The organism is Providencia sp. PROV004 (genome assembly GCF_011045615.1).
Lineage (GTDB): Bacteria > Pseudomonadota > Gammaproteobacteria > Enterobacterales > Enterobacteriaceae > Providencia > Providencia rettgeri.
Window position 1 is genome coordinate 4,201,209 of record NZ_CP042859.1, and the last position, 230,686, is coordinate 4,431,894.

Genomic DNA, 230,686 nt, shown 5'->3' on the forward strand with positions numbered 1-230,686 from the left:
ATCGCTGTGAACCTGTAATTTTTTTCTCACTACTTAGAATTGACTCGTCCACTTGAGATAATACCCAAAGCTGATTTGTCGAGTCATACTCGCCATTCGCAGCAAACATCACTGACTTCAATTTACGTTGGTCATCAAAACGATACACCGACACATCTTGAATCGATGTCGCATTATTAATCCGCTGAATATGGATAAAATCGTTGGCATCTTTTGCCCACATACCTTCATCTGTCACAACTAATGAATTACCCACGATTTTTTCTGCGCGATAATTTCTTGCCCACTGCTCTCCCGCTGGTGCGATCCACTCACCGATAAACATGGCGACAATGACCAATGGAACCGCCGTTTTCATCACCGATAATGCGATTTGCAAGCGAGTAAAACCAGAAGCTTGCATAACGACTAGCTCACTACGTGAGGCCAGTGCCCCTAACCCCATGAGCGCACCTAACAACGCCGCCATTGGAAAGAAAATATCAATATCTTTTGGAACAGTTAATAAGGTGAATACACCTGCACTCAATGCCGTATAGTCGCCATCGCCCACTTTGCGAAGCTGCTCGACAAATTTAATGATCCCAGCTAGGGAAACGAGCAAAAATAACGTCACTAAAATCGAATTTAAGATGGTTCGACCGATATACCTATCTAAAACACCAAACATCAGGCAACCCCTTTACTCAATTTAAGACGCATACGGCGCATTGGGACGGTATTCCACGCATTTAGGACTATCGCTAATACCAAATACCCCACATTCACCGCCCACATGGTATACCTTGGGTCAAGGTCGCCCTTATCAGCACTGTTACGCAATGTACTTTGTAATAAAAAGAAAATGAGGTACAGCAACATTGCTGGAAGCATACTGAGTACCCTCCCCTGACGTGGATTAACCTCGCTTAACGGCACAACCATCAAAGCCATGACGACAACGGAGAAAACAATGGTTAAACGCCAATGAAACTCAGCGTTCACCTCAGGTGTATTTTCAGACCACAGTTGCAGCATATTTTTTTGCTCGACTCGGTCACTACGCGTTTCTGCAGTTTGGTGATCAACAATGGCTTGGTAATTAACAAAGTCAGTTATGCGAAAATCGCGTAGTAACGCGGTTCCTTCATAACGAGTACCTTCATTTAAAACAACGACTTGTCGACCATCAGGGTCTTCTTTCATATAGCCGCTGTCCGCAACCACAACAGAAGGTCGTTGTTCATTAGCGGCGCGTAGCTGTGCAAGAAACACATTCTTGAAGTTGTTACCTTTTACATCACCGATGTACAGCACATAGTTGCCATCTTTAGTGGTTTTAAACTGCCCTTCCACCATTGCAGCTAACCCGGGATTGGCTTTCGCATCAGCCAATACCTGCTCTTGATATTGAGATGACCACGGCAACATCCACGTAATATTAGCAATCGCGACCATAGCGGTAATGACTGCAAGGACTAACGCAGCTTTCACTAAAACACTTTTACCTAAACCGCAGGCATGCATTACCGTGATTTCACTTTCAGTATAAAGTTTACTGTAGGTCATCAAAAGCCCAAGAAATAGGCTCAAAGGTAAGATAAGCTGAGCCATTTCAGGCACACCTAACCCCAGCAAAGGAAGTACTAAGTTTGAAGGAATATTGCCCTGAACCGCAGCGCCAAGAATATCTATCGACTTCTGACTAAAAAAGATTAGCATCAATACAAAAAGTATGGCTAACTGACTTTTCAGGGTTTCCCGTACCAAATATCTAATAATGATCACGCTTATTACGCCTGTGAAAACTTGTCTTTTGGGAAGAAAATGGCTAAGTTCGTTCGATGTCTGCCATTTACTAACATATACTCTAGTTTATTGTATGGCTAGAATGATATAAAAGCATTATCTATACTGATTGAAATATCAGAACATGCTTAATATTCGAGAAACCAGATATACCCGCCATACTTCATGGTGTATCGCGATTAACAGCATACAATGTGAGCTATTTCGCGTATAGATGGTTAGTTTAACATAAAGAGTTCATTCTCTATGAGGTAGATCATGCGAAACGCTAATTTTAGCGGGAGCATCGGCCTTTGTCTTTAAGATTCAGGAGAACGCATGGAGTTTAGTGTAAAAAGTGGTAGCCCGGAAAAACAGCGCAGCGCATGCATTGTTGTCGGAGTCTTTGAACCACGCCGTCTGTCCCCAATTGCTGAACAGCTGGACAAAATAAGTGACGGATATATCAGCGCCCTGCTGCGCCGCGGCGAACTTGAGGGTAAAGTAGGGCAATCCCTGCTACTCCATCATGTACCCAACGTTCTGTCTGAACGCATTCTGCTTATCGGTTGTGGTAAAGAACGCGAATTAGATGAGCGCCAATTTAAACAAATTATTCAGAAAACAATCAGCACACTGAATGAAACTGGCTCAATGGAAGCCGTCTGTTTCTTAACTGAATTACACGTCAAAGGTCGCAATAATTACTGGAAAGTGCGCCAAGCCGTCGAAACAGCCAAAGAGTCGCTGTATGTATTTGATCAACTGAAAAGTAATAAGACAGAGCATCGCCGTCCGCTACGCAAACTGGTTTTCAACGTGCCAACTCGCCGTGAATTAACTAGTGGTGAACGTGCTATTTCCCACGGCTTAGCGATTGCTTCAGGTGTTAAAGCGGCGAAAGATTTAAGCAATATGCCGCCAAACATCTGTAATGCAGGTTATTTAGCATCTCAAGCTCGTCAATTAGCTGATATTTCAGACAGTAAACTCACCACTCGAGTGATTGGTGAGGAGCAAATGAAAGAACTTGGAATGAATGCCTATCTAGCGGTCGGTCAAGGTTCACAAAATGAATCGCTAATGTCCATCATGGAATATAAAGGCAGTCCAGACCCAGAAAGCAAACCTATCGTTTTACTTGGTAAAGGCCTAACCTTTGACTCCGGCGGTATTTCAATTAAACCATCCGAAGGCATGGATGAAATGAAATACGATATGTGCGGTGCTGCAAGTGTATATGGCGTCATGCGCTTTATCACTGAATTGCAATTGCCAATTAATGTGATTGGGGTTCTTGCTGGCTGTGAAAACATGCCTGGTGGCCGTGCTTATCGCCCAGGTGATATCCTTACTACCATGTCTGGGCAAACCGTTGAAGTCCTCAATACCGATGCCGAAGGCCGTTTAGTTCTGTGTGATGCACTCACCTATGTTGAGCGTTTTGAGCCAGAGCTGGTTATCGATATAGCCACCTTAACAGGGGCTTGTGTGATTGCATTAGGTAGCCATTACACTGGGTTGATGTCAAACCATAATCCACTGGCTCACGAGCTATTAAATGCTTCTGAGCAAGCAGGCGACCGTGCATGGCGTTTACCATTAGCAGATGAATATTTTGACCAAATCACACCAAATTTTGCTGATTTAGCCAATACCGGTGGACGTCCAGCGGGTGCTATCACCGCAGGTTGTTTCTTGTCTCGCTTTGCGACGAAATATAACTGGGCACACCTTGATATCGCAGGAACTGCTTGGCGTTCAGGTGCAGCGAAAGGGGCCACTGGCCGCCCTGTTTCCATGCTAGCGCAGTTCTTGTTGAACCGTGCAGGCCTTAATGGTGATGAATAACCCGATTTAGCATTTTAGCTGTACATCACTCGTAAAAATATCCCGATGAGCACTTATGCGATTCGGGATATTATTTTTGGCTTTTCGATACACATAGAAGCCATTTTGAGGCAGCAATAAAAAAGGTTATAATTCAACATAGAAATAATTTTGAGCTATGCCACCAAAAAACTTAACCAACACCCCTACAAATTGAAGTATGGCAATTTACGCTATACCCTAAATAATTCAGTTTGTAGGTAGGCGGCAAGCAATTGAGGCCTTGGGAGCATACAAGAGTATGTGACTAAGGCGAAAGCGCGTAGCCAACACCCCTACAAATTGAAGGATGGCAATTTACGCCATACCCTAAATAATTCAGTTTGTAGGTAGGCGGCAAGCAATTGAGGCCTTGGGAGCATACAAAAGTATGTGACTAAGGCGAAAGCGCGTAGCCAACACCCCTACAAATTGAAGTATGACGGGTATATGAAAAAAGGTACATTTTACCAACTAGAACAGACATCACCACATTCTGAACTTGAAGCCCATGAATGGCTAGCTTGTGAGCTTGCCGCTCAGATGTGGCGCAGTGGAAAGCGTGTTTTGGTTGCTTGCGAAACACAGCTACAAGCAGAAAAGATTGATGAGGCCCTTTGGCAGCGTGATCCACACCAGTTTGTCCCGCATAATTTGGCAGGGGAAGGCCCGCGTTATGGTGCACCGATTGAAATTTGCTGGCCGGCCAAAAGAGGCACAACACCTCGCGATATACTGATTAATTTACAAAATCAGTTCGCAGATTTTGCCACGGCTTTCCATGAAGTGATAGACTTCGTACCTATTGATGAAACTTTAAAACAGTTGGCGCGTGAACGGTATAAAACGTACCGTAGCGTCGGCTTCAATTTGACTATGGCGACGCCGCCAACTTACTGAATACAAAAAGATAATGGAAAAGAAACCAGATAGCCCAATGAATGAGCCCTCGCTCGATAAAACATATAACCCCGCAGAGATTGAGCAGTCACTGTATGCTCACTGGGAGAAAAGCGGTTATTTTAAACCTAATGGGGATACCACCCAAGACAGCTTCTGTGTCGTCATTCCGCCACCGAACGTCACTGGTAGCCTGCACATGGGGCATGCCTTCCAGCAAACTATCATGGATACCATGATCCGCTACCAGCGTATGCAAGGTAAAAATACCTTATGGCAAACGGGAACAGACCATGCGGGTATTGCAACTCAGATGGTCGTTGAGCGAAAAATTGCAGCCGAAGAAGGTAAAAACCGTCACGACTACGGCCGCGATGCGTTCATTGACAAAATCTGGGAATGGAAAGCGGAATCTGGCGGTACAATTTCACAACAAATGCGCCGTTTAGGCGACTCTGTTGATTGGGATCGCGAGCGTTTTACCATGGATGAAGGCTTATCTAAAGCTGTTAAAGAAGCATTCGTTCGTCTCTATAAAGAAAACTTAATTTATCGTGGCAAACGCTTAGTCAACTGGGACCCGAAACTGCACACGGCAATTTCTGACTTAGAAGTTGAAAACCGTGAAGTTAAAGGTTCTATGTGGCACCTGCGCTACCCACTGGCTGACGGTGCAAAAACCGCTGAAGGCAAAGACTACTTAGTGGTCGCGACCACTCGTCCTGAAACCATGCTAGGGGACACTGGTGTTGCAGTTAACCCTGAAGATCCACGCTATAAAGATTTAATTGGCAAAGAAATTATTCTGCCAATCGTTAACCGCCGTATCCCAATTGTGGGTGATGAACACGCCGACATGGAAAAAGGCACTGGTTGCGTGAAAATCACGCCAGCTCATGACTTTAATGACTATGAAGTCGGTAAACGCCATCAGTTAACGATGATTAACATGATGGACTTAGACGGTAACGTTCGTAACGAAGCAGAGGTTTTCGATACCAACGGTAACCCATCTACGGCTTATAGTTGCGAAATGCCAGAAGCGTATCGTGGGATGGAACGTTTCGCGGCTCGTAAAGCTATCGTGGCAGAGTTCGAACAACTTGGCCTGCTGGTTGAAGTAAAACCGCATGACTTAACAGTGCCTTACGGTGACCGTGGTGGCGTGGTTATTGAACCTATGCTAACCGACCAATGGTACGTACGTACCGAGCCTTTAGCTCGTGATGCCATTAAAGCCGTTGAAGATGGCCGTATTCAGTTCGTTCCTCGTCAGTACGAAAACATGTATTTCTCTTGGATGCGTGATATTCAAGACTGGTGTATTTCTCGCCAACTTTGGTGGGGTCACCGCATTCCTGCATGGTATGACGAAAAAGGCAATGTCTATGTGGGTCGTGATGAAGACGAAGTCCGTCGTGAAAACAACTTAGGTGCAGATATCGCTCTGCGTCAAGATGATGACGTACTGGATACGTGGTTCTCTTCCGGTCTGTGGACATTCTCGACTCTCGGCTGGCCAGAAAATACCGATGCACTGAAAACCTTCCATCCAACAGATGTATTGGTCAGTGGCTTCGATATTATTTTCTTCTGGATCGCCCGTATGATCATGATGACCATGCATTTCATCAAAGATGAAAACGGTGAACCACAAGTACCATTTAAAACCGTTTACATGACAGGCTTGATCCGTGATGAAGAAGGCCAAAAAATGTCGAAATCCAAAGGGAACGTTATTGACCCACTGGATATGATTGACGGTATTTCTTTAGAAGACTTACTTGAAAAACGCACTGGCAACATGATGCAGCCGCAATTGGCTGAAAAAATTGCTAAACGTACTCGTAAAGAATATCCAGAAGGCATTGAAGCCCACGGTACTGACGCCCTACGCTTTACTTTAGCCGCATTAGCTTCAACAGGTCGTGATATCAACTGGGATATGAAACGCCTATCCGGTTACCGTAACTTCTGTAATAAATTATGGAATGCGAGCCGCTTCGTTCTGATGAATACCGAAGGCCAAGATTGCGGCCAAAACGGCGGTGAAATGAGCTTCTCATTGGCTGACCGCTGGATCATGGCGCAATTTAATCAGACTGTAAAAGCTTACCGTGAAGCGTTAGATACTCACCGTTACGATATCGCAGCGGGTATTTTGTATGATTTCACATGGAATGAATTCTGTGACTGGTACTTAGAGCTGTCTAAACCTGCAGTTCATAAAGGTAATGAAGCGCAAGTTCGTGCAGCGCGTTTCACCCTGATCGAAGTGCTGGAAGGCTTATTGCGCCTTGCTCACCCAATCATTCCATTTATCACTGAGACTATCTGGCAACGAGTGAAAGTCGTTAAAGGTATTGACGCTGATACCATTATGTTGCAAGCGTTCCCTGAGTTCGATGCCGCTAAAGTCGATGAACTTGCGCTGAGTGACCTTGAGTGGATCAAAGAAGCGATTATTGCCGTTCGTAACATTCGTGCAGAAATGAATATTTCACCAGGTAAACCGCTCGATGTGATGCTGCGTGGTGCTTCTGCTGATGCAAAACGCCGTATCGAAGAAAACCAAAGCTTTATCAAATCAATGGCGCGTTTAGAAAGCATCCGCGTGCTATCTGAAGGCGAAGAAGCACCGGTTTCTGTCACCAAACTAGTTGGCGGTGCTGAGTTACTGATCCCAATGGCGGGTCTGGTTGATAAAGACGCGGAACTGGCTCGTTTAGATAAAGAGCTGGAAAAAGTGGTGAAAGAAATCGAAACCATTGAAAACAAACTGGCAAACGAAGGTTTTGTGAGCCGTGCGCCTGCTGCCGTTGTTGAAAAAGAGCGTGAACGCTTAACTGCCAATATTGAAGCAAAAGCTAAAATTGAAGCACAAAAAGTGACGATTGCCTCTTTGTAATCATTAAGCTTTAAGTATCTGTCCCTGACTCGTCGTTGATGAGTCAGGGCTTTTTTGTATTAGGGCATTGAAAATATTAAAAATGTGCCAATATCATACATATTGCGACTACCAATGCCGCAATGAAAAATATAATTAATACAAATAAAAGAGATGTTCCCATGACAACAGACACAAACCAAACCGTTAAAGTTCGTTTAATTCAACCTCAAGACAACCCTGGGATCGCCGCCGTTATTCGCGAAGTTTCCGCTGAACATGGCTTAACTGCGGACAAAGGCTTTGCCGTTGCTGACCCTATTTTAGATACCTTATTTGAGGTGTATAGCAAACCGCGCAGTGCTTACTGGGTAGTTGAAATGGATGGCAAAATTGTTGGCGGTGGCGGTGTTTCACAAGTTGCTGGTGGTGATAGCGAAACAGCAGAATTACAGAAAATGTATTTATCTTCAGTACTACGCGGCAAAGGCTTAGCGAAGCAAATCGTACTGATGTCTCTGGAGTTTGCTAAACAGCAAGGTTACACCCGTTGCTACCTAGAAACAACCAAAGAGCTCCAAGCGGCTATTAAGTTATATGAAAAATTAGGGTTTGAATTTATTGATGAACCGTTAGGAAATACGGGTCATAGTGACTGTGAAATTCGCATGTTAAAGGCATTATAATTCTACGCTAAACGAAAAAGGATAGTTTTTAGCTATCCTTTTATGCAGTTGCATGATGCGACTAATAATTAATGAACGCGATCTTCAGGGTCGATATCGTCACCGTCTTCGTCGTCATATTCTGCGTCTGGGTCTTCAAAATACGTGCCCCAACCATCATAGTTGATGCCCATTTTCTCAGCCAGCTTCATTAATTGTTCAACTTGTGCGTCAATCAGCTCTGCATTTAAAGCACTTTCACTGATCACATCGCAGCACATCAGGGTTTCACCCGTTTCAATTTCGAGTTCTTCCGCATCCGTGACTTCATAGCCTAGTTTAAAAGCTTCAACAGCCGCTTTTTCTAACAGTGCAAAGTTGTCAGCAGAGAAATGATGCTCAATCGCATACAATGCATCAGGATCGCTGCCATCTTCCAATAATTCTTCGATAATTAAGCGAGTTTCTTCGTACTGCGCATCCAATTCAGCTTTATCTACCATATCCACACCCCTTTTATTTCTTTGTCGCTCGTCTTTCTTTGCGCCATTCTCCCATACGGTTGACAGTGAAACCATATATTTAAAGATAATTTCTTTTGCGTTGGGGGTTGATTTTGAATTTTTATGAATATAAATTGAATATTAATTCAAAACAAAAAGGCTGCCAATTATGAACCCCCTATATAATAAACCTTTTCTAAGGTTACTAGATTTTACTTCTAGCGAAATTCATTCACTTTTAAAACTCTCTTCTTGGCTAAAATCAGAAAAAAAAGCCGGTACAGAACAGCCCCTCCTTTCAGGTAAAAACTTTGCGCTTATTTTTGAAAAAGATTCAACGCGGACACGCTGTGCATTTGAAGTTGGTGCATTTGACCAAGGCGCTAGAGTCACTTATTTAGGGCCTTCTGGTAGCCAAATCGGCCACAAAGAAACCATGAAAGATACTGCTCGAGTATTGGGCAGGATGTATGACGGTATTCAATACCGCGGATTCGCTCAAAACACAGTAGAACTCTTAGCCGCGCACTCGGGAGTGCCTGTATGGAATGGACTAACTAACGAATTCCATCCCACACAGTTATTAGCCGACCTGCTAACCATTCAAGAGCACCGACCAAATACACCATTATCTGAAATTAAATTTGCCTATTTAGGTGATGCACGCAATAACATGGGGAATTCGATGCTAGAAGCTGCTGCGCTTACAGGTTTAGATTTACGCCTTGTTGCGCCGAAAAGCTGCTGGCCAGAAGAAGAATTAGTGAATACTTGCCAAGCACTGGCTCAAAAAACGGGTGCGAAAATCACACTCACGGAAGATGTCGCCGAAGGTGTTAAAGATGCCGATTTTATCTATACCGACGTGTGGGTATCGATGGGAGAAGCCAAAGAAGTATGGGCACAGCGCATTAATTTATTAAAACCATACCAAGTGAATATGGATGTGATTAAGCTCACTGGCAACCCGAATGTTAAGTTCTTACACTGCTTACCTGCATTCCATAATGAAGACACCACATTGGGAGCGCAACTTGCTAAAGAATTCAATATGTTTGGTGGGTTAGAAGTCACGGAAGAAGTCTTTGAATCTCCTTACAGTATTGTCTTTGATCAAGCAGAAAACCGTTTACATACCATCAAAGCGGTAATGGTGGCGACATTAGCGCCAGAACTTCCTATTAATGTTTTTTAAATTCCTACCCTCAACTCAACAAAATGAGTTGAGGGTAACCTATCATTATGGACGTTCACCTTTCGCCAAACGCTGATTGATACAATCAATAACCGATGGCAAATCCGCTAACGTATCAATCACATAATGAGCACCAGCAGCATACAATTTCTCGGCGGCTTGTTGTTTTAACGAGTTAACCGTATCTACAGTCATCTCTTGATACTCTTCCCATGTTTTACCAAACTCATTACCCGAGATAGACAAACCAACACTCCACATCCCGGCATTACGTCCTTCTTCAATACCAGGAACAGCATCATCCACTTTAATACAAGCTGATACGGAGCCGATACCTAACTTAATCACGTTCTGAAGTGCCATCCAAGGCCCCGGTCGCCCACCCGCGGGAATATCATCGCTCGCGACCCAGTAGTCAGGTTGATAGCCCAACACCTTTGCTGCTGGAACTAACTTCTCCATCACGGCACGAGGGTAACCTGAACAAGAACCAATTTTAATGTTTTGGCTGCGTAATGTAGCAATTGTGTCGACAACTCCAGCGATTGGCGCAGCAAAGTCAACCACTTTAGCAATTTGCAATGGCATAAAGGCCGCATAGATTTTATCGATATCCTCACTACTCATTGAGCGGCCAAACTTCGCGTTCCATAAAGCGTCTACCTCAGGCAATTTACCCAGTGCTTCAATATGCTGCCATTTTCCTAGCCCCATAGGAATGCGCGCTTGAGCCAGTGTGATATCCATATCGAACACAGATTTAAATGCTTCAATGAAAATCTGAGTAGGCGCAAAAGAACCAAAATCAACAGTGGTACCCGCCCAATCAAGAATAACAGCTTCAATACGGTTCATTTCTTTCCCTTATTTTTCCCAGTAAATGGCTTTTTCTATTGCTACCAACAAGGCATCAATGTCTTTTTCATAAACTTCACCAATGTTTCCAATGCGGAAACAATCACTTTGCGAGACTTTGCCCGGATAAATGACAAAGCCTTGTGATTTTAAATTTTGATAAAATTGCTTGAATTGGTAATCAGGCGAATTTGGTGAGTAAAATGCGGTGATAATCGGCGAATGGAGACCATCTTCTAACAATGTGGTAAAACCCAATTGACGCATACCAACCACCAGCTTATGTTGATTTTGTCGATAACGTTGAAAACGCGCGGCTACGCCACCTTCTTGAGCTAACTCTTTAAGTGCTTGGGCAAATGCTAATACCGTATGGGTTGGAGAAGTAAAACGCCATTTACCATGGAAATCTTCCATACAGCGCCACTGCGCATACAAATCTAGCGATAATGAACGGGAACGTCCTTTACAGACCTCAAGTGCATCAGCACGAGCAATGACAAAAGCAAACCCCGGAACTCCCTGAATACACTTATTTGCCGAACTAATGAAAAAATCAATGTTAAGCTCAGCAATATCCATGGGAATTCCGCCAAAACTGCTCATTGCATCCACGATATAACATTTTTGATACTGTTTCGCTAACTTCGCGATTTTCTCTATCGGGTTTAAAATCCCAGTCGTGGTTTCACAATGTACCATCGCAATATGAGTGATTTGGTTATCTTGTTGTAATAACTGCTCGACCCGTTGCAGATCAGGCAAAGCCACTTCACCACAATCATAAACACAATGGGCAACACCTAAGCCTTGGGCCATTTGTGCCATTCGAGCACCATAGGCGCCATTACTGATAATCAAAACTTTCTCTTTATCGCCGATAGCACTACCTAAAACAGCTTCAACCGCATAGCTTCCACTTCCTTGAAGTAGTACCGATGAATACCCTGCGTTGGCCGTTGCCAGTGCCACTAATTGTTGGCGAATATGTTGTACAACGCCTAAATTGTAATCATCATCCCATGTGCAGCTATCAAACAACATGGCTTCCTTCACCGTTTTAGATGTCGTGAGCGGTCCCGGTGTTAATAGCAAATAATTATTGTTTGTCATTCAATTCACCTTTGGTCTATACCAGATTGCTATTATAATGGTCGTAGGCGACTCAAAAGGTCAAAGGAAAAGTGTGCGTGAAACAAAAAATTCATATAACTATGTATAATATGATTGAAACAATGATAGGAAATAACCATGAAATTATCAGCGGATGAAACCCCACAATACTTGCTTATCAAAGCCCAATTACAGGAAAGGATTCAAAATGGTTCGTTAAAATGTGGGGATAAACTCCCCTCTGAACGCGAACTTTGCGCCATTTTCAATACTACTCGCGTCACTATTCGCGAAAGTTTGGCGCAGTTAGAATCCAGTGGAGTCATTTACCGCTCTGAACGCCGCGGTTGGTTTGTCACACCTGAGCGCCTCTGGTTAGATCCAACCCAAAATACCAATTTCCATAAACTTTGCCTTGAACAAGGTCGCCAACCGAAGACAGTCTTACTGGATGGAAAAGTCATTCCCGTTCCTCTCGAAGCGATGACTCCCTTAAAACTTCAATCGTTTGAACAAATTTATTTACTCACCCGCCTACGTTTTGCTGATGACAGACCTGTTTGTTACTGTGAAAACCATTGCTTACCTGCTCGCGTTCCTGAGCTGCTACGTTACGATCTCAATGGCAGCCTAACGGAGGTATACGAAGCCCATTTCAATTTAATTTATACCAGCATGCATTTGTCTTTTTACCCAACAGCAATGCCGGCGCAAGCAGCACAAGCACTGGGGGTTACCGTTGGTCGCCCAGCCCTATTGTTGCAGCGCTTAAACTATGACCAACATGGCCGAATTTTAGATTATGATGTTGAGTACTGGCGTCATGATAGCTTGCGCATCGAAGTCGATACTTTGTGATTATTTCTGCCTATAGAAAATAATTTTAGCTATTTATCTGCATTTCATCTTTCTGTCATATAAACCCGTTAGCGTAAAAAACATCTGGTATATACCAGAATACATTTTACCTTAACAGGAGAAAACCATGAAACGCACCTACTTAGCTGGCCTATTAATGGCAACCCTTTGCTCTACCTCTGTTTTTGCTGCTGATGTTGTGACTGTTTACTCCGCTGATGGGCTTCACGATGGCAACAACAGTTGGTATAAAAATCAGTTCGAAGCATTTACCAAACAAACCGGTATCAAAGTACAGTATGTCGAAAGTGGTTCAGGGGCGATAGTTGAAAGGCTCGCTAAAGAGCGTACCAATCCACAAGCCGATGTGCTGATTACTGTTCCTCCCTTTATTCAACGTGCCGCAAAAAACCAGTTATTAGCTGAATTTACGCCAGAAAATGCAGCAAATATTCCTAATTCCAATCACTATTACACACCGTTAGTCAATAATTACCTGACCTTTATCTATAACGCTAAACTGCTTAAGTCTCCTCCTGAAAATTGGGACTCCCTACTCGATTCTCGCTTTAATAATAAACTGCAATATTCAACACCGGGACAAGCAGGGGACGGCACCGCAGTGATGTTACAAGTTTTCCACAGTTTTAATGGCAAAGATGCAGGGTTTGATTACCTCGGTAAATTGCAGGCTAATAACGTTGGCCCATCGGCCTCCACAGGTAAACTCACCGCACTTGTCAATAAAGGGGAACTGTATGTCGCTAATGGCGACTTACAAATGAATTTATCTCAAATGGCACGTAACCCGAATGTCCAAATTTTCTGGCCAAAAGATGCCAATGGGGAACGTAGTGCACTGGTTTTACCTTATGTTATCGGCTTAGTTAACAACGCCCCTGAAACAGAAAACGGCAAAAAGCTGATTAATTTCCTTTTAGATAAACCCTCACAAAGCCGAGTCAGTGAGCTTTCATGGGGAATGCCTGTTCGTTCAGATATCACACCATCTGATAAGCAATACCACACTGCTGTCCAAATGTTAGACGGTGTGAAAACCTGGCAGCCTAATTGGAATGAAGTTGAAGTTTCCCTATCCGATGATATTTCACGTTGGCAAAAAGTCACTGATGGTGAGTAACTTGTGATGTTGATGAAACGAAAAGCCACTACTGCAATGCAGCAAAACGAGCACTCAGGGATCAAACTCGAGTCTTTGCGGGTGTCCTACCACAACAATGTGGTATTGAAACCCTTGGATCTCACTATCGACCCCGGTGAAATACTCGTCTTAATCGGCCCTTCAGGATCGGGGAAAACCACTGTATTACGTGCTATTGCCGGGTTTGCTCAACCTGATAGCGGGCGCATCTTATTAGGTGATATGGATATCACCCACCTTCCCCCCTACCAACGTGGACTTGGTATGGTTGTACAAAACTACGCATTATTTCCCCACATGAAAGTGGAAGAAAATGTGGCATTTGGCTTACGAGCTCAAAAACAACCTAAAGCACTCATTAATGAGCGAGTCGTTGAAGCCCTTAAAATCGTCGGAATGACGGATTACGCAACCCGCTACCCTCACCAACTTTCAGGAGGTCAGCAACAGCGAGTGGCGATTGCTAGAGCGATTGCCGTAAGGCCTCGTGTTCTGTTACTCGACGAACCACTTTCCGCGCTAGATGCGCAAATTCGCCATAATATGGTTGAAGAAATCGCCCGGTTACACCGTGAACTACCTGATTTAACCATTCTTTATGTGACCCATGACCAAACGGAAGCTCTCGCGCTTGGTGATAAAATTGGCATTATGAAAGATGGCTATTTAGTCGCACATGGTGAGAAAAATGCCTTATATCACTGCCCCCCCAACCGTTTTGCAGCTGAGTTTTTAGGCCGAGCCAATATTCTAGCCGCGACAGCACTTGGCTTTTCAACAACTCCCGGAAAAGTAAATGTCAGTTGTGGTGGAACATTGCTGGAAGCTCATACATTAGGTATGCGAGCTGGCACCCACAAATGGGTGTGTATCCGCCCACAACACATTACGCTAGTACAAAACGCCAATACCACCAATCAATTACAAGTCACATTAACGTCTATTCGTTGGCAGGGGGATTTAACGCATTTAATTTGTGATGTTGCGGGTGAAACCGTGAGTGTTGCCATCACCCATTTGGCCTCACCGCCTAAAATCGGCGATAAACTCACCTTATGGTTTTCACCAGTAGATACCGTTTTAATTGAGGAATAACATGTCACATATTAGCGTGCCAAAAGGTTCATCAATAACAATAAAGCCCATTTATTGGATATTACCGCCATTACTGGTGTTAGCTACGCTGTTTTTTTATCCCTTATTGTTGATAGCGCAACAAGCACTACAAAATGAGGCGGGAAAATGGGGGTTAGACGCATTTTGGCAACTTATTGAGTCAAAGCGCTTTATTAATGGGTTATGGAACACACTCTACATCGCCATTTTGGCCACTTTAGGTTGCCTTGTGATAGGTAGTATCTTATCACTGATCTTAGTGTTTATTCCTTTCCCGGGAAGTCGTTTTATCACGCAAGTGATTGATACTTTTATTGCTCTACCGACCTTTTTGATTACACTCGCTTTTACCTTCATTTATGGTTCTGCAGGGCTACTCAATGGCACCTTGATGGCATTGTTTGATTTCGAATTGCCGCCCGTTGAGTTCCTTTATTCAATTCATGGCGTGATCTTAGCAGAAATTACTGTTTTTACCCCTTTGGTGATGCGTCCCCTTATGGCGGCACTGCGCCAAATCGACAAGAGCCAATTAGAAGCCGCCAGTATTTTAGGCGCACATCCTGCACGGGTTATCGCGCAAGTTATTTTCCCAGCAGCACTTCCCGCTCTATTAGCAGGGGGTAGCCTGTGCCTGCTGTTAACCACCAATGAATTTGGCATCGTACTGTTTATCGGGGCGAAAGGCGTCAATACCTTACCGATGATGGTCTATAGCAAGGCAATATTAGAGTCAGATTATGCCGTAGCATGCATGATTGCCTTAATTAACATCTTGCTTTCACTCGGGTTATTTTTTCTCTACAGAATGGCAACCACTCGTCTTGGTGTAAGGAATTAATTATGTTGATTTGGTCTAAAAAAGGACGAGTTACTGCTACTATCATTGCCATCAGCTTATTTAGTTTATTGTTTTTACTGCCTTTAGTGATGATTTTAATGTCGAGTTTCAGCCGCCAATGGAATGGCATTTTGCCTTCAGGCTTTACTTTTGAACATTTTGTTAACGCATTTAGTGGGCCAGCTTGGGACGCCATGTTATCCAGCCTAGTGGTTGGTTTTAGTGCCAGTCTATTTGCGCTGTTTTGTGGGCTTTGGGCTGCGTTAGCATTAAGAAGACACAGTGGGAAAATACAAAAGTGGCTGAGTATTGCATTTTACCTCCCCAGCGCCATTCCTTCTGTTTCTATCGGGCTTGGGATCCTTGTGGCATTCAGCCAAGGCTATTTACAGATGAACGGCACCTTTTGGATTGTATTTAGTGCCCATTTTGTGTTGATTTCGGCTTTTACTTTTAGCAATGTTTCCACTGGCTTAGCACGTATTTCTCCCGATATAGAAAACGTAGCTTTTAGCTTAGGCGCTTCCCCTTGGTATCGTTTATGCCATGTGACCTTACCACTCTTGATGCCATGGATGATTTCAGCACTGGCATTAAGCCTCTCACTGTCTTTAGGGGAACTTGGCGCCACGATGATGTTATATCCCCCCGGCTGGGCGACATTACCTGTTTCAATTTTCAGTTTAACCGATAGAGGCAATATTGCAGATGGTTCGGCACTAACGATTGTATTAGTTTCGATTACATTATTACTAATGATGAAATTAGAGAAAGTAGCGAAAAGACTTGGGCAAAAATAAACGTTGTCATGCTAAATAGCCAAGTAAACTGCGCCTACTGGGCTATTTAGCTGCTTGTATGCTATTCCCACATATACTTATCTTTTTTTGTCCAGCCTTTAGACACCATGCATTCCAAGTAATAATTATTACGGGTGTCTTCATTGACATCAATCACATAGCTTTCCATAACTGGTGTTTGTTCTTTATAAGTTTTGTCTTTGCCACAATCATCATCTTTTTTGCATTTTTTTTCGACATAAGACATAACAGAGCGCTGCGCAACTTCATTTTTGATTGGGTACAAATGAAGGGCTTCAGGTTTACAAACTGCATTCGCCTCAGCTTGAGTGAATTTTGAACCGCCGGAAACAGGTACCCAAACAGATGAACAGCCAGAGAGAAGGAATGCCAATAGAATAAAAAGTCGTGATTTCATAATGATCATATTTAATTAAAAAGAAAAATTATCTTACTCGCACATAAAATAAGTGTAAATAAATGTACTGTATATTCAATCATGTGATTTAATTTTGGTTTAAAAAACACCAATACTCAGCGCATTCCCTATTGAGAGATACTATTTCTCCCATTTTTCAGTTAGTTCAAATATTCACCAAAACGCAAAAATAAAAAAAATGTATTTTTCTTTATGCAAACGCTTGCGTCATGGAATCAGATGCGTATAATGCGCCACAATTTGCCGGGAGAAACCATGAACGTTGCTGCTCTATTTTTTACAGAGAACACCTCCACTGCACTGCCTTCTGGCGGTCTGGACAGCCTGTTTTTCCCCTTCTTATTTATAAAAAAGCCCCTCAATGAGGGGCTTTTTTTTGGCCTATAGACCTAATATGTCTTGCTGACACAGGAGAACAACAATGCCGAACCCTTTATACCACCGCGATATCATCTCGATTAATGATTTAGACCGTTCAGATCTTGAATTAGTACTTAACGTCGCTGCTTCATTAAAAAAGCAGCCACAACCCGAGTTCCTAAAACATAAAGTTATCGCAAGCTGTTTCTTTGAGGCCTCGACACGCACGCGCTTGTCATTTGAAACAGCTATCCACCGTTTAGGCGCTTCTGTTGTTGGCTTTTCTGACAGCACCAACACCTCCCTCGGTAAAAAAGGGGAAACATTGGCCGATACTATCTCTGTTATCAGCCAATATGTGGATGCTATCGTCATGCGCCATCCGCAAGAAGGTGCCGCTCGCCTCGCTAGCCAGTTTGCAGGCCATATTCCTGTCATTAATGCAGGCGATGGCTCGAACCAGCATCCGACGCAAACATTACTCGACTTGTTTACTATCCAAGAAACGCAAGGCCGTTTAGAGAACCTACAAATTGCCATGGTTGGTGACTTAAAATATGGTAGAACCGTGCATTCTCTTACACAAGCACTGTCTAAATTTGAAGGTAATCACTTCTACTTTATTGCTCCCGAAGCGCTTTCAATGCCAAACCATATTCTGCACATCTTAGAAGAAAAAGGCGCAACCTACAGCCTGCACAATAACATTGATGAAGTGATGCCAGAACTCGACATTCTGTATATGACTCGCGTACAAAAAGAGCGTCTCGACCCTTCTGAATACGCGAATGTGAAAGCCCAATTTATTTTAAGTGCCGCTGACCTGCATTGTGCAAAACCGAATTTAAAAGTCTTACATCCATTACCTCGAGTTGATGAAATCGCGGTTGATGTAGATAGCACCCCATATGCTTATTATTTTCAACAAGCAGGCAATGGGATTTATGCAAGGCAAGCATTGCTATCACTGGTTTTAAATAAAGAATTGGCTATCTGAGGAGGAAATCATCATGACACACGACCATAAATTACAAGTTGAAGCAATCAGCCACGGTACAGTGATTGACCACATTCCTGCTCAAATTGGCTTCAAATTACTCAAACTGTTCAAACTGACCAAAACGGATGAGCGCATCACCATTGGTTTAAATTTACCTTCAAGCAACTTAGGCAAGAAAGATATTATCAAAATTGAAAATACCTTTTTAACTCCTGAGCAAGCTAACCAATTAGCTATGTATGCCCCTGAAGCCACTGTGAATCGCATTGAAGATTACCAAGTGGTCGAAAAGCTTGAACTCACACTGCCTCAGTATATCGACAATGTGTTAATTTGCCCAAATAGCAACTGTATTAGCCATAATGAGCCCGTATCAAGCAGTTTCCGAGTGAAAAAAATCGGCAAAGAAGTCGCACTGACGTGTAAATTCTGCGAAAAAGAGTTCGATAGAGACGCTGTGATCAATAACCAGTAGGTTGTTTTTGCGTAGACTGCGGTGTTGTCTAGGTGCAATCCATGTTTATAATAGCGCCTAATACCCCATAAAGTTATACTCAAAGTCACACCAAGCCACAAACACTGCTGTGGCTTGCCACATGATGAGTATTTTCTCTTTACGTGATGAAACGGAGTAGTTATGTCATACGAAATCAATACAGAAAACGCACCAGCAGCGATCGGTCCTTACGTTCAAGGCGTAGATTTGGGTAGTATGGTTATCACATCAGGTCAAATCCCTGTTGACCCTAAAACCGGTGAAGTGCCTGAAGATATCGCAGCACAAACTCGCCAATCACTGGCTAACGTAAAAGCAATTTTAGAAAAAGCTGGCTTAAGTGCGGCTAATATCGTGAAAACAACGGTATTTGTAAAAGATTTAAATGACTTCGCGACAGTGAATGCCACCTATGAAGAGTTTTTCAAGCAACATAATGCACCATTCCCAGCTCGCTCTTGTGTTGAAGTTGCTCGTCTGCCAAAAGACGTAAAAATTGAAATCGAAGCAATCGCAGTACGTAAATAACGATTAGTTCGAGCCAAACACCCCATGCTTTGAGTGGGGTGTCTTTATTTTTTCCGCTGATTTTGTCACCCCAAACGTATTACCGTCCTCATAAAACTTCCCGATTGTACACTATAACTCTACTTTTCCCGTTTTCCGCTGATGGAAATTCGATTACACACACTTTATTTGCATGATTAAAATGAATCCTAGTAACTGAAAAGATTTATTTCCTCTGCGCTTTTGATCTTCATACAAATTATTTTTTTCTTTGTTTTAAATCAAATGTTAGCGATCTAAATAAAAGCAATATCCCACATATTGTGCTTTAATTACACCAATTGACACAACATATAGTATTTATTCACATTTTATCCACAGATTAGTACCCGTGATAAACATGGCGAATAGCTGAAGTCGTATTGTGGATAACTTAACAAGGAGAATGCCCGTGGGAACGGTTGTTATTAAAAGAGATGGTTGTCAGGTCGGTTTTGACCTTCCACGAATTCAGGAAGCCGTTAAACGCGCAGCGGCTGCTGTGAATGTTAAGGATGACGATTATTGTCTTCAGGTTGCTTCTGTCGTCACAGAACAACTTTGCAGCCGTGACCGAGTGGATATCGCTGACATTCAAGATGCGGTTGAAGACCAACTAATGGCCGGGCCTTATAAAGACTTAGCTCGTGCTTATATTGAATATCGCCACGATAGAGACAGCGAACGTGAAAAACGCAGCCAATTGACTCATGACATTCGTGGGCTAATCGAACAAAGTAACGTCTCTTTACTCAATGAAAATGCCAATAAAGACAGTAAAGTGATCCCGACACAACGCGATTTACTCGCGGGTATTGTCGCTAAACACTATGCAAAACAGCATATTTTACCAAGAGATGTCGTTATCGCACACGAACGCGGTGAAATTCACTATCATGACCTCGACTATGCTCCCTTCTTTCCAATGTTTAACTGTATGTTAATTGACCTTGAAGGCATGTTAACTAACGGGTTTAAAATGGGAAATGCCGAAATAGAGCCGCCAAAGTCTATTTCAACCGCAACAGCCGTTACTGCACAAATTATTGCCCAAGTTGCAAGCCATATTTATGGGGGCACAACCATTAACCGTATTGACGAAATTTTAGCGCCATATGTGGCAATTAGCTTCGAAAAACACCTAAACGTCGCCAAAGAATGGGGAATTGCAGACGCAGAGGGTTATGCACACAGCCGCACCGATAAAGAGTGTTACGACGCCTTTCAATCTTTAGAGTATGAAGTTAATACACTTCACACTGCGAATGGCCAAACCCCATTTGTCACCTTTGGTTTTGGCCTTGGAACCTCTAAAGAAGCACGATTAATTCAGCAATCTATTCTGAAAAACCGCATTGCGGGCCTTGGCAAAAATCGTAAAACGGCGGTTTTCCCTAAGCTCGTATTCGCAATTAAAGATGGCCTAAACCATAAATTGGGTGACCCTAATTACGACATAAAACAACTCGCTTTAGAGTGTGCCAGTAAGCGCATGTACCCCGATATTCTTAACTACGACCGTGTCGTTGATGTTACTGGATCATTTAAAACGCCGATGGGCTGCCGCAGTTTCCTGGGGATCTATGAAGAAAATGGGCAACAAATTCACGATGGGCGCAACAATTTAGGCGTTATTAGCCTCAATTTGCCTCGTATTGCTATCGAAGCACAGGGCAGCGAAGATGCGTTTTGGGCATTACTGGATGAACGTTTAGCCATTGCCAAAAAAGCCTTAATGACTCGCATTGCCCGTTTAGAAACCGTAAAAGCGCGTGTTGCCCCAATTTTGTATATGGAAGGCGCCTGCGGAGTTCGCTTAAAAGCGGATGACAACGTTGCTGAGATCTTCAAAAATGGTCGCGCGTCCATTTCGTTAGGTTACATTGGGTTGCATGAAACCATCAATGCACTTTTTGGCACACAAACCCATGTCTATGATGACGAAAAATTACGTGAAAAAGCTGTCGAAATTGTCAACCACTTACGCCAAGCCACTGATGAATGGAAAGCCCAAACAGGCTATGGTTTCAGTTTATACAGCACACCAAGTGAAAACCTATGTGACCGCTTCTGCCGTCTCGATACCGCTGAATTTGGTGTGATACCAGGTGTTACCGACAAAGGTTACTATACAAACAGCTTCCATCTAGATGTTGAAAAACAGGTGAATCCTTACGATAAAATTGATTTTGAAGCGCCTTACCCTGCACTCGCGAATGGCGGTTTTATCTGTTATGGCGAATATCCAAACTTACAACATAATGTTAGAGCCTTAGAAGACGTGTGGGACTACAGCTATCAACATGTGCCTTATTATGGTACTAACACACCCATTGATGAGTGTTATGAATGCGGTTTTTCCGGTGAGTTTTCCTGCACCAGCAAAGGCTTTACCTGCCCTGCTTGTGGTAACCATGATACTAACCGAGTTTCGGTTATCCGCCGTGTGTGTGGCTATTTAGGCAGCCCAGATGCAAGACCATTTAATGCAGGTAAACAAGAAGAAGTAAAACGCCGTATTAAGCATTTAGGTAACGGTCAAATAGGTTAATACTATGAATTATCACCAATATTATCCTGTTGATGTCGTCAATGGCCCCGGAACTCGCTGTACACTGTTTGTGGCAGGGTGTGTTCATCAATGCCGTGGTTGTTACAATCAAAGTACATGGCGAGTTGATTCAGGTGTGCCATTCACCCAAGAAATGGAAGATCAAATTATCCAAGATTTGCAAGACACGCGTATTCGTCGACAGGGTTTGTCCCTGTCGGGCGGAGACCCGCTACACCCAGCCAACTTGCCTGCGGTGCTCAAGTTGGTTAAACGCGTAAAAGCCGTTTGCCCAGATAAGGATATTTGGTTATGGACAGGATACATATTGAGTGATTTGACGCTTGAACAACAAAAAGTGGTGAGTTTAGTTAATACCGTAATTGACGGTAAATTTGAACAGGATTTACATGACCCACGCTTAATTTGGCGCGGTAGCTCCAATCAAGTGATCCACAAATTGCGTTAAATTTGGCATTCCCAATGTAGTTTGGTACCAAAACCTAATTTGTTATCGACCATTTTGACATTCCGCAAGTGAAGCTGCCAAACAGGCAGTTTCGCTACTAATGCCACAGGGAAACGACGACAGTAAAAACCGCGGGCAAGCCGTTCTTCCTCACCTTCTAATATTTTAATTTCACCTGTAAATTGAATACCTTGTATTGCATTAACGGCTTTGGTTTGCGCTGATATTGTGCCAGCCACTTGCGGGTTAGCCACCATCAATTGCCCATGCCTTGAATTCGCGTCTGTCATTAAAACCAGGCACATCGTTTTCGCATCAAATGCATAGTAACAACTGGCAGGCCAGATATCATTGTTATGGTGAGTAAAAAGAGAGAAAACGTGTTGGCGGGCAATATAGCGCTGGATGTGCTTTAAAGTTTGTTCAGGCGTCATAGCGGTTTCCATGTAAACCCGTTCAGAACAAGCTTTTGGGGGATTCCCCTTAAGCTTGCTTAAACCGTTCTGAACGTAGGCATAAAATTCGCTATTACTATACTCTAACTAGCTGAAATATTAACCTAAATATTTTTAGGCCTATACGCCAACTAAATTCGAGTCATTACTCTAAATAATTGGAGTTGTAGCTAGGCGGCAAGTGAACGAGGCGCTAGGAGCATACATAAGTATGCGACTAGTGCGAATGAACGCGGCCAACAACGCTACGGCTCGAAGTATGACGAGTAAATATGACGAATAAATTTATTTATAGATAGCCGCGGTACCATTCATTGAGTTTTCACCACCAGCAGAAATCACACGGAATGAAGTTGCACCAGCTTCATCAGCTTTTTTGGCTAATTGTGCGGTCAGGTCATTGACACTCACTGCACCTGTTACTGAGACATAACCCGCAGCTGGCTGACTAGTATGTTGAACTTCTTCAGCAGCCATTGAACCGAATGATGCAGCACCTAAAGCTAAAGCAGCAGCAAATAATGTTGATTTTTTCATTGTATATTCCTTCTTGTAAACTTGATTTTTAGTTGGGATTTTTACTGTCCCTCTGTGATATGGATCATATTATGCGCTTTAGTTTGAAAAGAAAATTAGCTAATTTTGCTATAGTTATTCAAATAATTTGAATCATAACTTAGATTGAGGTTACAAATTTGTGACAGTTTCATATCATTTTTTATTTAAATTTTAATATGTTATAAATATCTTACTTAACGAATATATTCGTTGTTCACCCAATATTTTTCCCTTATAAATCAGCACAGAATGATAAAAACAACACTAAATAATAGCCAATTAGAACAAAATGACTGGTATCTTTACTTGGTGAGAGAGAAAAATAACGCCTTGTATTGTGGTATCACCACCAATGTGCAACGTCGTTTTGAGCAACATAAAGCAGGAACAGGGGCAAAAGCATTGAAAGGGAAAATGCCACTGACATTAGCATTCTCGTGTTTTATTGGTTCTCGTTCAGCAGCGTCGAAAATAGAATATCAAGTTAAGCAACTGAATAAAAAAACAAAAGAAAGGCTGGTCATAGACCAGCCCGATGACTTAGTTAACTACTTAGCTAACTATAAATTATTGAAGTGTGAAGAGTAAGTCACCAAACCTTGGTGTTCTCCAATTTCACCATTCTCTAAGCCACAAACCAAAAAATGAGCTTGTTGTTCAGGCCATTGGCAGCTTATACCGTGACTTGCAGCGGGTTCAAAACCGAAGCGCGAATAGTAGCGTTCATCCCCCAGTACAACGACTGCACCATAACCAAACTCATTGAGGCTATCTAACCCTTCATAGACCAGTTTTTCTGCAATCCCTTGGCCTTGATGCGCTTTATTTACCGCTAATGGTGCAAGGCCAACCCATTGCACGTCTTCATCGTTAACGTCGACAGGCGTGAAGCCTACATAGCCAATCACTTCACCATCATCATTTGTTGCCACAACCCCGAGAGTTAGCAAACCATCCTCACGTAAATGTTGAACAAGATTAGCTTCTGCTTCAGTTGGAAACGTTTCACGCAATAATTTATCAATACCCATTGCGTCGACAGGGATTTCAACTCGAATTAGCATGAAGTTAACGCAGGCGACTTATGCTCTACGTCCTCACTTTCATGCACGGTTTTAATTACATCAGCCAATTGTAATAAAGCAAAACGCAACGGAGCTGGCATATTTTCGAGTTCAAAAGCATCCATTAAGTTTTTCACATAGAGGCCAAGCTCTGTATCCCCTTCAATCACCAACCTACGTTGGAAAAAGAGCGTATCAGGGTCTTCTTTACGCGCGGCGATCAGTACTAGATCATTCGCATTACCACTCACACTAACATCAGCCTCTGCATGCTGTTTGACGGACAGTTGGCCACCTTGCAAACTGATAAACCAGACTAACGCTAAGTCACGAACTTCAACCTTTAGCCATTTGTCTTCGAGAAAATCAAGTTCCCCTTCTTTCACTGATTCACGAAATTGCCAGCTTAGTAATTGCTCAAGAACTTGGCGCTGCAATGCGAATGGGGTTACTTTTAAAGGCAGTTTCAAAAATGAAGGGCCTTTCGTGATGAGTTGAGAACGAATTTTACCTAACACAGTACTGACTCCCGTAGTAATTGTCTGCCCGTTTTCGTGTAACTACTTAACAGCAGTAGCAGCTCGAATTATTTAGGGTAACATATTGCATATTTAGACGATTAAATTTTCGACGCTAATAACCCCATTTATTGAAGCCATTAACCTAACATTTGACTCACGATAAGTTATCTTGCCAAAAAATGTTATTATTGGCTTGATCCTATATCAATTTTTGCCCATCCCGCCAATATTTATTTCTCACTTCCCATGGATAAAAAATCATCCCTAATTACCTATCCGTTCCAATAAACGATCAAAAACTAGTCATAAATAATTCATATCCCCTATTTATAAAACTTATCCTCTTTCATTTGGTAAAGTTGCTTTATTACCCACCAGCCCCCTTATTTCCCTAACGACCTTAATTAACGAATACTGATATCCATTAACAATTTCTCTGCTCTAAATCAAAATCTATAACAGTTCTGTTGACTAGAATGTCAGCTGTTAAATTTTACACAGGGATAGGACAATGGAATTACTCTGCCCCGCAGGGAATTTGCCCGCTTTAAAAGCGGCGGTCGATAACGGCGCTGATGCCGTTTATATTGGACTAAAAAATGATACCAATGCACGGCATTTCGCAGGACTTAATTTTACTGAAAAAAAACTGCATGAAGCTGAGCGTTATATCCATAACCGTAAACGAAAATTACATATTGCGATTAATACGTTTGCACATCCTAATGGTTACGAACGTTGGCAAAACTCCGTCGATCTTGCCGCAGATCTTGGTGCTGATGCCTTGATCTTAGCCGATATTGCCATGTTAGAGTACGCTGCAAATAAATACCCACATATTGAAAGGCACGTTTCTGTCCAAGCCTCAGCGACCAATACTGAAGCCATCCGCTTCTATGAACGTAATTTCCAAGTCCACCGCGTTGTCCTTCCACGTGTGCTATCTATTCACCAAGTAAAACAATTAGCCAAAAATAGCCCTGTGCCACTGGAAGTGTTTGCTTTTGGTAGTTTATGTATCATGGCTGAAGGGCGCTGCTATCTGTCTTCTTATCTCACAGGTGAGTCACCAAATACGGTAGGCGCATGCTCTCCAGCCCGTTTTGTTCGTTGGCAACAAACGGAAGAAGGAATGGAATCACGCCTCAATAATGTGTTGATAGACCGTTACCAAAAAGATGAAAATGCAGGCTACCCAACGCTATGTAAAGGACGTTATCTTGTCGATGAACAGAAATATCATGTCCTTGAAGAGCCTACCAGCCTCAACACCATTGAATTATTACCTGAACTGATGGCAGCAAATATTGCCTCTGTCAAAATTGAAGGCCGCCAGCGCAGTCCTGCTTATGTGACTGAAGTGACGCGTATTTGGCGCCAAGCCATCGACCGCTTCAAATCCAACCCTAACAATTTTGTCACTGACCCGAAATGGCTAAAAGCGTTAGGTGGGCTGTCTGAAGGAAGCCAAACCACATTGGGTGCCTATCATCGTAAATGGCAGTAATTTAAAAGGTAAATATCATGCAGTACTCGTTAGGATCTATTCTTTATTACTGGCCAAAACAAACGCTGGAAGATTTTTATCAACACGCCATGCAAAGCGACGCTGATATTATTTATCTCGGTGAGACGGTGTGTAGTAAACGCCGAGAAATGAAGCCCAATGACTGGATAGAACTCGCACAACAACTCGCCAAGAGTGGCAAACAAATTGTTCTGAGTACCCTTGCTCTTCTTCAAGCTCCTTCCGAACTTAAAGAAATCAGCAAATTAGTTGATAATGGCGAGTTTCTCGTTGAAGCCCATGATTTTGGTGTGATCAACATGTTAGTCGAAAGAAACCTTCCTTTTGTCGCTGGTCACGGTTTGAATTGCTATAACGCACAAACCTTAAATATTCTGTTACGCCAAGGTATGGTGCGCTGGTGTATGCCTGTAGAGTTATCGCGTGACTGGCTGGTTAATTTGCTAAATCAGTGCGATGACATCGGTATTCGTGGCAAATTTGATGTTGAAGTAATGAGCTACGGTCACTTACCACTTGCCTATTCCGCACGCTGCTTTACTGCGCGCTCTGAAAATAAGCAAAAAGACGAATGCGAAACTTGTTGTATAAACTACCCACAAGGGCGCAAGGTGCTTTCTCAGGAACATCAGCAGGTGTTTACGTTGAATGGTATTCAAACGCTCAGTGGTGCTTGCTATAACCTTGGCAATGACCTGTATTCAATGCATGACCTTGTGGATATTGTACGCATATCCCCTGAAGGTATTGAGTCACTTGAGATATTCAAGCAATTTAAAGCGAATGAAAATGGGGATATTCCATTGAATATTTCAGATAAAAATTGCAATGGTTATTGGCGACAAATTGCAGGATTGTCGATGGTGCCTTAAATCAATTACCCACCTTATAACCACCTATCCTCAGGTACAATGCATTTGCATTACACTGAGGATAGACTGGAAAGTTTTGAGGTAAATAAAATGATTGATATAGACCCAAGCACCGTGTCTTTACGTGCAAAATCCCACCTTACCGAATGCAGCCAAACAACTATCCCTGCGGCTATACATGATGCCTATCAAGTATTTGCCTCAATGCTAAGTACAGGTAGCCCTCCTGATGACTGGGAAACCTTAAGCCAAGAAGCAAAAATGGCAACAAAAGCCGTTGATCCCAACTCAGCAATAGGTTTCCTACTCAAAAATAACGGTTAATGCCGATGCCTGCGCCAACGGTTAAACATATGGCTAATATGGCGTAATTCTCCATCTCGGAGCATACCAATGAATACCCCAATAACCGTGTAAATAACGCCTAAAATCAACATCATCACGATATCCATAAGTACATCACTAAACGGTAATCCCATTTGGTTAAGGCCTGCCATGGCGTTTGTAGCCCATGTAGATGGTAATGCAGAGGCAATCATACGTACCCAATCAGGCATCGCCTGTAGTGGCCAAATCGTGCCTGACATATAAAACACCGGGGTGGTAATAAATGCCAAAGTTAAGTAAATCATTTCAACACTGCGCAAACATTCCGTCACTAACTTGCCAAGCCCTAAAACAGCTAATAGGAATGGGAACGTGAACATCCAAATTACATACAATGGCGCTTCTTGTCGGTAGCCCAATACCCATGGCCAAAGCGCGAAAAATACAGTGGATAAAAATAACCAGATCGGAATTAAAGCAGATAACGCCCCTAAATAAACGGCTAATGGCGGCTTTCCTTTAGGCGTAGAACGCACCGCGATACTGACTCGTACACAGGCAATCAGTAAGGAGTGCTGCAATAACATCACCAATAAGCCAGGAAAAACGATCGCTGCAAAGCTGATCCCTGGGTTATACAATGGCTCAGTTTCACTGCGGATAGGGGTAATAATCACTTTAGCCTGCTCTTGGCTATAACCTGCTTTAGTGAGTAATTGGGTGTTATAAGCATTGAGCAGGGTTTGGTAGGCTTTTGATAACTCTTGCTGAATTTGCCCACTCGCTAGCCGGTTGGTTCCATCGCCATACACTGGCACCGTGATATTTTTACCGCTCAGTAAATGTTGTTGGAAATCCGTTGGAATGATAATTATCGCGAATAGTTTTCTCGCGATCATATCTTGACGCGCTTGAGCAAGGTTATCATAACTTTGCAATTCCACTTTCGGTGTCGCATCGAGGTCACGGATTAACTCGCGGCTTGCTGTGCTGTGATCCATATCAATCACAGCAACAGGTAAATCCCAAAGAACGGGCTTTGCATAAACTAAGCTCATGACGCACAGAGAAACCAACAATAACAGCCACATCGGTTTTTCCAGCATTCCCAGTAGCACTTTACGAAAGGTTGCAAAATAAATAGCCATCAGACAACCCCTCCTTGGTTTTCTAACCGTTTGACTAAACGCTTACGAATTAAAAAGCCAATGACAAATGGGTAAATCAATAAGAATAGACACACTTGAACAATGCGAGCAAAGGAAATCTCCCGCAAGAAAATATCAAACATGGCATTTAACGTATGTGTAAGTGGTTCAATATTCGAAATAATTTGTGCAGGCAATATCATTGACAGTTCCGGTACCGCCATACCCGAAAAGGCCAAAGCGATACTCACCAGCATCCCTATCAAGCTATACGCCATAATGGCACTTGAGGTAAAACTAAACAGCAATAAACCAATACTCTGCGCTGCTATGACATAGAAAAACCCTAATATAATCATATACAACGGGTTTCCTACCACTTTAGCATCAAAAATAGTAACTAATGCCGCAATCTCTACAGCAAGTAATATACTGAAAAATAAGGTATAAGGGGCTAACTTCCCAAGTAACGCCATCACAAACGGTTTAACACTTTGTAAGGTAGAACCTCGTGACATCGTATAGATTGTTGCGGTAACAACAAACAGCTGGAGCATATGAATGGTTGCAGCAAACTGCTGATAATAAATATAACTACCGCTCGGGTTAAATAAACTGTCATAAGAAAGTGTCACTTGGGCTAACGGAGGCAACGCCTTTCCCATTGACTTGGCCATTTCTTGGCGATACTTCGCATTCAGCTCTGCCACTAACCCACTAAAATCTTGAATCGCATAACTGCCTGATGCATAGAAGAGCGCATTATAATACATACGTAGCTCAGGTTGACGCCCCCGTAAGACATCTTCTTCGAAGTTATGAGGAATGTACAATAACGCGTAATCTTTTGAACTACCGAGTCTTTTTAATGATGTACTGAGATTGTCATCAATGGTTTTCACATCCGCATGTGGACCCGCATCGAGGTCACGAATAATTTGCCGAGACACTGGGCTATGGTTATTGTCCACCACAGAAACGGGTAAATCCATCAATGTCCCCTCTGAAAAGTTAGCACTAACTAACGTAAACAGCATTAATGGAAACAGCCAGCTTAACCAATGAAAAACAGGGCTACGAATAGCCATTTGGGTTTCACGGCTAAAGGCGTGCTCAAAACCGTGCCAAGCGAACTTAAATTTCATGGCAACACCTTTTACTTATCCCAGTGCCATAATACACTCATACCAGGCCTTAGCCCTTCAATCGGCTCTACAGGGTATAAACGAATTTCAAATGTTTTTAAATCGAAGTCACCGGTTGCACGTGTCGCTCGTTTTGTCGCATAGTCACCTTTCGGTGCGATATAGCGAACCTCAGCCTCAATTAACTTATTCCCCAAGGCAGGCACATCAAGTTGCACTTTGTCGCCTTTTTTCACATCAACTAAAATATCTTCACGCAAGTTATAGACAAAATAAGCTTGAGGAAGTCGAATTAATGAAATTAAAGGACTACCGGCATTGAAAAGTTCACCTATTTCAGCAGGAATAGGGCCAACTTCGCCATCTACAGGGGCTTTTACTTGCAAGTCATCAATTTGTACTTGGATTTCAGCAAGTTTATGTTCTGCTTGTTGTAATGCCGCTTCATATTGTTGGCGTTGCTCTATACGGTCACCATGTAAGCCCTCATCTAAGCGCGCTTTTGCACTTTGCACTTGCGAAAAAGCCACATCTTTGGCTTTACGTGCATTATCAAGCTCATTCGCGGAAACATACCCTTTACCTTTCAAATTACTCAAACGAGCATATTCACGAGACGCATTTTGATATTGAGAATTGGCTTGTGATAATGAGGCTTGTAAATCGCGGATGGTTTCAACACGAGTCCCATTCATGGATTGTTCTAGTTGCGCTTTTGCTTGGTCTCTCGCGGATTTCGATGCCTCATATTGCGCTTGCAGTTCTGGGCTCTCTAGAGTTATCAGTAATTGCCCTTGTTTGACATCATCGCCACGCTCTACGTGGCGTTCTATCACTCGTCCTTTTGCCTTCGAGGTGACGATTACCTCGGGTGCATCCACCTCTCCCTGTAACAATAAATATTGGTTATGGGAATGAAAAAGTGCCGCTGCTGCGATTAAGATAAGCATCAGCAAAATCAGTGCTATTGTTCTTTTTTTCATTATTTATGTGAACCTTAAATAATAACGGGGGAAACTATCATCCCTAGAGTATGACAAGAAAGTTAAATACAGCGTTAATAAATTCGTGCGCAAGATCACGAAAAGGTAGGACATTGACTAATATTGAAGCGATTTCTACCTTATGTCAAATAATGATGAGTGCACTTTTCTCAAATGCCGATTACTTAGCCAATGACTTACGGTATAATGACTAGCCAAATAAATACTAAAAATAGATAACAATAGTAAATAACTCAACCCCAAATAAGAATCCCACAACGTGAACACGACGAGCCATGCTCTAAATAATTCGCGATGTGGGTAGGCGGCAAGCGAGACTATCTTGGGAAGCATACATCAGCATGTGACCCGAGTAGGCGAGAGCAGCCAACACCCCCACAACGTGAAACATAACGAGCCATGCTCTAAATAATTCGCGATGTGGGTAGGCGACGAGGAAGCGAGACCCTAGGAGCATACATCAGTATGTGACTAGGGCGAGATGACGAAGTCAACACCCCCACATCACGAATTATGACGAGCATGTACGAATTTGATTTAATATTACTCCTACTCCAGCAAATGTGTGTCTACCTCGTTATTGCTTGGGCGCTTAGCCGCACACCATTAGTTATCCCTCTTCTGAAGGTGACCATCCGCTTACCGCATAAAGTCATGTGCTACCTGATTTTCTCGGTATTTTGCATTATCGGTACTTATTTTGGTTTGCATATCAATGATTCTATTGCCAATACTCGCGCTATTGGAGCCGTACTTGGCGGCCTATTAGGCGGCCCTGTGGTCGGCTTTGCTGTCGGTTTCACTGGTGGGCTGCATCGTTATTCATTAGGAGGGATGAGCGCCTTTGCTTGTATGGTCTCGACCATTGTTGAAGGATTGATTGGCGGGTTAGTTCATCGTTACTTTATGAAACGTGGCGAAATTAATAAAATTTTTAATCCTATGATTGCCAGTTGTGTCACTTTTATCGCTGAAATCATACAGATGCTAATTATTTTATTGCTGGCGAAACCTTTCGATGAAGCGCTAGAACTCGTTAAAAATATCGCTGCACCGATGGTGATCGCGAATACTATTGGTGCGGCAATGTTTATTCGAATTTTACTCGACCGCCGTGCGATTGTTGAGAAATACACTACCGCGTTCTCTGCTCAGGCACTAAAAATTGCTTTAACGACTGAAGGGATTCTGCGTAAAGGCTTTAATGCTGACAACAGCATGAAGGTCGCTAAGATTATTTATCAAGAGTTAGAAATTGGTGCTGTCGCCATTACAGATCGTGAAAAAATACTCGCGTTTATTGGCATTGGCGCTGACCACCATCGACCCGGGACACCGATTTCGTCAAGCCAATCAAGGCAAGCTATTGAGAATAATGAAGTCGTCTATGCTGACGGCAATGAGACTCCGTATAAATGCTCATTAAGCCCCACCTGTAAACTCGGCTCTGCGTTAGTGATCCCATTACGCGGAGAAAACGAAAAAGTGATTGGTACCATTAAACTGTATGAAGCGAAAAATAGCCTGTTTAGTTCCATAAACCGTACTCTCGGTGAAGGAATTGCCAGCTTGTTTTCTGCACAAATTTTAGCGGGCCAATATGAACGCAACAAACAATCATTGTTGCAATCCGAAGTTAAGCTGCTTCACGCTCAAGTAAATCCTCACTTTTTGTTCAATGTGCTCAACACTCTGCAAGCCGTGATCCGCAAAGATAGCCAACAAGCAGGCCAGCTTGTGCAGTATATTTCGACGTTTTTCCGTAATAACCTAAAACGGCCCGAGCAAAGTGCCACACTCGGCGAAGAAATTGAACATATCAATGCCTATTTACAGATAGAAAAAGCCCGTTTTCAAGAAAGCTTACAAATTCATATTGAGATCCCTGATGAAGTCAAACAGGTTGAACTGCCTGCATTTACCCTACAACCATTGGTTGAAAATGCAATTAAACATGGCACCTCACAGTTATTAGAAACGGGTTATATTACAATACGTAGTTATATCGGCAGTGAACATGTGTATATCGAAATAGAAGATAACGCAGGGCTGTATAAGCCTGCAAAACAGTCTGATGGCTTAGGGATGGGCTTAGTCGATAGGCGCTTACGTTTAAAATATGGTGAGCAATATGGCATCAGCGTAGAACACGAGCCAGAAAAATTCACCCGAATGAAAATTCGCCTGCCTTATTTGGCTACAACATAATAATGATTAAATTACCTCTATGAATGTATTGATTGTTGATGACGAACCTCTTGCACGGGAAAATGTGCGTTGCCTGCTCGAAGAACACGATGATATTGAAATTATTGGCGAATGTGCCAACGCAATAGAAGCGATTGGCATCATCCATAAAAAAAAGCCTGATGTGGTCTTTTTGGATATTCAAATGCCACGCCTAACGGGTTTAGAAATGGTACGCATGCTAGATCCAGAAGACCGCCCTTATATTGTCTTTCTTACCGCTTTTAATGAATTTGCCATTCAGGCTTTTGAAGAACATGCTTTTGATTACTTGTTAAAACCCCTTGAAACAGAACGATTAGAAAAGACCTTAAACCGCCTACGCCAAGGCAAGCAAAAACAAAATCTAGAGCTGTTAAGTAACAATGAGCCACTAAAATTTATCCCTTGCACTGGCCATAGCCGTATTTATTTAATGAAACTTGATGAAGTGCTATATGCCACCTCGCGAATGAGTGGCGTGTATGTAATGAGTACGCAAGGATTGGAAGGTTTTACAGAGCTCACTTTACGAACCTTAGAAACTCGAACACCTTTAGTGCGCTGCCATCGCCAATATTTAGTCAATATGACCCAATTAAACGAAATTTTATTTGGTGACAGTGGGCAAGCGGAGTTAGTACTGAGCTCAGGTGAGCGCATTCCTGTTAGCCGTCGTTATCTAAAACCACTAAAAGAGGCATTGGGGTTAGCTTAAAATCATAATATGAAAAATTGTTCTCTAATATGTATAACAATTTGAAAACACAACAATCAGATGCTTTATTAAAACTGATTATGGCCGCTAAAAATAACGTGGATAATAATCGTATAATGACAGTTAGTGAAGCTAGAAGAAGGTTGATTGAAAGAAGGGCTAAACAAACTTAAATAAAAAAACCCGCACTTCAATGAAATGCGGGTTTTGTGTTTTAGTAGGGAATTAATCCCTATAAAACCAAGTCATTATGCGTTATGGCTGCTGCTACGACGACGAGGTGCCGCATTAGTGCCATCTTGGCGTGGAGCAGAGTTACCACGGTCACGGTTACCACCGCCACGACGCTCACCGCCGCCACGACGTTCACCACCGCGCTCACCGCCACGGTCATTACGACGACCTGCACCGAAGCCACCTTCGCTACCGCCATCACGACGACCACCACCACGACGCTCACCACCGCCACGACGTTCGAACGGTTGTGCATCACCGATCAGCTGCATTTGAGTTGGTTTATTCAAAATGCGTGCGCGACTTAAATGAGTTAACACGTCCGTTGGCATACCTTTTGGCAATTCAATTGTCGAGTGCGTTCCGTACAATTTGATATTACCGATATAACGGCTGCTGATATCCGCTTCGTTAGCAATCGCACCAACAATGTGACGAACTTCCACACCATCATCACGGCCAACTTCGATACGGTACATCTCCATATCACCCACATCACGACGCTCACGACGACCGCCACGCTCACCGCGTTCTGCACGGTCAAAACCATTACCATTGCTATTACGGTCACGACGATCACCACGACGATCATCACGGTCGTTGAATTCACGACGTGGGCGACGCGGTGCATCTGGTGGCAAGATCAGCGCACGTTCACCTTGTGCCATTTTCAGCAAGGCTGCCGCTAAGGTTTCCATATCAACATCTTCTGATGGGGACATTTTCGCTAACAGTGAGCGGTATTGGTCTAAATCGCTGCTTTCTAATTGCTGTTGAATTTTCTCAGCAAATTTCGCCTGACGACGTTGGCTAAGCAGATCTGCATCTGGTAACTCAACTTCAGGAATAGTCAGTTTCATCGTACGTTCAACGTTACGTAGCAGACGACGTTCACGGTTCTCAACAAACAGTAACGCACGGCCCGCACGGCCCGCACGACCTGTACGACCAATACGGTGAACGTAAGACTCCGCATCCATTGGGATGTCGTAGTTAACAACTAAGCTAATACGCTCAACATCCAGACCACGCGCTGCAACGTCAGTAGCGATCAAGATATCTAGACGACCATCTTTTAAGCGCTCTAACGTTTGCTCACGCAGTGCTTGGTTCATGTCACCATTCAATGCGGCGCTGTTGTAGCCATTGCGTTCTAATGCTTCAGCCACTTCTAATGTTGCATTTTTGGTGCGTACGAAAATAATCGCAGCATCAAAGTCTTCTGCTTCTAAGAAACGTACTAACGCTTCATTTTTACGCATGCCGTACACAGTCCAATAGCTTTGAGCAATATCTGGACGAGTGGTAATGCTAGCCTGAATGCGAATTTCTTTCGGGTCTTTCATAAAACGACGTGTAATACGACGAATTGGTTCAGGCATTGTTGCAGAGAACAGCGCAGTTTGGTGCTCAGCTGGAATTTGGCTCATGATGTTTTCAACATCTTCAATGAAGCCCATACGCAGCATTTCATCAGCTTCGTCTAAAACTAAGCCTTTTAATTTAGAGAGGTCTAACGTGCCACGTTTTAAGTGATCCAGAAGGCGGCCTGGTGTACCCACAACAATTTGCGGTCCTTGGCGCAGCGCACGTAATTGTACGTCATAACGTTGACCACCATACAGGGCAACAACGTTAACGCGATTCATATGTTTAGAGAAATCGCTCATTGCTTCCGCTACCTGAACAGCCAACTCACGAGTTGGTGCAAGGACTAAAATTTGCGGAGCTTTTAAATCTGGGTCGATGTTATGCAGTAATGGCAAACTAAATGCAGCAGTTTTACCGCTACCTGTTTGTGCCATACCTAATACATCATTACCATCCATTAACAATGGAATACATTGTTGTTGGATTGGTGATGGTTTTTCATATCCCAGGTCGTTTAGTGCTGTCAAAATAGATGCTGATAAACCTAACTCAGCAAAAGAAATATCGGTCTCAGTAGTCATGTAAAGGTGCCTCATACATAATGGCAGCCAGTTTACATAACCATGCGAAAATCATTTCGGTCATTTTCATTTAAAATGTGAACTGGCTCAAATTGTGTTTATTAAACGAACAAATAGGCCGTCATCCCGAGGGATGATGACTTAAAAAAATATCGTGAAATGTTCGTCAGCTATTGCTGGCCCGATTCTAAAAGGTCGTCTTGTTCTTGGCCTAACAGCGCCAATTCCAACAATGCATAGCGGTGTTCAACAAAGCTGTGAGCGTTGTTAGCTACCGTCAGTTTGAATAACGCAACTGCGCTATCCTTATCCCCCAGACTTAGGTAATGCTTACCTAAATAGAAGTTAGTTTCACTGAGATGCTCAGCGAGCGAAGTGTTATCCGTAGACGTTTCTTTCAAACGCGCCATCAATGTATTTTCATCGATATTGCCAAGATAGAATTCTACGATATTCCAGCCCCATTGCCCTTTCTCCGCTTGGTTGTAGCGGGCGGCAAGATTATCTTGCGCCATACGCGGGTCTATATCTTTCTCTACGAGATAAAGCCACAGAGTACGAAAAGGATCATTTGGATCTATCTGATAATACGCCAGCAGATCATCCTGCGCTAGTTTGTATCGTTCACCGTAATATAATGCGATGCCACGATTCATTCGCGCGAAATTGTAAGTTGGATCAAGCTCTAAAACAGAATCAAACGCTTCATAGGCAGCATCATAATTGCCTGCCTGCGTAAAATATATTCCTAAAAAATTAAAAACTTCAGGAATATCAGGACGAATGGCTAACGCAGTTGAAAAATCATTACGCGCCAGTGCCCTTAAACCGAGACTATCATACAACACACCGCGCTCATATAAAAGCTGTGCGTATTCATCATCGGTTAAAGACCGGCTCGCAAGAATTTGTTCCATACGAGCCAGTATCACTTCTTGTTGCAATGAAGGTTGAAGTGGAACGGCAAATACCTCGTTCTTTCGCCAATCTTTGCTACTACATCCAATAATAACAAAAAAGATAAGCGCCAAGAGCACACGCGGTAACGTGCGATAATCTCTCACCCGAAGACAGATACTGTTCGACATACTCCGCCCTTACATTACCACGCTTTACAAATTATGGTTTCAGCAAATTTAGGCTGATAGCGCCCTAACTTAATAGAGCGCTGTTAGGTCAGCTTACTCTGCTGAGTCCTGCGGCTGTGCAGTTGATTCTTCAGTTGCTACCGCTTCTTTCATGCTAAGACGGATACGACCTTGACGGTCAATTTCCAATACCTTAACAGGAACTTCTTGACCCATTTGCAGGTAATCTGTCACTTTCTCAACACGCTTGTCCGCGATTTGAGAAATATGAACCAGACCTTCTTTACCCCCACCAATCGCAACGAATGCACCAAAGTCGACGATACGGGTTACTTTACCTGGGTAAATGCGGCCCACTTCAACTTCTGCAGTAATGTCTTCGATACGACGAATGGCTTCTTTCGCTTTCAGGCCATCAGTTGCGGCAATCTTAACAGTACCATCATCTTCGATTTCAATCGTTGTGCCAGTTTCTTCCGTTAATGCACGGATCACTGAACCACCTTTACCGATGACATCTTTGATTTTGTCTGAGTTAATTTTGATCGTGTAAATGCGTGGTGCAAATTCAGAGATCTCTTCACGTGGACCATTAATTGCTTGTTCCATTGTACCAAGAATGTGCAGACGTGCACCTTTTGCTTGGTTCAGAGCAACTTGCATGATTTCACGTGTGATACCTTCGATTTTGATGTCCATTTGCAGTGCACTGATACCTTCACGGCTACCAGCTACTTTAAAGTCCATGTCACCTAAGTGGTCTTCGTCACCTAAGATGTCAGACAGAACAACGAAATCGTTACCTTCTTTCACCAGACCCATTGCAATACCTGCAACAGCGGCTTTAATTGGCACACCAGCATCCATCAGTGCTAATGATGCACCACAAACAGATGCCATTGATGATGAACCATTAGATTCAGTGATTTCAGATACAACACGGATAGTGTATGGGAAATCAGCGTGGTCTGGCATTACTGCTAACACACCACGTTTCGCTAAACGGCCATGGCCGATTTCACGACGTTTTGGTGAACCCACCATACCAGTTTCACCAACAGAGTATGGAGGGAAATTGTAATGGAATAAGAAACGGTCAGTATATTCGCCCATTAATTGGTCGATAACCTGCGCATCACGTTCTGTACCTAACGTTGCCGTTACCAGTGCTTGAGTTTCACCACGAGTAAACAGTGCAGAACCGTGAGTACGTGGCAGAACTCCTGTACGAACGTCCAGAGCGCGAACCATATCTTTTTCGCGGCCATCGATGCGTGGCTCACCACGGATAACACGGCTACGAACAACTTGTTTTTCTAAGCTTGCTAAAATGTCAGCAACTTCAGAAACATCAACGTTTTCGTCTTCAGCAACTAATACTGCAGTGACTTCTTCTTTGATTAAGTCAACCTGCGCGTAGCGCTCTTGTTTCTCAGTGATGCGGTAAGCGTCGCCCATACGGCTTTCAGCTAATTGTGCAACACGGTCATGCAGAGCTTGGTTAACTGGCTCTGGCTGCCAATCCCATTTCTCTTTACCCGCTTCTTTCACTAATTCATTGATATTCTGAATAACAACTTGTTGTTGGTCGTGGCCAAATACCACCGCACCTAACATTTGCTCTTCGCTTAATAAATCAGCTTCAGATTCAACCATTAATACCGCGTTATCAGTACCTGCAACCACTAAGTCCAAACGGCTGTTTTTCAGCTCGTCTGCTGTAGGGTTCAGAACATATTGGTCATTGATAAAACCAACACGTGCCGCACCGATTGGGCCATTAAATGGAACACCTGACAGTGCTAATACTGCAGACGCACCGATCATCGCAACAATATCTGGATTAACTTGTGGGTTAACAGACACAACAGTCGCAATGATTTGAATTTCGTTATAAAAACCTTCTGGGAACAGAGGGCGTAGAGGACGGTCAATCAGACGAGCGATTAACGTTTCACCTTCACCAGGACGACCTTCACGACGGAAGAAGCTTCCTGGGATACGGCCCGCTGCATATGTACGTTCTTGATAGTTAACAGTTAAAGGGAAGAAGTCTTGACCTTCTTTCACTTTTTTCTGTGCAACTGCAGTCACAAATACTGCAGTGTCATCCATGTTAACCATAACAGCAGCAGATGCTTGGCGTGCAATCATACCTGTTTCAATCGAGACAGTATGTTGACCGTATTGGAATTTACGAACAATAGGATTTAACACTATATTACCCTTTTTGTAAGGCTACCTGAGATTCTCAGGGAGCATTGGCTTACTCTTCCTACTACAGCCTCGCGACTAATGAGAATACTGATATTCCAGTGATCAGCTCTCTCATTAGCCGCGCGAATCGGATGCAGCGAAGAGGCATTAATAAAACAGCTTACTACGACTTATAGCTTAGCATTTAAGTTAAGTATAATTCGAGTATTACTTCAACTTTCAAAATAACTTTTAGAAGAAAAGGGGCCTCTGGCCCCTTTTCTCTGAAACTGACTCTACTCGTCATACTTCAAGTTGCAACGTTGCTGACCACATTCACTTGTACTAGCCACATACTGATGTATATACCTAGCAACTCACTCATTTGTCGCCTAGCTGCAACTCAAATTATCTAGAGTAAGATTAGCGACGCAGACCTAAACGCTCGATAAGAGCAGTGTAACGCGCGATATCTTTACCTTTCAAGTAAGCTTGTAAGCGACGGCGCTGAGCAACCATACGCAGCAGACCACGACGGCTGTGGTGATCTTTTTTGTGCTCTGCAAAGTGGCTTTGCAGGTGGTTGATTTGTGCAGTCAGCAGAGCGATTTGAACTTCGCTTGAACCAGTGTCATTTTCACCGCGGCCGAACTCAGCAACGATTTTAGCTTTCGCTTCATTACTTAGAGACATAATAAACTCCAAAATGATTAATGTAAGTGATGAGAGCCAATCTCTAATTTAGCATCTCAAGATTAAGCGCCGCTATTCTACGCTGCTTAAGGCAGCAAAGCAATAAGCGCTACTACGCGGGCTGTTCATTTTCCACAACCAAACGCTTCGGTGCGATACGTCCATCCTCACTCACCAGAGCAATGCCGATAAACCGCTGCGCTGTACCACAAGTGACTCGAACCATACCGTCTTCTTCAAGGCCTTCAACCGCAGCTCTTACAGGTTGCCCCTGTTTAAAGTAAGCCGCTGTTTCCTCTGTAATATTTACAGCTGGGAAATGAACGACTGCGGTATCCATTGGCAATAATAAAGTATCAAGCAAGGACTCAAAAGACCCTTCACCTGCATCTACTTTTGCTCGTAAAGCGGCTAATTGCTCTAATGTTACCATTCGCTCATAAGGATAATTAGCCACTTGCACTCGACGCAAGTAAATCACATGCGCACCACAGCCTAACATCTCACCTAGGTCATCAATAATGGTACGAATATAGGTTCCTTTAGAACAGTGTATCTCCAGCTCTAATTCATTGTTTTCTAAACGAATAAACTGCAATTCATACACTGTAATTGGACGAGCTTCACGCTCAACCGTAATTCCTTTACGCGCATATTCATACAATGGACGACCTTGATGTTTCAGCGCAGAATACATTGAAGGAACTTGTAATGTATCACCGCGGAAAAACGCTAAAGCGTCATCCAATTGCTGCTGTGTAAACTCTACGTTACGCTCACTGATAATTTCGCCGTGTGAATCTGACGTGTCAGTACGTTGTCCAAGACGAGCAATGACGCGATAACGTTTATCTGAATCGAGTAGAAACTGGGAAAATTTCGTCGCTTCGCCGAGGCAAACAGGCAACATACCTGTTGCGAGAGGGTCAAGTGCCCCCGTATGCCCAGCTTTATTGGCATTAAAAAAGCGCCGCACTTTTTGCAGCGCATCATTTGAAGAAATATCCGTGGGTTTATCCAGCAGCACTACACCGTCAATATTACGGCCGCTACGACGACGCCCCATTATTTTTCCTCTTTATCACTAACATCCGCACGACGTTTTTCATCATCGCGGATCACATTTGACACTAAATTAGACATCCGCATACCATCAACAAGAGAGTTGTCATACTCAAATGTTAACTCAGGAATAATACGCAAACGCATTGCTTTTCCAATTAATGAACGTATAAAGCCTGATGCTTCATTTAATGCTTTAATGCCGTCTGCAACCATTTCTTCTTCACTTTTATCATTAGCGATATTGAAGAAGGTCACAAAGACTTTACCGTATGCAAGATCGCGAGATAACTCGACACCTGAAACAGTAGCCATACCAATACGTGGGTCTTTGATCTCACGTTGTAAGATGATCGCAATTTCTTTTTGCATCTCTTGCGCAACGCGCTGAGCACGACTGAATTCTTTTGCCATCGTTATATCTCCTGACAATAAAGGGGGCTATCGCCCCCTTATAACACTATTTTGTAATCACGATACTTCGTGGGCTCCCACAAAATTAACCGTCGATAGAACGCTTAACTTCAATGATTTCGAAGACTTCGATCATATCGCCAACGCGAACGTCGTTGTAGTTCTTAACGCCGATACCACATTCCATACCGTTACGAACTTCATTGACGTCATCTTTAAAGCGACGCAGTGATTCTAATTCACCTTCATAGATAACGACGTTATCACGTAATACACGGATTGGGTTATTACGTTTGATGGTGCCTTCAGTGACCATACAACCAGCAACAGCACCGAATTTCGGTGATTTAAACACATCACGAACTTCTGCCAGACCAATGATTTGCTGTTTGTATTCAGGCGCTAACATACCGCTCATCGCTTGTTTGATTTCATCAATTAAGCTATAGATAACAGAGTAGTAGCGTAAGTCAACACTTTCACTTTCAATCACACGACGAGCAGAAGCATCTGCACGTACGTTGAAGCCTAAGATAATAGCATTCGATGCCGCAGCTAATGTTGCGTCAGTTTCAGTGATACCACCGACACCAGAACCGATGATCTTAATTTTAACTTCATCAGTCGACAGCTTCATTAGAGAGTCAGTAATCGCTTCACAAGTACCTTGAACGTCGGTTTTCAGAACGATGTTCAGCTCAGATACTTTACCTTCTTCCATGTTAGCAAACATGTTTTCCAGTTTAGATTTCTGCTGGCGAGCTAATTTAACATCACGGAATTTACCTTGACGGTACAGGGCAACTTCACGTGCTTTTTTCTCGTCACGTACAACGGTGGCTTCATCACCCGCCGAAGGCACGTTAGATAAACCTAAAATCTCAACAGGCATAGAAGGACCTGCAGATTGAACTTCTTTACCTAATTCGTTACGCATTGCACGAATACGGCCATATTCGAAACCACACAGGACGATATCGCCTTTGTTCAATGTACCTTCTTGAACCAGGATTGTTGCAACTGGGCCACGACCTTTGTCTAAGTACGATTCAACAACGACACCGCTTGCCATACCTGCATATACCGCTTTCAGTTCTAAGACTTCAGCTTGCAGCAAGATAGCATCGAGCAGCTCATCAATACCGGTACCTTTCTTCGCAGAAACGCTGATGAACTGAGTATCACCACCCCAATCTTCAGAAATAACACCGTACTGAGACAGCTCATTTCTAACGCGATCTGGGTCTGCTTCTGGTTTATCAATTTTATTTACCGCGACAACAATTGGCACACCTGCCGCTTTCGCATGCTGAATAGCTTCAATTGTTTGTGGCATAACACCATCGTCTGCGGCAACAACCAGAACAACGATATCCGTTGCCTGAGCACCACGAGCACGCATTGAAGTAAACGCGGCATGACCTGGGGTATCTAAGAAGGTGATCATACCCTTGTCAGTTTGTACGTGGTAAGCACCAATGTGCTGAGTAATACCACCCGCTTCACCTGATGCTACTTTCGTTGAACGAATGTAGTCAAGTAGAGAGGTTTTACCATGGTCAACGTGACCCATAATGGTCACAACTGGCGCACGTGGCTCTTGAAGTGCAGAACCCGTGTCACGGTCATTCATTACCGCTTCTTCTAATTCGTTTTCACGACGCAGAATAACTTTGTGGCCCATTTCCTCTGCGACTAACTGTGCAGTTTCTTGGTCAATCACTTGGTTGATAGTCGCCATGGCGCCCATCTTCATCATAGTTTTGATGACTTGAGAACCTTTTACTGCCATTTTATTAGCAAGTTCACCAACGGTGATCGTTTCACCAATTACCACATCACGGTTAACCGCAACGGCTGGCTTAGTAAAGCTTTGTTGTAAAGAACTACCTTTACGTTGCTTACCTTTGCTGCGACCTGAACGGCCAGCGGCACGTTCTTCTTCGCGATCTGCTTTTTCAGAAAGTTTATTACCTTTCTTTTGGCGAGGTGCTTTTGCAGTACGATTACGTGAACGACGGCCTTCTTCTTTCTCATCACTTTCATCTTCGGCTGCACGAGCGTGCGTCGAAGTTGTTGTGTGATAATCGCTATCTTCTTCAGTTTTCGTGTCTGCAGTCCACTTTTCACCGTTTTCTTCAGCCATTTTGCGTGCTTCTTCAGCCACGCGACGTGCTTCTGCTTCAACTTTGCGCTGAGTTTCTTCTTCAGCTTTACGTTTTAGCTCCGCAGCTTCAGCTTCACGGCGTTGTTTGTCGGCATTACTTTCTACAGCTTTGCCTGCTTTTTGTTGATTTTCGCTTGGTTTCACTTTTTCTCTTTCCGCTGCTTCGCGCGTAGCTTTATCTGCTGCTTCACGTTTTGCTTTCTCTTGGGCTTCACGTTTTGCCTTTTCTTCCGCTTCACGTTTAGCTGTTTCTTCTGCTAATCGTTTTGCTTCTGCTTGACGTTGTGCCAGTTCTTCAGCTTCGCGCTGTGCCTGCTCTTCCGCTTCACGCTGCGCCTGCTCTTCCGCTTTTGCTTCTTCAGCATCACGGTTCACATAAGTGCGTTTTTTGCGGACTTCGACATTTACCGATTTGCTTTTGCCACCGGTGACGGGGACACTCAGCGTACTACGAGTTTTGCGCTGTAGTGTCAATTTGCTTGGCTGACCCGCTACTCCGCCTTGTTCACGGTTTAAATGGCTCAGTAAAGCTTCTTTTTCTGACTGGCTAACAGAGTCATTCTCACCTTTTTTGATCCCTGCTTCAGCAAATTGCTGTACCAGGCGATCAACTGTGGTTTGAATTTCCGTTGCCAATGTTTTTACAGTTTCTGTCATGCCGTTCCTTCCTGCTACAGTGTTTACGCATCGTTACCGAACCAGCAAATATTACGTGCGGCCATGATGAGCGTACCTGCTTTCTCATCATCCAGACCTTCAATATCAATCAGGTCGTCGATGCCCTGCTCAGCAAGATCTTCCAGTGTACAGATTCCACGAGTAGCCAAATTATAGGCAAGAGTACGATCCATACCTTCAAGATTCAACAAATCTTCTGCTGGCTGATTATCACCTAGGCTCTCTTTTTGAGCCAATTCTATTGTGGTGAGGGCCGCTTTCGCTCTTTCACGTAGAACTTCAACAGTCTCTTCATCAAGACCATCAATTTCCAGAAGTTCATTAATAGGCACGTAAGCCAGTTCTTCTAACGTCGAGAAGCCTTCTTCAACAAGTGCAGTGGCAAACTCTTCATCAATATCAAGATGCTTGGTGAATGTATCAATAGAAGCATGTGCTTCTGCCTGATGTTTTGCATTAAGCTCTTCTGCGGTCATGACGTTTAATTCCCACTTGTCATCACCACGGTGTTTTTTCAGTAATTGCGCTGCCAGACGCACGTTTTGACCGTTACGTCCGATGGCTTGCGCCAGATTACTGCTTTCTACGGCAACATCCATCGTACATTTGTCTTCATCGACCACGATAGATGCAACATCAGCCGGAGCCATTGCATTAATAACGAATTGAGCTGGGTTATCGTCCCATAACACAATATCAATTCTTTCGCCGCCTAATTCACTAGAAACGGCTTGAACTCGCGCTCCACGCATACCAACACAAGCACCAACAGGGTCGATACGCTTGTCATTAGTTTTAACCGCAATTTTTGCACGAGAACCTGGGTCACGGGCAGCGGCTTTGATTTCAATAATTTCTTCACCGATTTCTGGCACTTCAATGCGGAATAACTCAATCAGCATTTCAGGGCGAGAACGCGTAACAAAAAGTTGTGCGCCGCGCGCTTCAGGACGAACATCATACAGGACTCCGCGGATACGGTCACCTGGACGGAAGTTTTCACGTGGCAACATATCTTCACGCAGAATCACAGCCTCAGCGTTATTGCCTAAGTCTAACGTGATATTTTCACGATTAACTTTTTTCACCTGAGCAGTGATAATTTCACCTTGTTGCTCACGGAATTGGTCAACAACCATCGCACGCTCTGCTTCGCGTACTTTCTGTACGATAACTTGCTTAGCTGTTTGAGTGGTAATACGGTCAAATACAACAGACTCGATTTGGTCTTCGACGTACTCTCCAAGCTGCAGTGCAGGATCTTCGTATTGAGCCGCTTCTAACGTAATTTCACGCGTTGGCATTGTGACTTCTTCGACAATTAACCAACGACGGAAGGTGTCGAAATCACCTGATTTACGGTCAATTTCTACACGGACATCAATTTCTTGCTCGTATTTCTTTTTAGTCGCCGTCGCTAATGCAGTTTCCAGAGCCTCGAAGATTTTTTCACGAGGGAGGGATTTTTCGTTAGAAACCGCTTCTACAACAGCCAGAATTTCTTTATTCATCCTAGTTGCCTCATTGAACTTTATTAAAAGTGGGGTACCAAGTTAGCTTTCTGGATGTTGCCGAGGGCGAACACCTCATCCTTACCATCTACAGTAACCGTAATCATTTCACCGTCTATGGCCTTAATAACGCCTTGCCACCTACGGCGGTTCTGCATTGCTATACGCAAAGTCAATGCCACCTCTTCACCCATAAAACGCTCGTAATGCGCAATAGTGAATAATGGACGCTCAAGCCCTGGTGACGATATTTCCAGGTTATAAATGACAGAAATTGGATCTTCAACGTCCAATACTGCACTGACCTGATGGCTGACATCAGCACAATCATCAACAGTGATGCCTTCTTCACTATCGATGAAGACACGCAGTGTCGATGTGCGACCACGGATAAACTCTAAGCCAACAAATTCAAAGCCTAGCGCCTCCACCGGTGCTGAAATCATCTCTGTTAATTTCTGTTCTAATGTGGACAAGCCCACCCCCAGACATAAAAAAAGGGCTATAAAAGCCCAGTTAATTCGATTGTCAAATAACAAAAAACCCCGAAATTCGGGGCTTTATGCAACTGGACCCTGTAGTGCACGGGTTCACCATATTCTTATTATACCTGTAAAATCTAGAGAAATCGATGAGAAATTTTGAGAGCTGTTAGTTAACTGCACTTGATTGCTACACCGGATAACTACTATAGACTAAGATACTGACAAGGTATGTTGAATAAGAAATGGTTGCGGGAGCCGGATTTGAACCGACGACCTTCGGGTTATGAGCCCGACGAGCTACCAAGCTGCTCCATCCCGCGTTCGAAAACGTGTCATATTCTACACAGATAACCTGCAAATCACAAGCCATCTAAAATAATGGTGCCGAGGACGGGACTTGAACCCGTACGCCCGTTTTGTAGGCACTACCACCTCAAGGTAGCGTGTATACCAATTTCACCACCTCGGCACTGAGGCGAGGTTATCAATAGTTAATCAATAACCTCAAATTTTAACTTCTCACTCATCGCTGAGCTTACTACTTAATGATGGCATTAGTTGCCTTCATTCGGAATCTTTCACACTTAACGAGGGATATCGCTCGTTGGTGTAGCTGGTGCTGCCGGAACGTCTGTTGGTTGCTCGACTTTTGTAGGTTCACTAATGTTTTCCCACTTACTACCACTACCAGTTCCGTACTTGTTAGCAGTCATATTGCCAAGTATCAAACTGATGATGAAAAACACAGCAGCCAAGATTCCAGTCATACGGGTCATGAAGTTACCTGAGCCCGATGAACCAAACAGTGTTGCAGAAGCGCCCGCACCGAATGAAGCTCCCATGTCAGCACCTTTACCTTGCTGTAACATAATCAGACCAATAAGCCCGATAGCCGCTAGCAAGAAAATAATTAAAAGAGCTACATACATTTGAGTTACCTATTCAGTTGCGGTGCATAGCCTAATGCTATGACCTTTATCACTGCACACCTACTCATTTCGACCGTGAAAGAATACTCTTACGGGATTGAGCAGGTGCGAATACTAACCAAAGCTGAGCCGACAAGCAAGTCTATTTTGATTCCATTTGATTATTTGCAGAAAAAAACAACAAATCATCAAAATATCGCTCAGCTTCACCCATAATAACTTAGCCCGCTGCTTTTACAGCATCCGCAATATAGTTTGCCATTGCAGTCACATCAGCTTCATTTTCACCTTCAACCATGACACGGATTAACGGCTCTGTTCCTGATTTTCTCAGTAATACACGGCCTTTTCCTGCCAATTGTTTTTCAACTTCTTCGTTCGCTGCAACCACCGCATCACTTTGTAGTGGATCGTGTTGGCCTTTGAAACGGACATTGACTAACACTTGAGGTAATAATTTCATACCACTGCATAAGTCATGTAAGCTCATATGGTTACGTACCATAGCACTTAATACCTGCAAGCCTGCAACAATCCCGTCACCAGTAGTCGTTTTATCCAATAAAATCACGTGGCCTGAGTTTTCAGCCCCCATGCGCCAACCTTTTTCCTGTAATTTTTCGAGGACATAGCGGTCGCCCACTTTTGCACGCTCAAAAGGAATTCCTAGCTGTTTCAGAGCGATTTCTAATCCCATATTACTCATTAGTGTTCCGACTACGCCGCCTTTTAGCTGGCCTTGACGTAGTGCTTCACGAGCAATAATAAAGAGGATTTGGTCACCATCGACTTTTTCACCGAGGTGGTCAACCATGATAATGCGGTCGCCATCACCATCAAATGCCAAGCCAACGTGCGCTTTTTCTTCCAGTACTTTTTGTTGCAATTGACGCACATCCGTTGCACCACATTCTTCATTGATGTTGATCCCATTAGGATCACAACCGATAGTGATAACCTCAGCCCCTAATTCACGAAACACATTTGGTGCGATGTGATAAGTCGCCCCGTTAGCACAGTCAATCACTATTTTTAAACTTGCTAGGCTTTGTTCGTTCGGGAACGTACCTTTACAAAATTCAATATAACGGCCCGCAGCATCGACAATACGGTTTGCACGACCTAATTCTGCTGATTCAACGCATGTGATCGGCTTTTCCATTTCAGCTTCAATAGCTTCTTCGACTTCATCAGGCAATTTGGTTCCATCAATTGAGAAGAATTTAATCCCATTGTCATAATATGGGTTATGAGATGCTGAAATGACAATCCCCGCTTCTGCGCGGAAAGTACGTGTTAAATAAGCGACCGCAGGGGTTGGCATTGGGCCAGTGAAAGATGCAGATAAACCTGCAGCAGCTAAGCCAGCTTCTAGCGAGGATTCCAACATATAACCAGAAATACGCGTATCTTTACCAATAATAATTTTACGAGAACCATGACGTGCGAGAACTTTTCCTGCCGCCCAACCTAATTTTAAAACAAAATCAGGGGTAATTGGGCTATCGCCCACTTTGCCACGAATACCATCAGTACCAAAATATTTACGGTCGCTCATACGCTTATTTTTCCTTTTCTGACAGAGTCATCTGTACCACTTGCATCGCTTGCACGGTTTCTTTGACATCATGAACTCGAATGATGTGTGCTCCTTGCATCGCAGCAATCACTGCGCAAGTTAGGCTGCCTGCGAGACGTTCTTGTGGTGGAACATTTAATAATTGTCCAATCATAGATTTACGTGACATCCCTGCCAATAGCGGTAGTCCGAAATTATGAAATTGCTCTAAGTTTGCCAATAACTGGTAATTATGCGACAAGTTCTTACCAAAACCAAAGCCTGGATCAAGGATAATTTGCTGTCTCTCTATCCCTGCAGTCACGCATCGAGTGATTTCAGCGTCAAGATAGTCTTTTACTTCACGCACCACGTTTTCATAATTTGGTGCTTCTTGCATCGTTCTTGGCTGGCCTTGCATATGCATAATGCAAACGGGTAAACCTGTTTTCGCAGCAACTTCTAATGCACCTGGCTCATGGAGCGAACGAATGTCATTGATAATATGCATGCCTGCGTTTGCAGCTTCGGCCATGACTTTCGCTTTCGAAGTATCAACTGAAATCCACACATCAAAACGCTGTGCTATCGCTTCAACAATGGGAATAACTCGGTCAAGTTCCTCATTCACAGAGACTTCAGCGGCGCCAGGACGGGTCGATTCGCCACCAATATCAATGATAGCCGCGCCATGTTGAACCATTTTTGCCACATGCTCAAGCGCATCATGATAACGATTATGAGTGCCACCATCTGAAAATGAATCAGGAGTGACATTCAAAATCCCCATCACCTTTGGTGTGGATAAGTCAAGAACACTGCCTCTCGCTTTGATTTGCATTGTTATTTTTCCTTAACGAAAAAAACCCCAGCGAACTGGGGTCTTAGTATTTTATTTCACGACCGCTTATTGTGGTTTGCTGTCGTTATTATCTGATGGTTTTGATTCATCAGTATTATTACTATTATCGGTATTACTTGGTTCTTCAGCACTGTTATTAGGTTCTTCAGATTGAGGTTTTTCGGCTGTTTTTGCTACATTTGCCGCACCTTTACCAAATGTTCCCGTCACATTACTGACTTTTTTATCTTCATCCCAACCCGCTGGTTCACGAACTGGACGACGATTCATTAAATCATCAATCATTGGCATATCGATAGTTTCATATTTCAGTAATGCATCTTTCGTTGCATGTAGAATATCGATATTGTCTTCCAGTGTTTTGTAAGCCAGTTGGTAACAGTGGTCTAAAATTTTCTTAATTTCTTCATCAACAATACGTGCTGTTTCATCAGAAATTCCAGAACCATTACCTGAAGAACGACCTAAGAACGCTGGACCTTCTTCTTTCGAGTATTGCATTGGGCCTAAACGGTCTGAGAAGCCCCATTGCGTTACCATGTTACGTGCCGTATTAGTTGCAAACTGAATATCTGAAGATGCTCCCGTCGTTACTTTATCGCGACCGTAAATCAGTTCTTCAGCAATACGCCCCGCATAGGCTGTCGCAATCATACCTTCGAGTTTCAAGCGACTACGGCTAACTTCATCACCTTCCGGTAAGAAGAAGGCCACACCCAGTGCTTGACCACGTGGAACAATTGTGACTTTGTGAACAGGGTCATGCTCTGGCATTAAATGACCGATAATCATATGACCACCTTCATGGTAAGCCGTTGATTCTTTTTGCTCTTCGGTCATCATCAGAGAACGACGCTCTGCACCCATCCAAATTTTGTCACGCGCTTTTTCGAATTCAACCATGGAAACGACACGCATGTTTGCACGTGCGGCAAACAACGCGGCTTCGTTAACCAAGTTTGCCAATTCAGCACCCGAGAAGCCAGGTGTTGCACGAGCAAGAATGAAAGTATCTACGCTTGGGTCGATAGGAACACGACGCATATGTACTTTCAGAATTTGTTCACGGCCACGAACGTCTGGTAAGCCAACAACTACCTGACGGTCAAAACGACCTGGACGTAATAAAGCAGGGTCAAGTACGTCAGCACGGTTAGTTGCTGCGATAACAATAATACCCTCATTACCTTCAAAACCGTCCATTTCAACTAGCATTTGGTTCAGTGTTTGCTCACGCTCATCGTGACCACCACCAAGACCGGCACCACGTTGACGACCTACTGCGTCAATCTCATCGATAAAGATGATACAAGGCGCTGCTTTTTTCGCTTGTTCGAACATATCACGAACACGAGAAGCCCCCACACCCACAAACATTTCCACGAAGTCTGAACCGGAAATAGTGAAGAATGGGACTTTTGCCTCACCAGCGATAGCTTTTGCCAGTAATGTTTTACCTGTTCCTGGAGGCCCTACCATCAGGACGCCTTTTGGAATTTTACCGCCAAGTTTTTGGAAACGAGCAGGTTCACGCAGAAACTCTACGATTTCGCCTACTTCTTCTTTGGCTTCATCACACCCAGCAACGTCTGCAAATGTTGTTTTGATCTGATCTTCTGTCAGCATGCGGGCTTTACTTTTGCCAAATGACATCGCCCCCTTGCCGCCACCGCCTTGCATCTGGCGCATGAAGAAAATCCAGACACCAATCAACAGAAGCATTGGGAACCAGGAAATAAAAATAGATGTCAGTAAGCTAGGTTCTTCTGGTGGTTCACCAACAACCGTCACATGCTTATTCAGCAAAGTGTCTAACAGCTTCTCATCCTGCATAGGAAGATAAGTTGTATAGCGGCTATTATCAGCCTTTCTGACGTTCAGTTCACGACCGGTGATACGAACTTCACGCACCTGATCCTGGGCTAACTCATTGATAAACGTAGAATAATCGACTCTGCGACTATTCGAATCGCTTGGGCCAAAACTCTGGAACAAGGACATCAGAACAACTGCGATGACTAACCAGAGAATCAGGTTTTTCGCCATGTCACTCAAGGGATTAACCTCATATTACAACTGTGTTAACAAATAACGCTCAGGGTACTATAGTTTTAGCCCTGTCGCTACAATGTATACTTCACGTGACCGTGCCCGCGAAGATTCGGGTTTACGAACTTTTACTTTCGTAAACAGGGAGCGGATATCCCTAAGGTAATCGTCAAAGCCTTCTCCCTGAAACACTTTAACAATGAAACTCCCCCCAGGCGCCAATACAGCACGGCACATATCCAATGCTAATTCAACTAGATACATAGAGCGAGGAATATCAACCGCTGGTGTCCCACTCATATTTGGCGCCATGTCAGACATGACCACCTGTACTTTTTTGTCGCCAACGCGTTCTAACAAAGCGGCGAGAACGGCTTCATCGCGAAAATCCCCTTGCAGGAAATCAACGCCAACGATTGGGTCCATCGGCAATAAGTCACAAGCAATAACCCGCCCATTATGACCTATTTGGCTAACAACGTATTGCGACCAACCACCAGGGGCTGCTCCTAAATCAACAACGGTCATACCTGGTTTAAAAATTTTATCACCTTGCTGGATTTCTTCCAGCTTAAACCATGCACGTGAGCGTAGCCCTTTTTTTTGTGCTTGCTGAACATATTTATCACTAAAATGCTCTTGCAACCAGCGACTTGAGCTTGCCGAACGTTTTTTATTGGCCATTGTGCTTTCCAACTATACTAAAAGAACTTCACCTAACTTGCTGCTTCTTTACCATCAAAAAGATATAATTGATGGTGATAGATATCAGATGGCGGTAGAATAAGCCATTTTCAATACTAACCAAGCAAAAAATCAATGAATCTTAATAAAAAACAAATTCAGCACCTAAAAAGTCTCGCTCACCATTTAAACCCTGTTGTTATGATCGGCAACAATGGTTTAACCGAAGGTGTTTTGGCTGAGATTGAACTCTCATTAGCGCATCATGAGCTTATCAAAGTCAAGATCGCAGGCGAAGACCGTGATACTAAAAATTTGATCGCTGATGCGATTGTTCGCGAAACTGGTGCAGTAAATGTACAAATCATCGGTAAAATTCTTGTTATCTACCGTCCTTCGGCAGACCGCAAAATCATTTTACCTAAATAATTTCCCATCATTTATATAAAAATGCCATTGAAAGCATGTTTTATATGATGAAAAAGGCCGCCTGCGGCCTTTTTCTTTAAATCAGGGAAATAATATAACCAATTCAGGGAAATAGGAATCAGATATACTCAACTTTAAGAATTTCGAACTCAACATCGCCACCTGGGGTTTTAATTGAGACCACGTCATCAACTTCTTTACCCACTAAACCACGTGCTATCGGGGAGTTAACAGAAATCAGATTGATCTTAATATCTGCTTCGTCATCACCAACGATACGATACGTTAGCTCTTCATCGGTATCAACATTCAGTACTGTCACAGTTGCGCCAAAGATAACGCGACCATTATTGACCATTTTAGTTACATCGATCACTTGAGCGTGAGAAAGCTTACCTTCGATTTCTTGAATACGGCCCTCACAGAAACCTTGTTGCTCACGTGCTGCATGATATTCTGCATTTTCTTTTAAGTCACCGTGCTCACGCGCTTCTGCAATAGATGCAATAATTTCTGGGCGACGGACAGATTTAAGGAATTCAAGCTCTTCTCTTAGCTTATCCGCACCAAGTACCGTCATCGGGATCTGTTTCATTAATAAATACCTCGGTTCAATCCTATCTAAAAACAAGTATCTTCCTGATTTTGTAACAACAGTACACCGAACACCTACGTAAAACCGGGGGTGTTCTAGTAAAAAAACGCAATCAGACTTATGTACTCATTTATCTTATCATAATGTACGCTATTTTAACTGAGACTTAATAACGGGTCACCGTTTACTTTCTTGGGCATTACACTTTAGTATGTATTATATGTCCACCCTAATGCGTGAAATATATGTCATTATTAACTTTAACCAGAAAATGGATCATCTCTTTAGGAATTACCTTAGCCAGTACGCAAGTTTTTGCGATTCCTATTGATGAGTACAAACAATATTTACCTGATGGCACTAACCTTGCTCTGGTCGCGCAAAAAGTGGGAAGTAGCACCCCATTAATTGATTATAATGCACAGCAAATGGCATTACCTGCAAGTACACAAAAGGTTGTGACCGCTCTTGCTGCCCTATTACAACTGGGGCCTGATTACCGTTTTGTCACCAATTTTGAAACTGATGCAAAACTTAGCAACAACACATTGACTGGCGATTTAGTGATCCGCTTCAGTGGTGACCCAACACTAACCCGTCAACAAATTCGCAATATGGCTAATGCGTTAAAGCAGCTTGGGATCCATAAGGTTGATGGCGATCTCGTCGTTGATATTTCTGCTTTTACTAGCCATGACAAAGCGCCTGGTTGGGTTTGGAATGATATGACCCAATGTTTTAGTGCGCCACCTGCAGCTGCTATCATTGACCGCAACTGTTTTTCAGTTTCTCTTTATCCCGCAGAAAAAGCAGGTGACTATGCCTTCATTAAGGCGGCTAGTTTTTACCCTGTCAATATGTTCAGCGAAGTCAAAACATTAGCTAAAGGCTCCCCTGAAGCACGCTATTGCGAACTTGACGTCGTTCCTGGTGAACTAAACCGCTATACCCTGACAGGTTGTTTAACCCAACGCAGCGAGCCCTTACCACTTGCCTTTGCGGTGCAAAACGGAGCGAGTTACTCAGGGGCGATTGTCAAAAATGAGTTAACCACTGCGGGTATTGAGCTCAACGGCCATGTGAAAAAGCGCACATTCCCAGCGCCTCAATCACAAGTGTTAGTCAAAACTGAATCTAAACCACTGCATGACTTGTTAAAAGTGATGCTAAAAAAATCCGATAATATGATAGCAGACACTGTTTTTCGTACTATCGGTCGAGAATATTATGGCGTCCCAGGTACTTGGCGCTCAGGATCCGATGCGGTAAGACAAGTACTGAAGCAAAAAGCGGGGATCGATCTTGGCAATACTGTGATGGTTGATGGTTCAGGACTGTCTCGCCACAATTTGATCACGCCTGCAACAATGATGGAGATCTTGCAATTTATCGCAAAAAACGATCAACAGCTCGATTTTATCTCCATGCTTCCACTTGCAGGTCATGATGGTACATTGCGTTATCGTGGCGGCTTTGATGAAGCTGGTGTAAATGGTAAAGTTTCCGCCAAAACGGGGGCATTGCAAGGGGTCTATAATCTCGCAGGTTTTATCACAACTGCCAGTGGCCAGCGTGTTGCTTTTGTGCAGTTTATCTCTGCTTATGCAGTACCGCAAAACCAGCAACGTACTCGTCGAGTACCATTAGTACGGTTTGAAAGCCGTTTGTATAAAGATCTGTATCAGAAAAACTGATCATACGTGATTTAGATATTAAAAAGGCGCTTTCGCGCCTTTTTATATTTCTAAGATAAACTATTTTTGATAAATGATTTCGACACCTTCGTCGTCATCTTCATCCCAATCGTCATCCCAGTCATCATCAAAATCTTCAGTACCAGAAAGTTGTTCCTTATGATAATCATCCCACATGAATTCAACTTTTTCAGGTTGCTGTGCATCTTCAGTTGTTGCCATATCACGTGGTTGAGTATTCATAAATTCCATGATATCCCAACAAAGTGCTTTCACACCTTCGTGGTTAACCGCTGAAATCATGTAGAATTTATCTTCCCAGCCCATCGCTTTAGCAATTTCTGCCGCACGCTGTGCTGATTCCTCTTCACCTAAGATATCAATTTTATTGAAGACTAACCAACGTGGTTTTGCCGCTAGTTTTTCACTGTATTTTTCTAACTCACTAATGATGATCTTCGCATTTTCGACAGGATCAGACTCATCAATAGGGCAAATGTCAATCAAGTGAAGTAAGACACGACAACGCTCTAAGTGTTTCAGGAATTGGATCCCAAGGCCTGCACCTTCTGCTGCGCCTTCGATCAATCCTGGAATATCGGCAACCACAAAGCTTTGCTCGTTATCCATACGCACGACACCCAAGCTTGGGACTAAAGTGGTAAATGGATAATCAGCGACTTTTGGTTTTGCTGCTGATACAGAACGGATAAATGTTGATTTACCTGCATTTGGCATACCAAGCATGCCCACATCTGCTAACAGCATCAATTCTAACAGTATTTCGCGGGTTTCACCTTTAGTCCCCATAGTACGTTGACGTGGAGCGCGATTTACTGAAGATTTAAAACGGGTATTCCCAAGCCCATGGAAACCGCCTTTAGCGACCATATGACGTTGATCATGACGTGTCATATCACAAAGTACTTCGTTGGTCCCTAAATCGCGTACACGCGTTCCTACAGGTACTTTTACAGTGATGTCTTGACCACGTTTACCTGTACATTCACGGCTTTGGCCATTTTGGCCACGTTCTGCACGAAATGATTTTTCAAAACGATAGTCGATTAGCGTGTTGAGGTTTTCGTCTGCTTGTAAGTAAACGTCCCCACCATCGCCACCGTCACCACCGTCCGGTCCCCCTTTAGGGATGTATTTTTCACGGCGGAAGCTGACACAACCATTGCCACCATCTCCTGCCACGACCAATATTTTGGCTTCATCTACAAATTTCATAATTCTTTCTCCGCTTCTGAGCCGCATAACGCTGGATGGCTGTTCTACTCAGAGATGGTGTATCTTTAATACGTGTGTAGTTCATTAAAGATCAAATATCTGAATATAAAAAGCCCCGCAAAAGGTTTTTGCAGGGCTTTAATTCTGAATTAAAGGTCAGAAAACTTATTCAGCTTCGATGCTGATAAATTTACGATTGTTTGGACCTTTAACTTCAAATTTAACTTTACCGTCCGCTAATGCGAACAGAGTGTGGTCACGGCCACAACCTACGTTGTTACCTGCGTGGAACTTAGTACCACGTTGACGAACGATGATGCTACCTGCTAATACAGCTTCACCACCAAAACGTTTAACACCTAAACGTTTTGCTTCTGAGTCACGACCGTTACGAGTCGAACCACCAGCCTTTTTGTGTGCCATTAATCTGCTCTCCTAAATCTTAAGCGATGACAGTGATCTTAACATCAGTGAACCACTGACGATGACCCTGTTGTTTACGGCTATGTTTACGACGACGGAATTTGACGATTTTAACTTTTTCGCCACGACCGTGTGCAACCACTTCCGCTTTCACTTTAACGCCTTCAACGACAGGAGCGCCGATTTGGATCTCATCGCCATTAGCAACCATCAGAACTTGATCAAATTCAACAGTTTCACCTGTTGCGATGTCCAGCTTTTCTAGGCGGACAGTTTGACCTTCGCTAACTCGGTGTTGTTTACCACCACTTTGGAAAACCGCGTACATATTAACTCCGCTTTCCGCGTACCCGCTAAATATTTCAATTCCAGAGTACGCTATAAAATATTCACAATAGGGCGCGAATTCTACGCAAAAAAGCAGCAGAACACAAGCCAATAATGCGGTTAGATGACAAAAAATACGACTTTTTTCTCAATAACCGTTTTTGAGCATTGATTTCGTCCCTATTCACTCAATTGTTACTTATTTAAACATTTTTTGCATCACACCTGATAATCTTATAATTAATAATGTTATGCTAGAAAGATAACTGTTCTATCGGTCTCCCATTTTTTTATTTCGGGAATGAACCAAAAACTAATAATATGAATAAATTACGATGAATTTAGAATCTATTATTGAACTGACAACTGAGGATATGTCAGCGGTAAACGAAGCCATCCTCAGTCAATTGAATTCAGATGTTACACTAATTAACCAGCTTGGTTATTACATAGTCAGTGGTGGCGGTAAAAGGATCCGGCCAATGATCGCAATACTTGCAGGTCGATCCTTAGGCTATTCGGGTCATAAACATACCCAAGTTGCTGCATTGATCGAGTTCATTCATACAGCAACATTGCTGCATGATGACGTCGTTGATGAATCTGATATGCGTCGTGGAAAGCAAACTGCAAATGCTGTTTTTGGTAATGCCGCGAGTGTCTTAGTAGGTGATTTTATTTACACTCGATCATTCCAGATGATGACGGATCTTGATTCAATGCGAGTGCTAAAACTAATGTCTGAAGCGACGAATGTGATCGCTGAAGGCGAAGTTTTACAGTTGATGAACTGCAACGATCCTAACATTACTGAAGAAAACTACATGCAAGTGATCTACAGTAAAACCGCACGTCTGTTTGAAGCAGCGGCTCATGCATCTGCGATTTTAGCCAATGCAACACCAGTGCAAGAAAAAGCACTACAAGATTATGGTCGTTATATTGGTACCGCTTTCCAGTTAATTGATGATCTCCTCGATTATGATGCAGACAACGCTCAACTGGGAAAAAACACGGGTGATGACTTAGATGAAGGTAAGCCTACACTTCCCCTACTTCACGCGATGCAAAATGGTAACGAAGAAGAATCAGCATTGATCCGCCAAGCCATTGAACAAGGTAATGGACGCCATCTGTTAGATACTGTTCTTGCAACCATGAAACGTTGTGGTTCTCTTGAATATACTTATGAAAGAGCCCAAGAAGAAGCACAAAAAGCGATTGATGCCTTACATGTCATTGAAGATTCAATTTATAAAGATGCATTGATCGGCTTAGCTTATATCGCAATCCAACGCCATTCTTAGTCACTAAAAAAGATAAAGCGGGTCAAGAAAAGGGGAAACGCTATTTTTCCCCTTTGTCTTCTTCATCAATTTGAGCAAGCAGTGATGACAGACCATAACGCAGGATGTATTTCACTATTTTATTGCGCTCAGGCTCAGTCAGTTGGTAATACGCTTCCGACCAGATTTGCAATGCATCGGTTCTTTGGCTTTGATAAGTTACCGAAGGCTCATGCAGGCTAAGCTGCCCTTGGATTTCCCCCGGTAAGCTTTCAAAGTAATACTCAACAGCCTTACCCTGTACCCCTCTTTTACGGCGGTTTTTCCAGCCTTCTCGTCTTGCCATTAGGTTAATTCCCTGGGGTGATGTAGGGAGCCCTTCTAACCCTGCTAATTCTTTGGCAGTGAACCACAATTTTTTCATTTTCACTTCACGCTTATATTATGAAACCCGCTGTTGCAGCTTTGCTAAAATGTCATCAGTTAAAAAAATTTTTAAATTCAATATAATATTATTTTTATATATTAATTATTTACACCTTAAGTAATTGTAAATTATTTATTATTAATTAAATTAATTAGCGCTAATGCCCCTTCACGCATAATAAATGTCAGGATAATGTCTCTCTCCTCATTGGAAAGCTGGTTATAAGCTTCCTGCCAAATAAAGGCATTATCATTTCTTTTTACTTGATAAGGTGGTGAAGTTTCGTTAGCAAACTGACCTTCAAAAATATCAATAGGTAAAGAACTAATATGGTATTCCAATGCTTTGCCTTGAATACCCCGCCTTTTGCGGTTTAACCAGTTTTCACGCCTTGCCATTGCATTAATACCTTGAGTTGTCATGGGAAGCCCTTGTAACCCAACCAACTCTTTTGCCGTTAGCCATTCCTTGTACATGCTGACCCTCCTAGTCATGATGACAATTTAATTTACAGTTGTTGAAAACTATCTATATTTTCTCAAAACCTTATTGACTCATTCGTTTTATTTATACCTATAAATAATAATATACAAATTATATTTGTTATTAGCATTCTAATTTCTTTTAATAACAGATAATTAAATAATTTACTTGCTAATAATTTAACTAATTTTATTAACTAATCTAGATATATTACTCGTACAAGTAAAAAGTAGCATTAAATACGCTATTCTTGTCCCTAACTAGAAAGAGTTAGTTTTAACATCAAAGTTTTATCCTAATTCACAGTTATTCATTCTGACTTTCTATTTAATTTCATAAAAACCACGATAGTTTCATAAAATGAATTTTTAAGAAAAAATCAGAAATTATTTTGGGAAATTTCTGTTATTTTATTTCCAATAACTAAACGGATGTACTGAATGTATCATAATTTTCGGTTACTCGTACCACTAACTCTACATGATTCTAAGTGAAAAAAGGACTAAAAAATGATTTTACGGAAGTCGGACTGGCACCCTGCAGACATCATTGCAGCTTTACGTAAACGTGGAACTACACTTGCCGCAATTTCACGCGAGGCAGGGTTAAGCTCTTCAACGTTAGCAAATGCACTATCACGTCCTTGGCCTAAAGGGGAATGGATCATTGCAAATTTCTTAGCGATCCACCCTGCTGAAATTTGGCCAAGTCGTTATTACGATCCAATTACAGGGGATTTATTAGAAAGAAAAGTCAGAGTAAAAACACCAGTGGAAGATTAAAAACTGAATGAAATAAATTATAAGGCCGTGAATAATAAATTAATTTATTCACGGCGTTATCTTTTGATGGCAAATCAATAAAAACAGCTTTGTTTACTTCATTCGCGCGAAACCATCAGCAAGGTCTTGTTTTAAATCATCTAAATTTTCTAAGCCAATCTGCAAGCGCAATGTTGGCCCTCCAGGATTCCAATTAGTCACAGTTCGATATTCAGCACAGTTAAATGGAATAATTAAGCTTTCAAATCCCCCCCATGAATACCCCATACCAAAAATTGATAAACCATCCAGCATTCTTGCAATATCTGTTTGGGTATATTTAGGATCAAGTACAATGGAAAATAGCCCCGATGAACCCGTGAAATCCCGCTTCCAAATTTCATGGCCTGGGCAATCCACAAATGCAGGGTGCAAAATACGAATCACTTCGGTGCGTTCTTGCAGCCAATGTGCAATATTTAAAGCTCTTTCTTGGGCTTCTTTTAAACGAATAGGTAAGGTTCGCAAACCACGTAACGCAAGAAAACAGTCCTCTGCTCCCGGCAGCATGGCCATGTAATCATAAGTTTCACGTAATTTCGGCCACCACGCTTGGTTTGCTGAGACAACTCCCATTAGCAAATCAGAATGGCCACCTAAATATTTAGTACCCGCCTCCAGCGAGATATCACAACCCAGTTCATGAGCTTTAAAAAATAGAGGTGTCGCCCATGTATTATCAATAATCGTCGCAATATTATGGCGCTTTGCAACCTCAACAATTGCAGGAACATCCTGAATTTCGAAACTTTGAGAGCCAGGGGATTCTAAAAAAATTGTGCTGGTATTTGGCGTTACTAGTTTTTCAATATCAGCACCAATCATCGGATCATAATAGGTCGTGATGATCCCCATTTTATCCAACAAACCATGGCAAAATTTACGTGTTGGCCGATAAACACTATCAGGCATTAATAAATGGTCACCTGTTTTCAAGGTTGTCAGCAATGCCAATACAATCGCGCCTAAACCAGATGGTGAAAGCACCGTACCTTCAGCTCCAGCAAGAGCAGACCAAGCTTGCTCCAATTGCTTAATTGTTGGCGTGCCCGCTGTGCCATAATTAAATTCCGCCCTATCATTAATTAAAGCATCAACCGTTGGAAATACGACCGTTGAGCCACGATAAATGGGGGCATTTACAAACCCAGCTTGCTTAGCGGGGTCTCTCCCTAACTGGGTAACTTGTGTATCAACATGAAATTCAGATACCGCTTTTTTCTTCATGAGATCCTCTCAACAACATTATTATTTATTCGAAAAATTTAAAGAATGGAGATAGGCATAACAACACACCAAAGAAAATGATGAACCACACTGTTGGGCCTTTAAATTTGTGTAATGCAGGGACTTTGTAAACCAGATAGCAAGGAATTAAACAAGAAACGATACCAAATAATGGGCCACCAAGTTGCATAAAAAATAGAATTGAGAACCGTGTTGAAACCCAAAACCACAGTGCAATGATAACGCCTAAGCATACCCCATAATGTAGCACTGTTTGGTTGATACGTTCTTCAGGAATAAATCGACTCAGTAAATTGACTACGATGCCTTTTATCGCTTCTTGGAAGCCTAAATAAATGCCTAAGAATGCCGTCAAGATAGCAAAAATATTGAGTAATGCGGTCATTACTTTTACAACGGCACCGGGTATCACTTGCGCAGCAATCGCTAATGCTGAAATATTTTGTTCAAAAGCCGATACCGCTTGCTCATGGCTAATTGAAAAAGTAAAAGAAAAAGCAAAAAACAAGACTGCAACAGCGAGAATAATATATGCAACACGGTTAGCGCGTATTGCACGGTATGTCGCAATGCGTTTATCACTTTCTATTTTACGATACGCAATATTCATAGGACTCAATATTTGCACAAATAATATAGAAAATAGGGTAAATGGGAGTGTTAAAAAAACATCCCGCATAAATGGGAGAAAATCAGGAAAAGCCGTGATATTCGCAAAATTCCAATATGGCACCATCACTATACCAAGCAGTACGATAATGCCAAATTTTACAATAACCATTGGACCAGAGACTTTAAACAGTAACCGCTCCCCTTGTGCAGCAATGGCGACTAATACCGAAATAATAATCAGCCCATACCAAACAGAATCAGATAATAGCCCTTCCGTTAATCCAAACGTTTTAATGTAGGAAGCGCTATCGAAGGTGACCGCCAGCGAGTAAGAAAACATCCCGTGCAATAACATCAAGAAATAGGCAATTCCTAATGCTATCCCCCAGTTTTTCCCCAAATATTGTGTAATAACACTCGCGTAATCATTACATTCTTCAGATTCTGATAATGTTCTTAGATATAAATTTTGTAGCCAATAAATTGCTGGATAAGAAAGCATTGTCGCTGCAATAAAGACCCAAATACCTTTGATACCAATTTGCACAGGCATAAAAACAATTCCTGAACCAATTGCCATGCCAATGCACAAAATAACCCAACCAACATCATATTTTGTAAAGGGGATCTTTTTCGTATTAATCGGATTATCTGCACTTGCCTGAATACTATTAGACATAGTCTATTCCTCAACGTTATAGATTTAATTATTAAAAAAGTTAGGAACAACATTATTGTGTAGGAACTAGGTTTCTTTTTAAAACTGGTGTGGCATGAGTAAACTGCGATAAATTCACAATTATAGTATGCTGGAATAAACGGGTTTAATAGGGCATGACAATGCTAATAAATAAAAACACTTTTGCGTTTAAAGCAAAAATTGACAGCTACGCGATTTTTCGGCATTTAGAGTTATTCATTAAAATCGTCGAGTGCAATAGCTTCAGCCTTGCCGCCAAGAAGCTGAATGTAACACCATCGTCAGTTAGTCGAGGTCTTCAACAACTCGAAGATCAGTTGGGGGTTGTACTCCTAAAGCGCACAACGCGAAATTTTATTTTAACGGATGCAGGGCGCTATTTATTGCAACGATCGCAAAACTTATTGGCCGATCTCGATGACTCATTGGTCAATACCGCCAGCTTCTATCAACATGCTCAAGGGCAATTAAAAATTACCTGTTCTATTGCATTTGGAGTCTGTCATTTAATGCAAATATACAGTGAATACCGAGAAACCAATCCGAAAGTGAGTTTGTCTGTTGACCTTAATGATGAGCTCATTAATTTAAATGAAGTCGATTTTGATATTGCGTTACGAATTACCAGCCATCCCCCCGAAAACTTTGCGTTACGAAAAATTTGTAATATTAATTGGGTATACTGTGGGAGCCGTACTTATTTCGAACGATATGGTATTCCTCAATCTCCTGCCGATATTGCATCACACAATTGTTTAATTAACCCAAATATTCCTGACACTTGGCGCATGACAGATAAAGACGGTAGCGCATATCCTCTAGAAATTAATAATATGATTGAGGTAAATAGTAGCTTAGGGTTATTAGAGGCGGCTCGCTGCCATCAAGGTATCGTTTGTTTACCAACTTATATGCTAGGCAATTATATTGAAAATGGGGAATTGCTCCCTGTTTTATTGGATTATGACCCTAAATCCACTCCATTTGCCCTATATGCCTTATACCACCCAGCCCACACTCACTCACCTAAAATCAGGACATTTATTGATTTTTTAGTAGAGAAAATACCATCAGATCCGCATTGGGACCATTGGATGCGGCAGCATGCTTCATGATGACTTACCAATAAAAAAGGTTGAGTTCAAAACGAAACTCAACCTTTTACTATTAGGAAAAATTAATTGGCATTAGCCATTAATGAATTTTTCACCTAATTCGATATCTGCTTTTAATACATCTAGCATATCTTTCAGTGCTTTTTCTTCAAATGCACTTAATTTACCGATTGGTAAATGCTTTTCGATACCGTTTTTGCCTAAAACAACAGGTTGTGCGAAGAAGCGAGCATGTTCACCATCACCTTCGGTGTAAACACATTCAACCACATTGCTTTCGCCTTGGAGACCACGAATTAAAGATAAACCTAAACGTGCAGCTGCTTGGCCCATAGATAAAGTTGCAGACCCGCCACCCGCTTTCGCTTCAACGACTTCTGTACCTGCATTTTGAATACGTTTAGTTAACGCAGCAACTTCCTCGTCAGTGAAGCTAACACCTTCAATTTGAGATAACAGAGGCAGAATGGTCACACCAGAGTGGCCGCCGATCACAGGCACTTCAAGATCATTAACATTTTTGCCTTTTAATTCAGCAACAAACGTATTAGAACGAATGATATCTAATGTCGTCACACCGAATAAACGGTTTTTATCATAGACGCCTGCTTTTTTCAGGACTTCTGCAGCGATAGCAACGGTGGTATTCACTGGGTTAGTGATAATACCAATCAATGCTTTAGGGCAAGTTTCAGCAATTTGTTGGATCAGGTTACGGACAATACCCGCATTGATGTTAAATAAGTCAGAACGGTCCATACCTGGTTTACGAGCAACACCCGCAGAAATAAGGACAATGTCAGCACCTTTCAATGCAGGTTTTGCATCTTCGCCAGCAAAACCTGTCACTTTAACATCAGTAGGGATATGGCTTAAGTCAGCAGCAACACCTGGAGTGACTGGTGCGATGTCGTAGAGGGAGAGTTCTGAACCTGCTGGGAGCTGGTTTTTGAGAAGAAGGGCGAGAGCCTGACCGATACCACCTGCTGCACCTAGGACTGCAACTTTCATTCTGAAACTCCTTAATTTGTACTTTAAAAAGATATCACTTTATTTGTTATACACTTAACACATTACGTATAAAAAACAATTTGTTAACAGATAGAGAGAGAGTTTAACGCAAGAGAACTTGTTTAATAATTGCCAGTATTCTAAACAAATTCCTTATCTGTTAATGAGATAACGGGCACTTTTTTAACAAATAGTTTTTCTAGCTATTGCATTTCGCACAATAAGTTGTTTTTAGTGTATATTATTCAATCAAAAACATTTTTATTAACAATAAATTTACAACGAATATCTGAAAAATTCATTGCTCTATCATGCTAATTTTTCATTTCCATAATTTACGATAAATAAATACTTCTGACTATCAACTCAAAACACGCTTACCTAACTTCAAGTGATTACTGGTTATAAAATCATCATAACGCAATTTTGTTGCATAAAAATGCACTTTTACGGATAATACAACTTAGTTCAATGCAAAAGAATGGGTTAATTATGCGCACTCCGTCTAAACAAGAAGACTTGGTTAAGGCTTTTAAAGCCCTACTTAAAGAAGAAAAATTTAGCTCGCAAGCTGAGATCGTCACGGCTTTGCAAGAAGAAGGCTTCGAAAATATTAACCAATCAAAAATTTCCAGGATGCTAACTAAATTTGGTGCTGTTCGCACCCGTAATGCAAAAATGGAAATGGTATATTGCCTACCTACAGAGCCCGGTGTTCCTACCGCCACCAGCCCACTCAAAAATTTGGTTTTGGATATAGACTATAACCCTTCTGTTGTCGTGATCAGAACGAGCCCAGGGGCTGCACAGCTTATTGCACGCTTGTTAGATTCATTAGGTAAAGCGGAAGGAATTTTAGGTAGTATTGCTGGTGATGATACTATCTTCTCAACGCCAGCAAACAATTTTACCACAAAAGAGCTATATGAAGCGATTTTAGCGTTGTTTGAACAAGAGCTCTAATCCATACTAATTTAAGCATCAAAAGAGGGAAATTGAATTTCCCTCTTTTTGTTTTTATCTATTTCTATTCGATTTTGGGACATCATTTTGCTATTTGATATTTTTCGTAACTTCATACACTACGGCTTTCATTTTCTGATGCCAATTGCCTTTGGTTACCTGTTTTGGCGAAAAAATTGGAAACTAGCCGCCCTGATTATGATTGCCACAATGGCTATCGACTTAGATCATCTGCTGGCTGATCCGATTTTCGACCCAGAGCGCTGTGGCATCGGATTCCACCCGCTTCATTCTTTTTGGGCTGCTGTTATCTATGTGGTGTTATTATTCATGCCATCATGGAAACTTAAAGCCATTGCCGTTGGTTATTTATTCCACCTTTTTACTGACTCACTAGATTGTTATATGGGAAGCTTAAAAAAAGAAATGAATAGCCCAATAACATTAAGTCTCGTCATAGAACAGCTCCCATTAGGTATGCCAAACATAAAAAAACCCAGCAATCATAAGAATCACTGGGGTTATCAAATAGCTAGCTAATAGAATTAATCATCTTGCTCTGTTTCTGATTTGGCTTTCAAACCTGCGAGTAATTTGCCATGAATACCGCTGAAGCCACCGTTGCTCATCACCAAAATATGATCGCCCGGCTGTGCGGTTTCAATAATCATATTGGTGAATGCCTCAATATCTGCACTCCAACGCGCGGGTTGAACACATTTTTCAGCGATGTCTGTGACCATCCAAGGGATATTGGCAGGTTGGAACAGAAATACTTCATCTGCACGGCCTAGCGCAGGCGCAATATCATTTTTATTGATACCCATTTTCATCGTATTCGAGCGAGGTTCGAGCACCGCAAGAATACGTGAAGTTCCGCCAACTTTGCTGCGAAGTGCTTCTAATGTTGCCAAAATAGCAGTTGGGTGATGTGCAAAATCATCGTAAACACTGACACCATTTTCAACACCACGTAGCTCAAGGCGACGGCGTGCATTGATAAAACGATTCAAAGCGAGGCAAGCTTCTTTTACTGGAACGCCCACATGGTGAGCCGCTGCAATCGCCATCAGTGCATTTTGGATATTGTGATTACCCACTTGTGACCAAGTGACTTCTCCAACTTTTTCTTGTTGGTAGTACACAGCAAAGTGGCTGCCATCGTGGCTGAGCTTCTCAGCTTGCCATCCGCCATGCTCTCCACCCACCAGCTCTTGTTCACTCCAGCAGCCCATTCCAATCACTTGTTTTAAATGATTGTCGTTGTCAGGTGTGAAAATTTTGCCGCTGGCTGGCACAATACGTACAAGATGATGGAACTGTTTTTGAATCGCTTCGAGGTTTTCAAAGATATCCGCATGGTCGAATTCAAGGTTGTTCAATACCAAGGTTTTCGGGCTGTAATGCACAAATTTAGAACGCTTATCAAAGAATGCACAGTCATACTCATCCGCTTCGATAACAAAAAACGGGCTTTCACCTATCTTAGCGGAGACATCAAAATTCCCTGGAACACCGCCAATTAGAAAACCAGGCTTGTAACCACAGTCTTCTAAAATCCATGCAAGCATTCCCGCGGTGGTTGTTTTACCATGAGTTCCCGCCACAGCCAGTACCCAACGTTCAGGTAAGACATGGTCATGAAGCCACTGTGGGCCAGATGTATACGGCAAACCTCTTTCTAACACGGCTTCGACACAAGGGTTACCACGCGTCATTGCATTACCAATCACTACCATATCCGGTATTGGGTCAAGCTGAGCCGGATCATACCCTTGAATGAGTTCAATTCCTTGATTTTCAAGTAATGTGCTCATCGGTGGATATACATTGGCATCCGAACCCGTCACTTTATGTCCTAAAGAACGAGCCAATATTGCTAAGCTTCCCATAAAGGTACCGCATATACCTAAAATATGTATGTGCATTCTTTTTCATCCAATTAGCATGAGGTTGGTCACTATTCTACCCATCAAAAACAGGTTTATAAATGCATTAACCTATTAATCTTTTTTTTATTTAGTTAAACTCTTCCCGCGCGAGGGTAAATGCCCCGCAAAACCTCTGTCAATTTTATTCAGGACCTTCGTCATGAAAACATTAGGCGAATTCATCGTCGAAAAGCAACAAGATTTTCCTCATGCAACAGGTGAGCTGACTTCTTTATTATCAGCTATCAAACTGGGCGCTAAAATTATCCATCGTGATATTAATAAAGCTGGACTTGTCGATATTCTTGGCACTAACGGTGTTTCGAATATTCAAGGTGAAGTTCAGATGAAGCTTGACCTGTATGCAAACGAAAAACTGAAAGCGGCTTTAAAAGCACGCGGAGAAGTCGCCGGTATCGCCTCTGAAGAAGAAGACGAAATTGTCATTTTCGAAGGAGACCGTGCAGAAAACGCAAAATATGTTGTTTTAATGGACCCGCTTGATGGTTCTTCGAACATCGATGTAAACGTTTCCGTTGGAACAATTTTCTCCATTTACCATCGTATTACACCGATTGGTCAACCGGTTACAGAAGCCGATTTCCTGCAACCAGGTAATCGCCAAGTGGCTGCGGGCTACGTGGTTTATGGTTCATCAACAATGTTGGTTTACACCACTGGTGTTGGTGTTCATGCGTTTACTTACGACCCATCATTGGGCGTTTTCTGCTTATCTCATGAAAAAGTGATGTTCCCCTCCGAAGGGAAAATGTACTCCATCAACGAAGGAAACTATATCAAGTTCCCGATGGGTGTTAAAAAGTACATTAAATATTGCCAAGAAGAAGATAAAGCAACAAATCGCCCGTATACCACTCGTTATATCGGTTCTTTGGTTGCAGACTTCCATCGTAACTTGCTCAAAGGGGGAATTTATATTTACCCAAGTACCGCAAGCCATCCAAATGGAAAACTGCGCCTTCTGTACGAATGCAACCCAATTGCATTTTTAGCAGAGCAAGCCGGTGGTAAAGCCAGTGACGGAGCAAACCGCATTTTAGATATCATGCCTAGCGAATTACACCAACGCGCACCGTTCTTTGTCGGAACTGAGTCGATGGTAGAGAAAGCAGAATCATTTATGCGTGAATTCCCTGACACGGAATAATCTAATTCATTAATTATAAGGCGGGGCTTCCCGCCTTTTTTGTTCCTTTTTTTCACCAACTAGTGAGTTTTACCCCTCTTTACGGCTATAATGTTCCCCACGCTATCTACCCGAGTATTTAATTTGTCTGAAGGCCGCCATAAATGTGATGCCCTCCAACAAGTTAGCAAGGGTAAATTCATTATTCACACAAAGGATACATTTAAATGGGCCTGAACAATGTACCGGCAGGTAAAGATCTGCCAGAAGATATCTATGTTATCATCGAAATTCCAGCGAACGCAGATCCTATCAAATATGAAGTTGATAAAGAGTCTGGTGCGCTGTTTGTAGACCGTTTCATGTCAACAGCGATGTTCTATCCATGCAACTATGGTTACATCAACAACACCCTGTCTCTAGATGGTGACCCAGTTGATGTATTAGTTCCAACACCATATCCATTACAACCAGGCTCAGTCATTCGTTGCCGCCCTGTTGGCGTACTGAAAATGACTGACGAATCTGGTGAAGATGCAAAATTAGTTGCTGTTCCGCACACTAAATTAAGCAAAGAGTACGATCACATTAAAGATGTGAACGACCTGCCAGAATTACTGCGTGCTCAAATTACTCACTTCTTTGAACATTACAAAGACTTAGAAAAAGGTAAGTGGGTTAAAGTTGATGGTTGGGAAGATGCTGCGTCTGCAAAAGCAGAGATCATCGAATCTTTCGAACGCGCTGCAAAAAAATAATCTCCCTCTCGGAACATTATGAAAGCTCTGGTTAATACCAGAGCTTTTTTATGGGCCCTAACAAGCCAATTCGTTGATAAAAAACGCCAGCAATAATGCTGGCGTTTTATATTTTTACGACTCGATAGTGGTTATTGAGCCGTTATACTTCTTCATCACGTTTCAGCCAATCGCCACTTTTTATTTGGCGTAGACCATCAACAGAATGTTTATACAGATAAATCCAAGCGTTGCCATACGGCGTTGGGATGAGCTCCCTCACATAGTCTTGAGAGTTTTTCTTTAACTCATCTAACTCTGTCAAAATGGACGGGTTGATTCGATAAACCTCGCACTCTATTGCCCCATCTCCTTTGACAACCGCAGGATAATATCCAAGATCATACAGTTCATAGCCTTCTAGCTTATGCTCACCGAGTAGCTGAGCATAAGTCATCCAGTGATGATTTCCTTGCTTTTGTCTTAAGCTGCCATAAACAATTACACGCATAATCTAAAACTCAAATTGGTAGAGGAGATCCAATGCCTGATTAACACCAGACACAGCTTCTAAATACAGTTTTGGCATCAACCGATAACGTAAAGTTAACGTCGCCAATGAGTCAAAGATACCAACTCCATACTTCACTTGTAAATCATTAGTGATCTTACCACTTACAACGACTTGAGAACCATCCCCCACACCTTGGGTATCGACGGCTAAATCAGAGACTCCAAATGTCTCACCTATTTTACCCACGAGTTGCCCACTTTGTGCTACACCTAAGCCTATTAACATAGATGTCATTTGTGAACCATTTGCGTCTCCACTATCTAAGCCCTCTCCTCTTAATAAATAAGACAGCGCTTCTTGTTGTGTTTTCGCCGGTTCAGAGAATATTTCTACTTTCGGTTTATCCGCAAGCCCTGTGACCTTCACCCCAGCAATCACGCCATCTGCCGTGTTGTCTGGGTTACGAATGGCTTCTAAGTTTAAGAATGGTTGGTCCGCAGGGCCTGAGAATTGAATTTGGCCTTTACGGACAATCAAATCTTGCCCATAAGCACGGAAACGACCGGCTGGAATATCCACTTGGCCATTGATGTGCAAGCCATGGATATTCTGAACCACTTTCAATAAACCCGTCAGGCGCGCTTTTAAGCCAAACGCATCCAATCGAACATCATTACCAATTTTAATATCTAAATTGGTCTGAATAGGAATGGATGGCGCTTTTTGTTCAATTGGCTGCAGGTTGCTATCTAACATCACCACATCCGATGATGGGCTTACCGCTGACTCAGGGAGTTCTTGAACAGTAATTCGTGCCCACGGAATATTGACGGTACCGTTTAGCGTGAGTACCGAAGGTGATGCATCAAATACAATGTCCGGTTGAACATCAATTTGGATCATCGGTGGTAAAGAAACTCGAAGGTTATTACCTCGTGCCATGACTTTTGCACGCCATGCATTAACATTGCGCCAATCTGCATCACCATCAATGTTCAGATAGCCTTCTGGCGTGTTTATCTGACCATTCATTACTGAGCTTGTGCCGTTGAAATTAATACCTAAATGACCACTTTTGATATCAAACGGGATCATTGCCGATCTCACTTCTAAGCTCGAAAGCGCTAAATTACCATTTAATAATGGGTTATTCGCTGACCCACCTAAACGTAAGTTCGCACTCAAGCGCCCATTCGCCACTTCCTTCTGGCCCAGCAACGGCTTGATTAAATCTAATGTCACTGAATTGATTTCAACATTACCCGATAGTAAGCGGCGCTTTTCAATATCAGAAATTTGAATATTGCCGCGCATTTGGCCATTATTCGTTAGCCCAAACAACCAGTTAAGGTCTGCCTTGCCATTTTTCAAGCCCGCGCTTAACGTTAAGGTATCAAAAGCAACAGGTAAACGAGTGCCATCCACAAACTGAACCGCTTTGACATCATTTCCTCGCAAGTCCAACTTCACTTGCGGCATACTGCCATCTGCTTTCCAAATCGCATTGGCTTTACCCGTAAATACGCCGCTGACTCGAGTATCTTGTGGCATAAACGGTTTGATCATCGCGAGGTCAAAACGTTCTAGCACGATATCTGCGCTACCACTTTTACCTGCTTTAATCGGTTTTGGTACACACAAACGGGCATTCGGGTTGACCCAACAATGGCTGCCGATAGTCACTTCTTGCGTTTGGTTAGCATAATTGAGTGACATCGCTTGGTTTAAGCGCCATTCACCCACCACCGTATCAAATAAGGTATTGGTTAAATTCCCTTTCCACACTTCAGTCTGCCGGTCAAAACTACCTGCTAATGCTAATTGCCCAGAAACCGGTTCGCCCTTCATGTTCAACTTAAGCGTGTGCTGTTTTTCACTTCCTTTCGCGTCTAAAGTTAGGTTATTGACGACAAGATCACCTTGCTTCAACTGACGAAGAACAACGGATAAATCCCCTTTAATTTGCTCGCCTGTTGCTACATTTCCTTTGATAACAACATTCTCGATAGCAAGGTCATCCTGCCACTTCACGCCGCGTGCCGTAAGGTCAACAAGGGCTTCTGGTGTCTGTAAATTACCACGCAATTTCACATCACCGGCAATCACTCCCCCTAAGCCGGGTAGCAAGCCATTGAGAGCAGGGGCATTAATTTTGGCATCAAGGTTCCATTTATCGGCAAGAGAGCCTTTTACATCGACATGGTTTTTACCCAGTGCCAAATTAAAGTTTGGAATATCCCATTGACCAGCTGCGTTACCTTTGGCTTTACCGCGCGCTTTTAAGAGGTTATTTTTAACATTGCCGTCTAAAACAATTTCAGGAATATCCAACTGCCAACTACCGCCGTATAAACTTCCGCGCGTGGCAATTTTACCTTCCACTTTAGCAGGCCATTCAGGGTACTGTTTGGCAGTATTAATACCTGAAAGGGTCAATACTGCATTCCAACTAATTGCCTTGCTCCAGTCCGCAACGCCAGTAATATCAGCATGACCTTGTAAAGCGACTAAACGTAAGCGAGTTAAATTAATTTGCTCTTCATTACCTTTCGCATCTAATAGCAAGGTCGAAGGTGGTAAATCCTGCCCAGTGATAGCTGAACGTACAGACATATCATAAGCGGATGGGCGGCCGTTCAAGCGTATGCGTGTGCCATCTAATTGATACTGCGCTTCTCCGACTAAAGGCCACGTTAACTTATCGCTTTCTAGTGTGAGTAGAATCGGCAAGTCTGCTTGTGACAAATCCGTTTCTGCATCTAATTTTGCATTAATTGGCCCATGTAAGTTCAAGGCCAATTTTAGTTCATCAATCAAACCGCCTTTTAAGGAGAGGTCTATTTTTTGCCCATTTAAATCTTCTAAACGGCTTTCACCCACGACTGATAATGAGACTGGCCATTTATCTTGCAAAGTTGCCGAGCCAGATAACGCAATATTCCCTTGCGGTGCATCGACTTTTAGCTGTTTAACGAGGACTTGTTGCCCTTCATTCGAAAGACTAAGGTGCAATTGGTTAATTTTTAGCTCAGCCGCCCCCGTTAACTGAAAATTCGAAGCATTAATTCCATCAACATTTAAATCAACAGGTAAAATAACTTCTGGTAATTCAGCGAGTAACGGTTTAGAAAATAGCGTTTTTAATTCGTCTGCCAATGATTTTTGTTCGTTAATCGGCATTGGGTCTGGCTGTTTCTCTTCAACGACGGCATCTGATTTGGTTTCAGGTAAATTAATCGCCAAATCAATGATGTCGGTTGGAATGATCGTGATCGCTTTTCCTTCCCACGTTACCCCTGTAGTAAATTTCGCTAAATCGATATCCATGCCATCTACATTGACGTGTGTTGAAACCAAAGCCAATTGATTCAAACGAATGGTCAAAGGTGCCTTGAGTTCAGTCAGTGGTTCAGATGGTGGCGTTTCTTCTGAAGGGGGGAATTGAGTGGTATCGACAGTAACAGTGACATTTTCCGTGCCTAAGTTGTCGACACATAGCTCACGGCTTGTTAAACAACCTAGACGTACCGCTAAATTTAATTTCCCCGCATTAACATCGATGCCTGGCATTTGATATTTAACGCCACTTAACGTTAAGTCACTAATATCACCGTCAATTTTATCAATGGTTAATTCAGGAACAAAACGTGTCGCTGTATTTAATGCAAAGTGAAGACCTGATTGCGTTCCAATCACCCAACTGAGTGCGGCAACAACCAGAACAAGAATTAATAAAATGGAAAGACTGGTCCATTTTAGCCACTTCAACCACCTCATAGCTCAGTCCCCAAGCCGATATAAAACTGTATTTTGTTGTTATCTGGATCGCCAATAGGTTTGGCTAAATCTAATTTTATTGGCCCAACCGGTGAGACCCAACGGATACCGACTCCCGCACCTGTTTTAAAATCATTGTCCTTAAAGTTATCAACAGCTTCACCGCTATCAATAAAGGTTGCTCCCCACCAATTTCCGGTAAAGTTATATTGGTATTCCACAGAGCCTACGGCCAATTTTGATGCCCCTGTCAACTTACCTTTGCTATCTTCTGGAGAGATTTTTTGATACCCATACCCACGCACACTGCCATCACCACCCGCAAAGAAGCGTAAGTCCGGTGGAACTTTATCGAAATCATTGGTTTCAATCCAACCGATATTTCCACGAACAATAAAGCGATGACCTTCCCATGGCGTTCTGATCCACACATTTTTGGCTTGTAGTACCGCAAAGTCGATATCTGAACCCCAAATTTTATTCGAATAATCAATAGAGTAACGTTGGCTATCCCCCCACGTTGGCATCACACCGCCGCGTTGGCGAATTCGGCTCACATAGGCCCCGGGATACAGCAACATCGTCGTATTCGTCACGTTGGCTTGGGTAAAGTTACTCAGCATCCAACGCATATTCACACCATATTGCCAACCGGATGAATAATCCCAGTTACGAGACACATTCAAGGTTGTTGTATTCGCTTGCGTATCATTTAAATCTGTCCGTTTAAAGCCCCCTTGAACCGCATAATATTGCTCAAGTGGGTTCGCTTTTAATGGAATTTTATAGCTTGTATCTATTAATTGTTCTGGTTGGGATAAACTAATATTTGACGTTAAACTCTGCCCACGAGAGTTAATCCAAGGCTTATTCCATGTCGTTTTAACGCGAGGGCCTACATCTGTTGCATAACCCCCACCGAGCTCAATAAAATTTTTGGCTCTAGGCGTCATCACCGCTTCCATCGGTAATTCATAGGAGTTATCTTTTCGGGCACTCACGATACGCGGAGTCACAATCGCAGAAGAGAACCACCCTGTTTCAGCTAATCGGCGGTTAAATTCAGCAAGTTGCTCTGATGTGTAGTATTCCCCTTTTTTGAAAGGCGCAAGGTTGTTCAGATAATCTTCACGGATTTGTGAGCCTGAATAAGAAATGGCGCCAAACCGATAACGTTCACCACTGTTAAAATCAAAATCCCAATAAGCCGCATGGTGGTCAAGAGAAATACCCAGTTGGCTTTTCTCCATCATCGCATCAAAATAACCTTTGCGAACGGCTAAACTGCTAAAGCGCCCTTTAAATTCTTCGTATTCACCATCATTTTGAACTGTATCGAGCTTTGGCGTATATTGTTTGAGCATCTTTTCATAGTCAGGGTCCGTTTTAGCGCCACCTTGCAATTCAACATTCACCCCTTTTAATAAAATAGGTTCCCCAGGAGTGACTTTGGCGGTTAAAACAGAACGAGCAGGGGGTGTTTTTTCTTCGTAGCTAAATTCAACCGTGGGTTGGTAATAGCCTAAAGGCTTTAAACCTTCTTTAATTGCTTTCTCAACACGGGCTCGAAAACGACCGTTTGGCACAACTTCATCTTGCGATATATTAGACAGTTGTACACGAACGTTTTGATTAAGTTGTCCTTCAAGGCCTTCAATATTAAGACGAAGATTAGCTGCGTGTACCACTGGCACTGCCGCAGTTAGGCAGAGAAAACAAATTAGAGGGTATTTCGACACGCCTACTCCTAAGGTGATTGTTCGATTGACTAAATACTTCATATCAATTTATTTTGAGTAAAATTCGCCATAGACACAAGTTTTTATCCCTATTTTTAGATTATTTGTGTGGTCACTATATATAGGAATCATTATGCCTTTTAATAAATTTCACTCTGCAAGTATTGCACAACCTCTGCCCGGCAGAGCAACTGCTATGACCTACTCACCATATCATGCGCTTAACCATCATTCGATTGAGATTATTCCTAAGAATATGGAAATTGCGTATTTTGCCATGGGCTGTTTTTGGGGAGTTGAACGATTATTTTGGCAGCAAGCTGGGGTTTATTCAACTTCTGCGGGGTATTGTGGTGGTGTGACCCCTAACCCAACCTACGAAGAAGTTTGCTCAGGACGAACTGGCCACGCGGAAGCAGTACGGGTTGTTTTTGATCCACAAGTTATCAGTTACTCCCAATTATTGACGTTATTTTGGGAAAACCATGACCCAGCACAAGGCATGCGCCAAGGGAACGATATGGGCAGCCAATATCGCTCTGCCATTTATACTGTGTCAGACGAACAAGATAAGCAAGCGATGGACACACTGCAAGCTTACCAAAATGCAATGAAAGCGCAGCATGACACTCGTGTAATCACGACCGAAATAGCGCCATTAGACACTTTCTATTTTGCCGAAGATTACCACCAGCAGTACTTACACAAAAACCCGAATGGATATTGCGGATTAGGAGGAATTGGTATCTGTTTACCACCCTCGTTAAACAATTAAATCAATAACTTATTACAGTGAGTTCATCTTCCCAACCATTCAAGCTGCTTTTCAATATGACTTAAAGCAGCTTGAATGATGATGAATATCTAGGCAGATAAATCACCTCAGTGCTATACTAATGCAACATATCAACAATTTGCGCATATCGCGCAACATATATTTGCATACTCAATATATTTAAATACACGAGACTATGCCTTCAGAGATTTTTGAATTTTATGGATTCTTCCTTTGATTGGCTGGATAACTTATGCTCAACAGTTTATTAATTGTTCTATTATTATGTGCAATCAGCGCATTCTTTTCTTTGTCAGAAATTTCTCTGGCGGCTTCCCGCCGCATTAAACTTAAACTTATGGCCGATGAAGGCAACATTAATGCGGCTCGCGTGCTTAAATTACAAGAAATGCCGGGAATGTTTTTTACCGTCGTTCAAATTGGTTTAAATGCCGTTGCTATCCTTGCCGGTATTGTGGGAGAGTCTGCTTTTTCTCCAGCTTTGTACGATATCTTTATTCAATTTTTATCGCCAAGCTGGGCTCAGCAAGTTTCATCAGTACTGTCGTTCACCATTGTGACGAGCTTGTTTATTTTAGTGGCAGATTTAACACCTAAACGTATCGGTATGGTAAAACCTGAAGCCATTGCGATTCGCATTGTGAATCCAATGCGCTTCTGTTTAGTGGTACTGGGCCCATTCGTCTGGTTTTTTAATGGCCTTGCGAACCTCTTTTTTAAGTTATTCAAATTACCGACGTCACGTAATGAAGATATCACTTCTGATGATATTTTTGCGGTCGTTGAAGCGGGTGCTGTAGCGGGTGTATTACGTAAGCAAGAACACGAATTAATTGAGAATGTGTTTGAGCTGGAATCACGTACTGTGCCATCAGCCATGACCCCACGTGAGAGCATTATTTATTTTGACAAAGATGAGTCAGAAGACAGTATCAAACATAAAATTTCAACCCAACCCCATTCTAAGTTCCTAGTGTGTGCAGGGGATATCGATCATGTTATCGGTTATGTTGATTCAAAAGAATTACTTAATCGCGTGCTCAATGGGCAGAGCTTAAGTTTAAAAGATGGTGCTCACATTAGAAATACGCTAATGATCCCTGACACTCTCTCATTATCAGATACCTTAGAAGCATTTAAAACAAACGCCGTCGATTTTGCTGTTATTCTTAACGAATATGCATTAGTCATGGGTATCATTACCATCAATGATGTAATGATCACTTTAATGGGAGACTTAATTGGTCCAGGACAAGAAGAGCAAATCGTGGTACGTGATGAGAATTCTTGGTTAGTTGAAGGTGGAACACCGATCGAAGATGTGATGCGCATTTTGGATATTGATGATTTCCCTGACTTTAGCAACTATGAAACCATCGCAGGGTTTATGATGTACCGGTTAAGAAGAATGCCAAAGCGGACAGATTATGTGAAATATGCGGGATACAAATTTGAAGTTGTCGATATTGATAATTACAAAATTGACCAATTACTCGTAACTCGTCTTACTACGGTGCCATCACCTGTCGTTGTACAGCCCGGAAAAAATACTATTGAAACGGCTGACGCAAAACAACAAACAAAAGATACTGAACATTAGTGCTTGATGGCGAAGCCGTTTCTTTCAATGCGCCACCCATGTGGCGCGTTGTTAACCAAAACCTTCTTGATTAACCTACCCCATTTCTGCCTGCAATAATGAAACCTGTTTGTTGACCTCACTCATCACATTGTAATGGCGCTTATCACTAATTTTAGGTGGTAGAATTTTCCCATAGTTAAACTCAAATGCCCCAAAATCCTTAATATAGAGCCGGCCACGGAATAGCGTTTTGACGTAAAGAGCAATCTTTGATGGGTTATAACGGTTAAAAATTTTCATTAGAACTTTGCCTCCCCTTTGTTCTTACGATATTCAATAACTCATACCGTACAATAATCATAGACCAGAAATTTTCACTTTGGTTCTAAAATTGCAGTTTTATTCAATTTACTGACATAACATGACACTGTAAACTAACTGTTAAAACCCTATAAACATTGTTTTTATTCTGAATTTTAAAAAAATGTTAAATTACCTCTTGTAACTCATCCGATGAGCTATGCTATAAATAGCAGTAATCAGACAAACCGTTAGGCTCACATGACAAAATAATCAATCAAGAGGCTGTTATGATAAGAAATTATTTACTTTTAATATGCTTGCTAGGGGCATCAGCGATAGCTTCTGCTGCAAATATTCAATTAAGCCAATCTGTTCCTACCATTTCTGTCATCGACAAAGGTGAGCTTGTCATAAATAATGAAGGGAAGTTGGATTATCAACCGTGGAAAAGCCAACAGCTCGTTGGAAAAGTACGGACAATTCAACATATTGCTGGCCGTTCTTCCGCAAAAGAGCTCAATGCCCCTTTAGTTGAAGCCATCAAACAAGCCAAATTCCCGCATGATACCTATCAAACAACAACAATCATTAATACTGATGATGCAATGTTCGGTACGGGTGTATTTGTTAAAAATAGTGTTGAAGATAGCAAAAAAGAGTTCCCTTATTCACAATTTATTGTTGATAGCGAGGGTACGGTGAAGAGTGCATGGGGTTTGAAACCAGAAAGTTCAGCAATTATCGTATTGGATAATCACGGAAAGGTGTTGTTTTTCAAAGATGGTGAATTAAATCCCCAAGAAATTCAAAAAGTCATTAGTTTGTTAAGCTCATCACTAAACCAATAAGGTCAAACTTTTACTATTATGTAGTGTGCGTAATTTCGCACACTACACTTACAATTCAGTCTATCTCTATTACGTCAAAAATAGTGAGTTATGCTAAAATACCCTTACATTAAACATGCATAATTATGATTGTTTTTTTCATAAATAATCATGACTAATGTGCGCATTATCACGCTTTAGTTTCATTCCAATACACTTTGGCGCAAAACCCGCCATTAGTGCCATGAGTAAAAATAACCTGCAAATGATGCAATTGCGCAATCCGCTTAACAATAGAGAGTCCTAAACCACTCCCTGTCTTTTCTTGTCCTGGTGGACGATAAAAACGCTCACCTAGACGCTGTAAAACTTCAGGTGTCACACCATTACCATCATCTTGAATTTCAAGGTGGTCAGCATACAAAATGATCTCCACTCGCCCAGCTATTTTTCCATAACGTATTGCATTATTGAGTAAATTTCTCAGCAACGCATTGAGTAGTAATGGCTGACCTTGAAAATCAGGGGGACGACTTATTAAGGTGTTTATTATCGTTGTTTGCTGCTCTTGAGCTTCGGGTTCAACATCCTTTATTGCTGTTTCAATTAATATGGGCCAAGATACCGCCGTAATATCATCAAGTTGCGAGGATGACTCTAACCGAGACAACATGAGTAGTTGGTCAACAAGCCTTGTTGCCCTATCAATACCTTCCGATAAATTAGCCACTGCATGATTACGGATATCTGTATTATTCCCCGCAATTTGTACCACTTCCGCCTGTACTCTTAACGCTGCGAGTGGGCTACGTAATTCATGAGCGGCATCCGATGTAAATTGTCGCTCGCGAGCAAACATGTCATTAATACGGCCAAATAGCACATTCATGGAGTCAATAATGGGTCTTACTTCACTGGGGATGCGCGTTACTTGTACTGGGGTTAATTCATCTGGCTTTCGGTGATATAACTGCTTTGCTACATCCCTCAATGGACGTAAAGCACGTGTGAGCAGCCATAAAAATAGCAATAACATAATTGGCAAAGCCATCAACCAAGGCATAAATTGTGCAACCATAATATCGGTCGCCATTTCTTGCCGGTACTCCCACTCTTGCCCTACTGCAATAACATATTGACCATCTTGAGATTTTAACCACACCAAACGCCAAGGGTCGTCACTTCCTTGGAGCATCCCATCGGTAAACCCTTCTCGCTTAAATTGGTAGACAATATCTCTACCGTTATCACCGTCGTTTAATACCATTTCGCCATTCTGTGAAAAGATAGCAAATGCCAATGCATCGTCATCCTGATGGCCACGGTTCTTGCGCAATAATTTTTTGGTTTTAGTCAGGGAAGGCCGGCTCAATTCAAAGTCTGATGGTAAAACAGATAGCCGTTTAGCAAACGCCATTTGCTGGGTATCAAATAGCTCATTAATCGTTTTATAGCTTTGGTACCACGCTAACGAACTGGCGATCCCCCATGTCAGCAAAGCTAACAGGAGCAGCATTAAAGTGAGTTTCAGCCTAAGACTAAATGTCTTCATCATTTATCATCACCTAATCGATAGCCAACACCATGAATGGTTCGAATAAACTTATTACCTAATTTACGCCTTAAATGGTGGATATGTACCTCAACAGAATTGCTAGAGACCTCTTCATCCCAGTTATACAATTTTTCTTCTATTAAAGGACGAGAGAAAACTTTATTTGGGTTATGCATAAATAAAGATAGTAAGGCAAACTCTTTACCCTTTAGCTGTACAGGTTCGCCTTGCTGTGTCACTGTCATTGCAATCGGGTCCATTTCAACATCACCATGTGTAAGCTTAGACGACAATTGCCCACTTCGACGACGGATCAACGCTTGTAAACGTGCCATAACCTCCATTAAAGCGAAAGGTTTACAAAGATAATCATCAGCCCCTTGTTGTAACCCTTGAACACGTTGATCCAGTGCATCTCGTGCCGTCAAAATCAAGACAGGTTCATCACGCCCCTCCTTGCGCCAATATTTTAAAATATCCATGCCATCAATATTTGGTAATGAAAGATCGAGTACAACAGCATCATAGGGTGCATCAAATAAAGCGATTTGCCCTTGTTTACCATCCATAAACCAATCAACCGTAAACCCTAGCTGTGTTAATCCCACTTTTAGACCATCACCAATTAGCCTGTCATCTTCAATTAATAGAATACGCATAATATCCTCCACCTCAGCATATTATTATATTTATCCCATCAGTCTTGAGATGACTAGCTATAATTAATAAAATTAAAAATATAATTCGTTAATTATGTTTCTTAAGATCCTGTTAAGATTTACTTGGTTTAATACCCTCCATACAAACAACAAGTTCATGTCCATTTGGAGATACTGATGATGAAAAAATTACCTGTAATCGCTTTAGTTGCTGCACTCGCAAGTGCCCCTGTTTTCGCTGCAAATGGTGGATTTGATGGCCCAGGTGCAGCCATAAATACAACGACTCAAACGACTCAAACGGGTGGTTTCATCGGCCCAAATAGTGGGGAAATGACGGTCGCAAAAGCACTTGATATGTCAGATGATAGCTGGGTTATTTTACGTGGTAATATCGTTAAACAACTCGATAATAAACATTATGAGTTCACTGATGGTACTGGCACCATTAATTTAGAAATCAGTGAAAAGCGTTGGAACGGTATCAACGTAACGCCAAAAGACAAAGTTGAAATTCGCGGTAAAATTGATAAAGACTGGAATTCAAGAGAAGTCGAAGTTAAACAAATCCAAATCATTAAATAATTCACAGCTTTACAATGGGATCTGCTTTAAAGTAGGTCCCATCTAAATCCTATTTCATACAGAAATTAACAGTGTTAAATTAACAAAATCATTTTTGCTTACTAAGGCTGCTTAATGACTGTAAAACTCCCCAACATACGTAATATTCGAGAGAAACTGCTTTCAGACAATTGGTATATTTTAAAAAAATATACTTATGAGTTACAACGACGAGACGGTAGTTGGCAACAACAAGAACGCGAAGTCTATGATAGAGGCAATGGTGCCGTTATTTTGTTATATAACAAAATAAAGAATAGCATTATATTAATTCGCCAATTTCGTATGCCAGTCTATATAAATGGCTATTCTGATTTTCTAATTGAAGCTGCCGCAGGTTTACTCGAAAACGCCTCACCAGAAACACGAATTATTGCTGAAGCCGAAGAAGAAACGGGTTTTAAAGTCGATAAAATTCAAAAAGTTTTTGAAGCCTTTATGAGCCCAGGCTCTGTCACCGAAAAACTCCACTTTTACATCGCTGAATACAGTGATAATAATCGTCAAAACGCGGGTGGTGGACTTAAGGAAGAAGGCGAAGATATTGAAGTTTTAGAGTGGCCTTTCTCTAAAGCCATTGATGCGATTAAAACGGGAGAAATTGTTGATGGTAAAACCATCATGTTGATCCAATACCTCGCCCTAAACGCTATTCTCAAATAGCTAATCCAGCTCTGATAGCTCATAATGATAAAATAAAGTCATAGTGAGCTTTCCTATTTTTTATCAATCATTAAACGAACGATAAAAATAAAAACAATCGTAAAAAGATAATCAACTTTTATTATTTTATTCTTTTATTAAAAAATAAAACCATAATTCCAAGATAAAACATATTTCACTTTGACCTATCCGCTAAAAAACCTTAAATTTAAATAATATTTAATTTTATTTATCATCATTTTAAGAGTCTTATTTTTGTATCCAATTAATATCAAATAATTGTTATACACTACAATCGGTGATTAAGGAGCTAAATAAAATGATACGCTGCGTTCGTATGTGGACAGGAGAAGATGGAAATTCTCTATTTGAAGAAGGCACTCTTGAGCTCAATAATGTCACAGGAGGAGATAGCCAAACCTCCGCCATTGCAGCCAGTGAACTGACCTTCCGTGAAACAGTTTCCGGCGGTTCTTTTGATTGGCATCAAGACCCTGTTCCTCGTTATGTCATTACCCTTTCCGGCACTTTAGAATTCGAAACTAAAGATGGTTCTAAATTTATCATCAATCCTGGTGATATCTTACTTGCGCAAGATAATACAGGAACCGGCCATAAATGGCGGCTTATTGGTGATGAGCCATGGCGTCGTGCTTATGTTGTCTATCAAGAAGGTACCAATCTTAGCTTTACTCCAACAAAAAAATAGAGGCCATCATGAATAAACCGATTGCTGAAAATGTCGATATTGCTCTCATCGGCGCAGGGATCATGAGTGCAACGCTTGGTACATTTCTCAAAGAACTAGAGCCTTCGCTAACGATTGCTGTTTTTGAAAGGCTAAACGACTGTGCCCAAGAAAGCTCCCATCCGTGGAACAATGCGGGAACAGGTCATGCCGCTAACTGTGAGATGAACTATACTCCACCAAACCCAGATGGTACGGTGGATATCAGTAAAGCGCTTGAAGTCAATACGGAGTTCGATCTCTCTCGCCAGCTTTGGTCTTATCTAGTCACCAAAGGTAAAATTAAAGATCCACGTGACTTTATTCACCCATGCCCACATATGAGCTTTGTTTGGGGTGAAGACAATGTAAAATTCTTAAAACAACGCTACCAACAGATGTCTGCTCACCACTGTTACCACAATATGGAATACAGTGATGATCCAAAACAGATCAACGAATGGGCTCCCTTGATCATGGAGGGTCGTGACCCTAAAGAAGCGATTGCGGTTACCCGTGTTAATACTGGTGCTGATGTCGATTACGGTGCACTAACGCATTTATTAATTGCACAATTAAGCGAACAATCCGGTTTTTCAATTCACTATAAACATGAAGTCATCGATGTTAAAAAGACCCCCGATGGCAGATGGAATATTGAAGTTAAAAATCTACTCACGCATGAAAAAACGATCACTTCCGCGAAGTTTGTGTTCGTTGGTGCAGGCGGGCGGGCAATCGAATTACTGCAGAAATCTGGGATCCCTGAAGGAAAAGGGTATGGTGGATTCCCTGTTAGTGGTATCTGGTTGCGTTGTGATAACGAAGAAATTGCTTCTCGCCACCATGCAAAAGTTTATGGTAAAGCAGATAAAGGCTCACCACCAATGTCTGTTCCACACTTGGACACTCGCATTATTGGAGGTAAACGTTCTCTATTATTTGGGCCTTATGCCGGTTTTTCGAGTAAATTCCTTAAGCACGGCTCTTATTTAGACCTGTTTGAATCGGTTAAATTGAATAACATTGAACCAATGCTTGCGGTTGCGAAAGATAACTGGTCACTCGCAGAATACTTAGTAGGCCAAGTTCTGCAAACTTCTGCTCACCAATTTGCCATGTTGCAACAATTCTACCCAGAAGCACAGCATGAGGATTGGAAAGAGGTGGTTGCAGGGCAACGAGTACAAATTATTAAGCCTGACCATGATAAGAAAGGGGTTTTAGAATTTGGTACAGAACTGATTACCAGTGCGGATAAATCATTTACTGTATTGATGGGCGCATCTCCGGGGGCCTCCACTGCGGCATTTATTGCACTAAATGTATTAAAAACCTGTTTTGATGACCAACTCAAAGCCGATGGATGGGAAACACGTTTAAAAGATATCATTCCAACCTATGGGATTGATTTAAAAACGGATGCAAAAGCCTGTTTAGATATTCGTACAACTACTGCCAAAGTGCTGAAACTAGATAATTAGTTATTAATTAGGTTGGGAAATCACTTCCCAACCTTTACCAATATTTAGAATAAAATGACCCGAAAACCTGGGTTCAAAAAGGATTCTCGCGGTGTGTAGTCTAACGTTTTTCCGTGCCAATCAACGACTTTCGCACCTGCACCAATGGCAACCGCATGACCCGCAGCAGTGTCCCAAATATTCGTAGGCCCAAAACGTGGATAAAGCTGTGCTTTTCCTTCCGCAACCAAACAAAATTTGAGTGAAGAACCAATTTCTACTGTCGTGTGTTCACCCATTTGTTTTAAATAATCCATTAATTCATTGTCTTGATGAGAACGGCTAATAACAATCACCGGAGGCTTAGCATCATTCACATGAATAAGTTGCTTGTGGCCACCTTCTTCCTTCCAGGCTTGATTTCCTTCCGCATAATATAGCAACCCTTTCGCGGGGGCATATACCACCCCCATCGTTGGTACGCCATTCTCAATCAGTGCAATGTTAACCGTAAAATCCCCATTACGATTAATAAATTCTTTCGTTCCATCCAATGGGTCAATCAACCAATAACGTTGCCAATTCTGCCTGGTTGACCACTGTGGAGGGTCTTCTTCAGACAGTTGAGGGATATCAGGGGCAATGCGAGCAAGGCCTGCTGTAATCACATTGTGGGCGGCAATATCAGCCTCGGTCACAGGCGAATTATCACTTTTATGTTCAACCTGTAAAGGTTCTTGCGCATTATAAGTTTCCATAATCGCATAACCCGCTTCTTGAGCTAATTCGCAAATTTGCTGTAGCATATTATTCACCTCTCTGATGACCCTTTATAGCAAGAGTAGCAATTGTGTGAAATTAACGCCATAAAAAAAGCCCCAAAGTCCAAAGACAATGAGGCTTTTTAGCTGTGAACTAAATTAACAGAAATTATAAAATTTCAAGTAATTCAACTTCAAATACTAATGTGCTGAATGGCGGGATTGATGCGCCTGCACCACGCTCACCATAAGCTAATTGATGAGGAATATACAATTCCCATTTAGAACCAACTGGCATCAGAGTCAATGCTTCAATCCAACCAGGAATAACACCACTTACAGGAAATTCTGCTGGCTGACCACGTTGTACTGAGCTATCAAACACAGAGCCATCAATTAAACGCCCTGTGTAATGAACACGTACACGGTCTGAGCGGGATGGGATAGCACCATCACCTTGGTTAATCACTGAAAATTGTAAGCCTGACTCAGTCGTTGAAACACCATCACGTTTTTGGTTTTCATCTAGGAATTTTTGGCCTTCTTCCGCTAATGCTGCCTGACGAGAGACACGGACAGCGTCGGCACGCTCATGCACTTCACGCAATGCTTTGTGCAGAGTTTCAACAGGTACCGATGGCATATTGCCTTCTAAAGCATCAACGAGACCTGCTAGGATTGCATTTGGCACTAAACCTTCTAGCCCTGACTCTAATAATTGCTGCCCAACTTGTAGACCTATGCCATAACTCGCTTGAGCTTCTACCGAATCGAAATTTTGGTTTGCCATGAAAATACCCATATGATTTTGAGAAAAACCAAGAATAGCAGCCTCACCCTTATGGGTAAACCCAAACAATGAATCTAAAGAATAAAACTGATTGATTCCCGACAAATTTATTCAGTGTTCTCTGAAAAATTCAGCTAAACGCTAAAAATGTCTAAAAAGGGTGCTAGTATGCGTATTAATACGGTCTAATTTACTCATTGCCTCATCAAGGAGGAGTGATGTTTAAACTTTCAAAATTTCATCGCTATGGTATTGCACTGCTCGCTCTAATTGTCGTGGTCACTTTTTTTTGGCCTACAAGTGATAAATCCCCCAGCGATATTGTTCAAAACCAACCGATTGTCATTCCCCCACCCACTACCCCTGAGGTCATGCCTGAATCTACTATTACACCACCAGTACCAGAGCCAGTGCCGACACCTGAAGGTAATTCCCCACTTTTACCTACTGAGCCTGAGATTATTCCAGAACCTATTGAGCCCACACCCAATGAGCCTCCAATAGTGACTTCACCAGAAAAAGCGCCTGAGCCCAAAACCACTCGCCCTTCAACTAGCGAATGGCAAAACTACCGAGTTCAAAAAGGGAAGACTCTCGCACAACTGTTTCGTGATAATAACTTACAAGCCAATGACGCTTTTATTATGGCTCGCGTAGAAGGTGCAGAAAAACCACTGAGTAATTTACGTCAAGGGCAAAAAATTCGATTAAAAGCCAATTCAAAAGGTGAAGTTCAATTATTAGAAACTACCGGTTCTGATGGAAAAACCTATAGCTTTGCGCGATTAAGCGATGGGAGTTATTACAGAACGCCTTAGTATTAGTGCAAAAACGCTTATGAAATAAAAAAAACAGATATCTAAAAAGCAAAAAACACCGGACTTAGCCGGTGTTTTTTATTTGCACCATGGATAACCCAATGATGCATATCATCATTATTGATTACTCAGCAACGATGATAACGTTCAGCTCTGCGAAAACATCGCTGTGTAACTGGAAGTGAACTTCGTGGTCACCAGTAGTACGCAGAACGCCGTTTGGCAGGCGAACTTCGCTTTTCGCGATTTGAACGCCAGCCGCAGTGATTGCGTCAGCGATATCACGAGTACCGATTGAACCGAACAGTTTACCTTCGTCACCAGCTTTAGAAGCTAAAGTTACAGAACCCAGTGCAGTAACAGCTGCTGCACGAGCCTGTGCTGCTGCCAGAACGTCAGCTAATTTAGCTTCCAGTTCAGCGCGGCGAGCTTCGAAAAATTCAACGTTTTTCTTAGTTGCAGGAACAGCTTTGCCCTGTGGTACTAAGAAGTTACGAGCATAGCCCGATTTAACGTTAACTTGGTCACCCAGGCTACCTAGGTTAGCTACTTTATCAAGCAGAATAACTTGCATTACCTTATCCTCTATTAGTCGTTAATGGACTGTACCAATTACTGATGACGATCAGTGTATGGTAACAGAGACAGGTAGCGAGCGCGCTTGATAGCACGAGCGAGCTGGCGTTGATATTTTGCACGAGTACCGGTGATACGGCTTGGTACAATTTTACCACTTTCAGTGATATAGTTTTTCAGCGTTGCGATATCTTTATAGTCGATCTCTTGAACGCCTTCCGCTGTGAAACGGCAGAACTTGCGACGACGGAAATAACGTGCCATATGGCTAGTCTCCAGAATCTATCAAATCAATCTGCTCGGCATGGAGGACAATCTTGCTGATCCCATTGCGACCCTGATGGGTACTAATGAAACCGCTTACTGTAATCCAACTGCCGACCGTTATACTGTGAGTATGAGCTTGTAAGGTTTGTCCGCTGGCGATAATGGGCATTCTGCACCATGCTTGCCTTGACAACCCCGCTTCCTGTTGCTCCGAACGATGTTCTAAAACAAACTGGCAGTGAGGAATGCCTGACGGACTCACTTTTCGAATCAATGCTTTACAGACTGTGCCTGTGAGCACCAAACGATTAGTGGTCACTTGCGCAATTACTCTTCAGAATCCCCAGTTTCTTCTACTTCTTCATCCTGATATTCATCAGACATGTCACGGCCACGACGTTCGTCTTTAGCTTTGACCATTGGAGAAGCTTCTGTTACTGCGTGTTTTAAGCGCATAACCATGCTGCGGATAACGGCATCGTTGAAGCGGAAGTTAGTTTCCAGCTCATCAATCGCTTCCTGCGGCGCTTCTACGTTCAGAAGAACATAGTGTGCTTTGTGCAGTTTGTTGATTGGGTAAGCCAGTTGACGGCGGCCCCAGTCTTCCAGACGGTGAATCTGACCTTGTGCGTTAGTGATAACAGCACTGTAACGCTCGATCATGCCCGGAACCTGTTCGCTTTGGTCAGGATGGACCATAAAAACGATTTCGTAATGACGCATTAGTAGTTGCTCCTTACGGATTATTAGCCTCCTGTCTGGGTTAACCGCGGCCCGCGGAGGCAAGGAACTTGTTGAGTGCGGCTAAAAAATTGACGCGTAACTATACCCATCCCTGATATAAAACTCAAGAGATGGATGCAATTTTACGCTAAATATTATTTTTCTACAGAAACGGATAAGCGCTGACGCACGGCTTCAAACAAGCAAACCCCTGTTGCTACAGAGACGTTCAATGATGACACAGAACCTGCCATTGGAATGCTAATTAACTCGTCACAATGCTCACGAGTTAAACGACGCATACCTTCACCTTCAGCTCCCATCACCAGAGCTATCGGGCCCGTTAACTTGCTTTGATATAAATTGTGGTCAGCTTCACCTGCCGTTCCCACAATCCATACATTGTATTCTTGTAGCAAGCGCAATGTCCTTGCTAGATTCGTCACACGAATAAGAGGAATATTTTCTGCCGCACCACAGGCCACTTTTTTCGCAGTTGCATTAAGCTGAGCGGATTTATCTTTAGGAACAATCACAGCATGAACACCTGCCGCATCAGCGCTACGTAAACATGCACCTAAGTTATGTGGGTCTGTCACGCCATCCAATACCAATAAAAATGGCGATGGTGTGCTCTCCAATAAATCAGGCAGGTCACCTTCTTGATATTGTTTACCTGGTAGTACTTTCGCAATGATGCCTTGGTGAACCGCACCTTCAGTTTGGCTATCCATCCATTGACGATTCGCCACTTGAACGACGACACCTAATGCTTCAATTTCATGCACCAACGGCATTAATCGGCGATCTTCACGACCTTTCAGAATATAGACTTCTTTGATGCGTTGCGGTGAACGCTCCAGTAAGGCTTTCACTGCGTGAATGCCATAAATCATTTCGCTCATAAATTTCTTATTTATATAAATAGTAAAGTGGCGCTAATACGCCACTTTGGTTAATAACGATGGTTAATAACTACAGCAATACCATTATCCCTCTTGTTTTTGGGATTTTTTTGCAACTCGTTTAGCTTTTAATTTTGCTGTAATTTTTCTGGTTTTATCAGACGGTTTTTTGCCTTTTCCTTTCCCTTTCGCCTCGGGCTTAGCTTCAGCTTTTTTCCCTTTTTTCTCTGAGCGGCGAAATGCAGAATCAGGCTCGAAGTTTTTATCTTTGCTCGCATCCGCTTTTCGACGAGCTGGACGCGTCGCGTTTTTCACTTCTTGCTTCATTTTGTCCCGCGCTGTTTTACCCGGGTTTTTCGCTTTACGAGTAGTTGAAATTAAAGCGAAATCAATGGTGCGCTCATCCATATGCACAGCTTCGACACGAATTTCCACTTCATCACCAAGACGGTAAGTGGTACCTGATGACTCACCAATTAAACGCTGACCGACCGCATCATAACGGTAGTAGTCATTATCCAACGTTGAAATATGCACTAAACCATCAATAAATAAATCATTAAGACGCACAAAGAAACCAAAACCAGTGACGCTTGTGATTAAACCTGTAAAGGTTTGGCCAACTTGGTCTTGCATGAAATCACATTTAAGCCAGTCAGCCACATCACGCGTCGCTTCATCCGCACGGCGCTCAGTCATTGAACAGTGCTCACCAAGCTGTAACATGCTATCCATATCTGAATGCCAGCCACCTGTTTCCGTCCAGCGCTTATCTGAATGACCATGTTCTTTCGCCAGTAAATATTTTATCCCACGATGTAACGTCAGGTCAGGATAACGACGAATTGGTGATGTAAAGTGAGCATACGATTTCAAACCTAAGCCAAAGTGCCCGCGGTTTTCAGGATCATAAATCGCTTGTTTCATCGAACGTAAAATCATGGTTTGCAGTAATTCATGGTCAGGGCGCTCAGCCACTTCATTCATTACCTGCGCATAATCTTTCGGCTCTGGCTTCATTCCACCCGGTAGGGTCAACCCTAATTCACTGAATACTGAGCGTAAATTCATCACGCTTTCTTCTTTAGGACGGTCATGCACACGGTATAAAGCAGGCTCTTCGTTTTTCTCAACAAACCGAGCCGCCGCAATATTAGCCAAAATCATGCACTCTTCAATCAATTTATGTGCATCATTTCGCTCAACCGGTTCGATACTTTCAATACGGCGTTCTGCGTTAAAAATAAATTTCGCTTCTTCGGATTCGAAGGAAATTGCACCACGCTCAATACGTGCAGCATCCAGTGCTTTATATAATTGGTGCAGATGCTCAATATGCGGCACTAAGGCTTTATAATGCTCACGCAGCTCTTCGTCTCCTTCCAAGATTTTCCACACTTTCGTGTAAGTTAACCTTGCATGAGAGCTCATAACCGCTTCATAGAACTTGTATGACGAAAGCTTACCGGATGCCGATACTGTCATTTCACACACCATACACAGGCGGTCAACACCAGGATTCAGTGAGCACAGGCCGTTCGATAAGACTTCCGGGAGCATAGGAACAACTTGAGATGGAAAATATACCGAGTTACCGCGACTACGAGCTTCTGTATCTAGAGCTGTTTGCGGACGGACATAATAGCTGACATCCGCAATCGCCACCCATAAGCGCCAACCACCGCCTTTTTTCGGTGCACAATAAACCGCATCATCAAAGTCGCGGGCATCTTCGCCATCAATGGTCACTAAAGGGAGATCACGTAAATCAACGCGCCCTTTTTTTGCAGACTCAGGGACATGCTCACTCAGGTCCGCAACTTGTTTTTCAACTTGTGGTGGCCATGAATGTGGAATTTCATGGGTACGTAAAGCGATCTCTACCGCCATACCTGTTCCCATTGTTTCGCCTAATACTTCAATGATATTCCCCACCGCTTGCGAGCGACGTTGTGGGCGGGTGACTAATTCAACCACCACCACATTTCCCATACGAGCGCCAAGGACGCGATCTTTCGGAATCAAAATATCAAAGCTTAAACGGCTATCATCCGGTACGACAAACCCCATACCCGATTCAATAAAATACCGGCCAACAATTTGGTTATTACGCGGTTCTAACACACGAACAACACGAACCTCTGTCCGCCCCTTACGGTCTTGCCCATAAGGTTGCGCTAGAATAACGTCACCATGTAGGGCGCGTTTCATTTCGTCTTGAGATAAATAGTAATCTTCTTTTTTACCCTCAACACGCAGGAAGCCGTAGCCATCACGATGGCCAATCACTTTCCCTTTTAATAAGTCTAAACGCTCCGGTAATGCATAACACTGACGGCGAGTGAAGACTAATTGCCCATCCCGTTCCATGGCTCTTAACCGACGACGCAGTGCCTCTAATTCATCTTCTGTCGATAAATTCAATAATTGTGCGATTTCTTCGCGATTAGCGGGTGCAGTACGCTTCGAGATAAGGTCAAGAATGTATTCTCGACTTGGAATTGGGGACTCGTATTTTTCTGCTTCTCTTTCCTGAAAAGGATCTTGTGACATCGTTACCTCCGTTGTCATCAGAATTCATAACTACCGCAAATGCTAGTCAAGCAGTAGTTGATAGAGCGGGCTGTTATCTTTCACCATGTCCGCCAGCGTGTATTGATCAAGTTCTTGTAAAAACTGCTGTATTGCTTGGTGTAGCACACCTTTTAAACGACACGCAGGTGTAATGTGGCAAAATTCGCCACTACAATTAACAAGAGTCAGGGGCTCTAATGCTCTGACAACGTCCCCTATACGAATTGATTCCGCTGGTTGTCCTAGTGTAATCCCGCCATTTTTGCCACGAGTGGCTTTAATATAACCTAGGTGACTGAGCTGATTAATAATTTTTACCATATGGTTACGCGATACACCGTAAACCTCGGTGACCTCTGTAATACTGGTCATTTTCCCTTCACCTAGGGATGCCAGGTAAATAAGAGCTCGTAACCCATAATCTGTAAAACTAGTCAGTTGCACAATCACCTCAAAATTTTAGCTATAACGCTGTTGGCCGCAAATCATTGGCCTAAAAAATGCGACTCATTTTAAAATTCACGCTTGCTATTTCTAACCCAACACTTTCAGTTTTCTGAACAAAATATAGCATGCTAATAAATTATATGTCGTTAAATAAAGTTTAACGTATAACACAAGTCAAATATGCACTTAATTGCACATAATTTGCACACAAAAGTGACTTGATTCAATCATTATGGGGAATTTTGACTGTTTTATCAAAGAAGCTGCATAGTGGAAGGAGGTAAAGCAGTAAAAAACTGCGCCTGTATTAGGCGCAGTCAGTGTTATTACTCAACGTCAAATGGATCACGCAGGATCATGGTTTCTGAACGATCTGGACCGGTTGAAATAATATCAACTGGAATACCCGTTAATTCTTCAACGCGTTTGATGTAATTCAGAGCTGCTTGTGGCAGTAATTCTCTTTGTTTCACACCAAAAGTTGTTTCTTTCCAACCTGGCATTGATTCATAAACTGGCTCTAAGCCATCCCACTCATCAGCAGCTAAAGGCGTTGTTTCAAGCACTTTGCCATCTGGACGACGGTAGCCTACGCAGATTTTGACTTCTTCTAAACCGTCTAAAACATCCAGTTTAGTCATACAGAAGCCTGACAGTGAGTTAATTTGTACCGCACGATTAATCGCAACGATATCTAACCAACCAGTACGGCGTTTACGACCCGTAGTTGCACCAAATTCTTGGCCTTTTTCACGCAGGAACTCACCCACTTCGTCAAACAGCTCAGTTGGGAATGGACCTGCACCAACACGCGTTGAGTAAGCCTTGATGATACCTAATACGTAGTTGACATAGCGAGGGCCTAAACCAGAACCTGTCGCTACACCACCAGCGGTCGTATTTGAAGAGGTTACATAAGGATAAGTTCCGTGGTCGATATCTAATAATGTCCCTTGTGCACCTTCAAACATCACTAATTCATTCTTCTGATTTGCTTTATATAGCAGATCAGAAACATCAATTACCATGCCAGTCAGGATATCCGCTACAGCCATAATATCATCTAACGTTTTTTGGTAATCTACAGCAGGTTCTTTATAATAATGAACAAGTTGGAAGTTATGGTATTCAACGATTTCTTTTAATTTTTCTGCAAACGTGGCTTTATCAAACAAATCACCAACGCGTAGACCACGACGTGCAACTTTATCTTCATAAGCAGGACCAATACCACGACCTGTTGTTCCAATCGCTTTGGAACCACGTGCTTTTTCACGCGCATTATCTAATGCGATATGATAAGGCAGGATCAGTGGGCATGCTTCAGAAAGACGTAAACGTTCCCGAACAGGAACACCGCGGTCTTCCAATTCTTTCATCTCTTTCATTAATGCGTCTGGCGCTAAAACAACACCATTAGCAATAATACTGATGACATTTTCACGAAGAATACCGGATGGAATTAAGTGGAGAACGGTTTTTTCACCGTTTACAACAAGAGTATGGCCAGCATTATGGCCGCCCTGATAGCGAACTACGTATTTAGCACGCTCTGTCAGCAAGTCAACGATCTTGCCCTTCCCTTCGTCACCCCATTGGGTGCCCAGTACGACAACGTTCTTACCCATTTTGAAATACACTCGGTTGCTTAAAAATGAATTCTACCATCAAAAATGAACTGTTCCAGTGATATTTTGGCAATACAAAAATTTTTTTCTGGAAAGCAAGTAAAATGGTATTTTTTATTTCTGCCGTAAACTCAAAATGAATGCCATCAGTTGAGCAGCTCAAATTTTCCCTGAAAAATCTTATACTTAAAACGACAGGCGAAAAAAAGCCCACCGAAGCGGGCTTTTCTTTAATAGATTAACAGTTATTTTGCTAGGTTGCACGCAACTTAGCTTGTTATTAATCTGTCGCGCGAAGCTTAGTTGGTGCCTTCATAAAGCGGAAGAAGTCAGTGTCTGGACTCATGACCATCACGTCATCACCACTCTTAAAGCTTTGTTCATAAGCACGTAAGCTACGAATAAACGCATAGAACTCTGGGTCTTGGTTGAATGCATCAGCAAACAATTTTGTTGCCATCGCATCACCTTCACCTCGGTAAGTCAGTGCGGTACGCTCCGCTTCAGCCAACGTTTCTGTTACTGTTTTATCTGCAACAGCGCGGATCTTAGTCGCTTCTTCTTGACCTTGTGAACGGTGTTGACGTGCAACTGCTTCACGTTCTGCACGCATACGCGCATAAATAGCTTCAGAAACTTCGTTTGGTAGCTCGATACGTTTAATACGTACGTCGACAACTTCAATACCTAACGCCGCCATACTGTTTGCATTCACAACCAGTGGCTTCAGGTTTGTTTCTTCTTCAACACGTTTTGCTGCATCCGCAATCGCTGCATCCGCTTCTTTGGTTGCATCGTCAGTTGCTGTACCTTTGTTCAAAGCATCACGGACATCAATGGTCAAACGGCCACGTGAGTCAGTAATGATATCTTTTACGCTTAAGCGACCAAACTCAGAACGTAAACGGTCACTAAATTTACGTTTTAACAGGGTTTCCGCTTGGAATGGATTACCACCGCCAGTCGCTACATAGTAACGACTGAAATCAGTAACGCGCCATTTCAGGTAGGAATCCACCATTAAGTCTTTGTTTTCACTTGTCAGATAGCGGTCAGCCTGAATTTCCAGTGTCTGAATACGTGCATCCAACATTTTTACCGTTTCAATAAATGGTACTTTGAAATGCAGACCCGGCTCATAAATGATCGGTTTGTTTTCAGAATCACGCAGAACCTTACCAAAACGCAAGACAATGCCGCGATCAGTTTGAGGAACAATAAAGATAGATGCGTATGCGACTGCCAAAATGGCCAGAACGATAACAATTAGCGATTTACGCATGATTATTGTCTCCCTACTCTAACTGCATCACCACGAACAGCACTGTTTGGCTGAGCTGATGTTGCGCCATTAGATGACGCGTTATTATTTGGCGTCGCCATTCTGGCTGATGGACTGACTTTCGGTGCTGATGTAGCGTTCGTATTAGCACCACGCATGATTTGATCAAGCGGCAGCACTAACATGCTGTTGCTCTTATCATTTGCTATCACTTTACGTGTATTACCTAATACACGTTCCATCGTTTCGATATATAGACGTTCACGGGTAATCTCAGGTGCAGCACGATATTCAGGCAACATTTTTGCAAAACTTGCCACCTCACCCTCTGCTTTGAAGACCACACTGGCTTTATAAGCTTCAGCTTCTTCAATTAAGCGTTGTGCGTTACCTTTTGCCAGAGGAAGAACTTCGTTTCGATAAGCATGTGCTTCACGAATGGTTTTTTGTTCTTCTTCCCTTGCTGCAATTACATCATCAAATGCGGCTTTAACGTCTTCAGGCGGACGCGCTGCCTGGAAGTTGACGTCAAGCAGTGTGATACCCATTTTGTATGGCGCAATTGTTGCTTCGAGCTCTTTCTGTGTAACATCACGGATAAAAGCACGATTCGTAGTCAGTACTTGCTCCATCGCAGACTGACCAATTACACCACGCACAGCACTATCTAGCGCCTGACGCAGACTATTGTCTGGGTTTGTGACACTAAATAAATATTGCGCAGGGTCGGTAACACGATATTGAACGTTCATTTCAACGCGGATCACGTTTTCATCTGACGTTAACATCATGCCATTTGTCGCTTGTTCACGTACGGTTTCTACGTTGACAGGAATAACTCTATCAATGAAGGTTGGTTTCCAGTTCAAACCAGGCCCAACAACACCACTATATTCACCAAAACGTAATACTACGCCACGGTCACTTTCTTTGATGGTGTAGAAGCCTGAACCTGCCCATACAACAACGATAGCAGCAAGAACTAACATACCTAAACGGCCGCTGATTTGTGATGGTTGTTTATTATCGCCATCACCACCGCTGCCTTTATTTCCACCAAGCTTGCTGCCTAGTTTACGAAAGAGATCGTCGAGATCATAAGCCCCACGTTTTCGACCACCTTTGTTCCCGCCAGAGTTGCCGCCTTTATTGCCGCTTCCCCACGGATCGCGGTCTTGTCCGTCATTACCGGGCTGATTCCACGCCATGTTTTAGCTCCATTCTTTATGATTGATTTTCAGGGCTAAGAGCGATAGGGCTCTTAATATCAATTCCATTGCCTAACTACATCATTAATCACCAAAACAATTAAATAACGTAGTCAGGTAATTGCTGCTCTTGTTTGCACAGACGCCGCCAATCCACCATTGGCATACGCACCTCAAGGCCAATTGAGCCGTCTTCTTCCTGCCATTCACGTTCGATTGACTGAAGTTGATAGAAACGGCTACGTAAACGGCCTTCATTCGGTGGTAAACGCAATTCAACATGTGCGATTTCACCTGAAAGACGTTCCGTCAATGCCTGTAGCAGCAATGAGATACCATCGCCCGTTTGCGCTGAAACCCAGACACGAACCGGCTTGTTATCCTCATCTCTGTCAATACGCGGGACAAAATCCTCCAGCATATCAACTTTGTTCATCACTAAAAGTGTTGGTATTTCATCCGCTTCGATTTCTTCTAACACACTTTCAACTGCATGAATATTTTCATCCAAGCGATTATCAGCTGCATCGATAACGTGCAGCAGTAACGTTGCTTCACGTGTTTCTTGCAGGGTTGCTTTAAAAGCTGCAACCAAATCATGGGGTAAATGACGGATAAAACCCACAGTATCTGCAAGAACGACAACACCAACATCTTCTACATCAATACGACGAAGTGTTGGGTCAAGTGTTGCAAATAACTGGTCAGCAGCATAAACATCAGCGGCCGTCATGCGGTTAAACAAACTAGACTTACCAGCGTTGGTATAACCGACAAGCGAAATGGTCGGGATATCAGCCTTACTTCTCGCTTGACGCCCTTGTTCACGCTGTTTTTCCACCCGACTAAGACGAGATAAGATTTGTTTAATTTTATCTCTTAATAGCCGGCGGTCAGTCTCAAGTTGAGTTTCACCGGGACCTCGTAAGCCAATCCCGCCTTTTTGTCGCTCTAAGTGCGTCCATCCCCTCACTAAGCGAGTCGATAAATGCCTTAACTGAGCCAATTCAACTTGAAGCTTACCTTCGTGTGTACGTGCGCGTTGAGCAAAAATATCTAAAATTACCCCTGTACGGTCAACCACCTTACATTGGCAAATCCTTTCGAGATTACGTTCTTGAGCAGGGCTTAGAGTATGATTAAACAACACCACATCTGCACCACTTTCCTCAACAGCTTGGGCGATTTCTTCTGCTTTACCTTCCCCAACAAAAAACTTTGGATGAGGGGCTTTACGACTGCCCGTGACTATTTGTACTGGTTTTACGCCAGCAGATGTCACAAGTGACTCAAATTCTGCCAGATTATCAACATCTTTTTCTTGAGAAAAAAAGACATGGACTAATACAGCTAGTTCACCGCCTTCATACCTATCAAACAAGGTGTAACCTCTTAGGCTAAACAATAATTGCAAAGGAAAAACACAGGTACAGTCTCCCTACCCATGCTTTCCTTGTCTTTTAGCGTACAAACTTACTCAGTTACTTCGCCATCTTGCGCTGCAGGGTTACCTGAATGGTAATTACCATTGCCAGTGCTACCCGCAGTACCGCTATGATGAGAAACAGGGCGAGCAGGGACAACAGTCGAGATAGCGTGCTTATAAACCATCTGGCTAACTGTGTTTTTTAATAAAATGACAAATTGGTCAAAAGACTCAATTTGCCCCTGCAATTTGATGCCATTAACGAGATAAATAGAGACCGGAACCCTTTCACGACGTAATGCGTTCAGGAACGGATCTTGCAAAGATTGCCCCTTAGCCATTCTATGTTTTCCTTATTTTGTTGTTTTTAAAAGAGAATCTTTTAGATTCCAAAAAGTAACTACTCAAAAATTGCGCTTAACGTTCTAATTGTACACAAACATCAGTCCTATGCACGCATAACCTGCATAACGGTGCTAAGCGCTTGCTGAGGTTGTTCACTATCTAACCAATGAACATTCTCCCAGCCTCTTAACCAGGTAATTTGACGTTTTGCCAATTGGCGAGTTGCACAAATTCCCCGATAAATCATTTCATCATGGCTAATTTCACCATCTAAATATGACCACATTTGCCGATATCCCACACAACGGATTGAAGGGAGGTCAACATGTAAATCATTTCGTTGATGCAATTTGCGAACTTCTTCTTCAAAACCCGCATCTATCATCAGATGAAAACGTTGTTCTATGCGCTCATGTAAAATTTTACGATCTTGTGGCGCAATAGCAAACTGAAACACATTATAAGGTAATTCTTCCCCAGCTGTTTGTGTCATTTCAGTCAAAGTTTGTCCCGAAATGAGATATACCTCTAAAGCACGGGATAATCTTTGTGGATCGTTAGGGTGGATCCTTGCCGCGGCAACTGGGTCAGCTTCAGTAAGACGACGATGAATTTCTCCCCATCCTTGTTCTTTCGCAATGTGTTCAATTTCAGCACGAACTGTTGGGTCAGCTGAAGGAAGTGGTGAAAGTCCTTCTAATAAGGCTTTAAAATACAACATAGTGCCGCCAACTAATAACGGAATTTTACCTTGTGAGGTAATTTCAGCCATGGCATTTAATGCGTCACGGCGAAAATCGGCAGCGCTGTATGGTAGAGACGGATCGAGGATATCAATCAGACGATGGGGAGCTTGGCTGAGTTCTTCCGCTGTTGGTTTTGCTGTGCCAATATCCATTCCTCGGTAAATTAATGCCGAATCGACACTAATAATTTCCACAGGCAAATGCTTGCGAAGTTCGATCGCCAAAGCGGTTTTACCTGAGGCCGTTGGACCCATTAGGAATATTGCGTCAGGTTTTTTCTGAGTTGCTAAATCACTCATTTGTTAGTGTAGCTACCACGGATTGTAAATTAATTAATTGTAATAATGTTGGTGGGGGATTTTTTACCCACTGAGGGCATACCCGCTCAACATCAGCCAGCAACTGAACAGCCTGTGCTAAACTCCAACTTTCTTCTGTTTTAACCTGTGAAACTGCTTTAGCGAGCCATTGTGTAATCTCTTCGTCAGTGACACTTTCTTTTCTCGATAAAAAATCGAGTAGTTCAGAAAAAAGCTGTGATAAATTTTGTGTTCTTAATGGTAACGATACCGTATGAATTGTTACTTTTCCATGTAATATCGTGGCTTCGATACCAAATATTGTCAATTGTTCCTTGTACCGCTGTAAAACCTCTATTTCATCATTTTTAAGTGACACTTTTAGAGGTATTAACAATGGCTGAGGCTTTAAGGCTCCGCCACCCGGTGACAATTGTGACAATTTCAATAAATAATTAGCTTCCGTTAAGGATAACAGGATTAGCCCCAACGAAGACTCAATTAATGCAAAGTTTTTTGCGTAAATTGTCAATACCTTGCCAAAAAGGTAGTTATCCGCATTTTTTGCTACAGGTTGTGACGATATTGGTGGCGAGTTTATCGGTTTACGCTCAGGAAAAAGCGGTTTTTTATCTTCAGAGGCAACGGGAATTGACATTAAGCTCTGATACAGCTCACCCGCTTTTTTGTCATACGTTGAACCAAACGTTTTTGCTGGCGCATTTTCTGAAAAACCTGACGTTGTCTTCGGTGAAGAAAAAGCGTGATTTGCGGCACTATCCTTTAAGTGGCTGGGCTGGTCATAAGGTATTTTAGACTCTCGAACGGTATTTTCAATGAGCGTATGATTTTCTGTCTTATGTTGCTGCTTGGGAGTCACGTTTGGTGAAGAAAAATAGTTTTCCCCCGCAGAAGGTCGATTTTCTAACTCTATATTTGCTGGTTCAATACCCGGAAGCTCATCAATAGATGCAGCTTCTAATAATACCGTTCGTACCGCTTGATAAATAAAATCATGTACCAAGCGAGCTTGGTGAAAACGAACCTCATGTTTTGCTGGGTGTACGTTAACATCAACTTGTTTTGGATCAATCGTCAAATACAAGACATAAGCAGGCTGTTGGTTTTCGTCTAAATGCCCTTCATAGGCTTGGCGAATAGCATGGTTAATCAGGCGGTCACGCATCATACGGCCATTAACATAGCAATATTGCGTTTCGCTACCTGATGTCATTGATGGAGAAACAACCCACCCTTTGATAGCAAGGTCGCTATGTTCCCAAGATAACGCCAAAGCGCCTTGCAGAAAACCCGTACCGCAAATCGTCCCGAGACGCCGCTCTTGCTGCGCTTCATCATGAGCGGCTCGATATTGCTTTACTAATTTCCCGTTGTGAGTCAGGTTAATAGCCACATCAGGACGAGAAAGTGCAATTCGGCGAACAAGTTCATCAATATGGCCGAACTCGGTTTTTTCTGTGCGCATAAATTTACGGCGAGCTGGCGTATTATAGAATAAATCTAATACTTCAACCGTTGTGCCATTGGGATGCGCTGCAGGTTTAACCATCACCTCCATATCCCGGCCTTCGGCATATGATTGCCATGCTTCTGTTTGGTCTGCGGGCTTGGATGTCAATGTTAAACGTGAAACGGAACTGATACTCGCTAGCGCTTCACCGCGAAACCCCATACTCATAATAGCTTCAAGGTCATCCAAAGTGGCAATTTTACTGGTCGCATGGCGAGCTAATGCGAGAATCAGTTCATCTTTACCGATACCACAGCCATTATCACGAATACGGATCAGTTTTTCTCCACCACGCTCAATGTCGATATCAATACGCGTTGCCCCGGCATCAAGACTGTTCTCAACGAGCTCTTTAACCACTGACGCAGGCCTTTCGACCACTTCTCCTGCCGCAATTTGGTTGGCTAGCTGTGGGGAGAGAATATGTATTGCCATGTCTTCCCCCCTTATTGTGGTGCCGCTTGTATTGGATTCGCCAAGAAATATTGACGTAATCCTAAATGGATAGCTTCTGCGACTTTGTCTTGGAATTCATTAGATTTTAGCAACTGTTCTTCTGCCGTATTACTAATAAAACCAGTTTCGACTAAAATCGATGGGATATCTGGGGAGCGCAATACACCTAAACTTGCATGCTCAGGTGTTCTTTTATGAATATTACCCACTTTTCGCAGCTGTTCGATCACTTTAACCGCAACATCGTACCCCACACGCTGAGAATGGCCGAATTGTAGATCTAAAACAGCTTGGCTTAAATAAGGGTCCGCACCACTAAGCGCATCACCCGCCCCACCTAATAATTCAGATTGTTTTTCACGTTGTTCGAGCCAACTACCCAGCTCACTGTTTGCACGTCGATTAGACAATACCCACACTGATGCTCCTCGTGCACTGCTATTCGGAGCCGAATCTGCGTGAATTGACACCAACATATTAGCCCCTTTCTTACGTGCCACATCAGAACGGCCACTAACGGAAATAAAATAGTCTCCATCACGTGTCATCGCAGGTTTAAACATTGGGTCGGCTTCAAGACGTTGGTATAACTTACGTGCAACACTAAGAGTCACATCCTTTTCTTTATAACCATTCTTACCAATCGCACCAGGGTCTTTTCCACCGTGCCCTGCATCAATCGCAATAACTACCTGCTTGCTGCCCTTCGGCATATTTTTATATTTAGTCGGTGTTGGCGTGGCAACAGGTGCAGGATTATTCATCTTCAATGGTTTATCTTGAGCGCTATTTGCCGCTGCTTTAATCGTATTATTGGTTTGATTAAAGGAAGTAGAACCGGATGAATTTCCCGTCGATATCGTTAATACCAACTGATATTCACCTGAAACTTGTTTAAGTACTGCTTTCGTTTTAGCTGCACGAGATAGCTCTAAAACTAAGCGTTTGTGTTGATTATCAGAAGGTTGGCTTGCCCGTACTAGTTTTACAAGATCCCCTGCGGGAACTTTAAGCGGTAGGCCAATAATCTCGCCTCGCTGTTTGATATCAACAACAAGGCGCTCAGGTGAATGCAATGGGAAATAGGAGTAATCAGGCTTACCATCAACAAAGCTTAGTACCACTTCTGCTTGTGATGGACTATTGTTAACTTGAATATTCGATAATGTTGCCGCTTGTGTTTTTGCAGCAAACAGCCACATAACGGATACCATAAACAAGACGAAAACAGTAAAAAAACCCTTTTTTGTTATTCTGTGCATTGATGCATTCAACATGAGCAATAGCTTCCTTAGAGTAGGGGTAATGCTTCTAACAACGACTCCCCATTGGCAGAAAAAGCAACAAAGTGAGCCTGACGCCCTTCGCCTTGATAGGTCAGATGGAGCTCAAGATCCGCTTCAGGTAAAAAACCTTTACCTTGTTGCGGCCATTCGACCAAACAGATCGAATTTCCAGAAAAATAGTCACGAATTCCCATAAATTCAAGTTCTTCAGGATCGGCTAACCGATAGAGATCAAAGTGGAAAACTTGACGATCTGCTAATTCATAGGGTTCAACCAATGTGTAAGTTGGACTTTTTACATGGCCTTGATGACCTAGCGCTTGTAAGAAACCTCGGCTAAAGGTGGTTTTCCCTGCACCAAGATCACCGTATAAGTGAATCACAGTGCTTTGATGGCAAGCCTTAGCGATAGCATTACCTAACGCAACAGTTTGCGCTTCATTGGCAAGTTGTATTGTACATTCTTTCATATTGTTCTTTTATTATGTCATTAATAGGCGGTGTCGCCTGTTTATCCTTTAAATGCATAGTTTATATTGCTGATCAAAATGCATAAAGAGATATCAACAAACATCAATATTACCGCTTATATTAACCTAAGATGGGGCTTTTTTCTTAATTAACATTGCTTGAATGATGAGTTCAGAAATATCCTATAATTGTTCTCAATATTGACGGTATTTTTCATGCATTTTGATGAACAACGCAGGTCATGATAGAGTGCCTGCCGTTTTAATCTTTATCAAGATAGGATCTGATGGCAAGATACCTCGATCTCGATCTTCTCGCTCAGAATATTAAACAATGGGGCATTGAAGCAGGTTTCCAACAAGTAGGGATCTGCGATACTGACCTTTCTGCGGAAGAGCCCAAATTACAAGCATGGCTAGACAAACAATTTCATGGCGAGATGGAATGGATGAGCCGCCATGGAATGATGCGAGCCAGACCACACGAACTGCACCCAGGCACGTTACGTGTCATTAGTGTGCGTATGAATTACTTGCCCGCCAAAGCCGCATTTGCCAGTACATTAAATAACCCCGAATTAGGTTATATCAGCCGTTATGCCCTAGGACGAGACTACCACAAGCTATTAAAAAAACGCCTAAAACAACTTTCAGATCGTATTTTAGACTATTGTCGTGAATTTAACGGAGTGATACTGCCCGATGGCACCAGTAGCGATGATCTTAATTTTCGACCTTTTGTCGATTCCGCTCCAATCTTAGAACGCCCTCTTGCAGTTAAAGCAGGTTTAGGATGGACAGGGAAACATTCATTAGTCTTAAATCGTGAAGCAGGATCTTGGTTTTTTCTCGGTGAGTTATTGATTAACTTACCCGTTCCTGTTGATAAACCTGTCGAAGAAGATTGTGGTCGCTGTGTTGCTTGTATGACAACCTGCCCAACAGGTGCGATTGTTGAACCTTACACCGTCGATGCAAGACGCTGTATTTCTTATCTCACAATCGAGCTAGATAGTGCTATCCCAGAAGAATTTCGTCCACTCATGGGAAATCGGATCTATGGTTGCGATGACTGCCAGCTCATTTGCCCGTGGAACCGTTTTTCCCAGCTTACTGATGAAGATGATTTTAGTCCAAGAAAGGACTTACATACACCAGAGCTACTTGACTTGTTCTCATGGGATGAAAAAACCTTTTTAAAGGTGACCGAAGGCTCTGCAATCCGCCGCATTGGTTATATTAAGTGGCTGCGAAATATCAGTGTGGCACTAGGTAATGCACCTTATCAAGACCGTATTGTACTGGCTTTACAAAATAGATTGGGGATCAACGAAATGCTAGATGAGCACTTCCAATGGTCTATACAACAACAGCTTAACCGACGCGATGCAAACCAAGTCACAATTCAAACTTCACAGCAAAAACGCCTTGTACGCGCTATTAACAAAGGTTTACCGAGAGACGCCTAGAAAAAAGCCTGCTATATATCCGGAATGAAGAATTGTCAAATTGATGTGAATAAAATAAAAAATGCTTACCTGACAATAGGTAAAGAATTTGCAAGCTGTGCTAGCCTCATTTTGACAAAATAATTCACAGACCAATAAAATCAACAAGTTATAATAATACAACTTAAACGCTAGAATTAAATAGCACAGCAGGAATTTGTTAATTAGCCTGTGGATAACTCTGTGTAATAAGTTATTTCAAATCGCAATAAAAACTCAGATTGATTGAGTTAGCTGTGGATAACTTTCTAATGTCGCGTTGAAAAGAAAAACACTGATTTTACGTTAACTAGCAATACAAAAGTGACCAAAAAGTAAGATTAAAATGAAAAAACACTCGAAGTAAATAAAAAAGCATATTTTTGTTTATTATTTAAACTTCATGTTTTCATCTTAGAGATGGAAGTAAAACACCCTATTGCTAAGGGGTGGCTATTCTATGGCGCCCTGAAAATGAATGCAAGCACAAATCTGGATATGATCCAAAAAAGATCGCGAAACCCTTTTAGATCCCAGTGTTCAAGGGATAAAAACAGTGAACAAACGCAGTTCATATGCACTAAGTGATTTTACTTAAATAAAATTAAGTTAAATGAATATTATGTGAGATTTAATTAAGAAGAAAAGTTAAGAGATAAAGAAAATATTGGAGCGGGAAACGAGACTCGAACTCGCGACCCCGACCTTGGCAAGGTCGTGCTCTACCAACTGAGCTATTCCCGCATTTGGTGGGTACTATCTAACTAAAACACTAAGAAAGTTTGGAGCGGGAAACGAGACTCGAACTCGCGACCCCGACCTTGGCAAGGTCGTGCTCTACCAACTGAGCTATTCCCGCATCACGAAAATAGTGTTCTAGCTAAAACATCAAGAAAATTTGGAGCGGGAAACGAGACTCGAACTCGCGACCCCGACCTTGGCAAGGTCGTGCTCTACCAACTGAGCTATTCCCGCATCACATTTCTGGATGTTTCACGTGCCGACTCAATAACAAAAACTTCATCGGTACGGGGAGCGCATTATACGAAAAATTCAGATACTAGCAAGCCCTTGCGCTCAAAATTTTTATTTTTTTATTCGTTTGCTGACAATTCAATCACAATGGTGATTTTATCAACACCCGTTGTAATAAACTGATTTCAATACGTTAACATTGTTAACTTATTGAGAAAAAACCGCGAATGAAAGTCGCCAATGGCGACTTTCATAACGAATCATTTATTCTTTAATAAATGTTTCCCGATAATAAGCCAGTTCAGCGACCGATTCACGAATATCATCAAGAGCTTGGTGGGTATTTTTCTTCGAAAACCCTGCTAAAATTTCAGGTTTCCAGCGACGTGCAAGTTCTTTAAGTGTACTAACATCAAGATAACGATAATGAAAATAGCGTTCTAATTCAGGCATGTAGTTAAATAGAAAACGCCTGTCTTGCCCAACACTATTCCCACAAATCGGTGATGCCCCTTGGGGAACCCATTTTTCTAAAAACTCAATGGTGGCTAGCTCAGCTTCACGCTCACTCACGGTACTTTTGCGCACACGTTCAACTAAACCACTATTGGTGTGAGTGCTTACATTCCACTCATCCATTAAAGCAAGTTGTTCATTCGTTTGATGAACTGCAATTACAGGGCCTTCTGCTAAAATATTAAGATGGCTATCTGTTACAATAGTCGCTATTTCAATAATACGATCACGAACAGGATCGAGCCCCGTCATTTCTAAATCGATCCAAATTAAATTATTCTCATTCTTTTGCATGATATACCCTAACTGCATTCTATGAAGTTAAGGTATGATAGCACTCTTCATGCCTTCAGTGACAGGCGTGAGTAACCCCTAAAATACAGCCCATAGTAAAGAGAGGACAGGTGGCTAAACAGAAACTTTCGAAAGGCCAACAGCGCCGAGTTCAAGAAAATCATCAAAAAAGACTTAAAAAGCAAAAAACAGTTGAAATTGATGATAGCCAATTAGGTGAAGCACAAGAAGGCTTAGTCATTAGCCGTTTTGGGCAACATGCTGACATTCAAGCAAGTGACGGGACTATCCAGCGCTGTAACTTGCGTAGAACTATTTCATCCCTCGTAACAGGGGATAACGTGGTGTGGCGGCCAGCCTTGAACACACAGAGCGATATCAAAGTAAATGGCATCGTCGAAGCTGTTCATGAACGCCGTTCTGTTCTAACTCGTCCCGATTATTATGATGGCTTAAAACCGATTGCTGCTAATATTGACCAAATTGTCGTAGTTTCCGCTATTTTACCTGAGCTTTCGCTGAATATTATTGACCGCTATTTAGTTGCCTGCGAAACCACTGGAATTAAGCCAGTTATTGTTCTCAATAAAGTTGACCTACTTGACGATGAAAACCGTGAGTGGGTAAGCGATTTAATGACGATTTATAGCAATATTGGCTATCAAGTTCTCGAAGTTTCAAGCCATACCAACGAAGGAATGGAAGCACTTACTAACGCGCTAGCAGGTAAAGTTTCAGTATTTGTTGGGCAGTCTGGTGTGGGCAAATCAAGTTTATTAAATGCATTACTCCCTCACAATGAAGAAATGATTTTAGTCAATGAGGTTTCAGACAACTCAGGGCTAGGGCAACATACAACAACAACAGCTCGTTTATACCACTTCCCGTTGGGCGGCGATGTGATTGACTCCCCTGGTGTGCGCGAATTTGGTTTATGGCATTTAACAACGGAACAAGTGACCAAAGGATTTGTCGAATTTAAAGATTACCTTGGTGGCTGTAAATTCCGTGACTGTAAACATTTAGATGATCCAGGTTGTCTGTTACGTGAAGCCGTAGAAGCAAATAAAATTGCTGAATCACGTTTTGAAAACTACCATCGCATTTTAGAAAGCATGGAACAAATCAAACCTCGTGGCAATTTTACGGCAAAAGATAAATAATGTTAGTGAGTGCTTACAATTAGCTCCCTAACGCTAAGACAGCTCTAAATAATTTAATTACGGTTAGCCTGTTACGCGACCGTTTGAAATATGATGAGTAAACTGTGTACAATAGCCGCCCTTTTGCTAACATACCTTTAAAAATCAGAGGTTAACGTGCTAGATAAAATTAAAATTCGCTTGCAATATATGCTTCCAAAACAATGTCTTACTGAATTTGCAGGCTGGTTTGCAAGCCGCAATGCGGGTTTCATGACACAATGGGCAATTAAACTGTTCGCAAAAGCCTATAAAGTCAACATGAATGAAGCGCAAAAAAGCGAACTTACTGCTTATGCCACTTTTAATGATTTCTTTATCCGTCTGCTAAAAGAAGGCGCACGCCCGATTGTCGAAAAAGAGCACCAACTTGCTCAACCTGCTGACGGTGCAGTTAGCCAATTAGGCCCGATTAATGATGACCTTATCTTCCAAGCTAAAGGCCATAATTACACAGTGGAAGCGTTACTTGCAGGCCAATACCAATTAGCGGAACATTTTCGTGGTGGTGACTTTATTACCACTTACCTCTCCCCGAGTGACTATCACCGTGTACACATGCCGTGTGACGGTTTGCTCAAAGAGATGATTTATGTTCCTGGCGATTTATTCTCTGTAAATCCGTTGACGGCACAAAATGTTCCCAATCTATTTGCACGTAATGAACGCTTGATTTGTGTCTTTGACACCCCTGTCGGCCTAATGGTACAGGTCCTCGTCGGTGCAACCATCGTTGGTAGTATTGAAACCGTATGGAGCGGTTGCGTTAACTCCTCTCGTGAAGGCGTCATTAAGCGTTGGGTTTACCCTGAGTTAGACTCTGAAGGGGCTGTTTTCTTGAAAAAAGGTGAGGAAATGGGACTGTTTAAATTGGGTTCAACAGTGATTAATTTATTTGAACCTAACAAAGTGACATTTAATTCATCACTAATCCCCGGTTATGCAACTCGCATGGGCGAATTACTCGCTGAAACTGTTGCAAATACAGTGACAGAAGAATCCATCGACGTTTAGTTAAATTATTATCTCTTGAAGGAGCTCCTCACTGTGCGTGTGATTATCAGTTTTTTTCTTAGTCTGTTAATCGTTTTCTCTTCCGTTGCAGCACCAACTGCAGCGCAGGATGAAGCACAGATTAAGCAGGAGCTCAAACAACTTGAGTCAAGCACCAACCCCAAAGATGCAGAGATAGCACAAGCATTACAGGGTGCTTTGAATTGGATGAGTGAAACACGAGAGTCCGATGCAAAAGCCAAATCTTATCAAGAAGCCATTGATAACTTTCCTAGAATTATCAAAGAAATAAGACAAAAAATTCTTAATGAAAGTGATGAGCCGGCCCCAATACCAGTGGGTATCAGCTTAGGTGAACTTGAACAACGTATTATTCAGCTTAGCAGCCAATTACTCGATCAAAGCCGCTTAACTCAGCAAGAGCAAGATAAAGGCCGCGAAATCAGTGAATCATTAAATATTCTGCCACAACAGCTTTCTGAAGCCAGACGTTTACTCACTGAAGCCACTTCGCGCTTTCAGTCTCTGAGTACACCGTCAACGCCATTAGCCGATGCCCAGTATACATTGGCTCAAGCCGAAGTAAGTGCTCGCAAGTCAACGGTTAATGAACTGGAAATGGCACAGCTTTCTGCCAATAACCGCCAAGAAATCTCACGCCTTACGTTGGAATTATACAAAAAACGCTATCAACGTATGGAACTTGAGTTACAAAACCTACGTGATTTCCAAAATACCCAACGCCAACAAAAAGCAATTTTAGCGTTAGAACACACGGAAATGTTGGCCGCACAAGGGGAACTAACGCCATTTTTAACTGAGCAGCTTGATATTAACCGCAAAATGTCTCAGGAATTAACCGCTCAGGCACAGCGCATGAGCGCTATCACCAATAGCCAAGCAGAAATTTCAACCAGTATCCGTGATGCTCGCCAAGCACTCACAACTATTCGCGAGCAAGCTCAGTGGATCAGCAGTTCAAGTACATTAGGGGAAGCTCTCAGAACACAGCTTTCTCGTTTGCCTGATATCCCCAAAAGCCAACAACTTGATCGTGAAATGGCTGATTTACGCGTACAACGCTTAAATTATGAAGATAGCCTCGATAGATTAGGTAAAGTAGATACAACCGAGCAAGAAACCGAGCATGAGCTTAATGCAGCTCAAGTGCAAGTTTATCAGTCATTAATTAAAACCCGCCGAGAGCTACTGACCTCTTTAATTTCAGGCCTCGATGCTGAAATGTTAGAGCTAACGAAGCTTAATGTCGCTACTGGGCAATTAACCGATGCATTAAAAGAAGTCAAAGATGCTTCCAACCGTTATCTTTTCTGGGTCGCAGATGTTCCACCAATAAGCATCAGCTATCCTGTCATGTTAGTAACTGATATTACTCAATTACTTTCACTGGATACCTTGTCCCAACTTGCTGGTGCACTGAACGTTATGCTGACAACTCAAGATACCTTTTTGTATCTTCTTGGTTCGATAGCATTAGTCATTTTCAGTATTAGCACGCGTAAGCACTACCAAGCATTTCTTGACCGTTCCAGTTTACGTATTGGTAAGGTGACACAAGACCGGTTCTACTTAACCATTCGAACTATTTTCTGGTCAATTATTGTTGCTCTTCCTCTACCTATGATGTGGTCAGCCATCGGCTATGGCTTACAAAGTGCATGGCAATACCCCATGGCCGCGGCGATAGGTTATGGTGTCAGTGCGACGACACCTTTATTGTGGCTGTTTATGATCAGCGAAACCTTTTCTCGTCCAACCGGGCTATTTATTTCTCACTTCGGTTGGGACAAAGATTCCGTTAAACGTGCGATGCGTTATTACCGAATGGCGATTTTTGTCATCGTTCCATTAGTGATGGCAATTATTACCTTTGAACATTATAGCGATAGGGAATTTGCAGCCAGTATTGGTCGTTTCTGTTTTATCTTTTTATGTGTCGCACTTAGCTTAATTACCAACAACTTGCGTCGTTCACAAATCCCTCTCTATTTAGATAGACATGGGTCCGGTGAGAATATCGTTAATAAGGCCTTGTGGTGGATGATATTACTCGCACCTATTGTTGCTGGGTTCTTCTCCATTTTAGGTTATTTCTCAACCTCACAGGCCCTGCTTGCACGTTTAGAAACTTCTGTCGCCATTTGGTTTGTCATCCTTATCGTTTATCATACTATTCGCCGTTGGATGTCGATGCAGCGCCGTAAATTAGCCTTCGAGCGTGCGAAACAACGCCGTGCTGAGATATTGGCGCAACGTGCTAAAGGTGAAGACGATAGCCAGCAAGCAAACGCCAGTAGCGAAGGAAATATTGATATCGAAGAACAGGTTATCGACTTGGATACCATTAGCACCCAATCTGTGGGGTTAGTTCGTTCGATTTTAACCATGATTGCCTTGGTTTCATTAATTTGGCTATGGTCTGAGCTACATACTGCATTCTCTTTCCTTGAAAATATTCGCTTATGGGATGTGACCTCAACGGTTAATGGCGTTGATACGGTGCAACCTATCACCATGGGCTCTATTTTCATTGCTATTTTGACTATTATCGTTACTGCCCAATTAGTTCGTAACTTACCCGCTTTACTTGAGTTGGCAGTACTCCAACATTTGGATTTAACACCAGGTACCGGTTACGCTATCAGCACACTAACCAAGTATACGATTACTATTATCGGGACCATTGTTGGCTTCTCTATGTTAGGGATTGAGTGGTCAAAACTACAATGGCTTGTAGCGGCGATGGGGGTCGGGCTTGGTTTTGGTTTACAAGAAATCTTCGCTAATATTATCTCAGGGTTGATGATCTTATTTGAAAAACCGATCCGGATTGGAGATACAGTAACTATCCGTAACTTGACCGGCAGTATTACCAAGATCAATACCCGTGCAACCACGCTAACAGATTGGGACAGAAAAGAAATTATTGTGCCAAATAAGGCATTTATTACTGAACAATTTATTAACTGGTCACTTTCTGACACGATCACACGTATTGTCATGACGATTCCTGCACCTTCTGATGCCAATAGTGAATTAGTGACAGATACTATTTTACGTGCAGCTCAACGCTCTACGATGATTTTAGACAACCCGGCACCTGAAGTATATCTTGTTGATTTACAACAAGGTATTCAGATTTTTGAATTACGTGTCTATGCCGCAGAAATGGGCCACCGGTTACCTGCGCGCCATGAAATACATCAAAACATCCTAGTATCCTTTGCTGAACAAGGGATTACCTTGCCATTCCCACCATTCCAAGCAAGGGTGGATGTCCGTGATAACTCTCTGCAAAGTGCGACAAACAATCTTTCAGGACGTAATCCAAGCCGTAAATCTGGGGAACTGTAAGCCGTATTATGCCATTACAATTAGATGAAAAAGACGAATTAGTGATATTGAGGATCGCCCAACTTGAACGTGTTGGGTCGATTTTATTCTTTTTGATTCCATTAATTATCTTATTAATTGTTGGGAAAGCTTTTGCATTTAATACGCTATATCTTTGGCAAGTGTATTGTGCGGTTTATATCGTCGGGTTTCGTGTACTTTGTGGCAAGCTATCATCGAAACAGCAGCAGCTTGCCATTCGTCGAGGCTGGGGAAATAACCGTTTTTATCGGCTTTCTTGGTGCTATCTTGTATTATCGGTTGTCATACTGGTGGGATACAAAATCGTACCCCACACATCTGCTTAATCGTTAGCTGGCTTTAAAACCATACGATTTAATATAACCTTCCGCTAATTTTTGTGCCTGCTGTAATTCTTCAGGACTTAACTGCTCCGCAATCTTATTCTGTAGACGATGACTTTCTGCGTTACCACTGTAAACCGCAGTTGCAAGCCATGCGTAGGCTTGCTGCAAGTTTTTCTTCACGCCACGTCCTTCAGAGTACATGACACCTAAGCGGTCTTGAGACTTAGCATCTTTTTGTTTCGCGGCTTTTCTAAACCAGAAGACCGCCTTCTCATCATCTAAATCAACACCACTACCAATCGAGTACATTTGGCCTATCTGGAATTGAGCCAGTATATTCCCGCCCTGCGCAGCTTTTCTAAACCAAAATGCCGCTTTTTCTAGGTTTTGAGTAACACCTAAGCCTTGCGCGTACATCATCGCCATGTTTGTTTCAGCTCGGGTATCACCTTGAGCAGCGGCTTGTTCGTACCACAGCATCGCTTTGTCATAATCACGACGCACACCAAAACCATTTACGAACATCGTGCCAAGGCGGAATTGCGCATCTGAATTCCCTTGGTTTCCTGCCTTGATGAACCACTCAGCCGCAGCTTTAGAATCTTGAGAAACACCTAACCCTTTAAAATAACGCTCACCTAGCTGGAATTGGGCTTTAGGGTCACCTTTTTGCGCTAACTGCGTAATTTGTTCAATCGAGGGCTCTTGTGCTACTGTTGCCGATGCTGGCGCAGTGGTAGGTTTAGCAGTTAAAACGGAACTAAAACAAATCGAGCCTAACAACAGTACTAACGCAATTCTTTTCATCCTAAGGAACCCTCAACAGTGCAATATGCAACCTGTGAAAACAGTGCTATCCATTAATATCGACCTAAACACTCATCCCCCTAGTTTAAATTTACTTTTTGTCAGAAAAAATAGGAAAAGTGACCTAAATTTCACAAAAAGCACGTTTCGCTGTATTTTCACTGTGGGAACTTACGTTTCTAGTCTAATTGCGATAATAAAAAACCAGATAAACATATTGCCTATCTGGTTTCTCTATTTCAAATAACAAAATGAATTATGCGTTATTAAGGTATTTATTTCTCAGATAACGAGCAACAGCATCATCACTATTCGAGCCAATGACTTCCATGTGTGGTAACGCATCTTTTAGCAACTGATGTGCATTTTGCATGATGCAGCCTTTTCCGGCCATCGTCAGCATTTCTTTGTCATTCATACCATCACCAAACGCAATGCTATCACTCGGTGTATAGCCATGTAGAGCAGCTACTTGCTTCAAAGCTTCCCCTTTAGAAACAGTACCAGCCATAACTTCTAAACAGCTACGCAGTGAAAACGTTACATTCACTCTATCTTGCCAGCGAGCTTGAATACGGCGTTGTAAATCCACCAGCAAATCATGATCTTCACTGGTGTAGTAAACTTTACAGACCTCAGAGGTGACAAAATTGTGGCGGTCAAACAACTGGTAGTTAAATACCGATTCTTTAAAAAATTCTTTTTGTTCAGGGCTTTCACGGTTGATAAACCAATCATCACCATGGTAGTAATTAGTGACAAGCTCAGGGTTATCAAATTCCATTAAACACAGCTCATGAGCAATTTGAGGGGCAACATTGTGCTCAAAAATTAAGTCACCACGGGTATTATGGATCCGCGCACCATTAGACGTGATCATATACGCATCGATACCTAAACCATCACGGATTTGAGCAACATCCACATGGTGACGGCCTGTTGCAAACACAAAATGCACATCTTGCGAAGTTACTAGCTGTTTCAAAGTGTCTTTTGTATAAGACGTTAAGTCATGATTGGGAGATAACAGTGTCCCATCCAAATCGGAAGCAACTACAGGATATTTCATATTCAAACCCTAACTAATACTGCTCAAAAAAATCACAGATAGCATTGAGCGCCATCGCTCTTAATGCATCCACTTCAAATAGGATTTCATGGTGTGCCCCTTCAATAATGAGAGGTAATTTTTCTTCTCGTCCTATTTGCGCTTTTTGTCGGCTTTGACAAAAAGCTTGTAGCTCTTTATTGCTGACCACTTTTTCTTCACTGGCTTCCAACACCATCAGTGGCACATCAATTTCTCCCGCTTTCGCAATTAGCTCATCGCCAATCACAAAACTTTCACGTAGCCAATGATAAGTTGGCCCACCCAAGCGTAATTCAGGATAATCGGCATAATAACGTAAGTAGCGCCGATAACGCTCCGAGCTGTGTGTTAATACATTGATTAAATAAGGTAATGGCTGCCATTTCCCAGTAGAGGCCGCGTAATCATTACGAACGCTTTCGCGCGATTCCGCTCTATCAACAATAAAGCTCGCCATCCAACGAGGCATGGGTAAATTAATACCAATCATCGGTGCACATAAGGTTGCGGCATCAAATGTGACGTTATCTCGCAACAAATACCCTGCTAAAATAGCACTTCCCATTGAATGTGCTAATGCATAACATTTTGGGTAATGCCGATATTTAACCTCAAGCTCAATGAACTTTTCAAAATCGTCAATGTAATCAGTGAATTTTTCAACATGGCCTTTTTGAGGATCAGCTAACATGCGCCCTGATCGCCCTTGACCACGATGATCAATAATAAAAACATCATAGCCTAAATGATAAAAATCATAAGCCACTTCAGGGTACTTCACATAGCTTTCACTACGCCCCGGTGAAATGACTATCGCTTTATGGTGCTTTGGATGAATAAAACGGACATAGTGAATGGGAATATCATCAACTCCCATAAATTGAGATTCTTCTCGATGTTGCCAGAAATCTAAAAGCGGGCCATTTGTAAAAGCAGAAAATTGAGTTTCTCGATTCAGCCAACTCTCTTTTAGGTTTTCAGGCGTCATCCTGCAGTTTCCTTATTTATTCATTCATAACCTTCAAGATGGTCTTGGATAAGTGCCATAAATGCCACTCCAAAACGTTCGAGTTTACGCTCGCCAACACCATTAATTAACAATAATTCGGCTGGTGAAGTTGGAGTGTGCTCAGCCATTTCAATTAATGTTGCATCATTAAACACGACAAATGGTGGAATATTTTCTTCATCTGCAATGGACTTACGTAATTTACGCAGTTTCGCAAATAATTTTTTATCATAATTGCCATGATAAATTTTGTTTTGTTGATTACGGCTTTTTACCACTAAAACACGCGGAACTGCTAGTTTTAGTGCCGCTTCACCCCGTAATATAGGCCGTGCAGCCTCAGTTAATTGAAGCGCTGAAAAATGCGTAATATTCTGAGTGATCATACCTAAATGGATCAATTGGCGAATCACACTAACCCAATGTTCATTACTTTGTTCTTTACCGATACCGTAAACAGGCAGTTTGTCATGGCCTAAATCACGGATACGTTGATTATTAGCACCACGCAATACCTCTACAATATAGCCGATACCAAACCGCTGACCAACACGATAAATACAGGATAGCGCTTTTTGCGCATCCACTAACCCATCGTACTGTTTTGGCGGGTCTAAGCAAATATCACAGTTACCACAAGGCTGCTGACGATTTTCGCCAAAATAATTGAGTAACACCAAACGACGGCAGGTTTGTGCTTCAGCAAAAGCCGCGATGGCATTCAGCTTATGCCGTTCGATATCTTGCTGCATACCTGCAGGTTTTTCCTCAAGGCAACGACGTAACCATGCCATATCGGCCGGGTCATAAAATAAAATGGCTTCGGCCTCAACACCGTCACGCCCTGCTCGCCCTGTTTCTTGATAATACGCTTCGATATTACGTGGAATATCGAAATGAGCAACAAACCGAACGTTTGATTTATTAATTCCCATCCCAAAAGCCACTGTCGCCACGACAACTTGCAGATTATCTTTTAGAAATGCGTCTTGTACCCACTCCCGTTGAGCAGCCTCTAACCCTGCATGGTATGCTGCAACGCTTAGGCCTCGTTTTTGCAAGCGCTCTGTCGTTTCTTCAACCTTACTGCGACTGTTACAATAAACAATACCCGCTTTTCCTTTTTGGCCTTTAATAAAAAACCAAAGTTGATCTAACGGTTTATATTTTTCGACTAAGGTATAACGAATATTTGGCCTATCAAAGCTACTCACATGAACTAATGGCTCATGTAGCTCCAATAAGCGAATAATGTCTGCACGTGTGGTTTCATCTGCAGTTGCGGTTAACGCCATCACGGGTACATTAGGTAATGATTGCCGTAATTGGCCTAGTGCACGATATTCAGGGCGAAAATCGTGTCCCCATTGAGAAATACAGTGGGCTTCATCCACGGCTAGCAAAGTGATATTCCACCCTGCTAATTGGCTTAGGAAATAATCAGTTAATAGCCGTTCAGGGGCAACATAAAGTAATTTTATTTCCCCCTGACTGCACAGCTCCATGATTTGACGCTGTTCTTGTGACGTTTGTGATGAATTTAAACATGCCGCATTAACCCCATGTAACCTTAATTGGTCAACTTGGTCTTTCATTAATGATATTAATGGCGAAACGACCAGTGTGACCCCCTCTTTAACTAAAGCAGGGACCTGGTAGCAAAGGGATTTACCGCCCCCTGTTGGCATTAACACTAAGCAATCACGGTTATCTAAAATGGCCCCAATGACAGCATCTTGCCCGGGGCGAAATGACTGATAACCAAATGTACTATTAAGCACATGTTCAGCCAATGAAAGTTGGTTAATGACGCAAGCTGTGGACACAAACTTCCTCAATCGATAAAACAAGCCGCTGCCCAATTGAGCAGCGAAGTTGTTGATTTATGACTTGGTATTTCACTCAGAACTGAATAGAGCACTGAGTTTTTCTTCCATTACAACATATCGTTTAGCATAACACCGATACCAAAACGGGTTTGGCGATAATTGTAGTCTATCATCGACTCACCATATCCGCTAAACAACTGGGTATAAAAACGCACATGTTTACTAATTGGATAACTCCACCCCAACTCTGCACCACCGTAACCGGTATTCCAGTTATAGCGTCCAGTCGTAGTAAATACGCTATCTCCCAATGCATATCCTACCTTTAAGCGATAGTAGCCCATGTATTTGGTAATATCAGAATTATCATCACGCCCTTCACTTTCATGAATGCGGTACCAAGGTTTAAGGTCAACTTGCCAATTACCATTTTGCGCCATTGCCCTCGCATATACACGGTTCCAGCTGCGAGAGGTCGGTTCTGAGCGCCCATTTGACTCGTGGTTAAAGCCCGTTTCAATCTCACGTAACGTCCAACCCGCAAATTGGTAATCAGTTAGCCAGCCAACAAACACCTGAGGCTCATAGTTGGTTTCTCTAAATGGTGAAGATTCTTTTTTATTGCTTAACTGCCACCAAGAACGTTGAGTATAAGAAACGGCTAAAATGGAATCATCACCAGCAATACCGGCCCATAATGGAAAAGCTAAACTTAGTTGAAATTTAACTTCATCCTTTAACGCATCATCGCCCCAATTATAGCTAGAAATCGCTTTTTTATTCATCGAGGAGGTATAGGTATAAATGATGTAATTCGATTCATACGGATACAATACAAATGGATTATCATGGTGTTGTAGTAATCCTGAAATGATGCTTCCACGTATTGGTAGGGTATTTTTGACATCTTGTTCAGGCTGAATACTTGTATTTTCAGTCGCAAACAGTGAAGCAGACCAAAAGCTGAGCACTGCACTTAACAAAATCGGTAAAGCGCGCATTAGTCATTCCTATTTCAACATCGTCCAAAAAAAGTTTGTCCTATTTTACACACAAAACTGAATAACTGTTGAAAGATTATTCATTCGTTTGTTAGAGACATAATTTACACGTAATGTTAACTTATTATTTACATATTTTTAAAGGATGAAAACGATGAATGACCGTACTTATACTTTAGAAGAAGCCAGTGAGTTAATGAGCCATGCATTTATTTATAAAATGCCATTTAACCAATTACTTGGGATTAAGTTAATGAGTCTAAATGATGATTTTGTTCAGCTTACCGTTGAAAATCGTCAGCAATTAATTGGTAATTTCACTCAGAACATTTTACATGGCGGTGTGATCGCTTCGGTTTTAGATGTTGCAGGAGGCATGGTGTGTATTAACCGTATTTTGCAGCGCATTAATCCATTAACTCATACTGAGATTGTCGACAAAATGTCTCGCATGGGAACAATCGACCTACGAGTTGATTATTTACGCCCTGGTCGAGGCCAACTTTTTACCGCCAGTGCCAGCTTATTAAGAGATGGTAATAAAATAGCCGTTACACGCTGCGAACTTCATAATGAAAACAATCAGCATATTGCGACAGCAACGGCAACTTACCTGGTGGGATAAAATAGATACAAATAATTAGTCACCTACTAAACTAATAACTTGTAAAAAAACCTGAGCAATGTCACATTAGTGGTATCAAAAATCGAGCTGCTTAAATCGGCTCGGTCTCTCTGTATAAGTATCTTTTTAGTCTTTAATTCAATTTCAGAGCCAACAATGAGCCAGCAAAATACTACCAAAGGCGTGTTATGTGCCTTAGGCGCCTATTTTATTTGGGGTGTCGCACCTATTTATTTTAAAAGTATCCAAGAAGTGCCCGCAGAAGAAATCCTGACTCATCGTATTATTTGGTCATTTTTCTTTATGATTTTATTATTAACCGTTTCACGCCATTGGAGTTATGTCCGCCAAGTACTGAAGCAACCAAAGAAAATATTAGTTCTTGGGGTGACGGCAACGACAATTGCATGTAACTGGTTAATTTATATTTGGGCAGTTAATAATGGTTATATGCTACAAGCTAGCTTAGGTTACTTTATTAACCCACTAGTTAACGTACTGTTTGGAATGCTATTTTTACAAGAACGTTTTCGCCGTATGCAGTGGATTGCTGTTGGTCTTGCACTAACGGGTGTATTGATCCAGCTTTGGCAATTCGGCTCAGTGCCTGTGATTGGTCTAAGTTTGGCCGTTACATTTGCTACCTACGGTTTATTACGTAAAAAATTAGGTGTCGATGCACAAACAGGGATGACATTCGAAACACTTTGGCTACTTCCTGTCGGTATTATCTTCTTATTATTTTTTGCAGATAGTCCAACTAGCGATATGGCAATGAATGATTGGCATTTAAATGCACTGCTGGTTGCCGCAGGTGTAATTACAACTGTGCCACTGTTACTATTTACAGAGGCAGCTAACCACTTAAGGCTGTCAACTCTAGGCTTTTTCCAATATATGGGGCCAAGTATTATGTTCTTACTCGCCGTGTTTATGTACGGTGAAGTGATGACACCTGAATTGTTAGTCACCTTTGGCTTTATCTGGGTTGCATTAATTTTATTTACATTAGATGCTTTATATACCCAGCAAAAACTGAGAAGAAAATAACGGATAACGGTTTTCAGAAACTCAGATGACCGATAAATAGCGTTAATATTAAATGCCGACTCTCGTTTTATATTTTAAACGAAGTCGGTGTTTCATTATATGGAACTTGAATAGTAAGTTTAATTAATGCAAATAGGCTATTTAATTTTATAGCCAATTCTTTGCCTGCCTCATAATAAATTAAGCTTAAATCAAATCTCGTTGTTCTTATCTATAATACCCATTGAGAAAAATAAATTTAACCATATAAAATCAATAAGTTAAACGAAAAAAATTCACCTTGATTTTCTATCCATAATGGCTATTATTTAATTTATCTTAAATCCACTTCAATTAATAAACATATCCATCAAACAACTCTTTGAAATAAAAGTAGTTGTTTATTTTTTTCAATTAATGATTGCTTAATAGGGACTTGGTAATTATATTGTACGCCGCTTGTATTCACCCCAGCGGATGGTGATGGTCCGATTCATCACTGACGTTTCATTAAAGTGCGCACGATGACATTTCATTTTAAAAATGTCCTGGTGCGAGGTTTTCTGAAATTGAATACAGCCGGTTCTAAAATTTAATTTAATACAATCATGTAGCGTTAAGACTCTAAATAATTCGAAAATACAACTAGGCGGCAAGCAAAAGAGTAGCTAGGAGCATACAAAAGTATGTGACTAGTGCGAGCGAGCAAAGCCAACGACGTTGTGATTCGAAGTATGACGAGTACGACTCTAAATAATTCGAAAATACAACTAGGCGGCAAGCAAGGGAGTCGCTAGGAGCATACAAAAGTATGTGACTAGTGCGAGCGAGCAAAGCCAACGACGTTGTGATTCGAAGTATGACGAGTACGGCTGCATTTTAGGTTCACTCGGCCTGTGCATTCAGACAGAGTTAACGTTGTTTAAGGGCTTTTGGGAAGGGCTTAAAAATGCAACAGAATACCGTTCAAATGAAACGCGTACTGACCACACCTGCGTTAGTTTTTTTCGGGCTGGCTTATATGGTGCCACTCGGAATTTTCACCACCTATGGGCAAGTAACTGTATTAAGTGAAGGCCATCTGCCTGTCGCTTATTTAATTACATTAGCTGCCGTCTTTTTCACTGCCATGAGCTATTGCCGCATGACAAGCGCACTTCCGCTTTCAGGATCTGCTTATTCATACGTGCAAAAAACCTTTGGCGGCACACTCGGGTTTTTAGTGGGTTGGGCACAACTGCTCGATTACCTCTTTCTACCTATTATTAACTACATTGCGATTGGGATCTTTGTTCACGAAGCGTTCCCCGATATCCCAATGTACGTCATTATTTGCAGCACAATTACAATTGTTAGCATCATGAATATTTTGGGAATTAAATTAGTTTCCTCAATGAATATGCTAATCATTTTAATGCAATTTGTATTTATTGCCGTGTTCCTATACTTGAGTTTTAAAACTTCATTTGTATTGGATACGGACGCTTTATTGGCGCCGATTACGGTCATGTCAGAACAAGTATCAGGGTTATTTGCAGGCGCAGCGGTACTTTGCTTAGCCTTCCTTGGCTTTGATGCGATCTCCACCATGGCAGAAGAAACCAAAGATGCACGTAGTGCGCTACCAAAAGCGATTTTATACACCGTGTTTATCGCAGGTACGCTGTTTGTCATCATTTCCTATGGTGCGCATCTGGTTTATCCGATGTGGCAAGATTTTATTCCTAATACCGATATTGCTAGCCTTGCGGTAATGAAACAAGTTGGTGGAGCGATGATGGCATCTAGCTTTATCACCGCTTATGTTATTGGTGTATTTGCCTCAGCAATGACCTCACAAGCCAGTATTGTACGCATTTTCTATGCGATGGGTCGTGAAGGTGTATTACCTCGTTCGCTGTTTGCTTATCTACATCCAAGGCTCAATACACCGATTTACTCGATTATTTTTGTTGCGCTAGCATCACTGCTTTCATTAGTGCTTTCGCTCAGCATGGTCGCTTCAATGATCAGTTTTGGTGCCTTAATTGCGTTCACTTTTGTGAATTTATCGGTCATTAAACATTTTTATATTGACCGTAAAGCACCACTGGATAATACAAAAATTATCACTTGCCTGATTATGCCTTCTATTGGTGTTATCCTAACATTATGGTTATGGACAAGTCTTGATAGCGAAGCCTTTAAAGTGGGTTTATGGTGGTTAGCTGCAGGTGCAATTTACTTAGCACTTCTGACCCATGGTTTTACTCGTCGTCCACCTGCAATCTCTGACGATGAAACTGAAATGATTATTAACTAAGCATTTCAAGTCTTATAAATGATTACGGGGGAGCACTTGCCTTCCCCGTTGTTTTTTTAGCGTTGGTGCCACCAAAGCACCACTGATACAGACGGTTTACAATGAATAATCAATTAGCTGACTTTATTTACTTTAACGGTTATATATATACCGCAGATGATAAAAATCGCGTTGTCGATGCGGTTGCTGTTCGTGATGGCTATATTCTTGCCACAGGCACCTCTGATGAACTTCATCAATATGTTGGTCCTGAGACAGAGAGTATCGATCTCGAAGGCAAAATGATGATGCCTGGCATCATTGATGGTCATATGCACCCTTTTTGGGGCGGTATTCAACTCTTCGGTTGCCATTTAAATTATGAATCGTTAACTATCGACCAAATTTTAGCACGCGTACAAGATCACCTCGATAAAGACCCGCGTACCGGGGAAAATGATTGGCTCAAAGTCACTGCATGGCTGCGCCAAGGTATGATCCCTGCAGGTGTTGATATGTACCGTGAAGATATGGACAAACTCAATACGAAACGCCCTGTCGTCTTGTTTTCAAATGACTGCCATACATTGCTAGCAAATAGCCGAGCCCTCGAATTATTCGGTATCACCAAAGATACGCCTGAACCAACTGATGGTAAGATTGGTAAATACGAGAATGGTGAATTAAACGGTATTTTAGAAGATGCTCCCGCTATGCGTGCTGCCGATAGCATTCCTTCAATTCGTGACGACCAAGCTATTGAAGTTGCTGAATTAGTACAGAAAGTACTTAATCAGCAAGGTGTGACAATGGTGATGGATGCACGCGTTTCAGAACAACAGCTTGAAGCCTTTTCTCAATTACAACAACGTGGCGACCTTACGATCCGTTTCCAAGCTGCCCGTGAAATCACCCCTGATGAAACACCGGATGTTGCCTCAGTAGCGGCAGCTGTTGATAAAGCCGTTGCATTTGCCAAAAAATGGCACCAAGCCGATTGGACGCCAGCCCCTGGCATTGGCTTAAATAATATTAAAATGTTTGTTGATGGTGTGATGCAATTTCCAACAATGACAGCATCGTTATTGCAGCCATACCGTATCAATCAAGGCACGGATGACGCTCCGAATTGGGTAGAAACCGATAACTACGGTGATCTCTATTTCACGGCTGAAATTCTAGATGAATTAATGGAAAAAATTGCCGCAGCGGGCTATGACCCACACTTGCATACCGTTGGTGAAGGTGCCGTTTCTATCGTTTTAGATGCGATTGAAAAAATGCGTGCTGCTCACCCAGAAAAAGATATTCGCCCAGGGCTTGCTCATAATGAATTAGTCCATGCTGATGACTATGCCCGCTTTGCGCGCTTAAAAACCATCGCTTGCTTATCTTTCCAGTGGGCCGCCCCAACGCCAGAACTCGCCGCTTTTGAGAAAAAAATGCTCGGTGATGAACGTTTTGAGCAACTTGAACCAATCGCTAAATTTGTCGACGCTGGCGCGGTTGTTGCATTTGGTAGTGACTGGCCAATTGATGATTTCGACGAGTGGTATGATTTAAAAGTGGCTGCAACACGCCGAGGTCGTGACATAAATGGGCAAAAAGCGCCAAGACTTGATAATGACCGAGACTTAACGGTCATTGAGGTTTTACGCTCTGCGACGATAGACTCAGCTTATGCACAGCACCGTGAAGATGTACTTGGTTCATTAGAAGCAGGAAAATTTGCAGATATGATTGTGCTAGATCGCAATGTCTTTGAGATCCCTGCAGATGATATTGAGAATGTAAAAGTATTACGTACTATTATTGGCGGAAAAACTGTACATATTGCTTAATAATTTAATTATTTAGATAGCTAATTAAATAAACACCCCAAAGATTAAATAATATCTTGGGGTGTTTTTAATTGGGCATTTAATTCCAAACCTGAATACGCACAATTAAATCGGGAAATTACGAGGGAATAACTTCCCTCGTAAAGCAACATTACTCTTCGTAAGAAAACGTTGTTTGAACAACTGTATTTCCATGACTAATCACGATTAGACAAAGCCTATCTCGCATTAATACTGAAATACCAAACACGGTAATACACGCAAAAACAAACGCCACCACTGCGAACTTGCTCATTTCCCTTGACCTCTTAATGGTTAAGAGGCACAATCTCAACTGTTCAGGTTTAGATCGGGCCTCGTTGGTTAATAATAACTAACGGGGCTTTTTCCTTTCTAATCCAAACATTTCTTCCAACTTAATATGCTTAAACCAGAAAGGCTCAAGCACCCGCCAAAATAATAACAAAGTTTTATATCTCACTCACGTTTAATTCCATATAAATAAATAAAAATATAAATTTAATTATCTAATAGTTTATTTAAATAATTATTAGGTAAATAATCATTAATAGGTTTAAATTATTTACTTATATTTTTATCTCAGAAAATGACTAAAAATCCGTAATGCTAAAAATAGCGCTTGCAAAAGAAAAAAGTTACCGTTAGTATCCGCAGCGTTTTATATTCATCTACTAACTGCAAGGAGGTTTACCATGACAACAATTAATCAAACTCTTTGCGGGCACACTCAGAAATAGTCACTCTCGTTAGTTAATCTATTTTCTTAAATTTGCCTGCTAATCACCTTATTTTTCAATTAAAAAATGAGTTAATAGCTTATGGGCAATACCTTACATACTGTGGATCAGCAAGTTAGCTACATCGCCACAGAATCAACATGGATTGAAAGCAAAGCAATCCAACAATTACAAACAACCGCAAACTTACCTGATATGGTATCCGTTGTCGGCATGCCTGACCTTCATCCAGGCCGCGGCTATCCAATTGGTGCTGCATTTTTCTCTACCAAGCGTTTTTACCCTGCGCTGGTTGGTAATGACATCGGTTGTGGAATGGCGCTGTTTCAAACGGATATTAAAAAATCGAAAGTTAACCTCGATAAACTCGAAAAACAACTTTTTGAAATGTCAGATCATGCGCCTCTATCTTGGCTTGAAGAACATGTCCCAGATAACATGCAATCACATGACTTTATGCCATCATTAAGTTCTATTGGTGGCGGGAATCATTTTGCTGAGTTTCAAGCCGTTGACGAAATATTAAACCCAGAATTATTCGGTATGAGTGGTTTGAATAAACAACAATTACTGTTATTAGTTCACAGTGGCTCTCGTGGTTTAGGCCAATCAATCCTTCGTCAACATGTAGAAAATCATAGTCATGATGGGCTTATAGATAGCTCTCAAGATGCTAAAAATTACTTAGAAGCGCATCAAAATGCCTTAGATTTTGCCCAACTAAATCGCCAAATGATCGGTTTACGTATGCTGCAACAAGTAAAGTCAAAAGGTAAATGCGTTCTCGACCTTAATCATAACCTAGTTGAATCTTGTAAAATCAATGGCATTGATGGGTGGATACATCGAAAAGGCGCCACGCCATCAGATCGCGGGCTAGTTATTATCCCTGGTTCTCGAGGTGATTACAGCTATCTGGTATCCCCACAGCCAAGTGAAGTTTGTCTGAATTCTCTTGCTCACGGAGCTGGCCGCAAGTGGATGCGAACTGAGTGTAAAGGGCGCTTATCTCATAAATATACACCGATTCAATTATCAAGAACGGCATTAGGCAGTCGTGTTATCTGTGCAAACAAACAATTGATTTACGAAGAAGCCCCACAATCTTATAAATCCATTGATACTGTAATTGAAAGCATGGTGAATATTGGCATCATCCAAGTTATTGCACGACTTAAGCCGGTTATCACCTATAAAACCAGTGGAGATTGCTCATGATATTGCTACAATTTTCCGCTGCTCAGGGGCCTGAAGAATGTTGTATTGCTGTTGAAAAGGCCCTTGCCCGCTTTCTACAAGAGGCTAAAAAATATCATATCGCTTATGACGTACTGGAGTCATTTCCCTCTAAAAAAGGGCTAAAATCTGCCTTAGTTTGCCTAGAAGGTGAAGATGCAGAAATATTGGCCCAGTCTTGGTGCGGTACAGTCCAATGGCAATGCCAAAGCCCTATTAGGCCGCGACATAAACGTAAAAATTGGTTTTTGAGTGTCACCCGTTTCTCTCCCATTAAACCAATTGAAGAGAGTGGAATTGAATTTGAGTTCACCAAAGCGCAAGGGGCTGGAGGGCAGCATGTTAATAAAACGTCCTCAGCGGTTAGAGCTAAGCATGCTGCTACGGGAATTACAGTTAAAGTTCAATCTGAACGTAGCCAACATGCAAATAAAAAACTCGCAAAACAATTAATACAATGGAAGCTTGATGAGTATCAATCGAAACAATCAAATGCATTAGATAAACAGCGCCATCAATCTCACTATCAAATTGAGCGAGGAAATGCGACTATGACTTTTGTAGGAAATGAATTTAAACGATTAATGTAAAATTAGTGCCACTTCGAATTAGAGGTGGCACATAATTTAATGTAATATTAAACAATATCCAATGATTCGATTTCTAAAGTAGATTATTTAAAATCATAAAGAATCGAATTATTCAATTTAGAGGAGTAGCAACCCATCTCAATAACCGAGCAATGGTCTTTTGGTACTGGGAAATAATTTACACTTTGTATTAATGATGACATATCATTATTAGAATTAATCATCACGGTATCACCAATATTTTTTTCGCTTAATTCCTTCAAAGCTTTTTCTAATTGGCGATTATACTCCGTTATACTAACACCTTGTTGAAATTGTTTAGAACCATAACCGAACTTATCAGTGCTGTTCATTTATAAACTCCTTTTATATAATTTAGTCACACAGCAGAAAATATAATTTAATATAAAAAAACCAAAGTTCAAATAAAGTTAACATCAAGAAAAACAGAAAATCAAATAAATATATTAAAATAACTATTATAAAATTTGTTATGTGTATAAATAATGAGAATACTTCTATCAGCCACCTCTATAAGAGGTGGTAATAGCCTGAACGGGTTAAAGTATTTTTTCAGTTAAAAACCACCCCGCGATACTTTCGCGAGTTTGTTCTGTCGGGAGCACTTCATGAGGAAATTCTTCTGACATGAAAAAGATCATACGACCTGCAATGGGTTCTAACTTAAACAATTGATTATCTTCTTGGTCATAGACAACCAATTCACCACCATCGCTAGGGTGCCATTGTTCATTCATATATAGAACTGTCGTAATTTTTCGTCGACCGACACCTCTTGGGTTATCCACGTGTTTCTTATAAAAACCACCATTTGGATAACGGCAAAAATGTGTTTCAAAATCACGTAGACCAAGATAAAGCTGACAGTTAAGTTCTTGCCTGACCTGCTCCATTTTATTGAGATAATGAACTATAGAACTCCCCATTTCGGGCTCCAACCAAACCGTTTGGTCGCCGCGAATCGCTTTATTACCTTGTAATGAATCTCGATGCCCAATACGCGCATCTTGTAATGTATTGGGTATGCATTGTTTTATCCTTTGGATATCTGACAAGGTCAGAAAATCGTCCCACACATACCAGCCTTGTGAGGAAAGCGAATCAATAAGTTTATTAATTGACATGATGAATGTTAGGAAGGTTACTCGGTAAAACTTTATACGGCAAAAAGATGTAAAAATAAAATTAAAAACTTGAATCCTGATAATGAAAACAATCAATCAATACCAATCACTAAAAATATAATGTTAATTATCATAAAGTAAGTAAAAATCACAATACTCACACTTGTCATCCAACCTTACATTAAAATTAAAAAAGGCATTCAACTCTTTGTTGAATACCTTGAATTCAATAAACAAAACGATTGATTAGCTTAAATGCCTCTATAAGTACTGCCCTGTTCTATCTAAGCCACCATAGTTATGGTGAGTAATACTCTTCATTTTTATTGATAATTCTATTACAGCACTCATTTTATCAGGCATAGAAAAAGAAGCCATTTGCTCGCTAATGGCTTGCTGATTACTAGCTTGGACTAATGGCTTCAATCTAGCTTCTTTATATTCGCTATTTATTTGATTTGTTAGTTCCATAACTCTAGTTAACGCTTTTTGTATTTTAATACTCTGATTATTGAAACTAATAATGTTACCCTTTGCTGAATCAGATAGTTTATTTTTTGTTTTATGTGACACTATTGAAGTTAAATTAACCATACTTATTCTTTCATTCATCGTAGAATCAGCTTCAGGATTTAGTTCTGAACCACCAATAATATTATCCGTTCTAATTTTAATTGTTTTATTCACTAGTTTGAGTGTTCTTTGGTATTTTACCTTACTAATTAAAATCTCTTTTAATTTACCTTTCATTTCTCTTACTAATGGTTCTGACGATACTCCATCATCTGTATACTTTCTTTCTTTCAACTCTGCAATTTCTTGTCTTAATGAGTCCTCTACGCTTTTTATTTTTTTTATTCGATTTTCTATTGATAGAAGTAATGACTCAATTTCTTTATGCTTTTCATTATTTTTAATATCAAAATTAGCACCCATATTTTTATATCCCTTAGTGTATTAATACTATAAAACTGATATGTACCGCAAAAAAATGATACATGAGCAGGTAATAAATAACTAATTTAGTATTTATATAATACAACAGACACTGGCCTAACTTTATTATTAAAATAATAATAAATAATTAGTGAGCTAATTATTTATTACATAGATTATGATAAATATCACCGAAATAACTATCAGTGATATTTATTATTGATGGCATGAATTTTATAGGCTCTCTAACCGCGCATAAGACGCTACCAGCCACTTAATCCCTTGACCTTGAAAGGCAATTTGCAAGCGGCAGTGTTCCCCACTACCTTCAAGGTTAATAATCGTGCCTTCACCAAATTTAGGGTGCATGACACGCTGACCTAGAGCATAACCCGAATCATTTTGGCTAATCGGTGTACCAAGGCGCTGATGGCTAACGGGTCTTGAAACCTGCGCTCTCAAGCGAACCTCCTCAACACACTCTGTCGGTAACTCACCAATAAAACGAGAAGGCCTGTGATAAACCTCTTTGCCATATAAACGACGGCTTTCTGCATAAGTAATCGTGAGTTTTTCCATTGCACGGGTAATACCGACATAAGCAAGACGACGCTCTTCTTCAAGACGACCACTTTCATCCATCGACATTTGACTTGGGAACATGCCTTCTTCCATGCCCACAATGAATACAACTGGAAACTCTAGGCCTTTAGCTGAATGCAAAGTCATTAATTGAACAGCATCTTGGCTGACATCCGCCTGCCCATCTCCTGCTTCCAATGCCGCATGAGAAAGAAAAGCCTGCAATGGCATTAAGTCTTGGTCTTCGTCTTGATAGCTGAAATCACGGGTTGCATTGACTAACTCTTCCAAGTTTTCAATACGAGCCTGTGCCTTTTCACCTTTTTCTTGCTCATACATCGCACGCAAGCCTGAGTCATTGATCACTCTATCTGCCTGAACATGTAATGGCATATCTTGAGTTTCTTTGGCTAACGCATCGATTAATTCTAAGAAACGCTCAATTGCGGCCGCTGCACGACCTCCCAACACCTGCTCGCGAAGTAAGTACTCACAACTTTCCCATAGTGTTAGCTGTTGATCCCGTGCAGTTTGGCGAACAGTATCTAATGTTCTATCTCCGATGCCACGGGTTGGTGTATTTACCACTCGTTCAAAGGAGGCATCATCATTACGATTTGCTATTAATCTTAAATAAGAAAGTGCATCTTTAATCTCTTGGCGCTCAAAGAAACGTTGCCCACCATAAATACGATATGGCATTGCACCTTGAATGAGCGCCTCTTCCAATACACGAGACTGGGCATTACTACGGTACAACATGGCACAATCTTGTAAGGCTCCACCATTTTCATGCCATTGTTTGATGCGGCCAACCACATAACGCGCCTCATCTAACTCATTAAACGCACAGTAGAGGGATATTGGCTCGCCATCTCCGCCTTCCGTCCATAGATTTTTCCCTAAGCGGTCACTGTTATTCGCGATCAATGCGTTCGCCGCTTTTAAGATATTATTCGTTGAACGGTAGTTTTGCTCTAGACGGATAGTTTCTGCGCCAGGAAAATCATTGAGAAAGCGCTGGATATTTTCGACTTGCGCACCACGCCAGCCATAGATTGACTGGTCGTCATCACCAACAATCATGACTTTGCCTGTATCCCCAGCGAGTACACGGATCCATGCGTACTGGATATTGTTGGTATCTTGAAATTCATCGACAAGAATATTGGTAAAGCGCTCACGATAATGCTGCAAGACATGGGGTTTATTCAGCCACAGTTCATGGGCGCGTAACAATAATTCCGCAAAATCCACCAGCCCGGCTCTATCACAAGCTTCTTGGTAAGCTTGGTATACCTTTAACCATGTGGCTTCAACTGGGTTACCATAGGCTTCAATGTGCTGAGGCCGCAGACCTTCATCTTTTTTGCCGTTGATGTACCACATCCCCTGACGAGGTGGCCATTGTTTTTCATCTAAATTCATCGCCTTAAGTAAACGACGAATTAAACGGTATTGGTCATCACTATCTAGAATTTGGAAGTCTTGTGGTAAATTAGCGTCCATATAATGTTGGCGCAATAAACGATGCGCTAAGCCGTGGAATGTTCCTATCCACATACCGCCTTCACTAGTACCAATCAATTGATTGATTCTATGGCGCATTTCTGCCGCTGCTTTGTTCGTGAATGTCACTGCCATAATTGAAAATGGAGAAGCATTTTCCACAGACATCAGCCATGCGATTCGATGCACTAGCACCCGAGTTTTACCACTACCAGCCCCCGCAAGGACAAGTAAATTGGTACGCGGTGCGGCAACCGCTTCGCGCTGTTTGTCGTTAAGACCTTCAAGCAGATAAGAGACGTCCATAGTTACCATCAAAGCAAAACAGTGGCTAACACCACTGTGAGGTTGTTGACAATGGCGAATGCCACTGTTTTTTTATACAGTAAATGATTATACCAATGATAAGAGAGAATCCAACCGCGAAATTTCCACATGCGGTAATAAACGCACCTCTTTCTCTTCCATCAGTGTTTTTTGGTTTGTGTTGATCCAGCAAGCTTGCATGCCACTGTTAATTGCACCTTCAACATCCGTTAGCAAGTTGTCACCAACATGAAGAATAAATTGTGGCTCAATCTCAAGCCGCTTCGCGGCTAAACGATACATATCGCAAAATGGCTTAGAGCGCCCGTCAGGCCCTGCTTTCAAGACAAATTGGAAATATTGACCTAACCCGCACGCTTCCGGTTCTGCATTTCCATTAGTGATCGCCACCAGCGGAATTTTTTCTGCCAGTTGGCACAGTGTTTCATGAGTAGACTTTGGGACATCAATTCTATTTCGCCAATAAGTGAAATGCGCCATGATGTCATCTGCCCCTTTTTGTGCGGCTTCTTTTGAGTAGCCATAATGGCAAAACATCATTTTGGAAGAAAGCCAACGCCAGCGTGAAATATCATGATAGATATCAGGTTCTTGCTCTTCGACAAGACGACGAAAAGCATAAAGATCTTCATTACTAAAATGATTAAAACGCGGGTCATATTCACGGACAAAACGTAAAACTTCTTCTTCCGTTTTATCAATAACTGGATGGTTATCGTAAAGCGTGTCATCCAAATCAAACGTGATCGCCAGAATGGGTGATAACGGACGGTAAAAATGCATTAAGGTTTCTCCCTCTTTGCTCTTGGATGAGCCACATCATAAACATTTGCTAAGTGCTGAAAATCAAGGTGCGTATAGATTTGTGTTGTCGATAAATTTGCATGCCCAAGAAGTTCTTGCACTCCACGTAAATTCCCACTTGATTCAAGGATATGTGTCGCAAAAGAGTGGCGTAATTTATGCGGGTTAATGTGGCTATTAACCCCTTGCTTTATACCCCATTGCTCAAAACGTTTCTGTACGTTCCGATTCGAAATACGTTTACCACTTTGGGTTGAAATAAAAACAGCGTCATCTTCTGGCTCATAGAGCTCTCGCATCTCAAGCCAACGCTGTAGCCAACTCACGGCAGTTTTTCCCATTGGCACCCTGCGTTCTTTACTCCCTTTCCCCATAACCCACACTTCACCCGTATTTAAATCAAGATGGCGAACATCTAGCCCAACTAGCTCAGATAAACGTAACCCTGCGCCGTACATCACTTCAAGCATCGTTCGGTCACGTACGACGAGCGGGTCACCACTCTCCATATTCAAAAGTTGGGAGACTTCATCCACATCCATATTTTTAGGAAGACGCTTTTTGGATTTAGGGGCATGAACGGCTTTTGCGGGATTTGCGGGTAATTCCCCTTGGTGCACCATCCAATCAAAAAAACTGCGCAGTGATGATAACCGCAACGCCATACTTGCGGCTTGTAAGCCCGATTTACGACTTTTAGCGGCAACGTTGCGCACAATCGTTGCATCAACTTTTTGCCATTCGTGGATATTTAGTGAGACTAACATTTCCACAATAACACTCAATTGGCGACGATAATTAGTTATCGTGACAGGGCTTAGCCGACGTTCAACACGCAGATAATACAGAAAGGCCTCAATTTGGGTCATCAGCCCTTCAGGCTGATTTTTTATAGGCGTTCTATCCATTGGCATAATAACCTCGGTAGAATCTGAGCGACTTTCTCCAACATGACCGTTCCCATACCATGTTGATAATGTTCACGATCCCGACTAGTAAAGATGACCATACCGGATTCACCATGCTGACCAAACAGTGAAATAGCGACTGAACCGACATTTAATGCATCAGGTAAAAGTAATTGAATTTCAGGGCCATTCAACCGACCGAGGTAGTTACGTTTATCGCCAAATCGTTGAATTCTCACGGGTTCAAATACACGACGCGAAATAACTAATTGATGCGCATCCAAAGGAGCGGATAAATGCCAGCTGTCACTAAACAAACGCACTTGAGCACCGGATAAACCCAGTTTTTTTGCCCAACGATTTAGCGCTAGCAGCATTTGCTGTAAACTTTCTGCTGATGACATTTCAATCACCAACACTAACAATTCATCAAAAAGCTCCACATTTTCGTGAGCTTGCTCAACCATAAAACGAATATCTTGTTCGAGCTCTTTGATTTTCAACCGTTGACGACTCATCACTAACTCAGGTAATGAGATAGCTTTCCGCACAACATGGGGTACTTTTAGCTGTTCCAACAGTTGCGCATTACGAAGAAAAAAATAGGGGTTTTCCGTTAAGTAGCGCACGACATCGACCTCATCAATTTGATGAGCCAATTCCTGTGCTTTTTTGGTTTTATCCATTTTTCCCTCTTCAGCTATTCAAAATTATAGTTGAATGACTCCGTCATAAACATGCGTTGCAGGGCCTGTCATATAAAGTGGCGCCCCAGGGCCTTCCCAGGAAATATCTAATGAGCCCCCTGGTAAATCAACTTTGACCCGCTTCGCCAGTAATCCTTGACTAATTCCAACCGCGACAGCGGCGCATGCCCCGCTACCACAAGCTTGAGTTTCCCCAGCCCCACGTTCATAAACGCGCAAGCGGATGTGGTCAGCACTGATAATTTCCATAAAGCCAATATTGGCACGTTCTGGAAAGCGCTCATGATTTTCTAAAGCGGGACCTAAAACTTCGACTTCTGCCGTATGAATACTTTCAACTTGAATGACACAATGCGGGTTACCCATTGAGACCACCCCACACAGAACTGTACGTTCTTGTGCTCGAATAATATAGGTTTTTTCTTCTTTAACTGCGCGAAATGGTACTCTCTGTGGTTCAAAATCAGGCACGCCCATATTAACGCAGACATCATCATTCTCATTTATGGTTAATGTCATACGGCCGGACTGAGTACTGACTTTGATTTTTTGCTTATTCGTTAAACCTTTAAGCCTGACAAAACGAGCAAAACAACGCGCACCATTGCCACATTGTGCAACTTCACTACCATCTGCATTAAAAATACGATAATGGAAGTCAAGGTCAGGGTCATAAGGTGCTTCAACCAATAGTAGTTGATCGAACCCAACTCCTGTGTGTCTATCCGCTAACCGACAAATCAATTCAGGCGAAAAATATACATTTTGTGTAACGCCATCGACAACCATGAAGTCATTGCCTAAGCCATGCATTTTAGAAAATTGCATTTCACGCTCCATAGAGGTGGCTTACTGATTATTTGTTGTTTGAGCAGGCTCTTTGGCAGTGCTGTCTTGTGCGGTAGGTTGCACATCAGATGCCTTAGCCGGTGCTGCAGTTTCTTCCGGCGGAAAATACAACGGGCCTTTTAAGCCACAGCCAGAAAGGGTAAATAAAACAACTAGTGCACTAAGCCCAATTAAACTTTTTTTCATTCTTTTTCGCCCGTATTGCTCACTTTTGACATCTGATAATTTACACAATAACAGGAGTGGCCTTGCAAATCACGCCTGTTTATCTAGCATGCGGATATTATATACTTTAGGCTAAATTTAGTCTGAAGTTTTTAGTGGGCATGCTTAGATTGACCCTGATGCAGATTCCCTCCTATAATTTCAGCTAACAATAATAATTTCAATTAACCCATTGTGAGCAAACAGGAAATTAATCGTGAATGACAGCGAATTTCATCAGCTAGCAGAAACGCTACTGAGCACCATCGAAGAGCATTTAGATAATTATGAGGGTGATGCCGATATTGATTGTGAAATCAATGGGGGTGTGATGACTCTTAGCTTTGAAGATGGCAGTAAAATTATTATCAACAAGCAAGAAGCATTCCACCAAATATGGCTAGCGACTAAACAGGGTGGGTACCATTATGATTATCAACAAGGTAATTGGGTTTGTGACCGCTCTGGGCATGAATTTAAAGCTAAATTAGCCGAGGCAATTGCCTTTCAAAGCCAAGAGCCCTTTTCATTTTAAGCATTACAAGTTTCGAAGGTGGGCAGCACGCTATACTGCCTGCCATTAATATCAATAATAGTGCGCTTGTGGGTGCGGTGATTGGTTCGAATGCACTTCATACCCAACGTCATCATCTTCTTCCGCTGTGAATGGCCATGTTGCCCCGGAAAATGCAACAACTTGATTTTTACCATCTTGATTAATGATTTGGTAAAATTGCGGTAAATTGAAATTGATAAAGTTTGCGCCATAGGTAAACCGGTCATGGGAAGAAGAATAGAATTTACTCACGTCACGAACAAGATCTTCTTTCGACCCCTCACAGTGAGAATAAATTTCAACCCGATTCGCCTCATCTAAAACATAAATATTAAAACCGGTATTATCTGCCGTATTTTCAAAGAAAAACTGTACAATCCCTTCACTCGCATAGCCATCAACAACTGCAGGTAAATGGTTATCACTCTTCGCCTGAAGTTTAACGGGCCAGCCATGTAGTTTGTTATGGGAGATAGCCCCGTAGAACTCAACCGCATTCTCAAGTTTTTGTACCGATACGTTCAGACGCTCAAAGAATAACCCCCACGTCTGCCCCGCGATACGCAATGCTTTAAAACGCCCAGGGTCATTTCGGTTGCTTGACAAACGCAATTCAACACACTCAGATACCAACTGTTGTACACGAGTACGGATCAACCCACGTAAGTGCTCACTATAACAAAACACCTCAACCGCTTCAGGAGGCGATGCATCTTGATGCATTTTCCCTAAAATGGTTTTAAGTGCTTCTAACATGCACTGTTCTCCGCTGAAATGTAGCGTTCTTACCTCATTCCACGAATTACGATACAACAAGTCAATGCTACCAATCAGGCACTGTTGTGATTCCCCAAAACTGAAAATATCCAGTTTTCTAAAATCAACATGGACGACTTGCTCAGAATATACCTGTGTTGGATCTTTTTCTAAGTTAACAATGATTGCAAGATGGCGAATTTCACATGGACTATAAAGCGCTTTTGGCGTTGGGGCTGGTAACCTGATAGGGAAATGGCTTGAAACATCGTGCATCAGTTCAAGCAATTTTCGTTCATCACACTGGGATTTCCCATTATGCATGTAAACCTGGGTGGTTTCAGTCAGCAAACCATTAAAATAAGCCCATGCCACTAATTTATTTAAATAGCGGTTATATTCAAGAGGTTGATGGCCAATAATGGCATCAATATTTGGCGCTTGGTTATACAAATACCAGCCGCTACGGTTAGCTCGCCCCTCTGGCACATAAATAAAGGTTAAATGCGCTTCGCTCAAATCAGGTGAGATTTGTGGATTAACTAACGTCACCTTCCCCGGGAGAGCTTCGAAAGCCGCATATAATTTACGGGTTAATACTCCAATATCTTGTGGGCTTGCACTAACACTTAAATTATTTCTACGGGCAAAGCGAATGAGGTTACGATAGCTTTGCATCATCGTATCAAGTAACTCGTTATGTGCTTCACGGACACGCTCAATTTTCCATTGATTGCGTGTATCGAGTATCGACAAACGCTCTGATCCCCACCCCCATGATTCAACCAATTGAGACAACACATCACGGCGCCAACCTGCGCAAGTATTCCCCTCTTCTTCAGATAGTTTTTCGCATACTTTCAGGTAGAAACAACGGCGGATAAGGTCAAGACGGGTTAAATCATTAATTTCAGTCAGGTAACGTGTCACACGCTCTAACATTAAGCAGTATGAGTCCAAGCCATAACACACAATTTCGCCTGCATGTAAATGACGCTTAAACTCCATGGCTAATAATTTACCGTTAGGGTAATCCCATGAATAGGATTCCAGCAAAATACTCTTCAATACCGCTTTATAAGGGGAATCAACACTTTTATACAACTGCCATAGGCTTGCACCGAAATATTCCGCGGCAGAAAGCTCACTTAACCCGCCTAAATCAAGCCATTCGTTCGGTGTTAGCACTCCTTGTGCATATAACCCCATAACATATTCATCGTAATGCTGCTCTTCTTCAACCGGCACCATGGTCCACAGCAAACGTTTACCCGCCATACGTACAGCGGTTCGATAAAATTCATCTAACAATAGGATGTGTTGCGTTGAACCACAGTTTTCCCCACCAATATGCCCACTGGCATGATGGCGAAAACGATTTTCATCGATTAAAAACACAGTGACATCAATCCCTAAAGATGCTGCCCACTGTTCAATTAAGGTGCATTTTTTTTGCAAAAAACGTTTTTCTTCGTGGTCCAACCAAGACGGATGACAAACCCAAACGTCGATATCTGAACACTGGCTTTGCCCAACAGATGAAGTGCTACCCATCGAATAAATGCCTGTAATCGGTAATTCACCGTTCGCTTCAGTTTCAATCGCGGGTAAAAAACGTTCAAAAGGTGCCAACCATTTTTTTTGCTCTGCATCAGGAGAGAAAAAGCAGACACCATGAGGGACATTACCTTCAATAAAACCAGGCATCATGGGATGATGATAATGAAACAAGACAGGCAGCAAGCTATAAACCTTCGAGAAGGTTTCACTCATAGAAGCTGTTGCACGTTCTAACCGTAATTGGTTTATTGCATCCAGTCTTTGTTTTAAGGTTTCAATATAGAGATACAAAGGTTACGCCTGATTGAATGAAAGTAATACAAACCTGAGAATTTCCCAGCACCCAACAGATAGAGATAGATTTAAAATAATTTTCAAATGGATTGTCGGAAACGTGATCAATTTAACACCTTGCATCAAAAGGGTAAAGTAGATCACATAATTTTACGCGCTTATTTTTGATACAAAATGCTTTTCAACATATTGTATAAAAAGGCTTTTTATTTTTTAATCTGTAAAATATCCCTTGTTTTTCAATGGAATAATTTCTTTTTACTCTGTTGTTTAGTAAAACAGCAAAACCAAACGATATTAAGTACAATACGCACAGCGTCTGTGCTTACACGCTTCAACACGAATTAATAGAAAACACAGATTGTTCCACACAAAAAATAGCACGATAAGCTAAAGAAATTGCTTAATAGCTATTCTAGGTCATCTCATTTTGAATCACTTTCTTGCATCATGGTAGAAAAAGTAAATCGGCTATAAACAATTCAGAGCGCGGTTTTGCACCCAGCTGGAAAAAATATCCTTAACATGTTAAAACTAATGCCAATTGTATGGTTAATCTGCGGCATTCTTAGCCAGAGAAAACAGTAAAATGACATCAACAAATATCGTGCGTATTGCGACGCGCAAAAGCCCTTTAGCCCTATGGCAAGCGCACTTTGTCAAAGATAAATTAGAGCAGCTTCACCCGGGCTTACAGGTTGAATTAGTGCCTATGGTGACAAAAGGCGACATCATTCTTGATACCCCTCTTGCTAAGGTCGGCGGGAAAGGTTTATTCGTCAAAGAATTAGAACTTGCCTTGCTGGAAGGACGCGCAGACATTGCCGTTCACTCGATGAAAGATGTCCCTGTTGAATTCCCTGAAGGCTTAGGATTAGTCACGATTTGTGAACGTGAAGACCCTCGAGATGCCTTTGTCTCAAACCACTACGATAATCTTGATGCATTGCCAAAAGGCAGTATCGTCGGAACATCGAGTTTACGTCGTCAATGCCAATTAAGGGAACTCCGCCCTGATTTAGTCATTCGCGACTTACGTGGTAACGTAGGTACACGCCTATCAAAATTAGATAACGGTGAATATGATGCCATTATTTTAGCCGTTGCTGGGTTAAAACGCTTGGAGTTAGACACTCGAATTAAAACGGCTCTTGCACCTGAGCAATGCTTACCTGCAGTTGGCCAAGGTGCTGTCGGTATCGAATGCCGTTTAAATGATAGTAAAACCCGCGAATTACTCGCGAAACTCAATAATGACTCAACATCAACCTGTGTTCTGGCTGAACGAGCAATGAATATGCGCCTTGAAGGCGGTTGCCAAGTTCCGATTGGCAGTTACGCTATTTGGCAAGATGACAAAATATGGCTACGGGCCTTGGTAGGAGCGCCAGACGGTAGTGTGATTATTCGAGGGGAACGACTCGTTTCTCCGAGTGAAGCTAATCAAGCGGGTGTATCATTGGCTGAAGAATTACTTGAGCGTGGTGCAAGGGAAATTCTGGCGGATGTTTACCAAGGAAACCCGCCTGCATGAAGGTGCTTGTCACTCGCCCTGAACCAGCAGGTTCGGAGCTGATCACAGCAATCACCGCCAAAGGGGGGGAAGCCTTCTCCTCTCCTTTAATTCGCATTGGGCCTGGCTCTGAGTTAAATACCCTTATACCTCAACTTGATAGCCTTACTGCGAATGATTTAGTCTTTCTTTTATCTAAAAATGCAGTCGAATATGCAAATTTAACACTTGAACAAATGGCGCGTAGCTGGTCAGATAAGTTATCTTACTATGGAATTGGCCGCTCTACAGGGCAGTATTTTCAACAAGTAACAGGAAAAAACATAAGTTGGGCTGAACAAGGTGAAACCAGTGAAGTACTACTGACACACCCTGAACTTCAATTTCTCGAAGGGAAAAACGCTCTATTATTACGAGGAAATGGCGGACGAGAGCTTCTCGCATCAACATTAAGGGCTAGGGGCGCAAAAGTCAGCTATTGTGAATGTTATACAAGGCATCCTGTTTACTATGATAGAGCCCTGTTCAATCAGCAATGGTTTCAAACGGGTATTACAGATGTTGTGATCACGAGTGGTCAAATGTTAGCCTTGTTAGACGAATTAATCACTGAAGAATACCAAACTTGGTGGTTTTCCCGCCGCCTACTTGTCGTCAGTGAACGGATTGCAGACCAAGCCCGCAGAGGCGGATGGCAAAAGGTCTGTGTAGCTAATAGCGCAGATAATAATGCTTTATTAGAAGCATTAATTTCAATCGATATGGGATGCTAATTTATGACGGAACACGATAAAACAACCGAGACGGTTACCCCAGAAGCTGGTGCAGAACAACAGCGCCCAAAAACTAAACCTTCTTCGGAGCAAAAACGTTCTGGTCTAATAGGCGGTGTAATTGCTATTGCTATTATCATCGCTATTGGTGGCGGATTATACTATTTCACCCAACAAAGCACTGCCACTTTAGTAAATGAAAACAATGAATTAAAACAAAAATTAAGTGATTTAATCGAACAGCAAAATTCAGACAGGCAACGGTTAAACGCTTTAGTTGCGGCTAATACTGAAATAAAAAGCCATTCTCGTGAATATGAAGAGAATCTCAACCGTCGCATGCAAGAGCTACAAGCGCACGTCACGGCATTATCCAGCGCTGATGTTAAAAGTTGGCTTCTCGCACAAGCTGACTTTATGGTTAAAATGGCGGGAAGAAAGCTGTGGAATGATCGCGACCCTGTGACCGCAGCGGTTCTATTAAAAAGTGCTGACTCAAGTTTAGCCGAAATGAATGACCCGAGCCTACTCGACATTCGTAAATCAATTAACAGTGATATGGCTAAATTAGCCGCAATCAATCAAATTGACTATGACGGTATTATCTTACGTTTAAACCAGCTCAGTAATGAAGTGGACAACTTACGTTTAGCGGATTTAAACAGCGGCGATGCGAAAAATGAAGATAACGCGGATGTCAGCGAGGATATTTCGGATTGGAAACAAAATTTGGCTCGTAGCTGGAAAAGTTTCGCAAATGACTTCGTCACCGTACGCGCTCGTGATGGCTCAGAAGCCCCGCTTTTAGCTCCAAATCAGGATATTTATCTACGAGAAAACATTCGCTCTCAACTATTAATCGCAGCACAAGCCGTGCCACGTTATCAAGAAGCCACTTACAAACAGTCATTAGAGCAGGCTTCGACTTGGGTAAGAGCCTATTTTGATACTGAGGCGCCTGAAACTAAAGCTTTTCTATCAACCATTGATGACCTAATCAATCAGCCGATTGATATTGATATGCCTGATACTTTAGAAAGCCAAGAAAAGCTAGAAAAAATCATGCAAACACGGGTTCGTAGCTTACTTTCTCAGTCGTCTGACAATGCAAAAGTTAGCGATGGTGCCGTTGATGCCGCAGCGGATGCAACTGAAGCGCCAACAGAAGCCGCAGCAGATGCCGCAGTTCCCGCCACGGATACGCAAAAAGCGGAGTCAGCTGACAATGCACACCCTTTTGAATCAGCAGACCCTGCTGGTAATAGGGGGTAATTATGATAAAAGTCTTGATCCTATTTATAGTACTTATTGCAGGGATAATCTTAGGCCCATTATTAGCGGGTCACCAAGGTTATGTTTTTATCCGTACAGATAATTATGACATTACGACCAGTGTAACCAGCCTCGTTTTGGGCTTTATCTTGCTCCAGTTTGTGCTGTTATTCCTTGGTTGGTGCTACCGCCGCTTTATCAGCACGACATCACGTACCCGAGGTTGGGTAAGTGGTCGTAAATACCACAAAGCACATACCCAAACACAAAAAGCGCTGCTGAAATTAGCAGAAGGTGATTTCGAGCAAGTTGAAAAATTAATGAGCAAACATGCTGATTTTTCTCAACAGCCGGTTATTAACTACCTCATGGCAGCCGAAGCTGCTCAACAGCGTGGTGATGAATATCGCACTCACCAATACTTGGATAGAGCTGCCGAAGCCGCAGGAAGTGACCAGCTCCCCGTTGATATCAGCCGTGTCCGTATCCAATTAGCGGAAGGAGAAGTCCATGCTGCCCGTAATGGCATTGATAAACTTCTCGACAAAGCTCCAAGGCACCCTGAGGTGCTGCGCCTAGCAGAACAAGCTTACTTACGCTCAGGCGCCTATCAGTCGCTGATTGAATTACTTCCTGTCATGGCTAAAGTACAGTTACACAATGAAGATGAGCTCGATGCATTGAAATTAAAGGCTTACAAAGGGTTGATGAACCAATATATGGCTGAAGGAGGTAGTGATGGGCTAAAAGCTTGGTGGAAAGCACAACCTCGCCGAGTTCGTCATGAAACCGCATTGCAAGCTTTCTTAGCAGAGCATTTGATTGAATGTGGCGATACTGCAAGTGCAGAAAAAATGATTATTGACGGTTTAAAACAGCAATATGATGAACGCTTGATCCTGTTGGTGCCAAAACTGAATAGCGAACGCCCTGAAGTTATAGAAAAAACCCTTTTACATCTGCAGAAGCAGAATGGTGCCACCCCGTTACTTAACAGTACATTAGGCGTTTTATCGCTACAGCATGCCCAATGGGACAAAGCTGAAAATTACTTTAAAGCCGCTTTAGCTCAACGTTTTGATGTACAAGATGCATCATGGTTAGCTGATGCTTTTGACCGGCAGCATAAGCCTAGCGATGCCGCAAAAATTCGCCAAGATGCATTAAACCATTCATTAAAACAAGAACGGAAATAATATTCTTGTTTGGCCTCATCTAAAAACTCCACTCATTTTGGTGGAGTTTTTTTATTCATAAGCTTAACGGCGACTAATCTGACCTTCCCCAATAAAAACGTAAAAACAATTTAAATACATCGCGTTAATCGTATTAAATCATCATAAAAGGAAAATATGAGGTTTATAATTGGCAACATTGCAGGTAAATAATTCAATGTTTAATCAATAATCATTATTTAAGGATAAGGAAAACACACTTCGCTATGTTATAAAATAAACACATAGTGTATAAAGCTTTATATACATCTTTGCTTTGCATGAATTAGGGATATCGATATGAATGTAATTAAAACTATTTGGCGCTGGATTATTGCAACCCCAAACCGTTTACAAATATTCTTTGATCTTCTGCTGTTAGTATTATCACCTTTTGTTTTTATTATGATTATTGGTTTTAATACCGAAGATCTTAGTAAAGACATTTTCATTATTACATTCATTATCCTCTGCTATACCTATATTACTCGCTGGTTCAGTAAATGGTTTAGTAAAGGTAGAAGCTAATAGCTATCTTATTTTCAGCCTCTTAGTCATTTTCTAGGGGGCTAAGTGTTTTGTACAGACAAAAAAAACACCTGCACAAGGCAGGTGTAAAATACAATCAGGTCTACAGACGGATGGTGCCTCACTCAACGTTTCGCCCGTTCGTTGATGGTAAGAGGATGAGCTCTTGATCATCTAAAGTGGACAATAGGCACCGATAATCGGCTTTGCGTCATCTCTGGGTTTATGAAGCTTCGCTGTCATAAGAAGTGAGATGAGCATCTACATATACAATAATGCACAATACGTGCCAACTTTTTTAAAACGGTATTTTTTTAGCTCACTCTTTTGGTTTCTTTCCTATCCCTCGGTTTTACACAACTATTTTTCTTCTTGGTAGTAAACCGCTCTATCTTTAAAAAATTCACTAATATGTTGCCCGAAACTTACCACTCTATTTTGTCGCAGTTTAGAGACATCATAAAACAGTTATTTATATTTCCTTATAAATCAACTAGTAAAGTGTCACCTTTTGACGACATTGATATGATGGGTTGTATCTATTTTACGACACAAGTAAGATAAGCTGCTAAATTACAAATAAAAACAAGCAATTAACCATACCCCTGTCATTCGTTGAAGAAACGCCCCCGAGTATACTCTAAGCAATTCAAGTTATGGCTAAGTGGCAAGTAAAGATATTCCGATGAGTACGAATAAGTATGTGATTTGGGTAGATGAACGAAGCCAATAACGCTACGGTTTGAAGTGTGAAGAGTGAAGAGTATAAAACGCAAAAAACCCGTCGATTAAGACGGGTTTCTTTAAATTGGTCGGCGAGAGAGGATTCGAACCTCCGACCCACTGGTCCCAAACCAGTTGCGCTACCAAGCTGCGCTACTCGCCGAAATTTTTGTAGTACTTATTAATAGTGAATAGTACTATTACATTTCTTCGTGGTGCGAAAGGGGGGACTTGAACCCCCACGTCCATAGGACACTAACACCTGAAGCTAGCGCGTCTACCAATTCCGCCACCCTCGCAATGTCACAAAAAAATGGGGTGGCTAATGGGACTCGAACCCACGACAACTGGAATCACAATCCAGGGCTCTACCAACTGAGCTATAGCCACCATAACTTCACTTTTTTCAAAGCGTTGCTATATTACTACATACAACGTCATTTTGCCAACCGTAGCGAAGCGCTAAAACTGGTGCGCCCGACAGGATTCGAACCTGAGACCTCTGCCTCCGGAGGGCAGCGCTCTATCCAGCTGAGCTACGGGCGCTTAACGCCGTTGCGGGAGAGGATAGTACGGATTTATCCTCCCGCTGTCTAGTCCTTTTTGAAATAAAAATATCGATTGCTTGCCTTTTATCCATTTCGTTGAGAAAGAGAGCATATTTACCCTCTTTTTCGCTATGCACCTAATAAAAATCTATCAAAACCCCGCCGTTAAACTTTTCCGTTACGGTTATTGAACAGGCGAATGATGAAATAAAGGAGAGAAACACCCCCTAAGAAGATGGCTCCAACGATTAAAGATAAGCGAGTATCTGGGTTAATCGCCATTCCAATCAATACGCAGGCTAAAAAGAGCAAGGTCGCATAGTTAACCCATGGAAAAAGAATCGATTTGAAAGGATGCCCTACAAGTTTTTCTTTGTTTTGTTGACGAAAACGGATTTGGCTAGTCAATAACACCAGCCAAGGCACCATTCCTGGTAACACACTCGCACTATAGACATAAACAAAGACTTTCTCTGGATTCGGTATAATGTAATTCAAGCTTGATCCCGCGACTAAGCATAGGATAGTAAAGCCCACGCAACGTGCCGGTACGCCATTTTTTGTTAATTTCAATAATGAGCGAGGCAATTGTTTATTTTGTGCTAAAGCGTACAGCATGCGCCCGCCACTATACATGCCACTATTGCAACCAGATAACGCCGCAGTTAACACCACAAAGTTAATTACCGCCGCTGCGGACACAATTCCCACTTTCGCAAAGGTAAGGACAAACGGGCTACCTTGTGAACCCACTTCCGTCCACGGAAATAGCGTCACTACAATAAAAATGGCGCCTACATAAAAAATTAATATGCGCCATAAAATATTATTGATCGCTTTTTTTAACGTGACTTGCGGATTTTTCGCTTCACCCGCGGTGATCCCAACCAGCTCAACCCCTTGATAAGAGGCCACAACGATACACAAAGCAAATAAAAAGCCTTTCCAGCCCCCGGCAAAGAAACCGCCATGTTCAGTGAGATTCGCAAGCCCAATCGGCTCAAAGTTATTACCCAGACCAAAAAAAATCAGCCCTAAACCAATTAAAATCATCACCACAATCGTAGTGACTTTGATCATGGCAAACCAAAACTCAAGCTCGCCATACAGCCGTACAGCGGCTAAGTTCGCTAATGCCACTAATACCACCGCGATAATGGCAAAAATCCATTGAGGCACATCAGGGAACCAATATTCGGCATATACACCAATCGCAGTGATCTCTGAAATACCAACAGCCACCCACATAAACCAGTAGCCCCAAGCAGTCAGGCACCCCCAAAACGGACTTAAGTATTTATAACCAAATGAAGCAAAAGAACCCGTTACAGGCTCAAGAAATAGCATTTCCCCCATTGAACGCATAATGAAGAAAACAAAAATCCCGGCGATGATATATGCCAGTAAAACCGAAGGCCCCGCCCATTTCAGCGTACTGGCCGACCCCATAAATAAACCAACGCCAATGGTTCCCCCGAGCGCGATAAGCTCGATATGGCGCGCTTCTAACCCACGTTGAAGCCCCTGCTGTGGATTTCCCATACATACCCCTGTCAAAATTAGATAATTAAAATGCAGTTTTAATTGAAACTCAGTTAGTAATAATCACTGCAATTATTCGAAAAGTATCAATTAGGCGATTAAAAAAATGCCATAGCCGCAAGATTGAGCACAAACTGATGCGAACATACTTATTTTTGAGGGATTATAGAAATATTTGAAGGAAGAGACCAGCTATTCGGAACCGTGCGAACTGTAAGTAAGCCTGTTAAGCCTACTTACAGTGAGTTAAATTCATTGAAAATAACAATATAAATCAAACTACTACAAAAACTACAGCTTACCACCGTAATAGTAGCCTAAAAATTTCAGTAATTTAAACTGTCGAGTAATACGGGAAGGTTGAGATAATAAGCGATATAACCATTCTAGACCTAAGTTTTGCCACACTTTCGGGGCGCGTTTAACATGCCCTGTAAACACATCATAAGTCCCACCAACACCCATATATAACGCATCTGGATACACACTTCGGCAATCCCGCATAAAAATTTCTTGTTTCGGCGACCCCATCGCAACGGTGACAATTTTAGCGCCACTTGCGCGAATACGTTCGAATAATGCGCTTCGGTCTTCAGCGGTAAAATAGCCGTTTTGCGAGCCAACAATGTTCACATTCCACTGCGAGCGTAGTTTGCTTTCTGTTTGCTCTAGAATCTCGGGTTTACCACCCACTAAGAAAACTGGCGTGCCTTCTTTACCGGCCCTTTCCATTAGCCCTTCCCATAAGTCAGCACCAGCGACACGAGAAACTTCAGCTTGTGGGTATTTACGACGGATAGCACGGACAATACTAATTCCGTCAGCATATAAATATTCAGCTTGGCCTAGTAATGTATTTAAAGCCGTATCTTGTTCAGCGATCATCACTTTTTCTGCATTAATCGCAACAAGTGTTCCCGTTTTTGTTTCTCCACCAGCAAATAAATAGTCTAAAAAATGGGCCATATTTTTAAAACCCCAAATATTATGACCACGAATACTATATTGTGGAATAGATGACTGTGTAACGGATGAAGACTGAGTTGATGACGATTCCATGATACTCCTTTAGCGGCTTTCACGCTGTTGGCTTCTTAAAAAAGAAGCTGTTTTTGTGCGAATAAGCCCTGCACTTTCAAATAACCAATACAGTAATTTTGCTAACACCAGACACAGTCCGAATATTAAGCAGAAGAAAACCACCCGTGAGACGAAAGAATCCACGCCTTCACGAGCCAAAACAATAATGTTGAAAATGGCGCCAAAACAAAATGCCTGCATAATGGCTGCCTTATAGCGATTTGGTTCTTTCAGGCTCATGCCATAGATCCAATCAAACCATTTGATGATAAGCCCCACAACTATAGCTCCGAGGGGTATAAAAATCACTCCGCCCATCACCACCAATGAACCAATCAGTGTTGGAGAAATTGCCAGCCCAGAATGGTTGTTCAGCACTTCCCACGTAAAATAATTGGCAGAGTTCAATACCGTGTCTGGGCGTTCAGGCCAAACCCAAGAAGGAATGAAAACATAAAAGTCACGGATAATCGGAGCTAGACCTTGAAAATCCATCTCATCATAATGGCTTAGTAGTAATGCTAAGTTTTCCCACGGGGAGAATGTATCCCGCGTTAAATACAAGAAAGTGTAATATGCTTCAGCACCACTGACATCTAAGCCATAGCGTTTTAAGGCTAACCAGAACATTCCTACAATACTGGCGACCCCAGCCGCGGCTAGCATCCACAGCGTAATCCAACCTCTGACAATCCCAATAAATAAGAAGAGTGCGAAAGCAATGATGATGTTCGCTCTCGTTCCTCCGACAATAACATAGGTCAAGAAACCAAATGCGACGGTACTAACGAGGAAGAAAATCCAGCGTTTCTGTGTTGGTCGCAAGAAATAAACAATCAACATTGCCGGTATGAAGAAATAGAAAAAGCGTTTTAATGCCACGCCAGAAACCTGGCTGGAGAAAATTTGGCTATAGGATTTTAGCTTAAATAGCAAAAAACCGTTCTGCATGAAAAAGATACCTACTGTCACGACTGCAACCAGTATCAATAACAGACAGGTTAGATTCGTTTCCACTTTGTTCATGCTAAACAACGCACGCCGTGGTGCGTCTGGTTGCCTAGAAAGTCGAGTTTTATAGGCAACATAATAAATCGCATAAAAACTAGTTGCTGCTAGTTGAGCGTAAAGTAAATAATCAGCCTTCACAACGGCAACATCAAATTGAAAAACTAACGCGCAGGTTAATGGGAAACCAAAGTAAAACGTCAATAAATACAGCATGGAAAAGAAAATATTGAAGTTAAACCGAGCCCGTAAAAACTCTTTGTATAACAAAGTACCAATAAAAATAATTGATATCAGGTAGACCAGTGCTAAGCCGCCCAATTCCGTCAGCGTCATGCTCGCTCCTCCACGGCACTGAGAACGGCTTTCCAGCCCTCAATAAAGTTGGGAGCAAAAAATTCAATATGGTGTTTATCTAATAGGCTCATTTGGCGCTGAGCTTCATCCACTAGCGGTGTCGTCAGGTTGTCACCATAGAAAAAGACTGGGACATTTTGAGCAGTTAAATCCTGCCAAAAGGTATTTTGACGGCTAATTACAAATGGAATGCCAAATTGGATTAGCAAACAAACGGTGCCAACACCTTGCTGGCGATTAAAAATAAAATAGCCAAGGTCACAGGTTTTGAGCAAATTAAGGTACTCGCTAAATTCCATGCGCTCTTTCAGGATTTCCACTTGCCCTGAGGTAAACTCACTACTCGCAGCCTGTTCAACTTGTTGGATATAACTTTGGTTATTGGCAGGATAGCCCATAGGGACAATAACCTTAACCTCATCACCAAATTGCTGTTTAATCGCACTCAGAGCCTCTACATGGCGATTAGAACGGTCACCTGAGTTACCCAGTAAAATAGTCAATTGAGAGCCTTCACGTACCTTAGGCTCGCTTATTGTCAATGCAGGGTCCATTCGGGTTGGGAAATACAACACTGACGCAGGCACTTTAGGGTTCGACTGGTGGAAATAGCACAAATCCCCACGTGTTGCACACACATGCCCTACTTTTTTCTGCGCTAAACGACGCAAAATATAGAATAACTTAAATTTTAGAGCGCTAGACTCTTCATAGAGGTCAGCTCCCCATATATGCCACCAAAACTGGTGGGATTTAATTTGCCCAAATAATAGTGCTAGCCAAATAGGGGCGTTAAATTGCCCATGAAAGAAAAAGCGAGTACGGCGGTCTGCCTTGGCACGCTGTATAACACTATTAGCAATGGCCTGTTTATTCGCAAAAACATCTATTTTTAGCTGAGGATAAGCGTCAGCAAGCTGCGCATCATCGCTTACCACCATAAAATGCGGCTTTGATGACGGAGCCATTTCTTGGCAAATGACGTCATTAAAAAACGTCAGTACCGTCTGGTTGTGGTGTGGGAGATTCGATCCCAGTACATGTATTAAGGTTGTCATGCTCGCCTACGGTAAATCAAAAATACGCAACAACATAAAGTAAAATAGACAATATAAGTGGCCATATAAGCCTGAGTTGCGCCTACTGCACCATGTTCAGGGATAAGCCAATGCGCAAAGCCCGTTAATAATATAAACTGACTAACTTCAGTGAGGACATAAAAACGCAATGCGGCTTTGGCAATGACCAAATAGCCAAATACGTACGCCCCCACTTTCAATACATCACCGACTAGCTGCCATGCAAACAGGTCTCTCATTCCGGTAAATTCTTTTGAGAACAGCAACCAAATCGCAAAATCACGTAGTAACCAAACCGTAAAACTCACAACGGCAACGGCAGGTAAAACAAATTTCAATGCCTTAACAATCTCTGCGGAAATTTCATTTTTATGCTGCAAACGCGATAGCGTCGGCAATAAATACACTGAAAATGTCGCGGTAATAAACTGCAAATAGGCATCTGAAATGGTGGTCACACCGGTCCATAACCCCACTTCATCCCAACTATAGGTTTGGGCGAGCAGATTTCGCATCATGATATAAGCGACTGGCAGTGTGACTGCGGTTAGCATCGCCATGACCGTAAATTTGCCTAAATTAGTCGCAATCGCTTTGTCCCATGCTGGCTTCAATGACGATAACGCAAATTGCTTGCGTTTAATTATCATCCCAGCCGCAGGCAGTACCACTAGCGCAGGGACTAATGCTAACCCTGCTAATGCACCTTCATACCCGCCAACTAGATAGCATAAATAATAAGCAATTACACCAATTACACTACCAAAAATAATGGCTAATGCGTTTGCTGATGCGTCTCGGTAACCCTTCAAAATAGCCAAAAAATAGTTCGCATACGCGATACCCATTTGAATTAAGGCAACAATTTGAATAACCGAACTGTATTTTTCGCTATCAAATAACGCCATGCTGATTGGCGCACTGCAAAGCAAAAAGATAAGCGCAAGTAGCGCTGAAAACCCAAGAATAATCGTCGATGAAGTTCCCAGTACTGCACGTAATTTTTGTGAGTCTTGGTGGTGCTCTGCTACATATTTTGTGACGCCATTGAAAATTCCTGCACCTGATAATACCCCTAGTACAGTAATCAATTGGCGGAAGTTACCCGCCAGCCCCACACCGCTGGGGCCAAATGAGACTGCAAATAATTTAACAATTAACAGGCCCACCCCGATTTTAATCAGGGTAGACCCAGCAGTCCAAACCGATGCTTTAGCGAGAGACATTAGGCAAAGAACGCTTTGATTCGCTCAATGACTGTCTGCTGCTCGTCATCAGTCATGTTGTAGAACATCGGTAAACGCACTAAGCGGTCACTTTCTGATGTCGTGTATTTATCTTCACCATGGAAACGGCCAAACTCAATACCTGCAGGGCTCGTGTGCAATGCAACGTAGTGGAATACCGTCAAAATACCATGAGATTTCATGTAATCGTTGAATTCAGTACGCTCTTCGATATCTTTGAGTTTGATATAGAACATATGAGCATTATGTTTTAAGCCTTCCGGCACAGTTGCTAGGACTAAACGCCCTGCATCAACCAGTGGCTGCAACGCTTCATCATAACGTTTCCATAGTAGTAAACGGCGGTCATTAATTTTGTCTGCTTCTTCTAACTGCGCCCATAAGTAAGCCGCTTGCAAATCAGACAACAAGTAGCTTGAGCCGATATCACGCCACGTGTATTTATCGACTTGACCACGGAAAAATTGGCTACGATTTGTCCCTTTTTCACGGATCACTTCGGCACGGCTAATCAGGTCTTTATCATTGATAAGCGTAGCTCCACCTTCACCGCCTGAAGAGTAGTTTTTAGTTTCATGGAAGCTATAGCAGCCAATATGGCCGATAGTCCCCAGTGCTTTGCCTTTATACGTCGACATCACACCTTGCGCCGCATCTTCAATCACGAATAAATTGTGTTTTTTTGCGATAGCCATGATGGTGTCCATTTCGCAAGCAACACCTGCATAGTGGACAGGAACGATGGCACGTGTACGCTCAGTGATTGCAGCTTCAATTTTAGTTTCATCGATATTCATGGTATCCGGACGGATATCAACAAACACGATTTTAGCGCCACGTAATACGAATGCGTTAGAGGTCGATACAAAAGTAAAGCTTGGCATGATAATTTCATCACCTGGCTTAGTATCAATCAGGATCGCTGCCATTTCTAATGAGGCCGTACAAGATGGCGTTAACTGCACTTTTGGGCAATTAAATCGTTTTTCCATCCATTCTTCACAACGTTTCGTGAAGCCACCGTCACCACACAGTTTGCCACTTTCCATGGCTTGTCTCATATACTCTAATTCAGTACCTACAACGGGTGGTTTATTAAATGGAATCATGTTGTCCCCTGTATAACCAATAGGCGGTACTGGCAATTGCTGCACCGCTACGTGAATAAAGATTTAATGCCGCAACATTACTGATTTGCGTGGCCACATTTAACTGTCTTTTTTGGTGTTCCACACACCAATTAAATGCTGCTGACATCAACTTACGCCCCACACCTTGCCCTTTCGCTTCTGGCATTTTCGCTAGTAGGCCAACCCGTGCCGTTTCTGCATCAAGGTGCCGCAAACTCACGAAGCCCAATACCGCACCAGACGCATCTTTAACCAGTAAACAAGTGTGGTCAAACGTACCCAGAACTGATTTTTCTATCCACAACGCATAAAACTGCCCGCTATCACCATCACGGTACCAAGGTGCTCTAAAGCGGCTTTTGCTAAAGACAGACTCAGCGGCTTGCCGCAACGTAGGGATATCATCCACTTGTGCAACAATAACGTGGTCTTCCGCTGTTAAACCAGCCTTTAAATAAGCATTTTCTGTGCCAATAGTAAGAGCGAAATCGATTTCACCTTCAACAAATGAAAACCCCATACCAGCTAAATCATCAATCAGCTGCGTTTCAGACGCTGCGACTTTTGCTTGCACGATATCGTATTCATCCATTTGATAAGCAAGGAGAGTTTCGAGGTTATCCCCTGTAAAATTCAACTTTGCTGTTGAGCGATGAAAAAATTCGCTCTCCCATGGCAAGCTCTCAATACTGGCGTGGACGGACACGTAATAAATCCTCTAAATATTGCCCATAACCTGTTTTTTTCAGCTGTTGCGCTGAAAAAGCGACTTGTTCGTCTGTCAACCAGCCATTACGCCATGCTATTTCTTCTAAACAAGCCACTTTGAAGCCTTGGCGTTTTTCAACGGTTTGTACAAAAGTACCCGCCTCAATGAGGCTATCGTGAGTGCCTGTATCCAACCAAGCAAAGCCACGACCGAGCAATTCAACGTTTAATTCACCACGTTCTAAATACATTTGGTTAATTGACGTAATTTCTAATTCACCGCGTTCAGAAGGTTTAACTTGTTTTGCAAATTCAACCACTTGTGAATCATAGAAATACAACCCTGTCACCGCCCAATTGGATTTAGGTTTAAGCGGTTTTTCTTCAATAGACAGTACTTTAAAATTATCGTCAAATTCCACAACACCAAAGCGCTCAGGGTCCATCACTTGATAACCAAAAACGGTTGCGCCATTTACTCGTTTAGCAACAGATTTTAATTTTGGGCTAAATGAATGGCCGAAAAAGATATTGTCGCCCAATACTAAGCAGCATGAATCACCATTAATGAACTCTTCACCAATGATAAACGCTTGCGCAAGGCCGTCTGGTGATGGCTGTTCCGCATAGCTCAGTTCAATCCCAAACTCATGGCCATCCCCTAATAAACGTTTAAACATCGGCAAGTCGTCAGGGGTAGAGATAATTAAAATCTCACGAACTCCCGCTAACATCAAAACTGAAAGCGGGTAGTAAATCATCGGCTTATCGTAGATAGGCAATAACTGTTTAGAAATACCGCGAGTAATAGGATGCAAACGCGTTCCCGACCCTCCAGCTAATATAATACCTTTCATACTGTCACCTAATTTCCTAGACCTAAACGTTCGCCCGCATAGGAACCGTCTTGTACGCGACGCCACCACGTTTCATTGTTCAAATACCACTGCACCGTTTTGCGAATACCTGATTCGAAGGTTTCTTGTGGCGTCCACCCCAATTCGCGCTCAATTTTCGCAGCATCAATCGCATAACGCATATCGTGGCCCGGCCGGTCTTTCACATACGTGATTAAGTCACGGTAGTGCGCCACACCTTCAGGCTTTTGCGGACGTAGCTCTTCAAGCAGTTCACAAATCGTTTCTACAACGTCAATATTACGGCGCTCATTATGGCCACCGATATTATAGGTGGTGCCAGGTTGCGCGGTTGTAGCAACTAAATGTAGTGCTCGTGCATGGTCTTCAACAAACAACCAGTCACGAATTTGCTCACCTTTACCATAAACAGGCAGAGGCTTACCCGCTAAGGCGTTCAAAATAATTAATGGGATCAATTTCTCTGGAAAATGATACGGCCCGTAGTTATTTGAACAATTAGTGATCATCGTTGGCAGGCCATAAGTTCTTTGCCAAGCACGAACTAAATGATCACTCGATGCTTTCGATGCTGAATATGGGCTACTTGGTGCATAAGGCGTTGTTTCTGTGAAGAAACCATCAGGTCCTTCTAAGTCACCATATACTTCATCTGTTGAGATATGATGAAAACGGAAAGCTGCTTTTTTCTCATCATTCAATGCGGACCAGTAATGGCGTGCCGCCTCTAACAGTGTGTAAGTGCCCACAATGTTCGTTTCGATAAATGCCGCTGGACCATCGATAGAGCGGTCAACATGGCTTTCTGCCGCTAAATGCATCACTGCATCGGGTTGATATTTTTCAAAAACCGCATCTAATGCAGCTCTATCACAAATATTCACCTGCTCAAAAGCATAGCGCGGGTTGCTCGCAACCGTTGCGAGGGACTCTAAGTTACCTGCATAGGTTAAACAATCCAGAACCACTGCGCTGTCGTCAGTATTTTCAATAATATGACGAACAACAGCAGAGCCGATAAACCCGGCGCCTCCAGTGATTAAAATGCGTTTCAACGCCATACTCCTTTTGTATCCACAACCCATTTTTGTGGGATTGCAGAACCTTGGATGCCTTTGAACATATTGTGGTCAACTAACATTAAGATCACATCCGCTTCATTAACGGCTTTTTCAATCGAAACTAGCTCAGAAATACCTTTTAAAGAGGTTGGTAATTCGTGAATGTGTGGCTCAACTGCATACGTTTTACCTGGGTTCCAGTTCGCCACCATTTTGGTGATGTGCATCGCTGGGCTTTCACGTAAATCATCAATATTGGGTTTAAATGACAGGCCAAAACAGGCGATTGTCACTTCACTGGCTTTTTTACCCGTTTCCACTAAGCAATCGGCTACAGCCGCTTTTACTTGATCAACAACCCAAATTGGTTTGCCATCATTGACTAAACGAGCGGTATGAATAAGGCGTGATTGTTTTGGATTTTGTGCGACGATAAACCATGGGTCAACCGCGATGCAGTGCCCACCAACACCCGGACCTGGCTGCAAAATGTTAACACGTGGATGGCGGTTCGCGAGGCTGATTAATTCCCACACATTGATGTCTTGCTCAGCACAAATTAATGATAATTCATTCGCAAAAGCAATATTCACATCACGGAAGCTATTTTCCGTTAACTTACACATTTCCGCGGTTCTTGAGTTAGTAATTACACACTCACCTTCAAGGAAAATATTGTATAGCTCACTTGCGCGCAAAGAGGATTTTGGCGTCATACCACCAACAACACGGTCATTTTTAATTAATTCGACCATCACTTGGCCCGGTAACACACGCTCAGGGCAGTATGCCACATCGATATCTGCATCTTCGCCAGCTTGATGAGGGAAAGTTAAATCAGGACGAGCTGCGGCCATCCATTCGGCCATTTGCTCTGTTGTACCTACTGGCGATGTCGACTCAAGAATGACTAAATCGCCTTTCTTCAGCACGGGAGCAACGGATTCTGCGGCTGCACGCACATAGGCGAGATCAGGTTCGTGCTCGCCTTTAAATGGCGTAGGCACAGCAATCAGATAAGCATCCGCAGGTTGTGGCTTAGTAAAGGCTTTCAGGTGGCCTTCTTCAACCGCTTTTTTGACCACGATATCCAGTTCTGGCTCCACAATGTGGATTTTTCCCTGATTAATAGTATCAACGGCATGTTGGTTCACATCGACACCAACCACTTGTTTTTTACGTGATGCAAAGGCGGCTGCTGTTGGTAAACCGATATAACCAAGGCCAATAACAGAAATAGTTTCAAAACTCATAATTTCACCTGATTACTTTTCAATGCTGCAAGAATACGCTGACAAGCATGACCATCCCCATATGGGTTATGTGCGCGGCTCATTTCGTGATATTCCGCGTCATCTGTCAGTAACCGATTAACTTCTTTCACAATTTTTTGTGTATCTGTTCCCACAAGACGAACAGTACCTGCATCAACAGCTTCAGGTCGTTCTGTGGTATCTCTCATCACCAAAACAGGTTTACCGAGAGAAGGCGCTTCCTCTTGAATACCACCTGAGTCTGTTAGAATCAAATAAGCATGGTTCATCAAATAAACAAACGGTAGGTAGTCTTGAGGGCTAATTAAAATAATATTATCAATATCATGCAATATACGCTTAACAGGTTCACTCACATTTGGATTTAAGTGAACAGGGTAGACAACTTGCACGTCTGGATGCGCTTGTGCAATTTCTGCCAAAGCATGACAAATACGTTCAAAGCCACCACCGAAACTTTCACGACGGTGACCTGTGACTAAAATCATTTTTTTATTTGGGTCGATAAACGGATAATTTGCGGCCAGTTTTTCCATCATATACTGGTCGCTCATGACTTTATCACGTACCCACAATAACGCATCAATCACACTATTACCGGTGACAAAAATATGGCTGTCAGGGATTGATTCTTTTAACAAATTTTGGCGTGAATTTTCGGTTGGGGCAAAGTGGTACATCGCTAAATGCCCTGCAATTTTACGATTTGCTTCCTCAGGCCATGGAGAATACAGGTCTCCGGTACGTAACCCAGCTTCAACGTGCCCAACGGGTATACGATGGTAAAATGCCGCAAGGCTAGTTGCCATCGTTGTCGCTGTATCGCCATGAACGAGAACAACATCCGGTTGAAAATCAGCAAAAACGCTTTTCAACCCTTCTAGAATACGACAAGTGATATCCGTTAAATCTTGCCCTGGTTTCATAATATTGAGATCGTAATCTGGCGTGATCTCAAACAGTTTCAGTACTTGATCTAGCATTTCACGATGCTGCGCTGTAACACAGACTTTGGCTTCAAAGTCTGCATCCCCAGCCAATGCATGAACCAGTGGTGCCATTTTAATGGCTTCAGGTCGTGTGCCGAATACAGTCAATACTTTCACAGTGACTCTCTTATATTTATCTTTCGCAGTGAGCTGCTTTTGTAATCTTAATAACTTTATATGCCACTGATGAATTCACCAGTGGCTTATCCCAAAATCAAGATGGGCGGCGGCGAGCAAGTACCACTCCGGCACCTACTAACATCCCTATGGCTCCCCACAGAACCATCATAAAGGCTCGACGAGGACTATCGCGTTTAACAGGCTCTTCTGGAGTTCGTAAATAGCGATATGCTTGAAAATTATCTTGGAGGGTGGGCCCTACGCTCAATGTTGATAACATGGCAATATTTTGGTCGTAATCACTGTCGTGATCGGGCCCGGTTGCTTTCAATGTTTCAATCTGTGCTTGTAATAAAGGGGCACCTAACATAAACATTTTAGAATCTGGAATTTCATCCACAGGTGTTGCGCTTTGATTACGTACAATACCTTGTTTTTCAGCAACTTTTAGTGCTTGCTCCAGCGCGTTTAAACGTCGTTCGTAAGCGGCCTTTGCCACCATATCTTCGCGTTTAACCAATGCTTTCATGGATTGCATCTTCGTTGCCCAAGTACCTTTAATTTCATCGTTAAGATTAGTTGTGGCACGTTGGTTAGCAAACTGAGTGTATTGACGTAATAGCTGGTTCGCATCTGCGGATGTTTCCGCCACTAATTTAATGCTATCGGTTAAATTTTTGACTTCATCTGCTGGCGTAAACTCAATATCGTTAATGAGCTCATCCAATAATGCGGCATCTGCTTTAGGGTCATTCTCTAAGCGCTGCTTATAGTAATCCGTAGTTAGCCAAAACTGACGACGTGTATCATAAGAGCCGAGCTGCTTTGTGAATTCTTGATAAGCTTCTTTTGCAATTGTCGGTAATTGCCCTTCTTGTCCCGTATTATTAATACGGGAATCGAGGTTGCGCAGAAACTGCTGCTGAGAATAATAACTTCCCAGATTATTGACGGTTGGTAAATCCGTAATTGCTGTCGCACTCCACTTAGGCTGCATAAAATAGGACGCTCCCAAGGCAATTGCAGCAAAAATAACGGCAAATGCAACGATCCAAATTTTACCTTGCCACAATGAGCGACATAAACCACGGATATCCAATTCCGGCTCTATTGGCGATTGATGCTGACTCGGTTGTGTTTCTGAGTTATTCACTGCACAGAACCTCTATTTTCGTTTTGTCGTTACCGTACTGCTCCTCTACGTGCTCTACGTCTCACTCGCTTAATAAAACGGGCGACTTTCCAAGCTCGTTTGATGCAGTAACCATACATCATAAATACAAGCAAAAATAATGCCAACATTACCCATTCAGGTACAAATGTTAAGTGCTCACCAATAATACCAACACACGCTAAAGCAGCCGCTGATAATGTAATCAGCACAAATGCCCCTTTTGGTGTAAAACCAGAACGCATAATTAAATGATGAATGTGCTGGCGATCAGGTGAAAATGGGCTCATACCTTTACGAATACGGCGATACATAATGGCAACCATGTCCATTAGAGGGATCGCAATAATCCATAAAGCCGTAACTGGGTTAATCGGATGGACTTCCTCTTGCGTCGAAGCCACAAGGATCCAAATAATCGTGAACCCAATCAGTGTACTTCCCGCATCCCCCATGAAGACTTTAAAACGGCGACCTAACACGCCTAAATTTAAAAGAATATAAGGAAGAATAGCTGCAATAAAGGCAAAACACCAAAATGCTAACGCATAGTTACCGTTTTGATATAGCAAAAAGCCGAGAGCACCAAAAGAAACAGAAGATAAACCACCGAGTAACCCGTCAATACCATCAACCATGTTAAAAGCATTGATTGCTGCCCATACTGCAAATAAGGTAACGATATAACCGAATGGGCCAAGTACGAGTTCCCATGGTCCAAAGGCATGACCGAGTGACTCAAGTTTCAATCCTGCCGCTGTCATCATAACAACGGCAACGACTGCTTGAATACCAGCCCTTAATTTCACACTGATATCAAACCTATCATCTAATGCGCCAATAAAGACCAATAACCCCGCACAAGCGATATATAGCCACTTATGAGGAATGTATTCACCTGTAATATAAAATGCAAAACAGATCCCAAAGAAAACGGAAATTCCCCCAACAAGGGGAACTAATCCTACATGTTTCTTTCTGAAATTAGGCTTATCAACCAACCCGATTTTTATTGCAACAACTCGAGCCAGAAAAATAAAAACTAATGAAAACAAGAAAACGTAGAAGAGATTGGTTACAAAGTGTATGGTGTCCACTGTTCGACTCTCTTAATCTTTATATTTAACTTTCAAAACTAAATTTTTTTTGGCAAATGCCGATAAACAAGCAGGAGCCAATGCATTATCATCTTGGTACTGAAATCTGCTATAAGACGAATCTTTATTCATAAAGAAATTCCTGCAACATTATTAGTTCTTACACTTTATTAGGGTGTTTGATTTAATAACGAAACATCCCGTAATTTTATACTGAATAGCTGCAATATGCATGCCATAAAAACAACACTCTAGAATCGAGTTAATCGACTGGTGCTTAAATAAGCACTCGATGATTAAATAATAAAGTGATGAAAATAAATTTAACACTAGTCACAAAACAAATATAAACATAACATTTTTCTTTTGATTCATAATGTTAACATCATATTACTGATATTTTTATAGTGCATTATTAATTTTTAATAAAAACTTCGCCTATTTATTTAACGTTATTTATAAACAAAGTAATAAAACATCATCTTAATCTATTGAAACTAAATCGGCAAAATATTAGGCCTGATTTAATATGATATGTTTTAATTTTTATGAACTAACGCGGTGTATAAAAACAAAAAAATAGGTGCCATAACTGGCACCTATTTATAAAACACAGCGAACCTTAACGGCTAGGCTCTTTTCATAAAGTCAAAGAACTCTTCGTTGGTTTTCGTCATCGCTAACTTACTAATGAGGAACTCCATCGCATCGATTTCGCCCATTGGATGAATAATCTTACGTAAGATCCACATTTTTTGTAATTCATCTTGCGATGTAAGTAACTCTTCTTTACGCGTACCTGAACGATTGTAGTCTATTGCAGGAAACACACGTTTTTCTGCAATTTTACGAGAAAGGTGCAGTTCCATGTTACCTGTACCTTTAAATTCCTCGTAAATAACTTCATCCATTTTCGAACCGGTATCAACCAGTGCCGTTGCAATGATTGTCAGGCTTCCACCTTCTTCAACATTACGAGCAGCACCGAAGAAACGTTTTGGACGGTGTAATGCATTCGCATCCACACCACCGGTTAATACTTTACCAGACGAAGGTACTACGGTGTTATATGCACGGGCTAGACGCGTAATAGAGTCGAGTAAAATGATAACGTCTTTTTTATGTTCAACTAGACGTTTTGCTTTTTCAATTACCATTTCAGCAACTTGAACGTGACGTGCAGCAGGCTCATCAAATGTTGAAGCAATAACTTCACCTTTGACCAAACGTTGCATTTCTGTCACTTCCTCTGGGCGCTCATCAATTAGCAGAACCATCAGAACGCAATCAGGGTAATTGTGTGCAATATTTGCTGCAATATTTTGCAGTAACATTGTTTTACCCGCTTTCGGTGGAGCAACAATCAAACCACGTTGACCACGACCGATTGGAGCCGCAAGGTCCAATACACGTGCAGTTAAATCCTCAGTTGAACCATTACCACGTTCCATACGCAGACGACGGTTTGCATGTAATGGGGTTAGGTTTTCGAATAGAATTTTACTGCGGGCATTTTCAGGTTTGTCGTAGTTAACTTCATTGACTTTCAGGAGAGCAAAGTAACGTTCACCTTCTTTAGGTGGACGAATTTTCCCTGAGATTGTGTCACCTGTGCGTAGGTTAAAACGGCGGATTTGGCTAGGAGAAACGTAGATATCATCAGGACCTGCGAGGTAAGAACTGTCTGCTGAACGGAGGAAACCAAATCCATCCTGCAATATTTCCAGTACGCCATCGCCGAAAATATCTTCGCCACTTTTCGCATGCTGCTTCAAGATAGAGAAAATAATATCCTGCTTTCTCATACGGGCTAAGTTCTCTAGCCCCATGTTTTCGCCTAACGTAATCAATTCTGATACTGGCGTATTTTTTAATTCGGTAAGATTCATAATGGTGGGTTCTTTAACTCGGGGTAATTCTCGAACTATGAACGTAAATTGACGGCAGCTTATTATTAAGTGCCAGTTTAACTTTATACTGCCCTGTTGCTCACTAATTTTTACCAAAAGCAAACAACAATGCAAAAAAATCTTGTGCTAGCCATTACTAAGATTGCTCTAACATCTGACTGCATCTCATCTTGATGATGTGTGACATATTATTAGAAACACACGCAATATTAGCAATAGTTTTTTGTACATTTAGGACAACATCCATCCCAATATCGCAAATTTAATGGCAGATTAGCATTAAAAAACACATAACTGCTAAGTGCCAACCTTCTCCCACTTCATTTTTACATCCCTATGATATAAAAATATTGAATTTCATTATGTTCGTTTACGCACTATCTTTAATTCATATGAGAGATACATTGAAATCAAAGATATTGAATACGACTATAACTCAATGTCTAAACTTTCAATTTTCATATTTAAAATCATTACGCCATCAGTTTTTGATCAATAACAATCATTACGAAACAATCATCACAATACTAAACTAACAAGCTATATATGTAAGATAAGAGCAATGGAATACAAGGTAATTCATATGGGTGCTATACGAGGAATGAGGATAACTTATCATGCTTAAGTGAAGACGTCTAGCGGCTCTCTAGATAAAATAGATATACCGCTAAACGTTTTAGCTTACATATAACGATAACTTACAGATTTTCGTCTAAAAATTCTTTCAGTTGCGTTTTTGATAATGCACCGACTTTCGTTGCTGCGACTTCACCATTTTTGAATAAAAGCAAGGTCGGGATACCACGAATTCCATATTTTGGAGCGGTACCTGGGTTTTCATCAATATTCAGTTTTGCGATAGTCAGTTTGCCTGTATATTCTTCAGCAACTTCATCAAGAATAGGCGCGATCATTTTACAAGGACCACACCATGCTGCCCAAAAATCGACGAGAACAGGTGAACTTGCGTTCAGAACTTCAGTTGCAAAACTTGCATCAGTTATATGTATAATTTTATCGCTCATGTTGTACTCCAAAGGATCATCTTTTGCAGACTTAGTGTAACATTATTGGCAGCAGTATGCTTTATTTCAAAAGATACACTTTCGTAAACCAACCGTTAACTGATATTCTAACATACTATGAGTAAAGCACACTTGACAGAAAAGAAGTTTTCCGACTTCGCATTGCACCCTAAAGTCATTGAAGCTCTGAATAAAAAAGGCTTCAATTTTTGCACGCCTATACAGGCGTCCACCTTGCCTTTTACTGTCGAAGGCAAAGACGTGGCGGGTCAAGCGCAAACAGGTACAGGTAAAACGTTAGCTTTTTTAACGTCTACATTTCATTATTTATTAACTCACCCAGCTATTGAGGGTAAAAAAGCGAACCAGCCTCGTGCACTAATCATGGCGCCGACACGCGAACTCGCAGTACAAATTTATTCGGATGCTAAAGAGCTAGCTGAGTACACTGGCCTGAAAATGGGGCTAGCATACGGTGGTGACGGCTATGATGAGCAACTTAAGGTTTTACAAAACGGTGTTGATATCCTCATTGGTACAACTGGCCGTTTAATCGACTACGCAAAACAAGGCCATGTCGACCTAAGTGCGATTCAGGTTGTGGTACTTGATGAAGCCGACCGCATGTATGACCTTGGATTTATTAAAGATATCCGCTGGATTTTCCGTCGTATGCCAGGTGCCGCAGAAAGGCTTAATTTGCTGTTTTCTGCAACTTTATCTTACCGAGTCAGAGAATTAGCCTTCGAACAAATGAACAACCCTGAATATGTTGAGGTCGAACCTTTGCAAAAAACAGGTCACCGTATCAAAGAAGAGCTATTTTACCCTTCTAATGAAGAAAAAATGCGCCTGCTCCAAACGCTTCTTGAAGAAGAGTGGCCAGAGCGTTGTATTATTTTCGCCAATACAAAACACCGTTGTGATGATATTTGGGCGCATTTAGCTGCCGATGGCCATCGTGTAGGTTTATTAACTGGCGATGTCGCACAGAAAAAACGACTGCGTATATTAGAGCAATTCACACAAGGCCATTTAGATATTTTAGTGGCAACTGATGTTGCAGCTCGTGGTTTACATATTCCATCAGTAACTCATGTATTTAACTACGACTTACCTGATGACTGCGAAGATTACGTACACCGTATTGGCCGTACGGGTCGTGCGGGTGAAAGTGGAAACTCAATTAGCTTAGCGTGTGAAGAATATTCACTTAACCTGCCTGCTATTGAAGAGTATATCCAACACTCAATCCCTGTTAGTAAATATAACAGTGATGCATTATTGAGTGATTTACCTGCGCCAAAACGCCGCCATCGCCCACGCCCTGGAGGCCCACGTCGTAATTCGAATTCGCAGCGTCGCCACAATGGCCCACGTAACAACCATAAACGTCCAGGCTGAGTAAAAACGATATGCTGAAATCTTCTTCTCTTTATGCCGCCATCGATTTAGGCTCAAACAGTTTTCATATGCTAGTCGTACGTGAAACTGCTGGTAGCATTCAGGTAATCTCTAGGGTTAAGCGCAAAGTTCGTCTTGCCGCAGGTTTAGACAACAACAACCTGCTTTCTGAGCAAGCAATGGAGCGAGGCTGGCAATGTTTACGCCTGTTTTCGGAACACTTACAAGATATTCCGAATACACAAATTCGTGTTGTCGCAACTGCGACTTTGCGTTTAGCTAAAAATGCCGATATTTTCATCGAAAAAGCCAGCCAAATTTTAGGAAACCCTGTAAAAGTTATTCAAGGAGAAGAAGAAGCTCGCTTAATTTATCAAGGTGTTGCACATACAACTGGCGGGCCAGACCAACGCTTAGTAGTTGATATTGGCGGAGGAAGTACTGAGCTCGTTACAGGTACAGGCGCAAAAGCGGAGCAACTCTATAGTCTTGAAATGGGTTGTGTAACTTGGCTTGAGCGCTACTTTGGCGATAGAAGTTTAACAGAAGAAAACTTCTCAGCAGCTCAAGCCGCTGCCCATAATGTCATCGCCCCTATTGCAGATGCACTTAAGACACATGGGTGGAAGATTTGTGTTGGTGCATCCGGCACCGTACAAGCGATTCAGGAAATCATGATTGCCCAAGGCATGGATGAACTGATCACACTTTCTAAATTACAACAGCTTAAGCGTAAAGCCATTCAATGCCAAAAACTTGAAGAGCTTGAAATTGATGGCCTAACCTTCGAACGTGCTCTTGTTTTTCCAAGCGGATTATCTATTTTGATCGCTATCTTTGAAGCATTAGAAATTGATAACATGACACTCGCTGGCGGAGCACTTCGTGAAGGGCTTGTCTATGGCATGCTACAGCTTCCTATTGAGCAGGATATTCGCGCTCGTACCGTTCGCAATATTCAGCGGCGCTTCCAAGTCGATATCGAACAAGCAAGCCGAGTTCGTCAACTTGCAGAATATTTTTATTTACAAGTCGCGAAAGATTGGGGCTTAGATACACGTTGTCGTGATTTACTATCCAGTGCATGCGCGTTACATGAAATTGGCTTGAGTGTTGATTTCCGTAAAGGCCCCGAGCACGCTAGCTACCTCATAACACACCTTGATTTACCTGGTTTTACCCCAGCTCAAAAGCGGTTACTTGCTGCATTATTGATAAACCAGCAAGGCCCTGTTGATTTAACGCCATTAAGCCAACAAAATGCGCTCCCTATGCAGCATGCATATAATTTATGTCGTTTACTTCGCCTTGCCATTATTTTTGCGAGCCGTAGACGTGATGACACCTTGCCAGCACTAAGGCTTAATGTGAATGCACAAAGGTTAACCATCACGCTGCCTTATCGTTGGTTATCCGATCACCCTCTACGAGCGGAAAATTTACAGCAAGAAGTTCAATGGCAGGGCTATGTAAATTGGGCTTTAGAGTTGGAAGAACGTAATAGTTCAAATTGATAATATTTTCCACACTAGACCTACTCTAGTGTGGAAATTCAATTAGTTGCGGTTACTCACTTTTTTTATTTAACCCTAAACGCGCTTTAATATCGGCTAAAGCTGATTGCCCCTTCTGCATACGTTCCTGCGCACTAACCACTTTACGCTGCTGCTCCCATTGTAAATCATCTTGAGGCAATTCAAGGAGAAAACGGCTTAATTCAGGACGGATCAATTCACCATATTGGCGACGCTCACGACAATGAGAAAAGAATAGCTCTCTTTGCGCCCGCGTAATTCCTACATAAGCTAAACGGCGTTCTTCATCAATATTGTTTTCATCAATACTACTTTGATGTGGTAGCAGCCCTTCCTCCATGCCAACCAAAAAAACATAAGGAAACTCAAGGCCTTTAGAGGCATGTAACGTCATGAGCTGAACTTGGTCTGATTCTTCATCATCCTCACCACGCTCCATCATATCGCGCAGCGTAAAACGTGTAACCACTTGGCTCAATGTCATTGGGTCATTGAGCTCATCGCCTTCAACCATTTCACTCATCCATGTGAATAGTTGGTTGACGTTTTTCATTCGCATTTCGGCAGCTTTAGTACTGGTCGACGTTTCATATAGCCAGCTTTCATAATCCATTTCACGCAGTAAGTCACGCACCGCAATTAAAGGCTCACGCTCCGACGTTCGTACAATACTGTCCATCCAATGAGTGAAACGCTGTAATGCTTCTAATCCTTTGCCTTTTAAGATTTGTTCAAGCCCTAAATCAAAGCTGGCTTGATATAAACTTTTACCCCGCTGGTTTGCCCACTCCCCAAGTTTTTGGATAGTTTTAGGGCCAATTTCTCGACGCGGAGTATTAACAATACGCAAGAATGCACTATCATCTTCGGGGTTAGTAAGCACTCGCAAATAAGCTAACAAGTCTTTGATTTCAGGGCGAGAGAAAAATGAAGTCCCCCCTGAAATCCGATACGGAATACGGTTTTGCATCAACATTTTTTCAAAAATACGTGATTGATGGTTGCCACGATACAAAATGGCGTAATCTTTATATTCCGTCTTATTAATAAAGTGATGTGCGATAAGCTCCCCAATCACTCTTTCAGCTTCATGATCTTCATTATTCGCGGTCAGGACTTTAAGTGGCGCTCCATACCCTAATTCAGAAAATAATTTTTTTTCAAATACATGAGGATTATTGGCAATTAAAATATTCGCCGCTTTTAAAATTCGTTCTGATGAGCGGTAATTCTGCTCAAGCTTAATGACATTTAATTTAGGGAAATCTTGATTCAATAAAACCAAGTTTTGTGGCCTTGCTCCACGCCATGAATAGATTGACTGATCGTCATCGCCCACAACCGTAAACCTTGCTCGCTGCCCCACAAGCAATTTAACCAACTGATATTGACTCGTATTGGTATCTTGGTACTCGTCCACCAGCAAGTAACGAATTTTTTGCTGCCAACGCTCGCGAACTTCTTCATTTTGGTATAACAACAAGGTAGGCTTGCTGATTAAATCGTCAAAATCCAGCACATTGCAACTTTTCAGATGAAGTTCATAGCGGCGATAACACTCAGCAAAGTGATGCTCTTTCTCACTCCGTGCTTGGCCTATCACTTGTTGTGGCGAGATAAGATCATTTTTCCAATTTGAGATCGCTGAGATCAATTGTTTGAGTAAGTCTTTATCCTCTTCCAATAAATCAAAGGTAAGTTCTTTCAATAATGCCATCTGATCTTGGTCGTCAAATAGCGAAAAATTGGCTTTAATACCCAGCGCTTTATATTCACGCTTAATGATTTCCAACCCTAATGTATGGAAGGTGGATATGATCAAACCGCGTGCTTCTTTTTTCCCCAAGGTTTGAGCCACGCGCTCTTTCATTTCCCGCGCCGCTTTATTGGTGAAAGTCACCGCTGCAATTTGTCGAGGCTGATAACCGCATTGGCGAATTAAATGCGCAATTTTATTCGTGATAACACGCGTTTTACCTGACCCAGCCCCGGCTAACACAAGGCATGGACCCTCTACATATTCAACTGCCTGCTGCTGGCTTGGGTTTAATCGCATGGTTTTCTACATCACTTAGTTATTCAAAAAGGAATTCGCTACAGATTGTAGCAGAAACCGACCCAACTCTTGAGCAACGATCTTCTCTATTTATAAAAAACAAAAAACCACATCATTCATCAGAAAGATGTGGTTTTGTTCTTTTTCTTTTATACCACCAATACATTTTTCTAAACTATTCGCGTTAGAGGAAGGCGGCAAAGGAGGCTATCCCAAGGAGCATACACGAGTATGTGACTTGGGTAACCGAGTGTAGCCAACGCACCTATCACGCGAAGAGCGACGAAAAATTAGGTTATCCCAAAGAGAATACACAAGTATGTGACTTGGGTAACCGAGTGCAGCCAACGCGCCTATCACGCGAAGAGTGACGAAAAATGAGTTAGCCGACCGCAATCTTCTTCATATCCGTCATATAACCTCGTAACGTCTTACCGATTTTCTCAATCGGATGGTTACGGATAGCTTCGTTGATATCACGTAACTGTGCGTTATCAGTGCCATTATCTGCAACTGGCTTCGCTAAATCGCCCGCTTGTAATTTCGTCATGAATTCTTTCAGCATTGGCACAGCTGCAAATGAGAACAGATAGTTACCGTATTCTGCTGTGTCTGAAATAACCACGTTCATTTCATATAAACGCTTACGAGCAATGGTATTTGCAATCAGTGGTAACTCATGCAGGGACTCATAGTAAGCTGATTCTTCTAAGATACCCGCTTCTAACATCGTATCGAACGCTAATTCAACGCCCGCTTTAACCATAGCAACTAACAAAACACCGTGGTCAAAGTATTCTTGTTCGGCAATTTTCCCTTCATATTCAGGGTAATTTTCGAATGCCGTTTTGCCTGTCTCTTCACGCCATGTCAGCAAGTTTTTATCATCATTTGCCCAGTCTGCCATCATGGTTGCAGAAAATTCGCCTGAAATGATGTCATCCATATGTTTTTGGAACAATGGCGCCATGATAGTTTTCAGTTGTTCAGATAATGCATAAGCACGAACTTTTGCAGGGTTAGATAAACGGTCCATCATCAGCGTGATACCACCTTGTTTCAGCGCTTCGGTGATAGTTTCCCAACCAAACTGAATTAATTTACCTGCATAGCCTGGCTCAACACCGTCAGCAACCATTTTGTCATAGCTCAGTAATGCGCCTGCTTGTAACATACCACACAGAATAGTTTGCTCACCCATCAGGTCAGACTTAACTTCTGCAACAAACGAAGACTCCAGAACACCGGCACGGTGGCCACCAGTCGCTGCCGCCCATGCTTTAGCAATCGCCATCCCCTCACCTTTCGGGTCATTTTCTGGGTGTACTGCAATCAGAGTTGGAACACCAAAACCACGCTTGTATTCTTCGCGCACTTCGGTACCCGGGCATTTTGGCGCTACCATCACAACAGTAATGTCTTTACGAATTTCTTCGCCAACTTCAACAATGTTGAAGCCATGTGAATAACCCAGTGCTGCACCTTGTTTCATCATAGGCTGAACAGCGCGAACAACGGTTGAATGTTGTTTGTCTGGCGTTAAGTTAATAACCAAATCAGCAGTAGGGATCAATTCTTCATAAGTGCCAACTTTGAACCCATTTTCTGTCGCTTTACGCCATGAAGCACGTTTCTCTGCAATTGCTTCATCACGTAATGCATAAGCAATATCTAAACCTGAGTCACGCATATTCAGGCCTTGGTTCAAACCTTGTGCCCCACAACCGACGATGACGATTTTTTTACCTTTCAGGAAACCCGCTTCATCCGCAAATTCTTCGCGCTGCATAAAACGGCACTTACCTAATTGAGCTAACTGCTCACGTAAATTCAATGTGTTAAAATAATTCGCCATTGTCATACTCCATTGTTCTGTTGTGTTCGTTATGTCAGACAGTCTGCCTGTCGCTCATTTTTGAGCGTTTATGGATTTACTATATGCGATGTTTCGCATTGCTTAAATTGATATATTAACAATACAATGTTGCAATATCTGCAACATCATTAATTATGTTATTAGAGGGCAAAATGGACATTCGTGATCTCAAGCTTTTTTTGCATTTAGCACAAAGTTGCCACTTCGGGCGCACATCTAAAGCGATGCATGTCAGCCCTTCCACATTGTCTCGCCAAATACAACGCCTCGAAGAACAGCTTGGTCATCCGCTATTTGTGCGCGATAACCGCTCAGTTAAATTGACCCAAGCAGGAGAGCACCTTAAGCAATTTGCCCAACAAACATTATTGCAATATCAACAACTACAACATGCTCTCAATCAGCAAAGCCCATCACTTAGTGGAGAACTGCATCTTTTTTGCTCAGTTACGGCAGCTTATAGTCATTTACCCGAAGTTTTAGACAAATTCCGTGCGCTACATCCACTAGTTGAAATTAAACTCACGACAGGTGACGCAGCTGATGCCGTTGAAAAAGTGGAAACTCATGAGGCTGATCTTGGTATTGCAGGGAAACCCGAGCGCTTACCCGATAATGTCCGTTTTGCAAAAATCGGCGAAATCCCTCTCGTTTTGATTGCCCCATCACTACCCTGTGCAGTACGAAGCATGGTAACAGAGGCTGAACCTGATTGGTCTACCGTCCCTTTTATCCTGCCTGAGCACGGCCCATCCCGTAAACGTATCGAGCTCTGGTTCCGTCGCCATAATATCAATAACCCTGTCATTTATGCGACGGTCTCAGGCCATGAAGCTATTGTATCAATGGTCGCTTTGGGGTGCGGTATCGCCTTAATTCCCAGTGTGGTTGTTGATAACAGCCCAGAACCCGTACGCAGCCGTATTTCACAGCTCGATAATATTTCAATGGTAGAACCTTTTGAGCTCGGCGTTTGCCTATTAAGCAAACGCCTGAGTGAACCATTAATTAAAGCGTTTTGGGAATTACTCCCAGACAATTCAATCTAAAGTTCTTTGGTTATCTTGTGGCGCTAAGAAAAAACGGAAAGAGGGGTTTCCTGTTTCATCATGATATTCATAACCTAGCGCATCAAGATGCCTATCAAAACGCACTTCTGGCCCAGCCAGTTCAAATGCCGCCAGCACACGTCCATAATCTGTACCATGGCTACGGTAATGAAATAACGTTATATTCCAATGAGTCCCTAGGGTTTCTAGGAATCTCAACAATGCACCTGGAGACTCTGGAAATTCAAAGCTATATAACCTTTCGTCTAATGGCTTTGATGGACGCCCACCAATCATATAACGCACATGAAGTTTTGCCATTTCATCATCTGATAAATCATCGACTTCATAGCCGTTACTTCTAAGCTCTTGGATAATCTCCGAGCGCTCGCCATCACGACCACTTAAACGCACCCCAACAAAAATACATGCGCGTTCAGGGTCCGCATCCGTATAGCGATAATTAAACTCCGTAATGGCTCGATGGCCTAATAACTGGCAAAAACGTAAGAAACTGCCTTTTTGCTCAGGAATGGTTACTGCGAGTAAAGCTTCTCGTTGTTCACCAATTTCACAGCGTTCAGAAACATAACGCAGCCCATGGAAATTCATATTCGCACCGGACAAAATATGCGCTAAACGTTCACCTTTAATGTTATGCTGCTGTACGTATTTTTTTAATCCGGCCAATGCTAAAGCGCCCGAAGGCTCTGCTATCGCGCGAACATCTTCAAAAATATCTTTCAATGCAGCACAAATGGAATCACTATCAACAGTGATAACATCGTCAACATACTGCTGGCACAACCTGAAGGTTTCATCTCCAATACGCTTTACTGCCACCCCTTCTGCGAATAGGCCAACACGTGGTAAATCAACAGGATGCCCAGCCTCTAACGCGGCTTTTAAACAAGCGGCATCTTCAGACTCCACACCAATGATTTTAATTTCAGGCATTAACTGCTTAATAATCACAGCAACGCCCGCAATTAACCCACCGCCTCCTACAGGAATAAAAATTCGATCTAAATGCACATCCTGTTGCAATAGCTCGAGAGCTATCGTAGCTTGCCCCGCAATCACTGAAGGGTGGTCAAAAGGTGGAACGAAGGTATAGCCATCCTCTGCGGCCATTGCAATGGCTTTCGCTTTCGCTTCATCAAAATTAGCGCCATGTAAAATAGCTTCACCACCAAAGCTTCGTACTGCATCCACTTTGATATCCGCTGTCGCAACTGGCATGACTATTTTTGCTTTCACACCAACACGATTTGCTGATAACGCAACGCCTTGAGCGTGGTTCCCCGCAGAAGCTGTCACCACACCTTTGCTTTTTTGCTCTTCGGTTAAACTCGCAATCATGGCGTAAGCCCCACGAAGCTTAAAGCTATGTACTGGCTGCCTATCTTCACGCTTGACTAAAATGGTATTCCCCAAGCGTGAAGATATTTTATCCATCTGTTGAAGAGGCGTTACTTGCGCAGCTTCATAAACCGGCGCACTCAGCGCCGCTTTTAAGTAATCTGCTCCGGTTGGGGCAACCGGTAATGGTTTTGCTGCTGCCACAATCAGCCCCCTAATTTCGACTTGTCACGAACAGCACCTTTGTCTGCACTCGTCGCCAATGAAGCATAAGCGCGCAGAGCAAAAGAAACCTCACGCTGACGATTACGCGGAGTATAAGCTTTATCGCCTCGAGCTAATTCCGCTTCACGGCGCTGACTCAATTCGCTTTCACTCACATCCAGCACCATCGTTCTTTTTGGAATATCGATATCAATAATATCGCCATCTTGAACTAATGCGAGTAAGCCACCACTCGCTGCTTCTGGTGAAATATGACCAATAGAAAGCCCTGAGCTACCGCCAGAGAAGCGACCATCTGTTATCAATGCACAGCTTTTGCCTAATCCCATTGATTTCAGGTATGAGGTTGGGTACAGCATTTCTTGCATGCCCGGCCCCCCCTTAGGCCCTTCATAGCGAATAACAACCACATCGCCTTCAACGACTTTGCCACCCAGAATAGCTTCTACTGCGTCATCTTGGCTTTCAAAGACTTTGGCAGGGCCACGGAATGTTAAACTGCCTTCATCAACTCCAGCGGTTTTAACAATACAGCCATCTTCTGCAATATTTCCAGACAGGACTGCCAGCCCCCCATCCAAACTATATGCATGCTCAATACTACGGATACACCCATTCTCACGGTCAGTATCCAATGACGGCCAGCGGCAATTTTGTGAAAAGGCTTTTGTCGTGCGGATACCGGCAGGGCCCGCGGAAAACATTGATTTAACGGCCTCATCCTTTGTTAACATCACATCATATTGCGCTAATGTTTCTTGGAAGCTCAGACCTAAAATATTCGTCACGTTTTCTTGCAATAAACCTGCACGGCTCAGTTCACCTAAAATACCGATGACACCACCAGCACGGTGAACATCTTCCATATGGTATTTTTGTGTACTCGGTGCAACCTTACACAAATGTGGGACTTTACGTGATAAACGGTCGATATCATCCATGGTGAAATCGATCTCTGCTTCTTGAGCTGCTGCAAGTAAATGCAGGACTGTGTTAGTTGAACCACCCATGGCAATATCCAACGTCATCGCATTTTCAAATGCAGATTTATTAGCGATATTGCGTGGTAACGCACTTTCATCATCTTGTTCGTAATAGCGTTTAGTTAATTCAACAATGCGCTTACCTGCATTGATAAATAAAGTTTCGCGGTCTGCGTGAGTCGCTAACAATGAGCCATTTCCTGGCTGAGATAACCCAAGCGCCTCAGTTAAGCAGTTCATTGAGTTTGCAGTAAACATTCCTGAGCAAGAGCCACACGTTGGGCATGCTGAACGTTCTATTTGCTCACTATCTGCATCACTCACATTAGGGTTAGCCCCTTGAATCATAGCATCAACTAAATCGAGCTTGATGATTTGATCTGAAAGCTTGGTTTTACCTGCTTCCATTGGACCGCCCGAAACAAAAATAACCGGAATATTCAGACGTAATGACGCCATCAACATGCCTGGGGTGATTTTATCGCAGTTTGAAATACACACCATGGCATCCGCACAGTGTGCGTTCACCATATATTCAACAGAATCCGCAATTAATTCACGGGAAGGTAAGGAATACAACATTCCGCCATGTCCCATGGCAATCCCATCATCAACAGCGATTGTATTAAACTCTTTCGCAACACCACCTGCATTTTCAATTTGCTCTGCAACTAATTTGCCTAAATCACGTAAATGTACGTGGCCTGGAACAAACTGTGTGAATGAGTTAACAACAGCAATAATGGGCTTTCCAAAATCAGCATCGGTCATGCCTGTTGCACGCCATAATGCACGAGCCCCAGCCATATTACGACCATGAGTTGTTGTTGCTGAACGGTACTTAGGCATATCTTTAACTCCCGTGTTTAAAACAGGCGGGGAACGTCCGCCTGTAACATCTATTTAAATTTAATTATTAAGGGTTTACTGGATCTAACCAGCCCCATTTATCTTCTGTTGTACCATCAAATAAGCCAAAGAATGCCTGCTGAATTTGCTTGGTTACTGGGCCACAACGGCCAATGCCAACTTGGATACCATCAACACTACGAACCGGAGTGATCTCTGCAGCGGTTCCTGTCATGAAGACTTCATCAGCAAGATAGAGAGATTCACGTGATAGTGTTTGCTCACGTACTTCGATACCCAAATCTTTTGCTAAAGTTAAAATTGCATCACGCGTAATACCTGGTAATGCAGATGATGTGAACGGAGGTGTATACAGGATGCCATCTTTCACCTCAAAAATATTTTCCCCAGCACCTTCGGAGAGATATCCGTGAACATCTAATGCAATACCTTCTTGGTAACCATGGCGACGAGCTTCGCTACCAACTAGTAGAGAAGATAAATAGTTGCCACCTGCTTTTGCCCCTGTAGGAATGGTGTTTGGTGCAACACGATTCCAAGAAGAGACCATCGCATCAATACCTTGGTCTAACGCTTCTTCACCTAAATACGCTCCCCATGGAAAAGCGGCTAAAATCACATCGGTGTTATAACCGTCTGGAGGGTTAACACCCATACCAACATCACCAATAAACACTAATGGACGAATATACGCACTGACTAAGTTATTTTTACGCAGAGTTGCACGACATGCTTCCATTAACTCTTCCACGCTGTAGCTGACAGGCATACGGTAAATTTTTGCTGAATCATGCAAACGTTGCATATGCTCACGGTGGCGGAAGACCACAGGACCTTTGTGCGAGTCATAACAACGGACACCTTCAAACACTGATGTACCATAGTGCAGAGCATGAGACATAACATGAACCTTTGCATCAGCCCATGGCGTCATTTCACCGTTAAACCAAATAAAGTCAGCTTTCTTAGTCATTTGTATATTCCTTACATTGCACTTTGTGTGCGTAATAGTCGTGATTCTTGTTGTAGTACTTCAACTTCTGTAATGTCCGAAAGCTTGGTTAACTGTGCACAAAGCTGGGTTAATGGCCTTTGACTACTTACAGTAAGTTCAATATTAACATTGTCGCCGTCTGTCGATTGTCCCATATTCATGGCATTAATACGAAATCCACGATGGCGAGTGACCCTTAATATACGCTCTAAAACCTCAGGACGGAAACGGGCCAATATCGAGATTTGGTGTTGCATCATAATGGTTTCTCCATCATTTTTTCATTACTAGCCCCAGGCGGAACCAACGGCCAGACGTTTTCTAGTTCATTAATTGATACCTGTAATAAATAGGCACCTTCGCTATTAAGTAATTCATCTAATGCCGCATTAACTTCCGACTTATCTGTGATCCGTTGGCCTTTAATACCAAACGCGCTGGCTAATGCCACAAAATCAGGGTTGTCTGTTAAAATAGTTTCGCTATAACGCTGTTCGAAAAACAGTTCTTGCCACTGGCGAACCATGCCTAAGCGCTGGTTATCGATTAAAAGAATTTTTACAGGAAGTTGCTTACGTTTGATGGTTCCCAGCTCTTGGACATTCATCATGAATGAGCCATCTCCTGATACACAAACAACCGTATCTTCAGGCCTAGCAACCTGTGCTCCAATTGCCGCAGGGATACCAAACCCCATGGTTCCAAGCCCACTTGAGGTTAAGAAATTTTCAGGGCCATCAACGGTGATATGTTGTGCTGACCACATTTGGTGTTGCCCTACATCGGTAGTAACAACCGTATTTGGCTGCATTTTATCCGACAGTTGTTTCAGTAACAGTGGTGCATAAATAGGCTCACCAGGATGGTCATAACGCCAACCGAATTCTTTTTTAAGTTGCTGAACTTCCTGCTGCCAAGGTGCTATTGATTTTTTAAGCATTAATTCAGGTAGTAATACTTTTGCATCACCATGCAACGCAACATGCGTTTGACGTAATTTGTCCAATTCTACGTGGTCTATATCGATATGAATCACTTTGGCGTTCGGTGCAAAAGTATTTAACTTACCTGTTACCCTATCATCAAAACGAGCACCAACAGCGATGAGTAAGTCACAGCGCTGCACAGAAATATTGGCCGCTTTAGTACCGTGCATACCTAACATGCCTAAATAGTTTTCATCTAAAGGGCTCACAGCACCAAGCCCTTTTAATGTTGCAACTGAAGGAATACCTGTAAACTCAATAAATTCGCGTAATTCTTTTACGGCACCTGACATTCCAACACCGCCACCAACGTACAACATAGGCTTTTCTGATTGTTCTAATAGCATTCTTGCCTGTTGGATTTCTGATAAAGGTGACGTGACTTCTTGCTCTACCGGCATTAAAAACGCAGACAACTCAGCGTGTTGTAGCTGAATATCTTTCGGAATATCAATCAGTACAGGGCCTGGTCGCCCACTATTTGCGATTGCGAAAGCCTCAGCAAGAATGCGAGGTAAATCCTCGATGTCTTCAACCAAAAAACTGTGCTTAGTACAAGCTAAAGATAACCCTAAGACATCGATTTCTTGAAAGGCATCGGTTCCGATAAATTCAGAAGCGACTTGACCGGTAATGGCGACAACAGGAACAGAGTCTAATAATGCATCCGCTAGCCCCGTGATAACATTTGTTGCGCCAGGCCCAGATGTTGCAATACACACCCCTGTCTTTCCTGTTGATCGTGCATAACCAATTGCCGCGATTACAGCTCCTTGCTCATGTCGACACAACAAATGCTCAACTCCACCATCATACAATGCGTCATAAACTGGCATAATTGCGCCACCAGGATACCCAAATACGGTATCAACTCCCTGTGTTCGCAATGCTTGAACTAACCATTGTGCTCCGTTCATGCTTTATCTCCTGTCTGTCTACTTTATCTATTTGTATTTGTTATGTTTTATTTAGTGTGCTTGCATCAATCAACATTTATGTCAAAAAAAACCCCGCGCCTTTCGGTGCGGGGTTCTCGTGAGATCTGGCTGTTATTTTAGCCTTCGTCGTCCAAGTGCAGCCCCGCACGGTGGGATAATAATCACCACCACGCTAATAATAATTAGGCTAACTGCTTGGATAAATGCGTTCATGTGTTTTACTTTTTCAATATTCTTAATCATCTATTATTTAGAGTTATCATTTTAAAGGCGTTTTGACAACTTTTATTTAATTTATTTATTTTCAAAACATTAAATTACTTTAAAATCATATAATAACAATGAAATTAGCATTATAAACTACTTAAATAGTCATTCCTCAGTAAAATTCAATAGAATACATAGCATAATCAGCTACATCATCCATATTAGTCATTTGGCACCATTAAAACTCACCCCACATAATTAATTACTTTTTCTTATGCATAACCAAGCTCGGCACAGTATCCTCGCTTCATAAAACTAACACAATCCCAGTTATAACCTAGCTTCGAAGCCACTCGTAGTAAATTGAAACAACTCAGTAACTAAGTAATTAAATTATCGATCGGCTTCGCAAACATGTTATCTATTCAAGATAAATCAAATTATTTTTAGCAGAATATTACTCTGTAAATAATATTGGAGGGCTCATGACATTAGCGATTGTTTACACTAGAGCATCAATTGGGTTAGAAGCACCTCTTGTTACTGTTGAAGCACATATTAGTAATGGGCTCCCAGGTTTAACACTCGTTGGGCTACCAGAAACGGCCGTAAAAGAAGCAAGAGATAGAGTTCGAAGCGCTCTACTAAATAGCGGATTTGAATATCCAGCTAAAAAAATGACGGTTAATTTAGCTCCAGCTGACTTACCAAAAGAAAGTGGTCGGTATGATCTTGCAATCGCGATTGCCATACTCGCATCATCAGGACAGCTCCCCCACGAGCCATTAAAACAGTATGAATTTTTAGGTGAACTTGCTTTATCTGGCGATGTTCGCTATGTCAGCAGTGCTATTCCTGCCGCCCAATCAGCATTAAAACAACAACGCTCCTTAATACTATCTATGGAGAATCAACATCAATTAGGCCTACTCCCAGATAATAGCGTTTATTTCGCAACATCCTTATTGGAGCTTTGTCATTTTTTACATAACAAAAAAACATTGCTTTGTAATCAACAAATTCACCAAGCACCTCTCTCAATCAAGCAAGAAGGTGATATTAACGATATCATTGGCCAAGAACATGGTAAACGAGCATTAGAAATCTGTGCCGCTGGTGGGCATAATTTACTCTTATTGGGTCCGCCAGGAACAGGAAAAACGATGTTAGCCAGTCGGCTAATGACTTTACTTCCCCCATTAACCTCTCAGGAAGCGTTAGAAGTTGCTTCATTACATAGCTTGAGTGAAAATACAAAAGAAGACATGAATTGGCCGATAAGGCCTTTTAGAGCGCCCCATCATAGCGCATCAATTGCAGCTTTAATTGGCGGTGGCTCTCTTCCCAAGCCTGGCGAGATCTCACTTGCACATCACGGTATTTTATTTTTAGATGAATTACCAGAATTTAGCCGCTCAGTACTCGATTCTTTACGAGAACCACTAGAATCCCGAAAAATTAGTATTTCTCGAGCAAAAGCAAAAGTTTGCTATCCCGCTAGTTTTCAGTTAGTTGCAGCTCTAAACCCTAGCCCAACAGGTCATTACCAAGGAGAAATGAGTCGTTCAACTCCTTCCCGTATCCTACGTTATCTTTCACGCATATCAGGGCCTTTTATTGACCGGTTTGATCTCTCTATAGAAATTCCATTGTTACCTCTCGGTTCATTGAGTAGCCAAACTAATCAAGGTGAAACAAGTGAACACGTCAGACAAAGAGTTATCGAAGCCAGAAATAGGCAACTTAGGCGAGCCGGAAAAATTAATAGTTTACTAACGCCAAGAGAAACCACACAATTTTGCCTACTTACCGCAAAAGATGCATTATTCTTAGAACATGCATTAAATAAGTTAGGTCTTTCCATCCGAGCTTGGCACAGAATATTAAGAGTTGCCAGAACAATAGCCGACCTTAATGCCGCAGAAACTATTGAGCGTTCTGATTTATTAGAAGCTCTAGGGTATCGAGCGATGGATAAGTTATTGCTTCATTTGCAAAAACAAGTAAGCTGAGAAGAATGGACAGATAACTACTTTATTATCTCGTAAAAATAAAGGGACCGTAGTCCCTCTTATCATACGATGATGATATTAATCATCTGTATCAGTGTAGTCTTCCGATGGATCTATCTGCGGTTTACCGCCAGATAAAGTATGGAAGCGTTTTGGACGGTTAATACGGCTAGAATATTTTGCCCAAACTTTTTCTTCTGGGGTAGCAGGTTCACGCTCACCACGGCATACAGCGACGAAAAGTTTTTCTTCTTCTGTTTGAGGTTCGCGTTTACCTATATCAAGCTCATTAAAAGCTTGGCCGAGACGTTCTAGCAACTGAGCTTCTTTGATGGTGAAATCACCATGACGAGAAAAGCCACGTGGGTAATGTTTATTATCAAAAAAACGATTAGTCGTGATGAAGCTATCTGCCATCTGACACACTCCTAACTTATTACAGTCAAACTCTATATGGCGCGGAGTATTAGACAGCATTGACAATCTGTAAAACAAAACATTTAAATCATCACGACAAAAATAATTGGAGATGCATGTGGACAGCGAGTTATTGAGAACTTTTTTAGAGGTCAGTAAGACTAGGCACTTCGGTAGAGCCGCAGAATCACTCTATTTAACACAATCAGCAGTTAGCTTTCGTATTAGACAATTAGAAACACAGCTAGGTACAAGCTTATTTACAAGGCATAGAAACAATATCCGGTTAACAGCCGCGGGAGAAAGGCTTGTTCCATATGCCGAATCGTTAATGAATACCTGGTTGCAAGCTAAAAAAGAAATATCTCATGCTTCACAACACACTGAGCTTTCTATTGGTGCAACAGCTTCACTTTGGGAAGGTTATCTAACTGACTGGGTAGAAGAACTTTATAATCAACATGATGAACTGCGACTCGAAGCTAGGGTTTCAACGCGCCAGTCTCTTGTTAAGCAACTACATTCTAGAGAATTAGACTTATTAATCGCAACTGAACCCCCAAAAATGGATGAGTTTGAAAGCACTATCATCGGTACGATTGATTTACAGCTTATGGCTTCCCAAAAAAATATTGCATTAACAAAATATAATTTTATAAAGCTAGAGTGGGGGGTTGATTTTCATCCCAAAAATGAACCATCACTAGCCCAAGATGATACACCCGTAATGATCACGACCTCTGCCCATATTACCCGCCAATTACTTCCTGTATCGCTTTCAGCGGCATTTTTACCTGCTCATTGGGTATATCAATATCCAGGCCTAAAAACGCTCTCAGAAACCTCAATAAACAAACCTTTGTATGCAGTCTGGCTCCAAAAAAACGATCAGCAAGCTCTTATCAATCAACTGATTAAAACGCCAATAAAAAATGCACAGTTAAGTGAACAATAAAAGAAGAAGGTGAGTAACAGAATTCACTCACCTTCCTACTACTTTATAAACAAACTATGTTCCACTGCACAATGTTCTTAATTGATGCTTCTTTTTATCTTTTAATAAGATATACCAATCACGAATAACTCATCGGCATTTATTTATACAATATAAACAAAATGATTTTTTGAGATTAATAAAGCTAAACCAGCAATTCTCGGTATACGACATTTATCTAAATTAAAGATTGAGCACATTAAAATACCTTTCAACCCACAAATACTATTGAAAAACATAAAGTAGCAAGTAACAACTTACTCATTAGGTGAAAATGCATATAAGCTGATAAAAATAAAAGAGAAGGTAGTTTGGAGGGAAATTAGGTAATATCATCAATACATTTGAGTGGTAAATGTAATTAAAAGGTATAAACAGTAAGTAATAACTCGCCTATTTTTAGTATTAATAAAGAACATCAAAAGATTGGATGAGAGAAAAATAAATCAGGGAGCTTATTTCTTGCATTTAAAGTGATGAATACAATTGAAGTATATAAAACAGTGGGATAGTAGATTAGCTAAGATCAAATGAAAATTAGCAAATAGGGGAAAAGTAACTCTATATTTGCTATTAGATAAATAAAGAAAAACCCGATTAAGCTAATCGGGTTATCAATAGATACTTCTTTTATTATTACTTAATTGGTAACTGGCAGGGGCGGAGAGACTCGAACTCCCAACACCCGGTTTTGGAGACCGGTGCTCTACCAATTGAACTACGCCCCTAAATTAAGTGGCGGAACGGACGGGACTCGAACCCGCGACCCCCTGCGTGACAGGCAGGTATTCTAACCAACTGAACTACCGCTCCACTTATTCTTTTGCCTTTCGGCTGTTTACCGCTAATTGAGCAATAAACCTTTAATTAATGTCTGGCAGTTCCCTACTCTCACATGGGGAGACCCCACACTACCATCGGCGCTACGGCGTTTCACTGCTGAGTTCGGCATGGGGTCAGGTGGGACCACCGCGCTATTGCCGCCAGACAAATTCTGTGTGTTCCCGTTTAATCTCACTTTCGTGCACTAAACCAGAACATTAATCTCGAACAAGCTGCTGTGTCCTTCACCTCTCGGCTTCTCACGCTTATTGAATCAACATAATCTCTCTAAAACACCTTCGGTGTTGTCAGGTTAAGCCTCACGGTTCATTAGTATTGGTTAGCTCAACGTATCGCTACGCTTACACACCCAACCTATCAACGTCTTAGTCTTAAACGTTCCTTTAGGACCCTTAAAGAGTCAGGGAAGACTCATCTCAAGGCAAGTTTCCCGCTTAGATGCTTTCAGCGGTTATCTCTTCCGCACTTAGCTACCGGGCAATGCCATTGGCATGACAACCCGAACACCAGTGGTGCGTCCACTCCGGTCCTCTCGTACTAGGAGCAGCCCCTTTCAATCTTCCAACGCCCACGGCAGATAGGGACCGAACTGTCTCACGACGTTCTAAACCCAGCTCGCGTACCACTTTAAACGGCGAACAGCCGTACCCTTGGGACCTACTTCAGCCCCAGGATGTGATGAGCCGACATCGAGGTGCCAAACACCGCCGTCGATATGAACTCTTGGGCGGTATCAGCCTGTTATCCCCGGAGTACCTTTTATCCGTTGAGCGATGGCCCTTCCATTCAGAACCACCGGATCACTAAGACCTACTTTCGTACCTGCTCGAGCCGTCACTCTCGCAGTCAAGCTGGCTTATGCCTTTGCACTAACCGCATGATGTCCGACCATGCTTAGCCAACCTTCGTGCTCCTCCGTTACTCTTTGGGAGGAGACCGCCCCAGTCAAACTACCCACCAGACACTGTCCGCACCCCGGATAACGGGGCTACGTTAGAACATCAAACATTAAAGGGTGGTATTTCAAGGTTGGCTCCATGCAGACTGGCGTCCACACTTCAAAGCCTCCCACCTATCCTACACATCAAGGCTCAATGTTCAGTGTCAAGCTATAGTAAAGGTTCACGGGGTCTTTCCGTCTTGCCGCGGGTACACTGCATCTTCACAGCGAGTTCAATTTCACTGAGTCTCGGGTGGAGACAGCCTGGCCATCATTACGCCATTCGTGCAGGTCGGAACTTACCCGACAAGGAATTTCGCTACCTTAGGACCGTTATAGTTACGGCCGCCGTTTACTGGGGCTTCGATCAAGAGCTTCTCCTTACGGATAACCCCATCAATTAACCTTCCAGCACCGGGCAGGCGTCACACCGTATACGTCCACTTTCGTGTTTGCACAGTGCTGTGTTTTTAATAAACAGTTGCAGCCAGCTGGTATCTGCGACTGGCTTCAGCTCCATCCGCGAGGGACTTCACCTAGCGCCAGCGTGCCTTCTCCCGAAGTTACGGCACCATTTTGCCTAGTTCCTTCACCCGAGTTCTCTCAAGCGCCTGAGTATTCTCTACCTGACCACCTGTGTCGGTTTGGGGTACGATTAATGATAATCTAGAGCTTAGAGGCTTTTCCTGGAAGCGGGGCATGAGCTACTTCATCACCGTAGTGACTCGTCGTCGGACCTCAGCATATAGTGAACCGGATTTGCCTAATTCACCTGCCTACATCCTTAAACCGGGACAACCGTCGCCCGGATAGCCTAGCCTTCTCCGTCCCCCCATCGCAATTATCACCAGTACGGGAATATTAACCCGTTTCCCATCGACTACGCATTTCTGCCTCGCCTTAGGGGTCGACTCACCCTGCCCCGATTAACGTTGGACAGGAACCCTTGGTCTTCCGGCGTGCGGGTTTTTCACCCGCATTATCGTTACTTATGTCAGCATTCGCACTTCTGATACCTCCAGCATACCTCGCAGTACACCTTCACAGGCTTACAGAACGCTCCCCTACCCAACAATATTTACATATCGCTGCCGCAGCTTCGGTGCATAGTTTAGCCCCGTTACATCTTCCGCGCAGGCCGACTCGACCAGTGAGCTATTACGCTTTCTTTAAATGATGGCTGCTTCTAAGCCAACATCCTGGCTGTCTGAGCCTTCCCACTTCGTTTCCCACTTAACTATGACTTTGGGACCTTAGCTGGCGGTCTGGGTTGTTTCCCTCTTCACGACGAACGTTAGCACCCGCCGTGTGTCTCCCGTGATAACATTCTTCGGTATTCGTAGTTTGCATCGAGTTGGTAAGTCGGGATGACCCCCTAGTCGAAACAGTGCTCTACCCCCGAAGATGAGTTCACGAGGCGCTACCTAAATAGCTTTCGGGGAGAACCAGCTATCTCCCGGTTTGATTGGCCTTTCACCCCCAGCCACAAGTCATCCGCTAATTTTTCAACATTAGTCGGTTCGGTCCTCCAGTTAGTGTTACCCAACCTTCAACCTGCCCATGGCTAGATCACCGGGTTTCGGGTCTATACCCTGCAACTCATTCGCCCAGTTAAGACTCGGTTTCCCTACGGCTCCCCTATACGGTTAACCTTGCTACAGAATATAAGTCGCTGACCCATTATACAAAAGGTACGCAGTCACCCCACCCCAAAGCACATTCACTGCTTGTTTTGTGTGTTGGGCGTCGCAAAAAACGCTCCGCCAACGCGTGTTGAATGTCACTTTAAAGTTGTCCTCAACACCAGAAAATGCTTTGGTGGTGGGGCTCCCACTGCTTGTACGTACACGGTTTCAGGTTCTATTTCACTCCCCTCGCCGGGGTTCTTTTCGCCTTTCCCTCACGGTACTGGTTCACTATCGGTCAATCAGGAGTATTTAGCCTTGGAGGATGGTCCCCCCATATTCAGACAGGATAACACGTGTCCCGCCCTACTCGTCGAGTTCACAACACTAACACCTTCGGATACGGGGCTATCACCCTTTACTGCCGGCCTTTCCAGACCGTTCTCCTGATGCTAATGCTGATTAAGACTCTGGGCTGCTCCCCGTTCGCTCGCCGCTACTAGGGGAATCTCGGTTGATTTCTTTTCCTCGGGGTACTGAGATGTTTCAGTTCCCCCGGTTCGCTTCGTTTGACTATGTATTCATCAAACGATAGTGCAACGAATTGCACTGGGTTTCCCCATTCGGAAATCGTCGGTTATCACGGTTCATATCACCTTACCGACGCTTATCGCAGATTAGCACGTCCTTCATCGCCTCTGATTGCCTAGGCATCCACCGTGTACGCTTAGTCGCTTAACCTCACAACCCGAAGGTGTCTTTTATGTCAGTCGATACAAAACCCGACGGCTTCGTGTCTGTTGACAACATCTTCAAGTTGAGATTTTTGAGAGACTCTCACATTGTTTAAGCGATAAACAATGTGCGTTGTTTTCAATTTTCAGCTTGTTCCAGATTGTTAAAGAGCATAATTGTTAAACCAACTATTTACATAATTGGCTTAATCATTATTGGGGACATCGTCTTTCACTCGACATCGGCGCAATTGGCGTCCCCTAGGGGATTCGAACCCCTGTTACCGCCGTGAAAGGGCGGTGTCCTAGGCCTCTAGACGAAGGGGACACGAAAATTCAATTGCAAAACACCGTTTTGCTATTTTCATGTAAGTCTTATCCTCTCGAATAAGTCTCCCACGTAAAGCCATTGCTCTACTTTCTATCAGACAATCTGTGTGAGCACTTCACAAAAACACTTCAATGGTAAGGAGGTGATCCAACCGCAGGTTCCCCTACGGTTACCTTGTTACGACTTCACCCCAGTCATGAATCACAAAGTGGTAAGCGCCCTCCCGAAGGTTAAGCTACCTACTTCTTTTGCAACCCACTCCCATGGTGTGACGGGCGGTGTGTACAAGGCCCGGGAACGTATTCACCGTAGCATTCTGATCTACGATTACTAGCGATTCCGACTTCATGGAGTCGAGTTGCAGACTCCAATCCGGACTACGACGCACTTTATGAGTTCCGCTTGCTCTCGCGAGGTCGCTTCTCTTTGTATACGCCATTGTAGCACGTGTGTAGCCCTACTCGTAAGGGCCATGATGACTTGACGTCATCCCCACCTTCCTCCGGTTTATCACCGGCAGTCTCCTTTGAGTTCCCGACCGAATCGCTGGCAACAAAGGATAAGGGTTGCGCTCGTTGCGGGACTTAACCCAACATTTCACAACACGAGCTGACGACAGCCATGCAGCACCTGTCTCAGAGTTCCCGAAGGCACCAAAGCATCTCTGCTAAGTTCTCTGGATGTCAAGAGTAGGTAAGGTTCTTCGCGTTGCATCGAATTAAACCACATGCTCCACCGCTTGTGCGGGCCCCCGTCAATTCATTTGAGTTTTAACCTTGCGGCCGTACTCCCCAGGCGGTCGATTTAACGCGTTAGCTCCGAAAGCCACTCCTCAAGGGAACAACCTTCAAATCGACATCGTTTACAGCGTGGACTACCAGGGTATCTAATCCTGTTTGCTCCCCACGCTTTCGCACCTGAGCGTCAGTCTTTGTCCAGGGGGCCGCCTTCGCCACCGGTATTCCTCCACATCTCTACGCATTTCACCGCTACACATGGAATTCTACCCCCCTCTACAAGACTCTAGCTGACCAGTCTTAGATGCCATTCCCAGGTTAAGCCCGGGGATTTCACATCTAACTTAATCAACCGCCTGCGTGCGCTTTACGCCCAGTAATTCCGATTAACGCTTGCACCCTCCGTATTACCGCGGCTGCTGGCACGGAGTTAGCCGGTGCTTCTTCTGTCGGTAACGTCAATCGTTGATGATATTAGCATCAACGCCTTCCTCCCGACTGAAAGTACTTTACAACCCTAGGGCCTTCTTCATACACGCGGCATGGCTGCATCAGGCTTGCGCCCATTGTGCAATATTCCCCACTGCTGCCTCCCGTAGGAGTCTGGGCCGTGTCTCAGTCCCAGTGTGGCTGATCATCCTCTCAGACCAGCTAGGGATCGTCGCCTAGGTGAGCCATTACCTCACCTACTAGCTAATCCCATATGGGTTCATCCGATAGCGCAAGGACCGAAGTTCCCCTGCTTTGCTCCTGAGAGATTATGCGGTATTAGCTACCGTTTCCAGTAGTTATCCCCCTCTATCGGGCAGATCCCCATACATTACTCACCCGTCCGCCGCTCGTCAGCGAGAAGCAAGCTTCCCCTGTTACCGCTCGACTTGCATGTGTTAGGCCTGCCGCCAGCGTTCAATCTGAGCCATGATCAAACTCTTCAATTAAAAAGCTTGATGCTCAAAGAATGTTTACTGTCGTTTGATTTCCGAAGAAACCAAATTACCTATTAGTTCATATATATGAATTAACGTGTTAGTCACTCTTCAAGACTTAAAATCAAATATTTTTTTGATAGTGTCCTGTGAGTGCCCACACAGATTGTCTGATAAATTGTTAAAGAGCGTTGCGACTAAATCTTTTGATTTTCGACTTCGAGGTCGTTGTCGCGAGGTGTCGTATATTACGTTTTTTATTTAGAAAGTCAAGAGTTTATTTTCAACTTTTTTCTTTCTCACCTCTGTTATCACTGGGTTACGAAGTTTTCTTCGAACCGGTTTGTCGTGACAACGGATGCGCATTATAGGGAGCCTTCAAAATTACACAACCTTTTTTTTAAAAAAAAACTCCGTTTGCAGATAAAATAGCCATCTTGTGCTTTTTCACTGCATAACGATTATAAAAGAAGCGACTTCATGCCTATAATTCTAACTTTAGCAGCCTACTTGGCTCATAAATTCATAATGAATTAGCGAGTTATTTAACTGCCATCCTTTATTTCTTTTTATGGTTATAACTATGAACACACTTTTACGCCCTTATTTAGGTATCTATCCTTCTATTAATGCACGCGTTTTCATTGACCCATCTTCTGTTGTAATTGGAGATGTTCGCATAGCTGATGATGTCAGTATTTGGCCTCTCAGTGTTTTGCGTGGTGATGTTAACTATATCTCTATTGGCGCACGCACCAATATCCAAGATGGCTCAGTACTACATGTCACGCATAAATCTGCCAGTAACCCTGAGGGAAACCCGTTAATTATCGGGGAAGATGTCACCATTGGCCATAAAGTCATGTTACATGGTTGCACTATAGGGAATAGAGTACTGGTTGGAATGGGCTCAATTGTCATTGATGGGGCTATAGTCGAAGATGACGTTATTATCGGAGCTAACAGTTTAGTGACTCAAGGAAAAAGGCTCGAGTCTGGTTACTTATATACAGGGAGCCCAGCAAAAGCCATCCGAAAATTGACTGATGCTGAGTTAGGTCATCTACGTTATTCAGCAAATAACTATGTTGAATGGAAAAATAACTATTTAGCCTCTGATAATACGTAAAGCCCATCTTCGCCATCGAGGCCTTGTTCAATCAAGGCTTCAAACTCTTCTTCGATATCCCATCGATACTGCTGAAATAACCTCAGAGGTGTTTCTTCTTGACCATAGCGTTGAAATAGCAATGACTGAGGGATTGCACATTCGGCAAGCATTCCGCTAATCAACACAGGAAAGCGTACTTGCTTGGATAGCTCATCCCACTCTTCTCTATCCGGAAATTGAATTTGCTGATTCACCCTTTCAATTCCTTATATAAAGCAGATAAAACAGGTGTAATTTCAGGAAGAACGCCATGCCATAGCTTAAAAGAAAATGCAGCTTGTCCTACAAGCATACCTAAGCCATCCGCTATCTTAGTCACTTGGTGTTGAGCCGCAAATTCAAGGAAAGGAGTTAATGACGATTGATAAAACATGTCATAACATGCAACTTGATGATTAAATACATTTGGATCAATTGCAGGAACTTCTCCATTCACACCAGATGAAGTCGCATTGATGATCAGATCAAAATCAGCAGATACGATCTGCGAGATCTCCTTCCCACATATTTTCCCTAGCGCTGAAAATTCGTTAATTAATAACACAGCCTTAGAAAAGGTTCTATTTGTTAAAGTGATATCACAGCCATATTCTAAAAGTGGCAATAATGCTCCACGTGTTGCACCACCAGCACCAACTATTAATATTCGGCTACTTGGATGTACAAAATTCAAACGCTGTAAATCTAACAAAAGCCCCATTCCATCTGTGTTGTCTCCCAGCAATCGATGATCATCAAGCTTCATGACCGTATTAACTGCACCACAAGTTTGAGCTCTCGCTGTTAATTCAGAAACAGCATGAAAGGCGCGCTCCTTAAATGGCAATGTAATGTTTGCGCCCTTTCCACCTTGTGAAAAAAACTCTATTAAGCTTTGTTCGAAACCCTCTACTGGTGCTAGGATTTTTTCATATTTCAGTGAAATACCTGTTTGCTCTGCAAACATTTTATGTATAACGGGTGATTTACTGTGTTGAATTGGATTGCCAAAAACCGCAAACATTTCCATCAATATTATCCTTTACGATATAGTTGCCCTGTTTTTGCGTCTCTTATTTCAGAAGGATTTTGGCGGCCACCCACTGTTCCATCAAGGACAGGAACACTTCCTTTAAACTGAGCAATTACTTCTTCTGTTGTTCTACAAGGCTCTAAACCACTTAAATTTGCACTTGTAGACACTAAAGGTTTGCCATAATGACGGCATAAGCTTTTTACTAATTCATGGTCTGTGACTCTCACTGCGATGGTGTCAAACCGGCCAGTCAACCATTTTGGCGTCGTTGTTTTTGCGGGGATAACCCATGTTACTGGCCCTGGCCATGTTGCAAACATCGCTTGTTTCTGATCTTCCGTTAACTGCTCATCATCTATATAGTCTTTTAATTGTTCATAGCTATCAGCAATAAGGATTAATCCTTTTTCCCAAGGGCGTTGCTTCAATTCTAATAACTTATGTACTGCCTTTTCACTATCTGGGTCACAGCCTAAACCAAATACGGCTTCTGTTGGGTAGGCAATAACCTCCTCGTGTTGTAATGAATTTATGATACTTTCAATTGCAGGTGTAGATATATTTGACATAGTTTTAACTCATTATTCTTCTTGTTGCTTACCGCAGCGTTTGCTGGCACAAAATAATCTTACTCCCTGTCCCCCCCTTTTTTCCATAAGTAATGGATATTCACAATACTTACATTTACCAGTAATAGGCTTATTATTTAATATAAACTGACAGTTAGGATAATTATCACAAGCATAAAAAGTCTTACCGAAACGCGATTTTCTCTGTAATAAATTCCCTGTTTGGCATTGCGGGCAAGAAATTTTAGTTTCATCCGGCTTATCAATTAGCTCAATATGTTCACATTCAGGATAATTACTACAACCAATAAACATGCCAAATCGGCCTTGCTTCAGCACTAAGTCATGGCTACATTTAGGACAATGTTGACCACTTAATACTTTAATAATATGACTTTCTACTGTAGGCCTTAGCGGCCTCATATAATGACATTGTGGATAACTTGAACAACCCAAAAAAGGCCCATGTGAACTATTGCGGATAACAAGCAAGGAATCGCATTCTGGACAATGTTCATTTTTCTCTGTATCGAAGGGCAGTTGTTTAGACATGTTTTTCTCTACTGTTGCTTTTAACTAAGTGACTCTGATATACCCACCAGCCCCCGAGCTAACTACTCCATTGATTTCCATCTCAGTTAATATGGTAATTATTTGAGTAACAGGAATTTGGGTCTGTTCTGCAATGACATCTACTGGTGTCGCTTGGTACCCCACCATACCTAAAATTTTATTTTCTACCACACTAAACTCAAGTGATACCTTTTCTATAGGCAATTCTGTTTGTATCCAATTTAACCCATCACCAATATGTTGCAATACATCTTCAGGTTCAGCTAATAGATAAGCTCCTTGCTGCAATAGCCAATGGTTACCATGGAATGCAGAATTACCCAATGGAGCAGGCAATGTAAATAAGTCACGGTTTTGCTCTAATGCATATCTAGCAGTTATTAATGATCCACTTTTCATTCCAGCTTCAATGACAACAACTGCTTTACTTAACCCACTAATAATACGGTTTCTCTTGGGAAATTGCTTAGGTAATGGTGGTACATCCGGCCAATATTCTGAAATCAACGCACCATAATTTTTAATCTTTTCAGCTAATTCAGCATGTTGACGCGGGTAAATATTTGCTAATCCGCTACCTAAAACCGCAATTGTTTCACCTCTATTATCTAGAGCTGCTTTATGGCTTATACCGTCGATACCTAATGCAAGCCCACTAGTGATGGTTATACCATGGTGAACAAAGCTCTTTACAAACAGGTTAGTCCATATTCTGCCATATTCACTTGCTCTACGACTGCCAACTATAGCAATTTGTGGCGCTACCAATAATTCACTTTTTCCCTCAACAAATAATAAAAGAGGAGGACTGTAGATTTGCTTTAATAAAAAAGGGTAATGGGAATCACAGTAAGTAATCATTTGATGATGTTTATCTGAAAGCCATGCTTGTACTTTTTCTAGCCGGTGCATAGAGACATTCATAAATTGTAATTGCTGTATTTCATTCAAACCATGATGGTGTAAAGCCTGATAGCTAATTTTATTTAGTTGTTTTAGCTCATTAATTATTCTTACTGCATTCAGGGGCAATAGCCTTTTAACTTGAGACATCCTTAACCAAATTTCTTGGGTATCCATTATTGTCATCCTGACTCATTAACAAATAGGTTCTTCAGTGAACAAATCATAACCAATACTGTCAATATGAAAGAGAAATGTCTAGAATAGTCATTAATTCCCATTCACATTTTGGAAACCGCTCGAAAAATTTATGTCAGTCTTAAACGTATTACATTATCCAGACGAACGCTTACGCACAATTGCTAAGCCAGTAGACAAAGTTGATGCTTCTATACAGCATATTGTTGATGATATGTTCGATACCATGTATGAAGAAGAAGGTATTGGCCTTGCAGCAACTCAAGTCGATATCCACCAGCGAATCATCGTCATTGATGTGTCCGAAACTCGTGATGAGCGCTTAGTTCTTATTAACCCTGAATTGTTAGATAAATCTGGGGAAACAGGTATCGAAGAAGGTTGCTTGTCTATTCCGGAACAACATGGCTTCGTCCCTCGTGCTGAGCAGGTAAAAGTTCGTGCACTAAATTATAACGGCGAGTCTTTTGAACTAGAGGCTGATGGTTTATTAGCTATCTGTATCCAACATGAAATGGACCACCTTGTTGGTAAGCTATTTGTTGACTATTTATCGCCTTTAAAACGTCAGCGCATCCGCCAGAAAGTTGAAAAACTAGACAGACTAAGAGCAAAAGAAGCCAAGAATAGCTAGTTCGCTAAATATAAATAGGGAAATTAACGTGTCAGAGCCATTGAAAATTATTTTTGCAGGTACACCAGATTTTGCGGCCAAACACTTAGCTGCTCTCTTAGGTACCAGGCACCAAATCGTAGGCGTTCTCACTCGCCATGATAAACCTGCGGGGAGAGGTAAAAAGTTAACACCAAGCCCTGTCAAGGTTCTCGCTGAAGAAAACCAACTCCCTGTTTTTCAACCAATATCTCTTAGAGATAGCGAAAACCAGCAGTGGATAAAAGACCAAAATGCGGACTTAATGATAGTTGTTGCTTATGGATTGATTTTACCGCAAGCCGTTCTTGATATTCCTCGCTTAGGTTGCTTGAATGTTCACGGCTCTTTGTTACCTCGCTGGAGAGGAGCAGCACCAATTCAACGTTCTATTTGGGCTGGTGATACTGAAACGGGTGTGACTATTATGCAAATGGACGCAGGTTTAGATACTGGAGACATGCTTTACAAAGCAATTTGTCCAATTAGCGCTAGTGATACGAGCGCCTCGTTATATGATAAATTAGCAATAACAGGCCCTGAAGCATTAATTCATACTGTTGAGATGTTATCCGCAGGTCAATGCGTTGGTGAGAAACAAGACGATTCATTAGCAAATTATGCTGAAAAATTATCGAAAGAGGAAGCTCGCATTAATTGGCAAGATGATGCTGTACATATTGAGCGTTGTATTCGTGCTTTCAATCCTTGGCCAATGAGTTATTTCATGGTTGAAGAGCAACTCATTAAAGTTTGGCAAGCTGAAGTATTCACCGACGAACATGACAAGCAACCAGGAACAATTATTAGCGCTGATAAAAAAGGTATATGTATCGCCACAGGAAATGGCATACTAAATATTACTCAGCTACAACCGCCTGGCAAAAAAGCAATGAGTGCACAAGATATCCTAAACTCTCGTCGCGAATGGTTTACTCCAGAGCAAATTCTAGCATAACGAACTTGTAAACCGCCTGATACCTTCAGGCAGTTTTATTTCAGTCACTAATATATTCATCTTCACCATATGAAAAACACATATAATTTGCGTAGTATCGCGGCAACGGCAATTAATCAAGTCCTTGATAACGGACAATCACTAAGCACTGTATTGCCTGACTTACAACGCAATATCAATGATAAAGATAAAGCTTTATTACAAGAAATTTGCTTTGGCGTTTTACGTTATTTACCTAAGCTTGAATGGTTTATTAGTCAGCTAATGGAAAAACCATTAACTGGTAAACAAAGAACCCTGCATTACTTAATTATGGTAGGTATCTATCAGCTACTTTATACTCGCATTCCGCCTCATGCTGCATTAGCAGAAACAGTAAATGGAGCAGTAGCACTGAAAAAACCCCAATTAAAAGGGCTTATTAATGGCGTGTTGCGTTCATTTCAACGCCAACAAGTACAATTAGAAGAAAGAATTACTAACAACACTAGCCAATATTTACATCCAAGCTGGTTATTAAAACGCCTACAAACAGCCTATCCAGATGATTGGCAATCTATTATTGAAGCAAATAACCAACGCCCACCTATGTGGTTAAGAGTAAATTCTCAGCATCACACAGCTACACAATATCTTAATTTATTAGAGCAATCTGAGATAACCGCACATTTGCACTCTTCACATCCAAATGCTATCCGCTTAGATGAACCTACAGCTGTTTCTCGTCTTCCGGGCTTTGAAGATGGTTGGTCAACAGTACAAGATGTTTCAGCTCAAGGCTGTGCTGAATTACTAGAACCTCAAAATGGGGAAAATATTTTAGATTTATGTGCAGCACCAGGTGGAAAAACAACCCATATTTTAGAGTTAGCCCCTAAGGCTAATGTTATTGCTGTAGACATAGATGAATCACGCCTTAAAAGAGTGAAAGAAAATTTAATTCGTCTAAAGCAACATGCTGTTGTTATACAAGGAGACGGAACACAGCCTGAAACATGGGCTCAAGGTCAGCAATTTGATCGTATTTTGCTTGATGCTCCTTGTTCCGCAACAGGCGTTATTCGACGTCATCCTGATATTAAATGGCTACGTCGTGATTCAGACATAAATGAATTAGCGCAACTACAATCTCAAATTCTCGAAGCTATCTGGCCTTATTTAAAACCAGGCGGCACACTGGTCTATGCGACTTGTTCAATTATGCCCGAAGAAAACGGAAAACAAATACACAATTTCCTATCTAAACATAATGATGCCTGTCTAAATGACGGAACTGATGCTGGATTACAAATATTACCCAGTACTAATGGCGGTGATGGTTTCTTTTATGCACGCTTAGTCAAAAAAGTGTAGGAAATGGTAGCCAGCTCTCTGATATAGGAATATGTAATGAAGATCATTATTCTAGGTGCTGGGCAAGTTGGCGGCACGCTTGCTGAAAATTTAGTTGATGAGAACAATGATATTACCGTCGTCGATACCGATGCTGATCGCTTACGTCAATTACAGGATCAATTCGATCTGCGAGTGGTAAATGGCCATGGTTCTCATCCCCGGGTACTTCGAGATGCAGGTGCAGAAGATGCAGATATGTTAGTAGCAGTGACCAATTCCGATGAAACTAACATGATTGCTTGCCAGATTGCCTATAGCCTATTTAATACCCCAAATAAAATAGCGCGTATCAGGGCAACTGAATATATCCGTGAAGCCGACAAATTGTTCCTGCCTGAACAAATCCCGATTGACTACTTAATATCGCCAGAACAATTAGTTATCGATTATATCTATAAATTAATTCAATACCCTGGTGCTCTTCAAGTTGTAAACTTTGCAGAAGGCAAAGTCAGTATTGTTGCTGTAAAAGCCTATTACGGCGGTTCCCTCGTGGGTAATGCATTATCGAGTTTACGCGAACATATGCCACATATTGATACTCGCGTTGTCGCTATTTTCCGCCAAGATAGGCCTATCCGGCCTCAAGGCTCAACAATCATTGAAGCGGGAGACGAAGTTTTTTTTGTTGCTTCTACACAACATATCCGAGCTGTAATGAGTGAGCTGCAAAGGTTAGAAAAGCCATACAAACGTTTGATGATAGTTGGTGGTGGCAACGTTGGAGCTGGTCTAGCAAGACGACTAGAAAAAGATTACAGCGTGAAACTTATTGAACGCAACCAGAAGCGTGCAACAGAACTTGCTGAGCTACTGCATGATACAATTGTGTTTTATGGAGATGCATCTGACCAAGAGTTACTCACTGAAGAGCACATTGAGCAAATGGATGTTTTTATTGCCCTAACAAATGATGATGAAGCTAATATTATGTCTGCTATGTTAGCTAAAAAAATGGGGGCTAAAAAAGCAATGGTACTTATACAACGCTCTGCATACGTTGAACTTGTTCAAGGTGGGGTCATTGACATTGCAATTTCACCTCAACAAGCAACTATTTCAGCTTTACTAAGCCATGTCAGAAAAGCAGATATCGTCAATGTATCATCTTTAAGAAGAGGTGTTGCGGAAGCTATTGAGGCAATTGCACACGGTGATGAAAATACGTCAAAAGTTGTTGGTAAAAAAATATCTGAAATTAAACTTCCTCCAGGAACTATTATTGGTGCGATTGTCCGAGAAGAAGAAGTCATTATAGCTAGTGATTACCATATTATTGAACAAGGTGACCATGTCATTATGTTTATTACAGATAAAAAGTATGTACCTGAAGTTGAAAAATTATTTCAACCGAGTCCATTCTTCTTATAAAAATAAAAATAGTAAATATTTGCAGCTTAATAATTCTAGCGACTATAATTTGTTAACCTAATACATGTTTTGTTTCAATTGAGTTATTTATTAAGGGGTCGTCTAATGAGCTTTTTAAAAGATTTCCGCGAATTTGCCATGAAAGGTAATGTAGTGGATATGGCAGTCGGTATTATTATTGGTGCCGCATTTGGTAAAATTGTATCTTCATTAGTTGCTGATGTCATCATGCCTCCGCTAGGGTTACTAATCGGTGGTGTTGATTTCAAATCATTTAGCATCGTACTGAAAGAAGCACAAGGTGATTTACCCGCAGTTGTACTAAATTATGGAATGTTTATACAAACTGTTTTTGACTTTGTTATTGTTGCCTTTGCTATCTTTATGGCAATTAAAGTTATGAATAAAGTTCGCCGCGAAAAAGAAGCCGCACCAGCAGAGCCTGCACCACCGTCTAAAGAAGAAGTTCTATTATCAGAAATTCGTGATCTTTTGAAAGAACAAAATAAAAAATAACTAAAAGGCCAGTGGTAATACGTCAATAAACCTATTACCACTGGCCTCCCAGTTAACTGAATTCTTATTTTTTCCTTTTCTTGTGTAACTACCTTTCCCTTTTTTATTTTTTTCAACTCTTTGACGAAATAGTGGATCATGGAGTAATGCTTCAATCGCATTATCTTTAATCTCACCACGTTTATGTTGATATTTACTCATGATATACCTTCATATAGTTAGCTGATTATATAATTAATAAACTTTAGATGCGCCTTTTTCTAATATTTCCATAATAGAGCAATACGTTGTCGCATGTTCTTCACCACAACATGCTGAACTTAACATCTTCAACGAATCGCGCATAATAATAAGCTCTTGTATCTTTTTTTCAACTTCAAGTAATCTAAGATCTACAATCTGTTTAGATTCCTGACAAGTATGATGTTCAGGATCAACTCGTATTGAAAGTAACTCAGTAATAGCTTCTAAAGTAAAGCCTAACTGTTTTGCATAACGAATAAAACGCAAACGCTGCAAGTCATGCTCAGTAAATAACCTATACCCACCTTCAGTTCTTTCTTTGTGTTCCATCAAACCTTGTTTTTCATAAAAACGAATTGTATCAGGCGTCACATCTGCAAGCCTAGCAATTTCACCTATCTTATACATGCTCATAACACTTACCTGTAAATATGGGTTAATCACAAAAAATTCAAGGGAACAAACCTATTAGGAAGACAAGAATAGCAGGTACAAAAAAACCGGGCAAATATACCCGGTTTTCTTGAAAGCGACGACAGATTACTCTGCAGCTGCTTCTTGAGACTCAACAGCACGGTCAACAAGCTCGATGTAAGCCATCGGAGCGTTATCACCTGTACGGTAGCCACACTTAAGAATACGAGTGTAACCACCTGCACGAGCTGCGAAACGAGGTCCCAGTTCATTAAATAATTTTGCAACGATCTCGTTATCACGAGTACGTGCGAATGCCAGACGACGATTAGCTACGCTGTCGGTCTTGGCAAGAGTAATCAGCGGCTCAACGACGCGACGCAGTTCTTTCGCTTTAGGCAGAGTCGTCTTGATGATTTCATGACGAACTAAAGAACCTGCCATGTTACGGAACATAGCTTGGCGGTGGCTGCTGTTGCGGTTCAATTGACGACCACTCTTACGATGGCGCATGACCTTATCCTTCTCAGTAAAACCTTAACCTGTGATCTTAATCATCAGCAATACTTGCTGGTGGCCAATTTTCTAAGCGCATGCCCAGAGAAAGACCACGAGATGCCAAGACGTCCTTAATTTCAGTAAGAGATTTCTTACCAAGATTCGGAGTTTTAAGCAACTCAACTTCTGTACGCTGTACCAGATCACCGATGTAGTGGATAGCTTCTGCTTTGAGGCAGTTAGCAGAGCGGACAGTCAATTCCAGATCGTCAACTGGGCGCAATAAGATAGGATCGAATTCTGGTTTCTCTTCTTTAACTTCAGGCTGACGTACATCACGTAAGTCAACAAAAGCTTCAAGTTGTTCAGCCAGAATGGTTGCCGCACGGCGAATCGCCTCTTCAGGATCGATTGTACCGTTAGTTTCCATTTCAATAACTAACTTATCCAAGTCTGTACGTTGCTCAACACGAGCTGCTTCAACATTGTAGGCTATACGCTCTACTGGGCTGTAGCAAGCATCGACTAACAAACGACCGATTGGGCGCTCATCTTCTTCCGAATGAACTCGGGCAGAAGCCGGCACATAACCACGACCACGCTGTACTTTAATTCGCATATTAATAGATGCGCTTTCGTCAGTCAGGTGGCAGATGACGTGCTGTGGCTTGACGATTTCGACATCACCATCATGGATGATGTCGGCTGCAGTCACAGGGCCAATGCCAGATTTATTCAAGGTTAAAATAACTTCATCTTTCCCCTGAACTTTTACCGCCAGCCCTTTCAGGTTGAGGAGAATCTCCAGGATATCTTCCTGTACACCTTCTTTGGTGCTGTACTCATGCAGTACACCATCAATTTCAACCTCTGTCACCGCACAACCCGGCATAGACGAAAGCAGAATACGGCGCAGTGCGTTACCAAGAGTATGGCCAAAGCCACGCTCTAAAGGCTCAAGGGTCACCTTAGCGTGCGTCGAACTCACTTGCTCGATATCTACCAGGCGCGGTTTTAGAAACTCTGTCACAGAACCCTGCATTGTGTCCTCTCTTTGGTGCTAAGCTTTACTTGGAGTAAAGCTCGACGATCAGGTGTTCGTTAATGTCCGCAGACAAGTCAGTACGTTCAGGAATACGTTTGAACACACCTTCCATTTTAGCAGCATCAACTTCCAGCCAAGTTGGCTTCTCACGCTGTTCAGCCAGCTCTAAAGCAGCCTTAATACGAGACTGTTTTTTAGCTTTCTCACGAACGCTGATAACGTCATTCGGGGAAACCTGATAAGAAGCGATATTAACTACGCGACCATTTACCATGATAGCTTTGTGGCTAACCATTTGACGTGCTTCTGCGCGAGTTGCGCCAAAGCCCATACGGTAAACGACGTTATCAAGACGACCTTCAAGCAAAGTCAGCAGGTTTTCACCTGTGTTGCCTTTCAGACGTGTTGCTTCTTTGTAATAGTTACGGAATTGACGTTCCAGAACACCGAACATACGACGAACTTTTTGTTTTTCACGTAACTGGACACCATAGTCAGACAGACGCGGTTTACGCGCACCGTGCTGGCCTGGAGCCTGTTCTAATTTACACTTGGTGTCAATCGCGCGAACACCAGACTTCAGAAAGAGGTCTGTTCCTTCGCGACGGCTCAGCTTGAGCTTAGGACCCAAATATCTAGCCATTTTCTTTCTCCAACAGTCCTAAAAAAAACGAAACGTATTTAAACGCGACGTTTTTTCGGTGGGCGACAACCGTTATGAGGGATAGGAGTCACATCAGTAATATTAGTGATGCGGAAACCAGCGGCGTTCAGAGCACGAATTGTTGATTCGCGACCCGGACCCGGTCCCTTAACCATAACTTCCAGGTTTTTGATTCCGTATTCTTTCACAGCTTCTGCGCAACGCTCTGCTGCAACCTGAGCTGCGAACGGAGTAGATTTGCGAGAACCACGGAAACCGGAACCACCGGCAGTTGCCCAACCTAATGCGTTACCTTGACGGTCAGTAATAGTAACGATTGTGTTGTTGAAAGAAGCATGGATATGAGCCACACCGTCTGAGACTTGTTTTCTTACACGCTTACGTGCACGAATTGGTGCTTTTGCCATTATTCAATACCCCGACTTATTTCTTGATCGGCTTACGCGGACCCTTACGGGTACGAGCGTTAGTCTTAGTACGCTGTCCGCGCACAGGAAGACCACGACGATGACGTAAACCACGGTAACATCCAAGGTCCATCAGACGCTTGATGCTCAGGGTAATTTCACGACGTAAGTCACCTTCTACAACGTATTTAGCAACTTCGTCACGCAGCTTGTCGATTTGTTCTTCAGACAGCTCACTGATCTTAACATTTTCAGCAATACCTGTTGCTTCACAGATAGCCTGTGAGCGGGTCTTACCGATACCGAAAATCGATGTTAAAGCGATTACAGTATGTTTATGATCAGGAATGTTAATGCCTGCTATACGGGCCACTATGCACTCCTAAGTTAAAATATACATTACTGTGCTGAAAAGCCCGTTTTCAGGATACTCAAACAATAATGTATCTTAGATAAAAAAGATTGGCTGGCTAATTTAGCCAGCTCAACCCAACTTTGCAAGAAAAAAATGCTTTTTCTTAACCTTGACGTTGTTTATGTCTTGGTTCAACACTACAAATTACACGAACGCTACCATTGCGACGGATAATTTTGCAGTTACGGCATAATTTCTTGACGGAAGCACGAACTTTCATTTTTACTCTCCGTAACTTCTAAGCAAACCATAATCACACTAAGTGATTACTTACCTTTCAGGTTTGCTTTCTTCAATGCAGACTCATACTGACTTGACATCATTAGAGTTTGCACTTGAGCCATAAAGTCCATGATAACGACAACCACGATTAAGAGGGAAGTACCACCAAAGTAAAAAGGTACTTTCATTGCGTCACGCATGAACTCCGGGATTAGGCAGATGAAGGTAATATATAATGCACCAACTAATGTTAAGCGAGTCATTACCTTATCAATGTACTTGGCCGTTTGCTCTCCCGGACGAATTCCTGGTACAAATGCACCGGACTTCTTCAGGTTATCTGCTGTTTCTCTTGGGTTGAAAACCAACGCCGTATAGAAGAAACAGAAGAAGATGATCGCAGATGCATAAAGTAACACATATAACGGTTGACCAGGCTGCAAATACATAGAAATTGTAGTCAGCCAGTCCCAGCCAGTTCCATCACCAAACCAAGAAGCTATTGTACCCGGGAATAGTATGATACTGGAAGCAAAAATTGCAGGAATTACACCCGCCATATTCACTTTTAACGGTAAATGCGTACTTTGTGCTGCATAAACACGGCGCCCTTGCTGACGTTTAGCGTAATTAACGACAATACGACGTTGACCACGTTCCATAAACACAACAAAGAAAGTAACCGCGAATACTAACACCGCAACCAACAGCAACAGGAGGAAGTGCAGATCGCCTTGCCGAGCTTGCTCGATGGTATGGCCAATAGCCGGCGGTAACCCCGCAACAATACCAGCGAAGATAATGATAGAAATACCGTTACCGATACCTCTTTCAGTTATCTGCTCACCTAACCACATTAGGAACATAGTCCCTGTGACTAAGCTAACAACTGCCGTAAAGTAGAACGGGAGGCCTGGATCAATGACTAACCCTTGCATCCCTGGCATATTCGGTAGACCCATTGCAATACCAATAGATTGGAATATTGCTAATACCAGAGTACCCCAGCGAGTATATTGGCTTATCTTCCGACGACCTGCTTCTCCTTCCTTCTTGATCTCTGCTAATCGTGGGTTAACCACTGATAATAATTGGATAATGATCGATGCCGAAATATACGGCATGATACCCAAAGCAAAGATAGAAGCACGGCTAAGAGCACCACCAGAGAACATGTTAAACATTTCAATGATGGTGCCTTGTTGCTGTTCGAGCAATTTGGCAAGCACAGTGGCATCAATACCAGGGATTGGAATAAAAGAACCAATTCGGAAAACAATTAGCGCACCAATTACAAACAAAAGTCTGCGTTTAAGTTCGCCAGCTCCACCCTTGGCACTTTGAAAATCTAATCCTGGTTGTTTAGCCATCTGTCACTTATTCCTCAATTTTACCGCCGGCAGCTTCGATTGCAGCGCGAGCACCTTTAGTAACACGAAGGCCACGTACAGTAACTGCACGGTTCACTTCGCCAGACAGAATAACCTTAGCATATTCAATCTGGATGCCAACAACGTTCGCGGCTTTCAGTGCGTTCAGATCAATAACATCGCCTTCAACAGCAGCAAAATCAGACAGACGAATCTCTGCAGTGATCATTGCTTTACGTGAAGTGAAGCCGAATTTCGGCAAACGACGGTATAAAGGCATCTGGCCACCTTCGAAACCACGACGTACGCCACCGCCAGAACGAGATTTCTGACCTTTGTGACCACGGCCGCCGGTTTTACCCAGACCAGAACCGATACCACGACCTACGCGTTTAGGCGCGTGCTTGGCACCTTCAGCCGGAGACAGAGTATTTAAACGCATCTCTTACTCCTCAACTTTAACCATGTAGGAAACCAAGTTGACCATACCACGTACAGCAGGAGTATCCTCGCGCTCTACTGTATGACCAATGCGACGCAGACCTAAACCGACCAGTGTTGCCTTATGCTTAGGCAGACGACCGATTGAACTGCGAACTTGTGTAATTTTAATAGTCTTAGCCATAGCCGATTACCCCAGAATTTCTTCGACGGATTTTCCACGCTTAGCTGCGACCATTTCTGGAGACTTCATGCTGTCTAAAGCATCCAGTGTTGCACGAACCACGTTGATTGGGTTTGTGGAACCATAGGTTTTAGCCAGTACGTTGCGAACTCCAGCTACTTCTAAAACAGCACGCATTGCACCGCCGGCAATGATACCGGTACCTTCGTGAGCAGGTTGCATAAACACACGAGAACCAGTGTGTGTACCTTTCACAGGGTGGAACAATGTGCCGTTGTTTAGAGCAACGGTTTTCATACTGCGACGGGCTTTTTCCATCGCTTTCTGGATTGCTGCCGGAACTTCGCGCGCTTTGCCGTAGCCAAAACCAACGCGACCGTTACCATCACCAACTACAGTCAGTGCGGTAAAGCTGAAAATACGGCCACCTTTAACGGTTTTTGCTACGCGGTTTACCGCGATCAGCTTTTCCTGCAGTTCGCCAGCTTGTTTCTCGATGTGAGCCATCTTACACCTCTACCTTAGAACTGAAGGCCAGCTTCACGGGCAGCATCTGCCAGTGCCTGGACTCTACCATGATATTGGAAACCAGAACGGTCAAAAGCAACAACAGTGATGCCTTTTTCCAGTGCGCGTTCAGCAACTAATTTACCAACAATTGCTGCTGCGTCTTTGTTTCCAGTAAACTTAACTTGTTCATTGATAGCTTTTTCTGTAGTAGAAGCTGCAACCAATGTTTCAGAACCGTTTGGTGCGATAACCTGCGCATAAATATGGCGTGGAGTACGATGTACCACCAGGCGAGTCGCACCCAATTCTTGGATCTTACGGCGTGCGCGGGTCGCACGACGGATACGAGCTGCTTTCTTATCCATAGTGTTACCTTACTTCTTCTTAGCCTCTTTGGTACGCACGATTTCATCGGCGTAACGAACACCTTTACCTTTGTAAGGTTCAGGACGACGGTAAGCACGCAGTTCTGCTGCAACTTGACCAATCACTTGCTTATCCGCACCTTTCAGTACGATTTCAGTTTGTGTTGGGCATTCAGCAGTAATGCCTGCTGGCAGTGCGTGTTCAACCGGATGCGAGAAACCTAAAGACAAGCTTACAGCATTGCCTTTGATTGCTGCACGGTAACCAACACCGACCAGTTGAAGCTTTTTAGTGAAGCCTTCGGTAACACCAACAACCATTGCATTACACAGTGAACGAGTAGTACCCGCTTGTGCCCATGCATCATCAAAACCTTCGCGTGGTGCGAAAGTCAGTTGATTGTCTTCGCTTTTAACTTCAACTGCATTATGGATAGTACGAGTAAGCTCGCCGTTTTTACCCTTAATCGAAATAACCTGACCGTTGAGTTTTACCTCTACGCCGGCAGGAATGACGACGGGTGCTTTTGCCACACGAGACATTCTTTCCTCCCGAATTAAGCTACGTAGCAGAGAATCTCGCCACCAAGACCAGCTTGGCGAGCTGCACGATCAGTCATGACACCTTTAGAGGTAGAAACAACAGCGATACCTAAACCAGCCATAACTTGTGGCAGCTCATCTTTTTTCTTATAGATGCGCAGACTTGGGCGGCTTACACGCTGAATGCTTTCTACAACAGCCTTACCTTGGAAATAACGTAAAGTCAGTTCCAGTTCTGGCTTGATGTCGCCTTCAATTTTAAAATCTTCAATATAACCTTCTTCCTTCAGCACTTTGGCAATTGCCACTTTCAGCTTGGAGGAAGGCATGGTGACCGCAACTTTGTTCGCGGCCTGACCGTTACGGATACGGGTCAGCATATCCGCGATGGGATCTTGCATGCTCATCTGTCTTTACTCCCGTGATTCAAATGGAATTACCAACTTGCCTTTTTAAGGCCCGGGATTTCACCGCGCATAGCGGCTTCACGGACTTTAATACGGCTCAGACCAAACTTCCGCAGGAAACCGTGCGGACGCCCTGTTTGACGGCAGCGATTACGCTGACGAGAAGGACTTGAATCACGTGGCAGTGTTTGCAGCTTGAGAACAGCGTCCCAGCGATCTTCATCAGATGCTTTAACATCAGAGATGATAGCTTTCAGTTCTACGCGTTTTGCGAAGAATTTCTCAGCTAATTTAGCACGTTTAACATCACGCGCTTTCATAGATTTCTTAGCCATGAGTACCCTGCCTTACTTGCGGAACGGGAAGTTGAACGCTGCTAACAGTGCGCGACCTTCGTCATCTGATTTCGCAGTAGTGGTGATAGTAATATCTAAACCACGTACGCGATCCACTTTATCGTAATCGATTTCAGGGAAGATGATTTGTTCACGAACACCCATGCTGTAGTTACCGCGACCATCGAAAGACTTAGCGGACAAGCCACGGAAGTCACGAATACGTGGTACAGCAATAGAAATCAGACGCTCAAGGAACTCCCACATGCGTTCGCCACGCAGGGTTACTTTACAGCCGATTGGATAGCCCTGACGGATTTTGAAGCCTGCAACAGATTTGCGTGCTTTGGTGATCAAAGGTTTTTGACCTGAGATCGCTGTTAAATCAGCTGCTGCGTTATCCAGCAGTTTTTTATCAGCAATCGCTTCACCAACACCCATATTCAGGGTGATCTTCTCGACCCGAGGGACTTGCATGACAGAAGTGTAGCTAAACTCAGTCATGAGTTTATTAACTACTTCGTCTTTATAGTAATCATGCAGTTTCGCCATCGTATACTCCAAAAATTACTTGATAGTTTCACTGTTAGATTTGAAGAAACGGACTTTTTTGCCGTCTTCGAATCTAAAGCCTACACGGTCAGCCTTACCAGTTGCCGCGTTAAAGATTGCAACGTTAGAAACTTGAATAGCCGCTTCTTTTTCAACGATGCCACCTGGTTGGTTCAGAGCCGGTACAGGCTTCTGATGTTTTTTAACCAGATTGATACCTTCAACGATAACTTTACTAGAAGAAATAACCTGCTTTACTTTACCGCGCTTACCTTTGTCTTTCCCAGTTAGCACGATAACTTCGTCATCACGACGGATTTTCGCTGCCATAGTTTCGCTCCTTAGAGTACTTCAGGTGCCAGAGAGATAATTTTCATAAACTTCTCATTACGAAGTTCACGAGTTACCGGCCCAAAAATACGCGTACCGATTACTTGCTCGCTGTTATTATTTAATAACACACAAGCATTACCATCGAAGCGAATGACAGAACCGTCAGGGCGACGTACACCCTTCTTGGTGCGCACCACTACCGCTTTCAGGACATCACCCTTTTTAACTTTACCGCGTGGAATTGCTTCTTTAACAGTAATTTTAATGATGTCGCCTACATGTGCATAGCGACGGTGCGAGCCACCTAGAACCTTGATACACATTACGCGACGTGCACCGGAGTTGTCGGCCACGTTCAGCATAGTCTGTTCTTGGATCATTTTAGTGCTCCGCTAAATGTCAACTACTACTGAGCCACCTCATTATGAAGAGGCCGTTCAAATATACCCATACTACGAGGGCGCGGCATTATAACACCACATCATCGTGTTGGACAGAAAAAAATAAACGGCTCAATCAAAAAGAGCCGTTTATTCATCAAGAAAAGTTATTCTATTACAGAACAGCTTTTTCTACAACGCGAACTAAGGCCCAAGACTTAGTCTTAGACAGTGGACGAGTTTGGCGGATTTCTACCACGTCACCGATTCCACATTCATTGTTCTCGTCATGTACGTGCAATTTAGTCGTACGACGGATGAATTTACCATACAGAGGGTGTTTCACCATACGCTCGATAGCAACAACAATAGATTTCTCCATTTTATCGCTAACTACACGACCTTGCAGAGTACGGATTTTATCGCTCATTACGCACCTGCCTTCTCAGTCAGTAAAGTCTTCACACGTGCGATATCGCGACGCACTTGTTTCAACAGATGAGACTGTTGCAGCTGACCACTTGCAGCCTGCATACGTAAATTAAATTGTTCACGTAACAGGTTCAAAAGTTCAGCATTCAGCTCTTCAACGCTTTTTTCGCGCAGCTCTTGTGCTTTCATTACATCACCGTCTTAGTTACAAAGGTGGTTTTGATAGGCAGTTTCGCTGCTGCCAGAGAGAATGCCTCACGAGCCAGCTCTTCAGGCACACCGTCCATTTCGTACAGTACTTTACCAGGCTGGATTAAGGCAACCCAATATTCTACGTTACCTTTACCTTTACCCATACGAACTTCGAGTGGTTTCTCAGTGATTGGTTTGTCTGGGAACACACGGATCCAGATTTTACCTTGACGCTTAATAGCACGGGTCATAGCACGACGTGCCGCTTCGATCTGACGTGCAGTCAGACGACCACGGCCAACAGCTTTAAGACCGAAAGTGCCGAAGCTAACATCCGTACCTTGCGCTAGACCACGGTTGCGGCCTTTGTGCACCTTACGGAATTTTGTACGCTTTGGTTGTAACATCAGCGACTCTCCTTACTTGCGGCCTTTACGCTGCTGCTTTTTAGGTTGAGCAGCTGGTTTCTCAGCTTGTTCAACAGCAGCCATACCACCCAGAATCTCACCTTTGAAGATCCATACCTTAACGCCGAGAACACCGTAAGTGGTGTGCGCTTCTGAAGTGTTGTAATCGATATCAGCACGTAATGTGTGCAGTGGCACACGGCCTTCACGATACCACTCGGTACGAGCGATTTCAGCACCGCCTAAACGGCCACTGACTTCAACTTTAATACCTTTAGCGCCCAGACGCATTGCGTTCTGTACTGCACGCTTCATAGCACGACGGAACATAACACGACGTTCCAGCTGTGAAGAAATGCTGTCAGCAACTAATTTAGCGTCTAGTTCTGGTTTACGAACTTCGGCGATATTGATTTGCGCAGGAACACCAGCGATATCCGCTACTGTTTTACGCAGTTTTTCAACGTCTTCACCTTTCTTACCGATAACGATACCTGGGCGAGCAGTGTGAATAGTCACACGGATGCTTTTCGCAGGACGTTCGATAACGATGCGAGAGATTGACGCTTTTGCCAATTCTTTATTCAAGTACTGGCGTACTTTAAAATCGCTGTCTAGGTTGTCAGCGAATTCATTGGTGTTCGCATACCAAGTAGAGTTCCAAGGTTTGACAATACCCAGGCGAATACCATTAGGATGTACTTTCTGACCCATTGCTAGTCTCCAGAGTCTCAGCGATCGGACACAACCACAGTAATGTGGCTGGTGCGCTTAAGAATACGATCTGCACGGCCTTTCGCACGCGGCATGATGCGTTTCATGGTTGGACCTTCGTCTACGAAAATTTTCGCAACTTTCAGGTCATCAATGTCAGCGCCATCGTTTTGCTCTGCGTTAGCAATTGCAGATTCAAGTACTTTCTTCACTAAACCAGCAGCTTTCTTGTTGGTGTAGGTCAGAATTTCCAGAGCTTGCGACACTTTCTTACCGCGAATCAGGTCGGCAACTAAGCGAACCTTCTGGGCAGAAGAACGAGCGTGGCGATGCATAGCTAAAGTTTCCATCTCTTCCTCCTATCCTTAACGTTTCTTAGCTTTCTTATCTGCCGCGTGGCCGCGATAAGTGCGAGTCGGTGCGAATTCACCCAGTTTGTGACCAACCATTTCGTCGGTTACGAAAACTGGAACATGCTGACGACCATTATGGACAGCGATGGTCAATCCGATCATATTAGGAAAGATCGTTGAACGACGGGACCAAGTCTTAAGAGGCTTCTTGTCTCCGCTTTCCACCGCTTTCTCTACCTTCTTCAGCAAGTGCAGGTCAATAAAAGGACCTTTCTTGAGAGAACGTGGCATGGTTTATCCTCTAATTATTTTTTAGAACGATGACGTACGATGAATTGATCAGTACGCTTGTTGCTACGAGTTTTCTTACCTTTGGTTTGAACGCCCCATGGTGTTACTGGGTGTTTACCAAAGTTACGGCCTTCACCACCACCATGTGGATGGTCAACTGGGTTCATCGCAGTACCGCGAACGGTAGGACGAATACCACGCCAGCGGCTAGCACCAGCTTTACCGAGAACACGTAACATATGTTCAGCGTTACCAACTTCACCAAGAGTTGCACGGCAATCAGCTAAAACTTTACGCATTTCACCAGAACGTAAACGTAATGAGACATAAGCGCCATCACGAGCAACGATTTGAGCGTAAGTACCTGCTGAACGCGCTAACTGTCCACCTTTACCTGGTTTCAGTTCGATATTATGAACTGTAGAACCAACAGGGATATTGCGCATCGGCAGTGCATTACCAGCTTTGATTGCTGAATCAACACCAGATTGAATCTGGTCACCAGCTTTCAAGCCTTTTGGTGCAAGAATATAACGACGTTCACCGTCTTTATATAGAACCAGTGCAATGTTCGCAGAACGATTTGGATCATATTCCAAACGCTCAACAACTGCAGGAATACCATCTTTGTTGCGTTTAAAGTCAACTAAACGATAATGCTGCTTATGGCCACCACCGATGTGACGGGTAGTGATACGGCCATTGTTGTTACGACCACCGGATTTGCTGTTTTTTTCTAACAGCGGAGCATAAGGCTTACCCTTATGCAGCTCAGGGTTAACCACTTTAACTACGTGGCGACGGCCCGGAGACGTAGGTTTACATTTAACAACTGCCATTGTTCTTTACTCCTCCGACTTACTCAGCACCGCTAATGAAGTCCAAATTTTGGCCTTCTTTCAGCGTGACGTAAGCTTTTTTCCAGTCGCTACGACGACCGAAACGCTGACCGTGGCGTTTAGTTTTGCCTTTAACCAGCAAAGTGTTAACACCTTCAACTTCGACTTCAAACAGTTTCTGTACAGCAGCTTTGATTTCTGCTTTAGTCGCGTCTTTCGCAACTTTGAGAACGATGGTATTGCTTTTTTCCATCGCTGTAGAAGCTTTTTCAGATACATGCGGCGCGCGCAGTACTTTCAGCAGACGTTCTTCACGGATCATGCCAGCATCTCCTCAACTTGCTTCACAGCATCAGCAGTCATAACCACTTTGTCGAAGGCGATCAGGCTAACTGGGTCAATACCTGCTGCATCACGAACGTCAACCTTATACAGGTTACGTGCTGCTAAAAACAGATTTTCATCTAATTCAGCAGTGATGATCAGAACATCTTCCAGAGCCATATCTTTCAGTTTCTGTGCCAGCAACTTAGTTTTAGGTGCTTCAACAGAGAACTTCTCGACAACGATCAGACGATCTTGACGTACCAACTCAGAGAGGATGCTTTTTAAAGCACCACGGTACATCTTCTTATTAACTTTTTGACTGTGGTCCTGTGGTTTAGCTGCGAAGCTAACACCACCAGAGCGCCAAATTGGGCTCTTTACTGAACCAGAACGTGCACGGCCAGTACCTTTTTGACGCCATGGTTTTTTACCTGAACCAGAAACTTCAGCACGAGTTTTCTGAGCACGAGTACCTTGACGAGCACCAGCTGCATACGCAACAACTACTTGGTGAACAAGCGCTTCATTGAAATCACGCCCGAAGGTAGTTTCGGAAACAGTCAGCGCGCTTTGCGCGTCTTTCATTACCAATTCCATTCCTATCTCCTCGACGTTAAGCCTTGACAGCCGGTTTTACGATCAGGTTGCTACCAGTTGCTCCTGGAACAGCACCTTTGACCAGCAGCAGGTTGCGCTCAGCGTCAACACGTACTACATCTAAGCTTTGAACAGTTACACGTTCATTACCCAGTTGGCCTGCCATTTTCTTGCCTTTAAACACTTTGCCCGGAGTCTGGTTTTGACCGATAGAACCCGGAACACGGTGAGACAAGGAGTTACCGTGAGTAGCATCTTGAGTACGGAAATTCCAGCGCTTAACTGTGCCGGCAAAACCTTTACCTTTAGATGTACCAGTAACGTCGACTTTTTTAACGTCAGCGAAAATTTCAACGCTAATGCTTTGACCTACTGTGTATTCTGCACTGTCTTCAATACGGAATTCACGTAGGATACGGCCAGCTTCGACGCCAGCTTTAGCGAAATGACCTGCTTCAGGCTTAGTTACACGGTTAGCTTTTTTGCTCCCGGTAGTAACCTGAATTGCATTATAACCGTCAGTTTCTGCAGTTTTAACCTGAGTAACACGGTTATTTTCAATTTCGATAACAGTTACAGGTATAGAAACGCCATCTTCAGTGAAGATACGAGTCATACCGACTTTCTTACCGACTAAACCTTTCATTGTTTCAACCTCTCAATCGTTCGACGACCTGATTAACCCAGGCTGATCTGCACGTCAACGCCGGCAGCCAGGTCCAGACGCATCAGAGCATCAACGGTCTTTTCGGTTGGCTCAACGATGTCAACCAGACGCTTGTGAGTGCGAATTTCGTACTGATCACGCGCATCTTTGTTAACGTGCGGAGAAATCAGAACGGTAAAACGCTCTTTACGTGTCGGCAGCGGGATAGGACCACGAACTTGCGCACCAGTGCGCTTAGCAGTCTCTACGATTTCCGCAGTTGATTGATCGATTAAACGATGATCAAAAGCTTTCAGGCGGATACGGATTCTTTGGTTCTGCATGAGACCAGAGCTCCAACTATTTTATAAACGTAAATGATTACTCCTCGTACCCATTTCGATTGATGGGAGAGTGTAATCGTTCTTGATGTAACTTCCAAATCGGAAGTATTGTCTAAATGAGCAACAAATCGTTGACTCAATACTGAGATTTCAGTCCTAAAATATAGGGCTTACTCATCAGTAAGCCCGCGCATTATACGTAAATTATAGGGAAACACAAGTAATCGAGGAAAATATGTGCATTTTTTTTGAAGAGACTCATCAAAAAGCCTCTCAGACTTAGGAAGTGAAGTGACTGAGAGGCTTTTAATACAAGTTTACTTAGCAAATAGCTATGTAAATACTAAATTACTCTTCTCTAACTTGCGCTTGAAGATAGTTTTGAATTCCTAAGCGAGTAATTAGTTCTAATTGCGTTTCTATCCAATCAATATGGTTTTCTTCATCTGCTAAGATTTCAATCATCAGGTCTCGACTAACGTAGTCATGAACCGAATCTGCGTATTTAATAGCTTCTTTTAGGTTTTTCGCCCCATCGATTTCAAGCTGCAAATCTGACTTCAGCATTTCTTCAACATCTTCGCCAATATTTAACTTACCAAGATCTTGTAGGTTAGGAATACCTTCGAGAAAAAGAATTCGCTCTATATATTTGTCCGCGTGCTTCATTTCATCAATTGATTCGTGATATTCCATCTCATTGAGGCGTGTAAGTCCCCAATTTTTAAACATACGAGCATGCAAAAAATATTGGTTGATTGCAACTAACTCATTGCCCAGTAGTTTATTTAGGTGGGCTATCATTTTTTTATCACCTTTCATTGCTACCCTCCATCGCTTCCAGTCTTTTAAGTGTAGTACTGAAATTGATGTTAGTGTAATTTTTACGCAATGTATTTAAACCAAAAGTGATAAATTTGGTGGGAATAATTTGAATGGTATAAGATACTATGCAACCTCAGGGGCACACGCATCCTCAAAAATCATTTGCTCTTCATATAAAATCGCCTTTGTCTGCCTAATGCATTTCCCGCATTCTAAGCCTACAGGCAAAATTTGTCGTAGCCCTTTCAGTGAGGTTACTTGATACTTTCTTGCAGCATTTCTGATTTGTTTATCAGTAATCGCTTCACAAAGACAAATGTACATGGTGCTTACCTGTATAAATCACATACAGATAGTTTAAATAAAAATGATTTGCATTTCAATTATCATTCAAAATGATTTACAAAGATCATTTATTACAAATAAGTTTGTTACATGAACAATTTAAATCAAAAGAATAGATTACGGACAAGATAAGTAATTTTGTTTATGACAACAAAAAAGGGCACCTAATAAGGTGCCCCTCTTTAAAACTAAATGAAGCTATGTATTATGCAATGATTTTTGCAACAACACCCGCACCTACAGTACGGCCACCTTCACGGATTGCGAAACGTAAACCGTCGTCCATCGCGATTGGGTGGATCAGGGTAACGATCATGTTGATGTTATCACCTGGCATTACCATCTCTACGCCTTCTGGCAGTTCGATAGTACCGGTTACGTCAGTTGTACGGAAGTAGAACTGTGGACGGTAACCTTTGAAGAATGGAGTGTGACGACCACCTTCATCTTTGCTCAGAATATAAACTTCTGATTCGAATTTAGTGTGTGGCTTGATTGAACCTGGTTTTGCCAGTACTTGACCACGTTGAATTTCTTCACGTTTAGTACCACGCAGCAGAACACCTACGTTCTCACCCGCACGACCTTCGTCCAGCAGTTTACGGAACATTTCAACGCCAGTACAAGTTGTTTTAACCGTGTCTTGAATACCAACGATTTCAACTTCTTCACCAACTTTGATAATACCACGCTCAACACGGCCTGTTACTACTGTACCACGACCTGAGATTGAGAATACGTCTTCGATTGGCAGCAGGAATGGCTTGTCAATTGCACGCTCTGGCTCTGGAATGTAAGTATCCAGGTGGCCTGCTAATTCAACAATTTTCGCTTCCCACTCTGGGTTGCCTTCCAGCGCTTTCAGAGCTGAACCACGAACAACTGGAGTGTCGTCGCCTGGGAAATCGTATTGAGACAGAAGTTCACGAACTTCCATTTCAACTAATTCTAACAGCTCTTCGTCGTCTACCATGTCACATTTGTTCAGGAACACGATGATGTAAGGAACACCTACTTGGCGACCTAACAGGATGTGCTCACGAGTTTGTGGCATTGGGCCATCAGTCGCAGCAACAACCAGGATTGCACCGTCCATCTGTGCAGCACCAGTGATCATGTTTTTAACATAGTCGGCGTGTCCTGGGCAGTCTACGTGTGCGTAGTGGCGAGTTGGAGTATCGTATTCTACGTGTGAAGTAGAGATAGTGATACCACGCGCTTTTTCTTCTGGTGCGTTATCGATTTGGTCGAATGCACGAGCAGAACCGCCGTAAGTTTTAGCCAGAACAGTAGTGATAGCTGCTGTCAGAGTAGTTTTACCGTGGTCAACGTGGCCGATAGTACCAACGTTAACGTGCGGTTTTGAACGTTCAAATTTTTCTTTAGACATTAGATTGTCCCTCTAAGACACGGAATCGGTGGTTAAACCACATCAACCAAGCAAGAATTTATTTCGCTTGTTTTTTTCAGGAGACAAATCAGGGAGATTAGTGAGAACATAAGGGAAGTGGTGCTGATAGGCAGATTCGAACTGCCGACCTCACCCTTACCAAGGGTGTGCTCTACCAACTGAGCCATATCAGCACATCTTGGAGCGGGCAGCGGGAATCGAACCCGCATCATCAGCTTGGAAGGCTGAGGTAATAGCCATTATACGATGCCCGCAATGAACTCGGCTACCTGAGTTATCAGCTGTTAAACTGTTCCTCAAAATTTTCTCTTAAGAAAATTTCTTGGAGATGGTGGTGGGAGAAGGATTCGAACCTTCGAAGTCTGTGACGGCAGATTTACAGTCTGCTCCCTTTGGCCGCTTGGGTATCCCACCTATCCAAATTGTTAATGGTGCCGGCACCAAGAGTCGAACTCGGGACCTACTGATTACAAGTCAGTTGCTCTACCAACTGAGCTATGCCGGCATCAAGTGCTGCGCATTCTAGGTAGAGTCGGCGCAGGTTGCAACAAAAAAATTAATTTTTTTGTTTGTTCGCTCACATTTTGTTCGCTTTTGGGCTTTTTGTTGATTTTTTAACTATTTTAAGCTTAAAACATCAACAGCAGCTGTTAACTATAGTCCATTATCATTTGGTCAGTAAAGGGAGAAAGAGGCTTAAAATTTTTAAAATTATTATTTTTTATTCGATATCACAATTTTAGCCTCTCATTTTTAGGTGTTTTTTTCATCACTCAGTATCATTTTTTCTGCCTACATCAAAAAAAACTCATAAAAAATAGAAAAAAACCTACGCCTCCCCACTTTCACTCGCTATGATGCTAGCAAATTTTATGGATACGGGTGTTTAGGCAACCTGTCCAACCTGCATAAAATAGGCAGATGTTGGTTTATGAAAAAGAAAGAAAATTTTATTACTACGCCATACTTAGAGTTTGATAGAGAACACTGGGCAACGTTACGTGATTCAGTTCCACTTACATTAACATCGAGTGAACTTCTAGAGTTAAAAGGGATTAACGAAGAACTCTCTATGGAAGATGTTATAGAGATTTATCTACCTTTATCGCGTTTATTGAATTTTTATATCAGCTCAAACTTGCGTCGTCAGGCTGTCCTAGAGCAATTCCTTGGAACTAATGGCGCAAAAGTGCCTTATATTATTGGTATAGCAGGTAGTGTAGCTGTTGGTAAGAGTACAACTGCACGTTTACTACAAGCACTACTCACTCGTTGGCCAGAACACCGTAAAGTTGACTTGATTACAACTGATGGTTTCTTACATCCTAATCAAGTATTAAAAGATAGGAATATCATGAAGAAAAAAGGGTTTCCGCAATCTTATGATATGCGAAAACTCGTTAACTTCGTGTCGCAAATAAAGTCAGGTGCACGTAACGTTAAGGCTCCTGTTTATTCACATTTAACGTATGATATCGTTCCTGACCAAGAACAAATCATTGATCAACCTGATATTTTAATACTTGAAGGGCTGAATGTCTTACAAAGTGATATGGATTACCCGCAAGATCCTCATCATGTCTTTGTATCTGATTTTGTTGATTTTTCCATTTATGTCGATGCTGCACCTGAATTATTAAAACAATGGTATATCGGTCGGTTTCTTAAATTTAGGCAAGGTGCATTCTCAGATCCTGATTCTTATTTCCATAGCTACTCTAAATTAAGTGAAGATGAAGCTATTAATATTGCAGGGTCTATTTGGGATGAAATTAATGGATTAAATCTTGAAGAAAATATATTACCAACGAAGGAAAGAGCCAGTTTAATTATGACTAAAGGTGAGAACCATACTATTCAGAGTGTTAGATTAAGAAAATAATTATTTATATTGGCCGGCTTATCTCCGGCCAATAATATATCACTCGTTTAGCCTTAAGGATATTTCCCCTCCAATATAGGGAATTATTTCTCCATTATCCTTTTGTAGTAATAATGCACCTTGATCATTAACGCCACGCTCAATACCTGATATTACATCATTACCTATCAATAACTTAACATACCTGTTCAGAAAATTATCTAGTTTAAACCATCGCTCTAAAAATGGTTTTAGTCCTTCGTGTTCAAATATAACTAAAGATTCTCTTAATGACTTAATAATATTAGCAGATAATTCATTACGCTCTATATTTTCAACCTCATCTCTTAGTGATGACCATTCTTGTGTTATTGATTTTGAACTTTCAATATTGTTATTATTCATTCCAATGTTAATACCAACACCAATAATAATATGAGCTGCATCTCCTGTTTTACCAGTTAATTCAACAAGAATTCCTGCAAGTTTTTTATCATTCATATACAGGTCATTAGGCCACTTTACTTTCACTTTTTCTTGACTAATTCTATTTAAAACTTCAGCAATTACGATGCCCACAACCAGACTTAGTCCCACTGCTGCTGCTGGGCCTTGTTCTAATCTCCAATACATTGAAAGATATAGATTACAACCAAATGGAGATATCCACTGACGCCCTCTTCTACCACGTCCAGCACTTTGATATTCGGCTAAGCAAGTATCTCCTGATTTAAGCTCAGCAATACGCTCTAACATATATTGGTTTGTTGAATCGATCACTGGCTCAACAATAATATTCACATCATCAATTTGCTTTTTAATGGCTTCTTCACTTAATAAATTGATTTGATATGGAAGCTTATAGCCTTTGCCAGCTATTGTTTCTATATTTAATCCCCAAGAGCGCAATGTTTTGATATGTTTATTAATTGCAGATCTTGTCATTCCTAATTGTTCACCGAGTTGCTCCCCCGAATGGACCTGAGCATCAGCTAAGATATCAATTAGCTGTAAAGGAATATTAGTTTCTTTCATCGAATATAATCCATTGCATTAACTTCTCCCACTCGACCGATAAACCTTACTTCTGGCTCTAAAATAATATCAAAGCGCTTTGCTACCGTTTGGCTCACATATTTCGCCAAGTTAGCAATATCTTGCCCTGTTGCGTGCTGTTTATTAATTAATACCAACGCCTGTTGGGTGTGAACAGCTGCGCCACCTATTTGATGACCTTTTAAACCGCACTGGTCAATTAACCAACCTGCGGCTAATTTAACACTACCATCTGCTTGTTCATATTGAGGGCAATTAGGATAAGCTATTTTTATGGCCTGTGCCTTTTCTGCTGAAATAACAGGATTTTTAAAGAAACTACCCGCATTGCCCGTTACTGTTGGGTCAGGTAATTTGCTTCTACGTGTTTGGCATACCGAATTAAATACTTGCTCTGGTGTTACTGTATTGGGATCAAGTTGAGCAAGATCTCCATACATAAGCTTAGGAACCCATTCTTTAGCTAATTTTAACCCAACACTGATGATGACATAGCCATATTGATACTCATGCTTAAAAATACTATCACGATAGCCAAATTGGCACTCTGAAGCTGTTAGTCGTATTACTCTGCCTGTTTCAAGGGAAAGCACATCAACATACTCACATATATCTTTCAGCTCTATACCATAAGCACCTATATTTTGAATGGGTGCAGAACCCACACAACCCGGGATTAATGCTAAATTTTCTGCACCACAAATACCTTTACTCAATAATGTTTCAAGTAATTGATGCCAATTTTCACCTGCTTGAGTATGAACATACCAATAACTGTTATCTTCTGTTATTTCTATTCCCTTAAGCTGATTAATAATTACAACACCTTCAAAGTCTGCAACAAATAGAACATTACTTCCCCCCCCTAATAATAATACTGGGAGTTGCTGATTTTTAGCCTCGACCCATTGTTGGAGTAAAGATTCTTGGTTATCCACAAAAACAATTGATAATGCTTTTGCTTGAATGCCAAAGCTATTAAATGATTTAAGTTCAGACGTTAGGTTCATTACAGCCTTCAGTACAAATAAAACTAGGATAGGATAAGTCTATCAGGCTGGATTAAGAGTGAATAGCAAGATTAGGAAAATAAGATAATTAGTGAGAATTGCGCTATTAATAGAATGCAAAAAGCCACCCAATGGGTGGCTTCTTTATATTTAAAACCTAGCAGTTCCCTACTCTCACATGGGGAGACCCCACACTACCATCGGCGCTACGGCGTTTCACTACTGAGTTCGGCATGGGGTCAGGTGGGACCACCGCGCTATTGCCGCTAGGTAAATTCTTTTTAAATGCCGATTATATGGTGCTGATACCCAGATTCGAACTGGGGACCTCACCCTTACCAAGGGTGTGCTCTACCAACTGAGCCATATCAGCAATATGGTGCGGTCAGTCAGTACTGACACAACCTTAAAATTGAATGTCTGGCAGTTCCCTACTCTCACATGGGGAGACCCCACACTACCATCGGCGCTACGGCGTTTCACTGCTGAGTTCGGCATGGGGTCAGGTGGGACCACCGCGCTATTGCCGCCAGACAAATTCTGTGTGTTCCCGTTTAATCTCACTTTCGTGCACTAAACCAGAACATCAATCTCGAACAAGCTGCTGTGTCCTTCACCTCTCGGCTTCTCACGCTTATTGAATCAACATAATCTCTCTAAAACACCTTCGGTGTTGTCAGGTTAAGCCTCACGGTTCATTAGTATTGGTTAGCTCAACGTATCGCTACGCTTACACACCCAACCTATCAACGTCTTAGTCTTAAACGTTCCTTTAGGACCCTTAAAGAGTCAGGGAAGACTCATCTCAAGGCAAGTTTCCCGCTTAGATGCTTTCAGCGGTTATCTCTTCCGCACTTAGCTACCGGGCAATGCCATTGGCATGACAACCCGAACACCAGTGGTGCGTCCACTCCGGTCCTCTCGTACTAGGAGCAGCCCCTTTCAATCTTCCAACGCCCACGGCAGATAGGGACCGAACTGTCTCACGACGTTCTAAACCCAGCTCGCGTACCACTTTAAACGGCGAACAGCCGTACCCTTGGGACCTACTTCAGCCCCAGGATGTGATGAGCCGACATCGAGGTGCCAAACACCGCCGTCGATATGAACTCTTGGGCGGTATCAGCCTGTTATCCCCGGAGTACCTTTTATCCGTTGAGCGATGGCCCTTCCATTCAGAACCACCGGATCACTAAGACCTACTTTCGTACCTGCTCGAGCCGTCACTCTCGCAGTCAAGCTGGCTTATGCCTTTGCACTAACCGCATGATGTCCGACCATGCTTAGCCAACCTTCGTGCTCCTCCGTTACTCTTTGGGAGGAGACCGCCCCAGTCAAACTACCCACCAGACACTGTCCGCACCCCGGATAACGGGGCTACGTTAGAACATCAAACATTAAAGGGTGGTATTTCAAGGTTGGCTCCATGCAGACTGGCGTCCACACTTCAAAGCCTCCCACCTATCCTACACATCAAGGCTCAATGTTCAGTGTCAAGCTATAGTAAAGGTTCACGGGGTCTTTCCGTCTTGCCGCGGGTACACTGCATCTTCACAGCGAGTTCAATTTCACTGAGTCTCGGGTGGAGACAGCCTGGCCATCATTACGCCATTCGTGCAGGTCGGAACTTACCCGACAAGGAATTTCGCTACCTTAGGACCGTTATAGTTACGGCCGCCGTTTACTGGGGCTTCGATCAAGAGCTTCTCCTTACGGATAACCCCATCAATTAACCTTCCAGCACCGGGCAGGCGTCACACCGTATACGTCCACTTTCGTGTTTGCACAGTGCTGTGTTTTTAATAAACAGTTGCAGCCAGCTGGTATCTGCGACTGGCTTCAGCTCCATCCGCGAGGGACTTCACCTAGCGCCAGCGTGCCTTCTCCCGAAGTTACGGCACCATTTTGCCTAGTTCCTTCACCCGAGTTCTCTCAAGCGCCTGAGTATTCTCTACCTGACCACCTGTGTCGGTTTGGGGTACGATTAATGATAATCTAGAGCTTAGAGGCTTTTCCTGGAAGCGGGGCATGAGCTACTTCATCACCGTAGTGACTCGTCATCGGACCTCAGCATGTAGTGAACCGGATTTGCCTAATTCACCTGCCTACATCCTTAAACCGGGACAACCGTCGCCCGGATAGCCTAGCCTTCTCCGTCCCCCCATCGCAATTATCACCAGTACGGGAATATTAACCCGTTTCCCATCGACTACGCATTTCTGCCTCGCCTTAGGGGTCGACTCACCCTGCCCCGATTAACGTTGGACAGGAACCCTTGGTCTTCCGGCGTGCGGGTTTTTCACCCGCATTATCGTTACTTATGTCAGCATTCGCACTTCTGATACCTCCAGCATACCTCGCAGTACACCTTCACAGGCTTACAGAACGCTCCCCTACCCAACAATATTTACATATCGCTGCCGCAGCTTCGGTGCATAGTTTAGCCCCGTTACATCTTCCGCGCAGGCCGACTCGACCAGTGAGCTATTACGCTTTCTTTAAATGATGGCTGCTTCTAAGCCAACATCCTGGCTGTCTGAGCCTTCCCACTTCGTTTCCCACTTAACTATGACTTTGGGACCTTAGCTGGCGGTCTGGGTTGTTTCCCTCTTCACGACGAACGTTAGCACCCGCCGTGTGTCTCCCGTGATAACATTCTTCGGTATTCGTAGTTTGCATCGAGTTGGTAAGTCGGGATGACCCCCTAGTCGAAACAGTGCTCTACCCCCGAAGATGAGTTCACGAGGCGCTACCTAAATAGCTTTCGGGGAGAACCAGCTATCTCCCGGTTTGATTGGCCTTTCACCCCCAGCCACAAGTCATCCGCTAATTTTTCAACATTAGTCGGTTCGGTCCTCCAGTTAGTGTTACCCAACCTTCAACCTGCCCATGGCTAGATCACCGGGTTTCGGGTCTATACCCTGCAACTCATTCGCCCAGTTAAGACTCGGTTTCCCTACGGCTCCCCTATACGGTTAACCTTGCTACAGAATATAAGTCGCTGACCCATTATACAAAAGGTACGCAGTCACCCCACCCCAAAGCACATTCACTGCTTGTTTTGTGTGTTGGGCGTCGCAAAAAACGCTCCGCCAACGCGTGTTGAATGTCACTTTAAAGTTGTCCTCAACACCAGAAAATGCTTTGGTGGTGGGGCTCCCACTGCTTGTACGTACACGGTTTCAGGTTCTATTTCACTCCCCTCGCCGGGGTTCTTTTCGCCTTTCCCTCACGGTACTGGTTCACTATCGGTCAATCAGGAGTATTTAGCCTTGGAGGATGGTCCCCCCATATTCAGACAGGATAACACGTGTCCCGCCCTACTCGTCGAGTTCACAACACTAACACCTTCGGATACGGGGCTATCACCCTTTACTGCCGGCCTTTCCAGACCGTTCTCCTGATGCTAATGCTGATTAAGACTCTGGGCTGCTCCCCGTTCGCTCGCCGCTACTAGGGGAATCTCGGTTGATTTCTTTTCCTCGGGGTACTGAGATGTTTCAGTTCCCCCGGTTCGCTTCGTTTGACTATGTATTCATCAAACGATAGTGCAACGAATTGCACTGGGTTTCCCCATTCGGAAATCGTCGGTTATCACGGTTCATATCACCTTACCGACGCTTATCGCAGATTAGCACGTCCTTCATCGCCTCTGATTGCCTAGGCATCCACCGTGTACGCTTAGTCGCTTAACCTCACAACCCGAAGGTGTCTTTTATGTCAGTCGATACAAAACCCGACGGCTTCGTGTCTGTTGACAACATCTTCAAGTTGAGATTTTTGAGAGACTCTCACATTGTTTAAGCGATAAACAATGTGCGTTGTTTTCAATTTTCAGCTTGTTCCAGATTGTTAAAGAGCATAATTGTTAAACCAACTATTTACATAATTGGCTTAATCATTATTGGGGACATCGTCTTTCACTCGACATCGGCGCAATTGGCGTCCCCTAGGGGATTCGAACCCCTGTTACCGCCGTGAAAGGGCGGTGTCCTAGGCCTCTAGACGAAGGGGACACGAAAATTCAATTGCAAAACACCGTTTTGCTATTTTCATGTAAGTCTTATCCTCTCGAATAAGTCTCCCACGTAAAGCCATTGCTCTACTTTCTATCAGACAATCTGTGTGAGCACTTCACAAAAACACTTCAATGGTAAGGAGGTGATCCAACCGCAGGTTCCCCTACGGTTACCTTGTTACGACTTCACCCCAGTCATGAATCACAAAGTGGTAAGCGCCCTCCCGAAGGTTAAGCTACCTACTTCTTTTGCAACCCACTCCCATGGTGTGACGGGCGGTGTGTACAAGGCCCGGGAACGTATTCACCGTAGCATTCTGATCTACGATTACTAGCGATTCCGACTTCATGGAGTCGAGTTGCAGACTCCAATCCGGACTACGACGCACTTTATGAGTTCCGCTTGCTCTCGCGAGGTCGCTTCTCTTTGTATACGCCATTGTAGCACGTGTGTAGCCCTACTCGTAAGGGCCATGATGACTTGACGTCATCCCCACCTTCCTCCGGTTTATCACCGGCAGTCTCCTTTGAGTTCCCGACCGAATCGCTGGCAACAAAGGATAAGGGTTGCGCTCGTTGCGGGACTTAACCCAACATTTCACAACACGAGCTGACGACAGCCATGCAGCACCTGTCTCAGAGTTCCCGAAGGCACCAAAGCATCTCTGCTAAGTTCTCTGGATGTCAAGAGTAGGTAAGGTTCTTCGCGTTGCATCGAATTAAACCACATGCTCCACCGCTTGTGCGGGCCCCCGTCAATTCATTTGAGTTTTAACCTTGCGGCCGTACTCCCCAGGCGGTCGATTTAACGCGTTAGCTCCGAAAGCCACTCCTCAAGGGAACAACCTTCAAATCGACATCGTTTACAGCGTGGACTACCAGGGTATCTAATCCTGTTTGCTCCCCACGCTTTCGCACCTGAGCGTCAGTCTTTGTCCAGGGGGCCGCCTTCGCCACCGGTATTCCTCCACATCTCTACGCATTTCACCGCTACACATGGAATTCTACCCCCCTCTACAAGACTCTAGCTGACCAGTCTTAGATGCCATTCCCAGGTTAAGCCCGGGGATTTCACATCTAACTTAATCAACCGCCTGCGTGCGCTTTACGCCCAGTAATTCCGATTAACGCTTGCACCCTCCGTATTACCGCGGCTGCTGGCACGGAGTTAGCCGGTGCTTCTTCTGTCGGTAACGTCAATCGTTGATGATATTAGCATCAACGCCTTCCTCCCGACTGAAAGTACTTTACAACCCTAGGGCCTTCTTCATACACGCGGCATGGCTGCATCAGGCTTGCGCCCATTGTGCAATATTCCCCACTGCTGCCTCCCGTAGGAGTCTGGGCCGTGTCTCAGTCCCAGTGTGGCTGATCATCCTCTCAGACCAGCTAGGGATCGTCGCCTAGGTGAGCCATTACCTCACCTACTAGCTAATCCCATATGGGTTCATCCGATAGCGCAAGGACCGAAGTTCCCCTGCTTTGCTCCTGAGAGATTATGCGGTATTAGCTACCGTTTCCAGTAGTTATCCCCCTCTATCGGGCAGATCCCCATACATTACTCACCCGTCCGCCGCTCGTCAGCGAGAAGCAAGCTTCCCCTGTTACCGCTCGACTTGCATGTGTTAGGCCTGCCGCCAGCGTTCAATCTGAGCCATGATCAAACTCTTCAATTAAAAAGCTTGATGCTCAAAGAATGTTTACTGTCGTTTGATTTCCGAAGAAACCAAATTACCTATTAGTTCATATATATGAATTAACGTGTTAGTCACTCTTCAAGACTTAAAATCAAATATTTTTTTGATAGTGTCCTGTGAGTGCCCACACAGATTGTCTGATAAATTGTTAAAGAGCGTTGCGACTAAATCTTTTGATTTTCGACTTCGAGGTCGTTGTCGCGAGGAGGCGTATAATACGTTTTCCTCCGTGAGAGTCAAGCAATTTTTTGCTTTTTCTTTTCAGAATCTCTCGCTGCCGTTTCAGTGTTCACCGCGCTTTGCGTTGTCTTGTTCCCGGTCAGTGGTGGCGCATTATAGGGAGTCAGAAAAATCTGGCAACCCTTTTTTTCATATTTTTTTTCGTTCGCTCAGCTTTCCATCAAATTTAACTTAAATAGCTAGTTTTTGCAGCGTTTTGAACCCTTCGGCTTCGAGAACTGGTTGTAATCCTTTTACGTTGTCATCCATTAATAAGCAATATGCGAAGTTTTCCTCATCTGAATTGATGATTTCAGCTTGATTATTAATGAGCCAAATAGTTCTTCTGGCGATTGCAGAACCTGAATCAATGAATCGAGTTCCATCTGGTAGCACTTTTTCGAGTTCTTCTATTAATAAAGGAAAATGCGTGCAACCCAAAATAACGGTATCAGGCGGCTCTGGCATTCGAATCCATGGCCTAACAGTTTGAGCGACTTCATCGAGTGGTAAGGTTTCCCCATGTAACTTTCTTTCTGCGAGTTGAACTAATTCCGCAGAACCGAGGGAAATCACTTTACAGTCTGTAGCAAACCGTTCGATCAGCTCTTTGGTGTATTCACGGTTTACAGTGCCTTTCGTCGCCAATAAACCCACCACGCCATTACGCGTTAACTTAGTTGCGGGTTTAATGGCTGGAACAACCCCAACAACTGGGAACGTAAAATGTGCTCTCAAATTAGGGAGGCTGACCGTACTTGCGGTATTACACGCAATAATCACAATAGTTAAAGGATGCTTTGCAGCAATTACATTTACGATTTGATAGACCCTATCAATAATAAACTCTTCACTTTTTTCACCATAAGGGAAGGCTTCATTGTCGAATGCATAGATATAGTGGGCATTCGGGATCATTTTTTTGACTTCACGATAGACAGATAACCCGCCCACTCCAGAGTCAAACACTAGAATGGTCGGGCGAACAGATAGGGTGTTATCAGAAGTTGTAGCTTCCAGTGAGGAAATATTCTCTTCCAGCGGTGCGATAACCATACGCGGTCTCATAGTCTTTATCGAACATATTAGCTATTTTACCACGAATTGTGAGATGTGAAGTGATTGGATACGCAGCTGTGAGATCCCAAAGGCTAACGCCGCCGAGTTTTAGGCTTTCTGACTTACCATTCTCATAATAAGCAGTATCATGTCGTGAGCCGATATATTGATAGGTCAAGCCCATATCTAGTTTTTCTACATTCCAATCTAACTGATACTTAACTTGTTGCTGAGCACGGCGTGCCAATACTTGATTGGTATCTTTATTACGTGGATCGATATATTGATAGGTAAATTGATGGTGGAACATCCACGTTTCAAACTCCCCAACCCATTCCACACCTTTAATTTCAGCCTTACCAATGTTTTCATAAGTATTGAACTGCGCGCCTGATTTATAGGCGATTAAATTATCAATATCATTATGGTATGCATTGATTTGCCAGAATAAAGGACCTGTTGTGCCTTCTAAACCAATTTCCCATTGCTGGCTTTCTTCAGGTTTTAAGTTTGGGTTTCCTTTCATTTTCCATGAAGGGTTATCTACATATAACTGATTTAAATTAGGCGCTTTGTAGGCAGTAGCATAAGAACCAACCAGTTTATAGCCATCATAAAATTCCCAACTTAGCCCAGACTGCCACGTTGTATGCCAGTCAAATTCTGAGTGGTGGTCGGAACGTATAGCAGCTTCTGCAATCACTGAGTCTATTAGTGCGTATTGCCCTGTAAGATAGATACCAGTGTTGTTAACAGTTTCTGTTTTGCTCGTCTTTGTATAACCACCAGGCTCGACACTTTGACGTTGATAATCAACACCAATGCTGAGGTTACCTTTACCAAATTGGTAATTGTTGCCCCATTGTAGATTATACTGTTTCGACTCATCCAAATTAGAATATTGCCCGTATTGGCCGTATCTTGGATCATAATTATAATCTTTGGAGTGACTATAACTTCCTAGAAGTGAGGTTGAATAATTACCTTGATGATATTTCAGACCTGTTTCATAAGTTCGACTTGAGAACTTACGCGTATCAACAAGGTAATGCTCCATATTTGTATAATCAGTGTCATAGCTACCATCATAATCCGTGCGGTTATCATAGCCATAGCCACGGGCATAAGCCGAAATATTCGGGGAAAATTGATGTTCAATTCCCAACCATAGGGTTTTATTCAAGAAACCATCTTTATCTGGTTGGCGATATCCATCTGGGTAATTCCCCGTGCTTCCCCTTGCCTCTACATCAAAGCCTGTCGTATGCGTATAAGCCGCAGCGGCAGTTACCGTTGTATTTTCACCAATTTTTTGCTGAGTCGAACCGTTATAGTTTTGGTAACTGTGTGAGCCAATACCTGCATTTAAAGTTATGCCATCGTTATCACGGCGAGTGATAATATTCACCACACCACCTACCGCATCTGAACCATAAACCGCAGAGCGGGCGCCGCGAATATATTCAATGCGTTGTACCAGTGAGATAGGAATTTGGCTCATATCAGAAGAGCCAGAAATACCCGCTTGATTCAAACGAACACCATCAATCAGCACTAAAACATGGCGTGACTCTGTACCACGTATAAATAAGGAGCTTTGTTGACCCATACCACCATTTTGTGCGATATCCACTCCCGGTAGGCGTCTTAATACATCTATCACAGTGTTGGATTGCCAATGATCGATATCTTCACGAGTGACCACTGTCACTGGCGCTAATATAGAAGAGATAGGTTGTTCAAAGCGGTTCGCGGACACAACCACTTGATCAGTTTTATTATTTGCACTTGCCAAAGAAGAAGTAGCGCACAATACAGCCAGCGCAGCGGCCGATAACGGCAGCGACTTTTTATTATTCATTATGATTACACTCGGAAAATCAATTCAATTAACGTTCCGCGAGGTTGAATATAGATTCGCGCAGATATTCAACGAAGCGATTGGAAGCGTGGCAGGTATCGGACTTATAAAGTAACAAGTTGGATTTCTATATATGAAATAAAAACGATATATAAAATGAAAATTCGACCTGTTATATCCCCTAAATAATTCAAGTGACATGTAGGCGGCAAGCGACGATATCCCTAGGAGCATACTGAAGTATGTGACTAGGGTAGCTGAGCGATGCCAACACCCATGTAGCTTGAAGAATGACGGGGATACCTTAATTACCGTTGCGCGTCAGTCTTGGACTTACACCAAGTTCCCTAAACCACAGCCATTATCGTAAGTTGAATAGTTATGAGTGTCTACGGATGGATAATGAAAACTGGACATCTTCGCCGCATTCCCTACAATTTCGCTCCTGATACGAATTTATTACTGTTTTATGGAGCCAAACATGCCAAACACCTTGCACACTGACGACTACGAACAACAGCTCGTAGAAAAAACGGATCGCTTAAAGGCGATGATGGCTCCTTTTAACGCACCTGAACCTGAAATTTTTTCATCACCAAAGTCGCATTACCGGATGCGCGCTGAATTTCGCGTCTGGCACGATAATGACGATTTATTTCATATTATGTTTGATAAGGAAACTAAAGAAAGGATCCGTGTTGACCAGTTTCCTGTCGCAAGTCAGTTAATTAATGACATGATGGCAGCGTTATTGCCGTTAATTAAGCAAAATGAATTACTTCGTCATAAATTATTTCAAATTGATTATTTATCAACGCTAAGTAATAAGCTGATTGTTTCGCTGCTTTACCATAAAAAACTCAGTGAAGAGTGGGTTGCTGAGGCAAAAGCCTTAAAAGCCGTTTTAGTTGAACAAGGCTTTGATGTGCAGTTGATTGGCCGAGCGTCAAAAACAAAAATCATGTTAGATAATGATTATGTTGATGAAGTATTACCGGTAATGGGTAAAAATATGGTGTATCGCCAAGTCGAAAATAGCTTTACGCAACCTAATGCACAGGTCAATATCAAAATGTTGGAATGGGCAATTGGGGCAACACAGAATTCGACGGGGGATTTATTAGAACTTTACTGCGGAAATGGAAACTTTTCATTGGCATTAGCGCAAAACTTCGAGCGCGTATTAGCCACTGAAATTGCAAAACCTTCCGTGGCTGCGGCTCAATATAATATCGAAGCCAATAATATTGAAAATGTACAAATTATTCGTATGTCTGCAGAGGATTTTACCCAAGCCATGCAAGGTGCTCGTGAATTTAGGCGCCTAGAGGGTATTTCTTTAGCAGACTACCAGTGCAATACCATTTTCGTTGACCCGCCTCGCAGTGGTTTAGATGCAGAAACAGTGAAGCTAGTTCAGGGTTATGACCATATCCTATATATTTCGTGTAACCCAGAAACGCTATGCGATAACTTAGTTGAGCTGACTAAAACGCATAAAATAGAGAAATTAGCCTTATTCGACCAATTTCCGTATACCCATCATATGGAAAGTGGGGTATTACTGAGCCGCTATTAGTTGGCTGAAAACTCGGTTATTAAAAGCAAAAACGCCGCATTTTACTGCGGCGCCTTATTAATAGAAAAGTCGTCTAAACTTAGTTTTCGACTTCTTGCTCAAGTGCCAGCTCCGCTTTTTCTTTCTTACGTGCTTTCCAGCTTGAGTACATCCACAATGCGATAATGACAATAAAGGTTGCTGGGATAAAGTTAGAGCCTATTTCAGGGTTTTGAACGCGTAAAATCGCGGCATAACCAAATAGGCCAATAAAAAAACTACCAGCAACAAATTTTGGCAACCCCATCGGCATGGCTTGATGTAAATAGCGCTGGTGTAAACAATACGCAGCCAATATTAGGGTTAAAATTGGAAAAAATGAAAAGTCGACCAACGAGTTAAACAGCGTTGAAAACGTCCCATGGGTTGCAAGGCCAATCACAAAGGCTAGCAATAATGTGCTTCTTTCATAACTTTTTTGATCCGTCATTGATTCTCCTTATTATTTAGTAAGGTCTGGGTCAGTTTGATTTTGTTTTTCCTGTTCCCGGCGGTACCAGTAATAGGCGCCTTTCGCGATCATTCTTAACTGTAATACCAGCCGTTCTTCGAGATTCCTGCGTTTTTCTTCATCAATGTCTAGCGCTTCCGCTCCTGCGCTAAAGACAATCGTTACCATGGCCTCGGCTTGCATTTCAGTAAAATGGCGAGGCATACGGCTTTCAAGTTCAAGGTAATCGGCCAATTCCGCAATAAAATGTTGAATTTCCCGAGCGACCGCTGCACGAAACTCCGCAGATGTTCCCGAACGCTCCCGCAATAATAACCTAAAGGCATTAGGGTTATTACCAATAAACTCCATAAAAGTTGAGACTGATGTACGGATCACACTCCCGCCTTTTGCAATACGCTGTCTTGCTTGGCGCATTAGCTGGCGTAACATCAAGCCACTTTCGTCAACCATCGTCAGCCCAAGTTCATCAACGTCCTTGAAATGACGGTAAAATGAAGTCGGTGCAATCCCAGCTTCACGTGCAACTTCCCGTAAACTGAGGCTAGTAAAGCTCCGTTCAGCGCTTAATTGGCTAAATGCGGCTTCGACGAGTGAACGCCGAGTTTTTTCTTTTTGTTTTGCTCTAATGCCAATTGTGTTGCTCACGGTGATCCTAATTTCTTATCATGGAAGGTCAATGTAATAAGTATTACTCTTCGCCTAGCATACCTGAAAATAATTAAACTGTTTTGGAGAAAAAACGACTATCGCTGCAATTTACTCATTTTCAGAATTTAACTTAGCCTTTTTTCAATTAGTTTTTTAACGCTGATATACTACCAACCTTTCACTAAACAATACTTCAGCAAACCCCTACTTTATGAACCCATGAATTATATTTAGGTATTTTTCTGAGGCTCTTGAACTAAAATATTTTCTCCTAAGAATTTCAAATTGAGATAAGGCGACAAAACAAGCGAACTCCTGAAAGTATATATAAGTATGTGACTAGAGTAAGCGAATGTCGCCAACGTTGTATCGATTTGAAAGACAGCGAGGAAATTAGGTGAAATAACCAACTAATGATAACATCTTGTTGTCATTTTGTTTTAGAGCAGGTCTTACCTCATGCAACTTACCCATTTTGATGCAATAGTCATTGGTTCCGGTCCTGGTGGTGAAGGCGCCGCCATGGGGCTAGTGAAACAAGGAAAAAACGTTGCTGTTATAGAACGTTATAATAATGTCGGCGGAGGCTGTACCCACTGGGGAACCATTCCCTCAAAAGCCCTCCGTCATGCTGTTAGTCGTATTATCGAATTCAACCAAAACCCGCTTTATAGTGATAACTCCCGTAGCTTAAGCTCCTCTTTCTCCGAAATTCTACGACATGCTGAAACGGTAATTAGCCAACAAACACGCATGCGCCAAGGATTTTACGAACGTAATGGTTGCCAAATGTTTTCGGGTGAAGCCACCTTTATCGATGAACAACATATCAGTGTCCGCTACGCGGATGGAAGTTGTGATGTTTTAAGTGCAGATAAAATCGTCATTGCCACTGGCTCTCGTCCATACTGCCCTTCTGACGTTGATTTCAACCATTCTCGAATCTACAACAGTGATACTATTCTCAACCTAACCCATGAACCTCGCCATGTGATTATTTATGGTGCAGGTGTTATCGGCTGTGAATATGCATCTATTTTTCGTGGGTTAGGGGTTAAAGTTGACTTAATCAACACCCGTGATCATCTCTTGGCCTTTCTTGACCAAGAAATGTCAGATGCCTTGTCGTATCATTTTTGGAATAGTGGTGTTGTTATTCGCCATAATGAAGAATATGAAAAAATCGAAGGGGTTGAAGACGGCGTTATTGTTCACCTGAAGTCAGGTAAAAAAGTCAAGGCAGACTGTTTACTGTATGCGAACGGAAGAACCGGTAACACTGATAGCTTAGGCCTGGCTAATGTCGGGATCGAAGCAGATGGCCGCGGTTTAGTTAAAGTCAATAAAGCGTATCGCACCACTAATGAACATATTTATGCTGTTGGTGATGTCATTGGCTACCCAAGTTTGGCCTCTGCAGCTTATGACCAAGGCCGAATTGCAGCCCGAGCCATTGGGGGTAGTTTAGGTAATGCGCATTTAGTGGAAGATATTCCAACAGGGATTTATACCATTCCTGAAATTAGTTCAGTTGGTAAAACAGAACAAGAACTGACCGCAATGAAAGTGCCTTATGAAGTTGGCCGGGCACAGTTTAAACATTTAGCACGTGCACAAATCGCAGGTATGAATGTCGGTAGTTTGAAAATATTATTCCATAGAGAAACATTACAGATATTAGGCATTCACTGTTTCGGTGAGAGAGCGGCTGAAATTATCCATATCGGCCAAGCTATCATGGAACAAAAAGGTGAAGGTAATACTATCGAATATTTCGTCAATACGACGTTCAATTACCCGACGATGGCGGAAGCTTTCCGTGTTGCAGCTTTAAATGGTTTAAATCGACTCTTTTAATTATTGAGTGATTAATGGTTGCCAATAATCTGGCAACCATCATCAACTAAAAAAATAATATTGGTAGCTTAACCCTAAACTCTATTTTTATAATAGTTATCCATTGAGTTATAGATGGTCTCCGCTAATTGTTCATAGCGCCCACGTAACGGTGAACCCGGGCGATAAACTAATACGATAGTTCGTTTCGGTTCAGGTTCAATGCAATTTAAATAACATACCCCATCACGACAAACTTCATTTGGCACCGATAAATCAGGTAAAAGTGTAATTCCACTTCCTGCTGCCACCATATTTCTTAACGTTTCTAAGCTCGTTGCCCTGAAGTGTGTATCTTCTTTAGCACCCGCTTGGAAGCAAAAGCCCATTGCTTGGTCACGTAAACAGTGGCCATCTTCTAACATTAATAGTTTTTCACCTGACAATTCACTCATTTCAATCGTATCACGATCATGCCATGGGTGACTCTCATAGATAGCCAATTTCATGGGTTCTTCAAATAACGGTACAACAATGAAAGGGTCTGTTTCTTTTACTTCCGCAAGAATGGCACAATCTAATTTACCACTGTCTAACTGAGCTAATAATTGCTGAGTTTGCGCTTCATGCAAATAGATTTCTAATTTAGGGTGAGCTTGGTGCAATTGCGGAATAATATGAGGTAATAGATACGGCGCAACCGTTGGAATTAAACCAATATGTAATGGCCCTGACATGCTTTCCCCTTGGAGGGCTGCCATTTCTTGTAAT

General features: G+C 42.5%; 218 protein-coding genes, 18 tRNA genes, 7 rRNA genes and 1 pseudogene (2 of these 244 only partly in view). 72 read left to right on the plus strand and 172 right to left on the minus strand.

Annotated features, from left to right (window positions below; all coding sequences use genetic code 11):
* Together lptG and lptF are read right to left on the minus strand one after the other, a co-directional pair.
* A protein-coding gene (lptG, locus tag FVA69_RS19365; RefSeq protein WP_004907535.1) for an LPS export ABC transporter permease LptG crosses the window boundary here: on the minus strand, positions 1-670 show its 5' portion. Its footprint begins 407 nt before the window's first position; 670 of the gene's 1,077 nt are visible here — the first part of the coding sequence; its start codon is at positions 668-670; its stop codon lies off the left edge, out of view.
* Positions 670-1,767: an LPS export ABC transporter permease LptF gene (gene lptF, locus FVA69_RS19370; protein WP_004907533.1), complete on the minus strand. Its 1,098-nt coding sequence runs from the start codon at positions 1,765-1,767 to the stop codon at positions 670-672. The genes lptG and lptF overlap by 1 nt, the downstream gene beginning before the upstream one ends.
* A gap of 339 nt (positions 1,768-2,106) precedes the next feature.
* Here lptF and pepA point away from each other — a divergent pair, with 339 nt between their 5' ends.
* The 4 genes from pepA to FVA69_RS19390 all read left to right on the plus strand — a co-directional run bounded on the left by pepA (position 2,107) and on the right by FVA69_RS19390 (position 8,109).
* Positions 2,107-3,618 carry a leucyl aminopeptidase gene (gene pepA, locus FVA69_RS19375; protein ID WP_004907531.1) on the plus strand — a complete coding sequence of 504 codons (1,512 nt, stop codon included), beginning with the start codon at positions 2,107-2,109 and terminating at the stop codon, positions 3,616-3,618.
* Between the two features lie 468 nt (positions 3,619-4,086).
* Positions 4,087-4,536: a DNA polymerase III subunit chi gene (locus FVA69_RS19380; RefSeq protein WP_110731595.1), complete on the plus strand. Its 450-nt coding sequence runs from the start codon at positions 4,087-4,089 to the stop codon at positions 4,534-4,536.
* A gap of 37 nt (positions 4,537-4,573) precedes the next feature.
* A complete protein-coding gene (locus FVA69_RS19385) occupies positions 4,574-7,444 on the plus strand; it encodes a valine--tRNA ligase (protein WP_196718329.1) in 2,871 nt (956 codons plus the stop codon).
* Between the two features lie 161 nt (positions 7,445-7,605).
* Complete coding sequence (locus tag FVA69_RS19390; RefSeq protein ID WP_110731594.1) at positions 7,606-8,109, plus strand: GNAT family N-acetyltransferase; 504 nt, start codon at positions 7,606-7,608, stop codon at positions 8,107-8,109.
* Positions 8,110-8,177: 68 nt separating this feature from the next.
* Here FVA69_RS19390 and rraB read toward each other — a convergent pair whose 3' ends face one another.
* Entirely contained in the window at positions 8,178-8,591 is a 414-nt protein-coding gene (gene rraB / locus FVA69_RS19395) for a ribonuclease E inhibitor RraB (RefSeq protein WP_004907524.1), read from the minus strand.
* 169 nt (positions 8,592-8,760) lie between these two features.
* On the opposite strand from rraB, the gene argF reads away from it, so the two are divergent.
* Entirely contained in the window at positions 8,761-9,786 is a 1,026-nt protein-coding gene (gene argF, locus FVA69_RS19400) for an ornithine carbamoyltransferase (RefSeq protein ID WP_109912106.1), read from the plus strand.
* 45 nt (positions 9,787-9,831) lie between these two features.
* Here the strand turns inward: argF and phnX are convergent, their stop codons facing one another.
* A complete protein-coding gene (gene phnX, locus FVA69_RS19405) occupies positions 9,832-10,641 on the minus strand; it encodes a phosphonoacetaldehyde hydrolase (protein ID WP_004907521.1) in 810 nt (269 codons plus the stop codon).
* Positions 10,642-10,650: 9 nt separating this feature from the next.
* Entirely contained in the window at positions 10,651-11,754 is a 1,104-nt protein-coding gene (gene phnW / locus FVA69_RS19410) for a 2-aminoethylphosphonate--pyruvate transaminase (RefSeq protein WP_164529234.1), read from the minus strand.
* A gap of 138 nt (positions 11,755-11,892) precedes the next feature.
* On the opposite strand from phnW, the gene phnR reads away from it, so the two are divergent.
* The 5 genes from phnR to phnV all read left to right on the plus strand — a co-directional run bounded on the left by phnR (position 11,893) and on the right by phnV (position 16,531).
* Positions 11,893-12,612: a phosphonate utilization transcriptional regulator PhnR gene (gene phnR, locus FVA69_RS19415; RefSeq protein WP_004907519.1), complete on the plus strand. Its 720-nt coding sequence runs from the start codon at positions 11,893-11,895 to the stop codon at positions 12,610-12,612.
* Positions 12,613-12,739: 127 nt separating this feature from the next.
* Entirely contained in the window at positions 12,740-13,753 is a 1,014-nt protein-coding gene (locus FVA69_RS19420; protein WP_004907517.1) for a 2-aminoethylphosphonate ABC transporter substrate-binding protein, read from the plus strand.
* Positions 13,754-13,759: 6 nt separating this feature from the next.
* Positions 13,760-14,869 carry a 2-aminoethylphosphonate ABC transport system ATP-binding subunit PhnT gene (gene phnT, locus FVA69_RS19425; protein WP_109912109.1) on the plus strand — a complete coding sequence of 370 codons (1,110 nt, stop codon included), beginning with the start codon at positions 13,760-13,762 and terminating at the stop codon, positions 14,867-14,869.
* A 1-nt stretch (position 14,870) separates the two neighbouring features.
* Complete coding sequence (phnU, locus tag FVA69_RS19430) at positions 14,871-15,731, plus strand: 2-aminoethylphosphonate ABC transporter permease subunit (RefSeq protein ID WP_109912110.1); 861 nt, start codon at positions 14,871-14,873, stop codon at positions 15,729-15,731.
* A 2-nt stretch (positions 15,732-15,733) separates the two neighbouring features.
* A complete protein-coding gene (phnV, locus tag FVA69_RS19435) occupies positions 15,734-16,531 on the plus strand; it encodes a 2-aminoethylphosphonate ABC transport system, membrane component PhnV (RefSeq protein ID WP_004907512.1) in 798 nt (265 codons plus the stop codon).
* A 61-nt stretch (positions 16,532-16,592) separates the two neighbouring features.
* Here the strand turns inward: phnV and FVA69_RS19440 are convergent, their stop codons facing one another.
* A complete protein-coding gene (locus tag FVA69_RS19440; RefSeq protein WP_036958764.1) occupies positions 16,593-16,949 on the minus strand; it encodes a hypothetical protein in 357 nt (118 codons plus the stop codon).
* Positions 16,950-17,225: 276 nt separating this feature from the next.
* Here FVA69_RS19440 and FVA69_RS21480 point away from each other — a divergent pair, with 276 nt between their 5' ends.
* From FVA69_RS21480 to nrdG, 6 genes are all read left to right on the plus strand, one after another.
* The gene (locus tag FVA69_RS21480; RefSeq protein WP_255456629.1) at positions 17,226-17,357 is read left to right on the plus strand and encodes a hypothetical protein; all 132 of its coding nucleotides are present in this window, start codon (positions 17,226-17,228) and stop codon (positions 17,355-17,357) included.
* Positions 17,358-17,391: 34 nt separating this feature from the next.
* Positions 17,392-18,327 carry an aspartate carbamoyltransferase gene (gene pyrB, locus FVA69_RS19450; RefSeq protein ID WP_004907510.1) on the plus strand — a complete coding sequence of 312 codons (936 nt, stop codon included), beginning with the start codon at positions 17,392-17,394 and terminating at the stop codon, positions 18,325-18,327.
* Positions 18,328-18,340: 13 nt separating this feature from the next.
* Complete coding sequence (pyrI, locus tag FVA69_RS19455) at positions 18,341-18,805, plus strand: aspartate carbamoyltransferase regulatory subunit (RefSeq protein WP_004907509.1); 465 nt, start codon at positions 18,341-18,343, stop codon at positions 18,803-18,805.
* A gap of 162 nt (positions 18,806-18,967) precedes the next feature.
* Complete coding sequence (ridA, locus tag FVA69_RS19460) at positions 18,968-19,354, plus strand: 2-iminobutanoate/2-iminopropanoate deaminase (protein WP_004907508.1); 387 nt, start codon at positions 18,968-18,970, stop codon at positions 19,352-19,354.
* 430 nt (positions 19,355-19,784) lie between these two features.
* The gene (gene nrdD, locus FVA69_RS19465; protein ID WP_109912112.1) at positions 19,785-21,923 is read left to right on the plus strand and encodes an anaerobic ribonucleoside-triphosphate reductase; all 2,139 of its coding nucleotides are present in this window, start codon (positions 19,785-19,787) and stop codon (positions 21,921-21,923) included.
* A gap of 4 nt (positions 21,924-21,927) precedes the next feature.
* Positions 21,928-22,392, plus strand: coding sequence for an anaerobic ribonucleoside-triphosphate reductase-activating protein (gene nrdG / locus FVA69_RS19470; RefSeq protein WP_004907505.1), 465 nt, complete (start codon positions 21,928-21,930; stop codon positions 22,390-22,392).
* Here nrdG and FVA69_RS19475 read toward each other — a convergent pair.
* The gene (locus FVA69_RS19475; protein ID WP_109912171.1) at positions 22,389-22,826 is read right to left on the minus strand and encodes a YhbP family protein; all 438 of its coding nucleotides are present in this window, start codon (positions 22,824-22,826) and stop codon (positions 22,389-22,391) included. The two genes, nrdG and FVA69_RS19475, sit on opposite strands and share 4 nt — an antisense overlap.
* 306 nt (positions 22,827-23,132) lie before the next feature.
* Positions 23,133-23,384 (minus strand): DUF1471 domain-containing protein, encoded by a 252-nt coding sequence (locus FVA69_RS19480; RefSeq protein WP_004907501.1) that lies wholly within the window; start codon positions 23,382-23,384, stop codon positions 23,133-23,135.
* A gap of 270 nt (positions 23,385-23,654) precedes the next feature.
* Between FVA69_RS19480 and FVA69_RS19485 the strand changes: the two genes are divergently transcribed.
* Positions 23,655-23,993, plus strand: a complete 339-nt coding sequence (locus FVA69_RS19485; protein WP_004907500.1) for a GIY-YIG nuclease family protein — start codon at positions 23,655-23,657, stop codon at positions 23,991-23,993.
* On the opposite strand, the gene FVA69_RS19490 is transcribed toward FVA69_RS19485, so the two are convergent.
* The gene (locus FVA69_RS19490) at positions 23,966-24,469 is read right to left on the minus strand and encodes a GNAT family N-acetyltransferase (protein ID WP_004907498.1); all 504 of its coding nucleotides are present in this window, start codon (positions 24,467-24,469) and stop codon (positions 23,966-23,968) included. The genes FVA69_RS19485 and FVA69_RS19490 overlap by 28 nt on opposite strands.
* Positions 24,463-24,987, minus strand: a complete 525-nt coding sequence (ubiT, locus tag FVA69_RS19495; protein WP_004907497.1) for a ubiquinone anaerobic biosynthesis accessory factor UbiT — start codon at positions 24,985-24,987, stop codon at positions 24,463-24,465. Before ubiT ends, FVA69_RS19490 begins: the two co-directional genes overlap by 7 nt.
* Before the next feature lie 514 nt (positions 24,988-25,501).
* Between ubiT and ubiU the strand changes: the two genes are divergently transcribed.
* From ubiU to FVA69_RS21315, 3 genes are all read left to right on the plus strand, one after another.
* On the plus strand, positions 25,502-26,497 hold the full coding sequence (ubiU, locus tag FVA69_RS19500; protein WP_004907495.1) for a ubiquinone anaerobic biosynthesis protein UbiU: 996 nt from the start codon (positions 25,502-25,504) through the stop codon (positions 26,495-26,497).
* Positions 26,498-26,514: 17 nt separating this feature from the next.
* The gene (locus tag FVA69_RS19505; RefSeq protein ID WP_109912114.1) at positions 26,515-27,390 is read left to right on the plus strand and encodes a U32 family peptidase; all 876 of its coding nucleotides are present in this window, start codon (positions 26,515-26,517) and stop codon (positions 27,388-27,390) included.
* Between the two features lie 90 nt (positions 27,391-27,480).
* Positions 27,481-27,714: a hypothetical protein gene (locus FVA69_RS21315; protein ID WP_198635110.1), complete on the plus strand. Its 234-nt coding sequence runs from the start codon at positions 27,481-27,483 to the stop codon at positions 27,712-27,714.
* Here FVA69_RS21315 and FVA69_RS19515 read toward each other — a convergent pair.
* The 3 genes from FVA69_RS19515 to FVA69_RS19525 are packed head-to-tail and all read right to left on the minus strand — an operon-like array spanning position 27,711 to position 30,993.
* Entirely contained in the window at positions 27,711-28,865 is a 1,155-nt protein-coding gene (locus FVA69_RS19515; RefSeq protein ID WP_004907491.1) for an ABC transporter permease, read from the minus strand. The genes FVA69_RS21315 and FVA69_RS19515 overlap by 4 nt on opposite strands.
* Positions 28,865-30,010 carry an ABC transporter permease gene (locus tag FVA69_RS19520; protein WP_004907489.1) on the minus strand — a complete coding sequence of 382 codons (1,146 nt, stop codon included), beginning with the start codon at positions 30,008-30,010 and terminating at the stop codon, positions 28,865-28,867. Before FVA69_RS19520 ends, FVA69_RS19515 begins: the two co-directional genes overlap by 1 nt.
* Positions 30,011-30,021: 11 nt before the next feature.
* On the minus strand, positions 30,022-30,993 hold the full coding sequence (locus FVA69_RS19525; protein ID WP_004907488.1) for an HlyD family secretion protein: 972 nt from the start codon (positions 30,991-30,993) through the stop codon (positions 30,022-30,024).
* 543 nt (positions 30,994-31,536) lie between these two features.
* On the opposite strand from FVA69_RS19525, the gene FVA69_RS19530 reads away from it, so the two are divergent.
* Together FVA69_RS19530 and btsR are read left to right on the plus strand one after the other, a co-directional pair.
* Positions 31,537-33,222, plus strand: coding sequence for a sensor histidine kinase (locus FVA69_RS19530; protein ID WP_004907485.1), 1,686 nt, complete (start codon positions 31,537-31,539; stop codon positions 33,220-33,222).
* A gap of 19 nt (positions 33,223-33,241) precedes the next feature.
* A complete protein-coding gene (gene btsR / locus FVA69_RS19535) occupies positions 33,242-33,958 on the plus strand; it encodes a two-component system response regulator BtsR (protein WP_110731590.1) in 717 nt (238 codons plus the stop codon).
* Positions 33,959-34,206: 248 nt separating this feature from the next.
* On the opposite strand, the gene FVA69_RS19540 is transcribed toward btsR, so the two are convergent.
* The 16 genes from FVA69_RS19540 to rlmE form a co-directional block, all read right to left on the minus strand.
* Positions 34,207-36,144: a DEAD/DEAH family ATP-dependent RNA helicase gene (locus FVA69_RS19540; RefSeq protein WP_004907484.1), complete on the minus strand. Its 1,938-nt coding sequence runs from the start codon at positions 36,142-36,144 to the stop codon at positions 34,207-34,209.
* A gap of 170 nt (positions 36,145-36,314) precedes the next feature.
* Positions 36,315-37,232: a lipoprotein NlpI gene (gene nlpI / locus FVA69_RS19545; protein ID WP_004907480.1), complete on the minus strand. Its 918-nt coding sequence runs from the start codon at positions 37,230-37,232 to the stop codon at positions 36,315-36,317.
* 93 nt (positions 37,233-37,325) lie between these two features.
* Positions 37,326-39,449, minus strand: a complete 2,124-nt coding sequence (gene pnp / locus FVA69_RS19550; RefSeq protein WP_004907477.1) for a polyribonucleotide nucleotidyltransferase — start codon at positions 39,447-39,449, stop codon at positions 37,326-37,328.
* A gap of 402 nt (positions 39,450-39,851) precedes the next feature.
* The gene (rpsO, locus tag FVA69_RS19555; protein WP_004905890.1) at positions 39,852-40,121 is read right to left on the minus strand and encodes a 30S ribosomal protein S15; all 270 of its coding nucleotides are present in this window, start codon (positions 40,119-40,121) and stop codon (positions 39,852-39,854) included.
* Positions 40,122-40,233: 112 nt separating this feature from the next.
* Positions 40,234-41,187, minus strand: coding sequence for a tRNA pseudouridine(55) synthase TruB (truB, locus tag FVA69_RS19560; RefSeq protein ID WP_109912119.1), 954 nt, complete (start codon positions 41,185-41,187; stop codon positions 40,234-40,236).
* A complete protein-coding gene (rbfA, locus tag FVA69_RS19565) occupies positions 41,187-41,597 on the minus strand; it encodes a 30S ribosome-binding factor RbfA (protein WP_004905894.1) in 411 nt (136 codons plus the stop codon). Before rbfA ends, truB begins: the two co-directional genes overlap by 1 nt.
* An 85-nt stretch (positions 41,598-41,682) precedes the next feature.
* The gene (gene infB, locus FVA69_RS19570) at positions 41,683-44,421 is read right to left on the minus strand and encodes a translation initiation factor IF-2 (protein ID WP_109912120.1); all 2,739 of its coding nucleotides are present in this window, start codon (positions 44,419-44,421) and stop codon (positions 41,683-41,685) included.
* A 23-nt stretch (positions 44,422-44,444) separates the two neighbouring features.
* On the minus strand, positions 44,445-45,953 hold the full coding sequence (nusA, locus tag FVA69_RS19575; protein WP_004905898.1) for a transcription termination factor NusA: 1,509 nt from the start codon (positions 45,951-45,953) through the stop codon (positions 44,445-44,447).
* Between the two features lie 23 nt (positions 45,954-45,976).
* Positions 45,977-46,429, minus strand: a complete 453-nt coding sequence (rimP, locus tag FVA69_RS19580) for a ribosome maturation factor RimP (protein ID WP_004907471.1) — start codon at positions 46,427-46,429, stop codon at positions 45,977-45,979.
* Between the two features lie 252 nt (positions 46,430-46,681).
* Positions 46,682-46,758 (minus strand) — tRNA-Met (locus FVA69_RS19585).
* Positions 46,759-46,817: 59 nt separating this feature from the next.
* Positions 46,818-46,907 (minus strand) — tRNA-Leu (locus FVA69_RS19590).
* A gap of 115 nt (positions 46,908-47,022) precedes the next feature.
* Positions 47,023-47,367 (minus strand): preprotein translocase subunit SecG, encoded by a 345-nt coding sequence (gene secG, locus FVA69_RS19595; RefSeq protein WP_004905902.1) that lies wholly within the window; start codon positions 47,365-47,367, stop codon positions 47,023-47,025.
* A 220-nt stretch (positions 47,368-47,587) separates the two neighbouring features.
* Positions 47,588-48,925 carry a phosphoglucosamine mutase gene (gene glmM, locus FVA69_RS19600; protein ID WP_004907470.1) on the minus strand — a complete coding sequence of 446 codons (1,338 nt, stop codon included), beginning with the start codon at positions 48,923-48,925 and terminating at the stop codon, positions 47,588-47,590.
* 4 nt (positions 48,926-48,929) lie between these two features.
* A complete protein-coding gene (folP, locus tag FVA69_RS19605) occupies positions 48,930-49,766 on the minus strand; it encodes a dihydropteroate synthase (RefSeq protein ID WP_004907467.1) in 837 nt (278 codons plus the stop codon).
* Positions 49,767-49,832: 66 nt separating this feature from the next.
* A complete protein-coding gene (gene ftsH, locus FVA69_RS19610) occupies positions 49,833-51,842 on the minus strand; it encodes an ATP-dependent zinc metalloprotease FtsH (RefSeq protein ID WP_004907466.1) in 2,010 nt (669 codons plus the stop codon).
* Positions 51,843-51,890: 48 nt separating this feature from the next.
* Positions 51,891-52,520, minus strand: coding sequence for a 23S rRNA (uridine(2552)-2'-O)-methyltransferase RlmE (rlmE, locus tag FVA69_RS19615; protein ID WP_004905912.1), 630 nt, complete (start codon positions 52,518-52,520; stop codon positions 51,891-51,893).
* Between the two features lie 135 nt (positions 52,521-52,655).
* Here rlmE and yhbY point away from each other — a divergent pair, with 135 nt between their 5' ends.
* Positions 52,656-52,949: a ribosome assembly RNA-binding protein YhbY gene (yhbY, locus tag FVA69_RS19620; protein ID WP_004905914.1), complete on the plus strand. Its 294-nt coding sequence runs from the start codon at positions 52,656-52,658 to the stop codon at positions 52,947-52,949.
* Between the two features lie 118 nt (positions 52,950-53,067).
* Here yhbY and greA read toward each other — a convergent pair whose 3' ends face one another.
* On the minus strand, positions 53,068-53,544 hold the full coding sequence (gene greA, locus FVA69_RS19625) for a transcription elongation factor GreA (protein ID WP_004907463.1): 477 nt from the start codon (positions 53,542-53,544) through the stop codon (positions 53,068-53,070).
* A gap of 245 nt (positions 53,545-53,789) precedes the next feature.
* On the opposite strand from greA, the gene dacB reads away from it, so the two are divergent.
* Complete coding sequence (dacB, locus tag FVA69_RS19630) at positions 53,790-55,238, plus strand: serine-type D-Ala-D-Ala carboxypeptidase (protein WP_164529235.1); 1,449 nt, start codon at positions 53,790-53,792, stop codon at positions 55,236-55,238.
* Between the two features lie 60 nt (positions 55,239-55,298).
* On the opposite strand, the gene cgtA is transcribed toward dacB, so the two are convergent.
* From cgtA to rplU, 3 genes are all read right to left on the minus strand, one after another.
* Positions 55,299-56,474: an Obg family GTPase CgtA gene (cgtA, locus tag FVA69_RS19635; RefSeq protein WP_004907460.1), complete on the minus strand. Its 1,176-nt coding sequence runs from the start codon at positions 56,472-56,474 to the stop codon at positions 55,299-55,301.
* Between the two features lie 165 nt (positions 56,475-56,639).
* On the minus strand, positions 56,640-56,897 hold the full coding sequence (rpmA, locus tag FVA69_RS19640) for a 50S ribosomal protein L27 (RefSeq protein ID WP_004905922.1): 258 nt from the start codon (positions 56,895-56,897) through the stop codon (positions 56,640-56,642).
* 19 nt (positions 56,898-56,916) lie between these two features.
* Complete coding sequence (gene rplU, locus FVA69_RS19645) at positions 56,917-57,225, minus strand: 50S ribosomal protein L21 (protein ID WP_004905925.1); 309 nt, start codon at positions 57,223-57,225, stop codon at positions 56,917-56,919.
* 334 nt (positions 57,226-57,559) lie between these two features.
* On the opposite strand from rplU, the gene ispB reads away from it, so the two are divergent.
* Positions 57,560-58,531 (plus strand): octaprenyl diphosphate synthase, encoded by a 972-nt coding sequence (gene ispB / locus FVA69_RS19650; protein WP_004907459.1) that lies wholly within the window; start codon positions 57,560-57,562, stop codon positions 58,529-58,531.
* A gap of 40 nt (positions 58,532-58,571) precedes the next feature.
* Here the strand turns inward: ispB and FVA69_RS19655 are convergent, their stop codons facing one another.
* Both FVA69_RS19655 and FVA69_RS19660 read right to left on the minus strand, forming a co-directional pair.
* Complete coding sequence (locus FVA69_RS19655; RefSeq protein WP_004907457.1) at positions 58,572-58,934, minus strand: DNA-binding protein; 363 nt, start codon at positions 58,932-58,934, stop codon at positions 58,572-58,574.
* Positions 58,935-59,065: 131 nt separating this feature from the next.
* Complete coding sequence (locus FVA69_RS19660; protein WP_109912123.1) at positions 59,066-59,413, minus strand: DNA-binding protein; 348 nt, start codon at positions 59,411-59,413, stop codon at positions 59,066-59,068.
* A gap of 516 nt (positions 59,414-59,929) precedes the next feature.
* Between FVA69_RS19660 and FVA69_RS19665 the strand changes: the two genes are divergently transcribed.
* On the plus strand, positions 59,930-60,202 hold the full coding sequence (locus FVA69_RS19665) for a helix-turn-helix domain-containing protein (RefSeq protein WP_004907453.1): 273 nt from the start codon (positions 59,930-59,932) through the stop codon (positions 60,200-60,202).
* 93 nt (positions 60,203-60,295) lie between these two features.
* Here FVA69_RS19665 and metC read toward each other — a convergent pair whose 3' ends face one another.
* A complete protein-coding gene (metC, locus tag FVA69_RS19670; protein WP_164529236.1) occupies positions 60,296-61,468 on the minus strand; it encodes a cystathionine beta-lyase in 1,173 nt (390 codons plus the stop codon).
* A gap of 25 nt (positions 61,469-61,493) precedes the next feature.
* On the minus strand, positions 61,494-62,681 hold the full coding sequence (locus FVA69_RS19675; protein WP_227024203.1) for an amino acid permease: 1,188 nt from the start codon (positions 62,679-62,681) through the stop codon (positions 61,494-61,496).
* A gap of 260 nt (positions 62,682-62,941) precedes the next feature.
* Here FVA69_RS19675 and FVA69_RS19680 point away from each other — a divergent pair, with 260 nt between their 5' ends.
* On the plus strand, positions 62,942-63,916 hold the full coding sequence (locus tag FVA69_RS19680) for a LysR family transcriptional regulator (RefSeq protein ID WP_004905935.1): 975 nt from the start codon (positions 62,942-62,944) through the stop codon (positions 63,914-63,916).
* Positions 63,917-63,988: 72 nt separating this feature from the next.
* On the opposite strand, the gene mdh is transcribed toward FVA69_RS19680, so the two are convergent.
* Entirely contained in the window at positions 63,989-64,927 is a 939-nt protein-coding gene (gene mdh / locus FVA69_RS19685) for a malate dehydrogenase (RefSeq protein ID WP_004905937.1), read from the minus strand.
* A 492-nt stretch (positions 64,928-65,419) separates the two neighbouring features.
* Here mdh and argR point away from each other — a divergent pair, with 492 nt between their 5' ends.
* Positions 65,420-65,890 carry a transcriptional regulator ArgR gene (argR, locus tag FVA69_RS19690; RefSeq protein ID WP_004907450.1) on the plus strand — a complete coding sequence of 157 codons (471 nt, stop codon included), beginning with the start codon at positions 65,420-65,422 and terminating at the stop codon, positions 65,888-65,890.
* Between the two features lie 87 nt (positions 65,891-65,977).
* A complete protein-coding gene (locus FVA69_RS19695; protein WP_238789269.1) occupies positions 65,978-66,430 on the plus strand; it encodes a DUF6122 family protein in 453 nt (150 codons plus the stop codon).
* A 5-nt stretch (positions 66,431-66,435) separates the two neighbouring features.
* Here the strand turns inward: FVA69_RS19695 and mpl are convergent, their stop codons facing one another.
* On the minus strand, positions 66,436-67,818 hold the full coding sequence (mpl, locus tag FVA69_RS19700) for a UDP-N-acetylmuramate:L-alanyl-gamma-D-glutamyl-meso-diaminopimelate ligase (protein ID WP_109912127.1): 1,383 nt from the start codon (positions 67,816-67,818) through the stop codon (positions 66,436-66,438).
* 163 nt (positions 67,819-67,981) lie between these two features.
* On the opposite strand from mpl, the gene fbp reads away from it, so the two are divergent.
* Together fbp and ppa are read left to right on the plus strand one after the other, a co-directional pair.
* Positions 67,982-68,989: a class 1 fructose-bisphosphatase gene (gene fbp, locus FVA69_RS19705; RefSeq protein ID WP_004907443.1), complete on the plus strand. Its 1,008-nt coding sequence runs from the start codon at positions 67,982-67,984 to the stop codon at positions 68,987-68,989.
* Positions 68,990-69,195: 206 nt separating this feature from the next.
* A complete protein-coding gene (gene ppa, locus FVA69_RS19710; protein ID WP_004905951.1) occupies positions 69,196-69,726 on the plus strand; it encodes an inorganic diphosphatase in 531 nt (176 codons plus the stop codon).
* Between the two features lie 142 nt (positions 69,727-69,868).
* On the opposite strand, the gene FVA69_RS19715 is transcribed toward ppa, so the two are convergent.
* Genes FVA69_RS19715 through tamA form a run of 3 tightly spaced genes read right to left on the minus strand, consistent with a single transcriptional unit; the run spans position 69,869 to position 75,735 of the window.
* Positions 69,869-70,216, minus strand: a complete 348-nt coding sequence (locus tag FVA69_RS19715; protein WP_004907442.1) for a gamma-glutamylcyclotransferase family protein — start codon at positions 70,214-70,216, stop codon at positions 69,869-69,871.
* A gap of 3 nt (positions 70,217-70,219) precedes the next feature.
* Positions 70,220-73,996, minus strand: coding sequence for an autotransporter assembly complex protein TamB (tamB, locus tag FVA69_RS19720; RefSeq protein WP_164529237.1), 3,777 nt, complete (start codon positions 73,994-73,996; stop codon positions 70,220-70,222).
* Positions 73,993-75,735, minus strand: coding sequence for an autotransporter assembly complex protein TamA (gene tamA, locus FVA69_RS19725; protein ID WP_164529238.1), 1,743 nt, complete (start codon positions 75,733-75,735; stop codon positions 73,993-73,995). The genes tamB and tamA overlap by 4 nt, the downstream gene beginning before the upstream one ends.
* 133 nt (positions 75,736-75,868) lie before the next feature.
* Here tamA and msrA point away from each other — a divergent pair, with 133 nt between their 5' ends.
* Together msrA and FVA69_RS19735 are read left to right on the plus strand one after the other, a co-directional pair.
* Positions 75,869-76,510, plus strand: coding sequence for a peptide-methionine (S)-S-oxide reductase MsrA (msrA, locus tag FVA69_RS19730; protein WP_109912129.1), 642 nt, complete (start codon positions 75,869-75,871; stop codon positions 76,508-76,510).
* Between the two features lie 253 nt (positions 76,511-76,763).
* Positions 76,764-78,131, plus strand: coding sequence for a hemolysin family protein (locus FVA69_RS19735; protein WP_109912130.1), 1,368 nt, complete (start codon positions 76,764-76,766; stop codon positions 78,129-78,131).
* Positions 78,132-78,206: 75 nt separating this feature from the next.
* Here FVA69_RS19735 and FVA69_RS19740 read toward each other — a convergent pair whose 3' ends face one another.
* Entirely contained in the window at positions 78,207-78,413 is a 207-nt protein-coding gene (locus FVA69_RS19740; RefSeq protein ID WP_109912131.1) for a DUF1107 domain-containing protein, read from the minus strand.
* A gap of 290 nt (positions 78,414-78,703) precedes the next feature.
* Here FVA69_RS19740 and FVA69_RS19745 point away from each other — a divergent pair, with 290 nt between their 5' ends.
* The gene (locus tag FVA69_RS19745) at positions 78,704-79,264 is read left to right on the plus strand and encodes a YtfJ family protein (protein ID WP_164529239.1); all 561 of its coding nucleotides are present in this window, start codon (positions 78,704-78,706) and stop codon (positions 79,262-79,264) included.
* Positions 79,265-79,433: 169 nt separating this feature from the next.
* Here the strand turns inward: FVA69_RS19745 and qseC are convergent, their stop codons facing one another.
* Together qseC and qseB are read right to left on the minus strand one after the other, a co-directional pair.
* Positions 79,434-80,795 carry a quorum sensing histidine kinase QseC gene (qseC, locus tag FVA69_RS19750; protein ID WP_164529382.1) on the minus strand — a complete coding sequence of 454 codons (1,362 nt, stop codon included), beginning with the start codon at positions 80,793-80,795 and terminating at the stop codon, positions 79,434-79,436.
* The gene (qseB, locus tag FVA69_RS19755; protein ID WP_004907431.1) at positions 80,795-81,457 is read right to left on the minus strand and encodes a quorum sensing response regulator transcription factor QseB; all 663 of its coding nucleotides are present in this window, start codon (positions 81,455-81,457) and stop codon (positions 80,795-80,797) included. The genes qseC and qseB overlap by 1 nt, the downstream gene beginning before the upstream one ends.
* A 180-nt stretch (positions 81,458-81,637) precedes the next feature.
* Here qseB and FVA69_RS19760 point away from each other — a divergent pair, with 180 nt between their 5' ends.
* The 4 genes from FVA69_RS19760 to mqo all read left to right on the plus strand — a co-directional run bounded on the left by FVA69_RS19760 (position 81,638) and on the right by mqo (position 84,955).
* The gene (locus tag FVA69_RS19760) at positions 81,638-82,042 is read left to right on the plus strand and encodes a YgiW/YdeI family stress tolerance OB fold protein (RefSeq protein ID WP_042851727.1); all 405 of its coding nucleotides are present in this window, start codon (positions 81,638-81,640) and stop codon (positions 82,040-82,042) included.
* 114 nt (positions 82,043-82,156) lie between these two features.
* On the plus strand, positions 82,157-82,744 hold the full coding sequence (nudK, locus tag FVA69_RS19765; RefSeq protein ID WP_004907428.1) for a GDP-mannose pyrophosphatase NudK: 588 nt from the start codon (positions 82,157-82,159) through the stop codon (positions 82,742-82,744).
* A 319-nt stretch (positions 82,745-83,063) separates the two neighbouring features.
* A complete protein-coding gene (locus FVA69_RS19770; RefSeq protein WP_004907427.1) occupies positions 83,064-83,453 on the plus strand; it encodes a cupin domain-containing protein in 390 nt (129 codons plus the stop codon).
* Between the two features lie 8 nt (positions 83,454-83,461).
* Positions 83,462-84,955: a malate dehydrogenase (quinone) gene (gene mqo, locus FVA69_RS19775; RefSeq protein WP_164529240.1), complete on the plus strand. Its 1,494-nt coding sequence runs from the start codon at positions 83,462-83,464 to the stop codon at positions 84,953-84,955.
* Positions 84,956-84,999: 44 nt separating this feature from the next.
* Here the strand turns inward: mqo and cysQ are convergent, their stop codons facing one another.
* Complete coding sequence (cysQ, locus tag FVA69_RS19780; RefSeq protein ID WP_004907423.1) at positions 85,000-85,740, minus strand: 3'(2'),5'-bisphosphate nucleotidase CysQ; 741 nt, start codon at positions 85,738-85,740, stop codon at positions 85,000-85,002.
* 124 nt (positions 85,741-85,864) lie between these two features.
* Complete coding sequence (locus tag FVA69_RS19785) at positions 85,865-86,485, minus strand: peptidylprolyl isomerase (protein WP_004907421.1); 621 nt, start codon at positions 86,483-86,485, stop codon at positions 85,865-85,867.
* Between the two features lie 218 nt (positions 86,486-86,703).
* Between FVA69_RS19785 and FVA69_RS19790 the strand changes: the two genes are divergently transcribed.
* Complete coding sequence (locus FVA69_RS19790) at positions 86,704-87,303, plus strand: LysM-like peptidoglycan-binding domain-containing protein (protein ID WP_164529241.1); 600 nt, start codon at positions 86,704-86,706, stop codon at positions 87,301-87,303.
* A 124-nt stretch (positions 87,304-87,427) separates the two neighbouring features.
* Here FVA69_RS19790 and rplI read toward each other — a convergent pair whose 3' ends face one another.
* From rplI to tsaE, 16 genes are all read right to left on the minus strand, one after another.
* Complete coding sequence (gene rplI / locus FVA69_RS19795) at positions 87,428-87,877, minus strand: 50S ribosomal protein L9 (RefSeq protein WP_164529242.1); 450 nt, start codon at positions 87,875-87,877, stop codon at positions 87,428-87,430.
* A gap of 38 nt (positions 87,878-87,915) precedes the next feature.
* Positions 87,916-88,143, minus strand: coding sequence for a 30S ribosomal protein S18 (gene rpsR / locus FVA69_RS19800; RefSeq protein ID WP_000135199.1), 228 nt, complete (start codon positions 88,141-88,143; stop codon positions 87,916-87,918).
* A 4-nt stretch (positions 88,144-88,147) separates the two neighbouring features.
* The gene (gene priB / locus FVA69_RS19805; RefSeq protein ID WP_004907414.1) at positions 88,148-88,465 is read right to left on the minus strand and encodes a primosomal replication protein N; all 318 of its coding nucleotides are present in this window, start codon (positions 88,463-88,465) and stop codon (positions 88,148-88,150) included.
* A gap of 8 nt (positions 88,466-88,473) precedes the next feature.
* Positions 88,474-88,869 carry a 30S ribosomal protein S6 gene (gene rpsF / locus FVA69_RS19810; RefSeq protein ID WP_004905988.1) on the minus strand — a complete coding sequence of 132 codons (396 nt, stop codon included), beginning with the start codon at positions 88,867-88,869 and terminating at the stop codon, positions 88,474-88,476.
* Between the two features lie 155 nt (positions 88,870-89,024).
* Entirely contained in the window at positions 89,025-89,774 is a 750-nt protein-coding gene (rlmB, locus tag FVA69_RS19815) for a 23S rRNA (guanosine(2251)-2'-O)-methyltransferase RlmB (protein WP_004907412.1), read from the minus strand.
* 84 nt (positions 89,775-89,858) lie between these two features.
* On the minus strand, positions 89,859-92,327 hold the full coding sequence (gene rnr / locus FVA69_RS19820) for a ribonuclease R (protein WP_004907409.1): 2,469 nt from the start codon (positions 92,325-92,327) through the stop codon (positions 89,859-89,861).
* Between the two features lie 42 nt (positions 92,328-92,369).
* Positions 92,370-92,792 carry a nitric oxide-sensing transcriptional repressor NsrR gene (nsrR, locus tag FVA69_RS19825; RefSeq protein WP_004907407.1) on the minus strand — a complete coding sequence of 141 codons (423 nt, stop codon included), beginning with the start codon at positions 92,790-92,792 and terminating at the stop codon, positions 92,370-92,372.
* Positions 92,793-93,121: 329 nt separating this feature from the next.
* The gene (locus FVA69_RS19830; protein ID WP_004907406.1) at positions 93,122-94,423 is read right to left on the minus strand and encodes an adenylosuccinate synthase; all 1,302 of its coding nucleotides are present in this window, start codon (positions 94,421-94,423) and stop codon (positions 93,122-93,124) included.
* Positions 94,424-94,703: 280 nt separating this feature from the next.
* Positions 94,704-95,705, minus strand: a complete 1,002-nt coding sequence (hflC, locus tag FVA69_RS19835) for a protease modulator HflC (RefSeq protein WP_109912137.1) — start codon at positions 95,703-95,705, stop codon at positions 94,704-94,706.
* 2 nt (positions 95,706-95,707) lie between these two features.
* Complete coding sequence (hflK, locus tag FVA69_RS19840; RefSeq protein WP_164529243.1) at positions 95,708-96,913, minus strand: FtsH protease activity modulator HflK; 1,206 nt, start codon at positions 96,911-96,913, stop codon at positions 95,708-95,710.
* Between the two features lie 100 nt (positions 96,914-97,013).
* Positions 97,014-98,294: a ribosome rescue GTPase HflX gene (hflX, locus tag FVA69_RS19845; RefSeq protein ID WP_004907402.1), complete on the minus strand. Its 1,281-nt coding sequence runs from the start codon at positions 98,292-98,294 to the stop codon at positions 97,014-97,016.
* Positions 98,295-98,386: 92 nt separating this feature from the next.
* Complete coding sequence (gene hfq / locus FVA69_RS19850) at positions 98,387-98,680, minus strand: RNA chaperone Hfq (protein WP_004906005.1); 294 nt, start codon at positions 98,678-98,680, stop codon at positions 98,387-98,389.
* 107 nt (positions 98,681-98,787) lie between these two features.
* Positions 98,788-99,729, minus strand: coding sequence for a tRNA (adenosine(37)-N6)-dimethylallyltransferase MiaA (miaA, locus tag FVA69_RS19855; protein ID WP_109912139.1), 942 nt, complete (start codon positions 99,727-99,729; stop codon positions 98,788-98,790).
* Positions 99,722-101,695 (minus strand): DNA mismatch repair endonuclease MutL, encoded by a 1,974-nt coding sequence (gene mutL, locus FVA69_RS19860; RefSeq protein WP_164529244.1) that lies wholly within the window; start codon positions 101,693-101,695, stop codon positions 99,722-99,724. Before mutL ends, miaA begins: the two co-directional genes overlap by 8 nt.
* An 11-nt stretch (positions 101,696-101,706) precedes the next feature.
* Positions 101,707-102,993: an N-acetylmuramoyl-L-alanine amidase AmiB gene (amiB, locus tag FVA69_RS19865; RefSeq protein ID WP_164529245.1), complete on the minus strand. Its 1,287-nt coding sequence runs from the start codon at positions 102,991-102,993 to the stop codon at positions 101,707-101,709.
* Positions 102,994-103,007: 14 nt separating this feature from the next.
* Positions 103,008-103,472, minus strand: coding sequence for a tRNA (adenosine(37)-N6)-threonylcarbamoyltransferase complex ATPase subunit type 1 TsaE (gene tsaE / locus FVA69_RS19870; protein ID WP_004907392.1), 465 nt, complete (start codon positions 103,470-103,472; stop codon positions 103,008-103,010).
* A gap of 287 nt (positions 103,473-103,759) precedes the next feature.
* Here tsaE and queG point away from each other — a divergent pair, with 287 nt between their 5' ends.
* Complete coding sequence (gene queG / locus FVA69_RS19875; RefSeq protein ID WP_110731582.1) at positions 103,760-104,941, plus strand: tRNA epoxyqueuosine(34) reductase QueG; 1,182 nt, start codon at positions 103,760-103,762, stop codon at positions 104,939-104,941.
* Positions 104,942-105,627: 686 nt separating this feature from the next.
* Here queG and FVA69_RS19880 read toward each other — a convergent pair.
* The 4 genes from FVA69_RS19880 to orn all read right to left on the minus strand — a co-directional run bounded on the left by FVA69_RS19880 (position 105,628) and on the right by orn (position 106,744).
* A tRNA-Gly gene (locus tag FVA69_RS19880) sits at positions 105,628-105,703 on the minus strand.
* 39 nt (positions 105,704-105,742) lie between these two features.
* Positions 105,743-105,818: transfer RNA gene (locus tag FVA69_RS19885), tRNA-Gly, on the minus strand.
* Between the two features lie 40 nt (positions 105,819-105,858).
* A tRNA-Gly gene (locus FVA69_RS19890) sits at positions 105,859-105,934 on the minus strand.
* A 264-nt stretch (positions 105,935-106,198) separates the two neighbouring features.
* A complete protein-coding gene (gene orn, locus FVA69_RS19895) occupies positions 106,199-106,744 on the minus strand; it encodes an oligoribonuclease (protein ID WP_110731581.1) in 546 nt (181 codons plus the stop codon).
* Positions 106,745-106,854: 110 nt separating this feature from the next.
* On the opposite strand from orn, the gene rsgA reads away from it, so the two are divergent.
* The 4 genes from rsgA to FVA69_RS19915 all read left to right on the plus strand — a co-directional run bounded on the left by rsgA (position 106,855) and on the right by FVA69_RS19915 (position 112,682).
* On the plus strand, positions 106,855-107,907 hold the full coding sequence (gene rsgA / locus FVA69_RS19900; protein ID WP_109912144.1) for a small ribosomal subunit biogenesis GTPase RsgA: 1,053 nt from the start codon (positions 106,855-106,857) through the stop codon (positions 107,905-107,907).
* Between the two features lie 156 nt (positions 107,908-108,063).
* A complete protein-coding gene (gene asd / locus FVA69_RS19905; RefSeq protein WP_164529246.1) occupies positions 108,064-108,960 on the plus strand; it encodes an archaetidylserine decarboxylase in 897 nt (298 codons plus the stop codon).
* Positions 108,961-108,993: 33 nt separating this feature from the next.
* A complete protein-coding gene (gene mscM, locus FVA69_RS19910; protein ID WP_109912145.1) occupies positions 108,994-112,335 on the plus strand; it encodes a miniconductance mechanosensitive channel MscM in 3,342 nt (1,113 codons plus the stop codon).
* Positions 112,336-112,343: 8 nt separating this feature from the next.
* Entirely contained in the window at positions 112,344-112,682 is a 339-nt protein-coding gene (locus tag FVA69_RS19915; RefSeq protein ID WP_117162649.1) for a hypothetical protein, read from the plus strand.
* A 3-nt stretch (positions 112,683-112,685) separates the two neighbouring features.
* Here FVA69_RS19915 and FVA69_RS19920 read toward each other — a convergent pair whose 3' ends face one another.
* From FVA69_RS19920 to pldA, 5 genes and pseudogenes are all read right to left on the minus strand, one after another.
* A complete protein-coding gene (locus tag FVA69_RS19920; protein ID WP_109912146.1) occupies positions 112,686-113,489 on the minus strand; it encodes a tetratricopeptide repeat protein in 804 nt (267 codons plus the stop codon).
* 256 nt (positions 113,490-113,745) lie between these two features.
* A complete protein-coding gene (gene yigL, locus FVA69_RS19925) occupies positions 113,746-114,558 on the minus strand; it encodes a sugar/pyridoxal phosphate phosphatase YigL (protein ID WP_004907381.1) in 813 nt (270 codons plus the stop codon).
* A 13-nt stretch (positions 114,559-114,571) separates the two neighbouring features.
* Entirely contained in the window at positions 114,572-115,567 is a 996-nt protein-coding gene (gene pldB, locus FVA69_RS19930) for a lysophospholipase L2 (RefSeq protein ID WP_004907380.1), read from the minus strand.
* A gap of 20 nt (positions 115,568-115,587) precedes the next feature.
* A complete protein-coding gene (gene recQ, locus FVA69_RS19935; RefSeq protein ID WP_110731580.1) occupies positions 115,588-117,414 on the minus strand; it encodes an ATP-dependent DNA helicase RecQ in 1,827 nt (608 codons plus the stop codon).
* Between the two features lie 110 nt (positions 117,415-117,524).
* A pseudogene (pldA, locus tag FVA69_RS19940) lies at positions 117,525-118,304 on the minus strand (phospholipase A); the annotation flags it as partial.
* A 268-nt stretch (positions 118,305-118,572) separates the two neighbouring features.
* Here pldA and FVA69_RS19945 point away from each other — a divergent pair.
* From FVA69_RS19945 to FVA69_RS19960, 4 genes are all read left to right on the plus strand, one after another.
* Positions 118,573-119,043, plus strand: coding sequence for a thioesterase family protein (locus FVA69_RS19945; RefSeq protein ID WP_004907373.1), 471 nt, complete (start codon positions 118,573-118,575; stop codon positions 119,041-119,043).
* Positions 119,044-119,199: 156 nt separating this feature from the next.
* Entirely contained in the window at positions 119,200-120,093 is an 894-nt protein-coding gene (gene rarD / locus FVA69_RS19950; RefSeq protein ID WP_004907370.1) for an EamA family transporter RarD, read from the plus strand.
* A gap of 928 nt (positions 120,094-121,021) precedes the next feature.
* The gene (locus tag FVA69_RS19955) at positions 121,022-122,374 is read left to right on the plus strand and encodes an APC family permease (RefSeq protein ID WP_004907367.1); all 1,353 of its coding nucleotides are present in this window, start codon (positions 121,022-121,024) and stop codon (positions 122,372-122,374) included.
* Between the two features lie 101 nt (positions 122,375-122,475).
* Positions 122,476-124,194 (plus strand): amidohydrolase, encoded by a 1,719-nt coding sequence (locus FVA69_RS19960; protein ID WP_164529247.1) that lies wholly within the window; start codon positions 122,476-122,478, stop codon positions 124,192-124,194.
* A gap of 151 nt (positions 124,195-124,345) precedes the next feature.
* Here the strand turns inward: FVA69_RS19960 and FVA69_RS19965 are convergent, their stop codons facing one another.
* Complete coding sequence (locus tag FVA69_RS19965; RefSeq protein WP_109912151.1) at positions 124,346-124,489, minus strand: Hok/Gef family protein; 144 nt, start codon at positions 124,487-124,489, stop codon at positions 124,346-124,348.
* 544 nt (positions 124,490-125,033) lie between these two features.
* On the opposite strand from FVA69_RS19965, the gene FVA69_RS19970 reads away from it, so the two are divergent.
* Positions 125,034-126,170, plus strand: a complete 1,137-nt coding sequence (locus FVA69_RS19970) for an RNA ligase RtcB family protein (protein ID WP_110731579.1) — start codon at positions 125,034-125,036, stop codon at positions 126,168-126,170.
* Positions 126,167-126,778 carry a peptide chain release factor H gene (gene prfH / locus FVA69_RS19975; protein WP_164529248.1) on the plus strand — a complete coding sequence of 204 codons (612 nt, stop codon included), beginning with the start codon at positions 126,167-126,169 and terminating at the stop codon, positions 126,776-126,778. The genes FVA69_RS19970 and prfH overlap by 4 nt, the downstream gene beginning before the upstream one ends.
* An 83-nt stretch (positions 126,779-126,861) precedes the next feature.
* On the opposite strand, the gene FVA69_RS19980 is transcribed toward prfH, so the two are convergent.
* From FVA69_RS19980 to lptM, 9 genes are all read right to left on the minus strand, one after another.
* The gene (locus FVA69_RS19980; protein ID WP_123382190.1) at positions 126,862-127,131 is read right to left on the minus strand and encodes a hypothetical protein; all 270 of its coding nucleotides are present in this window, start codon (positions 127,129-127,131) and stop codon (positions 126,862-126,864) included.
* A 207-nt stretch (positions 127,132-127,338) separates the two neighbouring features.
* Complete coding sequence (locus tag FVA69_RS19985) at positions 127,339-127,923, minus strand: 2OG-Fe(II) oxygenase (RefSeq protein ID WP_123382189.1); 585 nt, start codon at positions 127,921-127,923, stop codon at positions 127,339-127,341.
* A gap of 261 nt (positions 127,924-128,184) precedes the next feature.
* Positions 128,185-128,859, minus strand: coding sequence for a hypothetical protein (locus tag FVA69_RS19990; RefSeq protein WP_164529249.1), 675 nt, complete (start codon positions 128,857-128,859; stop codon positions 128,185-128,187).
* Positions 128,860-129,093: 234 nt separating this feature from the next.
* A complete protein-coding gene (gene uvrD, locus FVA69_RS19995; protein ID WP_164529250.1) occupies positions 129,094-131,256 on the minus strand; it encodes a DNA helicase II in 2,163 nt (720 codons plus the stop codon).
* 87 nt (positions 131,257-131,343) lie between these two features.
* On the minus strand, positions 131,344-132,060 hold the full coding sequence (gene yigB, locus FVA69_RS20000; RefSeq protein ID WP_004907349.1) for a 5-amino-6-(5-phospho-D-ribitylamino)uracil phosphatase YigB: 717 nt from the start codon (positions 132,058-132,060) through the stop codon (positions 131,344-131,346).
* Positions 132,060-132,989 carry a tyrosine recombinase XerC gene (xerC, locus tag FVA69_RS20005; protein WP_042851726.1) on the minus strand — a complete coding sequence of 310 codons (930 nt, stop codon included), beginning with the start codon at positions 132,987-132,989 and terminating at the stop codon, positions 132,060-132,062. Before xerC ends, yigB begins: the two co-directional genes overlap by 1 nt.
* Positions 132,971-133,675, minus strand: a complete 705-nt coding sequence (locus FVA69_RS20010; RefSeq protein ID WP_164529251.1) for a DUF484 family protein — start codon at positions 133,673-133,675, stop codon at positions 132,971-132,973. The genes xerC and FVA69_RS20010 overlap by 19 nt, the downstream gene beginning before the upstream one ends.
* A 24-nt stretch (positions 133,676-133,699) precedes the next feature.
* Positions 133,700-134,524, minus strand: coding sequence for a diaminopimelate epimerase (gene dapF, locus FVA69_RS20015; RefSeq protein WP_004907339.1), 825 nt, complete (start codon positions 134,522-134,524; stop codon positions 133,700-133,702).
* A 21-nt stretch (positions 134,525-134,545) separates the two neighbouring features.
* Positions 134,546-134,731: an LPS translocon maturation chaperone LptM gene (gene lptM, locus FVA69_RS20020; RefSeq protein ID WP_004906065.1), complete on the minus strand. Its 186-nt coding sequence runs from the start codon at positions 134,729-134,731 to the stop codon at positions 134,546-134,548.
* Between the two features lie 235 nt (positions 134,732-134,966).
* On the opposite strand from lptM, the gene cyaY reads away from it, so the two are divergent.
* Complete coding sequence (cyaY, locus tag FVA69_RS20025) at positions 134,967-135,284, plus strand: iron donor protein CyaY (protein WP_004907335.1); 318 nt, start codon at positions 134,967-134,969, stop codon at positions 135,282-135,284.
* Positions 135,285-135,335: 51 nt separating this feature from the next.
* On the opposite strand, the gene FVA69_RS20030 is transcribed toward cyaY, so the two are convergent.
* On the minus strand, positions 135,336-137,912 hold the full coding sequence (locus FVA69_RS20030) for a class I adenylate cyclase (protein WP_004907332.1): 2,577 nt from the start codon (positions 137,910-137,912) through the stop codon (positions 135,336-135,338).
* 592 nt (positions 137,913-138,504) lie between these two features.
* Here FVA69_RS20030 and hemC point away from each other — a divergent pair.
* The 5 genes from hemC (at position 138,505) to FVA69_RS20055 (ending at position 143,215) form a co-directional block, all read left to right on the plus strand.
* Positions 138,505-139,449: a hydroxymethylbilane synthase gene (hemC, locus tag FVA69_RS20035; protein WP_004907329.1), complete on the plus strand. Its 945-nt coding sequence runs from the start codon at positions 138,505-138,507 to the stop codon at positions 139,447-139,449.
* Positions 139,446-140,201 carry a uroporphyrinogen-III synthase gene (locus tag FVA69_RS20040; protein WP_109912158.1) on the plus strand — a complete coding sequence of 252 codons (756 nt, stop codon included), beginning with the start codon at positions 139,446-139,448 and terminating at the stop codon, positions 140,199-140,201. The genes hemC and FVA69_RS20040 overlap by 4 nt, the downstream gene beginning before the upstream one ends.
* Positions 140,202-140,204: 3 nt before the next feature.
* Positions 140,205-141,473, plus strand: coding sequence for a uroporphyrinogen-III C-methyltransferase (gene hemX, locus FVA69_RS20045; RefSeq protein WP_109912159.1), 1,269 nt, complete (start codon positions 140,205-140,207; stop codon positions 141,471-141,473).
* A gap of 2 nt (positions 141,474-141,475) precedes the next feature.
* Entirely contained in the window at positions 141,476-142,669 is a 1,194-nt protein-coding gene (hemY, locus tag FVA69_RS20050; RefSeq protein ID WP_004907317.1) for a protoheme IX biogenesis protein HemY, read from the plus strand.
* A gap of 318 nt (positions 142,670-142,987) precedes the next feature.
* Complete coding sequence (locus FVA69_RS20055) at positions 142,988-143,215, plus strand: hypothetical protein (protein WP_004906084.1); 228 nt, start codon at positions 142,988-142,990, stop codon at positions 143,213-143,215.
* Positions 143,216-144,024: 809 nt separating this feature from the next.
* On the opposite strand, the gene FVA69_RS20060 is transcribed toward FVA69_RS20055, so the two are convergent.
* The 19 genes from FVA69_RS20060 to trxA form a co-directional block, all read right to left on the minus strand.
* Positions 144,025-144,101: transfer RNA gene (locus FVA69_RS20060), tRNA-Pro, on the minus strand.
* A 50-nt stretch (positions 144,102-144,151) separates the two neighbouring features.
* Positions 144,152-144,237 (minus strand) — tRNA-Leu (locus FVA69_RS20065).
* Between the two features lie 15 nt (positions 144,238-144,252).
* Positions 144,253-144,328 (minus strand) — tRNA-His (locus FVA69_RS20070).
* A 79-nt stretch (positions 144,329-144,407) separates the two neighbouring features.
* A tRNA-Arg gene (locus tag FVA69_RS20075) sits at positions 144,408-144,484 on the minus strand.
* A gap of 167 nt (positions 144,485-144,651) precedes the next feature.
* A complete protein-coding gene (thrP, locus tag FVA69_RS20080) occupies positions 144,652-146,028 on the minus strand; it encodes a bifunctional threonine/serine APC transporter ThrP (RefSeq protein WP_109912160.1) in 1,377 nt (458 codons plus the stop codon).
* Between the two features lie 291 nt (positions 146,029-146,319).
* Complete coding sequence (gene wecG / locus FVA69_RS20085; protein ID WP_109912161.1) at positions 146,320-147,087, minus strand: lipopolysaccharide N-acetylmannosaminouronosyltransferase; 768 nt, start codon at positions 147,085-147,087, stop codon at positions 146,320-146,322.
* A gap of 9 nt (positions 147,088-147,096) precedes the next feature.
* On the minus strand, positions 147,097-148,452 hold the full coding sequence (gene wzyE, locus FVA69_RS20090; protein ID WP_004907313.1) for an ECA oligosaccharide polymerase: 1,356 nt from the start codon (positions 148,450-148,452) through the stop codon (positions 147,097-147,099).
* On the minus strand, positions 148,449-149,531 hold the full coding sequence (locus FVA69_RS20095) for a TDP-N-acetylfucosamine:lipid II N-acetylfucosaminyltransferase (protein ID WP_004907311.1): 1,083 nt from the start codon (positions 149,529-149,531) through the stop codon (positions 148,449-148,451). Before FVA69_RS20095 ends, wzyE begins: the two co-directional genes overlap by 4 nt.
* Positions 149,528-150,778 carry a lipid III flippase WzxE gene (wzxE, locus tag FVA69_RS20100; protein WP_004907309.1) on the minus strand — a complete coding sequence of 417 codons (1,251 nt, stop codon included), beginning with the start codon at positions 150,776-150,778 and terminating at the stop codon, positions 149,528-149,530. Before wzxE ends, FVA69_RS20095 begins: the two co-directional genes overlap by 4 nt.
* Positions 150,778-151,908: a dTDP-4-amino-4,6-dideoxygalactose transaminase gene (gene rffA / locus FVA69_RS20105; protein ID WP_004907307.1), complete on the minus strand. Its 1,131-nt coding sequence runs from the start codon at positions 151,906-151,908 to the stop codon at positions 150,778-150,780. Before rffA ends, wzxE begins: the two co-directional genes overlap by 1 nt.
* Positions 151,895-152,635, minus strand: coding sequence for a dTDP-4-amino-4,6-dideoxy-D-galactose acyltransferase (rffC, locus tag FVA69_RS20110; RefSeq protein WP_164529252.1), 741 nt, complete (start codon positions 152,633-152,635; stop codon positions 151,895-151,897). Before rffC ends, rffA begins: the two co-directional genes overlap by 14 nt.
* Entirely contained in the window at positions 152,613-153,494 is an 882-nt protein-coding gene (gene rfbA / locus FVA69_RS20115; RefSeq protein WP_109912165.1) for a glucose-1-phosphate thymidylyltransferase RfbA, read from the minus strand. The genes rffC and rfbA overlap by 23 nt, the downstream gene beginning before the upstream one ends.
* 8 nt (positions 153,495-153,502) lie before the next feature.
* Positions 153,503-154,576, minus strand: a complete 1,074-nt coding sequence (rffG, locus tag FVA69_RS20120; RefSeq protein WP_181937065.1) for a dTDP-glucose 4,6-dehydratase — start codon at positions 154,574-154,576, stop codon at positions 153,503-153,505.
* Entirely contained in the window at positions 154,567-155,829 is a 1,263-nt protein-coding gene (gene wecC, locus FVA69_RS20125) for a UDP-N-acetyl-D-mannosamine dehydrogenase (RefSeq protein WP_004907293.1), read from the minus strand. The genes rffG and wecC overlap by 10 nt, the downstream gene beginning before the upstream one ends.
* Positions 155,826-156,956 (minus strand): non-hydrolyzing UDP-N-acetylglucosamine 2-epimerase, encoded by a 1,131-nt coding sequence (wecB, locus tag FVA69_RS20130; protein WP_004907290.1) that lies wholly within the window; start codon positions 156,954-156,956, stop codon positions 155,826-155,828. Before wecB ends, wecC begins: the two co-directional genes overlap by 4 nt.
* A gap of 97 nt (positions 156,957-157,053) precedes the next feature.
* Positions 157,054-158,112 (minus strand): ECA polysaccharide chain length modulation protein, encoded by a 1,059-nt coding sequence (wzzE, locus tag FVA69_RS20135; protein ID WP_004907286.1) that lies wholly within the window; start codon positions 158,110-158,112, stop codon positions 157,054-157,056.
* 29 nt (positions 158,113-158,141) lie between these two features.
* Positions 158,142-159,227 (minus strand): UDP-N-acetylglucosamine--undecaprenyl-phosphate N-acetylglucosaminephosphotransferase, encoded by a 1,086-nt coding sequence (wecA, locus tag FVA69_RS20140; RefSeq protein ID WP_004907283.1) that lies wholly within the window; start codon positions 159,225-159,227, stop codon positions 158,142-158,144.
* Between the two features lie 629 nt (positions 159,228-159,856).
* Positions 159,857-161,116 (minus strand): transcription termination factor Rho, encoded by a 1,260-nt coding sequence (rho, locus tag FVA69_RS20145; protein WP_004906109.1) that lies wholly within the window; start codon positions 161,114-161,116, stop codon positions 159,857-159,859.
* 719 nt (positions 161,117-161,835) lie between these two features.
* Positions 161,836-162,162, minus strand: coding sequence for a thioredoxin TrxA (gene trxA / locus FVA69_RS20150; protein ID WP_004907277.1), 327 nt, complete (start codon positions 162,160-162,162; stop codon positions 161,836-161,838).
* Between the two features lie 117 nt (positions 162,163-162,279).
* Here trxA and rhlB point away from each other — a divergent pair, with 117 nt between their 5' ends.
* The gene (gene rhlB / locus FVA69_RS20155) at positions 162,280-163,566 is read left to right on the plus strand and encodes an ATP-dependent RNA helicase RhlB (RefSeq protein WP_004907274.1); all 1,287 of its coding nucleotides are present in this window, start codon (positions 162,280-162,282) and stop codon (positions 163,564-163,566) included.
* 11 nt (positions 163,567-163,577) lie between these two features.
* Positions 163,578-165,080: a guanosine-5'-triphosphate,3'-diphosphate diphosphatase gene (gene gppA / locus FVA69_RS20160; protein WP_004907271.1), complete on the plus strand. Its 1,503-nt coding sequence runs from the start codon at positions 163,578-163,580 to the stop codon at positions 165,078-165,080.
* A gap of 52 nt (positions 165,081-165,132) precedes the next feature.
* Here the strand turns inward: gppA and rep are convergent, their stop codons facing one another.
* Positions 165,133-167,157 carry a DNA helicase Rep gene (gene rep, locus FVA69_RS20165; RefSeq protein WP_109912167.1) on the minus strand — a complete coding sequence of 675 codons (2,025 nt, stop codon included), beginning with the start codon at positions 167,155-167,157 and terminating at the stop codon, positions 165,133-165,135.
* Between the two features lie 233 nt (positions 167,158-167,390).
* Between rep and FVA69_RS21785 the strand changes: the two genes are divergently transcribed.
* Positions 167,391-167,528 carry a hypothetical protein gene (locus FVA69_RS21785; RefSeq protein ID WP_155242194.1) on the plus strand — a complete coding sequence of 46 codons (138 nt, stop codon included), beginning with the start codon at positions 167,391-167,393 and terminating at the stop codon, positions 167,526-167,528.
* Between the two features lie 11 nt (positions 167,529-167,539).
* On the opposite strand, the gene ilvC is transcribed toward FVA69_RS21785, so the two are convergent.
* Positions 167,540-169,012, minus strand: a complete 1,473-nt coding sequence (gene ilvC / locus FVA69_RS20175) for a ketol-acid reductoisomerase (protein ID WP_164529253.1) — start codon at positions 169,010-169,012, stop codon at positions 167,540-167,542.
* A 173-nt stretch (positions 169,013-169,185) separates the two neighbouring features.
* Between ilvC and ilvY the strand changes: the two genes are divergently transcribed.
* Positions 169,186-170,082, plus strand: coding sequence for an HTH-type transcriptional activator IlvY (ilvY, locus tag FVA69_RS20180; RefSeq protein WP_004906122.1), 897 nt, complete (start codon positions 169,186-169,188; stop codon positions 170,080-170,082).
* Here the strand turns inward: ilvY and ilvA are convergent.
* The 6 genes from ilvA to ilvL form a co-directional block, all read right to left on the minus strand.
* Positions 170,074-171,648 (minus strand): threonine ammonia-lyase, biosynthetic, encoded by a 1,575-nt coding sequence (ilvA, locus tag FVA69_RS20185; RefSeq protein ID WP_164529254.1) that lies wholly within the window; start codon positions 171,646-171,648, stop codon positions 170,074-170,076. The genes ilvY and ilvA overlap by 9 nt on opposite strands.
* A 2-nt stretch (positions 171,649-171,650) precedes the next feature.
* Positions 171,651-173,501, minus strand: a complete 1,851-nt coding sequence (ilvD, locus tag FVA69_RS20190) for a dihydroxy-acid dehydratase (protein WP_123382184.1) — start codon at positions 173,499-173,501, stop codon at positions 171,651-171,653.
* Positions 173,502-173,568: 67 nt separating this feature from the next.
* Positions 173,569-174,495, minus strand: a complete 927-nt coding sequence (locus FVA69_RS20195) for a branched-chain amino acid transaminase (protein WP_004907252.1) — start codon at positions 174,493-174,495, stop codon at positions 173,569-173,571.
* A gap of 11 nt (positions 174,496-174,506) precedes the next feature.
* On the minus strand, positions 174,507-174,776 hold the full coding sequence (gene ilvM / locus FVA69_RS20200; protein ID WP_004907250.1) for an acetolactate synthase 2 small subunit: 270 nt from the start codon (positions 174,774-174,776) through the stop codon (positions 174,507-174,509).
* Positions 174,773-176,419: an acetolactate synthase 2 catalytic subunit gene (gene ilvG / locus FVA69_RS20205; protein WP_164529255.1), complete on the minus strand. Its 1,647-nt coding sequence runs from the start codon at positions 176,417-176,419 to the stop codon at positions 174,773-174,775. The genes ilvM and ilvG overlap by 4 nt, the downstream gene beginning before the upstream one ends.
* Before the next feature lie 132 nt (positions 176,420-176,551).
* Complete coding sequence (gene ilvL, locus FVA69_RS20210) at positions 176,552-176,653, minus strand: ilv operon leader peptide (RefSeq protein ID WP_071524553.1); 102 nt, start codon at positions 176,651-176,653, stop codon at positions 176,552-176,554.
* Between the two features lie 479 nt (positions 176,654-177,132).
* Here ilvL and FVA69_RS20215 point away from each other — a divergent pair, with 479 nt between their 5' ends.
* Positions 177,133-178,659: a YifB family Mg chelatase-like AAA ATPase gene (locus FVA69_RS20215; protein ID WP_164529256.1), complete on the plus strand. Its 1,527-nt coding sequence runs from the start codon at positions 177,133-177,135 to the stop codon at positions 178,657-178,659.
* Between the two features lie 78 nt (positions 178,660-178,737).
* On the opposite strand, the gene FVA69_RS20220 is transcribed toward FVA69_RS20215, so the two are convergent.
* The gene (locus FVA69_RS20220) at positions 178,738-179,076 is read right to left on the minus strand and encodes a DUF413 domain-containing protein (protein WP_004907240.1); all 339 of its coding nucleotides are present in this window, start codon (positions 179,074-179,076) and stop codon (positions 178,738-178,740) included.
* Positions 179,077-179,188: 112 nt separating this feature from the next.
* Between FVA69_RS20220 and hdfR the strand changes: the two genes are divergently transcribed.
* On the plus strand, positions 179,189-180,031 hold the full coding sequence (gene hdfR / locus FVA69_RS20225) for an HTH-type transcriptional regulator HdfR (RefSeq protein ID WP_164529257.1): 843 nt from the start codon (positions 179,189-179,191) through the stop codon (positions 180,029-180,031).
* A gap of 691 nt (positions 180,032-180,722) precedes the next feature.
* On the opposite strand, the gene FVA69_RS20230 is transcribed toward hdfR, so the two are convergent.
* The 6 genes from FVA69_RS20230 to FVA69_RS20255 all read right to left on the minus strand — a co-directional run bounded on the left by FVA69_RS20230 (position 180,723) and on the right by FVA69_RS20255 (position 186,218).
* A tRNA-Trp gene (locus FVA69_RS20230) sits at positions 180,723-180,798 on the minus strand.
* Positions 180,799-180,806: 8 nt separating this feature from the next.
* A tRNA-Asp gene (locus FVA69_RS20235) sits at positions 180,807-180,883 on the minus strand.
* Positions 180,884-180,942: 59 nt separating this feature from the next.
* A 5S ribosomal RNA gene (gene rrf, locus FVA69_RS20240) occupies positions 180,943-181,058 on the minus strand.
* A gap of 143 nt (positions 181,059-181,201) precedes the next feature.
* Positions 181,202-184,219: ribosomal RNA gene (locus FVA69_RS20245) — 23S ribosomal RNA — on the minus strand.
* A 245-nt stretch (positions 184,220-184,464) separates the two neighbouring features.
* A tRNA-Glu gene (locus tag FVA69_RS20250) sits at positions 184,465-184,540 on the minus strand.
* A gap of 138 nt (positions 184,541-184,678) precedes the next feature.
* Positions 184,679-186,218: ribosomal RNA gene (locus FVA69_RS20255) — 16S ribosomal RNA — on the minus strand.
* Together the 16S, 23S and 5S rRNA genes with 3 tRNA genes alongside form the textbook arrangement of a ribosomal RNA operon.
* Before the next feature lie 571 nt (positions 186,219-186,789).
* Between FVA69_RS20255 and FVA69_RS20260 the strand changes: the two genes are divergently transcribed.
* Positions 186,790-187,335, plus strand: a complete 546-nt coding sequence (locus FVA69_RS20260) for a gamma carbonic anhydrase family protein (RefSeq protein WP_004907188.1) — start codon at positions 186,790-186,792, stop codon at positions 187,333-187,335.
* On the opposite strand, the gene FVA69_RS20265 is transcribed toward FVA69_RS20260, so the two are convergent.
* Genes FVA69_RS20265 through dprA form a run of 5 tightly spaced genes read right to left on the minus strand, consistent with a single transcriptional unit; the run spans position 187,311 to position 190,614 of the window.
* Positions 187,311-187,571 carry a DUF1488 domain-containing protein gene (locus FVA69_RS20265; RefSeq protein ID WP_004907184.1) on the minus strand — a complete coding sequence of 87 codons (261 nt, stop codon included), beginning with the start codon at positions 187,569-187,571 and terminating at the stop codon, positions 187,311-187,313. The genes FVA69_RS20260 and FVA69_RS20265 overlap by 25 nt on opposite strands.
* The gene (gene aroE, locus FVA69_RS20270; protein WP_110731569.1) at positions 187,568-188,386 is read right to left on the minus strand and encodes a shikimate dehydrogenase; all 819 of its coding nucleotides are present in this window, start codon (positions 188,384-188,386) and stop codon (positions 187,568-187,570) included. Before aroE ends, FVA69_RS20265 begins: the two co-directional genes overlap by 4 nt.
* A gap of 5 nt (positions 188,387-188,391) precedes the next feature.
* The gene (gene tsaC / locus FVA69_RS20275) at positions 188,392-188,961 is read right to left on the minus strand and encodes an L-threonylcarbamoyladenylate synthase type 1 TsaC (RefSeq protein ID WP_004907178.1); all 570 of its coding nucleotides are present in this window, start codon (positions 188,959-188,961) and stop codon (positions 188,392-188,394) included.
* Positions 188,962-188,973: 12 nt separating this feature from the next.
* The gene (locus FVA69_RS20280; protein ID WP_004907176.1) at positions 188,974-189,513 is read right to left on the minus strand and encodes a DNA topoisomerase family protein; all 540 of its coding nucleotides are present in this window, start codon (positions 189,511-189,513) and stop codon (positions 188,974-188,976) included.
* A gap of 24 nt (positions 189,514-189,537) precedes the next feature.
* Positions 189,538-190,614, minus strand: a complete 1,077-nt coding sequence (gene dprA, locus FVA69_RS20285; protein ID WP_164529258.1) for a DNA-processing protein DprA — start codon at positions 190,612-190,614, stop codon at positions 189,538-189,540.
* Between the two features lie 133 nt (positions 190,615-190,747).
* On the opposite strand from dprA, the gene def reads away from it, so the two are divergent.
* The 5 genes from def (at position 190,748) to mscL (ending at position 195,527) form a co-directional block, all read left to right on the plus strand.
* Entirely contained in the window at positions 190,748-191,269 is a 522-nt protein-coding gene (gene def / locus FVA69_RS20290) for a peptide deformylase (protein WP_164529259.1), read from the plus strand.
* A gap of 28 nt (positions 191,270-191,297) precedes the next feature.
* A complete protein-coding gene (gene fmt / locus FVA69_RS20295; protein WP_004907167.1) occupies positions 191,298-192,245 on the plus strand; it encodes a methionyl-tRNA formyltransferase in 948 nt (315 codons plus the stop codon).
* 69 nt (positions 192,246-192,314) lie between these two features.
* The gene (gene rsmB / locus FVA69_RS20300; RefSeq protein WP_110731566.1) at positions 192,315-193,598 is read left to right on the plus strand and encodes a 16S rRNA (cytosine(967)-C(5))-methyltransferase RsmB; all 1,284 of its coding nucleotides are present in this window, start codon (positions 192,315-192,317) and stop codon (positions 193,596-193,598) included.
* Positions 193,599-193,634: 36 nt separating this feature from the next.
* Positions 193,635-195,011 carry a Trk system potassium transporter TrkA gene (gene trkA, locus FVA69_RS20305; protein WP_004265502.1) on the plus strand — a complete coding sequence of 459 codons (1,377 nt, stop codon included), beginning with the start codon at positions 193,635-193,637 and terminating at the stop codon, positions 195,009-195,011.
* 105 nt (positions 195,012-195,116) lie between these two features.
* Positions 195,117-195,527, plus strand: a complete 411-nt coding sequence (mscL, locus tag FVA69_RS20310) for a large-conductance mechanosensitive channel protein MscL (protein WP_004907161.1) — start codon at positions 195,117-195,119, stop codon at positions 195,525-195,527.
* On the opposite strand, the gene FVA69_RS20315 is transcribed toward mscL, so the two are convergent.
* The 37 genes from FVA69_RS20315 to FVA69_RS20495 form a co-directional block, all read right to left on the minus strand.
* Positions 195,528-195,728: an alternative ribosome-rescue factor A gene (locus FVA69_RS20315; RefSeq protein ID WP_164529260.1), complete on the minus strand. Its 201-nt coding sequence runs from the start codon at positions 195,726-195,728 to the stop codon at positions 195,528-195,530. It abuts the gene before it with no gap.
* 33 nt (positions 195,729-195,761) lie between these two features.
* Positions 195,762-196,178 (minus strand): Zn(2+)-responsive transcriptional regulator, encoded by a 417-nt coding sequence (zntR, locus tag FVA69_RS20320; protein WP_004907154.1) that lies wholly within the window; start codon positions 196,176-196,178, stop codon positions 195,762-195,764.
* Between the two features lie 132 nt (positions 196,179-196,310).
* Positions 196,311-196,697, minus strand: a complete 387-nt coding sequence (gene rplQ, locus FVA69_RS20325) for a 50S ribosomal protein L17 (protein ID WP_004907152.1) — start codon at positions 196,695-196,697, stop codon at positions 196,311-196,313.
* A 37-nt stretch (positions 196,698-196,734) separates the two neighbouring features.
* Positions 196,735-197,724, minus strand: a complete 990-nt coding sequence (locus FVA69_RS20330; RefSeq protein ID WP_004907150.1) for a DNA-directed RNA polymerase subunit alpha — start codon at positions 197,722-197,724, stop codon at positions 196,735-196,737.
* Between the two features lie 25 nt (positions 197,725-197,749).
* Positions 197,750-198,370, minus strand: coding sequence for a 30S ribosomal protein S4 (gene rpsD / locus FVA69_RS20335; protein WP_004907147.1), 621 nt, complete (start codon positions 198,368-198,370; stop codon positions 197,750-197,752).
* Between the two features lie 38 nt (positions 198,371-198,408).
* Complete coding sequence (gene rpsK, locus FVA69_RS20340) at positions 198,409-198,798, minus strand: 30S ribosomal protein S11 (protein WP_002919257.1); 390 nt, start codon at positions 198,796-198,798, stop codon at positions 198,409-198,411.
* 16 nt (positions 198,799-198,814) lie between these two features.
* Positions 198,815-199,171 carry a 30S ribosomal protein S13 gene (gene rpsM, locus FVA69_RS20345; protein ID WP_004907144.1) on the minus strand — a complete coding sequence of 119 codons (357 nt, stop codon included), beginning with the start codon at positions 199,169-199,171 and terminating at the stop codon, positions 198,815-198,817.
* A gap of 145 nt (positions 199,172-199,316) precedes the next feature.
* On the minus strand, positions 199,317-199,433 hold the full coding sequence (gene rpmJ, locus FVA69_RS20350; protein ID WP_004265484.1) for a 50S ribosomal protein L36: 117 nt from the start codon (positions 199,431-199,433) through the stop codon (positions 199,317-199,319).
* A 46-nt stretch (positions 199,434-199,479) separates the two neighbouring features.
* Complete coding sequence (gene secY, locus FVA69_RS20355) at positions 199,480-200,805, minus strand: preprotein translocase subunit SecY (protein ID WP_004265481.1); 1,326 nt, start codon at positions 200,803-200,805, stop codon at positions 199,480-199,482.
* A 7-nt stretch (positions 200,806-200,812) separates the two neighbouring features.
* Positions 200,813-201,247 (minus strand): 50S ribosomal protein L15, encoded by a 435-nt coding sequence (gene rplO, locus FVA69_RS20360; protein WP_004265478.1) that lies wholly within the window; start codon positions 201,245-201,247, stop codon positions 200,813-200,815.
* 3 nt (positions 201,248-201,250) lie between these two features.
* Positions 201,251-201,430: a 50S ribosomal protein L30 gene (gene rpmD / locus FVA69_RS20365; protein WP_004265475.1), complete on the minus strand. Its 180-nt coding sequence runs from the start codon at positions 201,428-201,430 to the stop codon at positions 201,251-201,253.
* A gap of 6 nt (positions 201,431-201,436) precedes the next feature.
* Positions 201,437-201,937, minus strand: coding sequence for a 30S ribosomal protein S5 (rpsE, locus tag FVA69_RS20370; RefSeq protein ID WP_004265471.1), 501 nt, complete (start codon positions 201,935-201,937; stop codon positions 201,437-201,439).
* 14 nt (positions 201,938-201,951) lie between these two features.
* Positions 201,952-202,305: a 50S ribosomal protein L18 gene (gene rplR / locus FVA69_RS20375; protein WP_004907138.1), complete on the minus strand. Its 354-nt coding sequence runs from the start codon at positions 202,303-202,305 to the stop codon at positions 201,952-201,954.
* A gap of 9 nt (positions 202,306-202,314) precedes the next feature.
* The gene (gene rplF / locus FVA69_RS20380) at positions 202,315-202,848 is read right to left on the minus strand and encodes a 50S ribosomal protein L6 (RefSeq protein WP_004265464.1); all 534 of its coding nucleotides are present in this window, start codon (positions 202,846-202,848) and stop codon (positions 202,315-202,317) included.
* A gap of 14 nt (positions 202,849-202,862) precedes the next feature.
* On the minus strand, positions 202,863-203,255 hold the full coding sequence (gene rpsH, locus FVA69_RS20385; protein ID WP_004907134.1) for a 30S ribosomal protein S8: 393 nt from the start codon (positions 203,253-203,255) through the stop codon (positions 202,863-202,865).
* A 29-nt stretch (positions 203,256-203,284) separates the two neighbouring features.
* Complete coding sequence (gene rpsN, locus FVA69_RS20390; RefSeq protein ID WP_004265458.1) at positions 203,285-203,590, minus strand: 30S ribosomal protein S14; 306 nt, start codon at positions 203,588-203,590, stop codon at positions 203,285-203,287.
* A gap of 12 nt (positions 203,591-203,602) precedes the next feature.
* Positions 203,603-204,142: a 50S ribosomal protein L5 gene (rplE, locus tag FVA69_RS20395; protein WP_004265455.1), complete on the minus strand. Its 540-nt coding sequence runs from the start codon at positions 204,140-204,142 to the stop codon at positions 203,603-203,605.
* Positions 204,143-204,157: 15 nt separating this feature from the next.
* Positions 204,158-204,472 carry a 50S ribosomal protein L24 gene (gene rplX / locus FVA69_RS20400; RefSeq protein WP_004265452.1) on the minus strand — a complete coding sequence of 105 codons (315 nt, stop codon included), beginning with the start codon at positions 204,470-204,472 and terminating at the stop codon, positions 204,158-204,160.
* A gap of 11 nt (positions 204,473-204,483) precedes the next feature.
* Positions 204,484-204,855, minus strand: a complete 372-nt coding sequence (rplN, locus tag FVA69_RS20405) for a 50S ribosomal protein L14 (RefSeq protein WP_004265449.1) — start codon at positions 204,853-204,855, stop codon at positions 204,484-204,486.
* 175 nt (positions 204,856-205,030) lie between these two features.
* A complete protein-coding gene (rpsQ, locus tag FVA69_RS20410) occupies positions 205,031-205,285 on the minus strand; it encodes a 30S ribosomal protein S17 (protein WP_004265446.1) in 255 nt (84 codons plus the stop codon).
* Positions 205,285-205,476, minus strand: a complete 192-nt coding sequence (gene rpmC / locus FVA69_RS20415) for a 50S ribosomal protein L29 (protein WP_004265442.1) — start codon at positions 205,474-205,476, stop codon at positions 205,285-205,287. The genes rpsQ and rpmC overlap by 1 nt, the downstream gene beginning before the upstream one ends.
* The gene (gene rplP, locus FVA69_RS20420; RefSeq protein ID WP_004265436.1) at positions 205,476-205,886 is read right to left on the minus strand and encodes a 50S ribosomal protein L16; all 411 of its coding nucleotides are present in this window, start codon (positions 205,884-205,886) and stop codon (positions 205,476-205,478) included. Before rplP ends, rpmC begins: the two co-directional genes overlap by 1 nt.
* 12 nt (positions 205,887-205,898) lie before the next feature.
* Positions 205,899-206,600 (minus strand): 30S ribosomal protein S3, encoded by a 702-nt coding sequence (gene rpsC / locus FVA69_RS20425; RefSeq protein WP_004907131.1) that lies wholly within the window; start codon positions 206,598-206,600, stop codon positions 205,899-205,901.
* A 17-nt stretch (positions 206,601-206,617) separates the two neighbouring features.
* Positions 206,618-206,950 carry a 50S ribosomal protein L22 gene (gene rplV / locus FVA69_RS20430; RefSeq protein ID WP_004265430.1) on the minus strand — a complete coding sequence of 111 codons (333 nt, stop codon included), beginning with the start codon at positions 206,948-206,950 and terminating at the stop codon, positions 206,618-206,620.
* 15 nt (positions 206,951-206,965) lie between these two features.
* Complete coding sequence (gene rpsS, locus FVA69_RS20435; protein ID WP_004265426.1) at positions 206,966-207,244, minus strand: 30S ribosomal protein S19; 279 nt, start codon at positions 207,242-207,244, stop codon at positions 206,966-206,968.
* Between the two features lie 14 nt (positions 207,245-207,258).
* Positions 207,259-208,083 carry a 50S ribosomal protein L2 gene (rplB, locus tag FVA69_RS20440; RefSeq protein ID WP_004907128.1) on the minus strand — a complete coding sequence of 275 codons (825 nt, stop codon included), beginning with the start codon at positions 208,081-208,083 and terminating at the stop codon, positions 207,259-207,261.
* A gap of 19 nt (positions 208,084-208,102) precedes the next feature.
* The gene (gene rplW / locus FVA69_RS20445; RefSeq protein WP_004265420.1) at positions 208,103-208,405 is read right to left on the minus strand and encodes a 50S ribosomal protein L23; all 303 of its coding nucleotides are present in this window, start codon (positions 208,403-208,405) and stop codon (positions 208,103-208,105) included.
* Positions 208,402-209,007, minus strand: coding sequence for a 50S ribosomal protein L4 (gene rplD / locus FVA69_RS20450; protein WP_004265418.1), 606 nt, complete (start codon positions 209,005-209,007; stop codon positions 208,402-208,404). Before rplD ends, rplW begins: the two co-directional genes overlap by 4 nt.
* Positions 209,008-209,023: 16 nt before the next feature.
* On the minus strand, positions 209,024-209,653 hold the full coding sequence (gene rplC, locus FVA69_RS20455; RefSeq protein WP_004265414.1) for a 50S ribosomal protein L3: 630 nt from the start codon (positions 209,651-209,653) through the stop codon (positions 209,024-209,026).
* A 32-nt stretch (positions 209,654-209,685) separates the two neighbouring features.
* Complete coding sequence (gene rpsJ, locus FVA69_RS20460) at positions 209,686-209,997, minus strand: 30S ribosomal protein S10 (RefSeq protein ID WP_001181005.1); 312 nt, start codon at positions 209,995-209,997, stop codon at positions 209,686-209,688.
* 348 nt (positions 209,998-210,345) lie between these two features.
* Positions 210,346-210,819 (minus strand): bacterioferritin, encoded by a 474-nt coding sequence (gene bfr / locus FVA69_RS20465; protein WP_004907125.1) that lies wholly within the window; start codon positions 210,817-210,819, stop codon positions 210,346-210,348.
* Positions 210,820-210,945: 126 nt separating this feature from the next.
* Positions 210,946-211,146, minus strand: a complete 201-nt coding sequence (gene bfd, locus FVA69_RS20470; RefSeq protein WP_109913262.1) for a bacterioferritin-associated ferredoxin — start codon at positions 211,144-211,146, stop codon at positions 210,946-210,948.
* 226 nt (positions 211,147-211,372) lie between these two features.
* A complete protein-coding gene (gene tuf, locus FVA69_RS20475; protein WP_004264373.1) occupies positions 211,373-212,557 on the minus strand; it encodes an elongation factor Tu in 1,185 nt (394 codons plus the stop codon).
* A 118-nt stretch (positions 212,558-212,675) separates the two neighbouring features.
* Positions 212,676-212,751, minus strand: a tRNA-Thr gene (locus tag FVA69_RS20480).
* A gap of 6 nt (positions 212,752-212,757) precedes the next feature.
* Positions 212,758-212,832: transfer RNA gene (locus tag FVA69_RS20485), tRNA-Gly, on the minus strand.
* A gap of 75 nt (positions 212,833-212,907) precedes the next feature.
* Positions 212,908-212,992: transfer RNA gene (locus FVA69_RS20490), tRNA-Tyr, on the minus strand.
* Positions 212,993-213,007: 15 nt separating this feature from the next.
* Positions 213,008-213,083 (minus strand) — tRNA-Thr (locus FVA69_RS20495).
* A 426-nt stretch (positions 213,084-213,509) separates the two neighbouring features.
* Here FVA69_RS20495 and coaA point away from each other — a divergent pair.
* Positions 213,510-214,460 (plus strand): type I pantothenate kinase, encoded by a 951-nt coding sequence (gene coaA / locus FVA69_RS20500; protein WP_109913348.1) that lies wholly within the window; start codon positions 213,510-213,512, stop codon positions 214,458-214,460.
* A 39-nt stretch (positions 214,461-214,499) separates the two neighbouring features.
* Here the strand turns inward: coaA and birA are convergent, their stop codons facing one another.
* From birA to btuB, 10 genes are all read right to left on the minus strand, one after another.
* Entirely contained in the window at positions 214,500-215,474 is a 975-nt protein-coding gene (birA, locus tag FVA69_RS20505) for a bifunctional biotin--[acetyl-CoA-carboxylase] ligase/biotin operon repressor BirA (protein ID WP_164529261.1), read from the minus strand.
* Positions 215,471-216,505: a UDP-N-acetylmuramate dehydrogenase gene (gene murB, locus FVA69_RS20510; RefSeq protein WP_109913346.1), complete on the minus strand. Its 1,035-nt coding sequence runs from the start codon at positions 216,503-216,505 to the stop codon at positions 215,471-215,473. The genes birA and murB overlap by 4 nt, the downstream gene beginning before the upstream one ends.
* A 155-nt stretch (positions 216,506-216,660) precedes the next feature.
* Positions 216,661-216,776 (minus strand): 5S ribosomal RNA (gene rrf, locus FVA69_RS20515).
* Between the two features lie 26 nt (positions 216,777-216,802).
* Positions 216,803-216,878: transfer RNA gene (locus FVA69_RS20520), tRNA-Thr, on the minus strand.
* A gap of 45 nt (positions 216,879-216,923) precedes the next feature.
* Positions 216,924-217,039: ribosomal RNA gene (gene rrf / locus FVA69_RS20525) — 5S ribosomal RNA — on the minus strand.
* A 143-nt stretch (positions 217,040-217,182) separates the two neighbouring features.
* A 23S ribosomal RNA gene (locus FVA69_RS20530) occupies positions 217,183-220,200 on the minus strand.
* 245 nt (positions 220,201-220,445) lie between these two features.
* Positions 220,446-220,521, minus strand: a tRNA-Glu gene (locus FVA69_RS20535).
* A 138-nt stretch (positions 220,522-220,659) separates the two neighbouring features.
* Positions 220,660-222,199: ribosomal RNA gene (locus FVA69_RS20540) — 16S ribosomal RNA — on the minus strand.
* Between the two features lie 432 nt (positions 222,200-222,631).
* On the minus strand, positions 222,632-223,495 hold the full coding sequence (gene murI / locus FVA69_RS20545; RefSeq protein WP_004907112.1) for a glutamate racemase: 864 nt from the start codon (positions 223,493-223,495) through the stop codon (positions 222,632-222,634).
* Positions 223,440-225,359, minus strand: coding sequence for a TonB-dependent vitamin B12 receptor BtuB (gene btuB / locus FVA69_RS20550; RefSeq protein ID WP_164529262.1), 1,920 nt, complete (start codon positions 225,357-225,359; stop codon positions 223,440-223,442). The genes murI and btuB overlap by 56 nt, the downstream gene beginning before the upstream one ends.
* 244 nt (positions 225,360-225,603) lie before the next feature.
* Here btuB and FVA69_RS21875 point away from each other — a divergent pair, with 244 nt between their 5' ends.
* Both FVA69_RS21875 and trmA read left to right on the plus strand, forming a co-directional pair.
* Positions 225,604-225,729 carry a hypothetical protein gene (locus tag FVA69_RS21875; RefSeq protein ID WP_421667221.1) on the plus strand — a complete coding sequence of 42 codons (126 nt, stop codon included), beginning with the start codon at positions 225,604-225,606 and terminating at the stop codon, positions 225,727-225,729.
* A gap of 111 nt (positions 225,730-225,840) precedes the next feature.
* Positions 225,841-226,938, plus strand: coding sequence for a tRNA (uridine(54)-C5)-methyltransferase TrmA (gene trmA, locus FVA69_RS20555; RefSeq protein WP_109912975.1), 1,098 nt, complete (start codon positions 225,841-225,843; stop codon positions 226,936-226,938).
* Positions 226,939-227,017: 79 nt separating this feature from the next.
* On the opposite strand, the gene FVA69_RS20560 is transcribed toward trmA, so the two are convergent.
* Both FVA69_RS20560 and fabR read right to left on the minus strand, forming a co-directional pair.
* Positions 227,018-227,407 (minus strand): YijD family membrane protein, encoded by a 390-nt coding sequence (locus FVA69_RS20560; protein WP_004907104.1) that lies wholly within the window; start codon positions 227,405-227,407, stop codon positions 227,018-227,020.
* Between the two features lie 12 nt (positions 227,408-227,419).
* Entirely contained in the window at positions 227,420-228,076 is a 657-nt protein-coding gene (gene fabR, locus FVA69_RS20565; RefSeq protein ID WP_109912974.1) for an HTH-type transcriptional repressor FabR, read from the minus strand.
* A 462-nt stretch (positions 228,077-228,538) separates the two neighbouring features.
* Between fabR and sthA the strand changes: the two genes are divergently transcribed.
* Entirely contained in the window at positions 228,539-229,936 is a 1,398-nt protein-coding gene (gene sthA, locus FVA69_RS20570; protein ID WP_004907101.1) for a Si-specific NAD(P)(+) transhydrogenase, read from the plus strand.
* A 74-nt stretch (positions 229,937-230,010) separates the two neighbouring features.
* Here the strand turns inward: sthA and oxyR are convergent, their stop codons facing one another.
* Positions 230,011-230,686, minus strand: the 3' portion of a protein-coding gene (oxyR, locus tag FVA69_RS20575; RefSeq protein WP_004907100.1) for a DNA-binding transcriptional regulator OxyR. The gene runs 230 nt beyond the window's last position; only the last 676 of its 906 coding nucleotides appear in the window; its start codon lies beyond the right edge, outside the window; its stop codon occupies positions 230,011-230,013.

Coding starts and splice junctions, on each gene's coding strand:
- pepA (WP_004907531.1), top strand. CDS start 2,107: ATGGAGTTTAGTGTAAAAAGTGGTAGCCCGGAAAAACAGCGCAGCGCA.
- FVA69_RS19380 (WP_110731595.1), top strand. CDS start 4,087: ATGAAAAAAGGTACATTTTACCAACTAGAACAGACATCACCACATTCT.
- FVA69_RS19385 (WP_196718329.1), top strand. CDS start 4,574: ATGAATGAGCCCTCGCTCGATAAAACATATAACCCCGCAGAGATTGAG.
- FVA69_RS19390 (WP_110731594.1), top strand. CDS start 7,606: ATGACAACAGACACAAACCAAACCGTTAAAGTTCGTTTAATTCAACCT.
- rraB (WP_004907524.1), bottom strand. CDS start 8,591: ATGGTAGATAAAGCTGAATTGGATGCGCAGTACGAAGAAACTCGCTTA.
- argF (WP_109912106.1), top strand. CDS start 8,761: ATGAACCCCCTATATAATAAACCTTTTCTAAGGTTACTAGATTTTACT.
- phnX (WP_004907521.1), bottom strand. CDS start 10,641: ATGAACCGTATTGAAGCTGTTATTCTTGATTGGGCGGGTACCACTGTT.
- phnW (WP_164529234.1), bottom strand. CDS start 11,754: ATGACAAACAATAATTATTTGCTATTAACACCGGGACCGCTCACGACA.
- phnR (WP_004907519.1), top strand. CDS start 11,893: ATGAAATTATCAGCGGATGAAACCCCACAATACTTGCTTATCAAAGCC.
- FVA69_RS19420 (WP_004907517.1), top strand. CDS start 12,740: ATGAAACGCACCTACTTAGCTGGCCTATTAATGGCAACCCTTTGCTCT.
- phnT (WP_109912109.1), top strand. CDS start 13,760: ATGTTGATGAAACGAAAAGCCACTACTGCAATGCAGCAAAACGAGCAC.
- phnU (WP_109912110.1), top strand. CDS start 14,871: ATGTCACATATTAGCGTGCCAAAAGGTTCATCAATAACAATAAAGCCC.
- phnV (WP_004907512.1), top strand. CDS start 15,734: ATGTTGATTTGGTCTAAAAAAGGACGAGTTACTGCTACTATCATTGCC.
- FVA69_RS19440 (WP_036958764.1), bottom strand. CDS start 16,949: ATGAAATCACGACTTTTTATTCTATTGGCATTCCTTCTCTCTGGCTGT.
- FVA69_RS21480 (WP_255456629.1), top strand. CDS start 17,226: ATGAACGTTGCTGCTCTATTTTTTACAGAGAACACCTCCACTGCACTG.
- pyrB (WP_004907510.1), top strand. CDS start 17,392: ATGCCGAACCCTTTATACCACCGCGATATCATCTCGATTAATGATTTA.
- pyrI (WP_004907509.1), top strand. CDS start 18,341: ATGACACACGACCATAAATTACAAGTTGAAGCAATCAGCCACGGTACA.
- ridA (WP_004907508.1), top strand. CDS start 18,968: ATGTCATACGAAATCAATACAGAAAACGCACCAGCAGCGATCGGTCCT.
- nrdG (WP_004907505.1), top strand. CDS start 21,928: ATGAATTATCACCAATATTATCCTGTTGATGTCGTCAATGGCCCCGGA.
- FVA69_RS19475 (WP_109912171.1), bottom strand. CDS start 22,826: ATGACGCCTGAACAAACTTTAAAGCACATCCAGCGCTATATTGCCCGC.
- FVA69_RS19480 (WP_004907501.1), bottom strand. CDS start 23,384: ATGAAAAAATCAACATTATTTGCTGCTGCTTTAGCTTTAGGTGCTGCA.
- FVA69_RS19485 (WP_004907500.1), top strand. CDS start 23,655: ATGATAAAAACAACACTAAATAATAGCCAATTAGAACAAAATGACTGG.
- FVA69_RS19490 (WP_004907498.1), bottom strand. CDS start 24,469: ATGCTAATTCGAGTTGAAATCCCTGTCGACGCAATGGGTATTGATAAA.
- ubiU (WP_004907495.1), top strand. CDS start 25,502: ATGGAATTACTCTGCCCCGCAGGGAATTTGCCCGCTTTAAAAGCGGCG.
- FVA69_RS19505 (WP_109912114.1), top strand. CDS start 26,515: ATGCAGTACTCGTTAGGATCTATTCTTTATTACTGGCCAAAACAAACG.
- FVA69_RS21315 (WP_198635110.1), top strand. CDS start 27,481: ATGATTGATATAGACCCAAGCACCGTGTCTTTACGTGCAAAATCCCAC.
- FVA69_RS19515 (WP_004907491.1), bottom strand. CDS start 28,865: ATGGCTATTTATTTTGCAACCTTTCGTAAAGTGCTACTGGGAATGCTG.
- FVA69_RS19520 (WP_004907489.1), bottom strand. CDS start 30,010: ATGAAATTTAAGTTCGCTTGGCACGGTTTTGAGCACGCCTTTAGCCGT.
- FVA69_RS19525 (WP_004907488.1), bottom strand. CDS start 30,993: ATGAAAAAAAGAACAATAGCACTGATTTTGCTGATGCTTATCTTAATC.
- FVA69_RS19530 (WP_004907485.1), top strand. CDS start 31,537: ATGTACGAATTTGATTTAATATTACTCCTACTCCAGCAAATGTGTGTC.
- btsR (WP_110731590.1), top strand. CDS start 33,242: ATGAATGTATTGATTGTTGATGACGAACCTCTTGCACGGGAAAATGTG.
- FVA69_RS19540 (WP_004907484.1), bottom strand. CDS start 36,144: ATGACTACTGAGACCGATATTTCTTTTGCTGAGTTAGGTTTATCAGCA.
- nlpI (WP_004907480.1), bottom strand. CDS start 37,232: ATGTCGAACAGTATCTGTCTTCGGGTGAGAGATTATCGCACGTTACCG.
- rpsO (WP_004905890.1), bottom strand. CDS start 40,121: ATGTCTCTAAGTAATGAAGCGAAAGCTAAAATCGTTGCTGAGTTCGGC.
- truB (WP_109912119.1), bottom strand. CDS start 41,187: ATGGGGCGTCGTCGTAGCGGCCGTAATATTGACGGTGTAGTGCTGCTG.
- rbfA (WP_004905894.1), bottom strand. CDS start 41,597: ATGGCAAAAGAATTCAGTCGTGCTCAGCGCGTTGCGCAAGAGATGCAA.
- infB (WP_109912120.1), bottom strand. CDS start 44,421: ATGACAGAAACTGTAAAAACATTGGCAACGGAAATTCAAACCACAGTT.
- nusA (WP_004905898.1), bottom strand. CDS start 45,953: ATGAATAAAGAAATTCTGGCTGTTGTAGAAGCGGTTTCTAACGAAAAA.
- secG (WP_004905902.1), bottom strand. CDS start 47,367: ATGTATGTAGCTCTTTTAATTATTTTCTTGCTAGCGGCTATCGGGCTT.
- glmM (WP_004907470.1), bottom strand. CDS start 48,925: ATGAGCGACCGTAAATATTTTGGTACTGATGGTATTCGTGGCAAAGTG.
- folP (WP_004907467.1), bottom strand. CDS start 49,766: ATGCAAATCAAAGCGAGAGGCAGTGTTCTTGACTTATCCACACCAAAG.
- rlmE (WP_004905912.1), bottom strand. CDS start 52,520: ATGGCCAATAAAAAACGTTCGGCAAGCTCAAGTCGCTGGTTGCAAGAG.
- yhbY (WP_004905914.1), top strand. CDS start 52,656: ATGAATCTTAATAAAAAACAAATTCAGCACCTAAAAAGTCTCGCTCAC.
- greA (WP_004907463.1), bottom strand. CDS start 53,544: ATGAAACAGATCCCGATGACGGTACTTGGTGCGGATAAGCTAAGAGAA.
- dacB (WP_164529235.1), top strand. CDS start 53,790: ATGTCATTATTAACTTTAACCAGAAAATGGATCATCTCTTTAGGAATT.
- cgtA (WP_004907460.1), bottom strand. CDS start 56,474: ATGAAATTTGTAGATGAAGCCAAAATATTGGTCGTGGCAGGAGATGGT.
- rpmA (WP_004905922.1), bottom strand. CDS start 56,897: ATGGCACACAAAAAGGCTGGTGGTTCGACTCGTAACGGTCGTGACTCA.
- rplU (WP_004905925.1), bottom strand. CDS start 57,225: ATGTACGCGGTTTTCCAAAGTGGTGGTAAACAACACCGAGTTAGCGAA.
- ispB (WP_004907459.1), top strand. CDS start 57,560: ATGAATTTAGAATCTATTATTGAACTGACAACTGAGGATATGTCAGCG.
- FVA69_RS19655 (WP_004907457.1), bottom strand. CDS start 58,934: ATGAAAAAATTGTGGTTCACTGCCAAAGAATTAGCAGGGTTAGAAGGG.
- FVA69_RS19660 (WP_109912123.1), bottom strand. CDS start 59,413: ATGTACAAGGAATGGCTAACGGCAAAAGAGTTGGTTGGGTTACAAGGG.
- FVA69_RS19665 (WP_004907453.1), top strand. CDS start 59,930: ATGATTTTACGGAAGTCGGACTGGCACCCTGCAGACATCATTGCAGCT.
- metC (WP_164529236.1), bottom strand. CDS start 61,468: ATGAAGAAAAAAGCGGTATCTGAATTTCATGTTGATACACAAGTTACC.
- FVA69_RS19675 (WP_227024203.1), bottom strand. CDS start 62,681: ATGGCAATTGGTTCAGGAATTGTTTTTATGCCTGTGCAAATTGGTATC.
- FVA69_RS19680 (WP_004905935.1), top strand. CDS start 62,942: ATGCTAATAAATAAAAACACTTTTGCGTTTAAAGCAAAAATTGACAGC.
- mdh (WP_004905937.1), bottom strand. CDS start 64,927: ATGAAAGTTGCAGTCCTAGGTGCAGCAGGTGGTATCGGTCAGGCTCTC.
- argR (WP_004907450.1), top strand. CDS start 65,420: ATGCGCACTCCGTCTAAACAAGAAGACTTGGTTAAGGCTTTTAAAGCC.
- mpl (WP_109912127.1), bottom strand. CDS start 67,818: ATGCACATACATATTTTAGGTATATGCGGTACCTTTATGGGAAGCTTA.
- fbp (WP_004907443.1), top strand. CDS start 67,982: ATGAAAACATTAGGCGAATTCATCGTCGAAAAGCAACAAGATTTTCCT.
- ppa (WP_004905951.1), top strand. CDS start 69,196: ATGGGCCTGAACAATGTACCGGCAGGTAAAGATCTGCCAGAAGATATC.
- FVA69_RS19715 (WP_004907442.1), bottom strand. CDS start 70,216: ATGCGTGTAATTGTTTATGGCAGCTTAAGACAAAAGCAAGGAAATCAT.
- tamB (WP_164529237.1), bottom strand. CDS start 73,996: ATGAGGTGGTTGAAGTGGCTAAAATGGACCAGTCTTTCCATTTTATTA.
- msrA (WP_109912129.1), top strand. CDS start 75,869: ATGCCTTTTAATAAATTTCACTCTGCAAGTATTGCACAACCTCTGCCC.
- FVA69_RS19735 (WP_109912130.1), top strand. CDS start 76,764: ATGCTCAACAGTTTATTAATTGTTCTATTATTATGTGCAATCAGCGCA.
- FVA69_RS19740 (WP_109912131.1), bottom strand. CDS start 78,413: ATGAAAATTTTTAACCGTTATAACCCATCAAAGATTGCTCTTTACGTC.
- FVA69_RS19745 (WP_164529239.1), top strand. CDS start 78,704: ATGATAAGAAATTATTTACTTTTAATATGCTTGCTAGGGGCATCAGCG.
- qseC (WP_164529382.1), bottom strand. CDS start 80,795: ATGAAGACATTTAGTCTTAGGCTGAAACTCACTTTAATGCTGCTCCTG.
- qseB (WP_004907431.1), bottom strand. CDS start 81,457: ATGCGTATTCTATTAATTGAAGATGACAGGCTAATTGGTGATGGTCTA.
- FVA69_RS19760 (WP_042851727.1), top strand. CDS start 81,638: ATGAAAAAATTACCTGTAATCGCTTTAGTTGCTGCACTCGCAAGTGCC.
- nudK (WP_004907428.1), top strand. CDS start 82,157: ATGACTGTAAAACTCCCCAACATACGTAATATTCGAGAGAAACTGCTT.
- FVA69_RS19770 (WP_004907427.1), top strand. CDS start 83,064: ATGATACGCTGCGTTCGTATGTGGACAGGAGAAGATGGAAATTCTCTA.
- mqo (WP_164529240.1), top strand. CDS start 83,462: ATGAATAAACCGATTGCTGAAAATGTCGATATTGCTCTCATCGGCGCA.
- cysQ (WP_004907423.1), bottom strand. CDS start 85,740: ATGCTACAGCAAATTTGCGAATTAGCTCAAGAAGCGGGTTATGCGATT.
- FVA69_RS19785 (WP_004907421.1), bottom strand. CDS start 86,485: ATGGCAAACCAAAATTTCGATTCGGTAGAAGCTCAAGCGAGTTATGGC.
- FVA69_RS19790 (WP_164529241.1), top strand. CDS start 86,704: ATGTTTAAACTTTCAAAATTTCATCGCTATGGTATTGCACTGCTCGCT.
- rplI (WP_164529242.1), bottom strand. CDS start 87,877: ATGCAAGTTATTCTGCTTGATAAAGTAGCTAACCTAGGTAGCCTGGGT.
- rpsR (WP_000135199.1), bottom strand. CDS start 88,143: ATGGCACGTTATTTCCGTCGTCGCAAGTTCTGCCGTTTCACAGCGGAA.
- rpsF (WP_004905988.1), bottom strand. CDS start 88,869: ATGCGTCATTACGAAATCGTTTTTATGGTCCATCCTGACCAAAGCGAA.
- rlmB (WP_004907412.1), bottom strand. CDS start 89,774: ATGAGCGAAATGATTTATGGCATTCACGCAGTGAAAGCCTTACTGGAG.
- rnr (WP_004907409.1), bottom strand. CDS start 92,327: ATGTCACAAGATCCTTTTCAGGAAAGAGAAGCAGAAAAATACGAGTCC.
- FVA69_RS19830 (WP_004907406.1), bottom strand. CDS start 94,423: ATGGGTAAGAACGTTGTCGTACTGGGCACCCAATGGGGTGACGAAGGG.
- hflC (WP_109912137.1), bottom strand. CDS start 95,705: ATGCGTAAATCGCTAATTGTTATCGTTCTGGCCATTTTGGCAGTCGCA.
- hflK (WP_164529243.1), bottom strand. CDS start 96,913: ATGGCGTGGAATCAGCCCGGTAATGACGGACAAGACCGCGATCCGTGG.
- hfq (WP_004906005.1), bottom strand. CDS start 98,680: ATGGCTAAGGGGCAATCTTTGCAAGATCCGTTCCTGAACGCATTACGT.
- miaA (WP_109912139.1), bottom strand. CDS start 99,729: ATGAGTGATTTAGCAACTCAGAAAAAACCTGACGCAATATTCCTAATG.
- mutL (WP_164529244.1), bottom strand. CDS start 101,695: ATGGCAATACATATTCTCTCCCCACAGCTAGCCAACCAAATTGCGGCA.
- amiB (WP_164529245.1), bottom strand. CDS start 102,993: ATGTTGAATGCATCAATGCACAGAATAACAAAAAAGGGTTTTTTTACT.
- tsaE (WP_004907392.1), bottom strand. CDS start 103,472: ATGAAAGAATGTACAATACAACTTGCCAATGAAGCGCAAACTGTTGCG.
- queG (WP_110731582.1), top strand. CDS start 103,760: ATGGCAAGATACCTCGATCTCGATCTTCTCGCTCAGAATATTAAACAA.
- orn (WP_110731581.1), bottom strand. CDS start 106,744: ATGCAAAAGAATGAGAATAATTTAATTTGGATCGATTTAGAAATGACG.
- FVA69_RS19915 (WP_117162649.1), top strand. CDS start 112,344: ATGCCATTACAATTAGATGAAAAAGACGAATTAGTGATATTGAGGATC.
- FVA69_RS19920 (WP_109912146.1), bottom strand. CDS start 113,489: ATGAAAAGAATTGCGTTAGTACTGTTGTTAGGCTCGATTTGTTTTAGT.
- yigL (WP_004907381.1), bottom strand. CDS start 114,558: ATGAAATATCCTGTAGTTGCTTCCGATTTGGATGGGACACTGTTATCT.
- pldB (WP_004907380.1), bottom strand. CDS start 115,567: ATGACGCCTGAAAACCTAAAAGAGAGTTGGCTGAATCGAGAAACTCAA.
- FVA69_RS19945 (WP_004907373.1), top strand. CDS start 118,573: ATGAATGACCGTACTTATACTTTAGAAGAAGCCAGTGAGTTAATGAGC.
- rarD (WP_004907370.1), top strand. CDS start 119,200: ATGAGCCAGCAAAATACTACCAAAGGCGTGTTATGTGCCTTAGGCGCC.
- FVA69_RS19955 (WP_004907367.1), top strand. CDS start 121,022: ATGCAACAGAATACCGTTCAAATGAAACGCGTACTGACCACACCTGCG.
- FVA69_RS19960 (WP_164529247.1), top strand. CDS start 122,476: ATGAATAATCAATTAGCTGACTTTATTTACTTTAACGGTTATATATAT.
- FVA69_RS19965 (WP_109912151.1), bottom strand. CDS start 124,489: ATGAGCAAGTTCGCAGTGGTGGCGTTTGTTTTTGCGTGTATTACCGTG.
- FVA69_RS19970 (WP_110731579.1), top strand. CDS start 125,034: ATGGGCAATACCTTACATACTGTGGATCAGCAAGTTAGCTACATCGCC.
- prfH (WP_164529248.1), top strand. CDS start 126,167: ATGATATTGCTACAATTTTCCGCTGCTCAGGGGCCTGAAGAATGTTGT.
- FVA69_RS19980 (WP_123382190.1), bottom strand. CDS start 127,131: ATGAACAGCACTGATAAGTTCGGTTATGGTTCTAAACAATTTCAACAA.
- FVA69_RS19985 (WP_123382189.1), bottom strand. CDS start 127,923: ATGTCAATTAATAAACTTATTGATTCGCTTTCCTCACAAGGCTGGTAT.
- FVA69_RS19990 (WP_164529249.1), bottom strand. CDS start 128,859: ATGGGTGCTAATTTTGATATTAAAAATAATGAAAAGCATAAAGAAATT.
- uvrD (WP_164529250.1), bottom strand. CDS start 131,256: ATGGACGTCTCTTATCTGCTTGAAGGTCTTAACGACAAACAGCGCGAA.
- yigB (WP_004907349.1), bottom strand. CDS start 132,060: ATGCATTTTTACCGTCCGTTATCACCCATTCTGGCGATCACGTTTGAT.
- xerC (WP_042851726.1), bottom strand. CDS start 132,989: ATGGATAGAACGCCTATAAAAAATCAGCCTGAAGGGCTGATGACCCAA.
- FVA69_RS20010 (WP_164529251.1), bottom strand. CDS start 133,675: ATGGATAAAACCAAAAAAGCACAGGAATTGGCTCATCAAATTGATGAG.
- dapF (WP_004907339.1), bottom strand. CDS start 134,524: ATGCAATTTTCTAAAATGCATGGCTTAGGCAATGACTTCATGGTTGTC.
- lptM (WP_004906065.1), bottom strand. CDS start 134,731: ATGAAAAAAAGTTTAATTGGGCTTAGTGCACTAGTTGTTTTATTTACC.
- hemC (WP_004907329.1), top strand. CDS start 138,505: ATGACATCAACAAATATCGTGCGTATTGCGACGCGCAAAAGCCCTTTA.
- FVA69_RS20040 (WP_109912158.1), top strand. CDS start 139,446: ATGAAGGTGCTTGTCACTCGCCCTGAACCAGCAGGTTCGGAGCTGATC.
- hemX (WP_109912159.1), top strand. CDS start 140,205: ATGACGGAACACGATAAAACAACCGAGACGGTTACCCCAGAAGCTGGT.
- hemY (WP_004907317.1), top strand. CDS start 141,476: ATGATAAAAGTCTTGATCCTATTTATAGTACTTATTGCAGGGATAATC.
- FVA69_RS20055 (WP_004906084.1), top strand. CDS start 142,988: ATGAATGTAATTAAAACTATTTGGCGCTGGATTATTGCAACCCCAAAC.
- thrP (WP_109912160.1), bottom strand. CDS start 146,028: ATGGGAAATCCACAGCAGGGGCTTCAACGTGGGTTAGAAGCGCGCCAT.
- wecG (WP_109912161.1), bottom strand. CDS start 147,087: ATGGAATCGTCATCAACTCAGTCTTCATCCGTTACACAGTCATCTATT.
- wzyE (WP_004907313.1), bottom strand. CDS start 148,452: ATGACGCTGACGGAATTGGGCGGCTTAGCACTGGTCTACCTGATATCA.
- FVA69_RS20095 (WP_004907311.1), bottom strand. CDS start 149,531: ATGACAACCTTAATACATGTACTGGGATCGAATCTCCCACACCACAAC.
- wzxE (WP_004907309.1), bottom strand. CDS start 150,778: ATGTCTCTCGCTAAAGCATCGGTTTGGACTGCTGGGTCTACCCTGATT.
- rffA (WP_004907307.1), bottom strand. CDS start 151,908: ATGATTCCATTTAATAAACCACCCGTTGTAGGTACTGAATTAGAGTAT.
- rfbA (WP_109912165.1), bottom strand. CDS start 153,494: ATGAAAGGTATTATATTAGCTGGAGGGTCGGGAACGCGTTTGCATCCT.
- rffG (WP_181937065.1), bottom strand. CDS start 154,576: ATGGCGTTGAAACGCATTTTAATCACTGGAGGCGCCGGGTTTATCGGC.
- wecC (WP_004907293.1), bottom strand. CDS start 155,829: ATGAGTTTTGAAACTATTTCTGTTATTGGCCTTGGTTATATCGGTTTA.
- rho (WP_004906109.1), bottom strand. CDS start 161,116: ATGAATCTTACCGAATTAAAAAATACGCCAGTATCAGAATTGATTACG.
- trxA (WP_004907277.1), bottom strand. CDS start 162,162: ATGAGCGATAAAATTATACATATAACTGATGCAAGTTTTGCAACTGAA.
- rhlB (WP_004907274.1), top strand. CDS start 162,280: ATGAGTAAAGCACACTTGACAGAAAAGAAGTTTTCCGACTTCGCATTG.
- gppA (WP_004907271.1), top strand. CDS start 163,578: ATGCTGAAATCTTCTTCTCTTTATGCCGCCATCGATTTAGGCTCAAAC.
- rep (WP_109912167.1), bottom strand. CDS start 167,157: ATGCGATTAAACCCAAGCCAGCAGCAGGCAGTTGAATATGTAGAGGGT.
- ilvC (WP_164529253.1), bottom strand. CDS start 169,012: ATGGCGAATTATTTTAACACATTGAATTTACGTGAGCAGTTAGCTCAA.
- ilvY (WP_004906122.1), top strand. CDS start 169,186: ATGGACATTCGTGATCTCAAGCTTTTTTTGCATTTAGCACAAAGTTGC.
- ilvD (WP_123382184.1), bottom strand. CDS start 173,501: ATGCCTAAGTACCGTTCAGCAACAACAACTCATGGTCGTAATATGGCT.
- FVA69_RS20195 (WP_004907252.1), bottom strand. CDS start 174,495: ATGACTAAGAAAGCTGACTTTATTTGGTTTAACGGTGAAATGACGCCA.
- ilvM (WP_004907250.1), bottom strand. CDS start 174,776: ATGATGCAACACCAAATCTCGATATTGGCCCGTTTCCGTCCTGAGGTT.
- ilvG (WP_164529255.1), bottom strand. CDS start 176,419: ATGAACGGAGCACAATGGTTAGTTCAAGCATTGCGAACACAGGGAGTT.
- ilvL (WP_071524553.1), bottom strand. CDS start 176,653: ATGAACGCATTTATCCAAGCAGTTAGCCTAATTATTATTAGCGTGGTG.
- FVA69_RS20215 (WP_164529256.1), top strand. CDS start 177,133: ATGACATTAGCGATTGTTTACACTAGAGCATCAATTGGGTTAGAAGCA.
- FVA69_RS20220 (WP_004907240.1), bottom strand. CDS start 179,076: ATGGCAGATAGCTTCATCACGACTAATCGTTTTTTTGATAATAAACAT.
- hdfR (WP_164529257.1), top strand. CDS start 179,189: ATGCATGTGGACAGCGAGTTATTGAGAACTTTTTTAGAGGTCAGTAAG.
- FVA69_RS20260 (WP_004907188.1), top strand. CDS start 186,790: ATGAACACACTTTTACGCCCTTATTTAGGTATCTATCCTTCTATTAAT.
- aroE (WP_110731569.1), bottom strand. CDS start 188,386: ATGGAAATGTTTGCGGTTTTTGGCAATCCAATTCAACACAGTAAATCA.
- tsaC (WP_004907178.1), bottom strand. CDS start 188,961: ATGTCAAATATATCTACACCTGCAATTGAAAGTATCATAAATTCATTA.
- FVA69_RS20280 (WP_004907176.1), bottom strand. CDS start 189,513: ATGTCTAAACAACTGCCCTTCGATACAGAGAAAAATGAACATTGTCCA.
- dprA (WP_164529258.1), bottom strand. CDS start 190,614: ATGGATACCCAAGAAATTTGGTTAAGGATGTCTCAAGTTAAAAGGCTA.
- def (WP_164529259.1), top strand. CDS start 190,748: ATGTCAGTCTTAAACGTATTACATTATCCAGACGAACGCTTACGCACA.
- rsmB (WP_110731566.1), top strand. CDS start 192,315: ATGAAAAACACATATAATTTGCGTAGTATCGCGGCAACGGCAATTAAT.
- trkA (WP_004265502.1), top strand. CDS start 193,635: ATGAAGATCATTATTCTAGGTGCTGGGCAAGTTGGCGGCACGCTTGCT.
- mscL (WP_004907161.1), top strand. CDS start 195,117: ATGAGCTTTTTAAAAGATTTCCGCGAATTTGCCATGAAAGGTAATGTA.
- FVA69_RS20315 (WP_164529260.1), bottom strand. CDS start 195,728: ATGAGTAAATATCAACATAAACGTGGTGAGATTAAAGATAATGCGATT.
- zntR (WP_004907154.1), bottom strand. CDS start 196,178: ATGTATAAGATAGGTGAAATTGCTAGGCTTGCAGATGTGACGCCTGAT.
- rplQ (WP_004907152.1), bottom strand. CDS start 196,697: ATGCGCCATCGTAAGAGTGGTCGTCAATTGAACCGCAACAGCAGCCAC.
- FVA69_RS20330 (WP_004907150.1), bottom strand. CDS start 197,724: ATGCAGGGTTCTGTGACAGAGTTTCTAAAACCGCGCCTGGTAGATATC.
- rpsD (WP_004907147.1), bottom strand. CDS start 198,370: ATGGCTAGATATTTGGGTCCTAAGCTCAAGCTGAGCCGTCGCGAAGGA.
- rpsK (WP_002919257.1), bottom strand. CDS start 198,798: ATGGCAAAAGCACCAATTCGTGCACGTAAGCGTGTAAGAAAACAAGTC.
- rpmJ (WP_004265484.1), bottom strand. CDS start 199,433: ATGAAAGTTCGTGCTTCCGTCAAGAAATTATGCCGTAACTGCAAAATT.
- secY (WP_004265481.1), bottom strand. CDS start 200,805: ATGGCTAAACAACCAGGATTAGATTTTCAAAGTGCCAAGGGTGGAGCT.
- rplO (WP_004265478.1), bottom strand. CDS start 201,247: ATGCGTTTAAATACTCTGTCTCCGGCTGAAGGTGCCAAGCACGCGCCT.
- rpmD (WP_004265475.1), bottom strand. CDS start 201,430: ATGGCTAAGACTATTAAAATTACACAAGTTCGCAGTTCAATCGGTCGT.
- rpsE (WP_004265471.1), bottom strand. CDS start 201,937: ATGGCTCACATCGAGAAACAAGCTGGCGAACTGCAGGAAAAGCTGATC.
- rplR (WP_004907138.1), bottom strand. CDS start 202,305: ATGGATAAGAAAGCAGCTCGTATCCGTCGTGCGACCCGCGCACGCCGT.
- rplF (WP_004265464.1), bottom strand. CDS start 202,848: ATGTCTCGTGTGGCAAAAGCACCCGTCGTCATTCCTGCCGGCGTAGAG.
- rpsH (WP_004907134.1), bottom strand. CDS start 203,255: ATGAGCATGCAAGATCCCATCGCGGATATGCTGACCCGTATCCGTAAC.
- rpsN (WP_004265458.1), bottom strand. CDS start 203,590: ATGGCTAAGAAATCTATGAAAGCGCGTGATGTTAAACGTGCTAAATTA.
- rplE (WP_004265455.1), bottom strand. CDS start 204,142: ATGGCGAAACTGCATGATTACTATAAAGACGAAGTAGTTAATAAACTC.
- rplX (WP_004265452.1), bottom strand. CDS start 204,472: ATGGCAGCGAAAATCCGTCGTGATGACGAAGTTATCGTGCTAACTGGG.
- rplN (WP_004265449.1), bottom strand. CDS start 204,855: ATGATCCAAGAACAGACTATGCTGAACGTGGCCGACAACTCCGGTGCA.
- rpsQ (WP_004265446.1), bottom strand. CDS start 205,285: ATGAGCGATAAAATCCGTACTCTGCAAGGTCGTGTAGTTAGCGATAAA.
- rpmC (WP_004265442.1), bottom strand. CDS start 205,476: ATGAAAGCACAAGAGCTGCGCGAAAAAAGCGTTGAAGAGCTGAATGCT.
- rplP (WP_004265436.1), bottom strand. CDS start 205,886: ATGTTACAACCAAAGCGTACAAAATTCCGTAAGGTGCACAAAGGCCGC.
- rpsC (WP_004907131.1), bottom strand. CDS start 206,600: ATGGGTCAGAAAGTACATCCTAATGGTATTCGCCTGGGTATTGTCAAA.
- rplV (WP_004265430.1), bottom strand. CDS start 206,950: ATGGAAACTTTAGCTATGCATCGCCACGCTCGTTCTTCTGCCCAGAAG.
- rpsS (WP_004265426.1), bottom strand. CDS start 207,244: ATGCCACGTTCTCTCAAGAAAGGTCCTTTTATTGACCTGCACTTGCTG.
- rplB (WP_004907128.1), bottom strand. CDS start 208,083: ATGGCAGTTGTTAAATGTAAACCTACGTCTCCGGGCCGTCGCCACGTA.
- rplW (WP_004265420.1), bottom strand. CDS start 208,405: ATGATCCGTGAAGAACGTCTGCTGAAAGTACTGCGCGCGCCGCATGTA.
- rplD (WP_004265418.1), bottom strand. CDS start 209,007: ATGGAATTGGTAATGAAAGACGCGCAAAGCGCGCTGACTGTTTCCGAA.
- rplC (WP_004265414.1), bottom strand. CDS start 209,653: ATGAAAGGTTTAGTCGGTAAGAAAGTCGGTATGACTCGTATCTTCACT.
- rpsJ (WP_001181005.1), bottom strand. CDS start 209,997: ATGCAGAACCAAAGAATCCGTATCCGCCTGAAAGCTTTTGATCATCGT.
- bfr (WP_004907125.1), bottom strand. CDS start 210,819: ATGAAAGGTGATAAAAAAATGATAGCCCACCTAAATAAACTACTGGGC.
- bfd (WP_109913262.1), bottom strand. CDS start 211,146: ATGTACATTTGTCTTTGTGAAGCGATTACTGATAAACAAATCAGAAAT.
- tuf (WP_004264373.1), bottom strand. CDS start 212,557: ATGTCTAAAGAAAAATTTGAACGTTCAAAACCGCACGTTAACGTTGGT.
- coaA (WP_109913348.1), top strand. CDS start 213,510: ATGAAAAAGAAAGAAAATTTTATTACTACGCCATACTTAGAGTTTGAT.
- birA (WP_164529261.1), bottom strand. CDS start 215,474: ATGAAAGAAACTAATATTCCTTTACAGCTAATTGATATCTTAGCTGAT.
- murB (WP_109913346.1), bottom strand. CDS start 216,505: ATGAACCTAACGTCTGAACTTAAATCATTTAATAGCTTTGGCATTCAA.
- murI (WP_004907112.1), bottom strand. CDS start 223,495: ATGGTTATCGCACCGCTGGAAGAGAATATTTCCTCACTGGAAGCTACA.
- btuB (WP_164529262.1), bottom strand. CDS start 225,359: ATGAATAATAAAAAGTCGCTGCCGTTATCGGCCGCTGCGCTGGCTGTA.
- trmA (WP_109912975.1), top strand. CDS start 225,841: ATGCCAAACACCTTGCACACTGACGACTACGAACAACAGCTCGTAGAA.
- FVA69_RS20560 (WP_004907104.1), bottom strand. CDS start 227,407: ATGACGGATCAAAAAAGTTATGAAAGAAGCACATTATTGCTAGCCTTT.
- sthA (WP_004907101.1), top strand. CDS start 228,539: ATGCAACTTACCCATTTTGATGCAATAGTCATTGGTTCCGGTCCTGGT.